The 230,686-nt window shown below is 35.8% G+C and carries 198 protein-coding genes, 4 tRNA genes and 1 CRISPR repeat array (1 of these 203 cut by a window edge); of the genes, 121 read left to right on the forward strand and 81 right to left on the reverse strand.

The genetic code is table 11. The features are described 5' to 3' along the window. Positions 1 to 38 precede the first annotated feature (38 nt). Complete coding sequence (gcvP, locus tag WFH39_RS02565; RefSeq protein WP_336688683.1) at positions 39 to 2,897, reverse strand: aminomethyl-transferring glycine dehydrogenase; 2,859 nt, start codon at positions 2,895 to 2,897, stop codon at positions 39 to 41. Positions 2,898 to 3,270: 373 nt separating this feature from the next. Further along, positions 3,271 to 3,642, reverse strand: a complete 372-nt coding sequence (locus WFH39_RS02570; RefSeq protein ID WP_336688684.1) for a response regulator — start codon at positions 3,640 to 3,642, stop codon at positions 3,271 to 3,273. A gap of 177 nt (positions 3,643 to 3,819) precedes the next feature. Between WFH39_RS02570 and WFH39_RS02575 the strand changes: the two genes are divergently transcribed. The 9 genes from WFH39_RS02575 to WFH39_RS02615 all read left to right on the forward strand — a co-directional run bounded on the left by WFH39_RS02575 (position 3,820) and on the right by WFH39_RS02615 (position 10,107). Continuing rightward, positions 3,820 to 5,130: a PQQ-dependent sugar dehydrogenase gene (locus tag WFH39_RS02575; protein ID WP_336688685.1), complete on the forward strand. Its 1,311-nt coding sequence runs from the start codon at positions 3,820 to 3,822 to the stop codon at positions 5,128 to 5,130. A gap of 196 nt (positions 5,131 to 5,326) precedes the next feature. Then, a complete protein-coding gene (locus WFH39_RS02580; protein WP_336688686.1) occupies positions 5,327 to 5,920 on the forward strand; it encodes a Crp/Fnr family transcriptional regulator in 594 nt (197 codons plus the stop codon). A 170-nt stretch (positions 5,921 to 6,090) separates the two neighbouring features. After that, the gene (locus tag WFH39_RS02585; protein ID WP_336688687.1) at positions 6,091 to 6,471 is read left to right on the forward strand and encodes a response regulator; all 381 of its coding nucleotides are present in this window, start codon (positions 6,091 to 6,093) and stop codon (positions 6,469 to 6,471) included. Between the two features lie 80 nt (positions 6,472 to 6,551). Further along, positions 6,552 to 6,818, forward strand: a complete 267-nt coding sequence (locus WFH39_RS02590; RefSeq protein WP_336688688.1) for a hypothetical protein — start codon at positions 6,552 to 6,554, stop codon at positions 6,816 to 6,818. A gap of 71 nt (positions 6,819 to 6,889) precedes the next feature. After that, positions 6,890 to 7,489 (forward strand): Crp/Fnr family transcriptional regulator, encoded by a 600-nt coding sequence (locus tag WFH39_RS02595; protein ID WP_214590080.1) that lies wholly within the window; start codon positions 6,890 to 6,892, stop codon positions 7,487 to 7,489. 450 nt (positions 7,490 to 7,939) lie between these two features. Then, positions 7,940 to 9,106, forward strand: a complete 1,167-nt coding sequence (locus WFH39_RS02600; RefSeq protein ID WP_336688689.1) for a zinc-dependent alcohol dehydrogenase — start codon at positions 7,940 to 7,942, stop codon at positions 9,104 to 9,106. A 30-nt stretch (positions 9,107 to 9,136) separates the two neighbouring features. Beyond that, positions 9,137 to 9,349 (forward strand): SDR family NAD(P)-dependent oxidoreductase, encoded by a 213-nt coding sequence (locus WFH39_RS02605; protein WP_336688690.1) that lies wholly within the window; start codon positions 9,137 to 9,139, stop codon positions 9,347 to 9,349. Then, a complete protein-coding gene (locus WFH39_RS02610) occupies positions 9,334 to 9,927 on the forward strand; it encodes an SDR family NAD(P)-dependent oxidoreductase (RefSeq protein ID WP_336688691.1) in 594 nt (197 codons plus the stop codon). Before WFH39_RS02605 ends, WFH39_RS02610 begins: the two co-directional genes overlap by 16 nt. A 12-nt stretch (positions 9,928 to 9,939) precedes the next feature. Continuing rightward, positions 9,940 to 10,107 carry a hypothetical protein gene (locus WFH39_RS02615; protein ID WP_336688692.1) on the forward strand — a complete coding sequence of 56 codons (168 nt, stop codon included), beginning with the start codon at positions 9,940 to 9,942 and terminating at the stop codon, positions 10,105 to 10,107. Positions 10,108 to 10,189: 82 nt separating this feature from the next. Here the strand turns inward: WFH39_RS02615 and WFH39_RS02620 are convergent, their stop codons facing one another. Beyond that, on the reverse strand, positions 10,190 to 10,780 hold the full coding sequence (locus tag WFH39_RS02620) for a Crp/Fnr family transcriptional regulator (RefSeq protein ID WP_336688693.1): 591 nt from the start codon (positions 10,778 to 10,780) through the stop codon (positions 10,190 to 10,192). Between the two features lie 454 nt (positions 10,781 to 11,234). Between WFH39_RS02620 and WFH39_RS02625 the strand changes: the two genes are divergently transcribed. After that, on the forward strand, positions 11,235 to 11,435 hold the full coding sequence (locus tag WFH39_RS02625) for a hypothetical protein (RefSeq protein WP_336688694.1): 201 nt from the start codon (positions 11,235 to 11,237) through the stop codon (positions 11,433 to 11,435). Further along, on the forward strand, positions 11,428 to 11,652 hold the full coding sequence (locus tag WFH39_RS02630) for a hypothetical protein (protein WP_336688695.1): 225 nt from the start codon (positions 11,428 to 11,430) through the stop codon (positions 11,650 to 11,652). The genes WFH39_RS02625 and WFH39_RS02630 overlap by 8 nt, the downstream gene beginning before the upstream one ends. A 165-nt stretch (positions 11,653 to 11,817) precedes the next feature. Here WFH39_RS02630 and WFH39_RS02635 read toward each other — a convergent pair whose 3' ends face one another. Both WFH39_RS02635 and WFH39_RS02640 read right to left on the reverse strand, forming a co-directional pair. Then, positions 11,818 to 12,426, reverse strand: coding sequence for a YciE/YciF ferroxidase family protein (locus WFH39_RS02635; protein ID WP_336688696.1), 609 nt, complete (start codon positions 12,424 to 12,426; stop codon positions 11,818 to 11,820). Positions 12,427 to 12,513: 87 nt separating this feature from the next. Further along, positions 12,514 to 13,110, reverse strand: a complete 597-nt coding sequence (locus tag WFH39_RS02640) for a Crp/Fnr family transcriptional regulator (RefSeq protein ID WP_336688697.1) — start codon at positions 13,108 to 13,110, stop codon at positions 12,514 to 12,516. A 217-nt stretch (positions 13,111 to 13,327) separates the two neighbouring features. Here WFH39_RS02640 and WFH39_RS02645 point away from each other — a divergent pair, with 217 nt between their 5' ends. Then, positions 13,328 to 14,095: a succinate dehydrogenase/fumarate reductase iron-sulfur subunit gene (locus tag WFH39_RS02645; RefSeq protein WP_336688698.1), complete on the forward strand. Its 768-nt coding sequence runs from the start codon at positions 13,328 to 13,330 to the stop codon at positions 14,093 to 14,095. Positions 14,096 to 14,339: 244 nt separating this feature from the next. On the opposite strand, the gene WFH39_RS02650 is transcribed toward WFH39_RS02645, so the two are convergent. From WFH39_RS02650 to WFH39_RS02685, 8 genes are all read right to left on the reverse strand, one after another. Continuing rightward, a complete protein-coding gene (locus WFH39_RS02650) occupies positions 14,340 to 15,005 on the reverse strand; it encodes a MarR family winged helix-turn-helix transcriptional regulator (RefSeq protein ID WP_336688699.1) in 666 nt (221 codons plus the stop codon). Positions 15,006 to 15,115: 110 nt separating this feature from the next. Further along, entirely contained in the window at positions 15,116 to 15,814 is a 699-nt protein-coding gene (locus WFH39_RS02655) for an SDR family NAD(P)-dependent oxidoreductase (protein ID WP_336688700.1), read from the reverse strand. A 202-nt stretch (positions 15,815 to 16,016) separates the two neighbouring features. Next, complete coding sequence (locus WFH39_RS02660; RefSeq protein ID WP_336688701.1) at positions 16,017 to 16,298, reverse strand: TIGR03643 family protein; 282 nt, start codon at positions 16,296 to 16,298, stop codon at positions 16,017 to 16,019. 168 nt (positions 16,299 to 16,466) lie between these two features. Beyond that, positions 16,467 to 17,945 (reverse strand): cryptochrome/photolyase family protein, encoded by a 1,479-nt coding sequence (locus WFH39_RS02665; RefSeq protein ID WP_336688702.1) that lies wholly within the window; start codon positions 17,943 to 17,945, stop codon positions 16,467 to 16,469. Next, positions 17,930 to 19,228 (reverse strand): DASH family cryptochrome, encoded by a 1,299-nt coding sequence (locus WFH39_RS02670; protein WP_336688703.1) that lies wholly within the window; start codon positions 19,226 to 19,228, stop codon positions 17,930 to 17,932. Before WFH39_RS02670 ends, WFH39_RS02665 begins: the two co-directional genes overlap by 16 nt. Next, a complete protein-coding gene (locus WFH39_RS02675; RefSeq protein WP_336688704.1) occupies positions 19,180 to 19,335 on the reverse strand; it encodes a DUF2256 domain-containing protein in 156 nt (51 codons plus the stop codon). The genes WFH39_RS02670 and WFH39_RS02675 overlap by 49 nt, the downstream gene beginning before the upstream one ends. A gap of 310 nt (positions 19,336 to 19,645) precedes the next feature. Continuing rightward, complete coding sequence (locus WFH39_RS02680; protein ID WP_336688705.1) at positions 19,646 to 20,962, reverse strand: ABC1 kinase family protein; 1,317 nt, start codon at positions 20,960 to 20,962, stop codon at positions 19,646 to 19,648. Positions 20,963 to 21,458: 496 nt separating this feature from the next. Continuing rightward, positions 21,459 to 22,118, reverse strand: a complete 660-nt coding sequence (locus WFH39_RS02685) for a TetR family transcriptional regulator C-terminal domain-containing protein (RefSeq protein ID WP_336688706.1) — start codon at positions 22,116 to 22,118, stop codon at positions 21,459 to 21,461. A gap of 97 nt (positions 22,119 to 22,215) precedes the next feature. On the opposite strand from WFH39_RS02685, the gene ribA reads away from it, so the two are divergent. The 5 genes from ribA (at position 22,216) to pgl (ending at position 28,158) form a co-directional block, all read left to right on the forward strand. Further along, positions 22,216 to 22,806 (forward strand): GTP cyclohydrolase II, encoded by a 591-nt coding sequence (gene ribA / locus WFH39_RS02690; RefSeq protein ID WP_087710699.1) that lies wholly within the window; start codon positions 22,216 to 22,218, stop codon positions 22,804 to 22,806. Between the two features lie 48 nt (positions 22,807 to 22,854). Then, the gene (locus tag WFH39_RS02695) at positions 22,855 to 24,291 is read left to right on the forward strand and encodes an SDR family oxidoreductase (protein ID WP_336688707.1); all 1,437 of its coding nucleotides are present in this window, start codon (positions 22,855 to 22,857) and stop codon (positions 24,289 to 24,291) included. Positions 24,292 to 24,515: 224 nt separating this feature from the next. Then, positions 24,516 to 25,934 (forward strand): NADP-dependent phosphogluconate dehydrogenase, encoded by a 1,419-nt coding sequence (gene gndA / locus WFH39_RS02700; RefSeq protein ID WP_336688708.1) that lies wholly within the window; start codon positions 24,516 to 24,518, stop codon positions 25,932 to 25,934. A 9-nt stretch (positions 25,935 to 25,943) separates the two neighbouring features. Next, a complete protein-coding gene (zwf, locus tag WFH39_RS02705) occupies positions 25,944 to 27,425 on the forward strand; it encodes a glucose-6-phosphate dehydrogenase (protein WP_336688709.1) in 1,482 nt (493 codons plus the stop codon). 22 nt (positions 27,426 to 27,447) lie between these two features. Then, complete coding sequence (pgl, locus tag WFH39_RS02710) at positions 27,448 to 28,158, forward strand: 6-phosphogluconolactonase (protein WP_336688710.1); 711 nt, start codon at positions 27,448 to 27,450, stop codon at positions 28,156 to 28,158. Positions 28,159 to 28,628: 470 nt separating this feature from the next. Here the strand turns inward: pgl and WFH39_RS02715 are convergent, their stop codons facing one another. Further along, positions 28,629 to 30,164, reverse strand: a complete 1,536-nt coding sequence (locus WFH39_RS02715) for a peroxidase, FMP-type (RefSeq protein ID WP_336688711.1) — start codon at positions 30,162 to 30,164, stop codon at positions 28,629 to 28,631. Positions 30,165 to 30,408: 244 nt separating this feature from the next. On the opposite strand from WFH39_RS02715, the gene WFH39_RS02720 reads away from it, so the two are divergent. The 6 genes from WFH39_RS02720 (at position 30,409) to WFH39_RS02745 (ending at position 35,682) form a co-directional block, all read left to right on the forward strand. Beyond that, on the forward strand, positions 30,409 to 31,287 hold the full coding sequence (locus WFH39_RS02720; RefSeq protein WP_235130379.1) for a helix-turn-helix domain-containing protein: 879 nt from the start codon (positions 30,409 to 30,411) through the stop codon (positions 31,285 to 31,287). Positions 31,288 to 31,377: 90 nt separating this feature from the next. Continuing rightward, complete coding sequence (locus tag WFH39_RS02725) at positions 31,378 to 32,433, forward strand: alpha/beta hydrolase (RefSeq protein WP_336688712.1); 1,056 nt, start codon at positions 31,378 to 31,380, stop codon at positions 32,431 to 32,433. A 57-nt stretch (positions 32,434 to 32,490) separates the two neighbouring features. Continuing rightward, positions 32,491 to 33,063, forward strand: coding sequence for a sugar O-acetyltransferase (locus tag WFH39_RS02730; protein WP_442891694.1), 573 nt, complete (start codon positions 32,491 to 32,493; stop codon positions 33,061 to 33,063). 64 nt (positions 33,064 to 33,127) lie between these two features. Further along, on the forward strand, positions 33,128 to 33,529 hold the full coding sequence (locus WFH39_RS02735) for a (R)-mandelonitrile lyase (protein WP_336688714.1): 402 nt from the start codon (positions 33,128 to 33,130) through the stop codon (positions 33,527 to 33,529). Between the two features lie 176 nt (positions 33,530 to 33,705). Then, positions 33,706 to 33,882, forward strand: a complete 177-nt coding sequence (locus WFH39_RS02740; protein WP_076394683.1) for a histone H1 — start codon at positions 33,706 to 33,708, stop codon at positions 33,880 to 33,882. A gap of 234 nt (positions 33,883 to 34,116) precedes the next feature. Beyond that, on the forward strand, positions 34,117 to 35,682 hold the full coding sequence (locus WFH39_RS02745; RefSeq protein ID WP_336688715.1) for a M20/M25/M40 family metallo-hydrolase: 1,566 nt from the start codon (positions 34,117 to 34,119) through the stop codon (positions 35,680 to 35,682). Between the two features lie 150 nt (positions 35,683 to 35,832). On the opposite strand, the gene WFH39_RS02750 is transcribed toward WFH39_RS02745, so the two are convergent. Further along, positions 35,833 to 36,408 carry an RDD family protein gene (locus WFH39_RS02750; RefSeq protein WP_336688716.1) on the reverse strand — a complete coding sequence of 192 codons (576 nt, stop codon included), beginning with the start codon at positions 36,406 to 36,408 and terminating at the stop codon, positions 35,833 to 35,835. A gap of 10 nt (positions 36,409 to 36,418) precedes the next feature. Beyond that, positions 36,419 to 38,542 carry a Tex family protein gene (locus WFH39_RS02755; RefSeq protein ID WP_336688717.1) on the reverse strand — a complete coding sequence of 708 codons (2,124 nt, stop codon included), beginning with the start codon at positions 38,540 to 38,542 and terminating at the stop codon, positions 36,419 to 36,421. Positions 38,543 to 39,143: 601 nt separating this feature from the next. Here WFH39_RS02755 and WFH39_RS02760 point away from each other — a divergent pair. The 4 genes from WFH39_RS02760 (at position 39,144) to cas2 (ending at position 45,883) form a co-directional block, all read left to right on the forward strand. After that, positions 39,144 to 39,821 (forward strand): YceI family protein, encoded by a 678-nt coding sequence (locus tag WFH39_RS02760; protein WP_336688718.1) that lies wholly within the window; start codon positions 39,144 to 39,146, stop codon positions 39,819 to 39,821. Positions 39,822 to 40,306: 485 nt separating this feature from the next. Beyond that, positions 40,307 to 44,524 carry a type II CRISPR RNA-guided endonuclease Cas9 gene (cas9, locus tag WFH39_RS02765; protein ID WP_336688719.1) on the forward strand — a complete coding sequence of 1,406 codons (4,218 nt, stop codon included), beginning with the start codon at positions 40,307 to 40,309 and terminating at the stop codon, positions 44,522 to 44,524. A gap of 1 nt (position 44,525) precedes the next feature. Then, positions 44,526 to 45,419 carry a type II CRISPR-associated endonuclease Cas1 gene (gene cas1 / locus WFH39_RS02770; RefSeq protein WP_336688720.1) on the forward strand — a complete coding sequence of 298 codons (894 nt, stop codon included), beginning with the start codon at positions 44,526 to 44,528 and terminating at the stop codon, positions 45,417 to 45,419. Between the two features lie 125 nt (positions 45,420 to 45,544). Beyond that, complete coding sequence (cas2, locus tag WFH39_RS02775; protein ID WP_007842732.1) at positions 45,545 to 45,883, forward strand: CRISPR-associated endonuclease Cas2; 339 nt, start codon at positions 45,545 to 45,547, stop codon at positions 45,881 to 45,883. A gap of 277 nt (positions 45,884 to 46,160) precedes the next feature. After that, positions 46,161 to 50,826: direct repeats of the CRISPR family, unit length 47 nt; unit sequence GTTGTCCTTCATCACGAAGATAATAATTTTTGAAAGCAATTCACAAC. A 1,138-nt stretch (positions 50,827 to 51,964) separates the two neighbouring features. On the opposite strand, the gene WFH39_RS02780 is transcribed toward cas2, so the two are convergent. Both WFH39_RS02780 and WFH39_RS02785 read right to left on the reverse strand, forming a co-directional pair. Further along, positions 51,965 to 54,184: an NADP-dependent isocitrate dehydrogenase gene (locus tag WFH39_RS02780; protein ID WP_336688721.1), complete on the reverse strand. Its 2,220-nt coding sequence runs from the start codon at positions 54,182 to 54,184 to the stop codon at positions 51,965 to 51,967. Between the two features lie 546 nt (positions 54,185 to 54,730). After that, positions 54,731 to 55,249: a hypothetical protein gene (locus tag WFH39_RS02785; RefSeq protein WP_336688722.1), complete on the reverse strand. Its 519-nt coding sequence runs from the start codon at positions 55,247 to 55,249 to the stop codon at positions 54,731 to 54,733. A gap of 758 nt (positions 55,250 to 56,007) precedes the next feature. Between WFH39_RS02785 and WFH39_RS02790 the strand changes: the two genes are divergently transcribed. Continuing rightward, positions 56,008 to 56,274 (forward strand): helix-turn-helix domain-containing protein, encoded by a 267-nt coding sequence (locus WFH39_RS02790; protein ID WP_235130405.1) that lies wholly within the window; start codon positions 56,008 to 56,010, stop codon positions 56,272 to 56,274. A 1,242-nt stretch (positions 56,275 to 57,516) separates the two neighbouring features. On the opposite strand, the gene WFH39_RS02795 is transcribed toward WFH39_RS02790, so the two are convergent. Further along, the gene (locus WFH39_RS02795; RefSeq protein WP_336688723.1) at positions 57,517 to 57,750 is read right to left on the reverse strand and encodes a hypothetical protein; all 234 of its coding nucleotides are present in this window, start codon (positions 57,748 to 57,750) and stop codon (positions 57,517 to 57,519) included. Positions 57,751 to 57,874: 124 nt separating this feature from the next. Between WFH39_RS02795 and WFH39_RS02800 the strand changes: the two genes are divergently transcribed. Beyond that, positions 57,875 to 58,516 carry a DUF6266 family protein gene (locus WFH39_RS02800; RefSeq protein WP_336688724.1) on the forward strand — a complete coding sequence of 214 codons (642 nt, stop codon included), beginning with the start codon at positions 57,875 to 57,877 and terminating at the stop codon, positions 58,514 to 58,516. Between the two features lie 713 nt (positions 58,517 to 59,229). Here the strand turns inward: WFH39_RS02800 and WFH39_RS02805 are convergent. After that, positions 59,230 to 59,547, reverse strand: a complete 318-nt coding sequence (locus WFH39_RS02805) for a GIY-YIG nuclease family protein (RefSeq protein ID WP_336688725.1) — start codon at positions 59,545 to 59,547, stop codon at positions 59,230 to 59,232. Between the two features lie 240 nt (positions 59,548 to 59,787). Between WFH39_RS02805 and WFH39_RS02810 the strand changes: the two genes are divergently transcribed. Next, a complete protein-coding gene (locus tag WFH39_RS02810) occupies positions 59,788 to 61,356 on the forward strand; it encodes a type I restriction-modification system subunit M (RefSeq protein ID WP_336688726.1) in 1,569 nt (522 codons plus the stop codon). Between the two features lie 42 nt (positions 61,357 to 61,398). Beyond that, positions 61,399 to 62,583 (forward strand): restriction endonuclease subunit S, encoded by a 1,185-nt coding sequence (locus WFH39_RS02815; RefSeq protein ID WP_336688727.1) that lies wholly within the window; start codon positions 61,399 to 61,401, stop codon positions 62,581 to 62,583. Positions 62,584 to 62,642: 59 nt separating this feature from the next. Here WFH39_RS02815 and WFH39_RS02820 read toward each other — a convergent pair whose 3' ends face one another. Continuing rightward, positions 62,643 to 63,779 carry a restriction endonuclease subunit S gene (locus WFH39_RS02820; RefSeq protein ID WP_336689055.1) on the reverse strand — a complete coding sequence of 379 codons (1,137 nt, stop codon included), beginning with the start codon at positions 63,777 to 63,779 and terminating at the stop codon, positions 62,643 to 62,645. Between the two features lie 130 nt (positions 63,780 to 63,909). Between WFH39_RS02820 and WFH39_RS02825 the strand changes: the two genes are divergently transcribed. The 11 genes from WFH39_RS02825 (at position 63,910) to WFH39_RS02875 (ending at position 79,189) form a co-directional block, all read left to right on the forward strand. Next, positions 63,910 to 64,836: a tyrosine-type recombinase/integrase gene (locus tag WFH39_RS02825; RefSeq protein ID WP_336688728.1), complete on the forward strand. Its 927-nt coding sequence runs from the start codon at positions 63,910 to 63,912 to the stop codon at positions 64,834 to 64,836. A gap of 100 nt (positions 64,837 to 64,936) precedes the next feature. Continuing rightward, positions 64,937 to 67,795: a type I restriction endonuclease subunit R gene (locus WFH39_RS02830; protein ID WP_336688729.1), complete on the forward strand. Its 2,859-nt coding sequence runs from the start codon at positions 64,937 to 64,939 to the stop codon at positions 67,793 to 67,795. Between the two features lie 48 nt (positions 67,796 to 67,843). Further along, positions 67,844 to 70,231, forward strand: coding sequence for a hypothetical protein (locus tag WFH39_RS02835; protein ID WP_336688730.1), 2,388 nt, complete (start codon positions 67,844 to 67,846; stop codon positions 70,229 to 70,231). Beyond that, positions 70,224 to 72,851, forward strand: a complete 2,628-nt coding sequence (locus WFH39_RS02840) for a hypothetical protein (protein ID WP_336688731.1) — start codon at positions 70,224 to 70,226, stop codon at positions 72,849 to 72,851. Before WFH39_RS02835 ends, WFH39_RS02840 begins: the two co-directional genes overlap by 8 nt. Positions 72,852 to 72,858: 7 nt before the next feature. Continuing rightward, positions 72,859 to 73,155: a hypothetical protein gene (locus WFH39_RS02845; RefSeq protein WP_336688732.1), complete on the forward strand. Its 297-nt coding sequence runs from the start codon at positions 72,859 to 72,861 to the stop codon at positions 73,153 to 73,155. A gap of 10 nt (positions 73,156 to 73,165) precedes the next feature. Further along, positions 73,166 to 75,070 (forward strand): McrB family protein, encoded by a 1,905-nt coding sequence (locus tag WFH39_RS02850; RefSeq protein ID WP_336688733.1) that lies wholly within the window; start codon positions 73,166 to 73,168, stop codon positions 75,068 to 75,070. A gap of 1 nt (position 75,071) precedes the next feature. Then, positions 75,072 to 76,307 carry an McrC family protein gene (locus WFH39_RS02855; protein ID WP_336688734.1) on the forward strand — a complete coding sequence of 412 codons (1,236 nt, stop codon included), beginning with the start codon at positions 75,072 to 75,074 and terminating at the stop codon, positions 76,305 to 76,307. 5 nt (positions 76,308 to 76,312) lie between these two features. Beyond that, a complete protein-coding gene (locus tag WFH39_RS02860) occupies positions 76,313 to 77,074 on the forward strand; it encodes a LytR/AlgR family response regulator transcription factor (protein WP_336688735.1) in 762 nt (253 codons plus the stop codon). A gap of 129 nt (positions 77,075 to 77,203) precedes the next feature. Next, positions 77,204 to 78,250, forward strand: a complete 1,047-nt coding sequence (locus tag WFH39_RS02865) for an AAA family ATPase (protein WP_336688736.1) — start codon at positions 77,204 to 77,206, stop codon at positions 78,248 to 78,250. 2 nt (positions 78,251 to 78,252) lie between these two features. Then, the gene (locus tag WFH39_RS02870; protein ID WP_336688737.1) at positions 78,253 to 79,041 is read left to right on the forward strand and encodes a DUF7192 family protein; all 789 of its coding nucleotides are present in this window, start codon (positions 78,253 to 78,255) and stop codon (positions 79,039 to 79,041) included. A gap of 16 nt (positions 79,042 to 79,057) precedes the next feature. Next, positions 79,058 to 79,189, forward strand: a complete 132-nt coding sequence (locus WFH39_RS02875; RefSeq protein ID WP_336688738.1) for a hypothetical protein — start codon at positions 79,058 to 79,060, stop codon at positions 79,187 to 79,189. 53 nt (positions 79,190 to 79,242) lie between these two features. Here WFH39_RS02875 and WFH39_RS02880 read toward each other — a convergent pair whose 3' ends face one another. Then, on the reverse strand, positions 79,243 to 79,599 hold the full coding sequence (locus WFH39_RS02880; RefSeq protein WP_336688739.1) for a hypothetical protein: 357 nt from the start codon (positions 79,597 to 79,599) through the stop codon (positions 79,243 to 79,245). A gap of 68 nt (positions 79,600 to 79,667) precedes the next feature. Between WFH39_RS02880 and WFH39_RS02885 the strand changes: the two genes are divergently transcribed. The 3 genes from WFH39_RS02885 (at position 79,668) to WFH39_RS02895 (ending at position 84,328) form a co-directional block, all read left to right on the forward strand. Beyond that, positions 79,668 to 79,925 (forward strand): DUF1294 domain-containing protein, encoded by a 258-nt coding sequence (locus WFH39_RS02885; protein WP_336688740.1) that lies wholly within the window; start codon positions 79,668 to 79,670, stop codon positions 79,923 to 79,925. A gap of 188 nt (positions 79,926 to 80,113) precedes the next feature. Beyond that, a complete protein-coding gene (typA, locus tag WFH39_RS02890) occupies positions 80,114 to 81,919 on the forward strand; it encodes a translational GTPase TypA (protein WP_214590006.1) in 1,806 nt (601 codons plus the stop codon). A gap of 810 nt (positions 81,920 to 82,729) precedes the next feature. Beyond that, the gene (locus WFH39_RS02895; protein ID WP_336688741.1) at positions 82,730 to 84,328 is read left to right on the forward strand and encodes a glycoside hydrolase family 10 protein; all 1,599 of its coding nucleotides are present in this window, start codon (positions 82,730 to 82,732) and stop codon (positions 84,326 to 84,328) included. Between the two features lie 838 nt (positions 84,329 to 85,166). Here WFH39_RS02895 and WFH39_RS02900 read toward each other — a convergent pair. Next, positions 85,167 to 86,243 carry a hypothetical protein gene (locus WFH39_RS02900; RefSeq protein WP_336688742.1) on the reverse strand — a complete coding sequence of 359 codons (1,077 nt, stop codon included), beginning with the start codon at positions 86,241 to 86,243 and terminating at the stop codon, positions 85,167 to 85,169. 324 nt (positions 86,244 to 86,567) lie between these two features. On the opposite strand from WFH39_RS02900, the gene WFH39_RS02905 reads away from it, so the two are divergent. After that, entirely contained in the window at positions 86,568 to 86,789 is a 222-nt protein-coding gene (locus WFH39_RS02905) for a hypothetical protein (protein WP_336688743.1), read from the forward strand. Here the strand turns inward: WFH39_RS02905 and WFH39_RS02910 are convergent. The 4 genes from WFH39_RS02910 to WFH39_RS02925 form a co-directional block, all read right to left on the reverse strand. After that, a complete protein-coding gene (locus WFH39_RS02910; RefSeq protein ID WP_336688744.1) occupies positions 86,761 to 87,030 on the reverse strand; it encodes a hypothetical protein in 270 nt (89 codons plus the stop codon). The two genes, WFH39_RS02905 and WFH39_RS02910, sit on opposite strands and share 29 nt — an antisense overlap. Before the next feature lie 278 nt (positions 87,031 to 87,308). Then, a complete protein-coding gene (locus WFH39_RS02915; RefSeq protein WP_336688745.1) occupies positions 87,309 to 88,331 on the reverse strand; it encodes a hypothetical protein in 1,023 nt (340 codons plus the stop codon). 20 nt (positions 88,332 to 88,351) lie between these two features. After that, entirely contained in the window at positions 88,352 to 88,747 is a 396-nt protein-coding gene (locus tag WFH39_RS02920; protein ID WP_336688746.1) for a hypothetical protein, read from the reverse strand. A gap of 47 nt (positions 88,748 to 88,794) precedes the next feature. Continuing rightward, entirely contained in the window at positions 88,795 to 90,642 is a 1,848-nt protein-coding gene (locus WFH39_RS02925) for a beta strand repeat-containing protein (protein WP_336688747.1), read from the reverse strand. Positions 90,643 to 91,117: 475 nt separating this feature from the next. Between WFH39_RS02925 and WFH39_RS02930 the strand changes: the two genes are divergently transcribed. The 10 genes from WFH39_RS02930 to ychF all read left to right on the forward strand — a co-directional run bounded on the left by WFH39_RS02930 (position 91,118) and on the right by ychF (position 105,886). Further along, on the forward strand, positions 91,118 to 92,335 hold the full coding sequence (locus WFH39_RS02930) for a helix-turn-helix transcriptional regulator (RefSeq protein ID WP_336688748.1): 1,218 nt from the start codon (positions 91,118 to 91,120) through the stop codon (positions 92,333 to 92,335). Positions 92,336 to 92,871: 536 nt separating this feature from the next. Next, positions 92,872 to 93,441: a helix-turn-helix domain-containing protein gene (locus tag WFH39_RS02935; protein ID WP_336688749.1), complete on the forward strand. Its 570-nt coding sequence runs from the start codon at positions 92,872 to 92,874 to the stop codon at positions 93,439 to 93,441. 363 nt (positions 93,442 to 93,804) lie between these two features. Then, positions 93,805 to 96,630 (forward strand): TonB-dependent receptor, encoded by a 2,826-nt coding sequence (locus tag WFH39_RS02940; RefSeq protein WP_336688750.1) that lies wholly within the window; start codon positions 93,805 to 93,807, stop codon positions 96,628 to 96,630. A gap of 10 nt (positions 96,631 to 96,640) precedes the next feature. Beyond that, positions 96,641 to 97,942 (forward strand): DUF5690 family protein, encoded by a 1,302-nt coding sequence (locus tag WFH39_RS02945; protein WP_336688751.1) that lies wholly within the window; start codon positions 96,641 to 96,643, stop codon positions 97,940 to 97,942. A 12-nt stretch (positions 97,943 to 97,954) separates the two neighbouring features. Next, a complete protein-coding gene (locus WFH39_RS02950) occupies positions 97,955 to 99,109 on the forward strand; it encodes a TIGR03364 family FAD-dependent oxidoreductase (protein WP_336688752.1) in 1,155 nt (384 codons plus the stop codon). A gap of 6 nt (positions 99,110 to 99,115) precedes the next feature. After that, positions 99,116 to 99,787, forward strand: a complete 672-nt coding sequence (locus WFH39_RS02955) for an HAD-IA family hydrolase (protein WP_336688753.1) — start codon at positions 99,116 to 99,118, stop codon at positions 99,785 to 99,787. A gap of 180 nt (positions 99,788 to 99,967) precedes the next feature. Continuing rightward, positions 99,968 to 101,818 (forward strand): alkaline phosphatase family protein, encoded by a 1,851-nt coding sequence (locus WFH39_RS02960; RefSeq protein WP_336688754.1) that lies wholly within the window; start codon positions 99,968 to 99,970, stop codon positions 101,816 to 101,818. A gap of 222 nt (positions 101,819 to 102,040) precedes the next feature. Further along, a complete protein-coding gene (locus WFH39_RS02965) occupies positions 102,041 to 102,592 on the forward strand; it encodes a ferritin (protein ID WP_116098571.1) in 552 nt (183 codons plus the stop codon). A 95-nt stretch (positions 102,593 to 102,687) separates the two neighbouring features. Continuing rightward, positions 102,688 to 104,643 (forward strand): AAA family ATPase, encoded by a 1,956-nt coding sequence (locus tag WFH39_RS02970; RefSeq protein ID WP_336688755.1) that lies wholly within the window; start codon positions 102,688 to 102,690, stop codon positions 104,641 to 104,643. Between the two features lie 151 nt (positions 104,644 to 104,794). Beyond that, positions 104,795 to 105,886: a redox-regulated ATPase YchF gene (ychF, locus tag WFH39_RS02975; RefSeq protein WP_076389871.1), complete on the forward strand. Its 1,092-nt coding sequence runs from the start codon at positions 104,795 to 104,797 to the stop codon at positions 105,884 to 105,886. 82 nt (positions 105,887 to 105,968) lie between these two features. Here the strand turns inward: ychF and WFH39_RS02980 are convergent, their stop codons facing one another. Together WFH39_RS02980 and WFH39_RS02985 are read right to left on the reverse strand one after the other, a co-directional pair. Next, positions 105,969 to 106,127 carry a bacteriocin gene (locus WFH39_RS02980; protein ID WP_336688756.1) on the reverse strand — a complete coding sequence of 53 codons (159 nt, stop codon included), beginning with the start codon at positions 106,125 to 106,127 and terminating at the stop codon, positions 105,969 to 105,971. Between the two features lie 18 nt (positions 106,128 to 106,145). Further along, positions 106,146 to 106,301: a hypothetical protein gene (locus WFH39_RS02985; protein ID WP_123956691.1), complete on the reverse strand. Its 156-nt coding sequence runs from the start codon at positions 106,299 to 106,301 to the stop codon at positions 106,146 to 106,148. A 151-nt stretch (positions 106,302 to 106,452) separates the two neighbouring features. On the opposite strand from WFH39_RS02985, the gene WFH39_RS02990 reads away from it, so the two are divergent. Continuing rightward, entirely contained in the window at positions 106,453 to 107,391 is a 939-nt protein-coding gene (locus tag WFH39_RS02990; RefSeq protein WP_442891697.1) for a helix-turn-helix domain-containing protein, read from the forward strand. A 90-nt stretch (positions 107,392 to 107,481) separates the two neighbouring features. Then, positions 107,482 to 108,246: an SDR family NAD(P)-dependent oxidoreductase gene (locus WFH39_RS02995; protein ID WP_336688758.1), complete on the forward strand. Its 765-nt coding sequence runs from the start codon at positions 107,482 to 107,484 to the stop codon at positions 108,244 to 108,246. Positions 108,247 to 108,706: 460 nt separating this feature from the next. Here WFH39_RS02995 and WFH39_RS03000 read toward each other — a convergent pair whose 3' ends face one another. The 5 genes from WFH39_RS03000 to WFH39_RS03020 all read right to left on the reverse strand — a co-directional run bounded on the left by WFH39_RS03000 (position 108,707) and on the right by WFH39_RS03020 (position 114,841). Beyond that, positions 108,707 to 109,855 carry a methionine aminotransferase gene (locus WFH39_RS03000; protein ID WP_235130509.1) on the reverse strand — a complete coding sequence of 383 codons (1,149 nt, stop codon included), beginning with the start codon at positions 109,853 to 109,855 and terminating at the stop codon, positions 108,707 to 108,709. Positions 109,856 to 110,046: 191 nt separating this feature from the next. Continuing rightward, positions 110,047 to 111,315, reverse strand: a complete 1,269-nt coding sequence (locus WFH39_RS03005; protein WP_336688759.1) for a T9SS type A sorting domain-containing protein — start codon at positions 111,313 to 111,315, stop codon at positions 110,047 to 110,049. Between the two features lie 34 nt (positions 111,316 to 111,349). Beyond that, positions 111,350 to 112,567, reverse strand: coding sequence for a T9SS type A sorting domain-containing protein (locus WFH39_RS03010; RefSeq protein WP_336688760.1), 1,218 nt, complete (start codon positions 112,565 to 112,567; stop codon positions 111,350 to 111,352). 270 nt (positions 112,568 to 112,837) lie between these two features. Beyond that, positions 112,838 to 113,998, reverse strand: coding sequence for a T9SS type A sorting domain-containing protein (locus WFH39_RS03015; protein WP_336688761.1), 1,161 nt, complete (start codon positions 113,996 to 113,998; stop codon positions 112,838 to 112,840). 126 nt (positions 113,999 to 114,124) lie between these two features. After that, positions 114,125 to 114,841 (reverse strand): LytR/AlgR family response regulator transcription factor, encoded by a 717-nt coding sequence (locus WFH39_RS03020; RefSeq protein ID WP_336688762.1) that lies wholly within the window; start codon positions 114,839 to 114,841, stop codon positions 114,125 to 114,127. Between the two features lie 288 nt (positions 114,842 to 115,129). On the opposite strand from WFH39_RS03020, the gene WFH39_RS03025 reads away from it, so the two are divergent. From WFH39_RS03025 to WFH39_RS03040, 4 genes are read left to right on the forward strand one after another with little or no spacing between them, the layout of a single operon-like run. Beyond that, positions 115,130 to 117,019 carry a DNA topoisomerase IV subunit B gene (locus tag WFH39_RS03025; RefSeq protein ID WP_336688763.1) on the forward strand — a complete coding sequence of 630 codons (1,890 nt, stop codon included), beginning with the start codon at positions 115,130 to 115,132 and terminating at the stop codon, positions 117,017 to 117,019. 52 nt (positions 117,020 to 117,071) lie between these two features. Beyond that, a complete protein-coding gene (locus WFH39_RS03030; RefSeq protein ID WP_214589987.1) occupies positions 117,072 to 117,548 on the forward strand; it encodes a hypothetical protein in 477 nt (158 codons plus the stop codon). Positions 117,549 to 117,556: 8 nt separating this feature from the next. Beyond that, positions 117,557 to 120,142, forward strand: a complete 2,586-nt coding sequence (locus WFH39_RS03035; RefSeq protein WP_336688764.1) for a DNA gyrase/topoisomerase IV subunit A — start codon at positions 117,557 to 117,559, stop codon at positions 120,140 to 120,142. A gap of 11 nt (positions 120,143 to 120,153) precedes the next feature. Then, positions 120,154 to 120,807, forward strand: a complete 654-nt coding sequence (locus tag WFH39_RS03040) for a rhomboid family intramembrane serine protease (protein ID WP_336688765.1) — start codon at positions 120,154 to 120,156, stop codon at positions 120,805 to 120,807. Positions 120,808 to 121,260: 453 nt separating this feature from the next. Here WFH39_RS03040 and WFH39_RS03045 read toward each other — a convergent pair whose 3' ends face one another. The 6 genes from WFH39_RS03045 to WFH39_RS03070 form a co-directional block, all read right to left on the reverse strand. Next, positions 121,261 to 123,759, reverse strand: a complete 2,499-nt coding sequence (locus WFH39_RS03045; RefSeq protein ID WP_336688766.1) for a pectate lyase family protein — start codon at positions 123,757 to 123,759, stop codon at positions 121,261 to 121,263. Between the two features lie 755 nt (positions 123,760 to 124,514). Further along, positions 124,515 to 125,366, reverse strand: a complete 852-nt coding sequence (gene prmC, locus WFH39_RS03050; protein WP_336688767.1) for a peptide chain release factor N(5)-glutamine methyltransferase — start codon at positions 125,364 to 125,366, stop codon at positions 124,515 to 124,517. Between the two features lie 11 nt (positions 125,367 to 125,377). Beyond that, positions 125,378 to 126,520: a retropepsin-like aspartic protease gene (locus tag WFH39_RS03055; protein WP_336688768.1), complete on the reverse strand. Its 1,143-nt coding sequence runs from the start codon at positions 126,518 to 126,520 to the stop codon at positions 125,378 to 125,380. Positions 126,521 to 126,531: 11 nt separating this feature from the next. Further along, positions 126,532 to 127,290 (reverse strand): peroxide stress protein YaaA, encoded by a 759-nt coding sequence (gene yaaA / locus WFH39_RS03060; RefSeq protein ID WP_336688769.1) that lies wholly within the window; start codon positions 127,288 to 127,290, stop codon positions 126,532 to 126,534. 4 nt (positions 127,291 to 127,294) lie between these two features. Beyond that, positions 127,295 to 127,996, reverse strand: coding sequence for a CPBP family intramembrane glutamic endopeptidase (locus WFH39_RS03065; RefSeq protein ID WP_336688770.1), 702 nt, complete (start codon positions 127,994 to 127,996; stop codon positions 127,295 to 127,297). Positions 127,997 to 128,037: 41 nt separating this feature from the next. Further along, positions 128,038 to 128,649 (reverse strand): L-threonylcarbamoyladenylate synthase, encoded by a 612-nt coding sequence (locus WFH39_RS03070; RefSeq protein ID WP_214589979.1) that lies wholly within the window; start codon positions 128,647 to 128,649, stop codon positions 128,038 to 128,040. A 101-nt stretch (positions 128,650 to 128,750) separates the two neighbouring features. Between WFH39_RS03070 and WFH39_RS03075 the strand changes: the two genes are divergently transcribed. The 5 genes from WFH39_RS03075 (at position 128,751) to WFH39_RS03095 (ending at position 129,679) form a co-directional block, all read left to right on the forward strand. Next, positions 128,751 to 128,823 (forward strand) — tRNA-Met (locus tag WFH39_RS03075). A gap of 38 nt (positions 128,824 to 128,861) precedes the next feature. Then, a tRNA-Met gene (locus WFH39_RS03080) sits at positions 128,862 to 128,934 on the forward strand. A 36-nt stretch (positions 128,935 to 128,970) separates the two neighbouring features. Beyond that, positions 128,971 to 129,043, forward strand: a tRNA-Met gene (locus tag WFH39_RS03085). Positions 129,044 to 129,079: 36 nt separating this feature from the next. Further along, positions 129,080 to 129,152: transfer RNA gene (locus WFH39_RS03090), tRNA-Met, on the forward strand. Positions 129,153 to 129,268: 116 nt separating this feature from the next. Continuing rightward, complete coding sequence (locus tag WFH39_RS03095; protein ID WP_336688771.1) at positions 129,269 to 129,679, forward strand: hypothetical protein; 411 nt, start codon at positions 129,269 to 129,271, stop codon at positions 129,677 to 129,679. 69 nt (positions 129,680 to 129,748) lie between these two features. Here the strand turns inward: WFH39_RS03095 and WFH39_RS03100 are convergent, their stop codons facing one another. Together WFH39_RS03100 and WFH39_RS03105 are read right to left on the reverse strand one after the other, a co-directional pair. Continuing rightward, positions 129,749 to 129,955 (reverse strand): DUF2945 domain-containing protein, encoded by a 207-nt coding sequence (locus WFH39_RS03100; RefSeq protein WP_108409756.1) that lies wholly within the window; start codon positions 129,953 to 129,955, stop codon positions 129,749 to 129,751. Positions 129,956 to 130,388: 433 nt separating this feature from the next. Continuing rightward, entirely contained in the window at positions 130,389 to 130,970 is a 582-nt protein-coding gene (locus WFH39_RS03105) for a hypothetical protein (RefSeq protein ID WP_336688772.1), read from the reverse strand. Positions 130,971 to 131,202: 232 nt separating this feature from the next. On the opposite strand from WFH39_RS03105, the gene WFH39_RS03110 reads away from it, so the two are divergent. The 9 genes from WFH39_RS03110 to WFH39_RS03150 all read left to right on the forward strand — a co-directional run bounded on the left by WFH39_RS03110 (position 131,203) and on the right by WFH39_RS03150 (position 140,943). After that, complete coding sequence (locus WFH39_RS03110; protein ID WP_336688773.1) at positions 131,203 to 132,627, forward strand: TolC family protein; 1,425 nt, start codon at positions 131,203 to 131,205, stop codon at positions 132,625 to 132,627. A gap of 5 nt (positions 132,628 to 132,632) precedes the next feature. Beyond that, positions 132,633 to 133,631 (forward strand): HlyD family secretion protein, encoded by a 999-nt coding sequence (locus tag WFH39_RS03115; RefSeq protein ID WP_087710540.1) that lies wholly within the window; start codon positions 132,633 to 132,635, stop codon positions 133,629 to 133,631. Positions 133,632 to 133,651: 20 nt separating this feature from the next. Continuing rightward, complete coding sequence (locus WFH39_RS03120; RefSeq protein WP_336688774.1) at positions 133,652 to 134,818, forward strand: ABC transporter permease; 1,167 nt, start codon at positions 133,652 to 133,654, stop codon at positions 134,816 to 134,818. After that, positions 134,815 to 135,987 carry an ABC transporter permease gene (locus WFH39_RS03125; protein WP_336688775.1) on the forward strand — a complete coding sequence of 391 codons (1,173 nt, stop codon included), beginning with the start codon at positions 134,815 to 134,817 and terminating at the stop codon, positions 135,985 to 135,987. The genes WFH39_RS03120 and WFH39_RS03125 overlap by 4 nt, the downstream gene beginning before the upstream one ends. Positions 135,988 to 136,228: 241 nt before the next feature. After that, positions 136,229 to 136,594 (forward strand): BlaI/MecI/CopY family transcriptional regulator, encoded by a 366-nt coding sequence (locus WFH39_RS03130; protein WP_076389915.1) that lies wholly within the window; start codon positions 136,229 to 136,231, stop codon positions 136,592 to 136,594. Between the two features lie 2 nt (positions 136,595 to 136,596). After that, positions 136,597 to 138,462 carry a M56 family metallopeptidase gene (locus WFH39_RS03135; RefSeq protein WP_336688776.1) on the forward strand — a complete coding sequence of 622 codons (1,866 nt, stop codon included), beginning with the start codon at positions 136,597 to 136,599 and terminating at the stop codon, positions 138,460 to 138,462. A gap of 64 nt (positions 138,463 to 138,526) precedes the next feature. Beyond that, positions 138,527 to 139,429 (forward strand): GLPGLI family protein, encoded by a 903-nt coding sequence (locus tag WFH39_RS03140; RefSeq protein ID WP_336688777.1) that lies wholly within the window; start codon positions 138,527 to 138,529, stop codon positions 139,427 to 139,429. Between the two features lie 84 nt (positions 139,430 to 139,513). Then, on the forward strand, positions 139,514 to 140,074 hold the full coding sequence (locus WFH39_RS03145) for a sugar O-acetyltransferase (RefSeq protein WP_336688778.1): 561 nt from the start codon (positions 139,514 to 139,516) through the stop codon (positions 140,072 to 140,074). Between the two features lie 26 nt (positions 140,075 to 140,100). After that, on the forward strand, positions 140,101 to 140,943 hold the full coding sequence (locus WFH39_RS03150; protein WP_336688779.1) for a GLPGLI family protein: 843 nt from the start codon (positions 140,101 to 140,103) through the stop codon (positions 140,941 to 140,943). A 60-nt stretch (positions 140,944 to 141,003) separates the two neighbouring features. Here WFH39_RS03150 and fsa read toward each other — a convergent pair whose 3' ends face one another. After that, positions 141,004 to 141,657 (reverse strand): fructose-6-phosphate aldolase, encoded by a 654-nt coding sequence (gene fsa, locus WFH39_RS03155; protein ID WP_076389923.1) that lies wholly within the window; start codon positions 141,655 to 141,657, stop codon positions 141,004 to 141,006. Positions 141,658 to 141,889: 232 nt separating this feature from the next. On the opposite strand from fsa, the gene WFH39_RS03160 reads away from it, so the two are divergent. Then, positions 141,890 to 142,372 (forward strand): YdeI/OmpD-associated family protein, encoded by a 483-nt coding sequence (locus WFH39_RS03160; RefSeq protein WP_336688780.1) that lies wholly within the window; start codon positions 141,890 to 141,892, stop codon positions 142,370 to 142,372. A gap of 41 nt (positions 142,373 to 142,413) precedes the next feature. Here the strand turns inward: WFH39_RS03160 and WFH39_RS03165 are convergent, their stop codons facing one another. Further along, a complete protein-coding gene (locus tag WFH39_RS03165; protein ID WP_336688781.1) occupies positions 142,414 to 142,977 on the reverse strand; it encodes a hypothetical protein in 564 nt (187 codons plus the stop codon). A gap of 184 nt (positions 142,978 to 143,161) precedes the next feature. On the opposite strand from WFH39_RS03165, the gene pepE reads away from it, so the two are divergent. From pepE to WFH39_RS03180, 3 genes are all read left to right on the forward strand, one after another. Further along, positions 143,162 to 143,854: a dipeptidase PepE gene (gene pepE, locus WFH39_RS03170; protein WP_336688782.1), complete on the forward strand. Its 693-nt coding sequence runs from the start codon at positions 143,162 to 143,164 to the stop codon at positions 143,852 to 143,854. Between the two features lie 371 nt (positions 143,855 to 144,225). Continuing rightward, complete coding sequence (dacB, locus tag WFH39_RS03175; RefSeq protein WP_214589965.1) at positions 144,226 to 145,596, forward strand: D-alanyl-D-alanine carboxypeptidase/D-alanyl-D-alanine endopeptidase; 1,371 nt, start codon at positions 144,226 to 144,228, stop codon at positions 145,594 to 145,596. Between the two features lie 7 nt (positions 145,597 to 145,603). After that, the gene (locus tag WFH39_RS03180) at positions 145,604 to 146,758 is read left to right on the forward strand and encodes a sensor histidine kinase (protein ID WP_250902156.1); all 1,155 of its coding nucleotides are present in this window, start codon (positions 145,604 to 145,606) and stop codon (positions 146,756 to 146,758) included. A gap of 439 nt (positions 146,759 to 147,197) precedes the next feature. On the opposite strand, the gene WFH39_RS03185 is transcribed toward WFH39_RS03180, so the two are convergent. The 4 genes from WFH39_RS03185 to WFH39_RS03200 form a co-directional block, all read right to left on the reverse strand. After that, complete coding sequence (locus WFH39_RS03185) at positions 147,198 to 149,054, reverse strand: M61 family metallopeptidase (RefSeq protein ID WP_214589964.1); 1,857 nt, start codon at positions 149,052 to 149,054, stop codon at positions 147,198 to 147,200. A gap of 166 nt (positions 149,055 to 149,220) precedes the next feature. Continuing rightward, positions 149,221 to 150,849: a M1 family metallopeptidase gene (locus tag WFH39_RS03190; protein ID WP_214589963.1), complete on the reverse strand. Its 1,629-nt coding sequence runs from the start codon at positions 150,847 to 150,849 to the stop codon at positions 149,221 to 149,223. 453 nt (positions 150,850 to 151,302) lie between these two features. Then, positions 151,303 to 152,130: a twin-arginine translocase subunit TatC gene (tatC, locus tag WFH39_RS03195; RefSeq protein WP_336688783.1), complete on the reverse strand. Its 828-nt coding sequence runs from the start codon at positions 152,128 to 152,130 to the stop codon at positions 151,303 to 151,305. Between the two features lie 127 nt (positions 152,131 to 152,257). Next, entirely contained in the window at positions 152,258 to 153,217 is a 960-nt protein-coding gene (locus WFH39_RS03200) for a KpsF/GutQ family sugar-phosphate isomerase (RefSeq protein ID WP_336688784.1), read from the reverse strand. Between the two features lie 159 nt (positions 153,218 to 153,376). Between WFH39_RS03200 and recQ the strand changes: the two genes are divergently transcribed. The 8 genes from recQ to WFH39_RS03240 all read left to right on the forward strand — a co-directional run bounded on the left by recQ (position 153,377) and on the right by WFH39_RS03240 (position 161,678). Further along, positions 153,377 to 155,581: a DNA helicase RecQ gene (gene recQ, locus WFH39_RS03205; RefSeq protein WP_336688785.1), complete on the forward strand. Its 2,205-nt coding sequence runs from the start codon at positions 153,377 to 153,379 to the stop codon at positions 155,579 to 155,581. 28 nt (positions 155,582 to 155,609) lie between these two features. After that, positions 155,610 to 156,122, forward strand: coding sequence for a hypothetical protein (locus tag WFH39_RS03210; RefSeq protein WP_336688786.1), 513 nt, complete (start codon positions 155,610 to 155,612; stop codon positions 156,120 to 156,122). 10 nt (positions 156,123 to 156,132) lie between these two features. Further along, a complete protein-coding gene (locus WFH39_RS03215; protein WP_336688787.1) occupies positions 156,133 to 157,212 on the forward strand; it encodes a glycosyltransferase in 1,080 nt (359 codons plus the stop codon). Between the two features lie 64 nt (positions 157,213 to 157,276). Continuing rightward, the gene (locus tag WFH39_RS03220) at positions 157,277 to 157,627 is read left to right on the forward strand and encodes a hypothetical protein (protein ID WP_336688788.1); all 351 of its coding nucleotides are present in this window, start codon (positions 157,277 to 157,279) and stop codon (positions 157,625 to 157,627) included. Between the two features lie 28 nt (positions 157,628 to 157,655). Then, complete coding sequence (locus WFH39_RS03225) at positions 157,656 to 158,012, forward strand: hypothetical protein (protein ID WP_336688789.1); 357 nt, start codon at positions 157,656 to 157,658, stop codon at positions 158,010 to 158,012. A 120-nt stretch (positions 158,013 to 158,132) separates the two neighbouring features. Then, a complete protein-coding gene (gene lpdA, locus WFH39_RS03230) occupies positions 158,133 to 159,536 on the forward strand; it encodes a dihydrolipoyl dehydrogenase (protein ID WP_087710504.1) in 1,404 nt (467 codons plus the stop codon). 94 nt (positions 159,537 to 159,630) lie between these two features. Continuing rightward, positions 159,631 to 160,497: a DUF4476 domain-containing protein gene (locus tag WFH39_RS03235; protein ID WP_336688790.1), complete on the forward strand. Its 867-nt coding sequence runs from the start codon at positions 159,631 to 159,633 to the stop codon at positions 160,495 to 160,497. A gap of 356 nt (positions 160,498 to 160,853) precedes the next feature. Beyond that, positions 160,854 to 161,678, forward strand: coding sequence for a CvfB family protein (locus WFH39_RS03240; protein ID WP_336688791.1), 825 nt, complete (start codon positions 160,854 to 160,856; stop codon positions 161,676 to 161,678). 90 nt (positions 161,679 to 161,768) lie between these two features. Here the strand turns inward: WFH39_RS03240 and WFH39_RS03245 are convergent, their stop codons facing one another. Beyond that, complete coding sequence (locus tag WFH39_RS03245) at positions 161,769 to 162,143, reverse strand: helix-turn-helix domain-containing protein (RefSeq protein WP_336688792.1); 375 nt, start codon at positions 162,141 to 162,143, stop codon at positions 161,769 to 161,771. 181 nt (positions 162,144 to 162,324) lie between these two features. Here WFH39_RS03245 and WFH39_RS03250 point away from each other — a divergent pair, with 181 nt between their 5' ends. The 3 genes from WFH39_RS03250 (at position 162,325) to WFH39_RS03260 (ending at position 166,030) form a co-directional block, all read left to right on the forward strand. Continuing rightward, positions 162,325 to 162,639 carry a hypothetical protein gene (locus WFH39_RS03250; protein WP_116548105.1) on the forward strand — a complete coding sequence of 105 codons (315 nt, stop codon included), beginning with the start codon at positions 162,325 to 162,327 and terminating at the stop codon, positions 162,637 to 162,639. Between the two features lie 63 nt (positions 162,640 to 162,702). Continuing rightward, on the forward strand, positions 162,703 to 163,455 hold the full coding sequence (locus tag WFH39_RS03255; RefSeq protein ID WP_116548106.1) for a GLPGLI family protein: 753 nt from the start codon (positions 162,703 to 162,705) through the stop codon (positions 163,453 to 163,455). 4 nt (positions 163,456 to 163,459) lie between these two features. Beyond that, positions 163,460 to 166,030 (forward strand): hypothetical protein, encoded by a 2,571-nt coding sequence (locus tag WFH39_RS03260; protein ID WP_336688793.1) that lies wholly within the window; start codon positions 163,460 to 163,462, stop codon positions 166,028 to 166,030. A 240-nt stretch (positions 166,031 to 166,270) separates the two neighbouring features. Here WFH39_RS03260 and WFH39_RS03265 read toward each other — a convergent pair whose 3' ends face one another. After that, positions 166,271 to 166,756, reverse strand: coding sequence for a hypothetical protein (locus WFH39_RS03265; protein ID WP_336688794.1), 486 nt, complete (start codon positions 166,754 to 166,756; stop codon positions 166,271 to 166,273). A 189-nt stretch (positions 166,757 to 166,945) separates the two neighbouring features. Here WFH39_RS03265 and WFH39_RS03270 point away from each other — a divergent pair, with 189 nt between their 5' ends. From WFH39_RS03270 to WFH39_RS03285, 4 genes are all read left to right on the forward strand, one after another. Beyond that, positions 166,946 to 167,539 carry a TetR/AcrR family transcriptional regulator gene (locus tag WFH39_RS03270; RefSeq protein WP_336688795.1) on the forward strand — a complete coding sequence of 198 codons (594 nt, stop codon included), beginning with the start codon at positions 166,946 to 166,948 and terminating at the stop codon, positions 167,537 to 167,539. Positions 167,540 to 167,632: 93 nt separating this feature from the next. Next, complete coding sequence (locus WFH39_RS03275; RefSeq protein WP_235131918.1) at positions 167,633 to 168,985, forward strand: TolC family protein; 1,353 nt, start codon at positions 167,633 to 167,635, stop codon at positions 168,983 to 168,985. Between the two features lie 6 nt (positions 168,986 to 168,991). After that, positions 168,992 to 170,053, forward strand: coding sequence for an efflux RND transporter periplasmic adaptor subunit (locus tag WFH39_RS03280; protein WP_336688796.1), 1,062 nt, complete (start codon positions 168,992 to 168,994; stop codon positions 170,051 to 170,053). Positions 170,054 to 170,060: 7 nt separating this feature from the next. Then, a complete protein-coding gene (locus WFH39_RS03285; RefSeq protein ID WP_336688797.1) occupies positions 170,061 to 173,246 on the forward strand; it encodes an efflux RND transporter permease subunit in 3,186 nt (1,061 codons plus the stop codon). A gap of 424 nt (positions 173,247 to 173,670) precedes the next feature. On the opposite strand, the gene WFH39_RS03290 is transcribed toward WFH39_RS03285, so the two are convergent. From WFH39_RS03290 to WFH39_RS03325, 8 genes are all read right to left on the reverse strand, one after another. After that, the gene (locus tag WFH39_RS03290; protein WP_087710487.1) at positions 173,671 to 174,117 is read right to left on the reverse strand and encodes a KTSC domain-containing protein; all 447 of its coding nucleotides are present in this window, start codon (positions 174,115 to 174,117) and stop codon (positions 173,671 to 173,673) included. 76 nt (positions 174,118 to 174,193) lie between these two features. Then, on the reverse strand, positions 174,194 to 174,973 hold the full coding sequence (locus WFH39_RS03295; RefSeq protein WP_336688798.1) for a hypothetical protein: 780 nt from the start codon (positions 174,971 to 174,973) through the stop codon (positions 174,194 to 174,196). A gap of 25 nt (positions 174,974 to 174,998) precedes the next feature. Next, the gene (locus WFH39_RS03300) at positions 174,999 to 175,328 is read right to left on the reverse strand and encodes a hypothetical protein (protein WP_336688799.1); all 330 of its coding nucleotides are present in this window, start codon (positions 175,326 to 175,328) and stop codon (positions 174,999 to 175,001) included. 49 nt (positions 175,329 to 175,377) lie between these two features. Next, complete coding sequence (locus WFH39_RS03305; protein WP_336688800.1) at positions 175,378 to 175,956, reverse strand: hypothetical protein; 579 nt, start codon at positions 175,954 to 175,956, stop codon at positions 175,378 to 175,380. A 34-nt stretch (positions 175,957 to 175,990) separates the two neighbouring features. Continuing rightward, positions 175,991 to 176,572 (reverse strand): GDP-mannose pyrophosphatase NudK, encoded by a 582-nt coding sequence (gene nudK / locus WFH39_RS03310; RefSeq protein WP_336688801.1) that lies wholly within the window; start codon positions 176,570 to 176,572, stop codon positions 175,991 to 175,993. 26 nt (positions 176,573 to 176,598) lie between these two features. Further along, positions 176,599 to 177,501: a TIGR01777 family oxidoreductase gene (locus tag WFH39_RS03315; RefSeq protein WP_336688802.1), complete on the reverse strand. Its 903-nt coding sequence runs from the start codon at positions 177,499 to 177,501 to the stop codon at positions 176,599 to 176,601. A 21-nt stretch (positions 177,502 to 177,522) separates the two neighbouring features. Next, entirely contained in the window at positions 177,523 to 177,867 is a 345-nt protein-coding gene (locus WFH39_RS03320; protein ID WP_336688803.1) for a hypothetical protein, read from the reverse strand. Then, positions 177,864 to 178,469: an HPP family protein gene (locus tag WFH39_RS03325; protein WP_336688804.1), complete on the reverse strand. Its 606-nt coding sequence runs from the start codon at positions 178,467 to 178,469 to the stop codon at positions 177,864 to 177,866. Before WFH39_RS03325 ends, WFH39_RS03320 begins: the two co-directional genes overlap by 4 nt. 160 nt (positions 178,470 to 178,629) lie before the next feature. Between WFH39_RS03325 and WFH39_RS03330 the strand changes: the two genes are divergently transcribed. From WFH39_RS03330 to WFH39_RS03355, 6 genes are all read left to right on the forward strand, one after another. Then, positions 178,630 to 178,962, forward strand: coding sequence for a single-stranded DNA-binding protein (locus WFH39_RS03330; protein ID WP_116098901.1), 333 nt, complete (start codon positions 178,630 to 178,632; stop codon positions 178,960 to 178,962). 17 nt (positions 178,963 to 178,979) lie between these two features. Continuing rightward, a complete protein-coding gene (locus WFH39_RS03335; RefSeq protein ID WP_336688805.1) occupies positions 178,980 to 179,435 on the forward strand; it encodes an HRDC domain-containing protein in 456 nt (151 codons plus the stop codon). A gap of 165 nt (positions 179,436 to 179,600) precedes the next feature. After that, positions 179,601 to 180,950 carry a histidine--tRNA ligase gene (gene hisS / locus WFH39_RS03340; protein WP_336688806.1) on the forward strand — a complete coding sequence of 450 codons (1,350 nt, stop codon included), beginning with the start codon at positions 179,601 to 179,603 and terminating at the stop codon, positions 180,948 to 180,950. A 139-nt stretch (positions 180,951 to 181,089) separates the two neighbouring features. Beyond that, positions 181,090 to 182,040, forward strand: a complete 951-nt coding sequence (locus tag WFH39_RS03345; RefSeq protein WP_336688807.1) for a PH domain-containing protein — start codon at positions 181,090 to 181,092, stop codon at positions 182,038 to 182,040. A gap of 65 nt (positions 182,041 to 182,105) precedes the next feature. Further along, positions 182,106 to 182,939, forward strand: a complete 834-nt coding sequence (locus WFH39_RS03350; RefSeq protein WP_336688808.1) for a PH domain-containing protein — start codon at positions 182,106 to 182,108, stop codon at positions 182,937 to 182,939. A gap of 56 nt (positions 182,940 to 182,995) precedes the next feature. Next, positions 182,996 to 183,793, forward strand: coding sequence for a class I SAM-dependent methyltransferase (locus tag WFH39_RS03355; protein WP_336688809.1), 798 nt, complete (start codon positions 182,996 to 182,998; stop codon positions 183,791 to 183,793). Positions 183,794 to 183,849: 56 nt separating this feature from the next. Here WFH39_RS03355 and WFH39_RS03360 read toward each other — a convergent pair whose 3' ends face one another. The 3 genes from WFH39_RS03360 to WFH39_RS03370 all read right to left on the reverse strand — a co-directional run bounded on the left by WFH39_RS03360 (position 183,850) and on the right by WFH39_RS03370 (position 186,337). Next, on the reverse strand, positions 183,850 to 184,119 hold the full coding sequence (locus WFH39_RS03360; RefSeq protein WP_214589936.1) for a YtxH domain-containing protein: 270 nt from the start codon (positions 184,117 to 184,119) through the stop codon (positions 183,850 to 183,852). A 97-nt stretch (positions 184,120 to 184,216) separates the two neighbouring features. Next, on the reverse strand, positions 184,217 to 185,059 hold the full coding sequence (locus tag WFH39_RS03365) for an isoaspartyl peptidase/L-asparaginase (RefSeq protein ID WP_336688810.1): 843 nt from the start codon (positions 185,057 to 185,059) through the stop codon (positions 184,217 to 184,219). A 390-nt stretch (positions 185,060 to 185,449) separates the two neighbouring features. After that, a complete protein-coding gene (locus tag WFH39_RS03370; RefSeq protein WP_336689056.1) occupies positions 185,450 to 186,337 on the reverse strand; it encodes a cyanophycinase in 888 nt (295 codons plus the stop codon). A 390-nt stretch (positions 186,338 to 186,727) separates the two neighbouring features. Between WFH39_RS03370 and WFH39_RS03375 the strand changes: the two genes are divergently transcribed. From WFH39_RS03375 to cphA, 9 genes are all read left to right on the forward strand, one after another. Next, positions 186,728 to 187,567 carry a GLPGLI family protein gene (locus WFH39_RS03375; RefSeq protein ID WP_336688811.1) on the forward strand — a complete coding sequence of 280 codons (840 nt, stop codon included), beginning with the start codon at positions 186,728 to 186,730 and terminating at the stop codon, positions 187,565 to 187,567. Between the two features lie 454 nt (positions 187,568 to 188,021). After that, positions 188,022 to 188,696 (forward strand): hypothetical protein, encoded by a 675-nt coding sequence (locus WFH39_RS03380; RefSeq protein WP_336688812.1) that lies wholly within the window; start codon positions 188,022 to 188,024, stop codon positions 188,694 to 188,696. A 153-nt stretch (positions 188,697 to 188,849) separates the two neighbouring features. Then, positions 188,850 to 189,614 carry a hypothetical protein gene (locus WFH39_RS03385; protein WP_336688813.1) on the forward strand — a complete coding sequence of 255 codons (765 nt, stop codon included), beginning with the start codon at positions 188,850 to 188,852 and terminating at the stop codon, positions 189,612 to 189,614. Between the two features lie 176 nt (positions 189,615 to 189,790). Next, the gene (locus WFH39_RS03390) at positions 189,791 to 190,375 is read left to right on the forward strand and encodes an HAD hydrolase-like protein (protein ID WP_336688814.1); all 585 of its coding nucleotides are present in this window, start codon (positions 189,791 to 189,793) and stop codon (positions 190,373 to 190,375) included. A 3-nt stretch (positions 190,376 to 190,378) separates the two neighbouring features. Then, positions 190,379 to 191,026, forward strand: a complete 648-nt coding sequence (locus WFH39_RS03395) for a hypothetical protein (RefSeq protein ID WP_336688815.1) — start codon at positions 190,379 to 190,381, stop codon at positions 191,024 to 191,026. A 28-nt stretch (positions 191,027 to 191,054) separates the two neighbouring features. Continuing rightward, positions 191,055 to 192,053 (forward strand): DNA-processing protein DprA, encoded by a 999-nt coding sequence (locus WFH39_RS03400; RefSeq protein WP_336688816.1) that lies wholly within the window; start codon positions 191,055 to 191,057, stop codon positions 192,051 to 192,053. 336 nt (positions 192,054 to 192,389) lie between these two features. Next, complete coding sequence (locus tag WFH39_RS03405; protein ID WP_336688817.1) at positions 192,390 to 193,580, forward strand: winged helix-turn-helix domain-containing protein; 1,191 nt, start codon at positions 192,390 to 192,392, stop codon at positions 193,578 to 193,580. Positions 193,581 to 193,605: 25 nt separating this feature from the next. Then, positions 193,606 to 193,917, forward strand: coding sequence for a DUF1905 domain-containing protein (locus tag WFH39_RS03410; RefSeq protein WP_336688818.1), 312 nt, complete (start codon positions 193,606 to 193,608; stop codon positions 193,915 to 193,917). A 519-nt stretch (positions 193,918 to 194,436) separates the two neighbouring features. Beyond that, entirely contained in the window at positions 194,437 to 197,064 is a 2,628-nt protein-coding gene (gene cphA, locus WFH39_RS03415; protein WP_336688819.1) for a cyanophycin synthetase, read from the forward strand. 84 nt (positions 197,065 to 197,148) lie between these two features. On the opposite strand, the gene WFH39_RS03420 is transcribed toward cphA, so the two are convergent. The 9 genes from WFH39_RS03420 to WFH39_RS03460 all read right to left on the reverse strand — a co-directional run bounded on the left by WFH39_RS03420 (position 197,149) and on the right by WFH39_RS03460 (position 206,674). Continuing rightward, complete coding sequence (locus WFH39_RS03420; RefSeq protein WP_336688820.1) at positions 197,149 to 197,607, reverse strand: hypothetical protein; 459 nt, start codon at positions 197,605 to 197,607, stop codon at positions 197,149 to 197,151. A gap of 16 nt (positions 197,608 to 197,623) precedes the next feature. Then, positions 197,624 to 198,808 (reverse strand): hypothetical protein, encoded by a 1,185-nt coding sequence (locus WFH39_RS03425; RefSeq protein ID WP_336688821.1) that lies wholly within the window; start codon positions 198,806 to 198,808, stop codon positions 197,624 to 197,626. 82 nt (positions 198,809 to 198,890) lie between these two features. Beyond that, positions 198,891 to 199,727, reverse strand: a complete 837-nt coding sequence (locus WFH39_RS03430; protein ID WP_336688822.1) for a type 1 glutamine amidotransferase — start codon at positions 199,725 to 199,727, stop codon at positions 198,891 to 198,893. A gap of 34 nt (positions 199,728 to 199,761) precedes the next feature. Further along, positions 199,762 to 200,880: a carboxylate-amine ligase gene (locus WFH39_RS03435; protein WP_076390024.1), complete on the reverse strand. Its 1,119-nt coding sequence runs from the start codon at positions 200,878 to 200,880 to the stop codon at positions 199,762 to 199,764. A gap of 27 nt (positions 200,881 to 200,907) precedes the next feature. Next, positions 200,908 to 201,861: an ATP-grasp domain-containing protein gene (locus WFH39_RS03440; protein WP_214589923.1), complete on the reverse strand. Its 954-nt coding sequence runs from the start codon at positions 201,859 to 201,861 to the stop codon at positions 200,908 to 200,910. A gap of 45 nt (positions 201,862 to 201,906) precedes the next feature. Next, positions 201,907 to 202,620 carry an alpha/beta hydrolase-fold protein gene (locus WFH39_RS03445; RefSeq protein WP_214589922.1) on the reverse strand — a complete coding sequence of 238 codons (714 nt, stop codon included), beginning with the start codon at positions 202,618 to 202,620 and terminating at the stop codon, positions 201,907 to 201,909. 161 nt (positions 202,621 to 202,781) lie between these two features. Then, on the reverse strand, positions 202,782 to 203,993 hold the full coding sequence (locus WFH39_RS03450; RefSeq protein WP_235130580.1) for an ATP-grasp domain-containing protein: 1,212 nt from the start codon (positions 203,991 to 203,993) through the stop codon (positions 202,782 to 202,784). 140 nt (positions 203,994 to 204,133) lie between these two features. Next, positions 204,134 to 205,549 (reverse strand): M17 family metallopeptidase, encoded by a 1,416-nt coding sequence (locus WFH39_RS03455; RefSeq protein ID WP_336688823.1) that lies wholly within the window; start codon positions 205,547 to 205,549, stop codon positions 204,134 to 204,136. Positions 205,550 to 205,552: 3 nt separating this feature from the next. Then, positions 205,553 to 206,674 (reverse strand): alpha/beta hydrolase-fold protein, encoded by a 1,122-nt coding sequence (locus WFH39_RS03460; RefSeq protein ID WP_336688824.1) that lies wholly within the window; start codon positions 206,672 to 206,674, stop codon positions 205,553 to 205,555. A gap of 215 nt (positions 206,675 to 206,889) precedes the next feature. Between WFH39_RS03460 and glgB the strand changes: the two genes are divergently transcribed. The 9 genes from glgB (at position 206,890) to apaG (ending at position 218,577) form a co-directional block, all read left to right on the forward strand. Next, positions 206,890 to 208,842, forward strand: coding sequence for a 1,4-alpha-glucan branching protein GlgB (gene glgB, locus WFH39_RS03465; RefSeq protein WP_336688825.1), 1,953 nt, complete (start codon positions 206,890 to 206,892; stop codon positions 208,840 to 208,842). Then, positions 208,839 to 209,393: a hypothetical protein gene (locus tag WFH39_RS03470; protein WP_336688826.1), complete on the forward strand. Its 555-nt coding sequence runs from the start codon at positions 208,839 to 208,841 to the stop codon at positions 209,391 to 209,393. The genes glgB and WFH39_RS03470 overlap by 4 nt, the downstream gene beginning before the upstream one ends. A 29-nt stretch (positions 209,394 to 209,422) precedes the next feature. Further along, positions 209,423 to 210,829 carry a glycogen synthase gene (locus WFH39_RS03475; protein WP_336688827.1) on the forward strand — a complete coding sequence of 469 codons (1,407 nt, stop codon included), beginning with the start codon at positions 209,423 to 209,425 and terminating at the stop codon, positions 210,827 to 210,829. Between the two features lie 4 nt (positions 210,830 to 210,833). Next, positions 210,834 to 211,367, forward strand: coding sequence for an FEKKY domain-containing protein (locus WFH39_RS03480; protein ID WP_336688828.1), 534 nt, complete (start codon positions 210,834 to 210,836; stop codon positions 211,365 to 211,367). Positions 211,368 to 211,382: 15 nt separating this feature from the next. Beyond that, positions 211,383 to 212,651 (forward strand): glucose-1-phosphate adenylyltransferase, encoded by a 1,269-nt coding sequence (locus WFH39_RS03485; protein WP_214589914.1) that lies wholly within the window; start codon positions 211,383 to 211,385, stop codon positions 212,649 to 212,651. Positions 212,652 to 212,819: 168 nt separating this feature from the next. Next, complete coding sequence (locus tag WFH39_RS03490) at positions 212,820 to 213,860, forward strand: SRPBCC domain-containing protein (RefSeq protein WP_336688829.1); 1,041 nt, start codon at positions 212,820 to 212,822, stop codon at positions 213,858 to 213,860. 124 nt (positions 213,861 to 213,984) lie between these two features. After that, entirely contained in the window at positions 213,985 to 216,798 is a 2,814-nt protein-coding gene (locus WFH39_RS03495) for a 2-oxoglutarate dehydrogenase E1 component (RefSeq protein WP_336688830.1), read from the forward strand. 38 nt (positions 216,799 to 216,836) lie between these two features. Then, positions 216,837 to 218,105: a 2-oxoglutarate dehydrogenase complex dihydrolipoyllysine-residue succinyltransferase gene (gene odhB / locus WFH39_RS03500; RefSeq protein WP_336688831.1), complete on the forward strand. Its 1,269-nt coding sequence runs from the start codon at positions 216,837 to 216,839 to the stop codon at positions 218,103 to 218,105. An 82-nt stretch (positions 218,106 to 218,187) separates the two neighbouring features. After that, positions 218,188 to 218,577, forward strand: coding sequence for a Co2+/Mg2+ efflux protein ApaG (gene apaG / locus WFH39_RS03505; RefSeq protein WP_235130600.1), 390 nt, complete (start codon positions 218,188 to 218,190; stop codon positions 218,575 to 218,577). 71 nt (positions 218,578 to 218,648) lie between these two features. On the opposite strand, the gene WFH39_RS03510 is transcribed toward apaG, so the two are convergent. From WFH39_RS03510 to WFH39_RS03520, 3 genes are read right to left on the reverse strand one after another with little or no spacing between them, the layout of a single operon-like run. Then, on the reverse strand, positions 218,649 to 219,203 hold the full coding sequence (locus WFH39_RS03510; RefSeq protein ID WP_336688832.1) for a 3'-5' exonuclease: 555 nt from the start codon (positions 219,201 to 219,203) through the stop codon (positions 218,649 to 218,651). Positions 219,204 to 219,233: 30 nt separating this feature from the next. After that, the gene (locus WFH39_RS03515) at positions 219,234 to 220,220 is read right to left on the reverse strand and encodes a glycosyltransferase family 2 protein (RefSeq protein ID WP_336688833.1); all 987 of its coding nucleotides are present in this window, start codon (positions 220,218 to 220,220) and stop codon (positions 219,234 to 219,236) included. A gap of 6 nt (positions 220,221 to 220,226) precedes the next feature. Next, complete coding sequence (locus WFH39_RS03520) at positions 220,227 to 221,111, reverse strand: lysophospholipid acyltransferase family protein (RefSeq protein ID WP_336688834.1); 885 nt, start codon at positions 221,109 to 221,111, stop codon at positions 220,227 to 220,229. A 79-nt stretch (positions 221,112 to 221,190) separates the two neighbouring features. Here WFH39_RS03520 and WFH39_RS03525 point away from each other — a divergent pair, with 79 nt between their 5' ends. After that, positions 221,191 to 221,769 (forward strand): thioredoxin family protein, encoded by a 579-nt coding sequence (locus WFH39_RS03525; RefSeq protein ID WP_336688835.1) that lies wholly within the window; start codon positions 221,191 to 221,193, stop codon positions 221,767 to 221,769. 33 nt (positions 221,770 to 221,802) lie between these two features. On the opposite strand, the gene WFH39_RS03530 is transcribed toward WFH39_RS03525, so the two are convergent. The 4 genes from WFH39_RS03530 to WFH39_RS03545 all read right to left on the reverse strand — a co-directional run bounded on the left by WFH39_RS03530 (position 221,803) and on the right by WFH39_RS03545 (position 227,464). Next, complete coding sequence (locus tag WFH39_RS03530; RefSeq protein WP_336688836.1) at positions 221,803 to 223,164, reverse strand: aldehyde dehydrogenase; 1,362 nt, start codon at positions 223,162 to 223,164, stop codon at positions 221,803 to 221,805. A 227-nt stretch (positions 223,165 to 223,391) separates the two neighbouring features. Further along, positions 223,392 to 224,954 (reverse strand): hypothetical protein, encoded by a 1,563-nt coding sequence (locus WFH39_RS03535; RefSeq protein WP_336688837.1) that lies wholly within the window; start codon positions 224,952 to 224,954, stop codon positions 223,392 to 223,394. A gap of 178 nt (positions 224,955 to 225,132) precedes the next feature. Beyond that, positions 225,133 to 226,179: an HlyD family secretion protein gene (locus tag WFH39_RS03540; protein ID WP_336688838.1), complete on the reverse strand. Its 1,047-nt coding sequence runs from the start codon at positions 226,177 to 226,179 to the stop codon at positions 225,133 to 225,135. Between the two features lie 4 nt (positions 226,180 to 226,183). Further along, a complete protein-coding gene (locus tag WFH39_RS03545) occupies positions 226,184 to 227,464 on the reverse strand; it encodes a TolC family protein (RefSeq protein ID WP_336688839.1) in 1,281 nt (426 codons plus the stop codon). A 194-nt stretch (positions 227,465 to 227,658) separates the two neighbouring features. Between WFH39_RS03545 and WFH39_RS03550 the strand changes: the two genes are divergently transcribed. Next, positions 227,659 to 228,462 (forward strand): AraC family transcriptional regulator, encoded by an 804-nt coding sequence (locus WFH39_RS03550; protein ID WP_336688840.1) that lies wholly within the window; start codon positions 227,659 to 227,661, stop codon positions 228,460 to 228,462. A gap of 447 nt (positions 228,463 to 228,909) precedes the next feature. Here WFH39_RS03550 and rplI read toward each other — a convergent pair whose 3' ends face one another. The 4 genes from rplI to WFH39_RS03570 all read right to left on the reverse strand — a co-directional run. Further along, a complete protein-coding gene (gene rplI, locus WFH39_RS03555; RefSeq protein ID WP_214589900.1) occupies positions 228,910 to 229,419 on the reverse strand; it encodes a 50S ribosomal protein L9 in 510 nt (169 codons plus the stop codon). Positions 229,420 to 229,551: 132 nt separating this feature from the next. Then, positions 229,552 to 229,854, reverse strand: a complete 303-nt coding sequence (rpsR, locus tag WFH39_RS03560; RefSeq protein WP_002979091.1) for a 30S ribosomal protein S18 — start codon at positions 229,852 to 229,854, stop codon at positions 229,552 to 229,554. A gap of 31 nt (positions 229,855 to 229,885) precedes the next feature. Continuing rightward, on the reverse strand, positions 229,886 to 230,227 hold the full coding sequence (gene rpsF, locus WFH39_RS03565) for a 30S ribosomal protein S6 (protein WP_066434819.1): 342 nt from the start codon (positions 230,225 to 230,227) through the stop codon (positions 229,886 to 229,888). Positions 230,228 to 230,398: 171 nt separating this feature from the next. Beyond that, positions 230,399 to 230,686: the 3' end of a chloride channel protein gene (locus WFH39_RS03570; protein ID WP_336688841.1), read on the reverse strand. 1,071 nt of this gene lie beyond the right edge of the window; the window shows 288 of its 1,359 coding nt (coding positions 1,072-1,359); its start codon lies off the right edge, out of view; it ends in the stop codon at positions 230,399 to 230,401.

A 230,686-nucleotide genomic window follows, 5' to 3' on the forward strand; every position in this document is an offset into this window, starting at 1 on the left:
CACTGAAAGGGATTTTTCTATATCTAAAAAACTTCTAATTACATATAAGCTTCAATCGGCTCACAGGTACAAACTAAGTTTCTGTCTCCGTAAGCTTCGTCTACTCTGGAAACTGTAGCGAAGAATTTGTGGTCTCTTACCCAATCTAAAGGATAAGCTGCCTTTTCTCTGCTGTATGGTTTATCCCAGGAATCGGAGATTACCAATTGTTCCGTGTGAGGGGCGTTTTTCAATACGTTGTTGGCTGCATCTGCTTCACCATTTGCAATCTCATCAATTTCCTGTTTGATGGCAATTAAAGCTTCTGCAAAACGGTCGATTTCAGCTTTGCTTTCAGATTCAGTCGGCTCAATCATTAAAGTTCCTGCAACCGGGAAAGAAACCGTAGGAGCGTGGAAACCATAGTCCATCAGTCTTTTCGCCACATCAGCAACTTCAATTCCTAAAGATTTGAACTGTCTGAAATCTACGATACATTCGTGAGCAACTCTTCCGTTTTCGTTTGAATATAAAATCGGGAAATGTTCTGCTAAAATTTCTTTTAAATAATTAGCATTTAAAATAGCGTGTTCCGTTGATTTTTTCAATCCTGAATTTCCTAGCATTTTAATGTAAGCATAAGAAATATTCAGAATTAAACCTGAACCATAAGGCGCTGCTGAAATACCTTCAATCGCGTCTTTAGATCCGATTCTGATATTGGCATTGGAAGGTAAGAAAGGAACCAAATGTTTAGCCACACAAATCGGTCCAACTCCGGGACCTCCTCCTCCGTGAGGAATTGCGAAAGTCTTATGTAAGTTTAAGTGACAAACGTCTGCTCCAATGTTTCCGGGACTTGTATATCCAACCTGAGCGTTCATGTTCGCTCCGTCCATATAAACCTGTCCTCCGTGTTCGTGGATCAAAGCGGTAATTTCTTTAATGTTGGCATCGAAGAATCCATATGTAGATGGATACGTGATCATTACACAGGAAAGATTTTCAGAATGCTGTTCTGTTTTTGCTTTTAAATCTTCGAAATCGATTTCTCCGTTCTCAAGATTTTTAACCACAACAATCTTCATTCCTGCCATTGCTGCAGAAGCAGGGTTGGTTCCGTGTGCAGACTGAGGGATTAAAACCACGTTTCTGTGACCTTCACCTCTTGAAATGTGATATTCTCTGATGACCATCAATCCTGCATATTCTCCCTGAGCTCCGGAATTCGGCTGAAGAGAAGTTCCTGCGAAACCTGTGATTTTAGCTAAATCTTTCTCCAGTTCACGGATCATTTCCTGATAACCTCCTGCTTGATCAACCGGTACAAATGGATGAACTGAACCCCAATTGTCCCATGAAAGCGGTAACATTTGCGTTGCGGCGTTCAGCTTCATCGTACATGAGCCTAAAGAAATCATCGAGTGAGTTAACGATAAATCTTTTCTTTCCAGACGTTTGATGTAACGCATCAATTCCGTTTCCGTATGGTATTTGTTGAATACTTCTTCCGTAAGAATTTCGTCTTTTCTTAAATTCTCTTCCGGAATGCTGTATCCTTCTTTAATTTCTAATTTGAAAGTCTGCTTGTCTTTGAACTGGGCAAAAGAAGCCATCAGATAATTTAATTTATCCAATGTTGTACTTTCGTTGATCGCAATACTTACAACCCCTTCTGTGAAGTAGTTTAAGTTTAATTTGTGATCAAGCATCATTCTCATCAGTCTTCCTTTCTCATCTTCATTCATCGTGATTTTTACCGTATCAAAGATCGGTTCTTCCACGATTTCATATCCTAAAGCTTTCAGGCCTCCCTTCAAAGCATTGGCTTTAAAATGAATCTGATCTGCGATATAATTTAATCCTTTCGGACCGTGGTAAACAGCGTACATTCCTGCCATAACAGCCAAAAGAACCTGAGCGGTACAGATGTTTGAAGTCGCTCTTTCTCTCTTAATGTGCTGTTCTCTCGTCTGTAAAGCCATTCTTAAAGCACGTCTTCCGTACATATCCTGAGAAACCCCGATAATTCTTCCCGGAATATCTCTCTTATAATCTTCCTTACAAGAGAAAAATGCTGCGTGAGGACCACCATAACCCAATGGAATACCAAATCTCTGCGTTGTTCCCACTGCACAGTCTGCGCCCATTGAAGCCGGAGATTTTAACTTCACCAAAGCCATCGGATCACAGGCAACAACTACCTGAAGATCTAATTTTTTATATTCTACGATGTTTTCTGTATAATCTAAAACAATTCCGTTTTTCCCGGGATATTGTAATAAAACTCCGAAGTAAGAACCGTCAAATTCATGCGTTTTGTGATCTCCTTCTACAATTTCGATCTCAAGACCTTCTGCTTTTGTTTTTAATACAGAAACCGTTTGAGGAAGAACAAGATCGGAAACGAAGAATTTGTTTGCTCCCGCTTTTTTCTGATCCTTCGTTCTGTTATTGAAGAACATATGCATTGCTTCTGCAGCCGCAGTAGATTCATCCAGCAATGAAGCGTTTGCCAGAGCAAAACCCGTAAGATCACACACAACAGTCTGGAAATTAAGAAGAGCTTCCAGTCTTCCCTGTGCAATTTCCGCCTGATATGGAGTGTAAGCGGTGTACCAGCTCGGATTTTCAAAGATATTTCTCTGAATAGCCGATGGCAGCAAAGTGTTGTGATATCCGAACCCGATGTAGCTTGTATAATCAGTATTTTTCGATGCTAATTCCTTAGAATGGATCAGCATTTCGTATTCTGAAAGCGGTTCTGAGATTTCAAGATCTTTTTCTAAACGGATAGAAGAAGGGATGGTTTGAGAGATAAGCTCCTCGATACTTGAAACGCCAACTTTTTCCAGCATCGCCTGTTTATCGGCTTCATTCAGGGAAATGTGACGGCTCACAAACTGTTCTGTATTCATTTTTATTTATTAGATTTTTTAAGTAAAAAAGATTCGTAAAATTACGCATTTTTAGAAAATTGTACAACTAAATTAAAATCATAAATAAATAATCTAAAGTGTTTTAACTTATTTAAAATTAATGGCTTTTTATTGAGTTATTGAACATAAAATCTGTTAAAAATAATCGATGGAAATAAATTTTTACCGACAGTAAATTATCCGAAATTAAAAAATAGTGGATATTACAAGTCCTTTATTTTCAAACTTGTCAGGTTTTAACATTATTTAAATGTTAAATTTTTTCAACCGCCTGCTGAAAATTTTAATATCAGAAATTAAAAAAAATCCTCCAAATCGAATGGGAGGATCTTATATAGATTGTGGATGATAATTACTGAAGATTAGGTTCTTTTACCAGATTTTCAATTTTTACGATCACATCATCAATGTCAAAAGGTTTAGGGATGAAAACATCTGCTTTGCAGGAGTTTACCACATTAGCTGCTTTTGCATGAGCGCTGATAATCATGACAGGAATTTGAGCTGTTGCAGGATCTTCTTTAATCTGGTTGCACAGATCCGTACCCAGACCGTCCGGTAATTTCACATCCATGATAAAAATATCAGGAATTACAGATTGATCTCTATTATTAAACGCTTCCGCAGTGGCAAAAGAGCGTACATCATAATTCTCGAATGACAGGAGTAGCTGTAATGCATCTCTGATGCCTGTCTCATCTTCAACGATAAAAATTGTCTTCATATCCGTTTCGTGGCAAAAACAAAGCCAATCTTAAATAAATATTAAAATCATTGTAATTTATATCTTATTTTTACTTCATTTAAATAATACCTCTTAATAATATTCACGAATAATAGCCTTTTTCTTAAAGGAATACTTTTTGTAATCTCTCAGAAACAAAATCACAACTTACAATATATGAAAAACTACATTCTACCAGTGTTAGCTTTACTGACGTTGAGCTGCAAAGAAAATAAAACAGAAAAAACAGAGGGCAATACCGCTGTTACCAAAACAGATACACTGAAACTGTCTGCGCCGGATGAAAAAAACAGTAAAACAAAGTTTAGTAACGTTCTTGGCTGGCCGAAAGGAAAATCGCCTGTTGCTCCGGAAGGATTTACCGTAACCAGATTTGCAGAAAACATTAAAAGCCCCAGAAACATGATTCAGGCTGAAAACGGAGATGTTTTTGTGGTTTTATCCAATTCTGAACGTACTGTTTCGGAGAAAATTAAAAATGACATCAGCGGTAAAAGTGATGCTGAGGTAGGAGGAAAATCGGCTAACAGAATTATCCTTTACCGCGATGCCGATAAAGACGGAGTTCCTGAATCTTCCAGCGTATTTTTAGCCAATCTTAATCAGCCTTACGGAATGTTGATTATTAAAGATCACTTTTACGTGGCAAATACCGATGGTTTATGGGTTTATCCCTACAAACTGGGAGATACGAAGATTACAAAACCGGGGAAAAAGATTGTAAATCTTCCTGCGGGTGGATATAACAATCACTGGACGAGAAATTTAATAGCAAACAAAGATCAATCTAAAATCTATATTTCCGTAGGCTCGGGAAGTAATGTAGGAGAAAACGGAATGGATAAAGAGGTGAGAAGAGCGAATATCTTGGAAGTAAATCCTGACGGAAGCGGGGAGAAGATCTATGCAGCCGGTCTCAGAAATCCCGTGGGAATGAGCTGGAATCCCGTAACGGGAGAACTTTGGACAGTTGTGAATGAGAGGGATGAATTGGGAGACGACTTAGTTCCGGATTATCTTACCAGTGTAAAACAGAATGCTTTTTATGGCTGGCCATATTCCTATTTCGGTAAAAATGAAGATCCGAGGAGAAAAGGAGAAAGACCGGATCTTGTACAGAAAACCATTGTTCCGGATGTTCCTTTGGGAAGTCATACAGCCTCTTTAGGTTTAACATTTTATACAGGTTCGCAGTTTCCCGAAAAATATAAAAACGGAGCATTTATCGGACAGCACGGATCTTGGAACAGATCTTCTTTAGTAGGATATCAGGTTGCATTTGTTCCTTTTGCCAATGGTAAACCGGCAGCTTCTTATCAGCCTTTTCTTACAGGATTTATAGCAGACGAAGCAAAGGGTGATGTGTACGGAAGACCTGTCGGAGTCCTTCAGATCGCAGATGGTTCTCTTTTGGTGGCAGATGATGTAGGAGGGATTGTCTGGAGAGTTTCCCGCGTCAGTAAATAATATCATCTTAAAAATTATATGTAACAGTCCGGAAGGGCTGTTTTTTTTGGTTAAATAAATTTTGTATAATATTTAATTTCACAGGATTATGTATTTAATTATGCATTTCTCTCTAATTAAACGATAATATTTTGAATAATTATTAAAATAAAACGCTAAATATTGTTATATTCAAAGAAGAAATTTTTTAAATGCCATGGGTACTTTAGACAATATTGCGGAAACATTGGGAAAGATAATTCCGGGTATGCAGGATACTGATATTCTGAATTATAAAGGCAGAGTAAAAATAGAGCATCATAAAAACGGCAGTTTATTAATTTATCCCGGAGATAGGGTGAAGTCTTTATATTTCATTAAAAAAGGAGTGGTGAGAGCATATTACTTTAGTGATGAAAAGAATATGGAAAAAACGGTATACATAAGAATGGAAAACTATTTTTTTGGCGATTACTACTCATTAATATTAAATTCTTCGGCAAGACTTTATTATGGATGCGAAGAAGACTGTATCCTTTATAAGTTTAATTTTGATGATGTAAAGGAATACCTTCGGCAGAATTCAGGGTTGATGAAGTTCAGTTTACATTACACCCTGTTTTTACTGGGAGAGCATCTTTCCCGTAACGAAGATTTTATTTTTTTAAACCCCGAAGAAAGATACCTTAAATACGCAAAAGAAAATCCTGAAATTATGAAGCGCATACCGGAAAAGCATATTGCCTCTCTTTTGGGAGTGGCTCCCGCATCGTTGAGCAGAATAAAAAGAAGGCTGTATCCTAAAAACTGATTTCATCCAAAGAATTTATCTGATTGGAATTAACATAAGTTAATTTTCTTCCCGAAATAATATTTTTTCTTTGCTGTGAGAAATATAACGTTTAAAAAACTATTTTTTTTCAGTTTCACTTTATTATTTGCTATAAAATATAAATTTGAATTGTTTTATTTCCGAACACGATGAATAAGAATAAAATTATGATTTTCGATGATAATTATGCAACTTTTAAGGTGTTGCAGGATATACTTGAGCAGGAAAACTACGTGGTTCAGTCTCAGGATAAAAATAAAGATGCTGTAAAACAGATAGAGCAATTCGCTCCGGATATTGTTATTGTAGATATGCTGAACTCATTGTCGGGATTCGGGATCATAAGAAAAATCCGTGAACAGCAGACGCTTAAAAAACTACCCGTTATAGCGGTTTCGATAGACAGCCTCAAAAGGAAAGAAGCATTCGATGCGGGTGCAGATTGCTTTATTGGTAAGCCTTTCGGGCTTGATGATTTGTATTCTACCCTGTTTTCTCTTGCGAGCAGGAGAGCTTCAGACAACTGTTAACACACTTTTAGAATCTCAGAAATTCCTATTTGCTTTATGGATTCTCTTAAAGACATACACAGAGGCAAATTATTTTTACTGTGTTCAGTGAAACAAATAACGGAAGATTACAGAATTTCTACAACCACTCTTCATCAATGAATAAAAAAATACAAAAGATAAAAACTCCTGATTACCATAGATTTTATGCAGATCTTTTAGAAAAGAAATGCTTTGAAAAGAAAGAGGTTAGAGGACTTATCATGAAAAAAAAGGATCTGTTTTACAAAGATCCGGAACTTCTGAATCAGCTTAATTTCGGAATTCCCGATAAAAATCGGGCACTGCAAAAAGAAATCATCGTTTAATGATTCCATGAATTTATTACCCATTTTTTATTCGTCCCTCAAAACAAAGTGTTACCGTAAAATTATGATCAATGCACGATAAAAAGGAAATAGCAGAAGCTATGGCGGACAAAATAAAAAGTATTTCTTACGATGATGTCTATCATTATCCGGGAAAAATAGCCGTTGAAACCTATACCGCCGGTGCTATCTTCATAGAGCCGGGGGATGTTTGCCAATACTTTTACTTTATTAAAAAAGGTATTGTACGGACGTATTATGTTTCAGGCAAAAATGAGCTTGAAAAAACCATTTTTATAAGACTCGAAGGAGACCATTTCGGAGATTATTACGCTTTGATCCGTAATCTGGAAAGCAGATTGTACTTCGAATGTCTGGAAGACTGCATTTTCTACAGGTTCGAGCTCTCCGAACTTCAGTCTTACGTTTATTCCAATGAAAGGATGCTGTCTGTAGCTTTCGATTTTATGATGAATTTAATCGCAGAATATATCATACGGCAGGAAGATTTCATCTTTTTCACTGCTGAAGAACGGTATATTAAATTTTCTAAAGAATATCCGGAAATTATCAGTCGGGTTCCGGCAAAATACATCTCCTCACTTTTAGGAATTACTCCCGTATCATTAAGCAGGATTAAAAAAAGAATTCAGAGAAGATCCGAAAAATAAAGCAGACCGGAATCTCTTCAGAGGTAAGACAAATAAAAGACAGATAAAATTCAATATCTGTCTTTCTCGAAATAAGATCTCTATTTCATTTGGGTTTTAATAGGTTAATCAAATTTTCCTTATCGTGTATCTTTATATAACAAAGGAAAGTAAAATCTAAATTACCCGAATTATCATTTGTTAATTTCACACAAGTTTGATAAATTATATTACAAGTAAAGAAAAGATCACTGTTTAGCAGCCATATCATGATTCGATAAACTACGATTATACCATTTGTTTTAGGTTAAATTACTGATACTGAGTAAGTATTATTTTATTAGTGCTTTTCAGGAAATAATGTTATGATACAGGTCATAAACTGCAGCACCGGATACAAGGTATATTTGGGAATGAAAGGATTTAAAATTCCTTCAGATTAATTACACACCAAACCTAAAATAGTAAAATATGAAAGCAGCAGTTATTCATTCGCCGGGAAATATCACCTGCGATACAGTGGATGATCCTATTATCAAAGACCAGAACGACATTATTTTAAGAGTAACTTCCACAGCGATCTGCGGAAGCGATCTTCATATGTATTCGGGAGGAATTCCTCAGGCAAGACCCATGGTTATGGGGCACGAGTTTATGGGGATTGTAGAAGAAGTCGGAAAAAACATTACCAGTTTAAGAGTAGGAGACAGAGTGGTCGTTCCGTTTCCTATCTCCTGTGGAAGCTGTTTTTTTTGTCAGCACGATCTTCCCACCGCCTGCGAACACAGCAATCCCGAACATTACGGTCCGGAAGGAGGAATTGTTACGGAAAAAGGAGGAGCGCTTTTCGGATACTCAGATCTTTACGGAGGGTACGACGGCGGACAAGCGCAGTACGTGAGAGTTCCTTACGCTCATGTGGGACCGAGAAAAGTTCCTGAAAACCTAAGCGATGAACAGGTTTTATTCCTTACGGATATTTTTCCTACAGGTTACACCGGAGTACTTTGGGGAGAACTGAAAGGAGGAGAAACGGTGGCGATTTTCGGCGCAGGTCCTGTAGGCTCCATGTCTGCAAAAAGTGCCATCCTGCACAATGCCAGAAAAGTGATCGTTATAGATACCCAGCAATACCGTTTAGATCAGATTAAAAACATTACAGGCTGCGATACAATTCTCTGGGAAGACGGAAAAGATGTCATCCGGCAGATCAGAGATATGACAGAAGGACGGGGTGCGGATGTCTGCATTGATGCAGTAGGATTTGAGCCCGACAGAAATTTACTGGACAGAGCCAAAGCGGTTTTAAATCTTGAAAAAGGTTCTGTTAAAGTGCTTGAAGCTTGTATGAGCGCCGTAAGAAGAGGAGGAATTGTTTCTGTTTTAGGAGTTTATCCCGTGAACTACGATAATTTCAAATTAGGACAGATTTTCGATAAAGGAATTACAATAAAGGCAGGACAGTGTAACGTTCATGCGATTATTGATGATCTTATGGATCATGTTCTGAGCGGTCGGGTTGTTCTCGATGATATCATTACGCACCGTCTGTCTCTTACCGAAGTTGCCAAAGGCTACGAAATTTTCGATAAAAAAGAAGACGGCTGTGTAAAAGTGGTTCTTGATCCATGGAAATAATTAAAATCATCAATCTTTAAATCACTTAAAATGAATATGAAAAACCAATATGCCTTAATAACCGGCGCAACCAGCGGAATCGGTTACGAACTGGCAAAAATTTTCGCCAAAAACGGCTACGATCTCGTAATTGTTGCCCGAAATTATGACGAGCTGAAAAAGAAAGCCGCAGAGCTGAAAAGCTTTGGAGTAAATGTAATCATTTTAATCAGGAAGATGCGTATTCTTTGTATTCTGAACTGAAGCTGAACGGAATAAGCCCTGAAATTCTTGTAAATGACGCAGGACAGGGAGTGTACGGAAAATTTCATGAAACCGATATTCACCGTGAAGTAGATATCATCAATCTGAATATTGTCTCCGTAATTATTTTGACCAAATTATTCTTAAAAGATCGTTTACAGAAAGGTTCAGGAAGAATTTTGAATCTTGCTTCCATCGCGAGTAAAGCTCCCGGACCTTGGCATTCTGTATATCACGGTACAAAAGCCTTTGTTTTATCTTGGTCTGAAGCCATAAGAGAAGAGCTGAAAGATTCGGGGATTACCGTAACAGCACTTTTGCCGGGACCTACTGATACAGATTTTTTCAACAAAGCAGATATGAACGAAAGTAAAATTCTGGATGATCCCGATAATCTTGCCTCACCCGAAGATGTAGCAATGGATGGGTTTAATGCTTTAATGAAAGGAGAAGACAAAGTTATTTCAGGATTGAAAAATAAACTTTCTGTTGCCATGACGAATATAACAACAGATCAAATGGCGGCTCACAGAATGTCGGAAATGCAAAAACCTTCCAGCGAAAATAAAAACAATTAAACTGAAACTTTTATGAAATCAATTGCCACCATACTATTGGGAATTTTTTGCGGTTTTGTTTCCTTGTCCTGCAGATGCGATCCGGATCAGGACGATCCCAAAGAAAACACAGAAACCAATGCCGAAAATAAAAATTTAAATAAGCACTGCACTATACAGAATCCGATTCTGCTGTTGTAAACCAAAAATAGAGCCTGAATTTCAGGCTCTATTTTCATTATTTAATCAATAGTAATTGTGAATACTCTGAAAGATGTAAAAATTAATAAAATATTTTTCGGTTTTCAATTCTTAACTGATGGTTGTCATGCATTTTTTTAATCGTTCTGATCACCGTTTCCACACGAAGTCCCGTTAAATTGGCAAGCTGTTGTCTCGTAAGAGGAACCTGAAAAGAATATTTATCTCCCGATTCACCTTTCAGGCTTTCCATAACGGTTTTTATTTTGTATGATGGATCCGCTGAAGAAATATTAAAAAGCATAATGTACTTATTATACAGCCTGTCTGCAAGACATTTGAACATTTTTGCGGAAACTTCAGGATTTTGGTTCAGGAGGCTGAAAAAATCATTCTTAGGAAGTTTAAAAATCCTGCATGGTGTTTTCGCAGTCGCATTGGTGGGATAAACTTTATCATCAAATAAAAAAGATTCTCCCAGACTCTGTCCATCCGATAATATATTCTGGGTAAACTCTTTTCCGTCTTCATGGTAATTATTCAGCTCCACGATGCCGCTGTCTATCTGAAAATAATATTTGGGCAAATTTCCTTCATGAAAAACGGTTTCGTTTACATTATACATCTCATAGATTGCACCGTACGCTAACAATAAATCTTCACTAATTATCATATGTTGAATTTTAATGTTAAAAAAATGAATATTTAAGCTTAATTATTTCTTAAATAATTACAAATAGCAAACCATAACGTAAAATATTTACAATAAAAAATACCACATTTATGGGAAATATTGTGAGTTTTCTTCAATTTAAATCATCAATTATGAGAGAGATCATAAAATATCACAGGAAGTCCTTATTATCTTTGAATAAGCATACTTTATCATTTTTGCACTTATTCTAAACAGGCTTCCCGATTCGGGAAGCTTTTTTAATTAAGGTAAGTTCGGCGTAAAAACAATTAAATCTCTGTAAATCTTATTTTCAGAATAAGCAAAAGTTATCAATAGCAAACAAAACCTTCTGCTTATGCTTAAATTAAAAGTTTAATGAGACTTATTGTGACCTGCATCATAATTTTTTCGTTCTCTGATCCTTAAGTTTGATAATCAAATCCAGATTAATATGAAAAATTTAGCATCACTTATCTTTATGTTATGCATTTTGTCGTCGTGCACAAAATCCGAAACGCAGTATACAGATCAGAACAATAAGAAAGAAACGGTAAACGATAAAGCTTCGGATACTATTCAGACACTGAATGAAGTTTCAGATACGGCAAATACCGAGAAAGACAGAACCCATGTGAAAACGGATAATGAATAAGGGAACATTCGTCCATCCGAAAGGCAGACTCATCATTGCCGGCGGGAAAGTTCAGAAAGAAGTTCATAATACAGAAGAGTTTTTCCCGATCAGAGAAGTATTAAAGTTATTGTATGGTCAAAAAGATGATGAAATTGCAGTGATTATACTTTCACAGGATTCGGATCGGCGTGGATCATTAATGCAAGAGAAATCGGAAAAACCAATACGTCGGTGATTCAAAAAGGATTTCCTGTGTATGCTGAAAATCTCAAAGTTCATATTTTAACAGACAACTGCACTCTTGATTTCAGTACCAATACTTTTAAAGGGACATCTACCGGAAATTAATAAAAAAAGGAAACCGCTTTGGTTTCCTTTTCTTATCATGAAAATGTTTTTTCTATAATGCCTTACTGTTGAGATTGATATCTGCAACTTTCGTAAGCAGTTCATCACATTTCTTTTCTTCTTCCAGAGTACTTAGAAGATGCTTCATACAGTCTTTTTCTTCCAGTACTTTTGCAAATGCTGCCAGAGTTCCGTAGGTTGCGATTTCGTAATGTTCAACTTTCTGTGCTGCGGCAATAATTCCGGCATCTCTTACAGGTCCCGGTTCCGTTTCTTCAATAATACTTTTTCCCTCATCCAGTAAACCCTGCATAGCGTCACATTTTTTAGCCTGAGCTTTTTTACCCAAAGCTTTGAAGCATTCCTCAAGTCTTTCAACATGACCTTCAGTTTCAATAATGTGGTTTTCTATTGCTTTTTTCAGCTTTTCATGAGTTGCATTTTTCATCATCGAAGGCAATGCTTTCAGCAGGGCTTTTTCTGCCCAGTAAATGTCTTTCAGAGAATCTTCAAAAAGATCCTTGAGTTCTTTTGCTGCATTTTTCTTTGCAGGTGTTTTGGCAGTTGCCTTTGTTGAGGTTTTCACATTGGATTTGGCTGCCGTTTTAGCAGGTGTTGTTTTTTTTGCAGGCGCTTTTTTAGTTGCGGTCTTCGTTTCCATAATATAATATTTTAGTGTTTGGCTGCTGAGGTTTCTGCAACTATAAGACCATTTTTAACTAAAGTACCGAACTGTGGTATCTAAAATTCAGACATGAATTTTTCTGTTGATGATTTTCAGATATTTTTCTTTTTCCAGCCTTTTCACTGCTCTTACGACGGTTTCCACTCTTAAAGCGGTTATAGCAGCAATTTGCTGTCGGGTAAACGGGACTTCATAAGAATATTTCGACTGATCTTCATAAAAGCTTTTATGATATTCCAGTACGCCTACAATCCGGGTATCCGGTCGGAGAGAAGAATTATTTTCCAGCATGATGTATTTATAGTAAAGCCTTTCCGATAAAAATTTATTGATGTCCCTCGAAATTTCAGGATTGTCGTCCAGCATTTTTATAAATCTTTTTTTAGGAAGCTTCAGAATGGTACATTTTTCAAAAGTTACAGCATTTACAGGATAGGTCTGATCTATAAACAAAAGAAGTTCACAAACGCTCAGTCCTCTGTCCAGAATAGCAAGAATAAGTTCCCTTCCTTCATCGTTGTAATGGTTCAGCTTTATTCTTCCTTCCACCACCTGATAATAATATTGAGGTTTATCTCCTTCATTAAAAATGGTGTGATGGCGCCCGAAAGTTTCTTCTTCTGCACCGTAATCGAGTAAAAGTTCTTCTGATATAAGCATATATAAGGTTTTAGATGTAATGAATTTGTTGAAGTAAGCTGAATTAAATGTAGAAGTAAAAAAATTATACCATTATGACTGAGATCATAATTTTACTTTTCTTGTCTAAGAATTTTAATCCCGAAAAATTTTCTATCTGTATCTAAAGAATTATGATGGACATCGTAAAAATAAAGATCGCTTTTCATTTAATTTTAATTCCACTAAATCAAAAATAATGACGCTGAAAAAAAATCTGAATCTTACTTTAAAAATCTGGAGACAGAAAAACAGAAAGGTTAAAGGAAAATTTGAAATCTATAAAGTTCCGGATATTTCCACAGACTCTTCTTTTTTAGAAATGCTGGATATTCTTAATGAAAAACTGATTAGCGAAAATAAAGAACCGGTAGCTTTTGACCACGACTGTCGGGAAGGAATCTGTGGAATGTGTTCGCTGTACATTAACGGAAGAGCACATGGTCCCGATACAGGAATTACGACCTGTCAGCTTCACATGCGAATGTTTAAAGACGGAGAAACCATCGTTATCGAACCCTGGAGAAGTATTGCCTTTCCTGTGATTAAAGATCTCATTACAGACCGGAGCGCATTCGACCGGATTATGGCTGCAGGAGGATTTATTTCCGTCAATACTTCAGGAAATACACTCGATGCCAATGCAGTTGCAGTTCCTAAAGAAGATGCCGACAAAGCAATGGATGCCGCTTCGTGTATAAGTTGTGGTGCCTGTGTTGCGTGCTGTCCGAACGGAGCTGCAATGCTTTTTGTGGGAGCCAAGGTTTCTCATTTTGCATTGCTCCCGCAGGGAAGAACAGAAGCCAAAAGAAGGGTTCTGAATATGGTTCAGGCAATGGATGAGGAAGGCTTTGGAAACTGTTCCGTAATCGGAGCCTGTGAAGTAGAATGTCCTAAAAATATTTCGCTGGATAATATCGCAAGGATGAACCGCGAATACATTTCCGCATGGCTTGATAAAAAATAGCCTGCCCATCAGTTTTTATCCGTTCGTTTAAAACTTTCAGACTTTTTGCTGTTTGAAAGTTTTAAACGAAACCTTTGATATAGATCTGAAGATTATAGACTTGTTTTAACTTAATAACTGTAATCATCAATCCTTGTTAAAAATCTTTGATTTCTGGCACCTTGAAGATTTTAAGCAATAAAAAAATCCTGCGTCTTTGCTTTTTCCAACAGGAATATTTTTATTTAAAAAAGTTTAAACAACTCTATTTCTGATTTCTGTTGTAAGCTATCAGATCCATTACTTTCACAATATCTTCATTTCGGTATTCAGAGTACACATGAGAATGGAAATCATTCAGTTTTCGCAGCAGCTCAAGAAGCTCTGTTTTTTCCTTATTTTCCAGTTTACCGGCAAGAATTCTGGAGGTCATGTTCACTTTTTCAACAGAACGGTGGAAGTAATCTTCCCCTTTCGCGGTAATGTTGAGGCGTTTACTTCTTTTGTCTTCACTGTCGTTTTTCTCTTCAATTAAGCCATATTCAAGAAGACGTTTGATGATCTGCGTTCCGGTCTGTTTTTCGTGCCCGTTTCTTTCAATAAGCTGAATTTTGGTAAGATTCGGCTCATCTTTCAATCGGTAGAGATAGGTGAATTCTTCATTGGCAAGTTCAGGAAAATCATTTAAACCCTTTCTTATCAGTTGTTTAGAATATCGTCCCAGAAGCAGAACCTGTTTGCAGATTTCATTCTCTGTGAAAGAAACCTGATGCTGTTCATTTTTAAAAAGCTTGGTCGGGCTCTCTTTTCTGTATTTTTTATCATTCAGCCACAACCGGAAATCTTCGACTGTAGAGTTAGGTCTGTAAGCATCGGAGTTTTCAAATTCTTTAACCTGATGAAGCAGATCAATGAAAAAGTCGGTATTCATAATGCAAATTTAATCTAAGTATTTTTAATAATGTAACAATTTAATAGTCTGGAGATGTATCAATGTATAAAGTCATAACTCCAAAACTCAAAAACCCTCAAACTCTCCAACTAAAGTTTCACACTTCCCATTCCTCCATCGATTCCGAAAACCTGTCCTGTGATCCACGACGATTTATCCGAAACTAAAAATGCCGTCATTTCCGCGATTTCTTCCGCAGTTCCCACTCTTTGTAACGGATGTCTTTTCGCAGAGGCTTCTCTTTTCTCAGGCGTAGCCAAAAGCTGTGATGCTAAATTTGTGTCCGTTAAAGAAGGCGCAATTGCATTCACCCTGATTTTCTGAGCCGAAAATTCTGCCGCCAGACTTTTCGTAAGACCTTCCACCGCATTTTTACTCGCTGCAATCGAAGCGTGAAAAGGCATTCCCAGTTTTGCCGCCACGGAACTGAAAAGCACAACAGAGGCACTTTCCGACTTTTTGAGATTCGGTAACAGTTTCTGAATAATTTTTACCGCTCCCAAAACATTAATTTCAAAATCATTCTTAAAATCATCTACAGAAAGTCGGTTAAAAGGTTTCAGATTAATACTTCCCGGCGCATAAACCAATCCGTCCACAATTTCCGGAAAGCTGATTTCATCTAAATTTCCCGAAAGAATATCTACTGCGTGAAATTCAATATTCGGATGATTCAGTTCGTGATTTTCCGTTCTGGAAATTCCAATGATTTTGTGTTGTTCTGCAAGAATTTTTGCCGTTGCCAGTCCAATTCCTTTTCCGCAACCGATGATGACGATATTTTTCATAATTTTTATTTTAATGTTTTGAACATGAAGGTTTTATTTCGAGACACTTCGACAGGCTCAGTGTGACATCTCTAATACTGCTCATTTAATTATCTGCATTGTGAGACTAATCTTGTTAAGGTTTTTATTTACAATGCTTTTTTGCTCTTTTGCAAAACTTTATTTCCAAACAATTCTTTTGTGCCTTTTGCGGTTAAATCAACTACCTTTTCGAGATTTTATTATTGCTGATAACTCTCTGTCTGCTGCATTTAAAGCGATCGATCTCTTCGCTTCTTTTCTTCAGATGTTTTTGGCTTACTCCCGAATTCACTCTTTTTCTCCAAAGCTTAAAACTCGATTCTTTCAGCTCCGAACGCATCAGTTCAATTACTTCCGATTCACTGATTCCAAACTGAAATTGTATCGCTTCAAACGGTGTTCTGTCTTCCCACGCCATTTCGATGACTCTGTCGATTTGTTGTATGTTGAGGTTTTTATTCATTTTTTTTGATTTTTAACGCAAAGTCCGCAAAGATTTTTCTTTAAAATTTTGAAAATATTTTTTGTTCGCAAAGGCGTTTCACTCAGCAAAGTCTTTTTATAGAATCTTTTTTGCTCTTTTGAAAACTTTTTACCAATCAATTCTTTTGTGTCTTTTGTGGTTAAAAAATCATTTCAAATTTCCCATAAATTCCTTCGCTGTTTTAAAATGCTGTTTTCGTTTCTCTTCCGGCATTTTCTCCAGTGTTCTCAGCATCATTCCCAATCTTGGATTTTTAGCAAAAAAATATTTGTTGTCATTGATGAAATTCCAAAAAAGCGCATCCCATTTTTCATTCCATTCTTCATCGGGATAATCGCTCATCTTTTTAATATAATTGCTTCCGCTGATGTACGGCTTCGTACTCATTTTTCCGCCGTCCGAAAAACTGCTCATTCCGTACACATTCGGAACCATAACCCAATCGTAAGAATCAATGAACATTTCCATAAACCATTGGTACACTTCATCCGGATTGAACTGAGCAAGATTCATAAAGTTGGCAAAGATCATCAGTCTTTCGATGTGATGGGCATAACCTGTTTTCAGGATTTTCTGGAGCGAACTGTCAATTGGGCGGATTCCTGTTTTGGCGGTGTAAAAAGATTCCGGAAGTTTTTTGTTGTGTTTCCAATAATTTTTATTCCGCTGATATGTCCCCTGATACACATAAACTCCGCGAACAAATTCTCTCCAACCCAAAATCTGGCGTACAAAACCTTCCAAAGAATTCACCGGAATATCGTGATCTTTTGCAAATAAAATCGCTTTTTCCAGCACATTTTCAGGTGTTAAAAGTCCGACATTCATTAACGGAGAAAGCACGCTGTGATGCAGAAAATATTCTTTTTCAACAATACTGTCCTCGTAAACGCCAAATTCGAGAAAACGGTTTTCAAGAAACTGTTCCAGCCACTGTTCCGCTTCCTCAAAAGTAGTCGGGTAGAGCTGTTCATCCGTAAGCGTTCCGTAATTTTTAGCGAAATGCTTTTCGGTGTATTGCTTTGCTTCCTCGTAAAATTTATTGTTTTTCGGGAAATGAATAGCAGGCGCTTTTTTATTTTTCGGGTATTTTTTTCGGTTTTCCGTGTCGTACGTCCATTTTCCGCCCAACGGTTTTCCGGCTTTCATCAGTATATTTCGCGTGATTCTCTGCTGTTTGTAAAAGTCAGTCTGATGATAAGATTTTTTACCCTCAAAATAATCTTTCAGATCATCTTTGGTATTAATGAAAAGCGGACTATCCAAAATTTCGAGTTCTAATTTGGTTTCCTTTAATCTTTTTTCCAGCCAGTTGTCGCAAACATCCGTTGTTTTTATCGTTGTAAAACTTTCTTTTTCAAGCTTCGAAATTAAATTTCGGATGTCTGAATATTTCGATGAACTTTCAATATATTCAACCTCAAAACCTGACTTTTTTAGTTCACTTTCATAAAACTTCATTGTCGCACGGTGAAACGCAATTTTCTGTTGATGAAAAGAATACTGCTTAAAAAACAGAAATTCCTCAACCAAAAACACAGGCTGGCTTTTATCCAAATAATCCGTATCCTCAAAAAGCTGATGCGGAAAGATCAATTGGGCGGTATGTTTTACTGCTTTAGCCATAAACGTCTGAATTTTTGATTGGAATCATACATTTCTGCCTGTTTTTCAGGGTTAAAAGTCCGGTCACGGTTGTCATTTCCGACTCCGGCGAGATACATCCAGTTTCCGTAATTGCTGTGAACATCATAATCAATCAGCATTTCTTCAAAATACGCCGCTCCGATTCTCCAGTCCTGTTTCAGAATTTTGCAGAAATAGGAAGCGACATTCTGGCGACCGCGATTGCTCATCCAGCCTGTATTTTTCAGCTCAAGCATATTGGCATTCACGAAATCGGAATCCGTTTCTCCATCCTTCCATTTTTGAATCAATTCTTCATTGCTTTCCGCAAAATATTTTTGATGATTGATTCCGCTTTTCCAGAAAATCAAATCTTTGTACTGTAAAGAAACATATCTGAAAAAATCCCGCCAGAGCAATTCAAAAATCAACCAATACGTGGATTCATTGGCTCCGAATTCTTCCTCATATTTTTTTATCTCGTGATAAATGGTTACCGCAGAAAAGCTTCCATCCGACAGCCAAGCCGAAAATTTCGAACTGTAATCTTTTCCCACCAAACCGTTTCGGGTTTGCTTGTACAGACTCAGATTCTGTGTTTCCGAGAAATAATGATACAATCTTTTCAATGCTTCATTTTCTCCGCCCGAAAAAGGAAAAGCAGTTCTTTCGTCCGTTTCAAAATCTTCAAAACCTAGCGATTTTAACGAAATGGTATCACTTTTAAAATGAATTTCCGGTTTATCGTACATCAAATCTTCCGATTCAAATTCAGGGCGGATCAGCAGGTTTTTTTCAATTTTCTGCCGGAACGCGGTAAAAAGCATCGGAATTTTATCCAAAGTTTTAAAAACAAAAAGCGGATGAACCAGAAACTGAGAATACGATTTTTCCCAAACGGCAGCCGGAACCACACTTCGGATTTTTGTCTTAAGATCGGTTTCTTCCTTCGCCCATTCTTCCTGACAGAAAATCTTCACGATTTCAAATTCCTCGGAAATTTCTTTAAAAACGTCTTCCGTTTTGCTGTACTTAACTAAAAAAGGAATCTTCTGTTTCGCTAAATTCTGCTTTAAATTTTCTACACTTTCCAGCAAAAAATTTGCACGGTATTTTCCGATTTTTCTGGAACCGAGCTGTTTTTGAGCAAAAAATTCAGCGTCAAAAACATACACTGCAAGAAAAGGTAAATCTTCCTGCATCGCTTTGTAAAGTGATTCTGAATCTCTCGTTCTTAAATCTTTGGTGAACCAGAGTATGTTGATTTTTTGTTTTTCCGGCATCTTTCGCTGCAATATTTTACTTCGTCCCAGTTTTTCTTCCACTTTTTCCGCCAGTTGAATGGCAGTCCGCAGACTTCACAGATTTTGGACGGTAATTGTGAAGGCATATTTTTTATATTAAACTTTAATTCAAATACAATTGTAATATTAACAGGTCGCTCCTACGGAGCTTCCTTTTACGGCTTTCTATTTTCTATTAACAGCTAATTCCTACGGAATTTTATAATGCTCCGATAGGAGCTGACTGTTAATAGCTAACATTTTTATAAGATGAGAGCTCCGTAGGAGCGACCTGTTAATGATTCATTTATTCCAATAAAATCGTTTTCAAACCTTTCGGCTCTTTTAATAACCTGTAATTCATCAAAATCTTTTGTGACTTTTGGCTCCGTCGAATCTTCGATTTGCGGTTAAATGTCACTTACAATAATTTTTAAAATTATTAATCGCTACATCTTTCGCTTTCAGATCGTGCATCATATTGTACAATCCGAAGAACGTTCGGTTCAGATAAATAAAATGTCGGGAACCGCGGTTGGTATTCATTCCCTTCATATCACTTGCTTTTGCATATTTTTGTCCCAAATCGGCAATTTCCTGAAAGAATGATTCGTCTGAAAAATCGAATTTTTCCTGATTAAAGGGTCTTGTAAACAGTTCCAGTAATTCATAGAATAATTTGGCAAAAAACTCCTTTTCCTGTGGAGAATCGTCTTCACGAAGAATTTCCAGTGTAAATAATTTCTCACGGAAAATCTCAGGATTTTTCAGATTTTCCTCTTTAGCAAGCTCAAAATATGGAATGTAAAAATCCTCCGGAATTTCCTTGATACAGCCAAAATCAATAACCAATAATTCATTATTTTCCGAAATCAGGAAATTTCCCGGATGCGGATCGGCGTGAACTTTTTTCAGAATATGCATCTGATACATATAAAAATCCCAAAGTGTCTGTCCGATTTTATTCAAATCCTCCTGCGAATTCTGTTTTTTGGTAAATTCCGAAAAATGAATTCCGGACATCCAGTCCATTGTGATGATTTTCTCACACGAAAATTCCGGATAATAATGCGGAAAATTTACATTCGAAAGATGACTGCATTCTTCTGCAAAGTGTTGACTTCTTTTCAGTTCCAGATTATAATCGGTTTCCTCAAATAGTTTGTCTTCCACTTCCTGAAAATAAGACTCCGAACCTTCTTTTTTGATGTTGAACATCTTCATTGCAATCGGTTTTACCATTTTCAGGTCGCTCGAAATGCTTTCTCTCACACCGGGATACTGAATTTTCACTGCCAGTTTTTTGCCGTCTTTTTTTGCCGTATGAACCTGTCCGATACTCGCGGCATTAACCGATTCAGCAGAAAATTCATCAAAAATATCTTCCGGATTTTTCCCGAAATATTTTCTGAATGTTTTCTTCACCAAAGCACCCGACAACGGCGGAACGGAAAACTGCGAAAGCGAGAACTTCTCCACATATTCCACCGGAAGAATGTTTTTTTCCATACTCAGCATCTGGGCAACTTTCAGCGCGGAACCTTTCAATTCTTTTAATGAATCGTAAATATCTGTTGCATTGTCCTCATTCAGAATTTTGCGGGCTTCATCTTCGTCTTTCGTGATTTTATTTCCGTAATATTTCAGGTAATTGACACCGACTTTTGCTCCCGCTTTAAGCAGACTGCTTGTCCGTTCCAATTTTCCTGTAGGAATTTTATCTAATGTTTTCATTTTTAAATTTTGTTTGTCAAATGTTTTTAACGCAATGTTGCAATGATTTTTTTAATTGCTAACTGTTCTTAAGTTCGCAAAAGGTGTTGTGTTAAACTCCTTTGGGAGCTTTATCTGTGTAGCTTAAAGCATTTGTTCTTGGTGGCACTCCGTAGGAGTGCTATTTTTAATTCATCTCTGAATTTTAAGATTGAACTCCTACGGAGTTCTCTTCAACACAATTATTCGTAATTTCAACACAGATTCCGCACCTACGGAGCGGAACATTCTCCTGTTTTTTCTTTAATTTTCGCAACTGAAGTACCTAATTCTTTTAAATTTAAATTTTGAATCGGCAAATCTAGCAGCCCGACCTGAACGGAGCTCTTTTTGTAAATCAATGGCTGAGGAATCGAAGTCATTGATTTGCAAAAAAGCGGGAGTGGAGGGCGGAAATAGCTGCCCAAATAAATATTAGCTTATTCGAAACCAAAAGCCAGTTGCCAATCGCCATTTATCAACTCATTTTAAACTTCTCCTTCCAAAGAAACTTTCCAAGGTCGAAAACTTTTCTTAAAGGTTCATTATCCATTAATTCAAAACCGGTGTCAATGGTTTTTTCTATGAAAATATCAGTTTTTTCAAAATCGGGAGAAGTGTCTTTTTTCCAGAAATCAATGGCGGAAACCAAATGGAGCCAAAGTGCTTCCTGTCTTGATTTTTCATTGAATTTTCGGATGTCTTCCTTCGCTTTTTCAATCATTTCCCATTCGTTGAAATCGAGAGTATTGACAAATTGTTTATGGGTTTCCCTAAGATTTTGAAGCGTTTTGATGTTCTGGATTTTATTGCTTCCCAAAATTGATAATACCAGAGAACGGTTCATTGTCATATTTTCAAAGAAAATATAATAGACATTCAGGAGTTTTTCTTTGGTTGTCACTTCGCTGGAGGAATTAACTTCCGAAGCGAGTTCCAGAGATTTTGTGAAAAGATGATTCAATATTTCTTTTTCAATCTGCTCGAATCCTGAGAAATAATGATAAAACTCTTTTTCCTCAAAATTATTTTCTTTCGCAAAAAGGTAAACGTTTTTCGGTTTTTCTCCGTGATTCAAAAGATAATCTCCGTATAATTCAAATATTTTTTCCTGCGTGATATTGGCTTGTTCTTGCATAATAGAATTTATTTATTGACAAATTTAGTAAATAATTTTACATTTAATTAAAATAAAGTATAAATTTGTACTATATAAACCATTTAATTTTTGAATTATGTTGACAATACAGGCACAATCGAATATACCTACAGATTTTGGAATGTTTACTGTTTATGCATTCTCAGAACACGAAGAAGACTGGAATCCGCACTTGGTTTGGGTAGCAGAAAACACAGATTTCAGCAAAACGGTAAACGTGCGTTTTCACTCGGAATGTATTACAGGCGAGATTTTTCATTCTAAAAAATGTGAATGCGGACAGCAATTAGACGCGGCAATGAAATATATGTCGGAAAACGGCGGAATGATTATTTACCTTAGACAGGAAGGAAGAAATATAGGAATCATCAATAAGTTAAGAGCGTATGCACTTCAGGAAAAAGGTTTTGATACAGTGGAAGCCAATTTGAAACTTGGTTTGCCTGCAGACGGAAGAAATTTTGATGTGGCAGTGGAAATGCTTAAGATTCTGAATGTGAAAGAAATTAATCTGCTGACGAACAATCCGGATAAGCTTAAATCTCTGGAAAACAGCGGAATTATTCTGAATCATAGAGTTCCTTTGGAAATAGAATCTAACGAGGTGAATGAAAGTTATCTTTCAAAAAAGAAAGATTATTTTGGACATCTCTTAGAAAAGGTATAATTTTCTCATTACGCTGAGAAACAAATTCCAGTCACCAAAACCAATCTTATGAAAAAAATTCTGCTTACCGGCGCTACCGGATATATCGGGAAACGAATGATTAACGTAATCGCTGCACAAGGTTATCAGGTAATTTGCTGCTGCAGAGACAAAAACCGTTTTTCTAAAAGTGTGGATATTGATGATGCTCAGATTGAAGTGGTGGAAGTGGATTTTCTGAAACCTGAAACACTGGAAAATATTCCAAAAGATATTTCCGGAGCGTATTATCTAATGCATTCGATGAGCAACAGCAACGATTATGCAGAAATTGAAAGACAATGCGCCGTTAATTTTTCAAATTATATTGAAAAAACTGATTGTAAACACATCATTTATCTTTCGGGTTTAGCGAATGAAAAAGAGCTTTCTCAACATCTGAGTTCAAGATTTGAAGTTGAAAAAATCCTGATGAAATGTAAAGTTCCGGCAACCGTTTTACGGGCAGGAATTATTATTGGTTCAGGAAGTGCATCTTTCGAAATCATCAGAGATCTGGTGGAAAAATTACCGGTGATGGTGGCTCCGAAATGGCTCCACACAAAATGTCAGCCGATAGGAATTGCCAATGTTCTGGATTTTCTGATTTTTACCTTATTTAAAGAACAGGCGTATCACAGAAATTTTGACATTGGCTGTGATAATGTTTTGACCTACAAAGAAATGCTTTTGGAGTTTGCCAAAATCAGAGGACTGAAAAGAAAGATTTTTACCGTTCCTGTAATGACTCCGAAATTGTCTTCTTACTGGCTGTATTTTATTACTTCAACATCCTATAATTTAGCTTCTGCATTGGTCGGAAGTATGAAAATTGAAGTTATCTGCAGACCGGAAAGCCTTGCGGAAATCAAACAGATTACCGGAGTTCAGCCATTTTCTTATGATACGGCGTTAAGAAGAACTTTGGCTAAAATTCAGGACAACGAAATTGCTTCAAGCTGGAAAGACAGCTTTATCAGCAGCAGAAGCGATTCCAGCCTGAAAGATTATCTCGATGTTCCAAAATATGGCTGTTTTGTAGATTTAAGAACCGAAGAATATGATGACCGTGAAAAATGTCTCCACAGAGTTTTTTCTTTAGGCGGTGCAAACGGATGGTACGGTCAAAGTCTCTGGAAAGTTCGCGGTTTTTTGGATTTATTGGTTGGCGGACCAGGATTAAGACGTGGAAGAACGCATCCCGATAGACTGCACGAAGGCGATGCACTGGATTTCTGGCGTGTTCTGTATGCCAACAAAGAAGAAGGCAAACTGATTCTTTTCGCAGAAATGAAACTTCCCGGAGAAGCGTGGTTGATGTTTAAAGTCTACAAAGGTAAACTTTGGCAAAAAGCGGTTTTTCGACCTCATGGATTAACCGGAAGATTATATTGGTATTCTGTTTTGCCGTTTCACGGGATTATTTTTAAAGGAATGGTGAGAAGACTGGCAGGAAAAATTTCTTGATTTCAAATATATCCGATTATTTTTTGAGAACTGGCAACGCAGATATGTGTTGCCGGTTTTTTATCGAACAGGATAAACAGTTGAGGATGATATTTTTAAGCAAGTTTTAAAATTCACCTTAAACATCATATAGAAAATTTTTATGAATCATATTTCGGTATCACTTTCATAATGCTTAATTTTAAAGCTTTAAACGTTTAAACATTCACTAATACATCATCATAATGGAAAAATACAGTTATGGTATGATCGGACTCGGAGTCATGGGGAGAAATCTCCTGTACAACATCGCCGATCACGGATTTTCTATTGCAGGATTTGATCTTGATCATGAAAAAATAAAAGATTTGGAAGAACAGAAAACTTCCGGTATGAATATCAAAGGAATACCTTCTCTGGAAGATTTTGTATCCCAGCTGGAAACACCGCGAAAAATCATTCTGATGGTTCCTGCCGGAAAACCGGTAGATGCGGTATTAGAAAATCTTAAACCTATTTTGAGTGAAGGCGATATCGTAATAGACGCTGGAAATTCTTATTTCAAAGATACCGACCGACGTGTGGCAGATCTGGCTTCCCAAAAGCTTCATTTTATGGGAATGGGGGTTTCCGGAGGCGAAAAAGGAGCGAGAACAGGACCAAGCATTATGCCGGGCGGAGATCAGGAAGCGTTCGGACTTTTACAGCCGATGCTGGAAGCCATTGCAGCCAAAGTAGATGGCGATGCGTGTACAGCCTATATGGGAAAAGGTTCTGCCGGAAATTATGTGAAAATGGTTCACAACGGGATTGAATATGCCATTATGCAGCTCATCAGCGAAGCGTATGATTTACTGAGAAAAGGAGCAAAGCTTAGAAATGATGAACTTTATGAAGTGTTTAAAGAATGGAATAACGGAGAAATGAATTCTTTCCTGATCGAAATCACAAGAGACATTTTCCAGCAGAAAGATTCTTTAACCGATGGTTATCTGGTTGATCAGATTTTAGATAAAGCAGGCGCAAAAGGAACCGGAAAATGGACTTCCGAACAGGCTATGGAAATCGGTGTTTCAATTCCGACGATTGATATTGCAGTAACGTCCAGAATTTTATCAGCTTATAAAGACGAAAGAATAAGAGCGTCCCAACTGTATTCTCACAGTGAGGTCGTAACTCCTGAGAACAAAGAAATTTTCATTAAAGAAGTGGGAGAGGCGCTGTATTTGTCGACATTAATCAGCTATGCACAAGGTCTGGCTTTACTGGTAAAAGCTTCCGAAGAATATCAGTTTGAAATTCCTCTGAAAGATGTGGTAAAAATCTGGAGAGGAGGATGCATTATCCGTTCCGTTTTATTGGAGAAATTCTACGCTGCTTATACAAAAAATCCTCAGCTTTCCAATATTTTGCTTGATGAAAACATCGCATCTATTGTTAAAGAAAAGGTTTCTTCATTGAGAAAAACAGCAGCTTTTGCAGTTTCAAACGGTATTTCAAGCTTAGGACTTCAGACGGCTTTAGGATATTTTGATGCGTATACTACGGAATCTCTTCCGGTGAACCTGATTCAGGCACAGAGGGATTATTTCGGAGCGCACACTTACCAAAGAACCGACAGAGAGGGAGTTTTTCATACCAACTGGGAAAGTTTTAATCATTAAAATTCAGAAATGAGCGAAAATAAAGTTTTGCAGCCAACAACAATTATCATTTTTGGCGCAACAGGAGATTTAGCAAAAAGAAAACTTTTTCCTGCTTTTTACAATCTTTATATTGATGGAAGAATGCCGAAAGGCTTCAATATCATTGCTTTGGGAAGAGCAGATAATTCTGACGAATATTTCAAAAATTACATCAGAGAAAACCTGAACAGCTTTTCAAGAAAAAAAGTAACTTCGGAAGACTGGGCGGGATTTCAGGCACATATTACCTATTTTCAGCATCAGCTTGATGAAGAAAATTCCTATAAAAATCTTAATCAGAAGCTGGAAAGTTTTGATAAAGTCTACGGAACAAGAGGAAACAGACTTTTCTATCTTTCAATAGGTCCCAATTTTGTGGCAACCATTTCCAATCATATTAAAAATGCATTGCTGGCTTCAGATCCCAAAAAAGACCGCATTATCATCGAAAAACCTTTCGGACACGATAAACAGTCAGCGATTGAGCTGAACAGTCTTTTGGCAGATGCTTTTGAAGAAGAGCAGATCTACAGAATCGATCATTATCTTGGAAAAGAAACTGTACAGAATATTCTTGCCTTCAGATTCGGAAATGCGATTTTTGAACCTTTATGGGATCGTAAACATATTGAATCTGTACAGATTACGGTAGCGGAGGAAGTAGGAGTGGAAACCAGAGGAAGCTTCTACGAGCAGACCGGTGCGCTCAGAGATATGGTTCAGAATCATCTTTTGCAGATTCTCTGTATGGTGGCAATGGAACCGCCTGCTTCACTGGAATCCGGAGAGATCAGAGATCGTAAAGTAGATGTCCTGAAATCTATCCGAAGAATTCCTGCGGAAAAAGTGGATCATTACGCCGTGAGAGGGCAGTACGGAAAAGGGACGGTAAATGGCGAAAAAGCAAAAGGTTACAGACAGGAAGAAGGAATTGCACCGGATTCTAACACGGAAACATTTGCCGCTGTAAAGTTCTATCTGGATAACGAAAGATGGCAAGATGTTCCTTTCTACGTAAGGACAGGGAAAAAGATGAAAGAAAAGCATTCTTACATTACCATTCAGTTTAAGCCGCTTCCGCATTCTACGTTTTCAGAAAGTTCACAGCATTTATCTGCCAATAGACTGATTATTAACATTCAGCCTTTAATGGATATCAGACTGCAGTTTATGGCAAAAAAGCCGGGACTTTCTCTGGTTTTAAAACCTGTGGAAATGATTTTTGATAATTTTGCCTGTCAGGAAGATACACCGGAAGCGTACGAAACGTTATTGTTGGATGCACTTTTAGGAGACTTAACCCTGTTTATGCGTTCCGATCAGGTAGAAGAAGCATGGGATGTGGTGAAAACCATTCAGGAAGCGTGGGCAAATGAAAAAGACAGCTCTTTCCCGAATTACGAAGCCGGAAGCTGGGGACCGGAAGAAAGTACGGCTCTGGTAGAAAGACAGGGGCATCACTGGGTTTAAAATTTAATAAAGAAAAGTAAAAATGAAGATTACCGTATTTAACGATTTAGATACATTATATAAAAAATCTGCAGACCGATTTGTAGATTTGGCTGAAAAGTCGATTCAGCATCACGGTCGTTTTGTGGTGGCGCTAAGCGGAGGTTCTTCTCCGAAAGCTATTTTTAAGCTGTTGGCTTCCGAGGAATATGCAGATAAAATAGAGTGGGGCAAAGTCTTTTTTTTCTGGGTAGACGAAAGATGGGTTCCGCTGAATGACGAGAAAAGCAATGCTAAAATGACATTCGATACACTTCTCGATCATGTTTCCGTAACTAAAGATCACATTTTCCCAATGTATAAAGACGAAGTTTCTGCGGAAGAATTTGCTGCGGAATATGAAAATCAGATCAGAAATGTTCTGGGAAATGACGGACGTTTTGATTTTATTCTTTTGGGAATGGGAGACGACGGACATACAGCATCACTGTTTCCGGGAGAAAAAGTTCTTTGGGAAAAAGAAAAGTGGGTGGATGCGTATTACCTGAAACCTCAGGAAATGTTCAGAATCACCCTTACAGCTCCCATCATCAACAACGCTGAAAATATTCTGATTGTTACCTTCGGAGAAAACAAAAAACACGCTCTGAATGAAGTTTTAAACGGAGTTTACAATCCCGAACAATATCCGATGCAGCTTATTGACAAAAGAGAAAGCGTAGAATTGTTCACAGACGAAAAAGCAAAAGGGTAATCATTAAATTTAAACTTTTTTAAACTCTTTATCTTAATATTTTGGTCTTTGTGATGGTTATAGCTATTCAATTTTGATTTGAAAACTTTACATCGAATTTACTTAAGATAAAATCTTTTCTGGTTAAATTAACCTCAGTTCAGGATAAGAAATAAATTTAAATAACTGATTTATAGTATTATATTAATTTATCGCAAAGAAAAACAAAAGATTTTTTTACTTATTGAAAGTTGGTAAGATAAACAAAGGCACTTCGTTTATTTAGAAAAGACAAAAATGGTATCACTTTGATCAGTTTTACGCCTTTGTATATCTTAAAAGCTGAATTCCTGATAATTGAATCTCTTTGTTTAATCTTGCGTTTGAGAAGACTTATCCTGAACTCAGGTTAAATAAGTATTGCAGATATTAAGCAGCGACGGCACTTGTGCCGTCGCTGCTTTCTTTAAAACCATAGTATAAATATTTACTTACCCTTTATGATACGGACAGCCTGATGTCGCAGCCGGAGCATTTAAGGATATATTTTGCGAAGCTTTTGTTCCTTCAAGAAACTGCTCTTCTATAATTTTTCTCTGATCTTCAGGAATATCCTCCAGTTTTCGCAGCGTGTTCACCTGAATATGCGGCCAGCTTGTCGTTCCGCCATCATCTCCGAAATGGAATTCGAAAAGAATAATCTGCTCATACTGAAGCTGAAGAATCTCTCTTCCGTTTTCTACCACGGTTTCGATCCACATTCTGAAATTTACCTCCACCGTCGGAACAAAACGGTTTACGAAAGGAACATTTAAGATCCCGCCTTGCGCGCCGGTCTTGTTTTTGGAAGACATCTGAAGAAAAACATAATTCTTAACTTCCTGTCCGCTGAGTGTATCTCTCAGTCTCAGATCCGGTCTTACGGAATAAGGATAAAGATCGTGTGCAAGAATTCTCTGCGTATAAATTTTATTTTCTCCCGGATCATTTTGGTCATTCAACGTTTCGTGAACCCACGCCGGAGCGGGCTGATCCAGATTGATAGGATGCGTTTCACTCGCTCCTGCTCCTCCCATCGTTGGCGAAACAGAAAGGAAATCGTAATTCCAAGCTTTGTCACCTTCCGGAAACTGTGGCGCTCCCTGTATAAGATAATTGGATTGAGAAGGCACGATGTCGCCCAGTAAAGTAATCGTACTTCCGTGAGGAATCACCCCACTTCGCGAAATAGAATAATCCGGAATAAAATAAGGTCCGCGATTACCGGCTCCCGGTTTCAGTTCTTTTGCCGGAATGATCTCATAATATTCCTGATCTTCCTTCAGTTCGCTCATCAGAATATACTGAGGATTTCCGTTTTCATCCTTCACCTGCACCAAAGGCTCGTTTCTGTATTCGCCTTTGTACCCGTAGTTTTTGTAATCCTCCTCATCAAAAGCATGAATTCCGCGGTCTCTTTCAATGGATTCCTTTGTGGCTGCATGATTGTAAACATCACTTAGCCAGAGATACATCCCGTTTTCTTCATGAATAGGCGTGTACAGCAAATCCGGATTATCTTTTTGGGTATTCACACTTTTAATGCTCTGCTCATACTTTACAGCACCGCAGAACAGCTCATTTGCACCGCCACGGTTACGCACACCCCCCGGAACAAGAGAAAAAACCAGTTTTTCAATGTATTCTTCACATTCGAAGCTGAATTTTCCCGGAATTGTTCCCGAATTGGTTCCCGGCGAAGGCATAATCGTGGTATGAACGCCGCTTCCGTTCATTGTTCTGTCGATATTTTTATTGTAATCGGCGTTGTAGCTCACCCAGGTTCCTTCCAGTGCTTTTAAAATTCCGTAGTCCACATTATCTGCGATCTGGTTCAGGTCTTTTTCTCTGAAAGGAATCAGCGGATCATCAATCGTAAGTTTAGAATAGCCTTTCATAAGATTCTCCAGAAATCCCTGAGAACTGTCTGCTGCAGTTCTTAGAAACAGGCTTTCCTGCTCAATACTTTCTTTTTGTCTTTTCAGCATGGTAATTTCGTTTTTATAATGGTTAGTATTTCTGATTCTGAAAATTATTCAAACTTCAAAACAGAGGTCTGAATCTTTTCGGAATCGTCAGTTTTATGCATCCAAAATTAATGAGTTTAAGAAACAAAAAACTCAGTAGTTTTACTTAATTGTGCAGGGTGAACAGAATATTCCGTAATTTAAAAATCAATAATGAAGGATAAATACATATTTTTAATTTGTTTGAATTTCTTAACTTTGTTCTATGAAAGACAAAGTAAAAAGAACGGTTTCGGATTTTAACAGCGAATTGAAATTAAAAGGATTCCGTGCTTTTCAGATAGAGCAGGATACCAATGAAACCCGCACTTACAGCCGCAAAGAATTCTACAAGATTTGTCTTACTACCGGTAAAAGCAAAATTCATTATTCAGATAAAACCTTTGAGCAGGAAGGAACCATTCTGTTTTTCGGAAACCCGCATATTCCTTACTCCTGGGAAACTATTTCTTCAACTTATGCAGGTTATACCATTCTTTTTTCTGAAGAGTTTTTTAAAAATTCCGAACGTTCAGAAAGTCTTCAGCAGTCTTCATTTTTTAAGATCGGAGGAACTCCTGTTCTGAAAATCACCGAAGAACAGAGAGATTTTCTCAACACCCTGTTTCAAAAAATGATTGCCGAGCAGGAAAGCGATTACCTTTATAAAGATGAGCTGATCCGAAATTACATCAGTCTGATCATCCATGAATCTTTAAAGCTTGAACCCGCTGAAAATATAGATCATAATCAAAATGCGGCATTCAGATTAACTTCTGTATTTCTAGAATTGCTGGAAAGACAATTCCCGATTGAAACAACAGATCATCCGCTGCAGTTGAAATCTGCTCAGGAATTTGCGAAAAGCCTTAATGTTCACGTTAACTATCTTAACCGTTCTGTAAAGGAAATCACCGGGAAATCCACCACATCGCATATCACAGAAAGAATTCTTACCGAAGCAAAAGCTCTTTTGCAGCACACCGACTGGAATATTTCTGAAATTGCCTTTGCATTGGGGTTTGATTATCCTACTTATTTCAACAATTTTTTTAAAAAACAGACAGGAACCAATCCGAAAGCTTTCAGATCTGCTGAAGTTTGATTTTCTTAATTTTTGGTTTGATTATCATTACCTGCTGCACTAATGCGGTTTCTACTTTTGTACCATCAATTTTTAATTTAAAATGCGGATATGAAAATAGTAACAACTGCGGTGGTTTTGTCCTGTATGCTGATCGGGCAGACCTTTGCACAAAAGAATCAAACTAATCAGAAAAAAATGAATGCAACGGAACAAAAAGAACATTACACGTTCACACTAAGCGATAAAGTGGTAAGAAAGAAAGTCAGCTTTAAAAACCGTTACGGAATTGTACTTTCAGGAGATTATTATCTTCCTAAAAATAAAGAAAACGAAAAACTTCCTGCTTTGGCGATCAGCGGACCTTTCGGAGCAGTGAAAGAACAGTCTTCGGGCTTATACGCGAATCAGATGGCAGAAAAAGGCTTTGCGGTAATTGCTTTTGATCCTTCTTATACCGGCGAAAGCGGAGGAGAACCGAGAAACATTGCTTCTTCGGACATCAATACGGAAGATTTCAGCGCGGCAGTAGATTTTCTGGGTTTGCAGAAGAATGTTGACCGGGATAAAATCGGGATCATCGGAATCTGCGGTTTCGGAGGATTTGCGCTGAATGCAACTGCCATAGACAAAAGGGTAAAAGCGGTTGCCACGACAAGTATGTATGATATGCCCCGCGTTTCTTCAAAAGGATACTACGATAAAATGACTCAGGAAGAGCGGGATAAAATTTTAAAAGAAATGAGCCTGCAGCGATGGAAAGATGCTGAAAAAGGGAGTCCTGAATATAGAAACACTCCTAACCCAAATGTTCTGAAAGGTGATGAACCACAGTTTGTAAAAGATTATTTTGATTATTATAAAACGCCGAGAGGATTTCACGAACGCTCTGTAAATTCAAATCAGGCATGGACGAAAACAAACGGTTTTTCTCTGATGAATATCCCGATTTTAGCCTATGTGAAGGAAATTTCTCCAAGACCGCTTCTTTTGATTGCCGGAGAAAATGCCCACTCCAGATATTTTTCTGAAGATGTTTATAAAATGGCTGCAGAACCTAAGGAATTAATGATTATTCCTAATGCAGTTCATGTTGATCTGTACGATAAAACGGACATTATTCCTTTTGATAAACTCGAAAGTTTTTTCAGAACATATTTGAAATAATTGAATGATCCGCCGATGAAAAGGCGGATCTTATGTTTACCCCTAAAAATATCAGATTTGAATAGCAAAGAAAATATCTTCAGCAGATTACAGAATGGCGAAACGGTTTTGCCGGATGATCCTGAAATCCATCATTTGAGAGAAGCATTTTATAAAATCAAAAATAAGCTCAATCAATTGAATAATTCTTCTGATCCGGATGAGATATCAGAACTGTTAAGTGAGATTACAGAACAGAAACTTGAAAATGTAACGGTTTTTACGCCGGTTTACATCAATTACGGAAAAGGGATTACCATCGGCAAAAATGTGTTCATCAATTTCGACTGTACTTTTCTTTCTTTGGGAGGAATCACAATAGAAGATGATGTTTTGATCGGCCCGAAAGTCAGTCTGATCACGGAAAATCATCCTTTAGAACCTCAACACAGAAAAGGTCTTACTGGGAAATCTATCATTATTAAAAAGAATGCGTGGATCGGAGCCAATGTAACGATTCTGCCCGGCGTTACTGTTGGAGAAAATTCCGTAGTTGCAGCAGGAGCAGTGGTTTCCAAAGATGTTCCGGATTACACCGTGGTAGGAGGAATTCCTGCAAAAAATATTAAAAAGATTGATTCCGTACATTAAAAAAACAGCAGTAATCATTCCGGCTCTTATTTTGTCAGGATGTCAATTTCATAAAAAAGAAACAATGACTACAGCAGATCTATTTAAAAAAGGAGAACCGCTTCCGGCAGAATGGTTTACCGGAAAAGCATTTCTTACTCCCTTAGTTTCAAGAGATAAAAACAATAATTTTTCGGCAGGAAGTGTTGCTTTCGAGCCTGAAGCCAGAACAAACTGGCATACGCATCCCAAAGGACAGGTTTTACTGGTTATTGACGGAGAAGGTCTTTATCAGGAAAAAGGAAAACCCGCTCAGGTTATTAAGAAAGGAGACGTAATTAATATTCCTGAAAATACAGAACACTGGCACGGAGCATCTTCTAAAACTTCCATGACGCATATTGCGATCACCAATTATGAAGGTAATGAGCAGGTTACATGGCTGAAAGCGGTGAGTGATGAAGAATATTCAGCTGCTCATCCATAGAAATTTTTTGCGTCAGAAAGAATTGCTTTCAGATTCTTCGGGAGGATAACGTTTAAGGCAGTCAGAAGTATTTCGCAGGTAAGTTTAAATTATTTGTGAATTCTTGGAAATTTTTTCTTCACTATTAGGCTGGAATCACCATAAAAGCTATATTTGCAGCCTAAATTTTAAAAATAATGAAAGAACTAATTGAAAAAATCAACGCAGAATTTGAAGCTTTCACAACTGAAGCAAACCAACAAGCAGAAAAAGGAAACAAGGCAGCTGGAACAAGAGCTCGTAAAGCAGCTTTGGAACTAAGCAAGCTTTTCAAGGAATTCAGAAAAGTTTCTGTTGAAGAATCAAAAAAATAGTTGTTCCCAAAACCGGCTTTTCAGTCGGTTTTTTTATTTGAATTCTAACGAAGGAATTCAGTTTTTTAAATCATCACTTTTATGTGGTCTTGATTTGTGAATTGTAAATCAAAAGCGAATCTCATTCACCATTGACTTTTTCACCATTCACAGCTGCCATTCACCATCACCAAATCCTTTCCGCGTTTTCTCATTTCCCCGAATCTCTTTATCTTTAAAGAATCAATGATTAATATGAAGATAAACAGATTTTTTGCGTTGCCTGTTATGATGGCAATGACACAACTTTCTCTAGCTCAGAATTCCGTTCCTCAGGAAAAACTTAATCCCATAGTTCAGAATTTCGTGAACGAGGTAAACAATAATTCCCAGCTTGAAACGATGGCGTATGAACTTTTAGACGGAATCGGTCCTCGACTGATCGGAACTCCGGAAATGCTTGCCGCCAATGAATGGACGGTAAATAAACTGAAATCATGGGATATCGAAGCCAGTCTGCAGCAATTCGGAACATGGAAAGGATGGCAAAGAGGAATTACTCATGTGGACATGACATTTCCGCGCATGAAAAGTTTATCGGCAACCCAGTTAGCATGGAGTCCGGCAACGAAAAAAGCAGTGGAAGCAGAAGTTGTTATTCTTCCGAAAGTTTCTTCCAAAGCTGAATTTGACCGATGGATTTCTTCTGTGAAGGGAAAGGTTGTTTTGATGGCGCAATACCAGAAAATCGGTCGCTCAGACGATCAGATTAAAGAATTTGCTACACCTGAACTGTATGAAAAACTAAAAAAAGAAAAAGAACAGGCTTCAAAAGAGTATCAGAATTATATAAAAAGCATTGGCTATAATAACGAAACGCTTCCCGAAGCTCTTGAAAAAGCAGGAGCGGCAGGAATTGCGATTTCCAACTGGACAGGAATTATGGGAGCCAACAGAATTTTTGAGGCAAAAACGAAGAATATTCCCATGTTTGATATTGAACTGGAAGATTACGGAATGTTGTACAGAATGACGGAAAACGGCACAAAACCAAAGATCAGGATGGAGATGAAGTCAAAAATCCTTCCTGAAGCTAAATCATTCAACACCATCGGAATGATTAAAGGAAAAGAAAAACCTGATGAATACGTTATTCTTTCTGCGCATCTGGATTCGTGGGACGGCGCACAAGGCGCTACAGACAACGGAACGGGAGTTTTAACCATGTTGGAAGCGATGAGAATTCTTAAGAAATATTATCCCGATAACAAAAGAACCATTATTGTCGGACTTTGGGGAAGTGAAGAGCAGGGACTGAACGGATCGAGAAGTTTTGTAGCAGATCATCCGGAGATTGTAAAGGGAGTTCAGGCGGTTTTCAATCAGGATAACGGGACGGGTAGAGTAGTGAATATCAGCGGACAGGGTTTTGTACATGCTTACGATTATCTTGGAAAATGGCTGAACGCGGCTCCTAAAAATATTAAAAGCCAGATTAAAACGGATTTTCCGGGAACTCCGGGTGGAGGAGGTTCCGATCATGCTTCTTTCGTGGCAGCGGGAGTTCCGTCGTTCGGACTGGGTTCTTTAAACTGGGGTTATTTTGGCTACACGTGGCATACAACAAAAGATACCTACGACAAAATTATTTTTGATGAGGTGAAAAGCAATGTAATTCTAACGGCAACTTTAGCGTATATGGCTTCAGAAGACCCCGAATTTTCGAACCGGGAAAAAAGAGCAATGCCTCTGGACGATAAAGGGCAGATTACCCAATGGCCGGAAGTGAGAAAACCGATAAGGGATTTTAAGGATTATTAAAATTCAGTGTTTTTATAAGCCACAAAATATGAAGAGTCAGTTTTAAAGTTTGTTCTAAGAGAGAGAAAGAACATACAAAGTATTTAAAAATCTCTGATTTTATTTTTTGAGAATTTTAAAAATTTTGAAGATAGATTTTAAAATGAGCGACTAGTCAATGAGTCGCTCATTATTTTTATTATTTTCAGTTTGAAGCATATCTTTTACTTCGGATAGTTTACTTTCTTTAATGACATAAGTTTTACAGATTTTATTGTTGAGATACATTCTGAAATTCATTTGGGTAGATGTTTTTTTACCGTACGGATTTCTGTAAGTCTGTTCTGTAAAGACAGGTAAGAGATTTGCCAAACATAAAATATTTCTTTTCAAAGACTTTCCGAATTTAGGATGATTGCCTTCATCATCGATTACTTTCATACGGAATATCTTTTTGCCTAAAGTTGTTCCGAAATAATATTCACTGATAGCCCCCAAAACAATCACCAAAGGAATTGATAAGAGTATATTGAATATGATGGATTTATTCAGCAAGAAATAAATGAAGCAAGAAAATACAGCAATGTCTATCCATTTGGCAAAAAGCCTTTGAGTTTCATTTCCTTTAAAGCTTGGATTATATGGAAGATGATATTCGTAAGCATGATAAATTCTTTTCCCATACCCGTCAAAATCGAGAGTAGGTCTATGAATAATTTTTCTTTCTTTTATATCCGAAATTTTCATACAAGTTTAACTACAAAACCATACTCAGCTGAATTCTTTTTCTCGCCTCATCAATCTCCGTTACTCTTACCTGAACGTGCTGATGCAGTTTTACCACTTCATTCACATCAGAAACAAAGCCGTCTTTTAACTGGGAAATATGAACCAATCCGCTTTCCTTGATTCCCAGATCTACAAAACAGCCAAAAGCTGTGATATTATTGACAACTCCGGGCAGGATCATTCCTGTTTTTAAATCTTTGATGCTTTTTACATTCGGATCAAATTCAAAAACTTTAGCCGCTTTTCTCGGATCCAGTCCCGGTTTTTCAAGCTCTTTTAAAATGTCTTTGATTCCTAAAATTCCGATGTCTCCGGTGATGTAGTTTTCGGGTTTTATCAGTGCAATTTTTTCTTTATTGGCAATCAGTTCATTGGTTTTTATGCCTAAATCTTTTGCCATTTTTTCAACAATTCCGTAGGCTTCGGGATGTACGGCAGAATTATCCAGCGGATTTTTGGCGTTGTGGATTCTCACAAATGCGGCTGCCTGCTGAAAAGCTTTTTCTCCCAGTCTCGGAACTTTTTTAAGCTGCTTTCTGTCCTCAAAAGCTCCGTTTTCAGTACGGTAGTTTACAATGTTTTCTGCCATTTTCTCGCCGATTCCCGAAACATAGCTTAATAAAGATTTACTTGCTGTATTCAGATTGATTCCTACAGAATTTACACATTTCATCACCGTAGAATCCAGTTCGTTTTTTAGCTGAGTCTGATCCACATCATGCTGATATTGTCCGACTCCAATGGATTTCGGATCTATTTTCACCAGTTCCGCCAACGGATCCGCCAGTCTTCTTCCGATGGAAACCGATCCGCGAACCGTCACATCATAGCTTGGAAATTCTTCACGCGCAATTTTACTTGCAGAGTACACCGAAGCTCCGGCTTCCGAAACAACGAAAACCTGTAAAGGTTTGTCGAATGCAATTTTTTTGATGAAAAACTCAGTTTCGCGGCTTGCGGTACCGTTTCCGATGGAAATGGCTTCAATATTATAGGCATTTACCATGGAACGGATTTTTTTCATTGCCATTCCGCTTTCATTTTGCGGAGCGTGCGGATAAATGGTCTCGTTGTGGAGCAGGTCGCCTTTTTCGTCCAGACAGACTACTTTACAGCCGCTTCTGTAGCCCGGATCAATCGCCAGAATTCGTTTTTCTCCCAAAGGCGGTGCGAGAAGAAGCTGTGTGAGGTTTTCAGAGAAAATCTCGATGGCTTTTTTATCAGCTTTTTCTTTGGCTTCCTGTAAGGTTTCATTAGAAATTGCGGGTTCCAGTAATCTTTTGTAGCTGTCTTTGATCGCCAGTGAAATCTGTTCCGATGCTTCGTTGCTGGATTTAATGATGGCTTTTTCAATAAATTCAATGGCTTCCTCTTTATCGATCCCGACATTGGTTTTCACAAAACCTTCGGATTCAGCTCTTAACATGGCTAAAAGGCGGTGAGAAGGTGTTCTGTTCAGGTTTTCTTCCCATTCGAAATATTGCGAGAATTTCTGGGCTTCTTCTTCGTCTTTTTTGGCTTTCACCACTTTTGAAGTAACCACCGCTTTTCGCTGAAATAATTGGCGCAGATTTTTTCTCACATACATATTTTCGTTGATCCATTCTGCCATGATGTCTCTTGCGCCCTGCAAAGCTTCTTCTTCGGACGCAACCTGATCGTTCAGATATTTTGAAGCCAAAAACTGCAGATCCTGAACTTTCTGGCTCATGATGATTTTTGCCAAAGGTTCCAGTCCTTTTTCTTTCGCGGCATCGGCTTTGGTTTTCTTTCTTTTTTTGAACGGCAGATAAAGATCTTCAATTTCCTGAATATCAAAGCTTTCTTCAATTCTCTGTTTCAGTTCCTGCGTTAAAGCGTTTTGTTCTTCAATCGATTTTAAGATGGATTCTTTTCTTTTTACAATTTCTTCAAACTGTTTACTGAGTTTCGAAATCTGTTCAATCTGTGTTTCGTCAAGGTTTCCGGTTTTATCCTTTCGGTAGCGGGAAATGAAAGGAATGGTGCAGTCTTCCGCCAGTAGTTCTAAAGTGGCATTGATGCTTTTTTCGGATATGTTGAGGGATTGCTGTATGTATTGTGTTGTGTTCATTTTAAATTTTAAACGGCTAAAATAATCAAAATGTCTTTTGTAAACCTATTTTAAATTTAACTACATTAACTACAAATGCTTTACTGTTTTATTTAAATTTAACAAAGACCAAGAAAGATATTGTCTGTTTAAGATTTGAAGTTTGTGATGATAAAATTCAAATAAAGAAAAAATTGATTGTAATAATACAGAATAAGATGAATATGCTTTGCTTGAAGATAAACTTTAAACTTTTTTATCACAAAAGATGCAAAAGATTTAAACACTTTAGTTGTTTAAGTTTAATACCTAAATTAAAAAAGGGCACGTAAGTTAAAAAATCAAAGATTTTTTCTCTTTGCAGACTTTTGAAATACTTTAGATAAATCTAATAAAGTCTTTTGTCTCTTTTGCTGTTAAATTTAAAATGAGTTTAAACTTGATATAAAGATTTTAAATGTACCATGTGTATTTAATAATTCTTATTTTAGCTGAGTGGTGATTAACGAGAAAACCTGAAATTTTATTTCTTGATGTATGATAAGATAAAAGTGTGGGATGTTTTCTATTTTTGGCTCCGGAATTTAGAGATTACGAATCAACTTTAAACAATTTAAATAATATGAAAAAACTAAGTGTTATTGCATTGGTTGCAGTAGGATTGCTTGCAGCGTCTTGTAACAAAGAAAAATCGGCTGAAAATGCAGCAACTTCTACCGAGCAGAAAGTAGCAGAAAGCAAAGGGGAAGTTTTGCCTGTAGATACGCTAGGTTCTGTAGTCAACTGGAAAGCATTCCACAAAGGGGGAATGGCTCCGCGTTGGGGAACTTTAATGGTAAAATCGGGAGATTTAAGCATCGAGAACGGCGGTGTAACAGCAGGAAACTTTGTGATCGACATGAACTCTATTAAAGTAGATCCGGCTTCTGTAACGGAAAAAGATAAAAAACCTGCAGATCTTGAAGCGCACCTTAAAAACCCTGATTTCTTCGACACGGCAAAAAATCCGACGGCTGATTTCAAAATTACAAGCGTAGCAGATCTTAAAGAAGCTCCGAAAGATGCAGTAGCAGGAGCCAACAAAACGGTAAGCGGAAACCTTACTTTATCCGGAAAAACAATGAATGTAACATTCCCAGCAAAAGTGGATGTAACGGAAAATTCAGCGGCAATCCAGGCTAAATTCACGGTGAACAGAGCAGACTGGGGAATTAAATTCGGAACTTCCGAAGCGGATCCTGCAGAATGGATGATCAGCAAAGACATCGAAATCGCTGTAGATGTAAAAGCTAAAAAATAATATTGTTAGATATTTCAGACTTGTAAAGCTGCCTTTTTTGAGGCGGCTTTTTTTATGTTTGAGATTATTTTAGTAATTAAGAAAAAATCCCACGGAGTACGCAGGATTAAAGATTTTCTTCGGCTTTTAGCCTTATTGTGAATTGCTTGATACAAATGTAAAAACATTTTTTTTATTATAAATAAGGAAAACCGTATTTTTCTAAAGAAAAAACAATGTACATTTAAAAATCCCTTATAATAAAGGGTTTAAAACAATTCACAACTTACATATTAATTAATATAACTAATAAATAATGAAAAAGAAAGCTAAACATTTAAAGTCAGAATATGCTTTTGGAGGGCGTATTCAATTTATCTCCGGAAATAAACTTTCGCTTTCTGAAGCAAAGATATATAATTAATTTATATTTTAATATGTAATTAACCTAATTTATTTATATATATTTGTATTATGTAATTGATAATCAGTGTAATATTTTTTTTATGAGAAAAGTTTTAGGAATTGATCTTGGCAGTAATAGCACAGGTTGGGCAATTAGAAATTTAGACTTAGAAGGCAATCAGATAGAAGATTTTGGAGTGATTACTTTTGAGAAGGGTGTTGCTTCAGAAAAAGGTAATGAATTCCCTAAAGTTCAGAAAAGAACAGAGAGTAGAGGTAAGAGAAGAAATTACCAAGCTGAAAAATACAGAAAGTTTGGAATTTTGCAATTTCTTATAGAAAGAAATATGTGTCCTTTGTCTATCGAAGATTTTAATAATTGGAAAACTTACAGGAAAGGAAAGAAAAGAGAGTATCCCCAATCCGAAGAATTTCTGAATTGGATAAGATTTGATTTTGATGGTGACGGTTTACCAGACTTTCATTTGTTTGGAAAAGATAAAAACGAGAGTTATTACATTTTCAGAGCCTTCGCAGGTAATCTGCAATATAAAGATGTATTTACAAATGATCCTCAAATTTTAGGAAGAGTTTTTTATCAGCTTGTTCAAAGAAGAGGTTTTAAAGGAAGAGATGAGGAAGAAGCTAAGACGATGTTAACCGGAAGTGATAAAAACGGAACAAAAGGAAGAAATGATATTGAGGAATATTTAGATAAGCATAAAACTTTAGGCGCTGCACTATATCATTATCAAAAAGACTTCGGAGGAAGAATAAGACAAAGATATAACTTAAGAAAAGACAGTGAAGCAGAATTAAAATGGATTTGTGATTTACACGATATTTCTAAGGATGACTATTCTAAACTATGGAAAGCCATCATCTGGCAACGTCCTTTAAGAACACAAAAAGGCTTGATTGGAAACTGTATTTACGAAAAAGGAAAAAAGAGAGTGGCTGTAAGTCATCCTCTGTATGAAGAATATAGAACTTGGGTTTTTATTAATAACTTAAATATCATTCCACCTTTAGATGAAAATAAACAGGAATATATCCAAGCTAAGATTTATCCGATATTTTATAAATCAAAACCTGATTTTGAACTCAGCGAAATTGATAAACAACTAAAGAAAGACGGTGCCAAAAGAACATCAAAACATCACGAAAAAACAAAAGTACTTTCCGTAAAATTACTTAAACAATTTCAGGATGTTTTTGGAGTAAATTGGAAAGATATACTAAAATGGGATATTAATGGAGAAAGAATCTCACAGCCTGTCAAAAAATCTCACACCGAATATACTTTTGAAGACGTTTGGCACGTTCTAATGACTTTTGACGGACAGGAAAATCTTAAGAAATTTGCTTTAGAAAAGCTAAATTTAGATGAGGAAAAAGCGACTAAATTTTCTAAAATCAAATTGCAACAAGGTTTTGCGACTTTAAGTCTTTCTGCGATTAAGAAAATTCTTCCCTATTTACAAAAAGGTTTCTTGTACAGTCACGCTGTGTATATGGCTAATCTGTATAAAATGCTTGGTGAAAATGAAATTTCTGAGACACTGATTAATCATTTTTCCGAAGAGATTTCTAAGATTTTAAATTTGGATTCAGCTAATAGAAAAAATGCAGCGATTGTCAATAGTTTGATATCGGAAATGCTTAATGATGAAAACCGCTATTACATTACTGATGAAAGAGATTTGGATAATACTGAAAAAAAACTGGTCTTAAAAAGCATTGTTGATAATTACGGACAGGAAAGCTGGGATAAACTTGAAGAAGAAAGCAAAACAAATATTGTTACATACGTTTCACAAAAATACCTTGAGTTTTTAAAGAAATCTTTTTTTGATAATAAAAATCTATTTGTACAGCCTGAAAGAATTGATGAAAAGATATTTAATTTTTTAAAAGATACTTATCACGTTTCAAAAGATATGAAGAAATATCTTTGGCATCCTTCTGAGCAGGAAAATTATGCGGAAGCGGAAAACTATTTAGAATATTCGATAGGAAAGAAAAAATATTACGTTAAAGAAAATAACAGAAGTGGCTTCTTAACAAGAAATCCCGATGCAGAGTTTGAAGGTCGGGAAATTAAATTACTAGGCAATCCTGAGCCATTAAGTAAAGGATTTAAAAATCCTATGGCATTGAAGTCTTTACACAAACTGAAAAAATTGGTGAATTATCTCTTGCAGACAGGGAAGATAGATGAAGAAACAAAAGTGGTAATTGAAATTGCAAGAGAGCTAAATGATAAGAATAAAAGAAAAGCAATCGAGATTTGGCAAAAGGAAAGAGAAAAAGAAAATGATGTTTACAGGAAAGAACTGGCAATTTATCGGGAACAGTTTCCTAATGTGAAGCTTATCGATGAATATACATTAGTCCGTAAAATCAGATTGTGGCACGAACAAAACAAAATTTGCCTTTATACAGGCAAGCCAATTTCCTTTTCAGACTTAATCATTGGTAACAAGTATGATTTTGAGCATACAATTCCTGCAAGTATCAGTTTTGATAACGAATTGAAAAATCTCACCATTGCCGACTCGGGATATAACCGTTTACAAAAAGGAAAGAAATTTCCGACACAATTAGTCAATTATGATATTGAACAGGTTATTAATGGTGAATTCTATAATCCAATAATCAGAAACATAGAATTTCTTTTTGGAGAAAGAAAAGTAGAATATAAAGAGTTAAAAGGCAAAACAGAGAAAATAGTTACTTGGAAGAAGATTGAGGAGTTTGAAAAACTATTTGATGAATGGAAAAAGAAGGCTTCTTATGCAAGTACAAAAGAGTACAAAGATTTTTGTATTGTGAAGTATCACACCATTAAAATGGATTTGGATTATTTAAAAGCCAAATTAGCCACTTTTACCATTACAGAATATAAAGCAGGCTGGAGAAATAATCAGTTGAGAGATACTCAGATTATCACCAAGTACGCTTTACCATATTTTAAGACTTTATTCAAAAGAGTTTCTGTGGAAAAAGGAGGAGTTACAGATATCTTTAAGAAAGTTTATAAAGTACAGTCAAAAGATTCTAAAAAAGACAGAAGCGTACATAGTCATCACGCTCAGGATGCTGCAATTCTTACCTTAATTCCAAATGCTTTTCATAGAGAAAGAATTATCAAAGCTTATCAAAACGAAATTGATAACAGAACGGGCAAAACTTATCACGAACTTCCTATGGATTGGGATAACTTTTCTGAAAATTATATTTTGGAATTAAAAGATAAAGTTTTGATTAATAACCTTACAGATAGCCGAACGATTACTCAAACATCTAAAATAATAAGAAAAAGAGGTAAAATCGTTTACGACATAGATCAGGCGGGCAATAGAAAAAAACGAGTTGCCAAAGGTGATACGATTCGGGGACAGTTGCACGGAGAGACTTTTTACGGAGCCATCAAACAGCCTTTAAGAGATGAAGACAACAAGATTTTATTTGATGAAAATAAAAAAATGATTCTTAAAGATGAAATTTATCTGGCTGTCAGAAAACCCTTGGTTTATAAAAAGGATGTAAATTCTCCAGGATTTAAAAGCCTTGAAGAAGTTGAAAAAGCAATTGTTGATAAAGATTTGTTTAAAATAATTAAAAAACAAGTTGAAGAAACAGATTTTAAGACAGCTTTGACTGAAGGTGTTTATATGCTTGATAAAAAAGGTAATAAAGTTAATAAAATAAGAACAATACGTTGTTTCGAAAATGGATTAAAATATACTACAGCAATTAAAGTTCATAATCACAGTTTTGTCTCAGATAAAGATTACAAAAAATCTACATTAGCAACTAACGGTGAGAACACGTATTGTCTGTTTTACAAAAGTGATGCAGGAAAAGCGATGAGAATTCTTTCAATTGTCGATTTGGCGGAACTTAAACTAAAAAAAGTTCAAAAGCTTTTCACAGAACCAGAGTTTTCTTTTATAGAAACGGGCAGAGGTAAGAATAAATTACAGCTGCCATTATATTCAATTTTAAAAAAAGGAGACAAGGTTTTATTTTACAAAGATTCAATTAATGAGTTAACTTACTTAAATACTGAAGAACTCTCAGAACGGATGTATAAGGTTTATCAATTTGAAGGAGATTCAAATAGAATGAAATTTCGTCATCATCTAGTAGCTGGAATTGATACTGAATTAAAAAAAGATAACCAGGAGTATTCATCGTTTAGTTTTGAAGAAAAACAAGTTTTCTTAAGATTAAGTCAAGGACAATGGAATTTTGCAATAGAAGGAAAAGATTTTGAGATGTATATTGATGGTACAATAAAATGGAATTTCTAATATGATCACCCGCTCCATCTACATCGGCAATCCTGCTTATCTTAAACTCAAAGACGAGCAGTTGAAAATCCTCTGTCCGGAAACCAAAACGGAAAAGGGGAGTGTTCCTGTGGAAGATTTGGGGTTATTGATGCTGGATCATTATCAGATTACCATTTCGCACCATCTGATTCAGAAAATGATGGGAAATAATGTTGTGGTGGTGAGTTGTGATGCTCATCATTTACCGCACGGAATTATGCTTCCGCTGTATGGACATACCGAACATTCCGATCGGGTAAAAGATCAGTTGGAAGCCAGTGAACCGCTGAAAAAACAGCTTTGGAAACAGACTGTGGAATGTAAGATCGAAAACCAGAAAAATGTCCTGATGAAACAGGGGAATTACTACGAACCGATGATTGAATATCAGAGAAATGTAAAGTCCGGCGATATAACGAATATGGAAGGAATTGCAGCACAGCATTACTGGAAATATCTTATCAGTCTGGATTTTTTAAGGCAGCGTTTCGGAGATTCACCCAATCAGTTTTTTAATTTTGGATATGCCGTGCTCAGAAGCATTGTCGCAAGAGCCATTGTAGAAACCGGACTGTTGCCTGTTCTCGGTATTTTTCATAAAAATAAATACAATCCGTATTGCCTTGCCGATGATTTAATGGAACCTTACCGTCCGTTTGTTGATCTGCTTGTGATGCAGTGGCTGAAGATTCATCCGGATAGCGAAGAACTGACGAAAGAATTTAAAGCGCATATTCTCCAGATTGCGACCAAAGATGTGCGTATTGATGACAAAACAAGACCGTTGCTGGTTGCTGTAAAAATTACCACGTCATCGCTTTACAAATGCTATACAGGAGAAAAGCGACTGATTTCCTATCCGGAATTGATATAATTTTTATGGCAGCTTTATCCGCCTGTAGCTTATCCTGAGAGGAGTCGAAGGACAAAAATCAGCAAAAAGAGCTCCACTCAGGTCGGGCTGCGAACGTTACGACAAACATACAATAGTCACCAAAAATGAATGCCGAAAGGTTTAATGCATACCGAATTATGTGGGTTTTAGTATTATATGACCTCCCGACCGAAACGAAAGCGAATATGAAAGATGCAAACCGTTTTCGGAAGGCTTTGATTGATGACGGGTTTACCTTATTTCAGTTTTCGATGTATGTGCGACACTGTCCGAGCCGCGAAAATGCAGAAGTACACATCAAGAGAGTCAAATTTATGCTTCCCAAAGCCGGAAAAGTAGCCATTATGTGCATTACCGATAAACAGTTTGGAGACATCGAAATCTTTTTTGCCAGAAATAAAGAAGAACCGCCACCGACCTTCCAACAGCTCGAATTGTTCTGAATTTTGAATCCTGAAAATAAAAATAATCTACTGAAAACCAGTAGATTATTTTTTGAGGTTGTCCTTCATTACGAAGATAATGATTTTGAAATCCGCAGCCGGATAAGCGTAGGCGGATTCGACGAAAAGCGTTGGATTCGATTTCGCTGAGTCAAAGCAATTCCCAAATAGAAAATCAAAAAAGATAATTAGAGATAGATTATAATTACCTTTTAGAGATTTTGTTATTTTTAAAATATAAAATAATCCATTGAAAACCAATGGATTATTTTTTGAGGTTGTCCTTCATCACGAAGATAATAATTTTTGAAAGCAATTCACAACATGTGATCTAACGTTGACTAATACCTTCGAGTTGTCCTTCATCACGAAGATAATAATTTTTGAAAGCAATTCACAACTTGGAAGCAGCGAGTAACTATACCTATCAGGTTGTCCTTCATCACGAAGATAATAATTTTTGAAAGCAATTCACAACCACAGTTTCGTGATCATCTAGAAAACCTACGTTGTCCTTCATCACGAAGATAATAATTTTTGAAAGCAATTCACAACACACTATTGCCACTCAGTTTCCAAATCCTGGTTGTCCTTCATCACGAAGATAATAATTTTTGAAAGCAATTCACAACCCAACCCTCCTTGATTAAGGTTGGGCGCATGTTGTCCTTCATCACGAAGATAATAATTTTTGAAAGCAATTCACAACCCAAATCCATCAATTAAATATCACGGTGCAGTTGTCCTTCATCACGAAGATAATAATTTTTGAAAGCAATTCACAACACAAATTTAAACATAGACTAAATATTAAATGTTGTCCTTCATCACGAAGATAATAATTTTTGAAAGCAATTCACAACACAGAAGCAATATACTGAAGAGCAAACTAAGTTGTCCTTCATCACGAAGATAATAATTTTTGAAAGCAATTCACAACAATTACGTCGTCCGTTAATATTATCAAAGGGTTGTCCTTCATCACGAAGATAATAATTTTTGAAAGCAATTCACAACCTGGAAAAACGAAACATATCCAATAATAGGGTTGTCCTTCATCACGAAGATAATAATTTTTGAAAGCAATTCACAACACAACGCAAGTAGATAAATTGGTTTTGTTTGTTGTCCTTCATCACGAAGATAATAATTTTTGAAAGCAATTCACAACTCTCCAGTATAATTGTTTTTTTTGCCATAAGTTGTCCTTCATCACGAAGATAATAATTTTTGAAAGCAATTCACAACCGATCTTTCAAAATATATTAAAATTGAGTTGTTGTCCTTCATCACGAAGATAATAATTTTTGAAAGCAATTCACAACCAAGCCAATTTAAAACCTGTTGATTTTTCGGTTGTCCTTCATCACGAAGATAATAATTTTTGAAAGCAATTCACAACCGTGCCTAGGTATTCAGATTATAAAACTGCGTTGTCCTTCATCACGAAGATAATAATTTTTGAAAGCAATTCACAACCGGCGACGTGGTCTGTTACGCGTTACTGTGGTTGTCCTTCATCACGAAGATAATAATTTTTGAAAGCAATTCACAACCAACCCAATTTAAAACCTGTTGATTTTTCGGTTGTCCTTCATCACGAAGATAATAATTTTTGAAAGCAATTCACAACCACGCTTCCTTTCAATGGGAATTTGATAAAGTTGTCCTTCATCACGAAGATAATAATTTTTGAAAGCAATTCACAACATAAAATAACTTCATATAGCCTTCGGGTATGTTGTCCTTCATCACGAAGATAATAATTTTTGAAAGCAATTCACAACCCATATTTATCAGTGATTACTTCATCTGTCGTTGTCCTTCATCACGAAGATAATAATTTTTGAAAGCAATTCACAACGGGGAATGTCTACACCATTAATATCAACGAGTTGTCCTTCATCACGAAGATAATAATTTTTGAAAGCAATTCACAACTAACTCAGTGATTTCAGAATTTACCTCTGCGTTGTCCTTCATCACGAAGATAATAATTTTTGAAAGCAATTCACAACCAATATGTAATATGATGAAAGATAAAGTTTGTTGTCCTTCATCACGAAGATAATAATTTTTGAAAGCAATTCACAACTTTACCAACGATTGACGATACCACACCTGGGTTGTCCTTCATCACGAAGATAATAATTTTTGAAAGCAATTCACAACTCAGAATTTACAGGTTCAAAGTAAATGGATGTTGTCCTTCATCACGAAGATAATAATTTTTGAAAGCAATTCACAACTCAGATCTTGATACGGTTTTTCTTTGATATGTTGTCCTTCATCACGAAGATAATAATTTTTGAAAGCAATTCACAACTTCTCCGTTTTCGATCGCTTTTTTTGAATCGTTGTCCTTCATCACGAAGATAATAATTTTTGAAAGCAATTCACAACCAATACCGCGTTAGGTTTTCGGGGGAAAAAGTTGTCCTTCATCACGAAGATAATAATTTTTGAAAGCAATTCACAACCCAAATCGAGTAGAAGCGTCGGCGCCATCGGTTGTCCTTCATCACGAAGATAATAATTTTTGAAAGCAATTCACAACCTACCACTCGCTTTGATTCTCAAGGCAATTGTTGTCCTTCATCACGAAGATAATAATTTTTGAAAGCAATTCACAACCTACCACTCGCTTTGATTCTCAAGGCAATGTTGTCCTTCATCACGAAGATAATAATTTTTGAAAGCAATTCACAACGTCCTTCGGTAATGATTTTTGCTCGCGTAAGTTGTCCTTCATCACGAAGATAATAATTTTTGAAAGCAATTCACAACCAATGTCCGTACTGATATATTTCAGGTTCCGTTGTCCTTCATCACGAAGATAATAATTTTTGAAAGCAATTCACAACCTCAGCTCCATTTGAGTCTCTTGGTAGATCGTTGTCCTTCATCACGAAGATAATAATTTTTGAAAGCAATTCACAACATTACACAATGAGGCAAAGTACGTGTATTAGTTGTCCTTCATCACGAAGATAATAATTTTTGAAAGCAATTCACAACGGTCTTGGAGACCTTGCAGGTAAACCCGTCGGTTGTCCTTCATCACGAAGATAATAATTTTTGAAAGCAATTCACAACTCCTGTTAATACTGGCAATACTAGGACTACGTTGTCCTTCATCACGAAGATAATAATTTTTGAAAGCAATTCACAACCACCATTATAAGGGCACTTGATTTCAATTAGTTGTCCTTCATCACGAAGATAATAATTTTTGAAAGCAATTCACAACTTTTATCAGGCATAGGCAAAAGAATCGCATGTTGTCCTTCATCACGAAGATAATAATTTTTGAAAGCAATTCACAACCAGCCGAACAAACTTCCTGTTATTGCAAAGTTGTCCTTCATCACGAAGATAATAATTTTTGAAAGCAATTCACAACCCAATTAATAAGTGGTCAATCTGCGAACCAGTTGTCCTTCATCACGAAGATAATAATTTTTGAAAGCAATTCACAACGTACACTCATTTATATAGTCAGGTTGTTTTGTTGTCCTTCATCACGAAGATAATAATTTTTGAAAGCAATTCACAACCATAAACATGAGCAATAGAATAGGTAATGCGTTGTCCTTCATCACGAAGATAATAATTTTTGAAAGCAATTCACAACTTGGACTAAAAAAGGGCAATTAATTACACCGTTGTCCTTCATCACGAAGATAATAATTTTTGAAAGCAATTCACAACTACCATTTACTCCATGTTTTTTATTGTTGTGTTGTCCTTCATCACGAAGATAATAATTTTTGAAAGCAATTCACAACGCATGGAAGGAAATAGATGAAGATGCTGTAGTTGTCCTTCATCACGAAGATAATAATTTTTGAAAGCAATTCACAACGTAGAAGCCGCAAGTAACTATACTTATCAGGTTGTCCTTCATCACGAAGATAATAATTTTTGAAAGCAATTCACAACTTATAACCCATGATGGAAATGAAATCAGTCGTTGTCCTTCATCACGAAGATAATAATTTTTGAAAGCAATTCACAACTGTTCTTTTACGTATCTGTAAAAATCATAGGTTGTCCTTCATCACGAAGATAATAATTTTTGAAAGCAATTCACAACTCACAATTAAACCACGCTAAAAATTCATTTGTTGTCCTTCATCACGAAGATAATAATTTTTGAAAGCAATTCACAACTCTACGAAAAGCAAACTGGAATCATGATTAGTTGTCCTTCATCACGAAGATAATAATTTTTGAAAGCAATTCACAACCAAGACCCTGTATTCCCCTAACTAATCTAAGTTGTCCTTCATCACGAAGATAATAATTTTTGAAAGCAATTCACAACTGCTCACGTAGTGCCAAAAAGAAGTTATGCGTTGTCCTTCATCACGAAGATAATAATTTTTGAAAGCAATTCACAACCAACAGGTAGCATTTCCAACAATTAAGAATGTTGTCCTTCATCACGAAGATAATAATTTTTGAAAGCAATTCACAACGTACCTGTAAGTGTAGCTGATGTTTGAAGTGTTGTCCTTCATCACGAAGATAATAATTTTTGAAAGCAATTCACAACCAAATGAGCTCAAGGCAAGTACGACTCGTAGTTGTCCTTCATCACGAAGATAATAATTTTTGAAAGCAATTCACAACTGTGATTTAACTTTAACGGATGCATTCGAGGTTGTCCTTCATCACGAAGATAATAATTTTTGAAAGCAATTCACAACCGACTAAGATAGATGATCGTTGGAATGGCTGTTGTCCTTCATCACGAAGATAATAATTTTTGAAAGCAATTCACAACTCGTAAGTCGCATGACTTTCATATGTAAGAGTTGTCCTTCATCACGAAGATAATAATTTTTGAAAGCAATTCACAACTGAAAAGAAAATCATTAAAGAAATGGGGCTGTTGTCCTTCATCACGAAGATAATAATTTTTGAAAGCAATTCACAACGAGATTCTGAAATTCTAAATATTCCATTGTGTTGTCCTTCATCACGAAGATAATAATTTTTGAAATCTGCTGCAGGAAGAGCGTGGGCGGATTCGACGAAAAGCATTTGATTAAGCTATGGCTGAGTCAAAGCAATTCACATTCAACTTTTGTTGTCTCAAAGATAATAATTTTTGAAATCCGTTGCGGGAAAAGCGTAGGGGGATTCGACGAAAAGCATTTGATTAAGCTATGGCTGAGTCAAAGCAATTTACTTTCAACTTTTGCCGTCTCAAAAGATAATAATTTTTGAAATCCGCTGCAGGAAAAGCGTAGGGGGATTCGACGAAAAGCATTTGATTAAGCTAGGGCTGAGTCAAAGCAATTTATATAAACGCACGTTGTCCCAAAGATAATAATTTTTGAATCCGCCGCAGGAAAAGCTTAGGGGATTCGACGAAAAGCATTTGATTAAGCTAGGCTGAGTCAAAGCAATTCACATTCAACTTTTGCTGTCTCAAAGATAATAATTTTTGAAATCCACTGCAGGAAAAGCGTGGGCAGATTCGACGAAAAGCGTTTGATTAAGCTAGGCTGAATCAAAGCAATTCATATAAACCCACGTTGTCCCAAAGATAATAAATTTTGAAATCCGCTGCGGGAAAAGCGTAGGGGGATTCGACGAAAAGCGTTTGATTAAGCTATGGCTGAGTCAAAGCAATTCACAACTGATCGTCCTCAGCAGTAAAAAAGAATTTAGTTGTCCTTCATCACGAAGATAATAATTTTTGAAATCTGCTGCAGGAAAGGCGTAGGCGGATTCGACGAAAGCGTTTGATTAAGCTAGGGCTGAGTCAAAGCAATTCACATTCAACTTTTGCTGTCTCAAAAGATAATAGTTTTTGAAATCTGCTGCAGAAAAAGCTTAGGCGTATTAGACGAAAAGCGTTTGATTAAGCTATGGCTGAGTCAAAGCAATTCACATTCAAATTTGCTGTCCCAAAGATAATAGTTTTTGAAATCTGTTGCAGGAAAAGCGTATGGGGATTCGACGAAAAGCATTTGATTAAGCAAATCAGGCTTATTTACAGACTATAAAAAATAGCCATAACCGAAGTACAATCGGCTATGGCTAAAAAATATTTTAGTAAAAACGAAATTAAATTCCGTCGATGATTTCATTTAAAACCGTACTCGGTCTCATAGCAGCATACGTTTTATACGTGTCTGTTTTATAGTAACCGTCAATGTTCTGAGGTTTTCCCTGAGCACCAATTAATTCTGCGTTAATTACTTCTTCGTTTTCCTTCATTGCCTCTGCGATCGGAGCAAATTGTGCTGCTAATTCTGCATCAGCAGTCTGGTTTGCCAGAGCTTCAGCCCAGTACATTGCCAGATAAAAGTGAGAACCTCTGTTGTCGATTTGTCCCACTTTTCTTGCAGGCGATTTATCGGTAGCTAAGAATTTAGCATTAGCCTCATCCAGTGCATCTGCTAAAACCTGAGATTTTGTATTCCCCTGAGTTTGTGCCAAATGTTCTAAAGATGCCTGTAAAGCAAGGAATTCACCTAAAGAATCCCATCTTAAATAGCCTTCTTCGATGAACTGTTCAACGTGTTTTGGGGCAGAACCTCCTGCTCCGGTTTCGAACAATCCTCCGCCGTTCATTAACGGAACGATAGAAAGCATTTTCGCAGAAGTTCCAAGTTCAAGAATTGGGAAAAGATCGGTTAAGTAGTCTCTCAATACGTTTCCGGATACAGAAATGGTATCTTTCCCTTCTCTTGCTCTCTTCAGCGTTTCCGTCATGGCATCTTTTACATCAAGAATCTTAATGTCGAGACCGGTGGTGTCGTGATCTGCTAAGTATTTTTCAACTTTTTTGATGATTTCTCTGTCGTGTGCTCTTCCTTTGTCTAACCAGAAGATAGCCGGAGTATCAGATAATCTGGATCTGTTAACTGCTAATTTTACCCAATCCTGAATCGGAGCATCTTTCGTCTGGCACATTCTGAAAATATCTCCCTTTTCAACTTTCTGAGAAAGAAGTACGTTTCCGTTTTCGTCCTGAACTTGGATGGTTCCTTCTGCAGAAGCCTGGAATGTCTTATCGTGAGATCCGTACTCTTCAGCTTTCTGAGCCATTAAACCAACGTTCGGAACAGAACCCATTGTAGTAGGATCTAATTTTCCGTGTGCTTTCATATCATCAATAACAGACTGATAGAAACCTGCGTAAGAACGATCCGGAATGATACAAACCGTATCTTCTTCTTTTCCGTCTTTGTTCCACATTTTTCCGCCTCCTCTTACCAATGCAGCCATAGAAGCATCAACGATGATGTCTGAAGGAACGTGGAAATTCGTAATTCCTTTATCAGAATTTACCATCGCTACTCTTGGCCCGTTTGCCAAAACCGCTTCAATATCTGCTTTAATATCTGCTTCCTGAGCATTTCCTTTGATTTTTTCGAAAAGATCAGCCAGACCGTTGTTTGGATTAACATCTAAAGACTTGAATGTCTGTGCATATTTTGTGAAAACTTCTTTGAAGAACGTTTCTACAATGGCTCCGAAAATAATCGGATCGGAGATCTTCATCATGGTTGCTTTAAGGTGTGCAGAAAGAAGAACGTTTCTGTTTTTTGCCTCTTCAATCGCTTCCTGTACGAAAGTCTTCAAAGCATTCAGATTCATTACGGAAGAATCAATTACTTCTCCTGCCTGAAGATTAGCGAAGTCTTTCAGTTGCGTTTCGGAACCGTCATTTCCTTTGAAAACGATTTTATATTTTGTAGCATTCTCTACCGTTACTGAGGTCTCAGTACCGTAGAAATCACCTGAGTTCATATGGGCAACATCTGTTTTGCTGTCAGAAGCCCAGTCGCCCATTCTGTGAGGGTTTGCTTTTGCATAATTTTTAACGGCTTTTGGAGCACGTCTGTCAGAATTTCCTTCTCTTAATACAGGATTTACGGCACTTCCTAAAACTTTGGCATATTTAGCCTTAATTGCTTTTTCGTCGTCATTTTTAGGTTCAGCCGGATAATTCGGTACCGCGAAACCTTTGGACTGCAGTTCAGCAATTGCTTCATCCAGCTGTGGCACAGAAGCGGAGATGTTGGGTAATTTAATGATATTTGCGTCAGGTTGAGTTGCCAGCTGACCCAATTCAGCCAAAGCGTCGCCGATCTTCTGATCGTCTTTCAAAAATTCCGGGAAGTTTGCTAAAATTCTTCCAGCCAAAGAAATATCCGGAACGGCGATCTCGATGTTTGCAGATTTTGTGAAAGCTTTTACAATCGGTAAAAACGAGTGTGTAGCCAACATGGGAGCCTCATCCGTAAGGGTGTAATAGATTTTTGATTTGTCTGACATTATACTGTAATTTATTATTTGATTTTTTTAAGACTCACAAATTTAGTGATTATGATTGTTTTATAAAGATATTTTGCCCAGAAATTGTTTAAAGTGCCCTTAAGTAAATTGTTTAGAAATCTAAGACAATGATTTTAAATCTTTTTGCAGATGGGTCCTGTGCTGTTTTTGAGACTCCATCATGGTTGTGGAGATGTTAAGATCCCTGCTTAATTAAATTCAATTATTTTCCCAGTTTTATGGATAGGAAGCCTGCTTTTGTCAGGTAATTGGTTTGAAATGCTTATCCGAAAGAGTAGGGGCGCTGCCAAATTATTGAATAATGAAGCTTAGGGATTATCCTCATGATAAGGGTTTAATCTTCTCGATGTTCCACTAAAGGATTGATTGCATCTCAACGAGGTATTTAATTGGGAAAGGTGAGATTTCTTCTTACAATAAAGAAGTGATGGAGAACAACTTACCTTCTCAGATCCTTCTATGAAGTTTTTTCCTTCACAGATGTTTTTTTATTGAAACTTCTGTGAAGGAAAGGGAGCCGGGGCCTTATAAAGCATATCCTAAAGATACTCCTAAGACGAATCCTGCTTTTCTGTTATTTACACTTGGAAATTCTATCATAGGGTTCACTCTCACCACAAAACCACCCGTAGCAATCAACCGATAACCTACCCCCACATAGTACATATTTTCGTACTTTCTATAAGTTACAGCAGGATCTTTTAATGTGTTTGTGAAGTTCTTCCCAAAAGTAGGTGTAACCCCTAAAATAAATTCCACATTATTATGATTTCCATATAATACTATTACCTGAACAGGTATACTATATCTTGGGGTCATATCATTTTTTGCCTGATCAGCAAAACCAAGCCCAATTCCAGCTCTTCTCGCTATCCTAAACCTATTATCTCTTGACAAACTATAATTACGTTCATAATTGGCACTAATTAGCTGATCACTATTAGCTAATACTTCACCATAAATAATATTTTTTGAATCAACTCCATGTTCTTGCGAAAAAGCAAATGAACACAATGTTAGAAAAATAATTGTTAGTAGTTTCATTGTTCTTTGTATATCTTATTAATTTTTTCATCGGAAAGATTTACTATCCCCAAAACTTTTTTACGCCTTGGAAGTCTTTACAGGCTGATTTTTTGTTTCCTATTTTGTTATAGGAAGAAGCTCGGAAGAGCAACAGATCATTAATTTAAGGCTCAATATTTAAAGCTTTATTGCGTATTGATGGACATTTCATGATCTTTTCATCTGATAATAAGAAACAGTAAGATCTGAATAAGCATTCCGAAAGGATAGTAACCATTCTGATCGGTAATTTCAGCAAATCCTCCCGTATTTTTTTAGCTTACCCTTACGTTTCGTAAATGATCTTTTTACCGGTAAATATATTGATTCTTTCCGCAAAATTTATTAACATAAAAAATAATGCTTACTGTTAAAAGTTTAAAGACTTTTTTAATAAAATACAGCTGCATTATAAAACGCAAAGAAGCTATCTCAATTGTGAGACGGCTTCCTTTATTGTTGCTCACGGATTATAAATCCGGGAGATCACGGAATCATAAAAAACATCAAAATTTTTTCCGGTGAACGGCATTCATTTTTACAGGAAATTTTATCCTTCTGATTCCGGGTAACTAAAATTTTAACAAATAATTTTCAGAGTTTTTATTAAAGGAATGAATTTCTGCATTGTAGAGTTTTCCCCGCTTCTGCCTTTATGAGGCGGAATGCCGCAATATTTTATATTTCCTCCACGTTTGAAATAAAAATTAATACCATCATTTCTTAAAGAGCACAATATGAAAAAGAAATTTAGCAATCCTCCGTTGTATGATGAGGAGACCATGCATACCATTCTGGATATCTTTTCCGGAATTCTGGAAACGCTTGAAAAAAAGCAGATCGGCGACTTGCAGTATTATGACAGTGCCGATGTCAAAAGGCTGCTGAAGATCAGCGACAGTACCTTATTCAGAATCCGGAAATCACAGAATATTCCGCATGTAAAGATCGGAAAGAAGATATATTATCCCAAATGGTTTTTTAATACTGCCCTCAAAAAATGAGGGTATTTTTTATGCTTTTCGTGGACGGGATGAAGTCCCGAATTCTGCTGAATGAGGCGGGTATTGGGCTGGTCATTCCTCTGTCATCCTGAGCGCGAAGCAGCCGAAGGATCTCTTTTCTTATCACAATAATCTGTTGTTTTGATTTTTGTGCGCAACTGCTTCACGCAGATTGTGGAGATTACGCAGATATACAATGTAACTGCTTAAATTACTTTCTAAGTGTGTTAAGCAGCCGAAGGATCTCTTCTTATCACAATAATCTGTTGTTTTGATTGTCGTGCGCAATTGCTTCACGCAGATTGTGGAGATTACGCAGATACAATGTAACTTCTTAAGCTGCTTTCCAAGTATACTAAGCAGCCGAAGGATCTTTTTTTATAACAATAAATAATTGTTAAATGCTTTCGATTCAATATCATACTTTAAAATCAATGACTTTCTGCGCTGTCATCCTGAGCGCGAAGCAGCCGAAGGATCTCCTTTTCTTATCACAATAATCTGTTGTTTCCATTTTCATCCGCAATTGCTTCACGCAGATTATGAAGATTACGCAGATATACAATGTAACTGCTTAAATTACTTTCTAAATATAGTAAGCAGCTAAATGATCTCTTTTTTATTACAATAAATAATTGTCTAACGCTTTCAATTCAATAGCATACTCTAAAATCAATGATTTTCTGCGCTGTCATCCTGAGCGCGGAGCAGTCGAAGGATCTTTTATATCACAATAATCTGTTGTTTTGATTGTCGTGCGCAACTGCTTCACGCAGAGTGTGGAGATTACGCAGATATACAATGTAACTGCTTAAATTACTTTCTAAGTTTGTTAAGCAGCCGAAAGATGTCTTTATACTACAATGATTTGTTTAAAATGATGTAGCAGTGATGTGGACTTCGGCTCCGCTCAGCCCACGATGGTGGGTATGGTTGACAATGATTTGTTTAAAATGGATTGGCAATGAAGTACGCTGAGCGGAGCCGAAGCTAAAAATATCTGTATTACATTTTATCGGAGATAAAATCTTTGCGCCTTAATACATAGAGCATGTTAGAAATCTTGCGTCCTTGCGATTATAAACAATTTTGGGGAGGGTTGTTCAGGATGATGTGCGCTTGGGCTCCGCTCAGCGTACGGTGGCGGGTGTGGTTTGCAATGATTTGTTTAATGGAATTGCAGCACCGTAGGCTTCGGCTCCGCTCAGCCTACAGTGGCAGGTTTGCGTTACAATGGTTTGTTTAAAATAGAGTGGTAATGATGTGCGCTTCGGCTCCGCTCAGCGCACGGTGGCGGGTGTGGTTTGCAATGATTTGTTTAGATGGAATGACATGAAGTACGCTGAGCGGAGCCGAAGCGTACAATGAAGCAGAAATACTTTCATAAAATTCTTCGGGAATCCTTCGACTGTTGTTCGGTGTTTCTTCGGAAAAAATCCCATTTTTCCGAAGCCGATCCGAAGAAGACCCGAACATGATCCGAAGAAATGGGTTTTCAAACCGGTCAAAAGCAGTCAAAACCGGTCATCTTTTTCACAGGTGCCTGAAATTGGAAAATTCTGTAATACCTTCGTTCTGTTAACCAATAAAAATGCACAAAATGGCACGAATAACAAAAGGAATCCTTGGAGGATTTTCAGGAAAAGTAGGGACGATTGTTGGCGCAAACTGGCGCGGACAGGACATTATCAGAAGCATTCCCAAACCAAGCTCGAAGCAGCCCACCGATAAACAGCTTCTGCAGCAGACCAAATTCAGCATGGTGATCAGTTTTCTGCAGCCGCTCAAAAATATTCAGACGAAGTATTTCGGATCGGGGAGCGGTTCAAAATCAAGGGTGAATATGGCGGTTTCCTACACGATCAGCGAAGCATTACAGATGAATGGCGATGTTCCCGAACTGGTATACAACAAGGTTCTGATCACGAAAGGGGATCTGGCAGGTTTCCAGAACGTCACGGCTTCTCCCCAAACCGGAAATATCATTACGCTGAGCTGGGAAGATAATTCCGCACAGGGAAACGCAGATACCGCCGACAAAGCCAATGTGGTATGTTATAGCAAAGAACTGGGAACGTTTGAAATTTTCGAATCCGTTGCGGAAAGGGAAGGGTTGACTGCTGATGTCACGATGCCTGCTTCTTACACAGGAAAGGAAATTCAGGTCTGGGTGTTTTTCAGGAATGCGAAAGAAACGCTTGCGTGTAACAGCGCGTATCTTGGGGCGTATACCTTAATTTAATTTTGAATCTCCATCCGGAAGGGTGGGGATTTTTTATGGTGGCTTCGGCTCCGCTCAGCCACCATGTTTTTTGATTTGATTTTTGGGTGTTGTTGGGCGGTGGGGTGTTTTCTGTAGTGGTGGCTTCGGCTCCGCTCAGCCACCGTGTTTTTTTGATGTGATTTTTGGGTGTTGTTGGGCGGTGGGGTGTTTTCTGTAGTGGTGGCTTCGGCTCCGCTCAGCCACCATGTTTTTGATTTGATTTTTTGGTGTTGTTGGACGGTGGGGTGTTTTCTGTAGTGGTGGCTTCGGCTCCGCTCAGCCACCTTGTTTTTCGATGTGATTTTTGGGTGTGGTTGGGATGTGGGTTGTTTTTCTGTAGTGGTGGCTTCGGCGCCGCTCAGCCACCGTGTTTTTTTGATGTGATTTTTGGGTATTGTTGTGCTGTGGGGTGTTTTCTGTAGTGGTGGCTTCGGCTTCGCTCAGCCACCGTGTTTTTTGATGTGATTTTTTGGGGTTATTGGGCGGTGGGTTGTTTTTCTGTAGTGGTGGCTTCGACTCCGCTCAGCCACCATGTTTTTTGATTTGATTTTCGGGTGTTGTTGTGCGGTGGAGTGTTTTCTGTAGTGGTGGCTTCGGCTCCGCTCAGCCACCTTGTTTTTCGATGTGATTTTTTGGTGTTGTTGGACGGTGGGGTGTTTTCTGTAGTGGTGGCTGAGCGGAGCCGAAGCCACCTACTCATCTTTTATAAAAAACTTACTGTGGGTTTCGTTCATGCATTCGGCCGCTTTTTTAAGCTCTTCGTTCCAGCCATTGATTAAAGCTTCTTTTTTTCTCCGGCTCCATCCCTGAATTTGTTTTTCCCGGTAGAAAGCAAGATCAATACGTTCAAATTCTTCAAAATAAATAAGCTTTACAGGAAGCCGTTTTTTAGTATGATTGGCACCCTCTCCTTTTTGATGCTGCGAAAGCCGGCGTTCGAGATCGTTGGTGCTGCCGGTGTAATAACTGCCGTCTGAGCAGAGAAGAATATACATCCATCCTTTTATCATTTGTATTTTTTTCTAAAGATAGTATTTTATTTGAATGCGGTGGCTTCGGCTCCGCTCAGCCACCGTTTTTTTTGATTTGATTTTTTTGGGTTGTTGGGCAGTGGTTGTTTTTCTGTAGTGGTGGCTGAGCGGAGCCGAAGCCACCATGCTTTTTTGGTTCCTGATACAAATTTATTTTGTAAAAAGTTTTTATTAAAATTTAGAAAATAATATCTTTAACGTTTTTAATTAAGGATAACCATGTCAGAAGAACAGAAACGCCAGTTGCAGCAGCAGCTTTGGAATATAGCGAATACTTTACGCGGGAAAATGGATGCGGATGAATTCCGTGATTATATTTTAGGATTTATTTTCTACAAATATCTTTCAGAGAAAATTCACTTTACAGCGAATAAAATTTTGCTGGATTCGGGAGAGGATATTGATTACAACGATGTGGATGAAAATACGGAAGAAGGGAAGGAAATTGTAGAAGCCATTTATGAAGAAGTGGTTGAAGATTTGGGATATTTCCTTAAACCTTCGGAACTTTTCAGTAATATTGCCAAAAAAGGACATCAGAAACAGGAAGGGAAATCTAATTTTATTCTGGCTGAACTTACAAAAATCCTTAACAATATTGAGCAATCCACATTAGGGACAAACAGCGAGGATGATTTTGAAGGACTTTTCGATGATCTGGATCTGACTTCGGCAAAATTAGGAAGGACAGAAGACGAGAAAAATACTTTAATCTCCAAAGTGCTGTATCATTTGGATGATATTGATTTCAATTTATCGGATACCAATGCCGATGTTTTAGGAGATGCTTATGAGTATCTTATTGCCCAGTTTGCCAGTGGAGCAGGGAAGAAGGCGGGGGAATTCTACACTCCGCAACAGGTTTCTACCATTTTGGCAAGAATCGTGACGAGCAGAAAAGCACAGTTAAAATCTGTATACGACCCGACCTGCGGAAGTGGTTCTTTGCTTTTGCGTGTTGCGCGTGAAGCGAAAGTAAGTGATTTCTACGGTCAGGAAATGAACCGTACGACGTACAACTTAGCGAGAATGAATATGATTCTTCACGGGGTCAATTACAGCAACTTTGACATCCGTCAGGAAGATACGCTTGAAAAACCTCAACATTTAGATAAAACTTTTGATGCGATTGTCGCTAATCCGCCTTTCTCTGCAAAATGGAGTGCTAATGAACTGCATCTTTTGGATGAAAGATTTTCACAATACGGAAAATTAGCACCGTCTTCAAAAGCAGACTTTGCGTTTATCCAGCATATGATCCATCATCTGGATGAAAACGGAATTATGGCTGTCGTAATGCCTCACGGCGTTCTGTTCCGTGGTGCAGCCGAATTGGTGATTAGAAAATATCTGATTAAAGAAAAGAATTATCTGGATGCTGTGATCGGTTTACCTGCCAATATTTTCTACGGAACAAGTATTCCTACGTGTATTTTAGTCTTTAAGAAATGCCGTGAAGCCGATGAAGATATCCTGTTTGTAGATGCAAGCAAAGAATTTGAAAAACAGAAAAATCAAAATGTTCTGCTTAATGCTCATATTAATAAAATTGTTGACACTTACCAAAACCGTACAGTAACGGAAAAGTTCAGTCATAAAGCGACATTGCAGGAAGTGGCTGATAATGATTACAATCTTAATATTCCTCGCTACGTGGATACTTTTGAGGATGAAGAGGAGATTGATATTCAGGCGGTAATGGCTGAAATTAAGGAGCTTGAGGCAAAGCGCTCTCAATTGGATTCTGAAATTGAAGTTTATTTGAAAGAATTGGGTCTTGTTTTTTAAGCATCCTTAATTCTTTTACTAACGAATAATAATATAACTGAGATGACAGAAGAAAATAAAAGTATCGGAAAATTTCCTAATTTACGATTTCCAGGGTTTGAAGGGGATTGGGAAGAGAAGAAATTGGGAGAAGTCGCTGACATTGGAAGAGGCAAATCAAAACATAGACCAAGAGATGCCGAATTTTTATTTGGAGGTAAATATCCTTTTATACAGACTGGCGATGTACGAAAAGCAGATTTATATCTCACTGATTTTACACAAACTTATTCAGAAGCAGGATTACTGCAAAGCAAATTATGGGATGAAGACACTTTGTGCATTACTATTGCTGCAAATATTGCTGAAACTTCTATTCTTAAAATAAAAGCTTGCTTTCCTGATAGTATTATTGGATTGCTTCCTAAGGAAAATAAAACTATTGTCCTCTTTGTAAAGTATCTTTTTGATAAATTTAAAATTGAGATACAAAATCTTTCGCAGGGTGCAGCACAAGATAATCTCAATCAAGACAAGTTATCAAAAATAGAATTTGCTTTCCCAAATATAGAAGAACAGAAGAAAATTTCATCTTTTATATTTTCTATTGACTCTCGTATTCAAACCCAAAAGAAAATAATTGAACAATTAGAAACCTTAATGAAAGCTACTCGTGAAAAGGTATTTTCTCAGAAGTTAAGATTTAAAGATGAATATGGAAATTATTTTTCTGATTGGAAAACAATCAAATTAGATGAGATTTGTGACATAAAAAAAGGAGAACAACTGAATAAAGAGGATTTGACTGATACAGGTAATTATCCTTGCTTAAATGGAGGTATGAGCTTTTCGGGATATACTGATAAGTTTAATTCTGATAAAAACACAATCACAATAAGTGAAGGAGGAAACTCTTGTGGTTTTGTGAGTTTTATGAAATCTAAATTTTGGTTAGGAGGTCATTGCTATAAAATTATTACAAAAAGGGATATTTCTACAAAATTTTTATTTCATTTACTTAAGTTTTATGAGAAAGAAATAATGAATTTAAGAGTAGGTTCAGGACTTCCAAATATTCAACAGAAGGATTTAAAAAATTTACAATTAATATTTTCAAATGATATTGAAGAACAAACAAAAATAGCCAATTTTCTTTCTTCTATTCAAGAAAAAATAGAAACAGAAAAACAAATTTTAGAAAAGTTAGAGCTTCAAAAAAAGTTTCTTTTGGCTAATTTATTTGTTTAAAAAAAGAGCCTTGTCACAGTTTTAAATCTTGACAAGGCTATGCCTAAACCCAAAATTCTTTAAACAAATAGATTTTGTAATAAATATTTTTTCTGATTTTCATATTGAGTTAATAACTCATTTTCTAAATTGATTTTTTCATCAAGTTTTGATAAAAAGTTAGAAATATTCTTTTGAATTTTTTCAGAAGGAACATTCAAAAACATTGGCTGGATTTCAGAAATATAGTGTCTTTTGTGTTCGTTAGATGACATATTTAGAAAAGAAAAATATTCAAAAACAAATTTTAAATCTATATTTTTTTTGGAGGTCAATAACTTGATAGCCGAAGATTTTATCTTAAATGGAAAATCTACATATTTTAAATCCATCGTAAAATCATCCAAAACAATACATTTTCCTTTATCGTAAATTCCCCAATCTTCATTTGTATAACCTAAAAGAAAGGCTTTATTTGCAGTTAAAACAGGAATAAGTGAGTTATCAGACGAATAGTCAGTACTTGAAACTATGTATTTTGTAGGCTGTTCATAATTTAAAATTTCTTCAACCGTAAATCTTTCATAACCACCTTTAATTATCTGCGTAAACAATTTATTTCGTGATTGGATTTTAAGAGTTTTTAAACCCTCAATTATTTTCTTTTGAGTTTGAATTCTTTCATCAACAAACAATAAAAATGAAGCAATTTTATCTTGTTCGGGAAGATTAGGAAAATATAAATTTACTGAACTTAGTATCTCTTGTCCGACATTAAATCTTGTACTTCCTCCAGATTTAGAAGTTATATTTTCTCTCGCTGAATTGGTTTTAAGAAGTTTATTAAAAAACACTGGATTATATTCTCCAATTTTTTTTCCTCTAATTACAAAACCTCCAAATGTGGCATTTTTGTTTTTATCTAAATAAACATTAGCAGTCCCAACTTCTTCTCTAGTTTCCGAACTTCTCTGAAAAAGAATATCTCCATAACTTACTGAAAATTTCTCAACAATCAACTCATCGACATTAACTTTGCCAACAATATTGTCATATGTAATAAAGTCATTAGATAGAATATCTAAGACGTTAATGAATTTTACACCAGAACCGTATTGTTCTTTAGAAGCGTTAATACCATTTTTGAATTCCAATAATTCTCCTAATCGTTTATTCTCCCAAACTCCTGTAAATTCAGGAAATCTAAGTCTAGGAATCTCAAAATATCCTCCGGTAGGAAAATAAAAGTTCTCTAATGTAAAAGCTTTAGTATTTCAAATCTCAAATTGCAAAGTAATTTTATCCTTAATGTTAACTTTCAGTTTTAATTTAAAAACCAAAAAAATTATGACAAGAAAGAAGACATTGGCAGAAATCGCTGAACTGTGGAAGAATGACAAAAAGCTGTATGTGAAAAAATCAACCTTTTCGGCTTATGTGCTGTTGCTGGAAAATCATTTATTGCCTGTATTCAAAGACTATTTTGAGATTGAGGATGATGAGGTACAGAAATTTGTGTTTCAAAAACTCGAACAGGGTTTAAGCCAGAAAAGTATTAAAGACATCCTGATTGTTCTGAAAATGGTATTGAAGTTCGGGGCAAAAAATAAATGGATTGATTTCATTAATTTCGATGTGCAATATCCCACAGTTCGCGAAACTCATACCATTGAAGTGTTAAGCAGAACGCATCAGAAAAAAGTGATGAACTATATTCAGGAGCATTTTACCTTTAGAAATCTGGGGGTTTACATCTGCCTTTGTTCGGGAATGCGGATTGGGGAAATCTGTGCCCTGACCTGGGAAGATATTGATACGGATAACGGAATTATCAATATCCGCAAAACCATTCAGCGAATTTATGTGATTGATGGCGGAGAAAGAAGAACGGAACTTTTGATTGATTCTCCTAAAACAAAAAATTCGATCCGTGAAATCCCGATCAGCAGAGATTTGCTGAGAATGCTGAAACCGTTTAAGAAAATTGTAAATCCTGCTTTTTATGTACTCACCAACGATTCTAAACCTACAGAACCCAGAACGTACCGAAGCTATTACAAAAATCTGATGCGCTATCTGGAAATTCCGGATATTAAATTCCACGGTTTGAGACACAGTTTTGCCACAAGATGCATTGAAAGCAAGTGTGATTATAAAACGGTGAGTGTTTTGCTGGGACATTCTAATATCAGTACCACTTTAAATTTGTATGTGCATCCTAATCTGGAACAGAAGAAAAAAGCCATCGACCAGATGTTTAAAGCGCTAAAATAGTTGCAGTTGTCTCCGATTATTTCTTACATTTGGGAAAACTAAAACAACTTTGTCAAAGTTTAAGGACTTTGACAAAGTTTTTAACCAAAACTCAGTACGAATGTCAAGCCAGCCGGAATATATTTTAGAGCAGAAATTAGTAGAACAGTTACAGCAGTTAGGGCATAAAAAAGTGACGATTCGCAGCGAAGCGGATCTCATTAGAAACCTAAAAACCCAGCTCGAAGTTCACAATAAAAAAACATTTTCAGAAAAGGAGTTTGAAAAAATCCTCAATCATCTTGCTAAAGGAAATGTTTTTGAAAAGGCTAAAACGTTACGGGATAAATTTCATTTTATAAAAGACAACGGAACTTCAGAATGGATTGAATTCATCAGTCAGGATCACTGGTGCCAGAATCAGTTTCAGGTCACGAATCAGGTGGCACAGGAAGGAAATTTTAAAAACCGGTATGATGTAACCATTCTCATCAACGGATTACCTGTAGTACAGATTGAGCTGAAACGCCGCGGTCTGGAAATGAAAGAGGCGTTTAATCAAATCAACCGTTATCATCATCAGTCTTTCAATTCCGGAAGTGGATTGTTTAATTATGTTCAGTTGTTTATCATCAGTAACGGAGTCAATACAAAATATTATTCCAACAACGCAAAACAGACATTTAAGCAGACTTTCTTCTGGTCGGATGAACACAACAATAACATCACGCAGCTCGACCAATTTGCCCCTGCATTTTTAGAGCCTTGTCATATTGCCAAAATGATCACCAAGTATATTGTTCTGAATGAAACGAATAAGATACTGATGGTTTTAAGACCTTATCAATATTACGCGGTTGAGAAAATTGTTGACAGGGTAAGAAATACGGATAAGAACGGTTTTGTCTGGCATACAACAGGTTCAGGAAAAACGCTGACTTCCTTTAAAGCAAGCCAGATCCTGAAAGAAATTCCTAAAGTGGAAAAAGTAGTTTTTGTGGTGGATAGAAAAGATTTGGATTATCAGACTCAAAAAGAATTTGATGCTTTTGAAAAAGGAAGTGTGGATGCTACAGAAAATACAGCCCATCTGGTTAAACAGCTTTCCGATAATACTAAACTTATTGTAACAACTTTACAGAAGTTGAATACGGCAATTACCAAAGAAAAGCACGGCAATAAAATTGACAAGCTGAAAGATAAAAAGGTGGTTTTCATTTTTGATGAGTGTCACAGAAGTCAGTTTGGAGATACGCATCAGAACATCAAAAAATACTTTAAAAATGCCCAAATGATAGGCTTTACAGGAACTCCGATTTCTGAAGTGAATTCAATTGGGAAAATAGACGGCGCTCCGGCAACAACGAACAGACTTTTTGAAGACTGTCTGCATAAGTATGTGATTACAGATGCCATTCGTGATGATAATGTTCTGAAGTTTTCTGTGGAATATGTGGGAAGATACAAGGAAAAAGAAGGAAGCAATACGTATATCGACACGGATGTTGAAGCCATAGATACACAGGAACTTCTTGAAAGCCCGAAACGTCTTGAAAAGATTGTAGATTATTTGATAGCAGAATACGGAAGAAAAACGCATAACGGTACTTTTAATGCAATGTTCTGTGTAAGCAGTATTGATGTTTTGCAGAAATATTATGATCTTTTTCAGAAGAAAAAAGAGGAAAACAGGCACAATTTGAAAATTGCCACTATTTTCAGCTATGGAACCAATGAAGAGTCTAAAGATGCCACCGGAATTTATGAGGAACCGGAGTTAGGAATGGTTGCAGAACCACAGGCACAATATGGAGATTCTCACAGCAGAAATGTGTTGGAAAGATATATTGGTCATTACAATGAAATGTTTGGAACCAATTTTACGACCAAAGACAGCCAGAGTTTTTACAATTATTACAATGACATTGCTAAAAAAGTCCGCAGTAAAGAAATTGATTTAATTATCGTAGTGAATATGTTTCTGACGGGATTTGACAGTCCCCAACTGAACACTTTGTTTGTTGATAAAAATCTGAAATATCACGGATTGATTCAGGCATTTTCACGTACCAACAGATTATTGGGCGAAAAGAAATCACAAGGAAACATTGTTTGTTTCCGTAATCTGAAGTCTGCAACCGATGATGCGGTGACTTTGTTTTCCAATAAAGAAGCGATTCAGGAAATTATCATTCTGCCGATTGAAGATTATATTGAGCTTTTCAATTCAGCTTTGAACAGTTTAAAGATGGTTGCTCCTGAAATAGACAGTGTCAACAGTTATCAAACCGAACAGGAAAAGTTTGAATTCATTACTGCTTTCCGTGAAGTTATGCGCGTTTTGAATGTATTGAAATCATTTGCAGATTTTGATTTCAATAAACTGGAAATGACAGAATATGAATTTGATGGCTACAAAAGCAAATATCTGGATATTTGGAAAGAAACAAAACCGCAAGGAGGAGAAGGAAAAGCAAGCATTTTAGATGATGTTGATTTTGAACTTGAGCTGATTCATCGTGATGAAATCAATGTAAGTTATATTCTCTCACTTTTAGCCAATCTTACCGATTCAAATCTAAAAGGTGATACGTTAGAAAAAAAGAAAAAAGAAATCCGTGACATCCTTTCCGGCGATGCAAAACTCCGAAGTAAAAAAGAACTGATCGAAAAATTCATCGAAGAAAACCTTCCTCATATTTCTGACGGAGACAATGTGAACGAAGAGTTTGAAAAATACTGGAACAAAGAAAAAAACTCGGCTTTCGAGAAAATAGCAACCGAAGAATCTTTAAACAAAGACAGATTCCGAGATGCTATCGACGATTTTCTTTTTACTTCCAAAACTCCTAAAATAAGTGACACCCTAAAACTCCTTGAAATAAAGCCAAAGCTTACTGAACGCAATAATATCGGAAGAAGAATTATTCAGAAAGTGCAGGATTTTGTGGAGGTGTTTATTGATGGGGTGGCGAGTTAAAGATTTAAAAATATATATATAAAACTAATCAATTGAAAATTTATAAATATGAGTGAGACAACTTTGGAAATTAACTTAAATGAAGATTATAAGATAAAGATTGAAAAAGGAAATACATTTAATGATTCAATTTTTAAAAATGTCTATAAAAGTGCGCTTAGCAATATTTTAGATATTATAAAGCAATCCGAAAATAGTAAAGATGCTAAGTACGATGATTTTAATAATATTATAGCATTTACGGGTGAGAGAGGAAAAGGAAAATCATCTTCTATGATTTCATTTAGGGATGCTTTAATCAATAAATCATGTAGTGATCATGAAAGTTTTTTTAACATTAATGAAATCGAAACTTTTGATTATAATACCATTAAAAGTAAAACATTTGCTGATATTGATATAATAGATCCCTCATTATTTAGAGGTGAGAGTATTTTTGAAATAATTTTAGCTAAAATGTTTCAAAAATTCCAAGATACATTACATGATTCAAATCTCAATATGAATCAGGATGATAAAAGAGAACTATTAAAACATTTTCAAAATGTTTTTCAGAATTTACAGATAATTAATAGTGATCCAAAAGAGCTATATAAAAAAGAATCCATTGAAGCTTTAAGTAAATTAGCAATAAGTAGTAATCTCAGATTAGATTTTAAAAATTTAGTTAAATGTTACTTAGAAAAATTTGAAAATAATAAAAGTTTCTTAATCATAGCAATTGATGATTTTGATTTAAATTTTTCTAATACTTATTTAATGTTAGAAGATGTAAGGCAGTTTTTAATTCAGCCAAATTTAATTGTTCTTATATCACTCAATAAAATTCAACTTGCAGATAGTTTATATAATAGCTTTTTAAGTGAACTACATACTAAATATCCTGTAGATAAAAATGTGCTTCGAAATAGAGCTAGTAAATATATTGAAAAACTCATTCCTATAAGTCGAATGATTGAATTACCAAATTTCACTTTAAAGGATGAAGCGAAAATAATTGATATTGTAAAAATTAGGAGATTAAATGATTATACTCAATATTCTTTAAAAGAACGTAAAATTAATAGCCTATATGAGTTTTTAATTTTTTATTTGAGCTCTAAACTAAATGTTTTGATTCCTAATTATAGCTTTAGACAAAATTTAATTATTCCTAAAACTTTACGAGAAATCAAGGAACTAGTTCAAAACGCATACAATTCGGATTATAACGTTATAAAAAAATATATTCTTATTAAAAGTTATAATGATTTAGGTCCTGAGTTTTCAAGATTATTCAATAGCATAGAAACTAATGAAAATTCTGTGCTATTAATAGTACAACAATTTTTTCTTGATGAATTAAGTGAGTTTCTTGATGATAAGGTGGTAGAGTTAATAGATGGTTATAATCCAGATAATGTATCCATCGGGGATATTATATCTTTATTCGAAAATATTGAAAAAAATGTCAGAATTAACAATGTTGAAACTCTTAGGTTTTTAGATTATACAAAAATTTTGGTTTCATTATTAATATCCCATAATAACTTACTTAAAAATACAAATAGATTTTTTAATAATGGAATTGATTTAAGGTTGCCACGTGAATATAGCATTAGGAGAGATTGGGTTAAATTCAACATTGATACAAAATTATCAGATTTTGAAAAAAGTAGTTCTAATTTTTTAATTTTCTCTTTGATCCATATCTACGGTGATCCTGACTACAACTACAGGAAATCAACACACAATTATTTTTTTAGATTTTTTGAAAATTTTACTCAAGGGGTACTAGATCCATTTGCGATTTTTACAAATTACCTAGAAATAAAACAAAATTTGTTATTTGAAGATTCAGATAAAGTAGCAGAACTATATAGTATGGTTGAGGATTATGATGAAATATTCTTAGAGAAATTAGATGATCCAGCATTTACTCAGGAGTTCATTCACGGAGTTAGTAATTTTGCATTTGCATACAGAGGAAAACAACCAGATTATTTTCATCTTATGTATATATATCTATACAGGGGAGGAGTAAATTCTTTAGGTAATATTAGAAAGAAAAATCGTGCGTTAGTAAATGATAGAATAATTAAAGCTTATTTAAACTTTCCATTATTTAAAATTTGGAAAAAAGAGATTGATGATCCAAATAGTATCGTGAGAAAAGTTATTAATAAAATGTACGATTCATCTAAGGAAGACAATGCTAAAAGAAAAAAAAATCAGAGTATTAGTAAAGTTGTTGATGATTATTTGAAAAAAGATCTTTGGAATAAAAGAACTTTAACATATTTCAAGAATAAGATAATTGATATAGATCCTAACTCATCAATAATAAAATTAGTAGAAGATTTTTATGATAAAATTGATACTGTTTTAGATGAAGATAGACGCTTAATTACTATGATGAATTTTCAAACTACATTAACAAAAGCTAAAAATGGATAATCTACGCAAATCAATACATCTATTATTTGCAGATTATTGCTCCGACTTTATTTTATTAGTAAAAGAATCAAACAAATACATTAATAAGAATAGTTTTTTAGAAAAAGGTTTTAGAACATTTTCGAATTACTCTATAGATGAAATCCAAAACATTTATCAAAAACTTGATTCTGATTGGTTTCATGATGTTCATCAAGAAAAAAGTAAAAACTATTTTCATATTCTTAACCATTTTACTTCAAAAGTTTTAGTAGAACAAGATTTGGAACCATTTGTTGTATATGAACATTTACTAAAATGGCGGGATTTATCCTACTATATAGGAGAGGATATACTTACTACTTCTTTTTACGCTTGTTTGGATAACAGATCTCAGCGTAAAAGAGATTTTTTTGCATGGAGGCCAACAGCATTCTCGGATAATAAAAGACTTCATCAGTTACTTAAAAAGGGGTTAGCCGAAAACCATTTTCATTTAAAAGGTTCGGGACCTGTTTTCGATCTAAGTTGGATCAATATAATGAATCATCCAATTTCTTTTGAAAAAGCATTCGAGGATCTGAAAAAAGAAATAAGTCTCCTAACAAAAACCTCTAATGCTTCACAAAGTCCAAAAAAAGAACTCAAAGTACTTGTTTATAAAGCAGCTTATATAAGATATGAATTATTTAGATTTGCAAATAAAATCGATCAAGAGAAGCAATTTATCATAGATATTTCACAAGAAAGTAACTTTTCTGATTCTTTTGATTTATTGATGAATTTATATCAACTTTCGAACAATATTGAAGTGTTAAGGTTTGATCTCGGGCATCAGTTCGAATATAGAGGAAATGTTGAAATTATTGATTATGCAATTCCTAAAAATATTCATATACAGAATCTTGAGAAGTCTTATGTATTCTATGGAGAGAGAAAACTGCTTTATGACAGTTTTAAGCTAATATATTCAGATAATAAAGAGTTTAAATCATATATTCATTTATTTCATGCGTATTTATTAATTAAAGCGCAGTTTAGAGCTGAACTCATTCAGGTCAATGATAAAGTAGGATTTGGTAATTTTTCTATGTATCAGGATAGAAAAGAGTTTTTCTTACCTGATGATTCTATATATCATACTGCTTTTATGAATTTAGCAGTGCATGATACAAAATCGCATAGTGAAATTAGTTCTTTTGAGCTAAGAGTGGCTCCAAAGGATGATGTAATGAAATTAAAATCGAGTTTAGAAGGATATAACAAAGCGTTAGATAATCAAGTTATCTTATCAAAACAACTGATTCGTTCATTATCTGGTGATGGTAATAGATTTGATTTAAAGAAACATAAAATATTTTACACCATACATTACATTAAAACAGGAGAGACAAAAGAATATTCTGACTTATCACAAGAAATACTATGCAGGCATCATCATTTAAGATTAGAGGTTAAGAAACAATCGATAGCAATAAGTCAATTGCGGGAAAGCTATTCGGAAGTGTCAGATTTAATTCGTGGAATAGATGCTGCTTCTAGTGAATTCAAAGCTAGTCCTGAAGTTTTTGCGCAAGGATTTAGATATTTAAAGAATCATAAACTAAAAGGACAATTTAATCATTTGAAAAATAAATTGGAGGAACCTAAGATTTACGCAACTTATCATGCGGGAGAGGATTTTTATGATTTAGTTGATGGTTTAAGAGCAATTGATGAATGTATTCGATTTTTGAATCTTTCTCAAGGAGACAGAATCGGACATGCTTTAGCTTTGGGAATTGATGTAAAGGAATATTATAAGTTTAAACAATTGAAATTGATGTTACCAAAACAAATTGTTTTGGATAATATTGTTTGGTTGTTAGCTAAGATTAGAAAATTTGGTATTGGCATTCACCGAAACGAAGTCAATAGACTTGAAAAATTATATGAGAATCTCTTTTATGAGTTATATACTGCAAATTTTGGTAAAGGAAGCTTATTAGAACAAAAATACATTCATCATACAACTTATTTTGATGCTTGGAAACTAAGAGGTGATGATCCTTATTTATATTTAAGCGATTTAAAAAATGATATTTACAAAAAACTGAATATAACTTATTGGGAAAGATGCCGTATTAATGAAGAATATCCGAAAAATAAAAACATTCGAGATAATATTGATATAAAAGCATTGTATCAGGAATATCATTTCAATCCCAAAATAAAAAAGGCAGGATCGCAGATAAAACAGTTTGAAATTTCTCATGCTTACATGGAATTGGTAGAAGCTGTACAATTTAACATGATGCATGAGCTTAAAAACAAAAATATCGCTATTGAAACAAACCCAACATCAAATTATTTGATTGGAACTTTCAGGAGATATGCGAAACACCCAATTACAAAATTCTTCAATTTGGGATTAGAGTTAGATCATGAGAAAATTAAAAATTGTCCTCAGCTTTCAGTTTCTATCAATACTGATGATCAAGGTATTTTTTCAACCTCATTAGAAAATGAATTTGCATTAATGGCTATAGCCTTAGAAAAAGAAAAAGATGAAAATGGTAATCTCAAATATAATTCCTCAATGATTTATGAATGGTTGGAGAGGGTTAGATTGATGGGAATTGGACAGAGTTTTAATAACTAATGATATTATGGTTACAAAAATAGCTCCTGAAATAAGTTGCATAGACTTTCTTTTACTAATAAATAATATTTCTACATTCAAAAGTAAAACAGGAAATCTCTATACAATTGTTTCTTTAGATGGTTATAACTTAAGCTTTATCAGAGAGTCAACAAATGTTGAATGGGAGATGGATTTGAGAAAAGTTCATCTGGCTTACGTTGAACTGAGTAATTTTAAAACGATCAGTTTTAAACCCTATGTTCCAAGAAGGCAATCGCCAGCTTTGGGACTTCTTTTGAGCTTAAAATTATTAAAGAGTTAAAAAAAACATTATGTACCAAGAATTACAAACCCAAGTCTTCAATTGGCTCAAAGAAAAACACAATAGAGATAATAACTTTACTTTTTCTGTTCGCCAAAAAGCCAATAAGGGTGCTGAACTTAATTATTTTATTGGCACTGAAAAATCAAAATACTTTTCAACAACTTTTTGGTACGTACCTGTTGCATATCCAGGTTCATCAAGTGATTTAATGAATCTTGTTTTTACGGTTACAAAACATAAAAAAATTGAATTTCATTTTCAGTTTAACCAAACAAAAAGTCCGTACGACAATCAAAACAAATATGCTTTAGAGTTAATAGAAAGTATAAAACCTCTTTTTAAAGGCATATTTCCGAATGAATATTTTGCTCCAGATACAAATAAAATGGAATTGTTTGCAGGATATTCAAATCCTATTTATAACAATTTTGATGAGCTAAAAAATGATTTAGAGACTTTCTTGGATAAAGTTATTCCGATAGTAGACCAGCAGATAGCATTGTTCAAATCAAAATATCAAGATTTTACTGCCGGTAGATATACAGTCAAAGAGCAAAAAAATATGTTTACCAAGATGGAAGAAAGGTTTAAGAAGTATAAAATCATTGAAGATCTTACAGAAGAATTGGAAGAAGAAGAGGAATTGATAATGGTTGACTCTGAAATTGATTATAATTTCCCTCTCAATCAAATTCTTTATGGACCCCCTGGAACAGGCAAAACTTACAATACGGTTAATAAAGCTATAAGTATTGCCAATCCTGAATTTAATCTAAATCAGAAAAGAGAATTTATAAAGGCAGAATATGATCGATTGGTTGAAGCGGGACAAATTATGTTTACTACCTTTCATCCAAGTATGAGCTACGAAGATTTTATAGAAGGGATAAAGCCACAAATTGAAGAAGATACTGATGAAAATAAAACTGTAATCTATGAAATTAAGCATGGTGTTTTTAAATACATTGCTGAAGTTGCTTCTAACACTTATTTTTATGTAGGACAAAATATTGAAGGATATAAAATAGTTAATATAGGCACAGAATTGATTCAACTAAAAAAGCCGAATGCTGGTTCTATTGTACCCATCCCAAAATATCTTATTGATGAATTATATAATTTAGTTTTAAATAATATAATTACTATAAATGATATTAAAAATAAAAATGTAATAGGTAAAATGTCAAATATGGCAGAAAAATATATTATTAACGGTTATCCCAATATATTTTCACGGTTAGTACAAGTACAAGTTGATAATAATAAACATCATCAAAATTATGTCCTCATCATCGACGAAATCAACCGCGGCAATGTCTCTCAGATTTTTGGTGAACTTATTACACTCATAGAAGAAAGCAAACGCATCGGGAACGAGGAAGAATTAAAAGTCACTTTACCATACAGTAAAAAAGAATTCGGAGTACCATCCAATCTCTACATCATCGGCACAATGAACACCGCAGACCGGAGTGTAGAAGCCTTAGATACAGCTTTGAGAAGACGTTTCAGTTTTGTTGAAATGATGCCAGATTTGAAAGTTGTTGAAGAAAAGCAGTTTTCAGATTTTCCTAGAGTTGAAGTAATGCAGAAGATCAATCAGAGAATAGAACTGCTTTTAGATAAGAATTATACCTTGGGACATTCTTATTTTCTGAAAGATAATTTCAGGTCATCCTTCAAAAATGAGATTATCCCTTTGCTACAGGAATATTTCTACAACGATTGCGGCAAGATAGGTTTGATTTTAGGAAAAGGTTTTGTAAGAGAAAAAGAAATTTCTAAAGCTAATCAGCACAATGTATTTGCAGATTTTGATACAAGAAACGAAATTGAAATCATAAAGTCTTATGAACTGATTCCGTTTGAGGACATTGAATTTAATTCAGCAATAGAATCTTTATTGGTATAAAATGTTTAGGAAAGAATCAATTCAGGTTTTTGAACACAGCTTCTTACCCATTGGAGAAAATGGTTTTGAAAAACGTCATTTTGTAGCGTTATCAAAACTTAACGCCCTACACAATTATCAATATTTTGATTTGAAACATAATGGAGTAGTGTTCAAACAGTTTGTCGGAGTTATTCAGGCAGATAATCTCACAATAGAGATTCTCCCAAAGATAGACCGTTACGAATCTGAAGATCAGGAAAACAAAACAAAGTGGCAAAAGGTATTAATAGAAATGTTGCGTGTTACCAAAAAACTGAAAATTCAGCAGGCAGGTCAGGCAAATGTTTCCAGGCAATCTATTCATCTCTTGGATATTTACTTTGAATGGTTTCTAAATGAAGTGCAATTGCTCATTCATCAGGGTTTAATCAAACAATATTATAAAGAAACAGGAAACGTAAAAGCATTAAAAGGGAAGTTGGAGTTTGCAGGGCATATTCAGAAAAATCTTGAGCATAAAGAAAGGTTTTATACCACGCATCAGGTGTATGATAAAGACCATTTGATTCACCAGATTTTAGGACAGGCTTTGGGAATTATTGCAACGTTATCTAAAGGAAATAGTCTGTACGGCAAATGCAAAACCATACAGCTTGATTTTCCGGAGGTGAAAAGCATTCAGGCAAACGAAAACACATTTAGTAAAATTCCTAAATCGAGAAAGACCGCACCTTATGAAACGGCATTATCCATAGCACGGTTAATTATTCTGAATTATGCACCCAACGTTTGCGGCGGTTCTGAAAATATGCTGGCTTTGCTTTTTAATATGAACAGTCTTTGGGAAGAATATGTTTTGGTCAAATTAAAACAGGCGGCGCAAGGAACAGGCATTGAAGTTTACGGGCAGGATTCAAAAGCGTTTTGGAACGGAATTACTATTCGCCCCGATGTTGTCCTGAAAAAGAATGATGAGGTTGTTTTAATTATTGACACCAAATGGAAGAATATTGATCAGTCGCAACCTTCAACGCATGATTTGAGACAGATGTATGTGTACAATGAATATTGGACGAGTAAAAAGGCGCTTTTGCTTTATCCATCAAATAATAATGAGTTAGATCAGTTTTCAAGGTTTGAAAAAATCAGTGAAGATGAACACCATCAATGTGGTTTGGGTAAAATTTCTGTTTTAAACTCTTTCTCACAGTTAGATGATCGTATAGGAAATATAATTTTAAATACAATTAATTAAATAAAATGCACCACACCTACCACATCGCCATTCTCGAAGATAGCCCCAAACAGCTGGAAAAAATGGAGCTGTATCTTCAGCATATTCCCAATGTTCAGATTGTTTTAAAAAGCAGCAGTTCAGATCATTTTTTTGAGGAACTGAAAACGGTAAAGCCTGATATTTTGCTGGCGGATCTGGATCTTGGCAGCGACAGCATGACGGGAATGGAAGTGGCGCAGGAAATCGGGATTCCGGTGTTCTTTGCAAGTGCCAATACCAGAAAATACATCGGAGATATTGAGAATCTGAAGCGCGATTCCGGGATTTGTGTAGATCATATTACCAAACCCTTTACCGAAGAAAAATTTGTTAAAAGTTTTAAAAGGTTCTTACAGGAAGTATATTTGTTTTCTAGTCTTCAGTACGTTTATCTGGATTTTAATAAAACAAAAAGAAACAGGGTTCTGATTGATGATATCGTCTATTTAAGTGCAGATAAGTCTTCCGGCTCCGAATCCAACAACAAGCAGATTCATTTCATTAACCGGAAAACGGAGAATCTTATTGATTTTTCCTTTTCGAAAATGGAAGATAAAGGACTGATGAAAAGCCAGTTTATAACGATTCATAAATCTTTCAGAGTCAATAAAAAATACATTCAGTGTTATCATAAAAAAGATGAGCATGTAGAAATCATTGTATTTGATGAAAAAAACAAGACAAAATGTCATTATCTGCCTGTGTCAGAAAATTATCAGAATGACATAAAAAAACTTTTGGGCTAACCGCTCTTATTCCTCAAAAAAAAGCTTTTGTTCCTGCGTTTCCGATGATGTTTTCCGGAAACGCATTTTTTTATTTTCCGGATGTTTTTTTGATAGATCTATCATATAACAACTAATTTAAAAACAATTATGGAAATTAAAAGAAGTCACAGAACTTCAAAATTTGCTTCTCAGAAAAATGGCAACAGTATTCTTGAAAATTATTTGCATCAGGATCTTGATCTTATTAAAAGGAAGGTGGAAGATGATATTAGGCTTAATCTTAAAAAAGAGATAAGACAAATGCTGAGTTCTCAGTCAGGTAGAGCAAATGCTGAAATTAAAAAGCTACAGTTGTCGATCTCTCAATTACAGGAAGAAAATAATCTATTAAAGCAAAAGGCGAATCAGCTGGACACAAGAATAGATAAGATGAAAAATTACAGAAATGTAAGCATCAGAGTTATTGATCATGATAGAGTTAAAGATTTGGGTGCGCAGCACTTCCAGTTTGAAAAACTATTGAAATATCTGCAGACTAAGCATAACATTTTTTTGGTTGGATCTGCAGGTTCCGGCAAAACTACTGCGGCAGCTAATGTTGCCAAAGCTTTGAATCTGGAATTTTACTTTACGGGGGCTATTACCAGTGAACATAAGTTAGCAGGTTTTACAGATGCTCGCGGAAGAGTGGTAAATACTGATTTCAGAAGAGCTTATAAAGATGGCGGGCTTTTCCTTTTTGATGAAATTGATGCAAGTTTTCCTCAGGCTCTGCTAGCTTTTAATGCTGCTCTGGCAAATGACTTTATGGACTTTCCGGATGGCAGGATCTATAAAAATAAAAATTTTTACTGTGTAGCGGCTGCCAATACTTTTGGGACAGGAGCGGATCGCCAGTACATAGGAAGAAATCAGTTAGATGCAGCGAGTCTGGATCGTTTCATTACGATAAACTGGGAAATTGATGAAGATCTGGAATATGAAATGGCTAAAAATCATAGCTGGGTAAGCCATGTGCAGAAAGTAAGAAGAGCTGTACAGAAAGTAGGTGATAGGGTCGTGATAAGTCCAAGAGCTTCTATACAAGGAGCAGACCTTCTGAGAATGAATATAGCATGGGAAGAAGTAGAGCAGGCTGTTTTATGGAAAGGGATAGATAAATCCAGAATACAAATGATTAAAAACAATATCTGATCATGAATAAGTATTTAAGGTTTGATAACCTGCATGACTTTTGGAGCTGTGCTTTCAGAGAAAGCACAGCATATATAAAAAGCTCAAGAGAAGCGTCTTCAGACTGGTATGGGGGAGCCGGTTGGCAGGAAGCTAAAAACTTGGCGATATGCGGATGGACAGACGTTCTGGAGGAAATAAGTAAAATTCGCGTGAACCTTTTGGAGGCTATTACCGGAAAAATGGAAATACGCCTGCCGGAATATGGTATTGCCGGAGGTGTGATTGATGTCGGGGAATATCTTTGCGGATCTCCGGAATACTTTATAAAATCTGTTCCGGCAGAATATGAAAATCAGGGAAAGATTATAAGGGTAGTTTGCTCTATTGCCTGCTCAGCTAGCATTTCTCCTGAAGTGATCATAAAGAAAGGAGCTGTTATTTGTGCATTAATAGATGCATTGGAAATGTTAGGATACCGATGTGAAGTGATTGCTAATTCTACCTGTTCTTTTTACTCCTCAAGATTTGAAGTAGATGTATGCATAAAAAAAGCTAATCAGACCCTTAATATGGCTGAAACAGTTTTTTGTCTGGCACATCCGGCGATGTTCAGACGCATGATGTTTTCTGTTAAAGAACAGGAAGGATGGTCTGACTATGCTTATGCCTATGGATATCCTGCGGAAGCTAAGGACAAAGGTGATCTGTATATCAACAAAATATTCAGCCGGGAAGTTGTTAATTCAAAGGCTATTGAATGTGTAATATCACAATTAAAAAAACTTGGTGTAACAATTAATTATAACTAATTAAAATTTTTAAGCAATGAAAAAGAAAATCACTCCTGCACAAAACAGTGCTAACATGAAAAATCCTAACAATGGAACAAATGGTACGAACCGCCAATATGATCAGAATCAGGGAAACAGAGGAAAACAAATGAATCCTAATCAGTAAAAGTCGTAATAATCAGGTCCGGTAATCGCCGGACTTTTTAAATTATTAAGGAATTAATTCAGCACCTCCGATCCAAAAATCCTCACACAGTATTCACTCCCCAGAAACCTCGGATCGCCATGTTTCTCAGACCAGAAACCATCCAGAACATCTTTGCTGATGCAGCGGTAAACCGCCACACCCTTGTAGATGTTAAGATCTTCGCCTTCATAACGGAAGTTGATGACCAGAATCCCGTCTTTATAAAAACCGGTGCCTTGCTGCAGATGATCCCCAATCATCCACTCAGCCATGATGCGTTGGTTTTCGTCGAGGGACAGCGTGAGAATCCCGTAATAAGAAACTTCCGCAGACTCTTCCTGATTGCTTCCCTGAATAGAATAGCTTCCTGCTAAATCCTGTACTGTCATTGATATTTATGTCTTGATTTTACAAAGGTAAAAATTCCTGTTTTAAACTTTTTATTTTAGATTTGCCTATGTTTTATTTTTTATTGGCAATCAATTTTTTCAGTTTCGTCATTTACAGAGCAGATAAGAGAAAGGCAGAAAAACACGAACGGAGAATTTCTGAAAAAAAACTTCTGGCGGTTTCTCTTTTCGGCGGAACTCTGGGGGCTTTTCTGGCAATGGTGATCTTCAGACATAAAATTTCGAAGACTTCATTTGTATTAAAATTCGGATGCATTGTTTTAATTCAGGTGGTTTTCATTTACCTTTTTGAAAATTATTCATAAGATTTCCCGTTAAAACTGAATCTGTTATTCAAAATTTTATGTCCGGAAATATTCAATAAATGCTTTAATGATAATAGTTTAAGCAACGCGTTCCGTTTAATGTACTCATTATGAATTTGTTAATTATCAAAAGTTATTGGTGAATATTTCATTAAAAATCACTATTTTTGCACCCGTAAAAATCTTATATGCAAAACATTAGAAATATTGCGATTATCGCACACGTTGACCACGGTAAGACTACCTTGGTTGATAAGATCATCCACGCAACCAATATTTTCAGAGAAAATCAGGAGAGTGGGGAGTTAATTATGGATAACAATGATCTTGAAAGAGAAAGAGGGATCACGATCTTATCCAAGAATATTTCTGTTACTTATAAAGACACGAAAATTAACGTAATTGATACACCGGGTCACGCCGATTTCGGAGGAGAGGTAGAAAGAGTACTGAAAATGGCAGACGGAGTTATTTTGTTGGTGGATGCGTTCGAAGGACCAATGCCACAGACAAGATTCGTACTTCAGAAAGCTTTGGAGTTAGGATTAAGACCATTGGTGGTGATCAATAAAGTAGATAAGCCAAACTGCCGTCCGGATGAGGTTCACGATCAGGTATTCGATCTTTTCTTCAACCTGGATGCTACTGAAGAGCAATTGGATTTCCCAACGTTCTACGGTTCTTCTAAACAGGGATGGTTCAACACTTCATTAGAGCAGACGGAAGATATTTTACCGTTACTGGATGGTATTTTACAGTACGTTCCTGCACCGAAAGTTACAGAAGGTACCCTTCAGATGCAGATTACTTCTCTTGATTATTCTTCTTTCTTAGGAAGAATCGCGATTGGAAAAGTAACGAGAGGGGAAATTAAAGAATCCCAGTGGATCGGTCTTGCGCAGGCAGACGGAAAAATAGCAAAAGGAAAAGTAAAAGAATTATACGTTTTCGAAGGTTTAGGAAAGAAAAAAGTAACTGAAGTTCAGGCTGGAGATATCTGTGCTGTGGTAGGTTTCGACGCTTTCCAGATCGGAGATTCTTTCGTAGATCTTGAAAATCCTGAACCATTGGAAAGAACGGCAATTGACGAGCCTACGCTGAACATGACGTTCTCCATCAATAATTCACCTTTCTTCGGGAAAGACGGTAAATATGTAACGTCTAACCACTTAAAAGAAAGATTAACCAAAGAATTAGAGAAAAACTTAGCATTAAGAGTTCAGCAGACCGACGATGCCAATACCTTCCTTGTTTTCGGTAGAGGTATTCTTCACTTATCAGTTCTTATTGAAACCATGAGAAGAGAAGGATATGAAATGACGATCGGTCAGCCACAGGTAATCCTTAGAGAAATCGACGGAGTAAGCTGCGAACCTTACGAATCTTTGGTAGTAGACGTTCCTGAAGAATATGCTTCAAGAGTAATCGACTTGGCTACCCAGAGAAAAGGAGACCTTCACATCATGGAAACCAAAGGGGAGATGCAGCACATGGAATTCGAAATTCCTTCAAGAGGTCTGATCGGACTGCGTTCCCAGATGTTAACCGCGACTGCGGGAGAAGCGATTATGGCACACCGTTTTACGGAATACAAGCCTTTCAAAGGAGCTATTCCGGGAAGAAACAACGGGGTGTTGATCAGCAAAACGCAAGGTCCGGCTACAGAATATTCCATCAACAAACTACAGGACAGAGGCAAGTTCTTCGTAGATCCGGGAGAGGAAATCTACGCAGGAATGATTATCGGTGAACAGAACAAACCGGGTGACCTTGTGGTAAACATCGTGGAAGCGAAGCAGCTGAACAACATGAGAGCAGCAGGTAAAGATAAAGATACAGGCGTTGCTCCGAAGATCTTATTCTCTCTTGAAGAATGTATGGAATATATCCAGAGTGATGAAGCGATTGAGGTAACTCCGAACTTCATCCGTATGAGAAAGAAATTACTTTCTGAAGAAGACAGAAAAAAAGTGGAAAGAGCGGCTAAAGCTTAATTCAGTTTTTTATAATAATAAAGCTCCGGTTTTTCGGGGCTTTTTTTGTTTTAAATTAAAATTCAATCTGTCATTCTGAATGGAATTTTGCGAAGCATTATGAAATGAAGAATCTTTTTAGAAATTAATCAAAATAGGAATGGATTTTACTCGCTTTAAATATTCGGTAAAAGTTTTGGCTCTGGTCTAAATTTAATATAAGACTTGTCTAAACTTTTTTACCGCAAAAGATGCAAAAGATTGTAACACTTTAGTTGTTTAAGTTTAATAATTAAATGGAAAAAGAGCACATAAGTTTAAAAAAATCTAAAGATTTTTTCTCTTTGCAGACTTTTGAAATACCTTAAATAAATCCAATAAAGTCTTTTGCGGTAAAATTTAGAAGTTGTTTAAAGTAAAAGAGTTGGCTCCTTTAGGAGCAGAATCTGTGTAGAAATAAGAATAAATCCGTCAATCAATCCATAGGATTGATATCTGTACTGCGATAAATTTTCTAAAGATATCGTTCCTACGGAACGCAGAACGCCTTGTGAATATATTTTCTACGCAGATAAAAACTCTATAGAGTTTTCTCCCATTTTACATTAAACAACTTTTTAAAATGAGTTCAAAACATCTATAAGTAAAGAAATCTTTTAGAGTTTACCTGAGTGAAATACCTCAGCAAACCTAAAACAGATAGCAGTCAAAAAACTTTGTTTACTTTCCTGTTAAAACATTAATAATTTAAATCAAAGTTCAAATAATTCATTTTATTATCGTAATTTAAAATCAACAAAATAAATTAATGTAGTTTTGCAGACTATGAGAATGAATACCCTAAAAATGATCGTTTTGTCGGGATTTTTTACATCATTTGTTGCGTGTTCCACACAGAATAACGCAGTAAAAGCATCCACTCCCGTAAAAAATTCCGTAAAATCCAATATACCGAAACCGCCGCTTCCCATTACCAGTACAGATTCTTCGGCAGTACCTCCGAATGACGACACTTTCCGAACCAATCTCCCGGAAATCAAAAGAGAATTTCGCGGAGCATGGATTGCAAGTGTTGCCAATATCAACTGGCCTTCAAGAAACAATTTATCCGTCGATCAGCAGAAGGCAGAAGCCATTTCCATGCTGGATATGCTGAAAGACAACAACTTTAACGCCGTAATTTTTCAGGTAAGACCTTCTGCAGATGCTTTGTATACCAGTAATTTGGAACCTTGGTCGTATTTCCTGACCGGACAGACCGGAGCCGCTCCTTATCCGAATTATGATCCTTTGCAGTTCTGGATTGAAGAATCCCACAAGAGAGGACTGGAACTCCATGTGTGGCTGAATCCGTACCGCGCCCATCATTCGAACGGAGGCTCGCCCAACAGTTTATCTATGGTGAATAAGCTTTCCGACATCGTTATCCGCCTGAAAAACGGAATGTACTGGTTTGATCCTGCTGATCCGAAAACGCAGGGACACGTTTCGAACGTGGTAAAAGATATCGTAACGAGATATGATATTGATGCCGTGCATTTTGATGACTATTTTTATCCTTACGCAACCTATAATAAAGGAGCCGATTTTCCGGACAATAAAACCTGGAATGCGTACGTAAGCAGCGGAGGAACCTTAACGAGAGCCGACTGGAGAAGAGATAATGTGAATAAATTTGTTGAAAGAATCTACAAAGAAATCCACGCAGAAAAGAACTATGTGCGATTCGGGATCAGTCCGTTCGGGATCTGGAAACCCGGTTATCCGGAAGGCGTGGTAGGTTCTTCTCAGTATGATGAACTTTATGCAGATGCCAAATTATGGTTAAATAAAGGCTGGGTAGATTATTTCTCGCCACAGTTGTACTGGCCGATAGAATCCAAAGGACAGCCTTTTGAGGGCTTATTGAACTGGTGGAAATCTGAAAACACCATGAACCGACATCTTTGGCCGGGCTTGAATACGGTGGAAATTAAAACTTCAGACCGTCCGACAGAAATTAAAAATCAGATCGAAATATCGCGGCAGGTGTTAGGGAAAGATGCAGGGGAAATCCACTGGAGTATTGCCGGATTAACCAAAAATGCCAATATGCTTCCGACCCTGAAAAACGGTCCGTACAAAGAAAAAGCTTTGGTTCCTAAAACATCATGGATAAAAGCAATGCCTTTACAAACTCCATCTTTATTCATCAATAATAATGGAAATTCCGTACAGGTAAGCTGGAGCGTAAAGAATATAAAAGATGTTTTTCAATGGGTGCTTTTCACCCAGTACAACGGAGTCTGGGAAACCGAAATCCTTACACTGGATCAGCTTTCCAGAGAAATTTCTAAAAATAAGGACGGAAAAGTACTGAATGCAGTGGCGATCAAAGCAATTGACCGATTAGGTAACGAAAGCGATTATATCGCGAAGAAAATAAAGTAATTTTAATAAATACAGATAAATAAACTCAGCAGTCTTAAACAGGCTGCTGGGTTTTTTACTTTACCACAAAGTCACAAAAGATTTTAATGTATTTTTAAAAGTTAACAAGTATAAGAATAAAAGAACACAACAGTTTTTAAAAATCTTTCATTTTTATGCTTTTGAGTACTTTAATTATTTTGAAACTGAACTTTATCATTATCTTTTGCGCCTTTTGTGGTTAAATTTCCCTGTCATTCTGAATGGAATTTTGCGCAGCAATATGCAATGAAGAATCTCTAGTCTGAAGTAATTTGAGATTTTTGGACTCCACTTCGTTTCGCTCAAAATGACAGTTGAAGATTGAATGTAAGTTTTTTTTAAACACATAAGTCACATAAGATTTTAAATAATCAGCATATTGTCTGCAAGAATACATTAGTCTGTGAAAATCTTTGATTTTCTGCTTATGTGATCTTTTAAACATCTAATTAAACTAAACTTATGTGACTTATGTGTTATATCTAAAAAAACTGTCATTCTGAATGGAATTTTGCGAAGCATTATGGAATGAAGAATCTTTTAAAATGCAGTTGTTTTTAGATTTTTCGACTCCACTTCGTTTCGCTCAAAATGACTGTTGAAGATTGAATGTAAGATTTTTTTAAACACATAAGTCACATAAGATTTTAAATAATCGGCGTATTGTATGCAAGAACGCATTAGTCTGCGAAAATCTTTAATTTTCTTACGCCTTAAAGCTTTGAGATTAATAAAAATCTTGCGCCCTTGTGTTTTCCCAAAAGAATATTGTATTTTAAAAAGTTTAAACAAACTCGATATTTAAATCAATCTCAAATTATTTGGGTATAACGATTAAGTAGGGCACAAGTCGGTTTCCATCTTTACCTAATCCGAAGCCAACTACTTTTTCATCTTCTTTTGCTTCAGCCCAATTTAGATCCACGAATGGAGTGGAACTACGTTCCATTTTTTGATAAAAATTTGTGTCATTATTTTTAAATGAAGACCCGCTCTTTGAGGTTTCTATCCCGTAATGATTTGTATCTCCGATTGTACTAAATCCGACTTTGTCAAATTTTTCATTAAAATAAATGGGGTTCTTCTGAAAATGAACATTATTTATATCAAATGTTTGATAAGAATAAGTTCCATCCTTATCCTCATATTCAATATTGTTCCTGTCTTTAAACATTAGCGCATAACGATTGCCTTTTTTATAGATTTTTACGCCTTTTATTTCAGCAGCATTTTCAACATTTATCCATCCTGTATGTACATAACGATCGCCCGTTGTAGCAATTAAATCACAAAAATCATTACTACCATGTAATGTCACAGGTCTAACAATTTTAGCAATTTTTGAAACACCAAATAGCTCATCTTTCTTTTTAATTTCCCAAAAATCACCATTTGAAGTAGCCGAAATAATTAACCCAGAGAGTTTAGAAGTTAAAAATGAACCATATTTTTCATTTTTTATAGCTGCTTTACCATCTGTTTTTAATTCCCATTGTAAACTTTTATCATCACTAATCCCAGGATTCATTTGCATTGTAAGCACTCCATTTTCGTTGCATTTCAATCCAAATTCCATGTTTTTAGCATTTTTTGCTTTACAATTAAGCTGGTTTTTACTATTCAAATACCACAATTGGTGATCTGTATGAATATATGGCATAACCGTTACATTAATGACAGCATGGCTCATGTCTGGAGCAAAATCTTGATGATGAATTGATAGAACTCTTTGGTTATCCAATTGAATCGTACTGTAATTTATTGAATTTGAATGCCAAATGAGTTTATCGGTATTTAATTCTAAAGTTTCTAAATTCCAATTGTTCAATAGATTTACTTCTTTTACATAAGCGTCAACAAGTTCAGAAATTGGTTGGTTCTCTTTATCTAACAATTGAAGTCTTTTATTAACCAGAGCTAATTTATCAACATTCGCATCTATTCCTTTTTCGTAAACATTTTTTCCATTTGTCAGATGTTTTTATAATCAATTTGTTTTCGTCAAAACATAATTTATATTCACCATCTTGAGATTTTAAAAAGTCTTTTCTTGAGATATAATTTTTATCTAACATCCGATAACCTTCATTAGCAGATATTAAAGTCCCCTTTTTTGTATTTGGTATTTTTGGTATGTATAGATCTTCAACAGGCATGATTTTCCAATAGGATTTCATGGCCTCTGGGGTTATCTAAGTATTTTGGCGTAGTTCCCAGAATGTATCATTCCGGCAACAAAAAAATAACAATTGGAAAATGCAGGACGAGTAAAGGGTTTGTGAGAAGCATTTTATACGTTTGTTCGTCGAATGCCATAAGTTTCAACGCTCAATGCAAAGCTCTCTTTGAGCGTATTTTGGAAAAAGGGAAATGCAAAAAAAACAGCCTTAATCGCTGTTTGCAACAAACTTTTAAGGCAAGCTTTTGGAATTATAAATAACAAACAAAAATATCAACCAAATTATATTTAAAAAAAGAAAGAAATTAACTTTTAAAATTTGGAAAGTAAAATATGATGTTAAAGCTTGTGTTGCTGTGTGGTTTCCTAAGTTATCACCATTGCCACTCAAACTCGTCCAAGCATTACCGTTATAAAAATAAAATCCTGCAGTGGCATCGGTTTGATAGATCATCAATCCTGTAGACGGTGAAGCAATGAAATTGCGTTGTGCTTGTGTCATGCGTTGGATTAACACCCCTTGATTTTCGCTTTTCACCTATAATAATGCAGAAGGATGAGCTGTGGAACCATCTGTGTTAATAGAAACTGGTTGTGCGGTTGCGTTTAAGGCGATAAGGCCAAATGCTAAAAAAGAATAGTTTTTTCATGTATTTTATTTTTTTAAAATGGCACCAAGAATGGTGATTCTTGATGCCGTTTTGGTTTTAAATATTATAGTTAGCTTTCATCAAGTTGATAAATGCAAAGTTGAGGGAGGATATAAAATTAAAAAAGTAATCAATCTTCTTTCCTCTCAACTTTTAATTTTTTCCAAACACGAATCATCTCTTCAATATAGGCTTCTACATTTGTAATTGAAGATGGAATTGTTTTTGTATAACTACCAAAACCAATTTTAAAATTATTTAAATAGAAATTTTTACCATTTTCAGATATTGATATAAAAGAATTAGCTTTGGCATTTTCTCTAATATCAGAATATTGATAGTCTTTATTTTCCGTTTCTCCTTTATCATTAATTTTTACTTGTACAGAGATCTTCTTATCGGTATTTCCTAAAATCGTGTCAGCTAAAGTTTTTGCAATATCACTTTGATATCCCATCACTTGAAATTGCTTCATAATATCCTCATTTGTTGTAGGACAATCTGTTAGAGATAGATCTGCATATTTATTTGTAATACTTTTTTGATTGTATTCATCCACCGATGTAGATAATATTTCTGTAGTTAAATATATCAATTCATCAATTGATAACTTTGTATGATCAATTACTGATTTGCATAAAATATAAGCAACGGCTGAATCATGTTGATTTAATATTTTTTGTTGCGAAAAATTATATTTCCAACATGCAATATCAACCCTAACAAATGCGTTATTTTCTGGAATTACGATGTATGTTTTTTGCTCACTTTCACCAGCCGAAGTACTTCCAATAAATGCATCTAAAGCTCCAGATATTAAACTTTTTAAACCACTCTTTACATTTTCTTTATTGTCATTTCCTCCAATAGAAAAAAAAGCATCTACAGCATGGTTAAGATGTTCTTTCACTTGATCTGAAAAAGAGTTTTGAGTAGCTACATGGTACTGTTCTATATATTTCATTGCGCGAATGCCTGGTATTTGCTTTTTATCAACCTGACCGGGATTAGTAAAGTTTTCATTTATTTCATCCCTAAAAGCTTGTAATTTAGCCTTAGCGGCCATTAGTAAAATTTCTAATCGTTCTTTAGCTCTTTGCTCTTCGTCGTTTGCTCCGCTTATAGATCGGAGCGCATTATTAATTGATCCCATACTATTGTTTTTAATATTAATTAATTCTGAATCGTAAAAAACAATTTTGCAACATACTCTAATTTTGATATCTCGTTATTACCCATAGCATAACACGGTAAATCGTTAATAGATTGGCCTTGCTTATATTCTTCATGGTATTCCTTAAAAAGTCGGATATTTCCATTTTCATTATAACAATAATAATATCGTTTATATGTTGTTCCAGCATATGATCTGTGAAATCTTTTACATCTCTTTTCTTTGAATATATAGTCTTTTGCTTCCTTATCCACAGTATAATGATAAGTACCTTCCATTGCGGCATTTTCTTCTAAATAATAACAGATTGTATTAAATCCATTATCAACTAATATATATTTAAGTCCATCTATTGTTGTTGGATTATCAAAATTTTTTCTTAATGTAATTGACATATTATTTTTCTTTAAATTTTATAAAATTACTCGTTTGTTGTTATCTTTTACAGCTTCACCACTGTAATATTAGACCCGGCAACAGTTGCTATGGGTTGAGCAGCCGTTGAACTGTTTGCGCTAACGGCAACAATACGAAATGTGTCTCCGGCAGCCAACTGAACTACCTTATTCAAAGATCCTTGCCCTTTCATATTTGTAGGTAAAGAAGTTTGAAGAGCCGGGTAATCCCCGTAAAGAACATCTGCACCATTAGTGCCGTAGGTTGCATTATTTTTTATTAATGTTACGAAAATAGGAACCGTGCTGGTTGGATTAGTAGGATTATCATTAGTAATTAGTTTTACTTGAATTAGATAAGTGCCTGCTCCTGAAGCTCCAACTGTGAAAACTCCAGTTGTATTGCTGTAAGTACCTAAACTTGGTGTATTAACAATGTTATTGAATACAATGGTTGTAGGTGTAGTGGAAGTTGCTAAAGGAGGAGTTTCTCCTGTTCCTCCTACTTTATTAGCAAATAGTTGAACTGAAGCTCCACTTCCACCGGCACTTGGCGTCACCCATTGTGTATTCCCAGCACCATCGGTTTGTAACACTTGGTTAGCTGTACCACGTGTTGCCGGTAATGTGAAATCGTTGGTTCCAATGGCTTGACCGTTTACGCGCAATTGTCCTGCAATCTCAGTACTGGTTACATTATTGTCTCCTAGACGGATTTTGTTAGAAGCATTAACGATAGCACCGGCACCAATTGCAGTAGCATTATTTAAATTATTTGCACTAACAGAAGTATTGAAACCTAAAGCGGTATTGTTATTTCCAATTGTATTTGTTTGAAAAGCATTTTGTCCAATTGCCGTATTTGTAGAACCTGAGGTATTATTTTGAAGCGAAGAAAATCCAACAGCAACATTTGCGTTTCCATCAACATTGAACAATAAAGATGAGGCTCCAATCGCCGTATTTCGTATACCAATTGTATTTTGTTGCAATGCCGATTCACCAAAGGCTGAATTTGAATTACCAGTAGTGTTTAATGTCATTGACGAAGCCCCAACCTGTGTATTACTAAATCCTGTTGTAGTTTCGTTTCCGCCACCAATAAACAGACTATTTCCACCTAAAGTTGTAGACAATATTCCTAGACGCCCATTTGGAGATATTTGCCAGCGACTAACATTGTTAGTTCGAAAAACAAGCGCCTGATTATCTGTCGTACCAATGAAGTTTGTTCCTGAATTTGTTCCTGCATTACCTGTAAGACCCCAGCCACTGCTTCCATTTGGCGTTACCCATTGCGTATTGTAATCTGTTCCATTTACTTTCGCAAGTACTTGACCTGTAGTTCCACCTGTTGGTATCCCTTGTCCGTTAGTTCCTGCTGGACCCGCCGGACCTTGTAGTCCCATTGGACCTGTCGCTCCCGTTGCGCCAGTAGCACCGTTACTTCCATTACAAACATATTTGGTGTCCGAAATTTCATTAGTGCCCAGTGTATTATCTCCGTTGAGATCTACGCCGCTTTCTACTTTTATGCCTCCATTGGCACAATTGGCTCCTGCTGGCTCGGCGGTGGTTTTTACCAAGGCATTTTTGCCGTTTACTCCTGTGCCTCCGCTTCCCCCAAAATTGGCTACAGCACTTCCAGATATGCTCCCATCATCATTTACCGTAAGCAGATTAGTACCATCGCTGTTTTCCAGTTTTAGTGCTTGTGTAGCACTGGTGTTTCCATTTCCTTTTACATGAAGGGTAGCAGTAGGTGTAGTGGTATTTATTCCTACGTTGCCTGTTTGTGCAGCTGCCTTACTTCCCAGGCATAATGTACAGGCTATTACGGATAATTTCAGTACAGCTACGCTTGTCTTCATCATGGGTACTTTTTTCTTTTTCATTCTTATTAAATACTTAATTAACTATTGATATTATTTTTTGTGTTGTAAAATTTCAATAACTTCTTTTAAGTTTTCATCTGTGAGAGGAATGTTATTTTATATACAAGTTGTTATGGCATTTTTTTTCCAGATCCTAATATTTTCCATACCGAAATTATTTTCCTAAGAAATAGTAGTTTCATTGCTTCATTTTTTTTGTCAAATGTATTTTTTAATGATTAATAAATCTAGAAAACAGCGGGTAGTTGGCGGGTAGTTGTGCGATATCCATCAGATAATCTGTTGTTAAAATATTGATTATCAGTTTCGCTTATTTGTAAATATGTATGCAGAAAGTTTTGAAAAAAGCGGTTATTACTAATTAAGATATACGAACAAAGTGTATCTTACTATAAAATATTTGTATTTTTGTGGGCTTTTAAGGGCAAAAGGTCTGCTTCTACAAAACACACAAAATGAAAAAACTATAACAAAAATGATACTACCAAAAATTTATTATTGTTTATTCCTATTTTTAAGCATCTCTTTTCGTGTTTTTGCTCAGCCAGAATCTATAAAACGGCTAGAAAAAGAAGTGGTTGCTAATAATGATAATTCTAAGTATGTAGAATCAATAGTACTTATTTCAAAATTTATAGACAATCCTTCTACTACGCCTTATGAAAGGTATCATGCTTATTTGCTGAAATCTTATACTTACAAAAGACTTTATGACTATACTCACGTAGAACAAAATCTAAATTTTGCCCTAAAAGAAGGGCTGAATAGTGAGCATAAAAACGAGATAATGAGTAACATAAGAGCAGAAAAATCTTTTGCGTATTTTGATACTCATCAATATGAAAAGGCACTTCTTGTAATGAACGAACTTAAAAAAGATAACTATGCCTATTTGCCACCTACTACAAAGGCATGGGTGATTATGCAGGAAGGCTACATCTATATGCTTCACAAAAAATATTCAGAAGCCGAAAAAATGTATGATGTTGCGATCGCCATATTAGAAAAAAAAGAACCTTCTAACTTACCTAATGTATATGGAAAAAAAATAGAGATGTACCATATCATGAAATTGTATGATAAAAGAGACGAGCTCTTTGAAAAAGCATTGGCAAATACCAAAAAATATCATAAAATAAAATATGAAATCTACCTTTATGAAGTTTTAGCCAAAGCTTGTAAAAAAAGTGGGGACTATGATAGAGCAATGCAGGCACAAAAGAAATTTGATTCTCTTGGAGAGTACTATGATTCTAATAATAATTTAGGGAAAATTGGAATTGTTGAAAATAAATTGGAAATAGAGAAGAGAATTCTAAACGAAAAAGAGCATAAAAAATATGGACGCATTCTATACGTTGTAATTTTCTCACTTGCAGCATTACTTCTATTGCTATATATGTTGTATAAAGCTAATAAAGCAAAGAGAAAAGCAGCGGAAAATGAAAACAAAAAAATTTACTCCGAAATTGAAAAATACACTAAGCGGCTCGATGAAAAAGGGAATTCTACTTTAGATATTTCTCAGTATAATTTAACTGAAAGACAAATTGAAATTATTGAACTTGTAAAAAAAGGAAAATCTAACAAAGAAATTGCTGCCCAACTCTATATCTCGGAAAATACAGTAAAATATCATTTAAAAATTATTTACACCCAATTAAATATAAACCATCGCTCTTTTATAAAATAAGATATAAAAATGTGTTTACTTCAGAACAAGTTTTGCAGATATACTATGAATATCAGAACACATTAGTTTATGAAAATCTTGGATTTTCTTCTTATGTGATCTTTTAAATATCTAATTAAACTAAACTTATGTGACTTATGTGTATATCTAAAAAAAAACTGTCATTCAGAATGAAATTTTGCGAAGCATTATGCAATGAAGAATCTCTAGTCTGAAGTTATTTTAGATTTTTCGACCCCACTTGATTGCTAAAATGACAGTTGAATATTGAATGTAAGATTTTTTTTCAAACACATAAGTCACATAAGATTTTAAATAATCAGCGTATCATATGCAAGAACACATTAGTTTTTAAAAATCTTTGATTTTTATGCTTTTTGAGTTCTTTAATTATTTTGAAACTGAGCTTTATCATTATCTTTGCGCCTTTTGTGGTTAAATTTCCCCCAAATTCCGGATAGTTGAGAAGAATTGTCATTTAATATAGTAAATTTGCTTCTGCATATAATAACCGGATCTGGCTAACTGTAAATGATATGAATGATTTTTTAATAGGCATTGGAAAGAGACTGAAAGACATCAGAAAAAAAAATAATTTAACCATTAACGAATTAGCTTTCAGAGCCAATGTAAGCAACGGACTCGTTTCCAGAATAGAAAACGGAAGAACGATTCCTTCGCTTCCCGTTTTGTTGGATTTAATCCAGTCTCTGGAAATTGATGCAAGTTACTTTTTTGAAGGGGTTGAGAAAAAATCAAACGCCAAATTCATTTATCTGCCCAAAGAAAACCAGCAACTTATTGAAAAAGAAGTGGAAGCGGAAGGATTTAAATACATGCATATCTTCAGCAAAAGCCTTCATTCTTTAGGTTTTGAAGCCGTTTTACTTACGCTTGAACCCAATGCCAAAAGAGAAAAAGTAATTACCGATGCATGGGAATTCAAATATATTCTGAAAGGAGAAGTGAAATATCTGATCGATAATGAAGAAGTGACATTAAAAGAAGGAGACTCCCTTTATTTCAACGGAAAATTCCCGCACGTTCCGGTGAGCATCAGTAATGAAAGCTGCATTATGTTGGTTTTGTATTTTTACTCAGGATAAATTTTACATCTCTTTTTTAATTGTTTATTTACAAATATTCAATTATTATTTTTCATAAAAGTTTACAAATACGCAACTTTCTGTTTTTTATCAAACCTTCTGATTTAACTTTAAATTAATCTTGGGGCGGTTGTTTTTTTGAAAATTTTATTAAACAGATATGCATTGCATATTGTGTTCTATCTTCTGAAACACTGATTAACACTCATGTTTTTCCATTATGAAAGAAGAATACGGTACTTTCTGCAGGTAAAACTGAGGTAACAATTCTGCTTCATTTATTAAACATTACTTAATATAAAATAATTACATATATTAAAATTATTGACTTGTTTTGCGATGTAAATTTAATATATGTAAACAATGGGGCCGATAATAAAAAAATCTCTATTCCCTCTTTTTGCCTGTTGCAGTATCTTTATCTCTGCCCAGCAACAGATCGTTACAGGAATTGTTTCAGACCATAATCAGCCGCTTCCGGGAGCTGCCGTAAAGGTTGCCGGAACCTCCAGAATCATCATGACCGATTTGGAAGGAAAGTTTTCCGTCAATGATCTGAAACCGGGACATTATGACCTGCAGATCTCTTATATTGGTTTTGAAAATCAAAATATTACAATAGATTTGCAATCTCAGCAGACCATGGATCTGGGAATGATCTCCATGCTTCAGAAACAAAAAAACATTGACGAAGTCATCGTTACGGGATCTCTGAAAAACAGTGAAGCAAGAGCTTTAAATCTTCAGAAAAACGCAATCAATATTTCCAACGTTATTGCCTCCGACGGAATCGGGAAATTACCGGATCGAAATGCTGCGGAAACCGTTCAGCGTGTACAGGGAGTTTCCATAGAAAGAGATCAGGGAGAAGGAAGATTTGTTTCTCTGAGGGGATTACCGCCATTCTGGGCATCAACAACCATCAACGGAAACAGGCTTCCCACAGCGGAAGAGGAAACTACTTCCAGAGCAACCGCTTTCGATTTTTTTCCGACAGAACTTATCTCTTATGTTCATGTAAATAAATCTTTCACTCCCGATATGGAAGCCGACGGAATCGGAGGCGGCGTGAATTTCATTACGAAAACACCACCCATGAAAACCGAGTTCAAAGCAACGCTGGGAAGCGGTTATAATGCTAAATCTGATAAAGGAGTCTACAACATCGGACTGCTTTACGGCGGAAGAACAAAGGATAAAAAATTCGGGTATTTATTCAATTTTGCACACTTCATCCGAAACTGGTCTACCGATAATTTTGAAGCGAGAAGAAGCGGAGACGAAGGTGTTTTCAGGTTAGAGCTTCGTGATTACAACGGAGTGAGAAAAACGACAGGAATTAACACTGCTTTTGAATATGTGCTGTCTCCAAAAACCACATTTTATCTCAAAGGAATGTACGGAACGCTGTCTGATGATGAAACGCACTACAAACACAGAATCCGTTTTGATAAATTCAGTTCCGCCAACAACACTGCAAGAGTGGAATTGCAGAACATCCATAACCGGCTGATTACAGAATTAACTTCGGTTTCTTTAGGCGCAGTTCATCAGTTAAAAAAAGGGAAGATCGACTGGGATCTATCGTATTATGACAATAAATTCAAATATGGAAACATTCCCGATAAACAGAACAACTCCTATTATGTCATTAAGTACACTCAATCCGGAGTGGGAATTGATCCGGCTTATATTGCCAATCACGGAATCGGTCCGAGAGCTTACTGGAAAGTCGATGGCGGAAAATTAGACTACAAAGATCCGGACGCGTTATTTGGCTTTTACAGCGATCCCAATTTTAAAATGGATGCCTCCAGAATGAGATTTACCGATCTGGAATTTTACAAAGTCTTTGTTGAAGAAAAGGATAAGATTGTCGCTGCTTTTAACCATGAGATCAATGCTTCAGACCGTTTAACCTTAAAATACGGTTTCAAATACAGGGATAAAGAACGGAACGCCAGATTCTCTGATATTTTCTACAACTGGAACAACGGAACGGCACCGCTTTTATCAGATTTTGGACAATATATTACGAGTCAGGCGAATGGAACTCAATATTTAAGCGAAATGAACACCCACATCGGGAATACGTTCGGTCCTGTTCTGTCGACATCGGGAATGGATCAGTTCTGGTTGCAGAATCAGGGAAATTTAAAGATCAATACAGCCGATTCGGAATCTCTGGAATACAATAAAGCACTCGGAAGAAATTTCGATGTCTTTGAAAAACACGCCGATGCTTACGGAATGGGAACGTATAAAGTGAATGATAAGATCACCATTTTAGGAGGGATCAGATTATCAAATACCAATACGCAAGTAAAAGGATATAATGTAATCAATAATACCTTGGTTCCAGTTGAAAACACAAAAAAATATCTTGCCGTTTTGCCGATGCTGCATGTTAAATACACTGTAAATGATAAAATAAATCTGCGTTTTGCCGCTACGAGAACATTTTCCAGACCCAATTTCGGAGATTTAACGCCGGGAGGAACATACAGCGAAGCCGACAACGAATTCAAAGGCGGAAATCCGAATCTGAACCCGACCTATTCTTTAAATTTTGATCTGATGGGAGAGTACTACTTTTCAAACGTAGGAATTCTGAGCGGGGGAGTATTCTATAAATCCATTACAGATCCTATTTTTCAGGATTCTTTCATCGGAAACTACAACGGAATAAACGGCGTACAGTTCACCGCGCCGAATAACGGAAAAGCAGCTTCACTAAGCGGAATCGAATTGGGCATCAACAGAAGATTCGATTTTTTACCCGGTTTCCTGCAATACTTCGGAACACAGCTTAACGCCACTTTCATGGATTCTGAAATGGTAAAACCAGGCGGAAGGAAAGTAAAACTTCCTTATCAGGCAAAAGAATTATACAATGTTCAGTTGTTTTTCGAGAAAAAAGGATTTAATGCAAGACTGGCGTACAATTACAAAGGAAAATATGCTGTGGAATATGCGGAAGACGATATCAATGATTCCTACTACGGCAAATACAGCAGTCTGGATTTCGGAGGTTCCTATCAGTTCACCAAACACCTCCTGTTATATGCAGACGTGAACAACATTCTGAATAAACCGCTGATCTACCATTTCGGAAAAGACGAAACCCGTCCCGAACAGGTTGAATATTACGGGGTAAGATGCAATTTGGGAATAAAGCTTAATTTCTAACCGGATCACCATGGTAAAAGCGGTCAATAAAAAAACAGCAGTAACCCTGAAAGCGGCTTTCGCGGCATTTGGAGTGTACTTTTGCATGTATGGTTTCCGGAAACCCTTTACAGTCGCCTCCTTCGAAGAACTTTCTTATTTCGGGATCGATTATAAAGTTTTGATAATCATTGCGCAGGTTATGGGATATTTTATCTCAAAATTTCTTGGAATTAAGTTTATTTCAGAATTAAAGCCGGAAAAAAGGATCTTCTATTTATTCATCTTTATAGCAGTTGCTGAGCTTGCTTTGCTGGGTTTTGCCGTCATTCCTGCTCCATACAATATTCTTTGTATGTTCATTAACGGGATTCCGCTCGGGATGATCTGGGGAATCGTGTTTTCTTATATTGAAGGAAGAAAGACAACGGAAATCATCGGTTTGTTTTTGTGTTCGAGCTTTGTGGTTTCTTCAGGATTTACAAAATCTGCGGGGAAATTTTTAATGGATACTTTCCATATTTCAGAATTCTGGATGCCTTTTTCGGCAGGATTGTTATTCATCATTCCGTTGCTCATATTCGGACTGATGCTGGAAAAACTTCCGCAACCTACGGAAGAAGACATTCTTTTAAAAAACAAAAGAGAGCCGCTTAATAAATCAGAAAGAAAAAAAATCATTCAGCAGTTTCTGGTTCCGATGGTCTGCATTACATTGTTGTACGTAAGTCTTACGGTTTTAAGGGACTTCAGAGATAATTTCAACCGCGAGATCTGGGATAATCTGCACATCAGATTCAGCAGCTCTGTCTTTACCTTAACGGAAATTCCGATTGCTGTTATGGTGCTTCTGATCTTAGGTTTTATGGTAAAGATCAAAAACAACAGAAAAGCTTTTGCCTGGTATCATTATATTCTTTTTGGAGGGATTTTAACCGTAGGTTTTTCAACTTTTTTATTTGAAATCAAAGTTATATCGCCTTTTTTATGGATGGTTCTTTCAGGTTTCGGAATGTACCTCTGTTATATCCCGTTCAACGGAATGTATTTCGACAGGATGATTGCCGCTTTCAATATCAAAGGAAATGTAGGATTTCTGATCTATCTCGTAGATTCTTTCGGGTATCTGGGAAGTGTTCTGATTCTGCTTTACAAAAATTTCGGCTCACCGCAGACTTCATGGCTGAATTTTTATATCCGGTTAAACTACATCATCGTAGCCATTGTGCTGGTTTCTTCCTTCATCGCATTGGTCGCATTCAGAAGAAAATCAGGAAAAAATGAAATCAATAACCAACCGTACATCAATTTCGATCCTTCGAAAAGTATATAAATTATAGTAAAAATGACAACAAAATTTGATTTAATCGTTGTAGGAGGAGGCATTTTAGGAACTTTTCATGCGTATCATGCGCTGAAAAAAGGACTTAGAGTCGCTTTAATAGAGAAAAATTCGGTTCCTCAAGGAGCAACGGTAAGAAATTTCGGACAGGTCGTACCTTCCGGAATGGATCTCAAATGGCAGAACTTCGGAAGAGAAAGTTTAGCCATGTATAATGAACTTCAGTTTCAGGCTGATTTAACGGTACGAAAAAACGGTTCGGTCTATATCGCATCCAATGACGAAGAGCTTCAGCTAATTAATGAGCTGCATGAAATCAATAAAAATAATGATTATGAATCTGTTCTTCTTTCAAAAAGCGAATGCATCAGCAAATTTGATGGTCTTCGTTCAGATTACTGCAAAGGCGGATTGTTTTTTCCTCAGGAACTATCGGTGGATTCTGCTGAAATGATTGTAAAATTTCACCGATTCCTACAGGAAAAACTGAAGCTGGAAATTTTCTACAACACGACCATTGTTGAAACCCATGAAAATGACGGAGAATGTATTGCCATCACTGCAGCCGGAACAGCACTGAACGCCTCAAAAATAATCATTTGCGGCGGACATGAATTTAAAACATTATATCCCGAAGTTTTTAACGAAAGTGATCTTGAAGTAAGCAAACTGCAGATGCTTCAGACAAAACCACAGGGAATTTATGCGCTTCAGGGAAATATTCTCACCGGACTTTCCATCAGAAGGTATGAATCCTTTGAAGAATGTCCGTCTTTCAAAAAAATCAAATCAATGGAAGACCCGAATTCCTTTGAGAAAAAATACGGAGTCCATATTTTATTCAAACAGGCTTTGGACGGTTCGGTTATTTTAGGAGATTCCCATGAATATGCAGATGCGAAAAATGCAGATGATTTAGGATTTGATCTGAATATGGAAATAGATGAATTTATGATTAATGAAGCAAAGAAAATCATAGATCTTCCGACCTATGAAATCCAGAGAAGATGGTTTGGCGTGTATTCCCAGTGCAAAACAAAAGATATTTTCGAGTACAGTCCGTCTCCCAACATTCATATTGTAACAGGAATCGGAGGAAAGGGAATGACGGGAAGCGGAGGCTTTTCAAAATTTAATATAGATAAAATTTACGCATAAAATTAAATGAAGAACATAGAATTACTGGTTCTGGATATGGCTGGAACCACCATTGATGAAGATAACGTGGTATATAAAACGTTAATGAAAGCCGTGAATGATTACGGATACAACGTTTCTCTGGAAAAAGTGTTATTAAGCTGCGCCGGAATGGAAAAACTGGAAGCAATCAGCAGTCTGTTAAAAGAAATAGGCGGAAATGAAGAAGACGCAGCTGCCATTTTTGAAAACTTTTCGGATCAGTTAAAAACAGCCTATCAGAATTTAGAGGTAAAACCCATTAACGGCGTTGAAAATTTCCTGATAAAGATGAGAACTCAGGATAAAAAGATTGTTTTAAATACTGGCTATACTTCCGAAATTGCCCTACAGCTTTTAGAAAAACTGGGTTGGAAAGAAAATGCCCACTTTGATGCTTTAATTACAGCCGACGATGTTTCGGAAAGCCGGCCGAGCCCGGAAATGATTCTTCTGGCTATGAAAAAATTCAATATTCATGAAGCTGAAAAAGTGTTAAAAGCAGGTGACTCCGTCATTGATATCGAAGAAGGCAAAAATGCAGGCTGCGGAGTTACGGTAGCTGTTCTTTCCGGAGCACAGAGCAAGGCTGAACTGGAAAAATCCAATCCCGATTATATTTTTAACACAATTTCTGAGGCTGAACGATTTTTTTACTAATTCTTTCAAATTACGCTTATCCCAATTCAGCCTCTTTTTTATTTTCTGAACATCAGGAAATCAACTTTGTCAAAGTTTTAAACTTTGACAAAGTTCCCAAAGTTCCAAACGTCCCTTTGTTTAATTACTTAATAAACCTAAAGTTTGTAAAATCTTAAAATTCAAAACCCACTTATTATTATGAAAGCAAAACTATTTTCAGTGGCAGTCGTAATGAGCTGTTTTCTCGGAGCTCAGACGAAGAAAGTTCTTTTCATCGGGATCGACGGTTGTCGGGCGGATGTTATGATGTCTTCCGGTACGCCGAACATTCATGCACTGGCAGATCAGTCAATTTATTCTTTAGACGGTCTCTGTGCTGCAATTACTTTGAGCGGAAATGGCTGGAGCACTATGCTTACAGGAGTTTGGCATACGAAACACAATGTGCAGGATAATAATTTTACCAGTCCGAATTATGCAAATTATCCCGACTTTTTAACGAGAGCCGAAGCGTATAATCCCAATTTAAGAACCATTTCTCTGGCTCATTGGGCTCCGGTTAACAATACCATTATTCAGAACGCGGATGTAAAGACTAATTTCACAACGGATCTTGCAGTGAAAAATGCGGCTGTAAATGCTTTGCAAAACGATAATCCGGACATTTTGTTTATTGATTTTGACGATGTGGATCACGCCGGACATTCCTATGGTTTTTCGTCTTCTGTACCGCAGTATGTTTCTGCTATACAAACCATCGACACTTACATCGGAGAAATTGTAAACGCCATGAAAAGCCGTTCAACGTACAGTAATGAAGACTGGCTGGTTGTTTTAACTACAGATCATGGTGCGGTAGATAACGGTCATGGAGGCGGAAATCTTTCGGAAAGGAATATTTTTACCATCTATTCTAATCCCAATTTTACTCCTCAGCAAATCAGCAGAACCATTTCAGAATCTTCTAAAACGTTCAATCAGCTCAATCTTCCGGCAGGAACGTATGCAAAACCTGCGAATCAAACTCCATTTAATTTTGGGGCAACTCAGGATTTTACAATTGAATTCTGGGTGAAACCGAACGTTGCCTACACCAGTGATCCTGTAATGATCAGTAATAAAAACTGGGCAAACGGAAAAAACAAAGGTTTTGTAATTTCAGGATATTCCGGACAGACTTTTAAAATGAATATTGGCGACGGAACCAACAGGATTGATCTTGTGGGCGGGAAAATGGAACTTAATACATGGAAACACATTGCCGTAAGTTTCGACAGAGACGGACTTGTAACGATGTATGAAGATGGCGTTCCCGTAACTTTTGCAAAAATGAATACCATTGGAAATATTGATTCGGGACTTCCGTTTACGATCAATCAGGACGGGACGAGCACCTACAGTCCAACGCTTGCAGCTTCCTACAGAGACATCAGAGTCTGGAAATCTGCGCTTCCGAATGAGGTTATCGTGAATTGGGCAAATCAGGATATTACGGCTTCACATCCTTATTATTCTCAATTGGTTGCCAACTGGAAATGTGATGAGGTTTCGGGAAATACACTGGCAGATTCTGGTCCGAATGCAAACACCGTTACGATTACCGGATCTCCCGCCAGAAATCTGAACACGGTTACTAATTTTAAAATTTATAATTATTTATCGACAACCCGGGAAACAGATCATTTGCCGACTGTATTGAACTGGCTTTGTATTCCTGTTCAGCCATCTTGGGGAATTGATGGAATCAACAGAATTCCGCTATGTGTCAACGGAAGCTTATCTGCCGAAGAAAAAGAGATTACAACGAATGATTTTATGATTTATCCCAATCCATCGAATCAGGAGGTAAATATAAAATTGAAATCAAAGGAAAAGGAAATGAAGATTGAAATTATTGATGCGAAAGGATCACTGATTTTATCAAAAAAAGTCAATTCTTCCGACGATGTTTACCATGAAAAATTAAATGTCGGTCATTTTCCGGCTGGGATTTATTTCATAAAAATAACAGGAAAAGGAAAGTCGCTTACCAAAACATTGATAAAGTAATAGAACAGAGATAATTTTTTTGAGAAGGCTTCCGTTTTTATACCGGAAGTTTTCTTTTATCTGAAAACTTCAGCTTCATATTTTAGAATAACTATAAATTATTAGATTAAAATATTGTAATTCAGTGGTTTGTGGATGTCTGTGAATGTTTTTGGTTAAAAATAAAAACTTCTCGGAATCATTTTTGTATCCATAGATTCATAATCACAAAAAATATCTATTATGAATACCAAAAGACTTTCCGATTCCATTGAAAAAGCATTAAGCGATCAGATGAACAAAGAAATTCACGCTTCACACACCTTTTTATCATACGGAATCTGGGCAGACGATAAAGGATATCAGGGAATTGCCAATTTCCTGTACAGACACGCTCAGGAAGAAAGAAATCACTCCATCAAATTCATGGAATATGTATTAAACAGAGGCGGAAAGCCAAAAGTAGATGCAATTCCTGCTCCTCCGGCAGATCCGGAATCGCTTACCGATTGTTTTGAAGGGGTGTTCAAACATGAAGTAGATAACACCACTGCCATTTATAAAATCGTAGATATGGCACTTGAAGAAAAGGACTGGGCAACGTGGAACTTTATGCAGTGGTTTGTTCAGGAGCAGATTGAAGAGGAAACACTGGCTCAGAATTTAATTGATAAATTAAAAATTGCAGGAGGAGACAGAGCATCTGATGAATCTTTATTTACCTTAGATAAAACTTTACAGGAAACTCCGGGAGACGTTCCATTGGCGCAGGAAGCGACAGGAGATAATCCTTAATAATCTTTTTTGAAATTAAAGTACTGAAATCCGTCATATTGCTGACGGATTTTTTTATAAATTAACTTTATTTATTTTTGTAAAAACTAATTAGCATGAACAATAAATTTGATTTAATCTTTCCAAAAGCAGAAGAATTTTCTTCTTACTATAATGAAAATGAAAAGAGTCTTGAAAGATTAGTCGATTCATCCAAAATAAACGTTTTTATAGGTGCAAATAATAGTGGAAAAAGTAGACTGATACGTAAGTTGTTGACTGCTAAAACTGTTTTTTACCAAAACAAAGCTTTAATCAAGAGTAATATCAATAAATTTAACAGCATCATTGCTGAAAATAAATTTGGAGGGCACAATGTACATAATAATGTTTATTTTCTTTCTGAACAAAATGATAAAAGAGAAGTTTTATTTAGCAATATAGAATATTCTTCAGATCAAAACTCTATTTTAAAAAGCATTGATGAAAATATTAAAATATTTAGTTTTCTGACTGATCATTATAATAACTTATCTAATAATTATTATGGAGATTATCATTATACAAGATTAGCTGGAGAAAGTAAAAATGAAATTTACTCTTTATTACATAGCTTAAAAAGTTCATTTTTTAATAATTTTTTTAGTGAAAGTAAAAAAGTTTTTATTCCGACTTTAAGAACTGCTCATTCAATATTTCAGAAAAAAGAGCGAACTCAATATTCAAAAATTTCAAATGATATTTATAAGGATACAATTGTAAAAAGTTATGGTTTAAAAGATGAAAATATAGAAATATTTACAGGTCTTGATTTGTATTATCAGATTGTGAATATTAGAAATGATGTAAAAGATAAAAGAGAATCTTTTGAAAGATTCGAAGAGTTTTTATCAAAGAACTTTTTTAATAAAAAAAAGATTGAAATTGTTGCTAAGTTTAATATTTACGATAAGCATGAAGGAAAAGATGATTCAGAATTAATTAACGTTTATATTGATGGAACAAGTAATGATCTGCATGATTTAGGAGATGGAATTCAGGCATTATTTATTTTGATGTATAAGATTTATACATGCGAAAATAAATCAATTGTATTTATCGATGAACCTGAAATAAATCTCCATCCGGGAATGCAGCGATTATTTTTAGAGCAAATTACGAACAATGACTATCTTAAGGAAAAAGATCTTACCTACTTCATTTCCACACATTCCAATCATTTTTTAGACTTAACTATTGAGAAAGACAATATATCGATATTTCTTTTTAATAAAGCAGAAAAAGACAAATTCATAATTAAAAATGTTAATCATGGAGATAACTCCGCATTACAATATTTAGGCGTTACAAATTCCTCTGTATTTCTTGCGAACTGCTCGATTTGGGTTGAAGGAATTTCAGATAGGAATTATTTAAAAGCATTTTTGAAAGCATATTGTAAATCCTTTGATTTGCCTTATCCTAAAGAAGATATTGAATTTGCATTCATTGAATATGCCGGAAGTAACATTGATCATTATAATTTTGATGATGTCGAGTTAAAAGAAAAAATAAATGCATTTTCAATTAATAATAGAATATTTTTAATTTCTGATTATGATGGAAGTTATAAAAATGAAAAGCATAAAGTCTATGAAGAATTGTCAAAAAGCAATAATAATTTCGAATATCAAACAACTAAAGATTATAAAGAAATAGAAAATATTTTACCGTTTAAAGTTTGGGACAAAATTTTAATAAATTTCTGTGATAAAAGAAAATTAAGAGAAGATGAAGATTTTCAAAGAATTAAGGAGCAAATTTCAGACTCGTTAAATAAGAAGGAAGAGACAACTTATAAAGATTCTTACATTGGAAAATTATTAAACAGTATTAAAGATGATATTCCAGAGTTAAATAAAATATGGGATAAAACAGATGGAACGCTCATTAATAAATCCGAGGTCAGCTATAAAGTTCTTGAGCTGACTGAAAAGGGTGAAATTTCTTGGGATGATTTTAAAACAAATCCCAAAATTGTTTCGATCATTAAAGATTTATATGATTTCATCCAAAGATCTAATTATAGATAATCATTTTTTAATCCAATTAACTTCACTATCTTTGCACGCTGAAAGTTCAGATCGGAATAACCTCCAATTTGAATATTAATCTTAACCATAGAATTTTACAATATGAAACCGAAAGGTTACATAGCATTATAAATAAAATAAAAATTTCGTTATGAAATGTGGAATCGTAGGCTTACCGAATGTAGGTAAATCAACTCTTTTTAACTGTCTGAGCAACGCAAAAGCACAGTCGGCAAACTATCCTTTCTGTACCATCGAACCGAATTTGGGGACTGTTTCAGTACCGGATCACAGATTGTTTGAGCTGGAAAAATTGGTAAAACCTGAAAGAGTTTTGCCTGCGGTTGTAGAGATCGTAGATATTGCAGGACTTGTAAAAGGAGCAAGTAAAGGAGAAGGTTTAGGAAACCAGTTTCTTGCCAATATTCGTGAGTGTGAAGCAATTATCCACGTTTTAAGATGTTTTGATAACGGAAATATTGTTCACGTAGAAGGTTCAGTAGATCCGTTAAGAGATAAAGAAATCATTGATATCGAACTTCAGCTGAAAGATCTTGAAACGGTAGGAAAAGCAGTTGAGAAAGCTAAAAAGTTCATCAAATCCGGTAAAAAAGAAGATGTTCTGGCTTATGAAACACTTCAGAGTCTTCAAAAATTTTTAGAAGACGGTAAAAATGCAAGAGAATTTGCAACAGACGATCTTACGAAATCAATTATAGGAGATGTTCAACTGTTAACCAATAAGCCGGTTCTTTACGTTTGTAACGTGGATGAAAATTCCATCAAGCATGGTAACGAATGGATTGGTAAAATTGAAGAAATGGCTAAAAATGAAGGCGCAGAGGTCGTTGTTTTAGCCGCTCAGATTGAAGCAGACATCAATGAACTTGAAACTTACGAAGAAAGAGAAATTTTCCTTGAAGAGCTTGGTCTTACTGAACCGGGAGTAAACCGACTGATCAGAAAAGCTTATGATTTATTGAAATTACAGACTTATTTCACAGCAGGAGTAAAAGAAGTTAGAGCTTGGACAATCGGAAAAGGATGGACTGCTCCTCAAGCGGCGGGTGTAATCCATACCGACTTTGAAAAAGGGTTCATCCGTGCAGAAGTAATTAAGTATGATGATTACGTAAACTACGGTTCTGAAGTAAAAGTAAAAGAAGCCGGAAAACTTTCTGTAGAAGGGAAGGAATACATCGTAAAAGACGGTGATATCATGCACTTCAGATTCAACGTATAAGAATAAAGTATTAAAGTTAGTTATATTGAAAAACGCTCCGGAGCATTGCTTCGAAGCGTTTTTATTTTTTTAATTAACCAGTTTATAAATCAATGAGTTGGCATTTTAATTCTACACAGCCAATACCATATTTAAGACATTCTTTGGTAAAAGGATTTGTGCATATTTCTTTTCCGCCAGTAATAGATTTTAACTGTTTTTTATTCAGTTTCTTTCCGTTTTGTAACTTTTGATTTTTCATAATGATGATTTTAAAGAATTAAGGAAGTTCGAAACATTCAGGTTCTGCACAACGTCTGCCATAAGCTTTACAAAGTCCTGTTTCCGGATCAACACATTGTTGTAGTCCACCCTTGATGGATCTTAGCTGCTTATTATTAAGCTTTTTTCCATTTGATAGATTTTGATTTTTCATATTGAATAAAATTTTAATTTGGTAATTGCTAAATTATGAAATATTTCAATATAAATCACCTTATTTTGATAAATTTATAAAATTATTGTTGTGGATTTCAGAAAGAATATTCCGTACATTTGAATTTTACAAATTCTTAGGTATGGAAAAAATGCAGCATACTTCTTACACTTCGCTGGATGATTTTTACAGAGAAATGACCGCGAAACTCGGAACGGATCTCGAAACCATTTTTCCGAAAGGGCTTCATAAAGAAATTGGTCATTTCAATGTTTTTGATATCGCCAAAACGATTGAAAAAATCAAAACAACCTCCGAAATGCCTTATAACAGAAGGAAATATTACAAGATAAGCTTAATAAGAGGCAGAAACAGAGCGGAATATGCAGATAAAATTATTCAGATAAAAGGGAATACGCTTTTATTTGCGACTCCTAAAGTTCCCTATCACTGGATTCCCGAAGATCCTTTCCAGTCGGGGAGTTTCTGCGTTTTTACAGAAGATTTTTTTATTAAGGATAAATCACACAATACGCTTGAAGATTTGCCGATCTTTCAGCCGGGAAATGTTCCTCTTTTTGAAATTGATGATGATTTGGCAGACGAAATTGAACTCCTGTTTAATAAGATGAAAAAAGAAATTAATTCCGATTATATTTTTAAGTATGATCTTATCCGAAATTATGTTCTGGAGCTTATTCATTATGGACAAAAGTTGCAGCCGGCTTCAAAATTATCAACGTCAAATGATGCTTCACTGCGTGTTGTTTCTCTGTTTATAGAACTGTTGGAAAGGCAGTTTCCCATAGAATCGTCGGATCAGAGACTGCAGCTGAAAACGGCAAAAGATTATGCAGACCGATTGGCGGTTCACGTAAATTATTTAAATAAAAAACTGAAAGAAAGTACAGGAAAAACCACTACGGAAATTATTGCAGAAAGGGTTATTCAGGAAGCAAAAATTCTTCTGAAACAGACTAAGTGGAATGTTTCTGAGATTTCCTACGCTCTCGGATTTGAAGAGATTGCACACTTCTCTAACTTTTTCAAAAAGAAAACATCTCTCGCTCCACTGGAATTCCGGTCATGATTTGAATTTTGCAAATTTAAGTTTGAATAAAGCAAACGCCTGAACCGTAAATTATCTGAACTTTGTCTCATTAAAATAAATCATTAAATAATGGAAACAAGAAGAAAAATTGCACTAATTACAGGTGGAAGCAGAGGATTAGGAAGAAATTCTGCTATTAAAATTGCCCAGAAAGGTCTTGATGTGATTTTAACTTACAGAACCAATAAGGAAGAAGCGGATAGAGTAGTAGAAGAAATTCAGTCTTTAGGACAAAAAGCAATTGCTTATCAGTTGGATACAAAAGAGGTGAAAAGTTTTGATGCTTTTGTGAAAACGGTCGGAGATCATCTTGAAGAAAATACGGGAAGCCGAAACATCGATTATCTCATCAACAATGCAGGAACAGCTTTATACTGCCCGATTCCGGAGGTTAGTGAGGAGCAGTTGGACGATATGGTGGATATTCATTTCAAGGGTGTATTTTTCCTGACTCAGAAGTTTTTGCCTTTTATGAATGAAAACGGAGGAATCATCAACGTTTCATCAGGATTGGCAAGGTTTGCGTTACCCGGATCTTCCGTATATGGTTCTATGAAAGCAGCGATTGATATGCTTACGAAATATCAGGCAAAAGAGCTGGGTGCAAGAAAAATTAAATCCAATGTTGTGGCTCCCGGTGCTATTGAAACAGATTTTGGCGGCGGAAGAACAAGGGATGATAAAAACATCAATGCTATGGTTGCCAATAATACCGCTTTAGGAAGAGCAGGAGTTCCCGACGACATCGGCGGAATAGTGGCTTTCCTGTGTACCGAAGAGGCAAGATGGATCAACGGACAGAGAATTGAAGCTTCCGGTGGAATGTTTTTATAATCTTTAAATAAAAAAACTGGTGACAGAAATTATCAATGTCACCAGTTTTTTATTTCAACTTTTTTACTGCGAAAGATGCAAACACTTTAGTTTTTAAAGTTTACTACTTAAATGGAAAAAAGAGCACATAAGTTTTAAAAAAAATCAAAGATTTTTCTCTTTGCAGACTTTTGAAATACTTTAAATAAATCCAATAAAGTCTTTTGCATCTTTTGTGGTTAAATTTAAATTTTTGAATATCCGTTAAACAACCTATTACTATGCACTGATATGAAAATCAATTATTTATAACAGGCACTTCGACAAGCTCAGTGTGACACCTCTAATACTAAACGCTTGATTTTTAGCGATGTCAAGCTGAGCCTGTCGAAGCTTTAGGTTAATAAACGGACAATCAAATTAAAATTAGTTAAATTAGCTTTTTTAAGTCTTCTTATTTGCTAAATCTTTGGCAAATAAATTACAGTTTAGACAAATTTTCCAAAGCTCTTTCTAATGTTTCCTGCTTTTTGGCAAAACACAAACGGATTACATTTTCATTCAGTTTGTTTTTATAAAAAGAAGAGAAAGGAACACTTGCCACCTTATGATTAATCGTGAGTTCGTGCGCGAAATCAAGATCATTTTTGTCAGAAATCTTATCATATTTTAAAGCCTGAAAATACGTTCCTTCGCAATCCAGTAATTCAAAAGAAGTATTGGCTAAACCCTGTCTTAAAAAATCTCTTTTTTCCTGAAAGAATTGATTCAGCTGATTGTAATGATCCGGATTTTTCATATACTCCGCCAAAGCAAGCTGCATCGGTGTATTCACGGAGAAAACATTAAACTGATGGATTTTCCTGAATTCATCAGTCAGATATTTCGGAGCCGCACAATAGCCTATTTTCCAGCCGGTAACATGAAACAGTTTTCCGAATGAAGCAACCAGAAGACTTCTGTTTTTCAGTTCGGGATATTTGCAGATGCTTAAATGCTGTTTTCCGTCAAAGACAATGTTTTCATAGACTTCGTCACTCAAAATCAGGATAGAAGTTCCTTCCACAATTTTAATTAATTCCTGAATGTCATTTTCCTTTAAAATCTTTCCGGAAGGATTGTTCGGATTGTTCAGGATAATCATCTTTGTTTTTTCCGAGATTAAATTTTTCACAACATTCCAGTCGATTTCATAATCGGGAGCTTTCATCTCGAAACGTTTTACGATTCCTCCGAAAAGTTCTACGGTTGGCTCATAGCAGTCATAAGCCGGTTCAAAAATAATGACCTCATCCTCTTTTTTTACAAAAGTCGCAATTGCAGTGAAAATAGCCTGAGTTCCGCCTGCAGTAACGGTAATTTCAGAATCCGGATGATACACTGCCTGATGAGAATTTTCAATTTTTCCGGCAATTTCCTCTTTCAAACCAATCATTCCGCCCATCGGCGCATACTGATTAAAGCCTTTTTTAATGAAATGATCCACATGATCCAGCAATTCGGAATCCGGCATGAAATCGGGAAACCCCTGCGACAGATTGATGGCTTCATTTTCATTGGCAAGCTGTGTCATCTGACTGAAAATCGTAGTTCCCACATTGGAAAGTTTAGATAAAGGAAGTTGTATCATTAAAGGTTATTTTTTGTTGTTTCGAATTTAATTTATTTTTTACAATCAGGCGATATTTAGAGTTTTAAATTAATCACAAAAAACAAAAAGATTTTAATTTCAGATTATGGGAACAAGAATAGGCTATTTTACTAACTTACAAAGAAAAACCATCCGATTCCGGATGGCTTTTTTTGAAGATATGAATTGCATTACCTCGTTATGAGTAACTTTTGCGAAGTAGTTTTGGAGGACGATTTTATCTCAACAATATAAGTTCCCGGAAGAAGCTGTTCTGTGCTGAGCCTTATGGATTGTTTTCCGCTGTTCAGCATTTGAGATTTTTCAGAAGATATTTTACCTAAAGAACTGATGATTCTTACAGTAATCAATTCGCTTTTTTCCAGATTGATATTTACGTCTACATAATCTTTTGCAGGATTAGGAGTAAGTTTTGGACTTTCGAATGATAAAGTATTGTCCGTAGCCGTATTTGCATTTTTTTGCACCACTGCGGTACTGATATCAAATCCGCCATCCATTACTGTTACCAGCGTAAGCTTTTCGTCATCATTTAAATTAACATTAATAGGAACCGATGAAGAAAAATTGCTGAAAGAAACGCCTTTTTCCTGTGCGGTAGCATATTCTTTAATCTGGTTGCTTATAAATCCGTTTTTAAAAATTCCGTCGTACATAAGTCCGTTTTTAGAAATATGTACGGTTGCGGTATACACTACATCGGGATAAGTTCCGTTTTGGACAGCCTGTTCATTGGCAAGCGCTTCATCATCCGAAATATTAACGTTTTCTTTAATAACAACTATTTTTACGTCAGAATAAAAATCTGCTGACGGAGTAACACTGATTCTTCCATTCATTTTGGTAACCACAAGCTGATTATTATCGTTCACCGTAACATCGCCGGTAATTTCTCCGAAAGAAGTACCATTATCTACAAGTCTGGAGAACTTCTTTTCATCTAAAGCATAACTTCCTGTAAGTCCTGCAGAACCTCTGCCTGAGGAAGTCTGCGTAAGATAAATTCCGCTTGTAAGGTGTTCGGCTTTTGCATAGCTGTTATATGCATAGGGACCTGTGAAAGAAAGTGTACAAAGATTGTAAACCTGATCGTAAACCGTTCCGCTTTTGCTGCAGGTGGCTGTCTGAGGACGGGAACATCCTTTGCTTTCATTGGAGCAGGTTGAAGACCAGTAACCTATATTTCCGTATCCTACAAATTGCCCGATACAATTATAGCCTGTTACATATTTTGTGTAAGAAAGTGCGGAAGTCTGAGCCTGAGCAACAAATTTTCTGTGAAAAAATCCGCCGCACCATTTTCTTGTAATCGTAGAAGCATGCGCAGAAACTTCTGAATAAGAAATCAGACTGATGAAAATGGCTAAAAGTAATCTTTGCGATTTTATGATTTGGAAGCTTCTCAGAAGCAGTCCTCCGGTTTTTAGATTTGTTTTCATGCTATATTATTTTGTGTGTTGGTTTTGACTGAATTTACTTCGAAATTAAAAGCTTTTGTGCAGATTTATTGTTATCAGACTGCACTTCTACGATGTAGGTTCCCTGAATCAGTTTCTCTGTATTAATCTTGATGCTTTGTTTTCCGCTATCCACTGTTTCAGAATTACTGATCAGAATTTTTCCGGAAGCATCCATTATTCTGATGGTTACATTTCCTCTTTTTGCTAGATTAGTCTGTACATCCACATAATTTTTTGCAGGATTGGGAACCAGATCATAATCCAATTGGCTGGCTGTTCCGGATTCTGCTCTTGCTGCATCTGCCACATCTTTCAGAGGAGATTTCAGATTAGCCGAATTTCTGGCATTTCCGCCTTCTGCGGGTTTCGGAATACAGATTGAAATGCAGGTTTTACATTTAGGTACGTCTCCCTGAAGCTGAGTCACACAGACTGTGTAGCTTCCCGGTGTGTTGTAGGTATGCGAAGTAAGTACGTTGCCTGTCGTTCCGTCGCCCCAGTCTACCTTATACATGCTTGGAGAGTTGGTGCTTTCTAAAAATACCTGAGCTGTGGTATAATTTCCGGATGTACTGGTTGTGGTCTGGATTTTAAAGTTAGAGTTACATTCGTTACAGCCTTCACAAGGTTTTACACAAATATTATCAAAATACATAACTTCCTGTTGTGTAGAAGTAATATCCGGAGTAATTGCAATAACCTGAGTATTCATGATGATATTATCAAAAACCGCTGCATTAACGGGACTCATCGTCCATGCTCCGTCGGAATTGCTCGGAAGAACACCGCCGCTGGAAAGCTGAATAGGCGCTTTTATACGAACCCATCCGCTTCCCGGAGTTACTGTTACGCTCGCAACAAACGTCGCACTGTTGGTTCCGTCGGAAATAGTAATGTACGGATGATAAGGCAATCCATAACCACTGTCGTTTTCCAGATAAAAATCAAAGTAAATACACTGACCCAGAAAATATTTTCCCAGATTCTGATAATCTTTCCAGTTCTGATACCAGGAACCTCCGGATTTATCCTTAATAACAAGAAACTGTGATCCGTCAAGCGGATTGGGAGAATCTACGCCTACACTAACGTTTCCGTTGGGCGGTGCAGCAGGAGCCCAGTTTCCGTAAGGATTTACAGGATCATTAAAATCTGAGCAGGGTGGATTTTGCCCGAAAAGCATGACGCTTCCTAATAGAAAACAGAGAGTTAAAAAATACATTCTTACCATGATGCGAAATTGATTTTATACATCAAAAACCAACAAAAACTTTAAGAATTAATACTCAATGAATAATACATTTTGGTTTTCACCTTTTAGTTTGTTTTATTTTCTACATGTAGTTAATAGTTTAAAAGTATCATTTAAAATAATATCACACTAAGGTGATTAAGTAAGTGTGGGAAGATTTTGAGTAAGTGTGAAGTATTTTTTAATAAATGTTAAAAGCTGTCCGAAGACAGCTTTTAACATTTATTAAAAAATATCTAAGACCATTAACTATTCCTGAATCAGCATTTTTTTTGAGTCTGCAATTTTCCCGTCTGCAATAAGGCTGTAAACATAAGAACCGCCTCTCATTCCTGAAAGATTGATGCTTCCGTTTCCTTTTTCTTTTAAGGAAATGGTCTTTATCATCTGCCCTGAAGCATTATAAATTTCAATGGAGGCATTTCTGGTATCTTTTGGAAGATAATATTTGATGATTGTTTCGCCTTTTCCGGGATTAGGAGCGTTTTGATATAATTTTGCTTCATGGGCTTCTGAGCTCATATCAACGCTCATTTTATTTTGTTTCAGCAGTTCTTTAAGCTCTTTAATTTCATTTTTCAATTCATCAATCTGGATCTGATAATCGTTTTCATTATTTGCTTGTCGTGTAATCGTACTTGTTGCCACCATCACATTTCCGTCATTATCCACAACCAATGCTCTTCCGGATCCATTAGGAAGCCCCTGAAGCCGCACTGTTCCTACAGTATGAAAATTAGCCGTAGGAGCCGTTGTTCTTACACCGACATATTGGTCTACGATCAGCATTGTGGAAGTTGGTGACATACCAAACATAATAGAACGCGGAATACTGTTCGTTAGTTTTGTTCCGCCCGTTCCGGATCCGATGACAAAAGAACGGTCACCGGTTGCTGCAAGATCAATCCCGAATCCTCCCGAATAAAAGTTTCCGAGATCAATTCCTACCCCAATCGCAAACTGATTGGCATTCCTGATGACGTTTTTCCACCCTAAAGCAACAGATTTACTTGCATTATTCAATACAACGTTGTCCTGTCCGCTCACCAGATTGGCTCCTGCTGCAGCCGCCAAATTATTTCCCCAGCCGCTTACCAATGAACTTCCGGATCCTGCTCCGATAGTGTTACCTGCACCGGCGACAATATTTCCTTTGGATTTTACAATGTTGGTATTGTTGTCTCCATCTACAATAAAGCTTCCGAATTCATTAAGAATCGCCTGTCCGGGAACCGCTGCAGTTCCGTTCGTTCTAAGATAAAATGCGGTTGCTCCTGTTGTTCCGGCATAGTTTCCTGCAGTAGTTCCTGCGTTTCCTGTCGTTAGCCATTGTTGTGCATTTACTAAACCTCCTGAAAAGATCATTGCTGCTGCAAAAAGATTTTTTGCATGTAATAGACTTTTTTTCATAATGATAATATTTAATGATTGGATTGTCCTCAAAAATAGTAAAGCATTACAAAACAGCCTATTTGAAGTGATTAACTGTAACCAACAAATGAGCAAGTGTATAGATTATTCAAACATGTGTGAATTTTAAGCCATTTTATGAAGAAACTCATTTTTCTTTCGGATAGAAACATCAAGTACAGAATTGTCTGCCATTACAACCTGTCCGCCTTTTCCTTTGATGTATTCTTTCAGATGTTCCAGATTGATGAGATGCTTATGATGAATTCTGAAGAAATTATATTCTGAAAGATTTTTTTCAAAATCGCATAAGGTTTTCGAAACCATTACTTTGCTTTTATCGGAAAGGTAAATAGAAGTGTAGTTGGAATCTGCTTCGCAACGGATAATTTCATCAATATTTACCCGCTTAAAGCCTTGCAGGGTGGGAAGATTAATTTTGTTTTGAGAACCTGCAGAATGAGAAGCTTTATTTTTTCTGAATTTTTCAAGTGCTTTATTAACGGTGAGAACAAAATCCAGATTTTTTAAAGGTTTAAAAACATATCGGATAAACCCTTTTTTTATAGCCTGAATGGCCGATTTTTCAGATTCCGTAACCAATATAACGGGGAAATCATTTTCTTTCAGCTTCATCAGTATTTCCGCACTCTTATCGTCGAAATACTGAATATCAACGAATAAAATATCCGGAGAATTCTTGCTGAAATAATCTGGCTCGAAAAGGATACCGCTCTTCTGAAGATGCACTTCAAATTCAGGAAATTCCTTTTTCAGTAATCGGGAAATGCATTTGCCATCATCCTTGTCATCAATGATGAAGGCATTCAATTTATTTTTCATGTGAGTTTGGTTTTGGTTTCAGTTTTCTATATTAATAGCTAAATGATCTAAGTCATAAGATAATATTTTATTTTTATGATTAAAATTATTAAATTGAAACATAATCTGCATTAATTTTAACGAAAAAAATAAAACAAAATACTTTTTTCACTTTATATTGAATAATTTAAATTGAGATTTTCTCTATCAATAATGCCATTATTGGGAGAATATTAACAAAAAAACGGCTTAAAATATTCGGATAATTTTCTTCAATTTCGTATTTTTGTATGTTTGCTGAAATTACATATGTCACAAGAAATAAATCCGATCTATTCCGAAGATAATATCAGAACCCTCGATTGGCAGGAACACATCCGCCTGCGTCCCGGAATGTACATCGGGAAGCTGGGAGACGGGTCTTCCGCCGATGATGGTATCTACATTTTACTGAAAGAAATTCTGGACAACTCCATTGATGAGTTCAGGATGAAAGCAGGTAAAAGAATTGAAATAAAATTAGACGACGGAAAAGTCACGATCCGTGATTTCGGACGCGGTATTCCACTGGGGAAAGTAGTGGATGCGGTTTCCAAAATGAATACCGGAGGAAAGTACGACAGTAAAGCCTTCAAAAAATCCGTAGGTCTTAATGGAGTCGGTACAAAAGCAGTTAATGCCCTTTCCGATTATTTCCGCGTTCGTTCTTTCCGTGACGGGAGGATGAAAGCCGCAGAGTTTTCCAGAGGTATTATTACAGAAAATTTTGAAGAAAAAGACTCCTCAGACAGAAACGGAACCGAGATTTCCTTTATTCCGGATGCGGATATTTTCCTTCACTTCAAATTCAGAAAAGAGTATATTGAAAGAATGCTCCGCAATTATGCGTATCTGAATCCCGGCTTAAAAATCCTTTTCAACGGAAAAACCTTCTTTTCAGAGAACGGACTGAAAGATTTGCTGGATGAAGAGCTGGAAAACGAAACTCTTTATCCCATTGTTCATCTGAAAGACAATGATATCGAAGTTGCCATTACACACACCGATAAATCTCAGACCGAAACGTATTTTTCATTCGTTAACGGACAGAATACAACACAGGGAGGAACGCATTTAAATGCCTTCAGAGAAGCTTACGTAAAAACAATCCGTGAGTTTTTTAACAAAAATTTTGATGCTTCCGACGTTAGAAAATCAATTGTGGCGGCAGTTTCCATTAACGTGGAGGAACCGGTTTTCGAATCTCAGACCAAAACAAAGTTAGGATCTAATGATATCGGACCGAACGGACCCACCGTAAGAACTTTTGTTATTGATTTCCTGAAAAGTAAATTAGATAACTTCTTACACAAAAATCCTGAAGTGGCAGAATCGATCCAGAGAAAGATTTTAATCTCGGAAAGAGAAAGAAAAGAACTTTCAGGAATTCAGAAGCTGGCGAGAGAAAGAGCCAAAAAAGTTTCCCTCCACAACAAAAAGCTTCGCGACTGCAGACAGCATTACAACGATCAGAAAAACGAAAGAAAAGGAGAAACCCAGATCTTCATTACCGAGGGAGATTCTGCATCAGGATCCATCACAAAATCCAGAGATGTAGAAACACAGGCGGTATTTTCCCTAAAAGGTAAACCATTGAACTGTTATGGTTTAACTAAAAAAGTAGTGTATGAAAATGAAGAATTCAATCTTCTTCAGGCTGCTTTGAATATTGAGGAAAGTCTCGAAGATCTTCGGTACAATCAGGTAATTATAGCAACCGATGCCGATGTCGACGGAATGCATATTCGCCTGCTGATGATTACATTTTTCCTGCAGTTCTTTCCGGATCTCATCAAGAATGGTCACCTTTATATTCTTCAGACTCCGTTATTCAGGGTGAGAAACAAAAAAGAAACACGATACTGCTATACAGAACAGGAAAGGATAAAAGCACTGAACGAACTGGGAAGAAATCCTGAGATCACCCGATTTAAAGGATTGGGAGAAATTTCTCCTGATGAATTCAAGCATTTTATCGGAAAAGACATCCGTCTGGAACCTGTTGTCGTAGGAAAAGATCAGACGATTGATCAGCTTCTTGAATTTTACATGGGAAAGAACACTCCGGACAGGCAAACTTTTATTCTTGAAAATCTGGTAGTTGAAGATCCGGACATAAATAAAAAAGACATATTGAGTGAAGTCATAGATGAAAATTAATTAAAAGAACTACCTTAAAAACACAAATAAACCCACTAATACAAATATTAATATGAGACTCAGCAACCGCAATAAGACTTCGGTTTACAGCTTCATAAGTACCTTATTGGCAATGCTTTTAGTCGGAGGTATCGGAGCGTATATTTTAGAAGAATACAGGTTTAAAGTACTGGGACAGGAAAATCTCCTGCTTATTATTGTTCCCGTCATTTTAATTCTGTTCTTCTATTTCAACGGAAGACAGATTTTTGAATATGACAGCGACGGAGAAGCACTGCATTTCAGAAACAGGAATATTATTCCCTTTCTGCAAAAACCTTTAAGCGACGAATTTCCGAAATATAAACTGCAGAAATTTGAGGTCATCGATCTCTTTTTGATGAAAAGACTTTATATTACGATTTCAAGCAAAAACAGCGGTTCTACTATTTTAAGATATGAAATTTCGTATCTTACCAAAAGAGAAATTAGTGATTTAAAAATCTCCTTAAACAAGGTTGTTAAAGCCAATAAAGAGAAAAAGAGTTAATAAATTAAATGATAACAGAAGAATACTCGCATGAGGGCGAAAGCTTAAAAAAGGTTTCAGGGCTGTATAAAGACTGGTTCCTGGATTATGCTTCTTATGTAATTTTAGACAGGGCAATTCCTTCCGTTTATGACGGTTTTAAGCCTGTTCAGCGAAGAATCATGCATTCCATGCGGGAGCTGGAAGACGGACGTTACAATAAAGTTGCCAATATCGTGGGAAATACCATGAAATATCACCCTCATGGTGATGCTTCCATTACGGATGCCATGGTAGGAATCGGCCAGAAAGAACTGTTGATCGATACGCAGGGAAACTGGGGAAACATCTACACCGGAGATTCTGCGGCTGCGGCGAGATATATCGAAGCCCGATTAACACCTTTTGCACTGGAAGTGGTTTTCAATCCGAAAACAACGGAATGGGCAAAATCTTATGACGGCAGAAATAACGAGCCGATTGATCTTCCCGTAAAATTTCCTCTCCTTTTGGCACAGGGTGTGGAAGGAATCGGAGTCGGGCTTTCTACAAAGATTCTTCCGCATAATTTTAATGAACTCATCAATGCTTCCGTAGCGTATCTGAAAGGCAAAAAGTTTGAGCTTTTCCCGGATTTTATGACGGCAGGCTATCTGGATGTTTCCGAATACAACGACGGACACAGAGGCGGAAAGGTAAGAGCCAGAGCTAAAATTTCACCTTACGATAAACACACTCTCATTATTACGGAGCTTCCGTACTCAAAAACGACAAGTGATCTTATTGATTCTATCATTAAAGCCAATGAAAAAGGAAAGATCAAGATCAAAAAAATTGAAGACAATACTTCCGATAAAGTTGAAATCCTGATCCATCTTCATAATGATGTTTCGCCGGATAAAACGATTGATGCTTTATATGCTTTTACCGATTGTCAGGTTACCATTTCTCCGAATGCCTGTGTAATTGTTGGTGATAAGCCGATGTTCCTGAATGTTTCTGACATCCTGAAAATGAACACGGATCATACTGTTTCTTTGCTTAAAAAAGAACTGGAGATCGAACTTCATGAGCTTCAGGAAAGCTGGCATTTCTCTTCACTGGAAAGAATTTTCATCGAAAACAGAATTTATCACGATATTGAAGAGGTCAAAAGCTGGGAAGAGGTTCTTAAAACCATCGATGAAGGATTGAAACCTCATACAAAACATCTTTTAAGGGCTGTAACTGAAGAAGATATTTTAAAATTAACAGAGATCAGAATCAAGAGAATTTCAAGATTCGATTTAGATAAATTTAAAGAGAATATTGCTGCGCTGGAAGGTAAGATCGAGCAGGTGAAAGATCATCTTGCGAATCTTATTCAGTATGCGATAGATTATTATCTGAACATTCAGAAAAAATACGGTAAAGACAGACAGAGAAAAACTGAACTTCGAATTTTTGATACCATTGATGCAACAAAAGTTGCGGTTGCCAACGAAAAGTTCTACGCCAATTTCGAGGAAGGATTTATCGGGACGTCTCTGAAAAAAGACCAGTATCTGTTCGACTGTTCGGATATTGATGACATCATTACCTTCCGAAAAGACGGAAGCATGAAAGTGGTAAAAGTAGAGGCGAAAACGTTTATCGGAAAAGATATTCTTCATGTTGCGATCTGGAAAAAAAACGATAAAAGAACAGTCTACAACATGATCTACCGCGAAGGAAGAGAAGGACCTTATTATATGAAGCGTTTTTCTGTAACAGGAGTTACCCGAAATACAGATTATCCTTTGGCTTCGGATAAAAAAGGATCGGAAGTGCTTTATTTTTCGGCAAATCCAAACGGAGAAGCAGAAACTGTGACGGTTCTTCTGAAACCCAATCCGAGGATCAGAAAAAATAAAATGGACATCGATTTCTCAGAACTCGCGATTAAAGGGCGTGATTCCAAAGGAAATCTGGTAACCAAATACTCCGTGAAAAAAGTCGATCTGAAAGAAGAAGGCGTTTCTACATTAGCACCGCGAAGAATCTGGTTTGATGATACCGTGAGAAGACTGAATGCAGACGGAAGAGGAACTTTACTGGGAAGCTTTAAAGGAGATGATAAAATTTTAACCATCAATACCAACGGAGAAGCAAAATTAGTTTCCTTTGATCTCGGAAACCGCTTCGATGACGAATATCTGGTGTTGGAAAAATGGCGTCCGAATCAGCCGGTAACCTGCATCTATTACGATGGTGAAAAAGATATTTATTTCATCAAACGGTTTTTATTTGAAAACACGCCGAATGTGCAGACTTTTATGCCTTCGGAACATTCAAAATCGTTTATTGAAAATGTAATTGTTGCCAACGGAGCTACTGCCGAAATTATTTTCGCAAAGGACAAGGGCAAAGAACGAGAGCCGGAAGAAGTGAATATCGATGAATTTATTGCCGTGAAGGGAATTAAAGCCATCGGAAATCAGTTCACCAAATTCAAAGTAAAATCCATTAATATCAACATTCCTGAACCTGTGGAAGAAGAACCGGAAGTATATGAAGATCCCGAACCAACAGCGGGATTTGATGAAGACGGAACCATTGGAAATCTGTTTCAGAATGATGATAATACAGAACATTAAATGTTGAGAAAATGAATATTTTAATAGCAATCATCATCATAACCGCAGTAATAAGTTTTGCTGCTCCCATGGGAAGTGCCAACTTTGAGAAATACAAATTCAGTGTAGGCGCCATATTAAACAGGAAAGAATATATCCGTTTGCTTTCTTCAGGATTTCTGCATGCCGATATTATGCATCTGGTCTTTAATATGCTCACCTTGTATTTTTTTGGTCCGGTTGTTATTCAGGGATTTGGAAATCTGGGTTTTCTGATCATTTATTTCGGATCAATCCTGCTGGGAAATATGTTTTCTCTATTTGTTTACCAGAGACAGCCTTGGTATTCCGCCATTGGCGCAAGTGGAGGAGTTTCGGGAATTTTGTTCGCATCCATTGCCCTGATTCCGCATTTAGAAATCTATATGTTTTTCATTCCGATCGGAATTCCGGGATATATATTTGGGCTTGTGTATTTCAGCTATTCTGTTTATATGATGCTGAATCCCAATTATAACGACAATATAGGTCATGCCGCGCATTTAGGAGGAGCATTTTTCGGGCTTGTTTATGCAGTTGCCAATCAGCCACAAGCGGCGATTGAAAACTCAATGTATCTTGGAATCATGTCGCTTCCTTTAATTTACCTGGGCTATGAGATTTTTGTGAAGAAAAGAATAGGATAAAGATTCCTTACAGATAAATTTAAAAGCAATGAATTATATGGTTCATTGCTTTTTTATTGAAGCTCAAGACAGATAAAATCTTTTAATTGATTATAGTTTATAAGTTTATAGTTTATAGTTTATAGTTTATAGTTTATAGTTTATAGTTTATAGTTTATAGTTTATAGTTTATTTTGCCATTAAAAACTAAGTCTCTTTAGCTTAAACTTAATAAAAACCAATCTCAATAAAAGTATGAAAGACTCAATTTTGACATCAACAGACTGGATATTCAGTCTTTTTTCTTGGATGGCGAGTGTTTTAGACTTGAATTTCTTTAAACTACTTCAATAATAAATCGTTCGTTTCAGTGCAGATTAAGCCTTGTATCATTTCAGAAGTGATTTACATTCAAAATAAAAAGCCGTCCCAGAAATGAGACGGCTCAACAGAATGTTAATGACCTGATTTTATTTATTTTTTAATAATTTTCTGATGTATGGTTTCCTTATTGGTTTTGATCTGAACGAAGTAAATTCCGTTGATCAGTTCACTTACATCAACATTTTTAATATTTCCTTTTATAGATTTAATAATTTTACCTCCGTCATTAATAATGGTAATCCCTTCCACCGTATCTGAAGTTAAAACGGTGAAATAATTTTCAACAGGATTGGGATAAATGGCTAACTTATCCGATCCTTTGCTTTCTTTTGCGGCTAAAATGGCTGCCGAAACATATTCTGTTTTAATGTAGAATAAATTTGCCACACTCCCTTTGGTGATGGAATGTGAACCTGCCGGAATATTTGAAAGGGTAACCAGTCCTGAAGAAGCGGTATAAGAAACATTATCCACCTTAATTGTTCCGCTGAAAGAAGGATCAAACACAAGTGTAAGCGAAGACGGGGCAGAAGTTGTATATGTAATTGCCGTTGCAGATTCTATTTTTAATCTCTTCGTTAAAGTTAATCCGTTATACGTTGCAGAACCATCTGTAGAATTCATATTTGCAGATGTAAAGGTATAGAACGAACTCGTTAAATTGGATGTTGTGAAATTGTGAATTTCATTTCCCTGCGGATTGGTTCCTGTTGGCGTAATCGAAATGCTGCCTGTTCCTGAAACCGGAGTTCCTGCAGAACCGACTGTGGTTACCGTAAAATCCAGATCCGCAGTCGGTGTTCCGGAAACAGTAATTGTTTTTGCCGTAGTATTTTTAACAAAGCTGATTCCCGAAGCCGGAAGTCCCGTTACGGTAGCATCCGTTGCTGTTCCTCCCCATGTAAATACCATCGGAGCTATTGCGCTTCCCGAAGCTACGGTCTGATCATTATTGGAGGCAATCGTTAAAGTCTGTGAGCTTACCGGAGCGGCAGTTTCTCCCTGCACCGATACAAGCGAAGACGTATAATTTTGCAGCAAAGCCATCAATCCTGTGTTTACTGTATCGGAAGTATCATCAACCGCGTTATTGAAAGTCCAGTTAATATCTCCTCCGGAAACTCTTCCTGAATATTGCGTTACTTTATCCTTTGCCACGGCTGGAGCCTCCGGAACAAGAGTTTTAACGTACAGTGAGTTGTCGGTATCGAAATTATTATACGTTCCGTTTCCCTGTAACGCTTTAATAGCCGTTCCTAAAACTTCATTTCTCGAGGAAGCCACATAAGCATCAAAATGGCTTGCTGCTGTGGAAGAATTGTAAGGAATGAAAGCAGTCTGTCCCGTCATAAAATTATTAAAAGCTTTTACAACGCCTCCGTTTTCTCCTGAAAATGTTCCCACCGCTCCGTTGGCAACATCGGTTCCCTGCTTGGAGATCAGAATCGGATATTTGGCATTTCTGAAATAATTTCCTTCTGCAAAAACTGAAGAACCCAATGTAGAACCTATTCCGTATTTAGAATTTCCGTCATAATAATTGTTGTAAACATGCGCAGAATAATACCTCACTCTGGGATGTCTGGAATCTGAATGATCAAACCAGTTGTGGTGATAAGTAATATACAATCCCGAAGTTGTTCCTTCGCTTAAACCCAGAAGACAGCTCTTTCCGTTATCCCAGAAATGATTGTAGGAAAAAGTAATGTAGGTTGACTTTTTTGCATCCAGAGCACCGTCGCCTTTCACCTGATCTGCATCACTTCCCGGTTTCCCGTAGAAAAGATCGCAGTTATGCGCCCAGATATAACTATTGTCCTGCTGTAAACTCAGATTGTCTCCTTCCGCAGCATCAGTCAGCATAAAACCAAGATTCCGGACTTCAATATTGGTGGCATTTTTAATCCTGATTCCCCATCCGTTGATGAGAGCATCTGAACCGACTCCTTCCAGTGTGATGGAGCTTGCTGCAATATTTTTGTTTTCTACAACTGCATCTCCGTTTAGCAGATAACTGGGATCGGTGATGTTTCCTATAAATCTGATGGCGAGAGGACGTGTGTCATATCCCTTTTTAAAACCATCCAGAATCGTCTGCAAACCAACACATGGATTCGCTGTTGCTCCCGTTACATTAAGCGAAACTGTATTTTTATTATTTTGAGTTATATAAAGAACAACGGCATTGGCTTTTAAAGTTCCGTCCAGATTGTAAGCACCGGGAATTCTTCCGTTACTGTGTGCAAAGCCGTTTCTGTCATGAGGAAGAACGGTAACCGAACCCGAAACAGTGGCAGCTCCTTCAACATTATTCGTTACAGGAGCAACTTTTATGGTGTAGTTTCCGGGACTTAATCCTAAAATATCTGCACGGAAATAAGAACCGTAATTTCTGATTAACTGATTATCAATTATTTTGTTGGTAAAGCCGCCGCCTGTGTAATAGACTCTGTAACTGTTGGCTCCGTTTACGGGATTCCATTTTACATAAGCAGTTTCCAGCCATCCTCTTGCCTGCGTAATCGTAACCTGTGCATTCAGCAGAACAGAGCCCAGCACAAGAATAAAAAATGAAAAAAGTTTTTTCATGATTAATAAATTTTTAATGATTTTGGAATTAATTTAATAATGTGTAATCGATTACACGCAAATATATAGAAATATTTAAATTAAATCTTTTTGTTGTGAAATTTGTTTGAAAAAAGTTTTGAAACGCTTTATTATTAAGGGATTGCCGCAATATGTTGAAAATAACTTAATCGTATAACCCAAGAAAATTTCCTGATTTCGGATTGCCAATAAATTAATATAAACGCTGAAAAGTTATTTTGTTACAAAAAACTGAAAGGAGATTATTTAAATCTAGTCGAAGTTTTATGAAAAATTTCTGTATGAGGATAATCTTAAAAGATCAATCTGTTTAAAGTTTTTATTTAAGCGCAAAAGCGACCAATGATCAGATGAATTTTTATAAATTAATTAATGTGAGTTCAGTATGATAAGATTGAAAATGAAATGATCATTAAACTATTGTATCCGTGAGTTGCGTTAGTCTTTGATTCTATGTAAAGTTTTCAAATCAGAATCAACATCAGTTTTAGCTAAAGCCAATTGTCTTATTAATTTTAAATAGGCTAAAGTTCATTCCTATTAATGTTTTTGTAATGTTTTACATCGTACTCACGTTAAGTTTTGATTGCTTAAGGTAAAGAATTTTGCTTTTTTAAATCTGCAAATGTTCTAAAGATAGCGTTCCTACGGAACGCCAATCATCGCCCGAATATGATCTCCACACAGATAAAACTCCATAGAGTTTTCTTTAAATAGTCATCGACCATTCATATTTACTTCCTCCCAAAAACAAACCGGTCATTTTCCGATAAATCTTTGATTAAACAAGCCTCTTCAAAATCAACAATATATAAATCCAGTGTTTCTGGTCCTAATTTCTGGTTGATTTCTAAAAATAACAGTCCGTTTTTATTCAGGTATTTTTTAGCATCTTCAGCAATTTTTCTGTAAAAAATCAATGCATCGGAAGTAGGAGAGAAGAGTGCCATGGTCGGTTCAAAACCTTTTACGGAATGCTCTATTTCCTGTTCTTCATCGATTGCGATATAAGGCGGATTTGAAATGATAACATCAAAGCTTTCTTTTAAATCGAAATTCAGATAATTCGCATGGATGAATCTGACATCAAGCTGATGAAATGCTGCATTTTTTCTGGCAACTTCCAGTGCTTTTTCAGAAAAATCGATGGAAGTAACTTCTGCCTGCGGAAAATGTTTTTTTAAAACCAGCGGAATGATCCCACTTCCTGTTCCGATGTCCAGAATTTTTAAATTTTGAGCATCAAAAGCTGAACTTTTAATCTTTTTTATTGCCAATTCCAGCAGCTCTTCCGTTTCAGGACGGGGAATTAATACGTTTTCATTCACGAAAAATGTCATTCCGTAGAAATCTGTTTCACCTAGAATGTGCTGATAAGGTTTTGAAGTTTTTAGTTCGGAAATAACTTCAAGAAGCCTTTTTTCATCAGCTTTTAATAATTTCTGATCCGCAGATTTTCGCTGCTGAAATGTATCAAACCCAACAATTTTTTCGATGAATACTGAACTCAGAAATGCAGATTCCGAGTCTGTATATAAAGCGGAAAGTTCTGTTTTGAAGTAATTTTTTAGTTCTGAAATGGTCATTTTTTAGACAATTATTTTAAATGGCTGCTGCTTTTAATCTCAATTTTTTCGCCGTTTTCTTTTTCCAGAATATAATCTTCTTTGCTGAAATATGCCCATTGCAACAGCTCGCATTCCGTAAATTCTGATGCATTTTTACCATTGATCGATTTGATGTGATCTCCGATCTGTACGTTTTTTGCCGTAGAATTTTCGTTCATGTTTTTTGAAATTACAGTGAGCTTACCGTCGATGAAAAAAGCTTTGGCATCCATTTGTTTTTTAGGAAGCAATGGTTTTCCGGACTGTTTTAAGTAGAAAGCATTTTCGTTAAAATTCATGATTAAAACATCTGAATACTGGCTGAAAAAGGTAATTCCGATTTTGGATTCTTTTGCTTTATTGATGGTAACAGGCAATTGACGGATTACAGTCTGATCCAGTTTTATTTCATCAACAAAAAAGGTGCTGTAAGATTCGGGATTTCCCAGACCGCTTAGTCCCATATTTGTAGAAATGAATTCATCGGCTTGATTTTTAGATTTTTTTTCATCAAAAATAGTATTCATGATGTCTGTATCTTTAGAATTAATTTCCATTACACCTGAAAATCCGGTATCTAAAAGACAGTTCCTGAAGGTTTTGTTTCGGATGGTAAAATCGATCAAAGGTCTGTTGCTGTGATAGTAAACCGCCCATTTTTGGTAAGACTGATCCGTCGGAAATGGTTTTTCTGAAATATAAATCAGCTTTTTTGTAAAATCTATTTTCCAGTTGAATTTTTTGATGAAATCCTGTCCCAGAAGCAGCAGATTGGTGCAGTACAAGAAAGGCATATCAAACGTAACTCCTTTTAGGTTTTTTACTTCAAAATTTCCTATGGAAAGCGATTCTATTTTTGTGCTTTTAATCTTTATCTTTTTGTTGCTGGAATCGTTGATGGTTTTATTGGCATCCAGAATTTCTACTCCGGCAGTTTTATTATTGATAGAATTGGTTACGGAAACAGCCGCTCCCGTATCGAGCGCAAATTCTATTGTTTTTCCATTCACTTTTCCCGAAAATGTAAGCAGCTGCTTTTCCAGAGAAAAAGGAATTGAATTAATTTCTGACTGTTGAGAATAACAACAGATGATTGTTAAAAAGAGCGATGAGAGGAGAAAAATTTTTTTCATCATTTCAGTGTTTATCTTACAAAAACCAGTTTGTTTTCAGTCGATTTTTCTTCATTAATGAGATAGCCTTCATAATTGAAAGCTTTTACATCATCCAAAGTCTGTGCGTTCGTCTGTGCGCAAAATCTTGCAACCAGACCTCGTGCGTGTTTGGTGTAAACCACAATGGTTTTCAGTTTTCCTTCTTTTAATTCGTAAAAATCGAAATCGATAATTTGATGGTTGAGTTTTTTACGGTCGACTGCTTTAAAATATTCATTGCTTGCAAGATTCAGGAGGATTTCATTCTTTTTCATTTCAGAATTCAACTGTTCCGTTATCTTTTCTCTCCAGAATTCGTAAAGATTTTTATATTCATCAAATTCAAAAGGTCTTCCCATTTCCAGTCTGTAAAGCATCACTTTATCCGAAGGTTTCAGCAATCCGTATAGTCCGGAAAGGATTCTCTGGTTTTTCTGAAGATAATCTACTGCATCTTTGTCTAATGTTTTGGCATCCAAACCTCTGTAAACCTCTCCTGTAAAGGCAAATAGAGCAGGAGCAGATTCTTTTGCGGAAGGTTTTGCTTTCCATTTTTGGTTTCTTTCCCAGTTTTCGTCTGCTAATTTGGCAGAAATTTCCATCAGTTCAGAAAGATATTTCGGCGATTTTTGTTTTAGATAAGAGTGTATAAATTCTGACTGTTCAATGAATTTAGGCGTAGTGGCTTTCAACAGGTCAGTTGAATTTTCCACATTCATTAATTTGGCAGGGGATGTTACTATTTTCATAATGTTAAAAGACAGATAAATGTTTAAAATTGATAAAATTCATGATCATCAGCGATACAAAATCGTACATAAAATGACACATGATTAAAATCTTAATGTTGGAATATTTTTTATAAAACATTGCAAAAACAACTCCGATGAAGAAAGGAATGATTACCTGACTTATCGTGCCATAGGTCATATGAAGAATTCCGAAAAGAAAAGCGGAAACTGCAATGCCTGCGTATTGATTTTTATAAATCTTTTCAATTCTCGGCTGCATATAACCGCGCATAAGAAATTCTTCCACAACTCCCGCCGTTAAGCAGGTAAAGACGATCAATGGATAATTGTTTTTAAAAACAAAAGAAAGCTGCGCAATTTTATCACCTGAGTTTTCGTGGGTGATGATTTTGATGAAAAGATTTAAAAAAGCGCCACCAACGGCACAAATTAAATAAAGACGGAGTATTTTTTTCAGATAAAATAGGAAAGAATAGTTTTTGTCTTTCCACAGCAGAAAAGATTGTTTTTCGATCAGGAAACTGTACAGAAAAGTAATTGCCAAAACCATCCAGAGTACCATTCTGGAATACAAAAATGAAGTCGCAGTAAAGTTTTTTTCTCCTGTTATCATTGAAATAAGATGAAAAATATACAGCATTACCGCGGCGAGCAAAACAAATGTAAGAAGAATTCCTAAGGAATATTTTCCGTTCAGACTCATACTAAAAACCTTCAGTCATCATTTAACGTCTACTTTTTATGTTAAATATCTCCTTTTCCCTGACGGATAATTTCAGGTTCTCCCGAAGTAAGGTCTACAATTGTGGAAGCCATATTATCTCCATAACCGGAATCTATCACTATATCAACTAAATGATCGTATTTTTCGGCAATTAGTTCCGGATCGGTAGAATATTCGATGATTTCATCGTCATCTTTTATGGAAGTGGAAGCTATGGGATGTCCCAGTTTTTCAACAATTAATTGTGGAATCGGATGATCAGGAACACGGATTCCGATGGTTTTATGTCCTTTGTAAGCGAGCGGCAGACTTTTATTAGCTTCAAGAATAAAGGTAAAAGGTCCCGGAAGATGGCTTTTCAGAAATCTGAAAGTTGACGTATCTATCGGTCTTGTAAAATCTGAAAGATGGCTTAAATCATTACAAATAATGGAGAATTTTGACTTTTCGAGCTTTATTTTTTTGATCTGGGCAAGCTTTTCCATGGCTTTTATGTCGAAAATATTACAGCCTAACGCATAGACCGTATCGGATGGATAAATAATTAATCCACCATTGTTTAAAGTTTTAATAACCTCATTAATAAGGTTTTCCTGAGGGTTATCCGGATAAATTTTCAGTATTTTTGCCATACCTCAAAGATACGAATATTAAAATAGTTTTCATGAAAGTCCTTTATTTAAAAGAAAAATTAGGAGTTTTAAAAATAATTCGTATATTTGCAGTCCAATATCGCGGGATGGAGCAGTAGGTAGCTCGTCGGGCTCATAACCCGAAGGTCATCGGTTCGAGTCCGGTTCCCGCTACTAAGTAAACGTTTGTCGGTAACGTTTTTAAAATATACCGCGGGATGGAGCAGTAGGTAGCTCGTCGGGCTCATAACCCGAAGGTCATCGGTTCGAGTCCGGTTCCCGCTACTAAGAAAGTGTTTCGGTAACACTCTAAAAATACACCGCGGGGTGGAGCAGTAGGTAGCTCGTCGGGCTCATAACCCGAAGGTCGCACGTTCGAGTCGTGTCCCCGCTACTAAGATAACGCTTCGGTAGCGTTCAGAAAATATACCGCGGGATGGAGCAGTAGGTAGCTCGTCGGGCTCATAACCCGAAGGTCATCGGTTCGAGTCCGGTTCCCGCTACTATTTCAAAAGAGTATTGCAGATTTTTGCGATACTCTTTTTCATTTATGTGAGCCGGCAAATGCTTTTGTGGCTTAATTTGTGCAGGTATTGTGATACACTTAAATCATTATATTATGTATAAAAAAATTCTCGCAGGTTTGGGCGGAGCAATCGCATTGAACCTTCTGCACGAAACCATCAGGAAAAATTTTGATAATGTCCCAGAAATTAATAAAGTGGGAGAAGAAGCTTTAAATAAAACTTTGGTGAAAGCTGATGCAGAAATTACAGATCATGATAAGCTGTATGCTGCAACCTTAGCCGGAGATATTATCGGCAACGGAATGTATTATGCAACCACTGCTACTACAGGGTTTAATATCGCTTCAGGATTGGCAATGGGAATCGTAGCCATTACGCTTCCGCAAAAGATGGGTCTGGATGAAAATCCTGTAGCTGAAAATACTCAAAAGAAAGTAATGACGGTGGCTTATTATCTTTTCGGAGCTATTGTTACTAAATTTATTTACGATAAAATAAAATAATCTACTATAAAAATTTTAAGGCGGTTTCAAAGTTAAGGCAATACTATACTTTTGAAACCGCTTATTTTTTTACATTTTTTTCAGGGAAGAAGCTTTGTGTACGGCTGATTTTCCTGTTTTTTCGCTCATGACTTCATATTGTGGCTCATCCTCTGTCGCTCTTCTCTGCTTATCCATGAATACAAAGTCTTTTTTATGAATTTTTGTAATCTTTCCGTGAGTTTCTCCGTTGCTGGAATTCCATCTCACCATGTCTCCTTTTTTTAATGTGCTCATTTTTGTTTGGATTTGGTTGTGATGTACAATTCACTTATTATGCCATATTTTAAAGTTTATACGAAAGATTTGGCTGCGATTATTTAAAACATATAAGTCACATAAGTTTTGTGAGTTATTTTAAAATAAAGATCACATAAGAGAAAATCAAAGATTTTCAAAACTAATGTGTTCTTCTATGCTGATGCCGATCAAATAAAACTAATGTGACTTATGTGTTAAATTAAAATATCTCAAATTTTAAAATGAATAAAAGTCAGAGCTTTCAAAACTAATATGTTCTTGTATGCTGAATGCCAATCAAATAAAAACCCATGTGATTTATTTAAATTAAAATTTACCTCCGAACCTAAAACTTTGGATTGTAGATTTATAAATAAAAAATCCCGCTTAAAAAAGCAGGATCTCGTATCATTTAATTAAAAAAAATAAATTATTGCGCTAGCTGATTGAAAGGCTTAAGAGCATTATCATCAGCCATTGTCTGCCCGATAAAATCTTTCTTCTGATTTCCTTGCATTCTGTTAGCTGCATCATTCCCGTTAAAGAAAGACTCGCTTAGTTTTGTGGTGATTTCAGAAGGGTTAAATTCAAATTTTGTATCACCGTCCACTCCAAGATATCCGTTCTTTCTTGTAAGATTAGTGATGTAGTTGTTGTAGTTAATTAAAGTGCCTCTGAACATATTATTGTGGTATTCCATGCATTTCTTCGCTTTTTTGGAAGAATTGTTCAGAATGCAGTTGTTCATATTTCCTCTGTACAGTTTCCATTCAAGCTCTACCTTTCCGTATTCTTTTGCCAGAGCGGTTTTGCCGTTAGAAAGAATGTTCGGATTGTTTTCTTTTTCACTGACCTCTTTTAAATGTTTAATAACTAAAGGAACTGTATTTTCGATTTTGTTTTTAGCTTCGCCTACTGCGCTGAAATCTGCTGCCGGAGAACCTTTCTTTTGAGCGGTAGTAATGTTAAAAATAAGTAATAATAGTACAATTAATAAATTATATCTTTTCATGAGAAATTTTTAAAGCACTAAAATAAATATAATTTCTCAGTTTAAACAAATACATTTTAAATTTATTTAATAAAAATTAACAATTTTATAACGTAAGTGGTTCATTATTGTTAAAATGATGTTTTTAAACTTTTTATGAAAGTCATTTTTTACAATGATTCCCCCAAATTCTTATATATTTTTAATATCTTTAAGGGAACAACACACGATACTAAAATCACATTTTAAGGCTATGAATCATAAGATTATTGCTTTTACTTTATTATGTACCACAAAATTATTCTGCCAGCAGCTTACTTTGCAGCAATGCATAGAAAAAGGAAAACAGAATAATGTCGCTGTAAAACTGGCAGAACAGTCTTTGGAAACAAGGCAGAAAATAGCACAGTCGAGCAAAAACAATATTCTTCCCAAAGTCGATTTTCTTGGCGGATATAACTACATCGGAGAACCCATCAGAGTAAATCTTCAGCAGGTAAAAGACGGAATTGTAGAAGGTTCAGCCAGTCAGAGTGCCTATTCTGCCAATGCGGCTTATCAGCAGATCACAGGAAATCCGCTTCCGCAGCAGGTTCAGAATGTTATTTATCAGACTTCAAAAGATATCATCAGTGCGGTTTATCCCAATTACAATCCGGCTATTGCCAAACAGAGTTATTTTCTTGCCGGAATACTTGTAAGACAGCCGATTTATCTCGGAGGAAAACTGAATGCTTCGAGAGAACTTTCGAAACAGCAGGTGGAAAGCGGAAAAGCCAATCTGGAATCTATTCAGAATCTTAATTCTTACAATATTTCGCTGAACTATATTCAGATCATGTATCTTAATTCCATGATCAAAAAGCAGGAGAAAATGGCAGAAGCTCTTGAAAGCAATGAAAAGTATGCGCAGAATCTTCTTAAAGCAGAGATCATCCCGCCTTATCTTAAAAACTGGTCAGATATTGCCAAAATTCAGGGCGAAACTACTCTTAAAAATTTACGGCTTGAAAAGGAAAATACGTTACTGACTTTAAAAGATCTTATGGGAATTCCTCTTGATGAATCTTTGGAAATTAACGAAGAATTAAATGAAAATATAGAAGTGACCAGTTTTGGTTCCTCAGATAAAAATACCGATCTGAAATTATTGCAGAGTAAGAAAAAAGAAGCACAAACCACGAACGATATTACGAAATCTCTGTCTAAACCCAATATTTTTGCCATCGGAAATTACCAGTTTTTCAGAAATGATCTTCCTTTAATCACGCCGCCGTGGTTGGTGGGCGTAGAAGTTCAGTGGACTCTTTTTGATCCTGAAAGAAGATCCAGAAATCAGGCTTCTGAATCTTTGGTAAAAGAGGCAGATCTGTTAATAGATCAGAAACAGAAATCGGTGGATCTCGCCGTCAGAATTTCTGAAAACAAGCTCATCAGCTTCAAAGAGCAGAAAGAAACATTGGATCTTGCGAGAAAACAGGCATATACCACTACAGAAATGGTGAAAAAAAGAATGGAAAACAGCCTTTCTTCCGTGAAAGATGTAAACGATGCACTGCAGCTTCAGTATGAGGCAGAGAAATTGTATTACACGTCTTTGGTTGCTTATCAGACGGTGGTAGCAACCTATTTTTATATTACAGGAAACGTCGAAAATATTACCAATTACATTCCTTAAACAAGATGAAAAATTTTATAAAAAATTACTGGGCAGTATGTATTCCAATTGTTGTATTGGTCATCGCGCTGATTTATCTTCTTCAGAACAAATCTTCCGAAAGCAGCAGCAAAGATGCGGTTATAGGAATGGTAGACGCTGAATTTGTGGACGTTTCGGCTTCACTTCCGGGTAGAGTTTTGGAGCTTTTGGTAAAGGAAGGCGATGATGTAAAGGAAGGACAGATTATTGCCCAGATGAAAACCTCCGAGATCGAAAGCATACAGTCTCAGGTTTCAGAAGCGGTGAAAATTGCACAGAATCAACTGGATAAAGTGAATCGTGGAGTAGAACCGGAAGTATTGAAATCAGCCGAGAATTTACAGCAGATTGCACAACAGCAGATGGATCTGATGTCTAAAACGTACAGCCGTTTTCAGAATTTATATGCTGAAGGAGTAGTTTCCGGACAGGAACGCGACGTTATTTATTTCAAATACAAAGCAGCCCAGAAAGAACTGGAAACCGCCAATCTGAATGTTCAGCTTTTGAAAAGAGGAAACAATGAAGAGCTTAAAAACTCGGCACAGTCGGTTTTAAATCAGGCAAAAAGCGCGGATGAACTTACGCAGGAGATCAAAGACAATGCTTCTATAAAAGCACCCGCTTCCGGAATAATTTCTACGGTAATTGCCAAAAAAGGAGAAATGGTAAATGCGGGGTATCCGATGATGACGATTCAGAAAGATCAGTCTTTTTTCGTGAAATTTAATCTTCGCCAGAATCAGATGACGAAAATAAATAAAGGAAGTCTGGTAACCATGAAAATTCCCGGCTGTACGCCTGAAAAAGTTCAGGGAAGAGTGGCAGAACTGGCTCCGGCTTTAGGCTACGCAGACTGGGTTCCGGAAAAGCAGAACGGAGAATTTGAACTCAGAACGTTTCAGATCAAAGTAAGACCGGAAAACGCAGGTTCCATTAAAGGACTTCGTTCAGGAATGACGGCACAGCTTATTTTTCAATAATTTAATTCACAAGAAGAACCTTGAAAACAATCAGCCAGATTATCATTCGGGAATGGAAACGGATTTTTTCGATTCCGAATTTTTATGTGGTTTTACTGGTCATTCCGCCCATAATATTTCTTTTTTACGGATTAATTTACCAGAAGCAGTTTGCAAAAGAACTTCCGATGGCAGTTTGGGATGAAGACCAGTCTTCTGTTTCCAGACAGCTTTCGGATATGATGGATCACAGCGATCTAATTCATATTACAGAAAAGGTTTCCAGCAATGCGGAAATAGAAAAATTAATGAAAGAGGGAAAGATTTTCGGAGCTGTACATTTTCCTAAAAATCTGGAGTCGGATGTTAAAAAAAATCATCAGTCAAACATTACTTTGTATACCAACGGAGCGTATCTGGTTCCTGCAAAAATGATTTATAAAGGAGCCGCAGAAGTCATTATAAAAGGCGGTCTTGCCGTAGTTCTCCAGAAAGCAGAAAAGCAGGGAATGCCTGCTGAACAGGCAACAGCTTTGGTTCAGCCGATAAAACTGAATACCACAACACTTTATAATCCGGATTTTAATTATCAGATGTATTTAACACCCGGACTGATTACGGTTGGGCTTCAAATGGCTTTGGTCGTGGCTTCTGTTTTAATTTTAAATCTTGAATTTAAACGAAATACGATTGATGAGCTGTTAAAAATTTCCGCTTCTTCCTCACAGATCGTAGTCGGAAAAACACTTGCTCATCTTTGCATTTCATGGATTCTTTTTGTATTGGTTGCTTACATTGTATTTCCAGTTTTTGAACTAGGAAAACCGCAGACCGATTTCAATTTTTTCCTGATCTATACTTTAATGTCTTTAGCCTGCATCGGCATCGGAATGATGCTTTCTGCAATATCCAATAATCTGCTTTTCGTAACCGATGTGGCTTTGTTCTTTACTTCTCCGGCTTTTGTTTTCAGCGGTTTTACATTTCCGCGATGGGCGATGCCTTGGTACGATCAGTTTTATGCAGACATTATGCCTTACACACACTTTCTGGATGGTTTTATTAAGCTTTATTTCATGGAACTTCCTTTATCGTATGCCATGCCTGAGATTTTTAAACTGCTGATTTTTACCGGAGTAACATTTCCTTTAAGCATTGTGTTTTTTCAGAGAAAAATTAATAACTATCTTAAAGAAAAGAGCATATGAAGGAGATTATTGAGATATTTAAAAGAGAGCTTCGGAATGTTTCGAAAGATTCGAGTCTGTTTCTGATTTTGCTTCTCGCTCCGATTCTGTACGCATTCATGTATGGAAGTATTTATTTAAACAAAGGTGAAGAAAAGGTAAAACTGGCGTTAATTGATGATGACGGAACTGCCATTTCCAGAACATTGACGCAGCAGTTCAATTCCACTTCTATGATTGAAATTGTTCCGGCTTCAAATATTGCGGAAGGACAGGAAAAAATGTATCGGGGTGAAGTTCAGGGATATTTTTATATTCAGTCTGGATTCGAGAGAAATATTTTATCGCAGAAACAGGCAAATGTGAATATGGTTCTCAATGCTTCCCGTTTTTTACCTTCCAGCGATTTACTCAGCACTGCGACCAAAGTATGTTTAACGGTTGGAGCAGGAGTGAGGAAAACGTACTTTAACAAACAGGGAATGGGAGAAGACGAATCCATGAAAATGACCAATCCCATCAATATGGATTACCGTCCGCTTTACAATGCGAGTATGACGTATGGAGGATTCCTGTTGCCCGGTTTATTGGCGATTATTCTTCAGCAGACACTTCTGATTGGCGTTGCGGCGGCTTTTACTTCAGAAAGGGAAGAAAATAAACTGCTGAATCTTTATGAAATTTCAAAACAGAGCATTTCTAAAATCATTTTTGGCAAAAGCATCCTTTACTTTTTTGCTTTTATGATTTTCGGATTGTTTTTCGCTGTAGTGAATTTCTCTGTTTTCGGAGTTGAAATTCGCGGAAACGCCATTGATCTTGCGGTAATTTTTGCGTTATTTATTTCTACAATTATCGTTTTCGGAATGCTGATCGGAAGCTTTTTTAAGACCAAACTATTTGCATTTCAGGTTCTTGTATTTTCCTCTTATCCGATATTTCTGATTACGGGATATTCAATGCCGTATCAGGCGCTGCCGAAATTTGTTCAGTTTTTGTCTGATGCTTTGCCCACGTCGCCGTTTTTAAAGACCTTTATTTCTATTGTACAATCCGGAGGTTCTCTGTCAGATAATCTTCCGTCGGTCATTCATCTTATTATTTTATGGATCATTTTTGAAGGTCTTCTGATTCTGAGAATAAAATATTTAGTCAGATCATCAGTACCAGAAAATAAAAGACAGGAGTGATCTTTATGATGGTCTGAGGATTTTTAAAACCAGGCAAATAATCCTTCCAAAATTTCTTTAACAAATTTTAGTAAAATTTATTTATTTGATTATCAAATAGTTGTGTGTTTTAATCTTTTATCACTAAAAAAATAGTTGTTTGGATGGATTTTATTTCTACATTTGTATAACTAATTTCTTAGTGATATAAAATTTTCGTGAATATTTTTATGTCACATTTAATGATAAAAATGAAAAGGATATGAAAATTCAGACTTTAACAAAAGCAGAAGAACAGGTGATGCAGTATTTATGGAAACTGGAAAAAGGATTTCTGAAAGACGTTCTTGATCTTTTCCCTGAACCGAAGCCTCACACCAATACCGTTTCTACCATTTTAAAAGTACTGAAAGAAAAAGAATTTGTAGACTATAATGTATACGGAAGACAGCATGAGTATTTTCCGTTGGTTTCCAAGGAGCAGTATTCCGGAAAAACCATTAAAAGTCTGGTGAAAAATTATTTCAAAGGATCTTACAAAAGTGCCGTTTCTTTTCTGGTCGAAAAAAATGAAATGACGGTGGAAGATCTTGAGATGTTATTAAACGAACTTAAAAAGAAAAACTAACCATGGAAACTGTACTTCTCTATTTCGGAAAAGTTATTTTATGTTCCGGTGTAACGTTTCTGTATTATCAGTTGTCTTTAAAAGACAAGACGTTTCATCACTACAACAGATTTTATCTTTTGTCTGCGATGCTCATTTCTTTATTGCTTCCTTTAATAAAGGTCGAAGACTTTACCATTGAAGTAAGCAATGACTTGTATAAGTTGATAGATCAGGTACAGAATTTTAATACAATTAAAAACTCAAACAATGATTACATTTATTTTAGAATTATTTTTTCGGCTTTGGGACTTGTTTCTTTCTATTTTTTAGGAAGATTCGTCTACGGGATTTTCAGAATCCAAAAGCTTAAAAGTCAGTTTCAGAAAGAAAGTTTCGACGGGATCAATTTTTACCATACAAACTTATCCGAAGCTCCTTTTTCTTACTTTAAAAATCTTTTCTGGAAGAATTCCATCACGCTGAATTCTGATCTCGGAAAACAGATTTTGAAGCACGAAATGGTGCATATTGAACAGAAACACTCCTTCGATAAAATTTTTATTGAGATTATTACCTCTGTTTTCTGGTTCAATCCTTTTTTTCATCTCATCAAAAAAGAAATTAGTTTAATTCACGAATATCTGGCTGATAAAAAAGCCGTAAAACAATCGGACACGAAAGCATTTGCGCAGATGCTTTTAGCAAGCCACTTTTCCGGAAACCAGTTGCCTGCAACCAGTCCGTTTCTTAGTTCAAATCTAAAAAAACGATTAAAAATGTTACAAAAACCTAAAACCAAATTCGGGTATGCGCGTAGAATTTTTGCATTGCCGGTAGTATTTTCTGTTGCGTTTGCTTATTTGGTAAATGCTAAAAACCAGGAAATTAAAGCAACGAATATAGAAATTGAGAAAGCGGTTTCTCAGATTAAAAAAGGAGATAAAATTGTTATTAAAAAAGATACGATTACTCCAGATTCAAAAGATCGAATTGTCGTAACACCAAAAGTGTATAAAAAATCGGAAGACGACAAAAAAATAGCAGATTTAAGCAAAAAGATTCAGGAAAAAAGCCAGAATCTGAAAAGTTTAAAACCTGAAAGTGACGAGTACAATAAAAACCTCGAAGAAATCGGAAAACTATCCGGAGAAATCGGAAAAATTGCAAGCTCAAAAGATTTTCTGAAATCGGCAATGGTGATCCGAATGGACGGAAAAGATGTTAATATCAACGATTATTTTAAATCCAAAGAATGGAAAGATCAAATGAAAGATCTGGAAGAACTTAATATTGAAATTCCTGATATTCCAGAAATGAGTTTTGAATTTTCCGATGCTCCTCCAAGTCCGCCCAATGCACCGAAAGCGCCAAACGCGCCAAAAGTAAAAGTATACTCTTTCCGTGATTCCAGAGATATGAAATGGTCGCCGGAATTTGAAAACAGCTTCAATTTTTCCGAACCAAAAGTAAAAGAATCTGCGGCAATGGCTAAAAAAAGAGCGAAACTTGAGAAAGAAAGAGCAAAGCTGGAAGAAAAAAGAGCCAAATTAGAGGGCGAAAGAGCTAAACTGGAAGCAGAACGAAGAGCATTGGACGGAAACAGAAAAGTATACATTTATGGCAATACTTTCAGAGGTTTCCCGGATGAAAAAGTGTTCAGAATCCATGCAGACAATATTAAAATCGATAATAAAAATCAATCTGTTGTTGCTTCGGGCATCAAAAATCTAAACGGAGCGGGAGATATGAAGATCTATATTAACGGAAAAGAATCTACCAATGAAGAAATGCAGGCTCTGGATTCTAAAACCATTAAAAGAATGGATGTAAACAAAAGAAACATAGACGGAAAAATGCAGGGCGAAATTCGAATTCAGACTAAATAATCAAGTTCTTAAACTCTGCTGATTATTTCAAAATAACAGCAGAGTTTTTTTTAAAATACAGTTTATGAAATATAAATTACTCCTCTTTTTATTGGCGGGAATTCTTGCCAATGCACAGATCAACCGTTTTTTCTATGATTATAAATTCATTCCCGATTTCAATAATAAGGAAGACGTGAAAAGCGAAATGATGTACCTTGATATTGATAAAAACGGCTCGAATTATTACAGCAGAACAAAATTTGTTGCCGATTCCACTTCCAGAGCAGAACTGGAGAAGCAGATCAAATCATTTTCCGGAAATATCAGTGTTAACAGAAGAGAAAATCCGGGACAGGTTTCATTCAAAGTAACCAAAAGCTATCCCGATTTCAAAACATATCTTTTCAGAAGTGTTTCTTCGGATCAGTATAAAATCAGAGAAGATCAGAAACCGGAATGGAAAATTTTATCCGACAAGCAGAAAATCGGAGAATACAATACGCAGAAAGCTACCACAAGCTTTGGCGGGAGAGAATGGATTGCATGGTTTTCTACAGATATTCCTTTTCAGGACGGACCTTATAAATTCTACGGTTTACCGGGGCTGATTGTTAAAATTGAAGATACTACAGGTTCCCACATCATGACTTTGGTGGGAAATAAAAAAGTTGCCCAAGCTGCTGCTTCAGAAAAAGAACCGGAACTTCCGCAAAACATCAGGGTTTTCGGAATGGGCGGAAAAGAGCTTGAAGTAACGGAAGATCAGTTCAGAAAAGCGTGGAAAGATTATGTAAATGATCCTACTAAAAACATGAGGGAAATGATGATGAGAAATACTGATAATTCTAAGATGACTTTTAAAGTAAAAACTTCAGACGGAAAAGAAATCTCAGATCCTAATCAGGTTTTCAGGGAAATGGAAAAGAGAACAAAAGAATCTCTGGCAAAAAATAACAATCCTATTGAGCCGGATCTGGTAAAATAATAGGTTAAATATTTCTTAAACAGGGCGAAAGTAATTTTTGCCCTGTTTTGTTTTTGTTATCTTTAGAATTGCAAATCATAAAATATGACGGAAAAGGAAAAATGTGCGAAAGGACTTTTGTATAATGCCAATTACGATCAGGAACTAATTGAAGAAAGAATTAAAGTAAAAGATCTTTGTCAGGAGTACAACCTCCTGAAAAATTCTGATGCTGAAGGAAGAGCGGCACTGCTGAGAAAGATCTTAGGAAAAGTAAAACAGAACATCTGCATTGAGCCCAGTTTCTGGTGCGATTACGGATACAATATTGAAGTGGGAGAGAATTTCTATGCCAATCATAATCTGGTAATTCTGGATTGTGCAAAAGTAACTTTCGGAGATCATGTTTTTATCGGTCCCAACTGTAGTTTTTACACCGCAAATCATCCCATAGATTTTAAACAAAGAAACGAAGGGCTGGAATCTGCTCATCCCATTACAGTAGGAGATAACGTATGGTTCGGAGGAAATGTAGTGGTTCTTCCCGGAATTTCTATCGGAAATAACTCGGTGATCGGAGCGGGAAGTGTCGTAACCAAAGATATTCCGGACAATGTGGTTACAGTGGGAAATCCTTGTAAAGTAGTGAAGAATATTATGAATTAAAAATTTAAACTAAATAAAAAATATTAATGAAGAAGATCATTATTGCGTTTGCGTTGCTATTGGGAATGTTCTTTAATGCTCAAAATAAACGTTTTGTTTATGAGTACAGATTTGTTTCAGATTCTACAAAAAAAGATGTATCGATCACAGAATCCATATACCTTGATGTTTCTAAAAAAGGTTCGAAATTTTACAGCAGAGACAAATATATTTCAGATTCGTTGATCGAGGCTCAGTCGAAACATCAGAACGGAGATTTTTCCAAAATTAAGTTCGGAATGGTTCCTTATGTTGTTCAAAAATCTTATCCCGACTATAAAATTTTGTTCTTCAATCGTTTGGATATGGATGAGTACAAAGTTTCCGATGACAGGAAAATGGAATGGAAAATTTTACCGGAAAAAGAAAAAGTGGGTGAATTTAATGCACAAAAAGCAACCACGGATTTTGCAGGAAGAAAATGGACGGCTTGGTTTGTTGCCGATATTCCGATTCAGGACGGGCCGTATAAATTTCATGGATTACCGGGATTAATTGTTAAGCTGGAAGATCAGACGAACTCTCATTCTTATGTTTTAAAGGAAATTATAGATTTAAAAGATCGGGAATGGAAAAGTCAGGAAGAAAATCACAGATTCGGAGCATTGGTTCCTTTAAATCAGGAGAAATATAAAAAACAGTTTCTGGATTACCGGATTAATCCGACAAAAGGAATACGGCAGATGCTTGCCAGCGGAACCAAAATCATGATGACCGACGAAAAAGGAAATAAGCTGGATGTGGAAGACATGATTCGAGAGCGTGAGAGAAAAGTGAAAGAAGACAATGCAAAAGACAATAATCTTCTGGAACTGGATTTACTGAAATAATAATTACGGCGCGGAAACGAAGTTTCCGCGCCGTAATTTATTCTGAAATATAAAGATATATTAAGATAATTTCTGAGAATCTGCAACAAACTGCGCCAATCCGCTGTCTGTTAAAGGATGTTTCAGTAAACTCAAGATCGGAGGAAGCGGTGAGGTAATTACATCTGCTCCGATTTTAGCACAGTCGATAATGTGCATCGAATGACGGATAGAAGCTGCTAAAATTTCAGTTTCATACATATAATTATCAAAAATCAATCTGATTTCCTGAATTAAATTCAATCCGTCAGTAGAAATATCATCCAGTCTTCCAAGGAAAGGAGAAACATAAGTTGCACCCGCTTTTGCAGCCAAAAGAGCCTGTCCCGGAGAGAAAATCAGCGTACAGTTCGTTTTGATTCCTTTATCTGAAAAATATTTTAATGCTTTGATTCCGTCTTTGATCATCGGAATTTTCACCACGATATTCGGGTGGATTGCTGCCAATTCGTCCCCTTCTTTAATCATTTCTTCATACGTTGTAGAAAGAACTTCCGCAGAAATATCTCCATCTACAATTTCGCAGATAGCTTTGTAATGATTTTTAATTGCTTCAGCTCCCTGAATTCCTTCTTTAGCCATTAAAGACGGGTTAGTTGTTACCCCATCAAGAATTCCAAGATCTTTAGCTTCTTTTATTTGCTCTAAATTAGCAGTGTCAATAAAAAATTTCATTTGTTTTACAGATTTATTTTTTACAAAGATAATCATTCCTTTTTGAGTGGAAAATTAATTAAAGATGAGATTCTGCATTCAGGTAGAGTTTCTGTTAAAACAAAAGTGAATAGTAGAGAATTACGATTCCCATCTTTCGGAGGGGTGGCAAAAATTCAAAGAATTTTTGACGGGGTGGTTAAAGATTTACAGTTTTAAAATAATCACTAATTTAGTTAACAATAAAGTAGTAATGAAAAACCATTTCACCGCGAAACTCGAAATTATCGGAATTAATCCGTTTGTTTTTCTTCCTGAAGAAATTCTTGCCGCCGTATTTGAAAATTCAGACAAAAATAAAAGTCCGATTCCCGTAAAAGGAACAGTGAACGGCAAAGAATTTAAGCAGAATTTAATGAAATATAAGGGAGAATGGCGGTTGTATATTAATGTAACCATGCTAAAAGATTCACCAAAAAGAATTGGCGAAACACTTGATATTTTTATTGAATATGATGACTCCGAGAGAAAAATTTCTATGCATCCTGACTTGGAGAAAGCCATCAAAGAAAATCCTGTTGCTTTAAGAAACTTTGAAAATTTAACTTCTTCAAGAAGGTCAGAGCTGATAAAATACATCAATCATCTGAAAACTGAAAACAGCATTCAGAGAAATATTCAGAAAATCATTCAGTATCTGAAAGGAGAAACAGACTTTTTCGGCAGGAAAATTTAATAAAAAAAGATCCGAAGAAATTTTCTTCGGATCTTTCACAACTATGAATTTAAAGCTTTGCTTAACTTTACAGCATCCTGATTGGTAGGATCGTACTGTAAAGATTTGGCAATATGCTCCTTTGCTTTATCAGGATTGCTCTGCTGTTCGGAGAACGCTACGTAAAAATAGGCATATGCCAGATTTTTCTTATTCTGTTCCACCTCTTCAGGCTTTACCGTTGCAATATACTTTTCATAAGCCAGTTTTGCATTGGCATCGTCTTTCGCAGACTGATAGGCATAAGCCTGACTATAATAAGATGGCGCCCAATCCGGTACTAAAACCGAAATCTTTTTCCATGTATCAATTGCATTTGTCCAGTCTGAAGCTTCCTGATACGCTCCGGCTAATTTTGCCAAAGCTTCGGTATCTTTCGGGTTGGCTTCGATCTGTTTTTTTAGACCGTCAATCGTTGGATTTCCTGTCGACTGAGCGGTTGTTGTGGTTGTTTTTGCAGCAGTTGTACTGTCTGTCTGTGTCGTCTGTGCATTTACAAAACTTGCGGTTCCTATAAACATCAAACCTAAAAACAGGTTTTGGATATTACTTTTAATCATTTTCATAATCTTACATTTTTCAAGTTGATAACTAAAGTTCAATTATAATTCCATAAACGTCTAAATTTTAGAACCTTTAAACTTTTTTGGAAAATATTAACGGGATTCTATGTTTTTTTATCATTATTTTTGATTCGCTGTAGATTCGGTTATCTTTGTAACACAACGATCATAAGACAAATCATTCGTTATGAATATCATTTTGGCATCAACTTCCACACTCTTTGGTGGAGCATATCTGGAATATCTGAGAGAAGAATTAATCAAATTATATGAAGGAATCGAAGAAATCATTTTCGTGCCTTTCGCAAGACCGGGCGGAATTTCTCATGACGATTATACAGCAAAAGCACGTTCTTTTTTTGAAACCATAAATATTAAAGTGAAAGGTCTTCACGAATTTGAGGATAAAACACAAGCCATAAACAGCGCGAAAGCATTTTTTACAGGAGGCGGAAATACTTTTTTACTAGTAAAAACTTTACATGAAGAAGGCTTGATGAATGTTTTGAAAGAAAATGTTGAAGGCGGAAAACCTTATCTGGGATGCAGCGCAGGAAGCAATATCGGCGGACAGAATATGAAAACAACGAACGATATGCCGATTGTATATCCTCCAAGTTTTGATTGTATGGGGCTGGTTCCGTTCAATATCAATCCGCATTATCTCGATCCGAATCCTGAACTTAAACATAATGGCGAAACGAGAGAAACCAGAATTAAAGAATTTTTAACGCAGAATGACCTAAAAGTTGTCGGACTTCGTGAAGGAAACTGGATCAGAAGAATGGGCGATAAAATTACCGTTGAGGGAACCGAACTCACGAGAATCTTCGAAAAAGGGAAGGAACCTTATGAAATCGAATCCGGAACTGAACTGTAAATTTTATTTTAATTATATTTGAATTGAAGAATTTGATTTTGAATTCATATGTAAATGAAATCAGATGTTTCGCAGGTTTAGCATGATATTTATAATACTAACGGTTTTATATCAACAGTTTATTTGTAGCAGTGTCATGCTGAGCTTGTCGAAGCATATCAATTAAGCGATCAAAAGAATAAAAATCAAAGATTTTAAAAAACTATGTTGAGCTTTTTCATTTATAATGATCAGCTTTAAATAAAAGTTTAGTTCATCTTTTGTGGCTTTTGCGGTTAAATAAAAGTTTAGACAGACTTAAAAATATGCTGAAAAAATAAAGCAGATTCTTTATTTCTAAAAAGACAATAAAAAGTTTATAAAAAAACGCAATGAAAAAGACATTGGCTGTTCTTACATTATCCACGCAGATTATTTTTGCCCAAAATATTACTCAGAAACTGGATGAAGCAACCAAAAACCTGATGAATTCTTCAGGGGCAATTTCGTCTAACTTATCATTTTATGTTTCCGATGAAAACGGAAATTTTATTTATGAATATCAGGGAAATAAAGGACTTTCCACAGCTTCTACGCAGAAAATATTTACTGCCGGAGCAGCTTTGGAGATTTTAGGAAAGAACTACACGTATAAGACTACTTCATCATATTCCGGAAATATTTCTGGTGGAAACCTGAACGGAAATCTTTTCATCAGCTCAACTGGAGATCCCACATTGGGAAGTTGGAGGTATGAAGCGTATAAACCCGAAATTTTTAAGCAGAAATTAATTGATGCCATAAAAAAGTCCGGGATTAAAAAAATTTCGGGAGATCTTGTGATCGACGATTCTTACTTTGATCATCAGACGATTCCGGGAGGATGGCCATGGAATGATCTTGGAAATTACTATGGAGCCGGAGTTTGGGGGATCAACTGGCGCGAAAACCAGTTCGATATCAACATCAACGGAAATGAATTCAAAAGCTTCTCTTATCCGCTTGAAGGAGTTAACTGGCTGAATGATCTTAAAGTGGGCGGAAGTTCAGATCAGAGTCTGATTTTTACGGCGCCGCATTCTGACGTTGCGCTGATTAACGGAACTTTACCCGCCAAAACGGTTATGGTTTCCGGTTCGGTTCCCAATCCGCCTTTGCAGCTTGGAGCAGAAGTGAAGCAATGGCTAAAAGATTCGGGAATTGATTTTTCGGGGAAAGTGGTTACCAATTCCCAACTGGAAATTGAAGGGAAAAAGGCATTGCAGGCTCCAAAAAATAATATTATTCTTACCTACGAATCGCCGACTTTGGATAAAATTATTTACTGGTTTCTGAGAAAAAGCATTAATTTTTATGGAGAAACTTTAATAAAAACGTTAGGAAAAGAGAAAAAAGGCGATCCAAGTTTTAAAAGCGGAGTGGCTTATTTAAAAGAATTCTGGAAATCAAAGGGAATCAACCCGAATATGATTAATTTTGCAGACGGAAGCGGACTTTCTCCGCAAAATTATGTTGCCGCAAAAGCAGAAGTTCAGGCTTTGCTGTACGCCAGAAAACAGCCTTGGTTTGAATCTTATTATGATGGTTTTCCAACGCACGATAACGGTATGAAAATGAAAAGCGGAACGATGAGCGATACCAAATCTTACGCAGGATACCACACCTCAAAAGACGGAAAAAAATATGTTTTCTCCATTATCATCAACAATTATGAAGGAAACGGAAGCACAGAACTGCAGAAAATCCTGAATGTTTTAAAATAAATTTGCCTTGAAGAAATCCATATTTGCGAGACTTAACAACTGGATTATTTTTACGCTGATGACGATTGTTGTCTTAACAATTGTTATTGCTTCTACGATCCTTTTTAATTTCCTCCGAAAAGAAGAAGTAAAAAGGGTAGATATTTTAGTCACTGCACTGAAATTTCAGCAGGAAGTGAAGGTTCCGAGTCTGGAAATTCAGGCTTTGCTGCTGCAGATTTACAGTTCCAATACCACGATTCCGGTAATTATTCTCGATAAGAACGGACAGATTATTGAGCATAAAAATATTCCGCAGGATATTGAAAATAATTCTGCTGAAATTGTTGCTTTGGCTAATAAAATGGCTAAAAATTATCCGCCAATAGAAATAAAAGTTCCCAATGCCAACAATCAGTTTGTATACTATGATAATTCCGAATTGCTTAATAATCTTCGGTATTCTCCTTATATTTTAGGCTTTTTCATTCTGTGTTATTTTCTTTTTTCATTCTGGTTTTTAAGGACGATTAAAAAAACGGATGAAGGCTATCTTTGGGCAGGTCTGGCTAAAGAAACTGCACACCAGATCGGAACTCCATTATCTTCCATGATCGGCTGGATGGAAATTATGAAGCTGGATACTCCGGATTCCGAAGGCGTTCATGAAATTGAAAAAGATATTGAAAGATTAAGAACGATTTCCGAGAGGTTTTCGAAGATTGGTTCTGTTCCGGAACTGAATGATAGGGATTTCAACGCGACCATTCAGGAGAATTATGATTATCTGAAAACAAGAATTTCAAGAAAGATCAATTTTGGACTTCATCTTCCCAATTATACAATTTTGGTTCCCCATAATAAAATCCTGATGAGCTGGGTGATTGAAAATCTGGTTAAAAATGCAGTGGATGCGATGAAAGGAGAGGGTTCTATTTCTATGTCTGTTTTGGAAAGAAATAAAAATATTGTTGTGGAAGTTCAGGATACGGGAAGCGGAATGACGAAACAACAGGCAAGAAATGCGTTTAAGCCGGGTTATTCCACCAAAAAACGAGGTTGGGGATTGGGATTGTCTCTTGCAAAAAGAGTGATTCAGGAATATCACAACGGAGATATTAAAATTTCCCAGACGGAAATAGGAAAGGGAACGACTTTTAGGATTACGATTAAGAAAGGGTAAATTGTTTTAGGAATGTGCTGTGTAAAGTTTGTCATTCCGGAGGAATCTAAGCTGTGAAATTTATATTTTGATTTTTGTTAACTGACAATTTTTTATTGAATATTTATAAGGAGCGACCTGAATTTTAGCCCTGATTGAAGCTTTGTCTGAGCTCATTTTGTGTATTTTGGTTTGGGGCGGCTTCGCCGCCGCAAACCAAAATACACAAAATAGCGAGTGCGGAAAGCAGGAAAAAGCTCCTAAAAATTATCCATTATTTACAGCATTTACAAAGACTTCGACAAACTCATTCTGACAGGATTTCAAAATAACAATTGGGATTAGCAATGTCAAAAAGCATCTGTTTACTCAAAGAACTTATGGGTTCACATTGACAATAAAAAAAGCGGAGAAAATTCCCCGCTTGATTACTAAGTCCTAATTTTAATCTTAGCTGCATTTATTTTTTTCCGGTTAACCACTGATCCTGTAATTTTTGTTCAGTGGCTGTTGGATTAGATTTGAACTGAAGCGTTTCGATCGTCATTTTATCCAGAATTGCTTTCCCTTTAAGATCGATTTTTTCTGTTTTGTCACCATTTTTTCTTAAAACGGTTACCGTTACATTTTGTCCTTCCTTTACAGATTTCGCATACTCCACAAACGACTGGATATTCTGAACATTGATGGTTTTTCCGTCGAGAGCAACGATTTTATCAGTGATTTTAAATCCGATGCTTTTTGAGAAAGGAGACAGGGCAGAACTTTCGTCGAATACAAAAGCATTATCTTTATCATCAAAACCGGTCTGTTGAGGATCTTTAATGAACCAGAAAATTGGCGGAGTTTCCTGTTTTTTTGCTTCTACACCTACAAGACTCAGATATTGTGCATAAGGAGTCGGCTGATCTCCCGCAATGTATTTGTTGTAGAAGTCTTTTACCTGAGGATACCCTGTAACTGTTACCAGTTCGTCAATCAGTTTATCGTCTTTAAACGGTTTGTTTTCGCCAAATCGCTGCGACAGTTTTCTGATCATGTCACGATAGCCCATTTCTCCGTTGGACAGCTTTCTCAATTCGATATCAAGACACATCGCAAGAAGCGCTCCTTTTTCGTAAACGTTTCTGTATTGGTCTTTATACTCGTCCTTCAGAACATTTTTACTCATTACCGTAAAAGGCATGGTATCATTATAGTTTTTGGAGTTGGCAATTTTTTCGCTCATTCTCTGAAGGAATTCATCTTTTGTGATCAGACCTTCCTGAATCTGGAATAAATTCGCAAAATATTCCGTTCCGCCTTCATACATCCATAAATGCTGAGACATTTTCGGATCTGCATAATCGAAATAATGAATTTCTTCCGAATGCGTTTTCAAAGGATTTACCGTGTGGAAAAACTCATGAGAAACAACATCTGTAATGGTTTTGTCAATCGCATCTTTCGGCATCATTTCAGGCAGGACAACACTTGTTGATTCGTGGTGTTCCAAAGCTCCGAAACCTTTGATATGCGGTTCTTCCATCCCCGAAAGATAAAGCATGATCGCATATTTTTTGTTGGTGTTCATATCACCTAAGAATTTCTTTTGTGCAATCACCGTTTTTTCAAGATTTTCTTTGAAATCAGCAGCTTTGTATTTTCCTGTCGGAGAATAAACGCCTAAAACAAGATCCATTCCTCCTGCATTAAACGTCACATAATCCGGTTTTGTGTACATTAACGGAGAATCGGTCACTTTTGCGTAATTGGCTAAAGTATAGGTATCTGTAGATTCAGATTTATCCTGATCTACCAAAGCGGTTGTTCCGTAGAAATCTGTCGGTTTCTGGATAACCAACTGATAAGGAACATCCTGCATATTATCGATGTAACCTATAAAACCGTGGGTATTGATTAAATAAACTTTTCCGGTTTCAATATCTGTTCCCGAAGGTGAAAATACCGCTTTGTGTTTGGAATCGTCCATTTCTTCATCAAAACTGTCATTCACCAGATAGGTTACTTTGCTTAAATTCTGAGCGTTTTTCAGAGCGTAAGTGTTGTCATTTACTTTTGTGAAAGCAATTTCTTTTCCTTTGTTATCTAAAAATTTAATTCCTTCTACAAATCTTCCGTAATCGTCTACAGAATAAGTTCCCGGAACGGTTTTAGGAAAATGAAACTTCACGTCACCGGATTTCATTTTTGGGAATTCCATCGTTACGGCAACCTTATCGTCTTTTACATTTACCAGATCTATCGTAGTTTTTATAGACTGTGCATTTACAAAAAACGCAGCCAGTAATCCTAAACTTAGTGCTATTTTTTTCATTGAGTTCAAATTATATTCAAGTAGTTGATGAAAAACTGATTTTGTTACTTTAAAAGTTTTAAATTTTTGTTAAAATTTAAAGAGCTTCATTAATTTAATACTGAATTGCGGTTAAATCAAACAAAAAAGCAAAACCGAAAAACGATTTTGCTTCTATGATTAAGTTTTACTGTACCTTTTTATAATCGATATAATAATTTTCATTAAACTGTACCGGAGTTCCTTTTTTAAGTTTTACAGTCTGCCATTGCTCGGTTGGATTAATGGTAATTGCGTCAACAATAATAGGCAGTTTTAAATTCTTCACAACGTTGGTGTAGCGGAATTTCAGTTCTTCGCCTTTCTGAGAATATTCCAGTGTCGGAATTTTTGTGGTTCTCAGATACTGATTGAAAACACTTGAAAAATCGATTCCGGATTTCTTTGAAATGTAATTTTCAATCTGTTGTGTTGTTACCGTCTGATGATAAAAATCTTTATTGATTCCTCTTAAAATTTCTCTGAATTTTGCATCGTTATTGATGACCTGACGAATCGTGTGAAGCATACTTGCACCTTTCGGGTACATATCGCCGCTTCCTTCATTTCTTACGCCGTATTTCCCGATAATCGGGACATCATTTCTAATACCGTTTCGGATTCCCACCGCATAAAGTTCTGCAGATTTTTTATCCATATATCTTTCTGTAAAAAGTACTTCGGAATAGTTTGTGAAACTTTCGTGAATCCACATATCTGCCTGATCTTTTGCCGTAATATTATTCGCAAACCACTCATGTCCGCTTTCGTGAATAATGATGAAGTCCCAGTTCAGACCAACTCCGGTACCAGAAAGGTCTCTTCCAAGATAACCGTTCTGGTAACCGTTTCCGTAAGCAACATTGCTTTGATGTTCCATTCCCAAATAAGGCGAATCTACAAGCTTGTAAGAATCTTCATAGAAAGGATAGGGTCCAAACCAGTATTCAAACGCAGAAAGCATCGGTTTTACCTGCTGAAACTGTTTTTTTGCTTTGTCTAAATTATAATCAATTACCCAGTAATCCAGATCCAGTTTCCCTTTTTCTCCGGTAAAAGTGTCTTTGAAATTCACATATTTTCCAATATTCGGAATGATAGAGTAGGCGTTAATCGGGTTTTTTACTTCCCATGTGTAAGACATTTTATCGCCTTCTGCTTTTTTACTGATTAATCTTCCGTTTCCAACTCCCACTAAATCTTTTGGAGTAATAATTTTCATCACAACGCCATTGTCAGGTTCATCGTCCCAGATATCTTTGGTAGGAAGCCAGATAGAAGCTCCGATTCCTTCGTCGGCAACGCTCATCCACGGATTTCCGTTTTCATCTTTGGTGAAAACCCAGCCTCCGTCCCAAGGCGCACGTTTTGCGATGGTGGGATTTCCGGAATAGGTTACATCAATGATATATTTTTCTCCTTTTTTGAAGCTTTTATTGGTTTTGATCCAGATAAAATCGCCATCCTGTTTATATTCTGCCACTGGAAAACTGGCTTCCACTTTGTCCGCTTTCATTGGCTGCTGCAGATCAATCTGAAACGTAGGATTTGTAACGTCTTTAATGATCTCAAAACTGATCTTGTTGTTTCCTTTAATGCTTTTCTGGGCAAAATCCGGCTCTACGGAAAGGTCATATTTTTTGACGTCCCAAAAATTTCGGAATTGTGTATTGGAACCTTTTAAGGTATCCTGTTTTGTGAAAACCTTATCTTTCTCGAAAAACTGTCCGAAAGAAAAACTTGCCGCAAACAAAAGCGTATATGAAAGTTTTTTCATCTGAATTAAATTATAATGGCTAAAATATAAATTAATAAACGTAAAATAAAGTGGATATTAATGATTATGATCCTCATAATTAGACGAAGCAAATAAAACTTTGTTACATTCTTTGAATTTATTATTTGGTAATCAGTTGTTTATGTAATGAAATTCCCCTCCTTTGGAGGGGTGGCAAAAATTCTTTAGAATTTTTGACGGGGTGGTTAAAAAAAACACAATCCGCAAAAGACTTATTATCAATATTTTCAGAAACAATTCTTTTCCACACAAAAATCCTAGCCGCGATTGCAGCAATTGTCTGAGCTCATTTTCAAGGTTCAGTTTTTGCGGCGGCGAAGCCGCCGCAAAAACTGAACCTTGAAAATAGCGAGTGCGGAAAGCGCGATAAAGCTCCTGAAAAAGAAAAATCCCGCAGAAAATCTACGGGACTATATTTTGAATGGATAAAAATTATTTCTGAACTGCAGGTAAATTTCCAGCCGCTTTCTGAACTTTCTTATAGGTATACGAACACATGATGATACTGAATTCGTACAGTAAAAGCAGTGGAAATGCTGCCATCAACATACTTAAAACGTCTGCCGGAGTGATAATTGCTGCAACCACCATGATTAAAACAATCGCATGACGACGGTATGTTTTCATAAATGCTGGAGTAAGAATTCCGATGGTGGTAAGGAAATAAATAAGAACGGGAAAAAGAAAAATTACCCCCATTCCTAAAACTACCTGTAAAAACAGAGTCGTATAATCGCTTAAATCGTAAAGCGGAATAATGATATTGGAAATTTTAAAAATAACCCCGAAATTAACCGCAAAAGGAAGGATTAAATAATATCCGCATAAAACGCCCGTCATGAATAAAATCCAAACCGAATTGATGATAAAGATTGAATTTTTTCTTTCATTTGGATGAAGAGCCGGACTGATGAATCTCCAAAGTTCCCATACAATATAAGGAAAAGCCAAAACTATTCCTCCAAAAATGGAAACTGCCATCATCACATTAAACTGCTGGTAAAGTTTGCTTGCACGAACCGGAAAATCTTTCGGAAGGTGAATGCTGTCTTCGCCCAAAATCATTTTAGAAAAATGATTCACAATCTCAAAGGTCGCAAAATCGTTTCGGGTAGGACCAAAGAAAACGTGATCCATAATCCAGTTGATATTGAAACCGATAATAACTGCAGCAACTATAATAGCAAGAATTGAACGAATGAGATGACCTCTTAGTTCACCAATATGTCCCCAAAAAGACATGTCTTTTGCATCACTCACAGGATAATTTTTTTTAAGATTTCAAATTTAGGGAAAAAGTTTCAGTAAAAAGAGATGTTTCATTTTTTTAAATGCAGATGCGTGTTTATTATGAAAAAAATTAAATCTTTTCACGTATACATTCTGATTAATTAATTCCTTCATCCAGCAATTTATGCAGATCGATAATCCCGAAATATTTTCCGTTTTCCGTTACCACAAGCTGTCCGATATTATTGTCCTTTAATATTTTCATGGCTTCTTTAGCCAAAGCGTTTCTCTCGATGGTTTTGGGATGCGCAGACATGATGTCTTTTGCCAGAACTTTCGCAATATCATCGCCTTTTAAAAGCATTCTCCTCAAATCTCCATCGGTAATGACTCCGATAATTTCATCATTATTCGTTACAACTGTGATTCCGTGTCGGGAACCGCTGATGGAGATGATAACATCTTTTACTGTATCATTTTCAGTAACCTGAGGTTTTTGAGATGAAAGAAAATCATCTACTTTCGAAATTAAATTTTTACCCAGACTTCCTCCCGGATGAAATTTAGCAAAATCATTTGCTTTAAAATCATTCATTTCCATTAAAGCAATCGCCAAAGCATCTCCCAAAGCCATTTGCAGAGTGGTTGAACTGGTAGGCGCGAGTTTATTCGGGCACGCTTCCTTTTCTACATGAGTATTTAAAATAATTTCTGAAAATTCGGCAAGTTTGCTGGATTTATTTCCGGTCATTCCTATTAAGGCAGAAGAATAATCTTTCAGATAAGGAACCAGATTCACGATTTCCGGTGAATTTCCGGAATTTGAAATACATAAAACGACATCCTGTTTCTGAATAACGCCCAAATCTCCGTGGATGGCTTCCGAAGCATGTAAAAACTGAGAAGGGGTTCCTGTAGAGTTCAGGGTAGCGACAATTTTATTTCCAACGTGTGCCGATTTGCCGATTCCCACCACGATAAGTTTTCCCTTGGCAGAATGAATAATTTCTACGGCTTTTGCAAAATCGTCATTAATTCTGGATTTAAGTTTTTCAAGTTCTGAAATTTCTATTTCTAAAGTGCTTTTTGCGATTGAAATAATATCGGCTCTTTCCATTTTTCTTTTTACGGCGTATACAAAAAATCTCTTAAAAAGCGTTATATTTTTAAAAGAATATTTAATATAAATTTTATTTTTTATAAATTCGTTCGCTTTTATTTTAAGCGAAAAATTCATATCTTTGGGTTAGATGCAAATTTAGCAATAGAAAATTAGATGAGCGCAAAAAAAGCCAATTTATCAGGCGAATTGAAAAAATATTTCGGGTTTTCTACTTTTAAGGGACAGCAAGAGCAGATCATAGAAAACCTTTTGAAAGGGAAGGATATATTTGTTCTGATGCCTACAGGAGGAGGAAAATCCTTATGTTATCAGCTTCCGGCTCTTATTTCGGAAGGTACGGCAATCGTGGTTTCTCCGCTTATAGCGTTGATGAAAAATCAGGTAGATGCTGTGAACGGGCTTTCATCTGACGATGGAGTAGCACACGTTTTAAATTCATCATTAAACAAAACGCAGACCAAACAGGTTTTCGACGATATTAAAAATGGCAAGACCAAACTTTTATACGTTGCTCCGGAATCATTAATTAAGGAAGAATATTTAGATTTTCTGAAAGATGTAAAAATATCTTTCTTTGCGATTGATGAAGCACACTGTATTTCAGAGTGGGGACACGATTTCAGACCGGAATATCGAAACCTGAAATCCATTATCGATAAAATTGCTGATGTTCCGGTGATAGCACTTACCGCAACAGCTACACCAAAAGTTCAGGACGACATTCAGAAAACTCTTGGGATGACGAATGCTTTGGTCTTTAAAGAAAGTTTCAACAGACCGAATCTTTACTATGAAGTACAGCCAAAAGTAAACGTAGACAAGGAAATTGTAAAATTTATCAGTCAGAATAAAGGGAAATCCGGAATTGTTTACTGTCTGAGCCGAAGAAAAGTTGAAGAATTTGCACAGCTTCTTCAGGTAAATGGCGTAAATGCATTGCCTTATCATGCAGGACTGGATCAGAAAATAAGGGTAGCCAACCAGGACAAATTTCTGATGGAGGAAGTGGATGTGATTGTGGCAACTATTGCTTTCGGGATGGGAATCGATAAGCCGGATGTACGTTTTGTAATTCATTACGATTTCCCGAAATCTCTGGAAAGTTATTATCAGGAAACTGGTCGTGCAGGTCGTGACGGAGGAGAAGGTCATTGTCTCGCGTTCTACGATCCTAAAGATATTGAAAAACTGGAGAAATTTCTTGCGCAGAAGCCTGTTTCCGAAAGAGAAATCGGATTACAGCTTCTCAATGAAGTGGTTGGATACGCTGAAACTTCAATGAGCAGAAGACAGTATATTCTGTATTATTTTGGAGAAAATTTTGATCCGATCAATGGTGACGGCGCAAAAATGTGCGATAATTCATCGAATCCTCCAAAATTAAAAGATGCAACAGACGATCTTAAAAAAGTTCTGGAGCTTATTAATGATACCGGAGAAAAATTCAAAGCTAAAGATCTGATTTCGGTCATCGCAGGAAAAGAAACTGCGGTTACTAAGTCTTACAAACTGGAACAGACTTCTTATTTCGGTTTTGGAAAAGAAGAAAAAGACAACCACTGGAAAACAATTTTAAGACAGGCAACAGTTCAGAATTTTTTACAGAAAGATATTGAAACCTACGGCGTTTTAAAAATTGCTGAAAAGGGAAGACTGGTTCTTGACGGAAAACTGGAACATTCTTTCTTAATTGCAGAAGACAGAGAGTTTGATTTAACGCAGACAAAAGCAGAAAGCGATCAGGTTCAGATGCAGTCCGGAGGCGGTCTGGATCAGAATTTATTCAATCAGCTTAAAGAGTTAAGAAAAAAAGTTGCCAAAAAACACGGAATTCCACCTTACACGGTGTTTATGGATCCGAGTTTGGAAGATATGACGGTTCAGTATCCTATTACGGTGGAAGAAATCACCAAAATCTACGGAGTTGGGGAAGGGAAAGCCAAGAAATACGGTAAAGAATTCGCAGATTTCATCAGTAAATATGTAGAAGACAACAATATCGAGCGAACTCAGGATATGGTTCTGAAACAGGTGGCAAACAAATCCAGTCACAAAGTTTTCATCATTCAGAGTACCGATAAAAAGATTGACCTTGAAGACATTGCAAGAGCCAAAAATCTTTCGATGGACGAATTGCTGAAGGAAATGGAGCGTATTGTTTATCAGGGAACCAAACTGAATATCGATTATTATATTGAAGATAATTTTGATGAAGATATTGTTGACGGTTTCATGGAATTCATGAATGAATCTGAAAGCGACAGCATGAAAGTTCTGCTTGATGAATTCGGAGACGAACTTTCGGATGAAGAGGTGAGGATGTTGAGAATAAAATTCATCAGCGATGTTGCCAACTAAATTTACTTTAAACAATAACGAAATTATAATGAAAGAAATTCTTCCACGGAAGAGTTTCTTTTTTAATACAACTGAAAAACTCAGAATTCTTTTTTCATTTTTTTATTTGGCTGTCTCAGTACTTTTTATTTTCAGCAAATCTCTGATTCTCATCTTTGGAATTGTCATGTTTTTTATAGGTCTTTATCTCGCATTTTTCAGATGGGTTTTAAGATATTTTGATATTAAAAATAATTACTATCTTATTACAAATCAGAGAATAATTATTGTTGAAAAATCGACTGGCGAAATTGAAAAGCAGAGAAATTTTTTTGAAATAACTGAGATCAATGCAGAAATGAACGGCAGTTTTTTTGGTAATATCATTTTTGGAGAACCTGAAAATATCTTTGGAAAAAGTGACGAGCCATTTTCATTTTTCAACAGAGGCGGAATGAATTTCACCGAAGATAAATATGTATTTCTAAGTGTTGAAAATATTAACGAGGTTATTCCTGTTTTTGAAGAGCTTGGTTTGAAGGTTAAGAAAACTTTTTACTAATTTTACAGTGATGAAAAAGATTTCTGTCATATTTATTCTGCCGGATCTGGAAACCGGAGGCGCCGAAAGAATTGTTACAACCATAGCAAATCATCTCTCACGGGATCGTTTTGAGCCCAAGATATTGCTTCTGCGCAAACAGGGAGGTTATCTCAATATTTTGAAAGATGACGTTGAAATCATTGATGTGAATACAGAAAGAATAAGACATTCCTTAAAACCTATTCTCAGGGAAATTTACCGCAGAAAGCCGGATATTGTATTTTCCGGATTTGGAGAAGTAAATGCTTATCTGTCTTTATTCATCAAAGTTTTTCCCAAAACAAAATTTATTGCAAGAGAAACCAATGTTGTTTCTCAGCACGTTACCAGAAAGGAGATTAAATTTTTCTACAATTTCTATAATAATTACGATACAATCATTGCGCAGAGTGATGATATGAAGCATGATCTGATGCTTAACTTTAAGATTAAACCTTCAAAAATCGTTAAAATAAACAATCCTGTAGATTTTGATTTTATTGATGAAAAAATTAAAATCTCCCATAAACCGGAAAGTTTTAAATACGGCTATAAAAATGTTGTCGCGATCGGAAATTTATCGGCAAGAAAAGGTTTTGATAATTTACTGAAAGTTTTCTCAAGGCTTAAAAACGAAAATGTCCTGCTTCATATTTTAGGAGACGGAAAGGATCGTGAAATCTTGCATCAAATGAAAGATTTTTTAGGCTTAAAAAACGTGATCTTTCACGGAAGACAGGAAAATCCTTATCAGTTTTTAAAATATGCAGATCTTTTTATTCTTTCATCAAGATATGAAGGTTTTCCAAATGTTTTGCTCGAAGCCGGAGCTTGCGGAACGTATTCTTTAGCCAATAATTGTCCCGGAGGAATTACCGAAATCATTCAGAATGATACTAATGGTGAAATTGCGAATATTGAAAATTATGAAGATTTTTCGCAGAAAATTATGAAGATTCTTCATGAAAATCATGAAAATGAAGCCATTAAAAATTCGATAAAATCCAGATTTTCCAAGAATATTATTTTAAATCAGTATGAAAAGGTATTGCTGGATCTGATGAAATAGCCATCTTGAGTATTCAGCTAATATTTTTTAATTTTGGACTTTTAATTTCAGAAAACAATTAGTAATGATTAAAATCCAGAAACTGGGATGCGCCTGCGAAAAACCGACTTCCACCTATACAGAATTCAGAACGTCAGAATTGGGAATCGATAAAACGAACGGAAGATTTGCCGAAGTAAGCATTCAGCAGTGCAAACTTTGCCAGAGAATCTGGATCCGTTATTTTGTGGAATATGAAAGCTTTTCCAAATCCGGAAGATGGTACAAAGGAATTGTTTCTAAAAAAGACCGTCCTGACATAACCCCTGAAAATGCTGTAGAATATCTCGAAAGTCTTGATTGGTACGTTTACGGAGGCTCATATTTTGAAAGCACAGGAGAATTCGGACAGGGGAAACTGAAGTTGGATTTGTAAGGGTTTAGCATTATTTGATGAAATAAATATGAATAAGTTTGAAAAGCTAAAGTATTACAGGTTTATTAAAAAATTACGTTCAAATGCGATTGCTATTATAACAGATCAAATTGAGATGCACTCTGGATATTTTAAAATGCATTATCTTATTGGAAGAATAAATGATATCCAACCTTTAGATAACATTGATTTAAATATTTTAGAGAAATACTATAGCGAAATTCAATTTTACCCAGTCGGTGAAGAAAGAAAACTTTACAATACAGAGTATCTTATCAAACTTGATTCAAAATTAAAAATAGTAGACACGAAATATAAAAATTTACTTGATGAAAAATGTAAAGAAATCATTGAGAAATTTAAAGACATTCAAGATTATTGTTGAGAAATTTTTATAACTCAGACTTCTCCTTAAAATTTGACAAATCTCACTTTCTCACGTGGTAATAAATCGTTAAATTTGTAAGCATAAGAAAGTTAATAATAAACAAATTCATAAAATAACATGAGTCAATTCGATGTTACCGTAATCGGTTCCGGTCCTGGTGGTTATGTTGCTGCAATCCGTGCTGCACAATTAGGTTTCACAACAGCAATTATTGAAAAATATCCAACTTTGGGAGGAACTTGTCTTAACGTGGGATGTATTCCGTCAAAAGCGCTTCTAGACAGCTCTGAGCATTTTGAGAACGCAAAACACAATTTTGCAGGTCACGGAATCATTATCAACGAACCTCAAGCCGACATTGCAAGAATGATCGAGCGTAAAAATGAGGTAATTAAACAAAATACAGACGGAATCAGCTATCTGATGAACAAAAACAAAATCACTGTTTTTGAAGGAGTTGGAAGCTTCGAATCCGCTACTCAGATCAAAGTAACAAAAAACGACGGTTCTACAGAAACCATCGAATCCAAATATACCATCATTGCAACAGGTTCTAAACCGTCTTCTTTACCTTTCATCACGTTAGATAAAGAAAGAGTGATTACTTCTACAGAAGCTTTAAATCTTAAAGAAATTCCGAAACATTTAGTGGTAATCGGAGGTGGAGTAATCGGTCTTGAATTAGGTTCTGTTTACCTAAGATTGGGAGCTCAGGTTACTGTGGTAGAGTTCATGGATAAAATTATCCCGACAATGGACGGAGCATTAAGTAAAGAATTAACGAAAGTTCTTAAAAAGCAGGGAATGAAATTCATGCTTTCTACAGCCGTATCCGCAGTGGAAAGAAACGGAGATACCGTAAAAATTACAGCGAAAGACAAAAAAGGAGAGGAAGTAACGGTAGAAGGAGATTACTGTCTGGTTTCTGTAGGAAGAAAACCTTACACAGACGGACTTGGACTTGAAAAAGCTGGTGTTGAGCTTGACGAAAGAGGAAGAGTGAAAGTAAATGACCATTTACAAACCAATGTTGCGAACATTTACGCTATCGGAGACGTTGTAAAAGGAGCAATGCTGGCTCACAAAGCAGAAGAGGAAGGTGTTTTTGTTGCTGAAACGTTAGCAGGACAGAAGCCTCACATCAATTATAATTTAATTCCGGGAGTGGTTTACACATGGCCGGAAGTTGCAGGAGTTGGAAAAACTGAAGAGCAGTTGAAAGAAGAAGGAGTCGCTTATAAAGTAGGTTCTTTCCCGATGAGGGCTTTGGGAAGAAGCCGTGCAAGTGGTGATGTAGATGGTTTGGTAAAAATTATTGCTGACGAAAAAACAGACGAAGTTCTTGGAATGCACATCGTAGGAGCAAGAGCAGCAGATTTAATTGCTGAAGGAGTTATTGCTATGGAATTCCGCGCAAGTGCAGAAGATATCGCAAGAAGTTCTCACGCGCACCCAACGTATGCGGAAGCGATTAAAGAAGCAGCTTTAGATGCTACGGCAAAAAGACCAATTCATATGTAATTGATTAACAATCATATAAATAAAAAAGAGAAATCAGATACTGGTTTCTCTTTTTTTTGGCATGAAAGTGGAGCTGGAGATTAAAAAAAGTGTTATGAAAAATATATTTATGAGTGTTTTGTTTCTTGTAGGAAGTTTTTCTTTCGCGCAGGAAGCAGGAAAAGCAGGCGAGCTTTTAAAAAACGAGGCTTCAAAAACAGAAATGGAATCTCCAAAAGCAAAAAGAGCGGAGAGCAGAAACAGCAATAATTCAGGGTTCAGAAATCAGAATGGAAATAATAACGGATTCAGGGTTAAAAATCCTAATTATCAATGGAATCAGCAGTATGGATATTCCGAAGTTTTTCTGAGAATTCCAGAGCAGGGAATGTTTAGTGTGGAACTGGGAGATCAGTTTATTTCCAACAATTCCGGAAGATTCAGATTTTTTGATCTACCGTCAGGAAGAATTCCAGTTTCGATTTACGAAAGCGGGTATTTATTATACAGAACCACTTTGAATGTAAGAAACAACAGCAGACTGGTTCTTGATTTCTTTACCAATGAAGGATTGTTTTTATTAGATTCATATCCTGTTCAGAACCAGTCTTACGGATTTAATGACTGGAATGATGTCTGGAATAATCCTTACGGAAATTCGGGAGGATGGAATGATGGCGGAAGTTATGCCAATGTGATGGATAACAGTTCTTTCAGTGAATTCATGGATATGTTGAGAAAAAATGCAAGATTTGACGACAGTAAACTCTCTATGATCCGACAGCAGATGCGTACAACCATGTTTACTTCCCAGCAGATCAGCGCTTTGGTAAAAGAAGTTAGTTTTGATAAAAATAAACTTTCACTGGCAAAATCTATGTTTTCAAAATGTGTAGATAAGCATAAATATTTTCTGGTTTACGATGCCTTCGATTTCGAAAGCAGCAAACGGGAACTGATGGAATTTGTACAAAATTCATAAAAAATAGTTTGAAATTAATATTAGTAACTTGATAAACTTGTCTAAACTTTTTTACCGCAAAAGATTGTAACACTTTAGTTGTTTAAGTTTAATTCCTAAATTGAAAAAAGAGCACATAAGTTAAAGAAATCAAAGATTTTTTCTCTTTGCAGACTTTTGAAATACTTTAAAAGAATCGGATAAAGTCTTTTTTCTCTTTTACGGTTAAATTTAAAATTAGTTTAAACAACGTATTAATAATTTGATATTAAAAAGTTAGAAAGAGAAGCAGATTGTTTCTGTTTTTTTGTTTAAAATTTTACATTTTGCAGATTCGGGTTATATTTCCTTACCTTTGCAGACTAATTTTATCATACATGCAATTCGGAAAAACTCAGACTTTAAAAATTTCAGATAAAAATAATTCGGGATGGATCTTAACAGACGAATCCGGAGAAAAGGCTTTTCTTCCTAAAATTTTCATTCAGGATGATAAGGAAATTGATGACGAAATTGAAGTTTTTGTATATCAGGATGATGGAAAATTAAAGGCAACCACAGAAATTCCTTTGGCAGAAGTGGGAGAGTTTGCAGTAATGAGCTGTGTTCAGAGCCTTCCAAGCGGAGCTTTTATGGATTGGGGAATCATCAAAGATCTGTTTATTCCTTACAAGCAGCAGAAATCTAAGATCATTGAAGGAAAAAGATATTTAGTATACATTTATGTGGATGAAGATCTGGAACTGATTACCGGAACCACGAAATTCAAAAGAAATTCTCAATATCAGGATCTGCCTTTCCAGAAAGGAGATAAAGTGGATCTTATTATGATGAATGAAAGTGAGTTGGGCTGGAATGTAGTCATCAACAAAAAATATATCGGACTCATCTACAATTCGGATGTATTCAAAAAGCTTTATCCGTTGTCTCAAGAATCCGGTTATATCAAAGAGATCCGCGAAGACGGAAAAATTGATGTTTCCCTACAGCCACAAGGTTTTGAAAATATTGATGAATTTAAAAAGAAAATTTTAGACAGACTAGAAGAAAACTACGGCTTGCTTCATCTTTCAGACAAATCGACTCCCGAAGAAATTAAGGACGAAGTTCAGATGAGCAAAAAGAACTTTAAAAAAGCCATCGGAGGATTGTATAAAGATAAAATTATCGATATTCTGGACGATAAAATTCGATTATTGTAATTGTTTTTGACTCATCAAAAAAGTGGTGAAAGACAATCAATAAACCTTTGAAAATAAAAAAACGAGCGGAAATTTTTCCGCTCGTTTGTTTTATTTTTTGTCTTTTAAAAAGTTGATCTGTTCTTTCAGCATCTTAATTTGTTCATCTTTACTTTGGATAACCTTATCATATGTTTCTTTAATTATATCCTTATAGTCATTATTAATTACTTCTACATAGCCGTTGCCATTACCTTCATTAGAAAGATTATGGATAGTATTTTTATTATTAATATCCAGAAGATTGGATAAATCTTCATCAAGAATTTCAGAAATTTTCATTAGTCTTTCTACACTTAGTTTAGTCTCTCCTGTTTCTATTTTGCGATATGCAGCCGGAGTTATATTTAATTCATAAGCCATATTTTCAAAAGTATAGCCTTTTTTACTTCTTTGTTGGGCTATTTTCTCAATAATTTTCTCCATTTCCATTGTTTATATTTATTTTTATCAAAAGTATATATTTTTTCACTAAAAGTAAGGTTTTTTTTATCAAAAGTATTTCCCTAGCTTACGATTTATATTTAGTTTAGCATATGAAAAACACAAGTGCACAAATGTTTTTTTAGTGTTTTAAAATTATTATTAATAAACAAAAAATCATTTTATGAGAAAGACGTTATTGGCAACTTTATTGATTGCCGGAACAACTTTAGGTTTTGCAAAAAATAACGTAGAACCTGAAACTAATGTAAAACTTCAAGATAATAAAATTGAAGTTAAAGAAACAAAAGAGGTAAAAGAAGAAAATGATGATTCAGCTCGTAAAATCTGCACAACTATTTGGACTTGGACAACAAGTTATCAGGTCACAGGTTTAGACGGAACTACTCAAACGGTAACGGATCTTCATACAGCTCAAACAACCAATTGGTGTGGAGATAATAGCCCAAGAACAACATTTGTTTCTGGACAGCCATAATATTATTAATCTAAGTAGTGTGTATTAAGCTAATACACACTATTTTAAATAGAATTCTTAAATATGAAATTTATAATTAAATTAATTTTACTATCTGTTCTTTTTTCTAACGGATTAGTTTATTCTCAACGTTTACAAGTTGAGTATGAAAAATATGACCTTACAGATGGTAGTAACATTAATATGTCTAACGAATTCAATGAGAAGGTAAGACAAATACGTAAAACTCCCCAAAAATATTTTTTGTATTATAAAGATGGAAATTCTTTTTTTAAATCTATTCCTCGCAATTCATTTACTCATAACGCAGGTGATATAAAAAAAGATGAGAGTACAACGTTACATAATAGAGAAGTTTTCAAAGATGTCGAATTAAAAATTTATCATAATAAAAATGAAAATGGAAATTATAGTTATCATAATTTTCAAAATATTAATGAAGAATTTTATGGATATAAAGACACGAAATTTACGAAAATCGAGTATAAGGATGATATAATGAATATTGATAATTATGTCTGTAAATTAGTTGAAGTAAGCTTTGATTCTATAACAAATTTTAAAGTTTGGTATACCGAGGCTATTCCTATTTCTGCAGGACCTTTTTCTTTTAATAATTTTCCAGGTTTAGTTTTAAGAGTGGAAACAGATAGTTATAAGATAACGGCAATTAAGATTAGTAATGATGCAAAGGAATCGGAAGTAGAAACAATGAACAATAAGCTCAAAGTATTTAAGAATGAAGATTATGATAAAAAATTGAGAGAGGTCAGAGAAGAAAGTAGTAAACCTACTTTTGAAGAAATAAAGCTTTAATATAATGCAAAGGTTTTTATACTTATATATTATATTTCTAATAAATTTTTCAGTCATACAGGCTCAAACTATTCACGTAAAAATAAAAGATAATACAAATAAACCACCTGAAAATATTAATGTACAATTATTTGAGAATAATAAAATAATAGATTTTAAAAAAACAGATTATACAGGACAATGCACCTTTCAAGTTTCTGAAAAAGGTTTTTTTTCTTTAAAATTTACTTCTGTTTTTTATAAAACAAAAACTGTTGAAATCAATACTTCAGAACAATCTAGTTTTGAAATAGAATTGGAAGCACAAATTACTGAAATAAAAGAAGTAGAAATAAAATCTCGTCCAAAAGTAGTTACAGCAAAAGAAGATACTATTGTTTTTAACCTAAAAGCGGTAAGAGATGGAACTGAGCGTACGACAGAAGATCTTATAAAGAAATTACCAGGTTTAGACATTACTGAAAATGGAAAAGTAACATATAAAGGAACTACAATAGGACAGGTTTTAGTAGAAGGTAATGAGTTTTTTGGTAAAAACCATAAAATTGCGACTCAAAATATTTCGGCTAATATGTTGGATGGGATTGATTTGTGGCAAAATTATACTACAATTAATGGAAACCGTTCAACAGCTCTTAATTTAAAATTAAAGCAAGAATATAAGGGAAAAATAACGGGTAATATCGAAACTAATTTTGGTATAAAAAACTCATATTTGGCACATGGTAATTTATTCAGGTTTGGAAAGCTCGGAAATTTAGCCCTTATCGCTGATTTCAATAATATAGCTAAAGACCCGATTAGTTATATGGATTTTTATGAAATGAATTCTCAGGAAAGTTTAGATGACACACCAAATAATTCTGTTGAAATAGAAATTCCTACATTTCTCAATAATGATGGTAAAGTAAAATCAAAAAATAATCAATTTGGGGCATTACAGTATTCCAAATCAAAAAAAGATTTTAATATTACTGCTTTTTCTATTTTTAATAATGCTCAATTAGAAAAATTTTCTACTTCTAAAAGAAGTTCTTTTGAAGGGGAATCACAAGCTTTTAACTTTTCAGAACAACGAATAGAAAATAATAAAGGTTTTTTAGGAACTACTCAGATTAAAATGAAAAAAAGTTTATTGGATGGGAGTTTCTTTTATTATACTTTTGGTTATAATCCTACACAGGATCATTTTAATCAAAGCATAGATAGATATTCTACTGATTGGAATTTTTATAGAATTGATAACTCTGTAAATAATGATAATTTTAGTAATTCTTTTTCTTGGAACAAACAATTAGATAAATCAAAAATCATATTATCATTTAATCAGTTTAATGAAAAATATTTAGGAGATTTGCATTTACTTTCTAACAATAATTTGTTCTTATCTAATACTAATAATCTATTTCAAAGATATGATGTTACTTCAAATAAATACTCATTAGATTTTCATTTAAAAAATAAAAATAAGTTTATTAACTTTAATATTCATTCAGGTTTTTCATTTAGAAAAGATAATTCTGAACTACTAAACTTTGTTTTTAGAACAGTAGAAAACAAAATGAAAGTATATCATTATCTGAATGATCTGAATTTATATAAAGAACTTGGGAAATTTGATATATCAGGTTCGTTAAGTTCCCATTTTGTAAATATAAATGAAACTGATAAACATTATTTTGAAAAAAATATAAGAATAAAATTTAATCCCAAATCTGTTATCAATACGGAATTTGGTCTAGAATACAATTCAAAATATACACTCCCAAATTTAAGGCTGCTTCAATCTGAACCAATTTATACAAAAGAGCTAACGTATTATCAAAATAGAGATATTACAACAGAATTGTTATGCAAGACAGATACTTATAAATTTACATGGAATAGATTTAATATGGAAAAGGGTAATTTATTGTTCCTTTTACTATCGTATGAAAAAGCAAAACCAATATTTACGTCTAATGTATCGAATTTTGAAGCATTCTCAAAAATAGAAAATGTTATTGGTAAAAATAGAGAAAGACTTTTTTATATACTTTCAAGCGAATATAAATTGAATAGACAGCTTTCTCTTAAATCAAAATTTACAGGATCACTTAATAAGACAGATAATTATATTAACAGTAACATAAACACATCTACGATTTACAATTTCGAGTTAACTCAAAAATTATCTACAAATTTTAGAAATAAACCAATGCAATTTGATTTAGGATACACTTTTACTGAAGGTGTTTTCAAACAAAGTTTTTACAGTACTACTTCCAGTCAAAATAATATAAGACTATTTTTAGGAATTAGGACTAATGTAAAAAAAGAGTGGGTTGGAAATATATTAAGTGAATATCTCATACAGAAAACTGAACAAAATACTCTTCACAATTTTTTAATTGGCGGTCAAGTTTCGTATAGAAAAGAGAATTCAAACTTTGAATACAATTTGCAATTTAATAATATATTAAATCTTAATTCCTTTCAATATATAAATGGATATACGAGCCAGTTAGGAATAGAGGAAGCATCAATTACAGCTCTACACGGTTATATTACAGGCGGTTTGAAATATAATTTCTAACTTACTATTTTATAATTTTATAATGTTTTTAACTATTCTAATGCATGTAGTATATAGACTGATGTTTTAAGCAATTGTTTACATTCCTTTAGAAACTCATTAGATTCAAAAAGCATCAATAAAAACATTTAAAAGGTGTTCGTTGTCACATTTTGTGAGAACGAACACCTTTTAAATATAAAAAAAGACTCTTTTAATATTAAAACAGATACTAAAAGAGTCAAATTGTCATATTTTTTATTAATGGCTATTCCTTTTTAGGATTAATTTATTTCCTTTTTTGCTAAACCTTTGGCTTAAATCCTCATATATAGGTTTAGCGGTGTTCACTCCTTTAGATGCAGCTTCTTTTACTGTACCATAATACATCATGGAAGCTACAAGAGCTTCACTTCCGGCAAGCATAATGGTATCATCTAGGTCAGAGGCTAATTGTTCGGCAAGATTTGCTAAAGGTTTAAGTCCTGTAACCACCATTTCGTCTTTCAGAAATTCAACTTTATCCATATAGGAAGGTGCAAATTCCGGATTGCTATTGATGTAGGTTTTTACTTTTTGTACCGTTGCAATAGTTTTATCGCCCATTTTAAAAAGTGCTTTTCTTTCATCATTAGTTAAACCTTGCAGAAAAGGAGCTAATAAAGTTTTACATTCTTGAAGCTTTTGATTTACATCGTCTAATACATTTTGAGGAATTTCTACGCTGATTTGATTATTTGTGCTCATTTTAAAAATTTTATTCTAAAATAATCATAAAACTAATTGTACAGTAAAATTTGATATTCTTTTATTTTATGTTAAATTATTTGTTTTAAAAATATGATGCATGTCACACTAATTTGTTTAATAATTTTGTTTAACAATTTTGTCAAAAATAAAATTTGATTTAAATTTGCACAAATTTGTTTAACAAAAATGTCAAATCAAGCAAAAAAAGACCAAACACAGGAATTAATTAAAGACACAGCAAAGAATTTATTCTTTGTGAAAGGTAAGTTTGACGCTACTACTCAGGAGATTGCTGATGAAGCCGGTGTCAACAGAACGCTTATCAATTATTATTTCCGCTCACGGGACAATCTCATTCAGATTATTTTTGATGAAGCCCAGAAAGTGGAAAAAGAAAAATCTGAAATCATCATGAATTCTGATCTTCCTCTGAAAGAAAAGATCAGCCAGTTTATCGAAGGAAGTTTATCTACAAGTCTTCAGTATCCTTATCTGGAAACCTACATCGTTTCGCAGATCAATAAAGGGAACTGCCACAAAAAAGACATCGAAGAAGATGAATTGAAAAGGCTTTTTAAGGATATTGAAACAGAAATGGAACGGGGAAATATAGAGAGGATGAAACCTATCCAATTTCTTCTGAATATGATTTCTCTGCTGGTTTTCCCAAGTGCGGTAAGACCTTTATTAATGGAAAATCTTATGATCAGTGAGGAAGAATTTGATAAGATCATATCCGAAAGAAAAGAGATCATCTTGAATATGTTATTTAAAAACTAAAAAAATGTTAAAGTATTTTAAGAAATGATTCGTCATTTAGATATAAAAGCATTTAACATAATAATTACATTAAAAAAATAAACGAAGTATAATATTATGAAAAAACGTATAACTGCAAACAAGCTAAAAGTAGGAATAGCGGCTGCATTTATGATGTTCGGTTTTTCATCGGTGTCTGCACAACAGCAGGTTTCCTTACAGGAAGCTATCAAACAGGCACTTCAGAATAAAGCGGAAGCCAAAAAGGCAGCTTTACAGATCAAAAAAGCCGAATACAAGATTGATGAGGCAAAAGCAGGAGCTTTACCTCAGATTTCAGCAACAGCAGGTGTCACTTACAATCCGATTATTCAGGAATCCCTTCTTGCATTTGGAGGCGAAAAAATCAGAGCCCAGTTCGGTCAGCCGTGGAACTCTACCGCTTCCGTACAGCTTCAACAGGCAATTTTCGATCAGAGAGTGTTCACCGGACTTAAAGCGGCAAAATCTACAAGAGAATTTTATGTTCTTAATGCGCAGCTTACCAATGAGCAGATTATCGAAAACGTAGCATCCGCTTACTATCAGGTTTTTGTTCAGGAAGAAAATCTTAAAACCGTAGAAGCAAGCTATGCGAATACCGAAAAAGTAAGAAATGTGATTAAAAGTCTGGTGGATAACGGACTGGCAAAATCCATTGATCTCGACAGAACCAATGTTCAGCTTACCAACATCGGATCAAACAAACAGACATTAATTAATTCTGTTCAGTTGGCTAAAAACGCACTGAAGTTCTATATGGGAGTTCCGATTGAATCTGATATCGAGCTAGAAGAAAAAACCATTGAACCAAAACCGGAACTGGTTGCAGGAAATTTAAATCTTGATAACCGTACCGAAATCAAAGTTTTAAATAAAAACAGAGAGCTTCTGGTATTCAATAAAAAAGCGACGGAAGCGTATCTTTACCCTACAGTAAGCCTTGTAGCGAATTACGGTTGGGGTGCAAACGGAGCAAAATTTCCATTAACCAACGGGCTTAAAAATGGCGTTCTCTGGAGCGATTACTCTGCAATCGGATTAAATGTTAATATTCCGATTTTTACCGGAGGAGCTACAAAAGCAAAGATCAATCAGGCAGAAGTTGATATTCAGGATCTTGATCTGGATATTCAGAATACACAGTTAAGCCTTAATTTAGATTATAAAAATGCCATTACCAACATAGAAAATGCTTTAATTAATATTGAAAGTATGAAAGACAACGTAGGATTGGCAGAAAGAGTTCAGAAAAATACACAATCCAACTACCAGTACGGTTTAGCAACACTTACAGAAGTTCTGGATGCTGAAAATGCTTTAACGCAGGCAAAACAGAATTATGCCAATGCTTTGCTGGATTACAAACAGGCTGAAATAAAGTTAATTAAAGCAAAAGGAGAATTAAACACACTACAAAACCCGTAATAAACTATGAAAAAAACTTTAATATATATCATCGTAGCAGCTGTCCTGGTTGGTTTGGCGGCTTACAAGATTGCCGGAAATAAAGAAAAGCAGACACAGGAAGTAAAAGAAGTTGCAAAGCAGGTAGACAAAGTTAACGTAAACGTTGTAACGGTTTCGAGAGAAAACATTGATACAGATTACAGCGCAAACGGAACATTTATCCCGAAACAGGAAATGAACCAGTCTTCTGAAATTTCAGGACGTGTAGTAAGCGTTTTGGTAAAAGAAGGTTCAAGAGTGGGAGCAGGACAGGTATTGGCAACCATTAAAAGAGATGCTATTGAAGTAGATGTTACACAGGCTCAGAACAATTTGCAGAATGCTATTGCGGACAACCAGCGTTATGAAAATGCCTTCAAAACAGGAGGTGTTACCAAACAGCAGCTTGATAATTCCAGATTACAGCTTAAAAATGCTCAGGCTGCTCTAAGAGCCCAGGGGGTAAAAGTAAATGATACAAGCATTCGTGCAGGAATCAGCGGAACCATCAATAAAAAAATGGTAGAGCCGGGAATGGTGGTTGCTCCGGGAACAGGACTTTTCGAAATCGTAAACATCAACAGCTTAAAACTTTCAGTTTTGGTTGATGAAAGCCAGATCGGGAAAATTCAGTTAGGACAGGAAGTTCCGATTAAAGTAAACGTTTTACCGGAAGATTCATTTGTAGGAAGAATTACATTTATCGCTCCTAAAAGTGATGCTTCTTTAAATTTCCCTGTTGAAATTGAAGTTCAGAACAGAGGAAACCTTAAAGCCGGTATGTACGCAACAGCAACATTTAAAACAAACAACGGTGCAGAAACGCAGAATATGTTAACGGTTCCTGCAGAAGCATTTGTAAACGGGGTAAGCTCCGGACAATTATTTGTTGTACAGAACGGAGTGGCTAAACTCATCAAAGTAACCGTTGGAAAAGTATATGGCGATAAAGTTCAGGTTTTAAGCGGACTGAATGGCGGAGATCAGGTGGTGACAAGCGGACAGATCAATCTGGATAACGGATCTAAAGTAAATATCGTAAAGTAGAAGGTTTATGAAGTTAGCAGAAATATCGATTAAAAGACCTTCGTTGGTAATCGTACTGTTTACGATTCTTACGTTGGGAGGTATCCTGAGTTACACACTCATGGGATACGAATTGATTCCGAAGTTTGAAACCAATATGGTAACCATTTCTACGGTGTATCCGGGAGCTTCGCCTGCAGAGGTGGAAACATCCGTTACCCGAAAAATTGAAGATGCCGTTGGTTCTTTGGAAAATGTGAAGAAAGTAGAATCTTCTTCCTATGAAAGTTTATCCGTAATTATGGTTCAGCTGAATGACGGAGCTGATGTAGATTATGCATTGAATGATGCACAGAGAAAGGTAAACGCAATTCTGGCAGACCTTCCGGATGATGTAAAAGCGCCGTCTCTTAATAAATTCTCTCTGGATGATTTACCGATCATCACGATGAGTATTTCATCAGACAAATTAAACAGCAAAGATCTTTATGACCTTTTAGATAAAAAAATTGAGCCTATTTTCTCTCGTGTAAACGGTGTTGCTCAGGTTGACCTTGTGGGTGGACAGGAAAGAGAAATTCAGGTAAATCTTGACGAGAAAAAACTGCAGGGTTACGGACTTTCTATCGGAGATGTTCAGCAGGCAATTCTTTCTTCAAACTTGGATTTCCCAACAGGGAGTTTGAAAACCAGAACCTCAAAATCTACCATCAGATTATCCGGAAAGTATAAATCTGTAGCAGAAATGAACAATCTTGTGGTTTCCAATAAAAACGGAGCGCAGGTTCGTTTGTCTGATATTTCTACGGTTTTCGATTCTCAGAAAGATGTGGAGAAAGTAGCGAGATTCAACCAGTTTCCTACGATCTTAATGCAGGTTAAAAAACAATCTGATGCCAATGCGGTTGCAGTATCTGAAAGCGTTCAGAAAACCATTGAAACCGTTCAGGAAGCTTATAAAGCACAGGGTGTAAAAGTAAAAGTGGTAAACGATACAACCGACTTTACCCTTGAATCTGCCAACCACGTAATTTTCGACTTATTCTTAGCGATTATTCTTGTGGCAATTGTAATGTTATTATTCCTTCACAGCATCAGAAATGCCTTCATCGTAATGGTTTCCATTCCTGCTTCGTTAGTGGCAACGTTCATCGGAATGAATTTAATGGGATATACGCTGAACTTAATGAGTTTACTGGGACTTTCCTTAGTGGTAGGTATTCTTGTGGATGACGCGATCGTTGTACTGGAAAATATTTACCGTCATATGGAGATGGGGAAAAGTAAAATCAGGGCAGCCTACGACGGAGCTTCGGAGATCGGGTTTACCGTTGCAGCGATTACTTTGGTAATTGTGGTGGTATTCTTACCGATTGCCATGAGTTCAGGTTTGGTAGCCAACATTCTGGCTCAGTTCTGCGTCACGGTAGTTATTGCAACAATGTTATCATTGCTGGCTTCATTTACCATCATTCCGTGGCTGTCTTCAAGATTTGGTAAGCTTGAGCATTTAACAGGAAAAAACTGGTTCGAAAAATTCATCCTTTGGTTTGAAGGCTTAATCGAGAAATTCACGCACTGGATTACAGGAATTCTTGAATGGTGTTTAAAAACCACATTAAGAAGAATTTCTACGGTAGTGATTACATTTATCGTTCTAATTTCTTCTTTCATGCTGGTAGCTTTCGGATTCATTGGGGGAGAATTCTTCCCGCCGATCGACAGAGGACAGTTCCTTGTTCAGATGGAATTACCAAAAGATGCAACCATTGAAAAGACCAATCAACTGACTTTAGATGTTGAGAAGTTTTTAAGAAATGATAAGGATGTTGTCGATTTAATTACAACAGTAGGACAGCAGTCAACAGGTTTTGGCGGAGCTCAGGCGACAACTTATCAGTCGGAAGTTCAGGTAAATTTAACGGATAAATCTGAACGTTCTGAAAGCACCAACATTAAAGCTGCAAAAATAAAAAGAGCTTTAGAAGAGAAATTTACAGGAGTAGAATTCAAAACGGCGCCAATCGGAATCATGGGTGCTGAAAATGCACCGATCGAAATGGTGGTAACCGCTCCGGATAACGCAACAGCCGTAAAAGAAGCAACAAGAATCTTAGAATTGCTGAAAAAAGTTCCGGGAGCAGTAGATGCAGAATTATCTACCGATTCAGGAAATCCTGAAGTTCAGGTAAATATCGACAGAGATAAAATGGCTTCTTTAGGTCTGAATCTTTCAAGTGTAGGACAGACGATGCAGACGGCATTCAACGGAAATACAGACGGGAAATTCAGAGCAGGAGAGTACGAATATGACATCAATATCCGTTTCGGAGATGCCAACAGACAGTCTATTGATGATGTTAAAAACTTAATGTTTACGAATCCTCAGGGACAGCAGGTTCGTCTTAGCCAGTTTGCTGAGGTCAAAATGGGATCCGGACCGAGTTTGCTTGAGCGTAGAGATAAATCACCTTCTGTAAAAGTAAGAGCTAAAGCAGTAGGGAGACCTGTAGGAGACGTTGCCAACGAATGGGCAAAACAGTTTATGGACAGCAAAAACAAACCTGTAGGCGTAGATTACATCTGGAGTGGAGATATGGAAAACCAGCAGGAAGGTTTCGGTACGTTGGGAATCGCTTTATTGGCAGCTATTGTATTGGTTTACCTTGTAATGGTTTCATTATACGACAGTTTTGTATATCCTTTCGTGGTATTGTTCTCAATTCCTCTGGCGATGATTGGGGTAATGGTAATTCTTGCCTTAACAGCAAATTCACTGAATATCTTTACGATGTTAGGGATGATTATGTTGATTGGTCTTGTTGCGAAGAACGCGATTTTGATTGTCGACTTTACCAATGCCAGAAAAGCAGCGGGATCCAATACACACGACGCTTTGGTACAGGCAAATCACGCCCGTCTTCGTCCAATCCTTATGACAACGATTGCGATGATCTTCGGGATGCTGCCGATCGCATTGGCGACTGGAGCAGGAGCGGAGATGAACAAAGGTTTGGCTTGGGTAGTTATCGGTGGTTTAACATCGTCTCTATTCCTTACCCTGATTATTGTACCGGTAGTTTACTCTTTATTTGATTCAATTCTGAGAAGAATGGGTAAACATAAAAAAGTAGATTATGAAGCTGAAATGAAAGCCGATTATGAACACAGAGAACTAAGTGAAGATGGTTTTACGCCAAAACATTTAGACTAATATAACACCTTAATTAACCGAAAACCGTATCAGCAATGATGCGGTTTTTTTATGTTATCGCGAACAGGCGGAAGATCTGCAAACGTAGTTCTGATGCAACGAAGCAATCTTAAAAAAGAAAAGAAACATGATTGCTCATTTGCTGAGTAAATGCCTTTACAATCGAAAAGTATGTTCATTTAAATGTAACCGCAAAGAAGACAAAAGACTTTGTTGAGTTTATTTAAAGTATTTCAAAAGTCTGCAAAGAGAAAAATCTTTGATTTTTTAACTTATGTGCTCTTTTTACATTTAAGTATTAAACTTAATAAAACTAAAGTGTTACAATCTTTTGCATCTTTTGCGGTAAAAAAGTTTAGACAATTTTCAAATAATAAAAGCTTCCAAATTAATTGAAAGCTCTTATTTATTTGTAAATAGGGGATTATTCCGCCATTGCCTCACCGGCTTTTCTGTAGACGAAACTTCCGTAAATATGTCTTCTTGCAAAACGGCTCGGAGAATCGGAATTCACCATTTTGATGTAGGTGTTTTTCGGAACTCCAAGATATTCGTACATATTTCCGTTCAGGTGCTGTACTTTAAGAACCGATTTTTCAAGATAAAAATCCTGAATATTGGATTTCGTAATGGTTTCAGTATATTCTTCTTTGTATTTTTCCTGCGTTTCCGGATTGATGCTTACCAGAAAATGATAGGCTTCAATCACAGATTTGCTTTTTTCCTCCGCTTCCTGCTTTCCTGCTTCATCATTGATGAATTTATCTGGATGCGTATCTTTCATCGTATTCCTGTAGATGGTTTTTAATTCCTTCAGTGTTACATTTTTATCAACTTCCAGAAGCTTTCTGTATTCGCCTAATTTTTTCATAATGGATGATCCTTATTTCGGGGTGCGAAATTAAGGTTTTTAATTGAGAAAGTGTAAGTTTTTGATTATTAATTTGTTATTTTTTTTCATAAATAACGGCAATGAATTTTTCAGGAATCCATTCTCCTTTTTTGCTGTTCTTGTCTTTTAAATCCTTGAATAGAGTATAAGGACCATTAATTGTCATTGTATATTGGTCCCTATTTTTTAAATTAAATTCATTTGCTATGTAGGAAATGCTAAATTTTTTGCCATTCACAATTTTTTCAATTTGCGGTCTTAAATAATCATCAATTGCTTTTGGGTGCAGGAATTTTTCATTTTTAGGAAATTGTAATTCAAAAGATCCCTCATAAATAAACGTTGGTTTACTTACATACAAAGTTTTTTCTTGCTTTAAAATTTCTGAATTAAATTGATTGAATTGTTGCTCATCTTTAAATTCCTTTTCATACCATTTATAAGTTAAAGGATATTTTTTTGCTAGTTTTTCTAAAATAGAAACATCAAACTTATAGCTTTCACCATTTGTATGTGCATGATGAAGAGCAGGACTAATGGAAACTCTCCTAACCTCCTTATTTCCTTTAGTTAAAATAATACTAAAAGTATTTTGCTCCCATTCATTTTTAGTATTGCCACCATATTCAACTGATTCGATTAGGGAATCAAGTACTTTTTTATCTGTAATTAAAAAATTATACTTTTCATAAGTTTTATTTTTATCCCACTTAGGATACATTCCAATTATTTTAACAGAATCTGTAGTTGTTAATTTATCAGATTTTAAAAGTTTATTTTGGCTATAAATATTTTGATTTATTGCTAAAATAACTAACAGAATAATTTTTTTCATTTTCATTAATTAAAACTTTTCAAAATTATTTATTTTCATGAAAATATTCATAGGCTAATCCTTCTAAATCTCCATTTTCAGAAATTAAATTATCATCTTCATCAAATATTTTAAAACTTTGCTGCGAATTTCCTATACTTGCGGAACCATCTAAACCTAGTAAGATGGTGTAAAAAGTATCAGTTAAAAGATCAGAAATTACTTCTTTGAATTTTTCATTTTGTTCAAAGTCTAGATTAAGCTGTTCAATTTTAACAGAAACAAGAGTTCTGTATGCTGATTCACGATCAAAACATGAATTAAGAATATTCTCTTTTTCTTGATAAAAGTTTTTAACAAATTCTTCGGTGGTCATCTTCTGAATAAAGCTTTTACATTGATGTTATGGTTATTAGTCATCCTTCTTACTCCGTTCTCTGGAAAATATGCGTCAGTTTGGAATTCTTAATAAAATCCTGAACAGAAGTATCTTTCGTGGCATTTTTATCCGTTAATTCAAAATAATAAATCATCAGATTCGGAAACTTTGGATCTTTACAAACCACTTTAAAACGCCTTACCCTTTCATCGGTACTTAAAAAACTCAGTTCAGAACCACCACTCAGTTTAATATTATTGACTTCAAAAGAATCTTTCCAGTTTTTTTGAATTTTGGCAAATCGTTTCTGCGTTCTGTCGCTGTCTTCGTTTTCGAATTTATCAACCTGAAATTCCGTTAAAAGCTGAGGATAGATTAATCCTTCTTTAAGCATCGTTTCAGTAATTTTATCCGATTTATCATAGAATATAATTTTGTTATCAAACAATATCTGATTGTCATTAAGTGTCATTTTTCCATCGAACTTCTTATAATTTTTCTTTTTATAATCATTCTTAAAATGTTCAATGACAGCTTTATCTTTAGGACCTGCTTTTTCAGTTTTCTGTCCGAAAACAGAAGCAGATAAAAATAAAGAAAGACTTATTGTATATATTAGTTTCATAATGGCTTGAATAAAATTAATTTAAATTTGAATTTTATAGAATATTTTTAATTCTTACATATTGCAGCAGCATGATTGTTTTTGCATCTTTAATTTCTCCCGAATCGATCATTTCCAATGCTTTATCAATTGAAAGTTCAAGGACTTCAATGTTTTCGCCTTCTTCATCCAATCCGCCGCCTTCTGTAATTTTCATTTCCGTAGAATATTCTGCAATAAAAAAATGAAGAATTTCTGTTACCGAACCGGGAGACATATAGGCTTCAAATATTTTTTCAGCTTTTGAGATCTTATAGCCTGTTTCTTCCTCGGTTTCTCTTCTGATGCAGTCTTCGGGATCGTCATCGTCCAATAATCCGGCGCATGCTTCGATCAGCATTCCTGTTGGATTTCCATTAATAAAAGTTGGCAGTCTGAACTGTCTTGTCAAAATAATTGTTTCAGACTTTTTATTATAAAGTAAAATAACGGCACCGTTTCCTCTGTCATAGGCTTCACGGCTTTGCTGTTCGATGGTTCCGTCTTTTTTTTGAATATTGAAAGTTACTTTTTTCAAAGTGTACCAGTTATCAGATAAAATTTCCGTCTTTTCAATATTTACGTTCATATTTTGCATAGATTTTACAATCTTCGTTACATTTTTTATTTTAATAAATCTTCCAGAGCCCGCTTTAATTCAGGAAAATCAAACTGAAAACCTGCTTTCTGAATTTTTTCCGATGAAGCTCTCGAACCTTCCAGTAAAGCTTCCGACAGTTCTCCGAACATCAGTTTCAGAACAAAAGCGGGAACATTAGGCATAAATAAAGGTTTATGAAGCACTTCCGCCATATTTTTTGTCAGATTTTCATTCGTCGTATGCTGTGGAGAATTCGCATTGAATGCACCGTCCAGTTCAGAATTTTTCAAGGCAAATTCGTAAATCGAACAAATATCATTGATATGAATCCAAGGCATATATTGTTTTCCTGTTCCGATTGGCGAGCCTATGCCCATCTTCACAGGCGGAAGCATCTTTTTTAAAGCCCCGTCTTTTTCTGAAAGAACTACCGCAGTACGTACTTTTACCACTCTTTCTGCAACATTTTGTTCCTTGAAATCATCCGCAGCTTTCTCCCAGAGAATCACCACTTCACTTAAAAAATCATTTCCCGGACCATCATTTTCAGTAAAAATTTTCTCCGTTGTTTTTGTTCCGTAATAATTAATTCCGGAAGCGGAAATAAAAGATTTTAATCTGATATTATTTTTTTGCAGAGTTTTTAAAAGCAAACCTGCAGAATCGACACGGCTTGAAATCAGTTCTTTTTTTCTTTCATCGGTCCATCTTTTCTCCGAAATATTCGCTCCCGCAAGATGAATAATATGCGAAACATTCTCAAAAGCTTTTTCGTCGATTATTCCTTTTTTAATATCCCATTCAAAATCGTTGCTGTTCTGTTTTTTTCGCGTGAGAAAGCGTACCGTATAATCTTTCTCAAGTTTTTTAGACAATTCTTTGGCAACCAATCCGTTTGCGCCCGTGATAAGAACAATTTCTTTCATGTTTAAAAATCTTAGTTGTTTCTAAGCCTGATTTTTTACGATCAGAACAAAATCATCTTCTAAAAGCTTATAACCGTAATCGTAAATAAATTTATATTCGGAGCCGTTTTTATAAACTTTCAGATTTGTGAAATAATCGAAATCAAAACCTAAGCCATCGAGCTTGGATTTGGCAATTTTTGTTTTTCCTTCCGTATTCACTTCCGTCAGAATTCTGTAATTTTTGCGAAGCCTGTTATTGATGTTCCGCATCAGATTGCTAGAATCCTTGTTCTGTTTATTGTTGTAGGCATTTCGGCAGGCATCATTACAGAATTTTTTGTCGGATCTGCCGATAATTTTTTCGCTGCATTCGAGACAATTCATAGCTTTTTCATTTTGTGTGGATGTTTGTGTTTTTTCTTCAGTAAATATGTAAACCGGTTATGATTCGGGTAACTTCTGTTTGAGGTTATATTATTGAAAATTAAAGCAATAATCAATAAAATCATACATCCTGAAAGAACAGGAGAAAGAACATACCAATATCCCAGTTCCGGAATTTTCCCTGTAGAGCTTACTGCAATAAGCGCAGTGGCTCCGCCTGGAGGGTGAAGCGTTTTTGTGTACTGCATCAAAACGATGGAAAAAGCAACAGCTAAAGGAGCGGAAAGCCAGAGGATATCCGGAACAATTTTATAGATCGTGACTCCTACCAAAGCCGACAGAACGTGTCCTCCGATTAAATTTCTGGGCTGTGCGAGAGGACTTTGAATGGCTCCGTAAATTAAAACACTTGAAGCTCCGAAAGAACCGATTAAAAAGATGTTTTCTGTAGCCGACAAAGTGTGCGACTGGATGAAAGCAATTATTCCGATTCCGAAAAACGCTCCCAGAAACGACCAGAAATGCTCTTTATAGTCTACCAGAGTTTCTCTGTAAATCACATATTTAGAAACACGAAACGTTCTTTTTATTGTCTTTTTCATAGGATTTCAAAGATACAAAATTATCCGTTTGCAAACGACTACAAACGAATTTAAATAGTTTTCTACCGACTCCGGTTCTGAAATTAAGCAACCTTTGCCACAGAGATTTGAGAAAAACATGAACGTCTCTTATCTGAATGTTAAATTTAAAAATAAAGTTATGTCACTAAGAAACAAAGTTACCCTAATCGGATTTACAGGAAAAGAAGTAGAAATCATCAGCTTCGATAACGGAAATGTAAAAGCTGCCGTTTCTCTTGCAACATCAGATCATTACACCAATGCAAAAGGTGAAAAAGTAGAAGAAACACAATGGCACAATCTGGTCGCTTTCGGAAAAACCGCTGAAATATTTCAAAAATACGTTCCGAAAGGAAAAGAAATCGCTGTGGAAGGAAAACTTACTTACAGATCGTATGACGATAAAGACGGTGTAAAAAGATACATTACGGAAATTCGTGTAGATGAAATTCTTTTGTTGGGAGGAAAATAATCTAAAAATTACAAGCCATGAAAATTAAAGTTTTTAAAATCGGACTGGACGACAGACAACTTGAAAAAGATCAAAAAACACTTGAAGCGTTTCTGGAATCGCACGATATTATAAAAGTTGAAACCGCTTTCGTTCAGGACGAAAAATACTGGTCGGTTGTGCTGTATTTTGAAGAATTGAAAATCGTTCAGCAAAGCGTTGTAAAAGATTCTAAAACAGTAAAATACTCCGCAGAAGATGAAGCCTTAAATAATGATGAATTAAAAATACTGGAAGCTTTGAAATACTGGCGCTCCGAGAAAGCAAAAGAACAAAATCTGCCAAGCTATTTTATTGCTTCAAACAAAGAACTGATGTCTGTAGCGAAATATAAACCGGCTAAAAAAGAAGAGTTACGAGATATCAAAGGTTTTGGAAAGCATAAAATAGAAAATTACGGCGAAGAGATTTTGGAAATATTAGAAAGCATATGAGCTTCATGTATTTTTAAGTCTTTTCCAAACCTCACAGGTTTTTAAAACCTGTGAGGTTTAGTAATATCTGCAGATAAAGCTTAAACAGGTTTATGTGTAGTAAAAGTCCTTTCAATTCCTTATTTTTGCAGCTTATACATATTAATATCATTTATCTATTATAAAATGAAACCAAGTTTAGCAAAAGGGACGAGAGATTTTACGGCACTGGAAGTTGCAAGAAGGAGATATATCATCAATACTTTACAGAAAAATTTTGAGTTATTCGGATTTCAGCCACTGGAAACGCCTAGTTTTGAAAATCTTTCGACATTAACGGGAAAATACGGAGAAGAAGGAGACCGTCTGATTTTTAAAATTTTAAATTCGGGAGATTATACTTCTAAAGTAAATCAGGAAGATTGGGAAAATAAAAGTCATCAGAAACTTACTTCTCAAATTTCAGACAAAGCTCTCCGTTACGACCTTACGGTACCTTTTGCAAGATTTGTGGCAATGAATCATAATCAGCTTACTTTTCCTTTTAAAAGATATCAGATTCAACCCGTTTGGAGAGCGGATCGCCCTCAAAAAGGAAGATTCAGAGAATTTTACCAGTGCGATGCGGATGTGGTAGGAAGCGAAAGTCTTTTGCAGGAAGTAGATTTGGTTCAGTTGTATCTGAAATCTTTCGCGGAGCTTGGAGTTTCTGTAACCATCCACATCAATAACCGGAAAATTCTTTCCGGATTGGCTGAGTTTGCAGGAATTACCGACAAGTTAATAGATTTCACGGTAGCTTTGGATAAATTAGACAAAATCGGGAAAGACGGTGTTGTAAAAGAATTACTGGAAAGAGGAATTGCACAGGAATCAATTGATAAACTGGATTTCCTCTTCAACCAGTCGGATGATGCGCTGGAAAACCTTCTTCAGTTAAAAGAAAAGTTCGCAGGAAATGAAACAGGACTGAAAGGAGTAGAAGAGCTTGAGTTTGTCATTACACAATCTTTAAATCTCGGTGTGGACATTCAGAATCTTGTGTTTGACATTACGTTAGCAAGAGGTCTGGATTATTACACCGGAGCGATTTTCGAAGTAAAAGCAGATGAAGTTCAGATGGGTTCCATCGGCGGCGGCGGAAGATATGATAATCTTACGGAAGTTTTTGGCGTAAAAAATATTCCGGGAATCGGGATTTCTTTCGGATTAGACAGAATTTATCTTGTGATGGAAGAACTTGGTCTTTTCCCTGAAGGAGCGACCTCTAAAACAGAGTATCTTTTTGCTAATTTCGGTGGAAATGAAACGGTAGAAGCTTTAAAATTAATCCGACAACTGAGAGAAAAAGGAGTTTCAGCAGAAATGTATCCTGAAGCGGCAAAGATTGGCAAACAGTTTACATATGCTGAGAAAAAAGGGATTAAAAATCTGGTATTCTTAGGCGAAGAAGAAATTAAAAACGGAACGGTAACCTATAAAGATCTCGAAGCAGGGGAGCAGAAAACGGTTTCTATGGAAGAGTTTTTGGGATAAAAATAAAATCAGAAAACTAAAAAGCATCATTAATCATGATGCTTTTTATTTTCAGTTGGTACGATTTAATTACAAATTTGTATTTTAGAAAATCATAAAATTGTTTTGTGATTTTTAAAACTATTAAACATAAAACCCAATGAACAATATTTGTGGATTGTGCGGAACTCCTTTAACGACTATGGATACGCTTTTGGGCGAAAACAAACTGGCAGACAATCATATTCTCTGTAACAAATGCCTGAATGAGGCTTCCAATATCAATAAGGATGTTGTTAATAATCTGCAGCAGTTTTTCCTGCCCGAGATCAGGGGGATTATTTTGCAGGGGAAAATCGGCGAAGTTGAAAATCCGGCTTCTTCACAGACTTCAAATGTACAGCGTTCCCAAACTCCTTCTTTTGGATTTGGCGGAACAGTGACCAGACTTGATGATATTCAGGATCAGATTGTTGCCCTGAATGCGAGGCTGAGTATTTTTGTAAACAGCGAAGTAAAAGAGCTCGCTAATATTTTAGAAAATAATGAAAGGTTAACCGCTATTGCAGAAGGTCTTACCATGCCTTCGAAGGTGGAAGGACTTTTGTTTTCTACGCAGAAAAGAGTTGTTTTCATAGATAAAAAGCTTTTTGGAAATGTGCAGAAAGATGAATATCTCTTCGAAAATATCCGTTCTGTTGAGCATGTGGAAAGTCTTTTATATTCAACGTTAAAAATTTTCTCTAAAAACGGTTCCACAGCAGAGTTTAAGCTTCATAACAAAAGTGACGGGAACAACTTCTGCAACGCAGTTAATCAATATCTGCATGGGAATGTGAATCAGCCTGTTCAACAACAACAACAACAACAACAACAACAACAACAACAAATTCAGTCTTCGTCTTTTAATCTCTACAATATGCCGGTTGCTGAGAATCCGTTTCAAAAGCCTGAAGATTCAAATCCGGTACAGCAGAATTCTGGTGTACAGAAAGAAGCTCCGGAAGTTATTTTTGAACAATTGGAAAAGCTCGGTAAACTTAGGGAAATGGGCGTTCTGACGGATCAGGAATTTGCGGAACAGAAGAAAAAATTATTAGACCGACTTTAATCCCTGTTTTTCTTTTTTAGCTAAAATCAAAAATTAAAACAGGTTAAATATAATAAGATATTACAATGAATAATCATTGCGGATTGTGTGGAAAAGAACTCACTTCAATCGATATGATGCTGGGTGAAAATAAGCTTTCTGAAGGAAATATTATCTGTAATTCATGTCTTGAAAAAGCGAGTGTGCTGAATGAAGAATTGCTTTCGGATCTGCACCGTTTCAGCTTAAAAGATATTGAAAGCCTGCTCCAAAACGGAGAAATCGTTCAGCGGGAAACAATTCAGGAAAATATTTCTGAAAATATACCTGCTGTTGCAGATTCAGAGCGAAGGGTGCTGTCAAAAGATCTTTATAAAAAACGACTGAAAGAAATAAAAAATCAGCTGGAAGGTTTAAGAGCCAGCCTTTCTATGTTTACAAAGGGAGAAATCAAGGAACTTCCTTATATTCTTGATCCTGACGAAGTGATTCTAGCGATTACCGATGCACAGTTTGCAAAAACTACGGATGCCGGAATTCTGCTTACGACTCCAAAAAGAATGATTTCAGTTTCCAAAGCGATGTTTTCACCTGCAAAAGTGAATGAATTTCTTAATGAGGATATTCTTGAAGTAAGCTTCGTCAAAAACTTTGTATCGCCGAACATCAGAATTCATACAAAAGATAAAATGTTTGAGTTTGAGTCGTTTTTTAATAAAGATTATGCTGAAGATTTTTACCAGTTCATCAGTAAAATATACAACAGGGAAGACGTTTCGGAAACATCCTCTGCAGAACAGGATGTAATTTCTGAAAGCGTTCTTGAGCAGCTCGAAAAATTAGGAAAATTAAGAGAAAACGGGATTTTAACGGAGGAAGAATTTACTTTACAGAAGAAAAAACTATTAGAAAAACTATGATCGAAGCAATCTTTTTAAGAAGACTTGTTTAAACTTTTATCTAAAAATTAAAACCAATGGAAAATTATCTTGAAATCAACAAAAATTCATGGAATGCCAAAGTAGAACCTCATCTCAAATCAGATTTTTATTTTGTAGACGAGTTTCTGAAAGGAAGAACTTCCCTGAATTCCATCGAACTGCAACTTTTAGGAAATATTGAAGGAAAAACCATTCTTCATCTTCAGTGTCATTTCGGACAGGATTCTGTGTCGCTGTCGAGAATGGGCGCGAAAGTTACGGGAATTGATCTGTCGGATAAAGCCATTGCAGCAGCAAAAGATCTGGCACAGAAAGCAGGAACCGATACAGAATTTATCTGTACAGATCTGTACAGTCTTCCCGATGTTCTCGATCAGAAATTCGATATTGTTTTTACAAGCTACGGAACAATCGGCTGGCTTCCCGATTTGGGAGAATGGGCAAAAGTGATTAACCACTTTCTGAAACCGGAAGGAAAATTCATCATGGCAGAATTTCACCCTGTAGTCTGGATGTATGATGATGATTTTAAAGGCATACAATACAATTATTTCAACGAAAAGCCGATTGTGGAAACCTATGAAGGAACGTATGCAGATCAGTCTGCGGACATCGTTCAGGATTATGTGATGTGGAATCATTCTCTGGCGGAAGTTCTTCAGAATTTAATTGACCAGGATCTTCAGATTAAAAGATTTCAGGAATTCGACTGGTCGCCGTATCCATGTTTCAGGCATGTTGAAGAATTTGAAAAAGGAAAATGGAGAATCCCTCAGTTCGGAAATAAAATTCCTTTGGTTTTCGCGATTGAAGCACAAAAAAAGTCATCGTAATAAAAACTACGATGACTTTCCTGTATATATGAATGTTAAAATAAACTATTTATGGTCTAGCTTACCGCTTCCTGAGCTTTATTTTTAAGATCTTCCGCTTTATCCTGAGCCTGAGAAGCTACGTCGTTTGCTTTGTCTTTTACCTGCGAAGCAACATTATTGGCTTTATCTTTAAGATCATTTCCCCATTTGTTTAGGTTGTCTTTTGCAGTGTTGATCTTATCTTTCACCATCTGCTTATCTTCTTCAGAAGAATTTTTGTATTTCCAGTATGCAATTGCTCCTAATCCTAATAACGCTAATAAGCCTTTTGTCTTATTTCCCATGATTTCTATTTTTTTAAGTTAATATTAAAGTTTGATGTTAGTAATCATGTAAAATGTGTGCCAAAAAAATAAACAGACTTATAAAATAATGTTAAATTTAATTGAAAACTTCAAAATTTTCTCCGTCAAAACTTGCGAAAACCATAGTGGGATAAGAATCCTGATGGTATATATTTCCGTTTTTATCAATCGCAATCGCACCCGCAAAGCCATCAATGGTTTTTAACTCGTCGAAAGTTTTTGTAAACGCTTCTTCTATCGTCATACCATCGGTAACTCGGGTTACAATTTTCGTTGCGGTGGCATTGCTCACAATGTCTTCACCCACTCCGGTACAGCTTACCGCGCAGAAAGAATTGGCATAATTTCCGGCAACTGTTGCCGAGTCTGATATTCTTCCCGGGATTTCAAAACCTTTTCCTCCGGTAGAAGTGGCAACTGCTAATTTTCCGTCCTTATCAATTGCGACGCAGCCTACCGTTCCTTTTCCGCCATTTTCCAGTTTTGCTTCATATTCTTTTCTTCTTTGCGGAATTTCAGTTGAAAAATTCTCGAAACCATGTTCTGTTGCGTAATTTTTAGCGCCGCTTCCTCCCAAAACCCTGTCGTCTTCCTTCATCAGCTCTTTCGCCACAAAAACAGGATTCTTCACATCCTGAATATTAATCACTCCGCTTAATTTCTGGGTTTCTCCATCCATAATCGCTGCACTCATCCTGATCACGCCATCGCTTTGGATCTGCGAACCGATTCCTGCATTGTACAGCTCATCATCTTCCAGCAAAGAAACAGCATACGCAGCAGTATCAAATGCAGAGTTGGATTTTAAATAATCGAATGCTTTCTGAGCAATGCTTTTTAATGAATTCTGTTTGGCTGTTTTCACTTCGTGGCTCTGGTCGCTTTCCGAGAAAAATCCGCCGTGGATGATTATTTTCATTGTATTCTGATGTCGTTTATATTTTATTTGGAGCTTACTCCCGCTATCCACTGTATCTTTTGGGTTACGGACTCCGCTTCGCTCCGTCCGCAACCCAAAAGGATGCCGTTTCTATCGGGGCTAAGATTTTCCTTCATATTTCAATCGTTCACTGTGCTTTTCACTGGTCACGAATCTCATTTATATTGCAATCCTGAGATTCTTTCTATCCACGATAAAATTAAGCATCAATCCTTATTGAAAATCTTGGATTTTCCTGCGCCTTAAAGATTTGAGACGAATAAAAATCTTGCGTCTTTGCGTTTTCCAACAGGAATATTTTATTTAAAAAAGTTCGTTGTAAATATCTAAAATTGTCACAGGAACAATTCACCATTTACCATTCACATTCTATTTTTCCTGTGGAATTGGATTAAACTGAGAATTCTCAATCGTAAGCGCTTTAGTCGTAAGATCATAATGATCGTTCATCGACATTACGTGAACCGTTAAATTATCAATAGAAATAGGCTCTCCAAGATTAATATTCGTAAGATTCGTGTCTTTAATAAACCTTCCGTCCACCAGAATCACCAGTCCCGAACCTACCGCAGTCATCACATCATTGTGGATGAACAATCCGGTATCTTCTCCCAGACCGATTCCCAGAGTTCTCGGATTGTTTACCACCGCCTGAAAAAGTCTTCCGATTCTTCCTCTCTGTACAAAATGCGTATCAATAATCACATTATCAATCAGTCCCAAACCCTGAGTGGTTTTAATTTCTCCTTTCAGCAAAGCTTCGGAACTGCTTCCCTGATAAATCATATTCTCCGATGCCGCAGCGGCACCGGCAGAAGTTCCTGAGTAGATGAAATCCTGTTCCTGATATTTCAGTAAAATGGTATCGTGAAACCTTGTTCCGCCAAGAATTGAAGTCAGTCTCAACTGATCTCCACCTGTAAACATCACTATATCTGCTGCATTGGCTCTGGCAACAATCGCATCAGAATTCGCTTCCTCACGGTTATGAATATCAAGGATGTTTACGTTTTTAGCACCTAAAAATTCGAAGGCTTTTTTATATTCGGAACCTACAATTTGCGGAATCTGAGAGGCCGTTGTGATAATCTCAATCACGGAATTCTCTTTTAACTTCGATTCATTGATAATTTTTCGAAGAATTCCTCTCTCAAAGAAATTCAGGTTTTTTTCTACGTTTTGATCAAAATCGGTTTCTGCAAAACTTCCTTTGTTTACAGCACCTCCGATAACAATTAATTTTCCAACAGGTTTCATCATAGGCTGCAAATTTAAAAAATAATTAACATTTGAGAAAGGATTAAGAGGGATTGATAATCAATAAGTGAAAATAAAATTTAAAAAGCAGGTATGAGAAGTGATTGTGAGAATATTTAAGTTTTACAAAAATTAAAATTGAAGCCTTTTTTAAACTATCGCCATCTTTTTCTATTATAATCAGTATTTTGAACAAAAGTTTAACTCATCTTTTTGTTATTTTTGTGGTTGTGTAAAAGAATAGAGTTATTTTTTTAACAAAAGTTCAGCCAATTCCTGTCTTTAATCCCATCAAATAAAAACAATGATGAATTGTTAATTGCAGCCATTGAGCCGAATCTTAAATTCAATATATATTTTAACACAGTAAATTTCTAAATCAGATCACCAATGTTTCACCCTCATCATTTATTAAAGTCCCTGTTTTTATTCTTAAGTTTTTTCTCCCATGCCCAGATTTCCGTAAGCGGAAATTTTTCTATGAAACCTGATTCTTATGAAGCCATGTTTATTGACAGCAGTTATCAGAATATTTACTATAAAACAGAATTTGTTAAAGATCCCAAAAAGAAAAAGCTGGAAACAACCTGTGTTCTGCAGATAGGAAAGAAATTTTCTAAATTTTCAGATTTTAATGTATTGCGCAAAGATTCTTTAATGGAAAAATACAGTCATTTGGAGAAAATAGGAGCTAAAGAATTAAGTGAGTCTCTTAATTTAGCAGAAAAATGGAAAAGTGTTTTAATAAAAAATTTTCCGGAAAATAGAATTACAGTACAGGATAAAGCAAATATCATGTATCAATATGAAGAAGAACAGCCGTCTCCTGACTGGAAACTTGAAAATGAGACAAGGGAGATTCTAGGCTATGTATGTAACAAAGCCACGGCAAAGTATCGGGGAAGAAAGTATACAGCATGGTATTGTAAAGAAATTCCTATTAATAACGGACCCTATATTTTTCAGAATCTTCCCGGCTTGATTTTAGAAATAGAAGACACTAAAGAGAATTTTCATTTTACTGCAGTTGGAATGGATAAAAAAGCAGATAAAATCTATTTAAGAACCGAAAAAAGAATTCTTCATGTAACCAGAGAGCAGTTTAGAAAAGCCCTTCAAACGTACTGTGATAATCCCGGTTTTTTCCATGGGAAGGCTTACAATGAGGATGGAAGCCAGATCGCTGTAAAATCTGCACCTCTTCCATATAACCCCATTGAACTGGAATAATAAGTGGATAAAGTTTCACCTTAGGGTTAAAAGGTATTTTCTCTACAGAAAACAGGAATTTCTCTGGTTATAAAAAGCAATTGACTCTTATGAAAATTGATTTCAGCCAATAGATAAAAGCAGTTCGTCCTACAGAAAACAGCATTTTGCCGGGCGAAAAAAGCTGTTAATATTGGTGTGCAGTCATTTTGTACGGTATGCAATATTCATTACCCTGCGGATCAAAGTTTTTTTAATCCCAAGAAGAACAAAATTTCACCAATAAATATTTTTTATTTGCTTATGATGAGTAAGCGTTTTTCTCTTATGTATAGGCTATTAATGATTAGTTTTCAATTATTTATAAAGGTATTAAAAAATTTTTAAAAATATAATTTTAAAAAAATATGTGTAACTATATATTGAATTTATAATAAAAATTATTATATTAGTATTAAATTAAAAACAAGTAACCATGTATATTAAACAGGAAGAATATCTTCCACTGGCCAAAGATCTTATGGCTAGTTTCAGCAGGGATCTTTTGCTTTTTGCAGAGGAAGATCACAATTATACGCAGGCATATAAAGATGCTTTTCAGTCGAAAATTACAGAAGTAGAGCAGAAAGAAGCCAGTAATACAGCCCTGGTACAGCAGAAACAGGCAACACAGGCACTTTATCTTTTAGGAGAAGACCTGAAGAAACCTCTTAAAAGTCTGCGGATACGCATTGAAAGAGCTGGAATTCCCACTAACCTCACCACACAGATTCTGACGGATATTAAGAAGCGTAATTTCGAAGGAGTCGGCAGTAAGCTTACAGACCTTATCTCATTAGTCAATGCCCATCTTACGGTTTTACAGGATAAGGGAATGAAAAGTACGATACCTCAGGATCTGCAGGATTTTCAACTGGCTATTGCCGCAAAAGCCGATGAGCAGACGCAGTTAATGAAAAAGGTAGCAGGAATCATCGGCACTCAAAAAGAACTGTACGACGGATTATACAAATATATTTCTGAGATCTGCGAAGATGGCAAATTAATCTTCGAAGGACAGCAAAAAGCCGATGAATATATTATCAAAAGAATGCTCGCCAAGCTACATGTGGATAAAGTGAAGAGCGGGGAGGGGAAGATGACTTCTTAGATGTTTTTAGTTTGTATTGACGCAGTGTGTTGATGCAAATGTTCTTGCGACAGTGACCGAAGAGAGATATCGCAAGAACGAACGGCGCGGCTTTGCGAAGTTTAGAAGGACAATTACAAAAATTATAATTTGATAAGATTAAAGTTTATAACAATGGTAGAAAATACTAAAGAAAAAATATATTACCCAAGCAATCCATTAGGAATAATTGCACTTTTTGTTTTCTTCATTGAAACTATCAATGCTACTACAATTTACTTCTTAAAGGGACAACCAGAACTACTTAAATATGTTGTTATTTTTATTATCACTTTTCCAAGCATCATAGCTATTTTATTCTTCATTTTCTTGTGGAAAAAGCCACAAGCATTTTATACGCCTAGTGACTATAAAGAAGACAAGTCATTTTTAGAAGCAATTTTTAAGGAATTAAAATTTGAGCAACAAGTTTTTCAGGCGACAATAAGCCCACCAAGTAATCCTAACACAGTTTTTGTTCTGGTAGATGACTTAATTGAGAAAAAAGAATTTTTAAATGTTGTTCGAATTGGTAGAGGATATTTGAAATTGAAAGAATATGTCAAATGCTTGCAATTTTTCGAGTATGTAAAAGAAAAGATAAATAAAAGCGAAGACTTCTATGTTACCATGCTTGCAAATTGTGCGTATAGTTTGATTGGACTTAAAGATTATTCGAAAGCCTTAGACTATCTTTTAGAAGTAAAATCAATACTAAAAGACAAAATGGAAGTTTGGCATTTAGTTCCATTAGCATATTGTTATTTTGGTGTTGGGAAGCAAAAAGAATTTAATTTGACTATTCAAGAAGCGAATCTGCATCCTAAAATGGACGAAGAAATTGAAGAATTTAAAATAAGATACCCAGAAATAGCGGATAGACTTACACTACCGAATTAAAACCTGCCGCCAACAGTAGCTTGGCAAAATTGCGGGTTCAGTTTTAAATTGAACATTTTTTTCAAATAAACATTAGCGCTAAAATGAAAGTAAGTGCTTAAAAATCTGCCACTTCGCCAAGCTGTAAAATGCTAGCTATAAGTGCACGACAATCGAACTGACAACAAAATAAGTAAATGGAAAACTCAACCGACATTAACCTAAATATAAATTCTGACACTGTTTTATTCTTTGATATGGACGGAACTTTGATTGACACAGACTTTGCAAACTTCTTATCTTACCAAGAAGCAATAAAATCTGTTATACAAAGCGAAACTGAGATTCAATATGTTCCTAATGAAAGATTTAATCGCACCACTTTAAATCGAGTAGTTCAAAATTTAACAGAAGAAAGATTGGTAGAAATCATCAAACAAAAGGAAATAAACTACAAAAAGCATTTATCTCAAACAAAACTGAACAAAGCGGTTTCAGACATTCTTATTAAATATTCAAAAACTAATAAAACTGTGTTGGTAACAAATTGCCGAGAAGACAGAGCCGTTTTAACTTTAGAATATCACAATCTTCTTGATAAGTTCAGCCATTTATTTTTTAAGGAAATTGACGAAAAAGCAAATCGTGTAAACAAGTATAAAAATGCACTAAACAATTTGAGTCTATCGGCTCAAATTGTTGTTGCTTTTGAAAATGAGAAAGTTGAAATTGAAGATGCAAAACTTGCAGGAATTCCTATTGATAACATTATAAGTTTATAAATTATGACACCTTTCACAATTGAACAAAACAATTACTTGACAAAGAACATTCAAGCATTTTATCATACAGATTATATTGGTTATGGTAAACAAGGTAACCCAGATTATTTGAATACATTTAAAAATACATTTAATAGCTACTCAAATGAAACTATTCAACTGGCAAAAAATCAACTTTTAATTCACTTAGAAAAAGACATATTTGATATTGCATACAAACATCAAGAATTAAATATTGGTTGGCCACTTACAATTTCTATAATTCCTCGTGCAAAATCACAAAACTCATATCACGTAAATCAGTTACAATTTTATAATACTATAAAAAATTGTGTTACTGATGCAATTAAAGATTTAGAACAAACCCAAAATCATACGATTTTAGCTGATGGATGTGATTATATTATTAGACATACTGATACAAGGACAACACATTTAGATAAAAGTGGTTATGGAGGAACGGGCTTACTTCCTTATCCTGGTATTTCTAAAGATACTTGTCACTTTTCTAAAGAAATTTCAGGAAAGGATATTTTATTAATTGATGACATTTATACCAAAACTGTAAATATTGATGAGGATATGATTCAAGCTTTATTAGATAATGGAGCAAAAAATGTTATATTTTATTCCATTGGCAAAACAGTATAAAAATAATAATATACCTTTACATTTTAAAATGAAATATACAGATAACGCAATCAATATTATAACTGCTAAAACCTATAAAGGTATTGGCAGAGCTTGGATAAATAAAATGTTAAAAGGCAATGAAGATGTTGAAACAATTGTTTCATTATTAAATAGTAACTCTAAACAAGAAATATTAATCACAATTGATGATTTTGAGTTTGACAAAAAGCAAATTATTAATCAAATAGAAAAATTCCAGGAAAGTTGCGATGGAGTTGTTGCAATTGGTGACAAAGATTTTCCTAAATACCGAGGATATGTAAAGGAAAGCGAACGTCCAATTTTTCTTTTTTACAAAGGCGACATTAGTCTACTTGATATTGAACATTCTTGCATTACAGTCATTGGACTTCTTAATCCAGATGAAAAAATAGAAATAAGAGAACAAAAAATTGTTTCAGAAATTATAAAAAAAGATGTCATAATTGTAAGCGGTTTAGCATTTGGTTGTGATAGCATTGCACATAAACAAGCACTAATTGGAGGAAAAACAATTGCAGTTTTACCAAGTCCACTAAATAATATTTTGCCAGCAAAAAATAAAAGTTTAGCATTTGAAATTGTTGAAGAAGGCGGACTTTTAATAACTGAATATTATGATGAACATAAATCTGCTATGGATTTAAGTAGTAGATATAAAGACCGTGATAGATTACAAGCGTTATTTTGCGATGCAATTATTTTAGCGGCAAGCTATGCACAAGACACCGCTGAAAGATGGAAAATGTTTGGACAAAAGTTAGATAGTGGTGCAAGATTAGCAATGGGATTTGCAAAAGATTATAATATTCCAAGAGCAGTAATGTATGACCAAAAACTCGATGTTGATAATCCAATGTTTGACCTGAATAGACAATTAATTGCTGAACAAAAAGATATTACAATTCTGACACAAAAAAGTTTGGACAAATTAATTAGTAAAGTGAAATCTAAAAATGAAATTAATAATAAAATAGATGCTTTTCAGTCAGGTTTATTTGGTTGAAAACCAGCATACGAAAATAACACCTACACTTAAAAACAGTTTGGCAAAATCACCGATTTTATGCTTCTTTGAAACATTTTTTGAAAGGTTCAATAGCAGTAATTCTATTGAATTTTGTGCTAAAAATTCCGCCATCATCAAGATCAAAATCAATAGCGAAAACTTATAGTCAGGATAAGAACTCACAAAAAAATTATAGACAATTTTAAAACTACAGAAATTTCAACAAAAACTATAAACCAATCAATGACTGTGCAGATGTAACGGATTACTAAAAAAATATTTTGACGAAGACAACGCACAAGTTGAAACATATACCTCCATTATGTAACAATTATGACGGAAGAATTGACTTTATCGCAGCTTCGTTTTTTGACATTAGAAAGTCAGGGATTAACAAAGCCATATCCTTTTGGAAAAGGTAAAAATGCAGTTCTTCGGGCATTAGAACATCTTGGATATCTACAAATTGACACTTTATCAGTTGTTGAAAGAGCCCATCATCATACACTTTGGACAAGAATACCAGATTATAAAGCAGAATATTTAGATGAATTGGTTGAAGAACATAAAATATTTGAATATTGGTTTCATGCTGCGTCTTATCTTCCCATAAAGGATTTTCGTTTTGCGTTACCTCAAATGGTAGAGGTGAAACAAAGCAAAACGCATTATTACAATGCAGACCCAAAAGTGTTGAAGTATGTTTTAGATACCATTCGTGGAGAAGGTCCTAAAAGAGCAAGGGATTTTGAAAATGAAACCAAAAAAGTGGGAAGCTGGTGGAGCTGGAAACCTACAAAAATAGCTCTTGAAAGACTTTTTTTGCAAGGTGATTTAATGATTACCGGCAGAAATGGAATGCAAAAAACGTATGACCTTACTGAAAATGTTTTACCAAACACAATTGATACAGCCTTACCAACTGAACTCGAATTTGCTGAATATTTAGTAAAAACCTATTTGAAAGCCTACGGATTTACCACAGTAAAGCAAATTACCCATCTTAAAACAGGAGAATTAATACGGAAAAATGTTGACATTGTCTTAAAATCAATGCTTCAGGAAGGAACTATAAAACAAGTAAATATTGAAAATATGCCTTCTGTTTTTGTGAATGAAAGTTCACTTGAAAATTCGTTAAACAAAACCAGTTCAGACATTCATATTTTATCGCCATTTGACAATTCAATTATTCATCGGGACCGAATAAAACAGTTTTTTAATTTTGATTATAAGATTGAGTGTTACACACCAAAAGAGAAAAGGCAATACGGTTATTTCTGTTTACCTGTATTATTTGGCGACACCTTTATAGGACGGGTGGATTGTAAAGCGCACAGAAAAGAAAAAGAATTTGAAATCATCCATTTGCACATTGAAAATACAAGTATTGAGATTGAATTATGGAAAGAATCGTTTGTAGAGAGGATGAAATCTTTTGCCACTTTTAACGGTTGTAATATCATTAAACTGACAAAAGTTAGTCCATCAAAATTCACAAATAAAATAAGATCATTATTCTGATTAAATCATCGACTATAAAACAACTATGAATCTGAAAAAAAGAGGAAGACTAAAGTATGAGTTTACCACAAAAATGTGGCAGTCCTCTGGAAAGGGCGGCTGGTATTTTGTTTCGCTTCCGCACGAACTGGCAGAAGAAATCAGAAAAAATTTAAAATCGGAAGAAGAAGGATGGGGAAGGCTAAAGGCAAAAGCACAAATTGGAGAGATCGAATGGGAGACATCTATCTGGTTTGACTCCAAACATGAAACGTACTTACTGCCATTAAAGGCAGAGATACGAAAAAAAGAAAAGCTTGAAACCGGTAAAGACATACAAACAATTCTATGGATTTAAAAAGAGAATCGTTTGTTTCTATAATTATTTTTATGGCAAATTAGTTCAGCTATTAAAGGTTTTAGAATATCTTTATTTAATTTTTTAAAGAAAGTTTAAACTCATTTTAAATTTAACCGCGAAAGAGGTACAAAAGACTTTATTGGATGTATGTAAAGTATTTCACAAGTCTGCAAAGAGAAAAAATCTTTGATTTTTTTTAAACTTATCTGCTCTTTCTTTTCATTTAAGGATTAAACTTAAACAACTAAAGTGTTACAATCTTTTGCGGTAAAAAAGTTTAGATGTAAACAGCTAACATAAAACGGTTGTTAATAATCCTTATTAAACAATCTTTAATAACGGCAGACATTCAACTAAGTTTCAATATATTGATCTCTATTCCTTAGATTTTAAAAATTTCAATATTTTTTATTCATTTTTTAATAAATGTTTAACTGTGGTATAGTTTCGTTTCGGGTTTTACATTATCTTTGATTTTAAATGGAGTTATTGTTAACAAAAAAATGCAAATAGACTATGAAAATTGAGAAGATACAGGCGTTACGGGGACCAAACATTTGGAGCATCAGAAGAAAGAAGCTGATACAGATGAGATTGGATCTCGAAGAAATGGAAAATTTCCCAACCAATAAAATTGACGGCTTCAGAGAAAGAATAGAAAAACTGATTCCCTCTTTGTTCTCTCACAGATGTTCCGAAGGAGTAGAAGGCGGTTTTTTTCACCGTATCGAAACGGGAACATGGATGGGACACGTTATTGAGCATATCGCGTTGGAAATCCAGACTTTAGCGGGAATGGACGTCGGTTTCGGAAGAACTCGTGAAACAAAAACTCCGGGAGTGTATAATGTCGTATTCAACTATATTGAAGAAAATGCAGGAATTTATGCTGCAGAAGAATCTGTAAAAATTGCTGAAGCTTTAATAACTGGTGAAGAATATGATCTGAATGCCTGTATAAAAAAGCTAAAAGAAATCAGGGAAAGAGTGCGTCTTGGTCCTTCTACGGGAAGTATCGTGGAAGAAGCGGTTTCCCGAAGAATTCCTTGGATCCGTCTGGGAACCAACTCTTTGGTTCAGCTTGGCTATGGCGTAAATCAGCAGAGATTTCAGGCAACGATTACAGGAAATACAAGCTCAATTGCGGTAGATATTGCCTGTAATAAAGAGTTAACAAAAAAAATGCTCCACGATGCGGCAATTCCTGTTCCTATCGGAGATCTTATCGTAGATGAGGAAGGATTAGGAAGTGTGATAAGAAAAATTGGTTATCCTGTTGTGATTAAACCATTGGACGGAAACCACGGAAAAGGTTCTTCGATTAATGTGAACGACTGGGAATCTGCAAAAACAGGTCTTGAACACGCTCAGAAATACTCAAGAAAAGTTATTGTTGAAAAATACATCACCGGATACGATTTCAGAGTTTTGGTCATCAACAATAAAATGGTAGCCGCTGCAAGAAGAGTTCCGGCTCACGTTGTAGGAGACGGAGAACTGAATCTTCAGCAGTTAATTGATAAAGAAAATAAAGATCCGAGAAGAGGCTACGGACACGAAAATGTTTTAACCGAAATCTTAATTGATAAAGATACCACAGAGCTTCTTGATAAACTTCAGTATACTCTGGAAACCGTTCCGCAGAAAGGGGAAGTGGTTTATCTGAAATCAACAGCCAATCTTTCTACAGGAGGAACTTCTATTGATGTTACCGATATGGTACATCCGGAAAACATTACCATGGCGGAAAGAATTTCAAAAATCATCGGTCTTGATGTCTGCGGAATTGATATTATGGCAGAAAATTTAACCCAGCCTTTAAAAGAAAGCGGCGGTGCTATTATTGAAGTAAATGCAGCTCCCGGATTCAGAATGCACTTGGCTCCAAGTGAAGGATTGCCTAGAAACGTTGCTGCTCCCGTTGTAGATATGCTTTATCCGCAGGGAAAACCTTTTACCATCCCGATCATTGCTGTAACAGGAACGAATGGAAAAACAACCACCACAAGACTGATTTCCCATATCGTTAAAAGCAACGGCTACAGAGTAGGTTTCACCACATCGGACGGAATTTATATTCAAAATACGATGTTGACGAAAGGAGATACAACAGGGCCTCTTTCTGCTGAATTTATCCTGAAAGATCCAACGGTAGAATTTGCCGTTCTGGAAACAGCAAGAGGCGGAATCTTACGTTCCGGTTTAGGGTTTTCCCAGTGTGACATTGGTGTTTTAACCAACATCAAAGAAGATCATTTGGGAATGAACGATATCCACAACCTGAAAGATCTTACCAGAGTAAAAAGGGTAGTTCTGGACAGTGTGAAGAAAAACGGATGGAGCGTGATGAATGCCGATGACGAATATTCCATGAGAATAGTTAATGATCTCCATTCTAATGTTGCCATTTTCAGTATGGATGAAAACAATCCGCACATCAAAAAATTCGCTAAAGAAGGTAAAATTACCTGTGTATATGAAGAAGGTTTTGTAACCATTAAAAAAGGAGACTGGAAGATCAGGATCGGAAAGGCAAAAGATTTCCCGATCACGATGGAAGGAAAGGCTAAATTCATGATCGAAAACGTTCTCGCAGCAAGTTTGGCATCTTATCTTTACGGTTTTGGAATCGAAGATATTTCGAATTCTTTAAGAACATTTATACCAAGTGCGCAGCTTACTCCGGGAAGATTAAATGTATTTAAATTCAAAAGCTTTAAAGTGCTGATCGATTTTGCGCATAATCCTGCAGGATATGAAGCTATTGAAGATTATCTTAAAAATGTAGAAGCAACGAAGAAGATCGGAATTATTTCCGGGGTAGGAGACAGACGTGATAATGACATCAGGGAATGTGGGAAAATTGCAGGAAGAATGTTCGATCATATTATCATCCGAAATGAAAAGCATCTTCGCGGAAGAACGGAAGATGAAATCAACGGATTGATTATCGAAGGAATGCAGTCTTCCGGAAGAGATGTAAGCTATGAGATTATACCAAAAGAAATTGAAGCCCTGAAACACGCCATGGGAATGGCTGAAGAAGGAACCTTCATTACCGCTTTAAGCGATGTGATTTCAAATGCGATTGATCTGGTTCAGGAATATCAGGCGAGAGAATTGCTTGAAGATGATAAAATATAAGCATACTATGATTTAAAAGTTTCGGGGGCATCGAAGATTCCCCCGAAACTAAATAAAAAAGCTTCGAAATTCGAAGCTTTTTTATTACATATTTTCCCAGATAGATTTTATTTTCTGCATTTTAACCAGATAAAAATATAAAGGGATTAATTCTAATCTTATGGTAAAACTTATATTTGGAACCGTAAAAGGAATAATAAACATCATGATGATACAAATTGCAATACCCAAAAAAGCATCAATAATAGCAGTTTGTGGCGCCCATTTCTGTTCAAACCAAAGTCCGTAGGCAACAATTCCTTTGAATATAAACAGTAATGCTACAATTATTCCGGGTAAAGTGTAAGGATGATTGGCATTGATGCCATAAAGCGACAGACTTATATTACTTAAAAAAGGTGCAATCATTAAAAAGATGACCGCAAAAAAACCTCCAATCAAAAAGAACCATAAAAATATTTTGATCCAGAGCGGCAATAAACTCCTTCTTCGTACATTATTACCCTGTGTTTCAAACTCTTCAAAAGCTGACTTTTCTTCCATTGTTTATTCGTATAATCTATTCCTCCGCAAAAAAAGCATTTGAACTTCCGATCCAGATTGCATCTTTTTTGTTAAAATCCACATTTACCATGGCTGCTTTCGTCATTCTGCCCAGATTTTCCAGTAGAATAGGACGTTCGTCATTTTCGCGCCAGATATACAGTAACCTGATCTCTGCTTTTGAAAACTCTCCGTTGATATCCTCAAAAATCGGCTCATAGTTTACCTTTCTCTGCAAAATATAGTTTTCTTTATCCTCAATGGCATCTGTGATTTCCTTTGTGGGATTTAAATTCACTCCGCTTCCTGCAAAAGAAAATAAAGGTTTTAAAACGAAATTTTCAAGGCTTTCGCTTTCTGGAAATTCATGAAGGAAATAGCTTTTCGGAACAAACTGATGCTGCAACAAAGGCAGTAAAAATTTAGAAATTTTAAAAAACCAGTTCGGATGCGTAACCCAGGTTACATCAACATCTTCACGGAAATCAAATTCAGTTTTCAGATCCGGAATCCGGTCTAATTCGTCGAAAATAACACGATTGTAAATCCTTCTGATTTCTGTTAATTTTCCATCGTTTTCATAGAATAATTTTCTTCCGTCTTTTTTTATTTTGGTTAAACAGACCGTTTTTATTCCCAGTAATTTTTCAGTTAAAACAAAATCGATAGCGGTTTTCTGTTTTTCAGGGTAAATTTCAAGGAGAATTACATGTTCAGGATTTTCGTTACCCAGAATTAAATCCTTCATATAATTTTTAAAATCTTCATGAGGTGTTTTATTTTGCAGCTCCGAAAGAAAAGGATAAACATCACAGAATGTCTGTTCAAAAACTTTCTGAAATGCATACAGTGAAGGAAAAGCCTGCAGCTCGATCAGCTGAGGTTCAATCTCGCCGTTTTCGCTCTTGCAGATCCCGAAATCTATCGTGAAAAAGTGAGGCTGCTTTGTGTCGTTGGGAACCCTGCAGTTATCAGGAATCGCCTTTTGTAAAGTCTCCTCAGGAAGATTTTTAATCTGTGTAATGATACTTTCGCTGGCATCAATGAGTTTAGATTCAAATTCTTTTGTTAAAAATAAAGGACTTTCGGAAATTCTGAATCCGGCTTCCAGACCACTTTTCTGTTTTAAAATCTCTTTAAACTGATTGTATTTTTCCTGAGAAAATTCCTGATTAAATTGCTTTCTGTATTTTGGAATCATAATTCTTTTTCTTTTTGTGATTTAAAAAATCGGACAGTTTTTTGCCCGATTTTTTGTATTGATAATTTCGTGTATTACAAATTTAAGCCATTGCTTCTGCCTGCTTCAAAACGTTTTTTTTTGCGAACTGCAAAAATCTCGGCAGAATCTGTGCCTGAGTAAGGATAATCTTATCTTCATCATCCATTCTGTCTACCGTTTCAAGGTATTTTTCCATTCCGAAATTTTCAATCATCGCCTGCTTGTTCTTTTCATCTTTCAGATTTTCAATCATGCCTGCAGGATTTGCTTCCGGATGAAACTGTGTTCCGAATATTTCCTCCGAAAAACGAATCGCCATTACCGCTCTTTCAAGGTTAATGTGCGGGCGGAATTTTTCAATGGCAACGATTTTCATACCCAGTTCCTCAAAACGGTCATGATCCGGTTCGATAAACTGATACGCTCTGGAATCTACTGCATAGAAAGGATCCGGAAGATTTTTGAATAAAAATTCCTGTTCTCCTTCTTCGGTTTTATGAACCGGCATTACTCCGAAAGAATACGATTTCCTTTTGCAGATATTTCCAAGTTTCCAGTGAATACTTGCCAGCTGAAAAGAATGACAGATCAGAAACAGATACTTTTTGTCGTCGCTGTACTGGTTATGTTCAAAAACATTATCCAGAAACGCAGCAAATTTATCCTCCCATTCTAGACCTTCTCTGTGCGGGTCTCCCGGACCGCCTGAAGAAATAAAAATATCGAAATCCTCAACATTGGGCATTTCATTCTTAAATCTTACATCAAATGTTTCAATGCTTACATTTTCCTGAATACAGCTCTTTTTAAATGCTTCGGAAATTTCTTTAATATTTTTAAAACCCTGATTAACATGATTGTTGTTCATGTCCAGCAAAGCAATTCGAATATCATTCATACGACTTCATATTTTTTACAAAGTTACCAAAAAATTATGAAGCAGTCTCACCGTGTGTTATGCCATACTCTGTTTCCGAGATCATATAATCAACAACTTTCGTAAGGTCACCTGTTTCATTAAATACTTTAAGCTGTCGGTCTGCTCCGGTTCCGTTTTCAAGAATGGTCCATGCATATTCAACCTCTTTTCTGCATCCCAATTCGTCCACCACATCATCAATAAACTCAAGAAGTTCCTTTAATAAATCAGGATATGGAACAGATTCTTCTTTTCCGAAATCAATTAAGTGAGCTTCAATTCCGCTCTTCGAAGCACGCCATTTGTTTTCGTTTAACAGTAATCTTCTGTAGCTTCTGAAGCTTAAATTCTGCTGATGAAGTTTGTAGATTTTTGCAACCAAAGCCTGCATAATGGCAGCGAGACAAACGGTTTCATCAATTCTCATCGGCATATCGCAGATTCTGAATTCGATCGTAGGGTAGAACGGATGAACTCTGAGATCCCACCATATTTTTTTAGCGTTATCAATGGTTCCTGTCTTTACCAAAAGATCTACATAGCTGTCAAATTCAGCCAAAGAATTAAAAAAGCTTGGAATTCCGGTTCTTGGGAATTTTACAAAAATTTCCTGTCGGTAAGACTTAAAGCCTGTATTTCTTCCGATCCAGAAAGGAGAATTTGTTGATAGTGCATAAACGTGCGGAAGGAAATACCTCATCACGTTTTGGATTCTTACGCCTTCTTCACGGTTCGGAATTCCGATATGCACATGAAGTCCGAAAATTAAATTTCCTCTTGCCACATCACCCATATCATCCACAATCTTAATATAACGCTCTCCGTTTGTAATGGTGTTGTGTTCCCAATTGGAGAAAGGATGCGTTCCGCCGCCGGAAACTCTCAGTCCCTGTTCGTGGGCGGTTTTTATAAGATGCCTTCTTAAATTCGTTAATTCGGCTTTTGCCTCCTGAATATTCTGGCAGATGCCTGTCTCCATTTCAATCATGGATTCATGCATTTCATGCTTTAAATTTTCACTTAAAACAGCTTTTCCGCCTTCAATAATTTTCGAAACATGAGAAACCAGATCCCGGCTCTCAACATCAATAATCTGATATTCTTCTTCGATTCCAATAGTAAATTGATGCATTTTTTTTCGTGCTTTTTGTTGATATTCTTATTTTACAGAATCTTTTACGAAATTTCCCCAAGAGATGTTTGGTTTTCCCGGAACATATTCTTTTGCCTTTTCGATCGCTAATTTTGCTGCGTGCTCTACGATCCATGCAAAATTTTCTTCTCCTACAGAATTTTTGTCTGCATCCGGAGCCGGATTACAGAAGTCGATTGCATAAGGAATTCCGTCTCTTACTGCGAATTCTACCGTGTTGAAATCATAGCCAAGCGCCTCATTCATTTTGATGGTGTAGTCGTGAATTGTTTTTAATAATTTTTCCAGTTCTTCACCCTGCGTCTGATGTGTAGTTGCATATCTCAGATGATGAGGATTTCTCGGCTCATAAGGCATGATATGAACATATTTTTTACCTAAACAGTAGACTCTGTAATAATCGTCAAAGATAATTTCTTCCTGAACCATCATAACCAACTGCTCAGTTTCGCTTAATTTAGACCAAAGATCTTCAGGATTTTCCACGCGGTATACGTTTCTCCATCCGCCTCCGTCATGCGGTTTCATGTACGCAGGAAAACCTACATAATCAAAAATATAATCCCAGTCGTGAGGGAATTTCAAATTTCTGAAAGAGGTTTCTGAGGTATTTGTCGGTCTTTCGTGAGAAGGAAGCAAAACTGTTTTCGGAAGCGGAATTCCCAGTTTCGTCATCAAAGCGTTATTAAAAAACTTTTCGTCTGCGCTCCACCAGAAAGGATTGTTGATGACATACGTTCCGTTCAATGCTGCATTTTTCAGGTACGCTCTGTAAAAAGGCACATCCTGCGAAATTCTGTCGATAATTACAGCATATCCGTAATCTGCGCCCTGTTCAAGTTTATCGATATGTACAGGTTCTGCGATGATTTCTCCGCCTCCCAATTCGTTAACTTTATCAATAAACGCCCAAGGAAACGTATCTTCCATACCGAATAGAATTCCTACTTTTTTTGCCATAAATGTATTTTTTAATGTTGTATTTTAATATTAATTTTTAAATTTTTAAGAAAAGAATGCTCCGATAAAAGTTGGGAAAACCATTCTCCAGAGCGGCCAGTCGTGATTAATCCACTTTCTTTCATCATACCAGAAATCAATGCCTTTGGAAGCTAAAATTTCTGCCATTTCCACGTTTTTATCTTTGCAGATATCCTGATCGGAAGTACTCAAAACAATATGCATATGTTTGTATTTCCATGCTTCATCATTTCTTACAAATTCGCGCGGACAGTTGAAATATACCAGCTCATCGGAATAGCCGTCCATAAAATTTCTGATGCTGAATGCTCCGGACAGACAGAACAGATGCGAAACCACATCCGGAAAACGGAAAGCAAAATTAGCCGCATGATATCCACCAAAACTGGCTCCAGCTACCGCAACGCGGTGCGTCTTATGAATTTTCTGAACGTAAGGAACAAATTCCTGAATCAGAAACTGAACATATCTTTCATAATTTTTAATCCTTTGCTGAGGAGAAATATTATTGTCATAAAAACTCCATCCGTCTATGGTCTGAACGTTGTACAGTTTTACTTTTCCCTGTTCTATAAACCAGTTGATGCTTCCGTTAAGATGAAAATCATGGTTTTGGGTATATTGTCCCTGTGAAGTCGGAAACATGATGATCGGATAACCGTAATGTCCTGTAACTTCCACTTTAAGGCTTGTTCCTAATATATGTGAATAATAATCTGTATGCTCTATCTGTGGCATTTTTTTTTCGTATTTGGGTTTAATCAGTAAATTGATAATAAGGTCTGCCTTTCCATTCTCCTGATTTAATGATTTCTAAATTAGGGATTAAAAAAGGATTTTAGGGTAAACTTAATTTTATAAAATCAATAATTTCTTTGATGTTAATTTCTCTGTTCAAATTATGACATGGGTTTATCTTTCGGCGGAAGAATATTCAGTAATTCAGCATGAATTTTTTCTGCTGCCGTATCTAATCTTTCCTGTACGACTACTGAGTCTTTCGATTTGTAAACGATTCCGACATGATAATCGATAGGCAGGAATTTTACAGCCTCTTCACATTCAAACTGATTGTAATCCGGCTCTTTGTCTTTAATTAAAGCGACAATAAGTCCCGAATAATATCCTGTAGGTTTAGAAACCTCATAGTTTTTTCCTCTTAATAAAGCATCTTCAATTTTCGCCCATTCTCTCCAGATATTGATGCTGCTCGATGCTTCCACAAGATCCGGAATATGTGCTCCTCCCACTCTTGATGAAGTTTCAAGGAAATAATATTTGCCGTCGTCTTTGCTGCGGATAAATTCTGTGTGTGTTGCACCGTTGATTAGTCCGAAATTGGATAAAACTTTCGAATTGACCTCTTCAAGAGCCTTAAATTCATCAGAATATCTTCCAAGCGTTTTTGTTCTGAAAACACCTCCTTCATGCGAAACCTGCATCGGTGGCGCCAAATATTTTGAGGCAGAAGTGAAAACAATTTCTTTATTAAAAGTAAGGCTGTCTACATGATAAACATCTCCGGGTTTAAAGCTTTCCAGAAGGAATAAGTGACGCTCTTCCCCAAGATTATTCAAAGCTTCCCAAAGCTCTTCTTTGGAAGACAGCTTTTTGATTCCCGAAGCTGAAGCTTCAGAACGTGGTTTTAAAACCCACGGTGCAGGAACATCATCAATAAAACGATTAACCTCATCATTATTAAAAACTGCCGTAAACTCAGGAACATTAATTCCGGAATCCTTTGCTTTCTGTCGCATGGCAAGTTTATCCCTGAAATAACGATGCGTAGTCTGTCCCATCCCCGGAATTCTGAATGTTTCGCGGATAAGCGCAGCCTTTTCCACATCGTAATCGTCTAGAGCAATAACGGCGTGTACTTTTCTGGTCTGCATGAGATGGGAAAATCCCTGAACGAGATGATCCAGATTCCAGACAGAAGGCTTTACTTCAGGCATGTAAAATACCTCATCAATGGCATGCCACGGCCAGTTTTTTTCTTTAAGATTTTCGGATGTTACTAAAATAATTTTATTACCGAGTTTTTTCATTTCATCCATGAAATCATAACCCTTGTAATAGCACGAAATACATACTATTGTTTTCTCCTCCATACAATGTTTTTTAATTTTTGATGAACTTTCAAAAATAAAAACGTTTTTTTATTAATTATTTAATGTTAAAAATTAAAATATTGTGCGCTTTTGAAAATTCTATTTCAATTATACAGAGAATTTTTGTAATAAACTAATTTTTAGTGATAATTTTCGATTAAATCGGCTAATAATTGTACTCCAAATCCGGTTGCAGCCTTTTCTTTGGCATATCCCACATTTCCGAAAGCCACTCCGGCAATATCAAGATGTGCCCATTTAGGATGGTTTTCAATAAACTGTTCTAAAAATTTAGCCGCAATAATGCAATCTCCGATAGGTTTCATCGAAATATTCTTAATATCTGCCACATCCGACTTGATATCGTCTTTCCAGACATCCCAAAGCGGTAAATTCCAAAGTCTCTGATTGGTTTTATCGCCGGTTTTTATCAAAAGATTTTTCAATTCTTCATTGTTGGAAAACAGAGCCCCGCAAGTATCGCCAAACATCCTTACAGAACTTCCGGTAAGCGTGGCAAGGTCGATCAGAAAGTCAGTTTTGAAGTTTTTCGCCATGTAAGAAAGTCCGTCGGCGAGAATCATTCTGCCTTCCGCATCGGTATTAAGAACCTCAATTGTTTTTCCGTTGTAAGCGGTAATAACGTCACTTGGAAGAAATGCGTTTTCAGAAATAGCATTGTCGGTAATAGGTAAAATAGCAACTATATTTATGGGAAGCTGCATTTCCGCGGCATAAATCAGCGTTCCCAAAACGGCAGTTGCTCCGCCCATGTCCGATTTCATATAATGCATGTTGTCCGGATTTTTCAGAGAAATTCCTCCTGTGTCAAACAATACACATTTTCCCACCAAGCCGAAAGTGACTGCATTTTTAACATTCGTTTTGTATTCAATAATGGTAAACGCTGCATCATAAGCACTTCCCTGATTAACGGAAAGGTAAGCTCCCAAACCAAGTTCCTCACACTTTTTTCTGTTGAAAGAAGTATATTTTAAATCGTATTTTTTAGCTAAATTTTTTAAATATAAACTGAAAGTATCCGGTTTCTTGAGATTGGCGGGTTTGTTCAGCCATTCCTGACAGGCGGTTTGTCCGTTGCTCAGTGCCTCGGCTTTTTTACTGATGGAATCTAATTTTTTCTGGCTTAAATTTTCAAAATGAAGTTCAAATTTGGCATTCCAGAATGCATGCGTTTTTTCGAAAGGATAATTGTAGGTCCCCAGTAATAAACCTTTTGCAAATTCTTCAAATTGCTTCTCATTGATGCAGTCTGCCACAACTAATGTGGGAAGAGGCTGTACTTTCCCTTTCTGCGTCTGGGAAAATTTAACAGCAACCTGCTGAATTTCAAAATTCTGCAAAGTAGATTTTCCTAAGCCTATAAAATAAGTAATACCTTCTTCATGGGCATTCACGAAAACTTCATGTTTTTTACCCGTAAAGAAAGTTGAAATGTTTTTATTGAAATTTTTGCTGGTTTTCGTCCATTCTTCTTCTGTGAAAAGATGAAAAACCTGCGTATAATTTTTATTTTTTTTGTTGATTAATTTCATAATTTAATTTTTAATGCTTTCCTGATGTGGTTTTACTTCCACCGGATTTTCTGTGTTGTTATAATAAAGCCATTCAATCGCTCTCGGGAATTCCTGCGACCAGTAAAATTCGCTGTGCGTACCTTCCGGATTGATGCTTGTTCTGAATTCAAAATCGAATAGGTTTTTCTTTTCCCAGCGTTTTAAATATTCTTCGAAAATATGGATTCTTTTTACCATTTTTGAACCTTCCTGACCGCCTCCGTAAAGATAGATTTTCGTTTTAAAAGGAACCCTGAAATTCATCATCGGGAAATTGTTGTTCGGTTCTACCCAAAGTGAAGGGGAAAATATCAACAGTTTGGAGTAGACTTCAGGATAAAGAAAACCGCTGTAAATGCTGATCAGCGCGCCGAGAGAGCTTCCTCCGATTCCTGTATTGTCGCGGTCTTTTTTTGTACGGTAAGTCTGGTCGACATAAGGTTTCAAAGTATCTGTAATGAAGCGGATGTATTTTTTACCTTCCGATCCGTTCGCGACATTGTCGTTATCAAAAATATATTCTTTAATTCTTTCTTCGCTTCCGTGTTCTACTGCAATGATGATGACATCTCCGCGACCGTATTCTGAGAGAATGGAAAGTTTCTTATCGATTTCCCAGTTTCCGTAACCGCTTCCTTCATTAAATAAATTCTGTGCATCCTGAAGATACAGAACAGGATATTTTTTGTCGGAAACATAATAATCGTAGGGTAGAAGTGCCCAGATTTTTCTGTAGCGGTCTAACTGCGGAATGTAGAATTCCTCCGAAATAATTTCTGCAATCGGAAAATATTCATCCTTGAAAGGTCCCCAGTTGAATCTCCATTTTTCAACGGTATCTGATGTTTTTCCTGAGGATTTTAAAGCTTTTTTGTTTGGGGTGATACTTCCGTATTTGTCAAGTTCTACATTTTCCCAGCCGCCCTTAGTAAATTTGTATTCAATAACATCCGGCAAAAGCTGATCGTCGATTTCGATAAAATAATTTTGAGAGTCTTTTTGAATCAGTTGAAAGTTGTAGTCTTTCGGATTCCAATTGTTAAAATTTCCTGTGATGTAAACCGTTCGTTCATCACTTTCTGCTGTGTAAAGTTCAAACTTCATCCGTGTTTTTAGTAAAATTAAAGCATAAATTTATAAAAAATCTTTTTAAGACAAATCATTTTAAAACGATAAAGACTGAATAAAAAAGCGGTATATTTGATAGAAACAAGTACTGCAAAGAGTTTAACATAATAATTTATTCAAAATTTATTAATGATTATTGCAGATATTTTTTGTAGTTTCAAGAAAAATATAAAAATTAAATCAAAACCGTGATGAATTCGGTTAAAACATACACTCTTTTTACGGATCATGATGTTTATCTTTTCAAAGAAGGTAAGCATTATAAGCTTTATGATAAATTCGGCGCACATTCCGCTGAAAAAGATGGAGTAAAAGGAGTTTATTTTTCAGTCTGGGCTCCCAACGCTAAGAAAGTTTCGGTAATCGGAAATTTCAACAACTGGAACCATAAAGACCACATTCTGTTTCCGAGATGGGACGAATCCGGAATCTGGGAAGGCTTCATTGCAGGTTTAACGTGGGGAACTTTGTATAAATATGCCATAGAAACGCCGCGCGGAGAAATTTTAGAAAAAAGTGATCCTTATGCTCTAAGCTGGGAACAGAATATTCAGGCTGCCTCATTGGTTTCCACCACTTGGTACGAATGGAAAGACAAAGACTGGCTGGAAAACCGCTGGAAAAAAAATACGTTAAATGCTCCGTTGTCGGTGTATGAACTGCATCTGGGATCCTGGGTAAGAGAAGGAAATGATCCGAAAAAGTTTCTGAATTACCGCGATATCGGGAAAAAACTCCTTCCTTATATTAAAGAAATGGGCTTTACCCACGTAGAATTTATGCCGGTGATGGAATATCCTTACGATCCGAGTTGGGGATATCAGATTACAGGATTTTATGCAGCGACTTCACGTTTCGGTTCTCCGCAGGATTTGATGTCTTTAATTGATGAGCTTCACCAGAACGGAATCGGCGTGATTTTAGACTGGGTTCCTTCGCATTTTCCGGGTGATGCAAATGGTTTGCACAGATTTGACGGTTCTTATCTTTACGAGCATGAAGATCCCAGAAAAGGCTTTCATCCCGACTGGAAATCATACATTTTCAACTACGGAAGAAATGAAGTGAAATCTTTTCTGATTTCTAACGCGATGTTCTGGCTGGAACGGTATCATGCAGACGGACTGCGTGTAGATGCAGTAACTTCCATGCTTCACCTCGATTATTCCCGAAATGAAGGAGAATGGGAAACGAATATTTACGGAGGAAATGTAAATCTCGAAGCGAAAGCATTTTTGCAGGATTTTAATACCGCTGTTTATAAAGAGTTTGGAGACAATATTATCACCATTGCGGAAGAAAGCTCGGATTTCCCTATGCTTACAAAGCCTGTTCATGACGGCGGAGTAGGATTTGGAATGAAATGGATGATGGGATGGATGCACGATACGCTGGATTATTTTAAAGAAGAACACGAAAACAGAAAGTTTCATCATCATAAACTTACCTTCGCTTCCATGTACATGTATAATGAAAATTATATGATGCCTTTGTCACATGACGAGGTGGTACACGGAAAAGCAAGTCTCATTTATAAAATGAAAGGCGATGAATGGCAGAAATTTGCCAATCTTCGCGCACTGTATGTGTATATGTTTACGCATCCCGGAGCAAAACTGCTTTTTATGGGCGATGAATTCGGGCAGACCAGCGAATGGAATTTTAAGCAGAGTCTGGATTGGCATTTGCTGGAATATCCTGTTCATAAAGGTTTGCAGACATTGGTAAAAGATCTTAACCATCTTTACAGATATGAAACGGCTTTCTTTGAAAATCAGTTCAGTAGGGAAGGTTTTGAGTGGGTGGAAGCAGATGATCTGGAGAATTCCGTGTATGTCTATTTGAGAAAAGGAAAGAAAAAAGATGATGTTTTTATGGTGATTCTCAACCTGAAACCGGAAGTTCTGGATTATAAAATAGGCGTGAATGCGGGAAGTCACTGGGAAATTATTTTTAATTCTGATGATGAACGGTATTCGGGAAGTGGTTATAAACCTGAAATTTTCAGTGAACAGTATGAAGAATATATGAATCACCAGAAATCGATCAATGTAAGTCTACCTCCGCTTTCAGGAATTATTTTAAAAAGAAAAGATAAAAAGTATAATAAGCATAACAGAATCAAACAACATAAAAAGCAATGATTCAGTTATTGGAAATTTTAGGAAAAGACTATGAAAGTCTCAAGGATATAATTACAAGGACAGATTTCGACAGTGAAACTCTGGAGTCGTTTTCGAAAGCCGGAATTAATGCTCCTGTTAGTAAGGTGAAGCTTAATCAGGATTTATATTTTTTTAATTTTAAAATTGAAAAATATAAAATAGTTTTTTTGAGAAATAAGATTTGTCAGATCGATTTTGTCGGAGATAAAAATAAAACTATGGAAATCATAGATGTTCTCAGAACGATGAAGGATTTTGAGTTTAAGTTTATCAGCAGACAGCAGGTTGAAGAGACAGAATGGGAAATAATGGATGACAATACAGAAGAGGAGAGTTTCACGGAATTCAAAAGAAAGCGTTTTGATTTTGATCCTTCTTCTCAATTTGACAGAAATAATATTGATAAATATGGCGTTATGGGTTTTCGATCAGACGAAGTGAATATTATCATTAAAGAAGAATTCATAGAAAGCAGATCTTTTTTTGTATTTGAGATTTATAAAATCCCGAATATTGAAGATTTTAATTAAAATATAAATAATAAACGAGAGAGAAAAAAATGATCATTTATCATCTAAGTACGGAGTGTTATCCGGTAGCAAAAGTAGGAGGCTTGGCAGATGTAGTGGGAGCTTTACCAAAATACCAGAACAAAATTAAAGATATTGATGCGAAGGTGGTTATGCCTTGGTACAACAAATCTTTCGTGCATGATCATGAGTTTGACATAGTTTTTGATGGCTTCATTCATCAGGGATCAAATATGCTTCAGGTGCAGGTTTTAAAAGAAAAAACCAACGCTTTGGGCTTTGAACTTTTTATGGTAAGAATTCCGGGACTTTTGGATCGCGATAATCCTTACGGATATTCAGATGAGAGTTTTCAGTTTTTGGCTTTTCAGCACGGCACGCTTCATTGGCTGAGTGCGATGGGAATTCGACCGGATATTTTGCATTGTCATGATTATCACACAGGTCTTGTTCCTTTTATGATTCAGCATTGTCCTGAATTTTCCTTTTTAAAAGGGGTAAAAACCATAGGAACCATTCATAATGGTGAATATCAGGGAATGATGAGCTGGGAAATGGCGAATTATATGCCGGCTTTCGATCAGTATAAATGGGGACTTTTGGACTGGAACGGAGTCATCAATCCTTTGGCAAGTATGATTAAATGTTCTAATGCTTTTACAACGGTTTCGCAGGGTTATCTGGAAGAACTTTTTGTAAGCTTCAGAGGTCTGGAAAGCCTTGTTCGTGATGAATTCGGGAAAGCCTACGGAATCATTAACGGAATTGATACGGAAGTCTGGAATCCGGAAACTGATCCGATGCTGGATTTTAATTTTAATGTTAAAAATGCCATTGCCCAGAAGAAAAAGAACAAAGAAAGACTATGTAAAGAATATGGTCTGAAACCGGAGCTTCCTCTTTTCGCATTTATTGGAAGATTTGCTACCGAAAAAGGAGCAGATTTTCTTCCCGACGTAGTCTGGAAAAGCATTAAGCAGAGTTATGGCGCTTTAAATATCATGATTTTAGGTTCAGGAAACGCTTACATTGAAAATAAACTGAAAGAATACGATTATATTTATTCCAATTTTGCTTTGGATCTTGGATATAAGGAACATCTTTCCCATAAAATATATGCTTCGGCGGACTTTTTGCTCATGCCGTCGAGAGTGGAACCATGTGGTCTTAACCAGATGTATTCCATGAGATACGGAACCGTTCCGATTGTGCGCTATACAGGAGGATTAAGAGATACGGTGGAAGATATTTCTACCGGAGGAGCAGGAATTAATTTTACGTTTCCGGGAGTGGACGATATTATCCATGCAATGAACAGAGCCTTATTGGTTTATAATAAAAAAAGCGAAATGGAAAATTTAATCCGTGCCAATATGAATTTTGACTTTGCATGGGAAAAATCAGCCGAAAAATACATAGCTTTATATAAGAATTAAAATTTTGAAGAAACTGTATTCTATATTGCTTTTAATCTTAATTATTTCCTGTAAAAAGAAACAAGAAGGTACTTATGTCGGAGGTTATTATTGGATTTATGGTTCTGGATTAATAGATATGAGGAGAGAAGAAGCAACAGAAGGGATTTCTGAAAAGTGGAAGATAAAATATGCAGATGTTGGTGGTTGTAGGGTTTCTTCGGATATTGAGAAAAAGGCGGATTCTTTAAATAAGAAGACTTATGCCGAAATAACGAGAAGATACGGTGAAAATTGGGAAAAAAGATATGAAAAGGATATCGAAGACTTCATGATGAAAAAAGTTGATGTCATGGATATTTTAATCACCAATAAATTATTCAGAGCTGAACTCAGAAAATATCCTATAGAGATTGATGATCTTGATAAAGATGTGAAAGAATTAAAAGACGACTTATATAAAGTTGTAATTTATAATCAAAAATTAAAATCTGAAAATAAAGAATGTTTCACGGTAAATGTTGATACAAAAAACAGAACAGTAAACCTAATAAAATAAAACGCAAGATAAACTATGAATCGCAATGTAATTTCCATTGTTTTAGGAGGAGGTAGAGGAACCAGATTGTTCCCACTTACGTATTCAAGATCCAAACCGGCTGTACCCATCGCGGGAAAGTACAGATTGGTGGATATTCCTATTTCCAACTGTTTAAATTCAGGATTAAATAAAATTCTGGTTTTAACGCAGTTCAATTCAGCTTCATTAAATTCCCATATCAAAAATTCGTATCATTTTGATATTTTCAGCAAAGGTTTCGTAGATATTTTGGCTGCGGAACAGAATGTTGAAAACGACAGTTGGTATCAGGGAACCGCAGATGCGGTGCGCCAGTCGATGAAGCACCTTGAAAAGTACGATTATGATTATATCCTGATTCTTTCAGGAGATCAGTTGTACCAGATGGATTTCAGGGAGATGCTGAATTTTCACATTGAAAAAGGCGGCGATGTAACCATTGCGACCATTCCGGTGAATGCAAAAGACGCAACAGGTTTCGGAATTCTGAGTTCTGATGATGAAGGAAATATTACTTCTTTTGTCGAAAAACCTACTCATGATCTTTTAGACGGCTTAAAATCTGAGGTTTCTGAAGAAAACAAACATGCCGGAAAAGAATATCTGGCTTCCATGGGAATTTATATCTTCACGAAAAGCATTCTGAAAAAGATGTTTGATGAAGGAGCCGGAGATGATTTCGGAAAAGATATTATCCCGAATTCAATCGGAAAATATACCACTTTAAGTTATCAGTACGAAGGTTATTGGACGGACATCGGAACCATCGAATCTTTCTATGAAGCCAATCTGGATCTTTGTCAGGACTTCCCGCAGTTCAACTTATTTTCTTCTTCGCCGATTTTCACACGCGCAAGAATGCTTCCGCCGTCAAAAGTAAACGGTTCTTACGTAAGCAAAGCTGTTTTCGGCGACGGATGCATTATAATGGCAGACAAAATTGAAAACTCCGTTATCGGAAACAGAACGAGAATAGACAAAGGAAGTACTATTGTTAATGCTTACGTAATGGGAGCCGATTTTTATCAGGATACCACAGAAATCGTAATGAACGACAGAAACGGACAGCCTAATATGGGAATCGGGAAATATTGTTACATCGAAAAAGCAATTCTGGATAAAAACTGCTACATCGGGGATAACGTAAGAATCATCGGCGGAAAACACCTTAAAGACGGAGATTACGGAACGCATTCTGTACAGGACGGAATTATTGTGGTGAAAAAAGGAGCCGTTATTAAACCGGGAACTCACATAGGGTAGAAAGTAGAGAAGTGTTGGGGTAGGTCTGATTCAATTAAATTTTAAAAAATAAAACAGTCAGATAGTAAACTTCCATCCTCCATACTTCGTATCTTCCAGCTAAAAAATAATTAAAAACAGAGTGATCAGCATATTGGTCACTCTTGTTATTTTCTATACTTTTGTACAATGCGTTTTTTTAAGATCATAGCGGTAGTAATTGTCTTGCTGATTGGAGCTTATGCAGCTTCCATGTATTATTTTGTGGACGAAAGCAAAGATTTCAAAATAGAAAAGGAGATCGATTATCCTTTGGAAAAAGTCTTTTCACAGTTCAATAATCTTCAGCATTTTACGCGATGGAATAACTTTTTTACAAGTTCTCAGTCTATTGATATCGATTATTATACGCCGTATGAAGGGCAGGGAAGTTCTATTAGTTATGTAGATCCTAAAAACGATACGGATGGCGAAATGTTTATCCGTTACGAAAATCCGAATAAATCTCTAAGGTATCAGCTTTTTGAAGAAAAAAATGAAAGCCCGACTGTCGTCGACGTTAAATTTAAAGCATTATCCGCTGAAAAAACCAAAATTACATGGATAGTTCATACGCCTAAACTTTCTGTTTTAAGAAGGGTTGAAAATTTCTGGACCGAAGACCGTTTCGCAGAAAACATTAACAAAAGTATGGTGAATCTTAAAAATGTTTTAGGCAATAAAGTGGAAAAAGACAATCAGATGGCTTCGATAAAATACGACAGTCTGATGGTAGAAAATGAAGAGGAAAAATTATTGCTCGGAATCAACGTAAGTACTTCCAATAAAAAAGATGCCCTTTACAAAAATATTGTGATGAATTATAACAAGATTTATAATTACACCACAATGGATCTGGGCAAAAAAGAAGATGAATTCGGTTTCCCGATGCTGATTACAGATGCGGACAATTATAAAGACAAAGAAGTGTCCTATTTTCTGGGAATTCCTCTGTCTAAAAAGTTTGGGGTTACGGATAATAACTTCAGTTTCAGAACGATTAGTCCAACCCAGAATTATGTGATCTACTACAAAGGGAATTATGCCGGAAGAGTAAAGGCTATACAACAATTAATCCAGAAAGCCAAGAAAGACGAGATGCGTTTTAATGATATTCGTCAGACTTTTATAGAACGCCCGACGGAAGATCAGGATGTCAATATGAAGCTCTCATTATCAGTATTTAAGTAAATTCTGTAGATTTATTTCTTTTATAGTTTTTTTAATAGTTTAAAGGCTGTTCAGAATCGGTTTTTTTTATTAAATTTGAAGCTTAATTCTACAAACAAATTTTAATAACAGATAAACTGTAATAATGGACAGATTTTCATTCCTAAACGCAGCTCATTCTCAGTTAATTGAGGATTTATACCAACAGTACTTAAAATATCCCGATTCTTTAGAACCATCATGGAAAGCCTTCTTTCAGGGTTTCGATTTTGCTTTGGAGAACTACGGAGACGATGATAACGTTCAATATGTTCAGGCTCCCGCAGTTTCAGCACCTGTTGTTCAGCAGGCAGCTCAGGCAGCATCAAACGGAGAAGTTCCGGAACACATCAAAAAAGAATTCAAGGTAGTAAACCTTATTGAGGCGTACAGGACGAGAGGACATTTGTTTACCAAAACAAACCCTGTAAGAGAAAGAAGACATTATACGCCGACTTTAGATATCGAAAACTTCGGTCTGGATAAGTCAGATTTAAATACAAAATTCAACTGTGCGGTTGAAACAGGAATGAAAGGTCCTGCAACTTTACAGGATCTCATCACACATTTAGAGAATATCTACTGTGATTCTATCGGTGTGGAATATATGCACATCAACAATGTTGAAGAAAAAGATTTCATCAAACAGTGGCTTCAGGTAAATGAAAACCACCCGAATCTTTCAGCTAACGAAAAAACGGAGATTTTATTAAAATTAAATCAGGCGGTAGCGTTTGAAAATTATCTTCACACCAAATTTGTAGGGCAGAAAAGATTCTCATTGGAAGGTGGTGAAACTTTAATTCCTGCTTTGGATCAGTTGATCTCAAGATCTTCTCAGTTGGGCGTAGATGAAGTGGTTTTAGGAATGGCGCACAGAGGAAGATTAAATGTTTTAACCAATATTTTTGGTAAATCTTATAAGCAAATCTTCTCAGAATTTGAAGGAAAAGAATTTGAAGAAGACGTATTCTCAGGAGACGTAAAATACCACTTAGGTTCATCTAAAAAAATCAAAACAGCTTCAGGAGAAGAAGTTTCCATTAATTTAACGCCAAACCCATCTCACCTTGAAACGGTTGCAGCCCTTGTAGAAGGAATCTGCCGTGCAAAAGTGGACGATAAATACAAAGATTATTCTAAAGTTTTACCGATCATTATTCATGGTGACGGAGCGATTGCGGGGCAAGGTATTGCTTATGAAGTTGCACAGATGATGACTTTAGATGGTTACAAAACAGGAGGTACGGTTCATATCGTGGTGAACAACCAGGTTTCGTTTACAACAAATTATATGGATGCGAGATCTTCTACCTATTGTACAGACGTTGCTAAAGTTACAGAATCTCCTGTAATGCACGTGAATGCAGATGATGCAGAAGCGGTGGTTCATGCGATCCATTTTGCGGCTGATTTCAGAGCGAAGTTTGGAAAAGATGTATATATCGATTTGTTAGGATACAGAAAATATGGTCATAACGAAGGGGATGAGCCAAGATTTACACAGCCTAATTTATATAAAACAATTTCCAAGCACCCGAATCCGAGAGAAATTTATAAAGATAAATTACTGAAAGACAACGTAACATCCAACGATGTGATCGCTAAAATGGAAACAGAATTCAAAGCACTTTTAGATAAAGACTTTGATGCTTCCAAAGAAATTGAAAAGAACGTGATGGACGTTTTTATGGCAGATGACTGGACGAATTATCCTATTGGGAAAAGAGGAGCAGTTCAGGAACCTGTTGACACAAAATATGATCTTGAAAAGCTGAAAGAACTGGCTGTTAAAATGTCTACACTTCCGGCAGACAAAAAGTTCTTAAATAAAATTACAAGACTTTTCGAAAACAGATTAAAAGCGATTGAAGGAAACTCTTTAGACTGGGCTCTTGGAGAATGGCTAGCTTATGCTACGCTTTTAGTAGAAGGTCACAATGTAAGAATTTCCGGAGAAGATGTAGAAAGAGGAACATTCTCTCACAGACACGCAGTGGTAAAAACAGAAGATACTGAAGAAGAATATATCCCTTTAAGACAGGTTTCTGAAAGCAGATTTGATGTATTCAACTCTCACCTTTCCGAGTACGGAGTTCTTGGTTTTGATTACGGATATGCGATGGCTTCTCCTAATACATTGACGATTTGGGAAGCTCAGTTCGGGGATTTCGTGAACGGTGCGCAGATTATCGTAGACCAGTATTTAGCTGCCGCAGAAGAAAAATGGAAAATTCAGGATGGTTTGGTGATGCTGTTGCCTCACGGTTCCGAAGGACAGGGAGCAGAACACTCTTCAGCAAGACTGGAAAGATTTTTAACCCTTTGTGCAAACGAAAACATGGTGGTTGCAAACATCACTTCTCCTGCTAACTATTTCCACCTGTTAAGAAGACAGTTGAAATGGTCATTCAGAAAGCCATTGGTGGTAATGAGTCCTAAATCATTGTTAAGACATCCAAGAGTGGTTTCTCCACTTGAAGATTTCTCAAACAAAGGATTCCAGCCAATTTTGGACGATCCTACTGCAGATCCTGCAAAAGTTGAAAAATTAGTGCTTTGTTCGGGTAAATTATACTTCGAACTATTGGCTAAAAAAGAAGAATTAAACGCTGAAAATATTGCACTGGTAAGATTCGAGCAGTTATATCCGCTTCAGACAGATGCTATCGAAGCAATCTTCGAAAAATATTCAAACAGAAAAGAATTGGTTTGGGCTCAGGAAGAACCAGAAAATATGGGAGCCTGGTCTTATATCCTGAGAAACTTCAGAGAAACAGGAATCAACGTTATTGCTCCGGTTCCTAGTGGCGCTCCGGCTCCTGGAAGTCACAAAATGTTTGAGAAAAACCAGAATGCAGTAATCAACAGAGTATTCGACAGAAACGATGCTCCGGTAAAAAGACCTGTAACCGCTTAATTAAAAATAATAATCAATAAAAAAATAAAAAATACGATATGTCAGTTTTAGAAATGAAAGTTCCTTCACCGGGCGAATCAATTACAGAAGTTGAAATTGCAACCTGGCTTGTAAAAGATGGAGATTATGTAGAAAAAGATCAACCCATCGCTGAAGTAGATTCAGATAAAGCAACTCTTGAATTGCCTGCTGAACAAAGTGGTGTAATCACTCTGAAAGCTGAAGAAGGTGACGTTGTACAAGTAGGACAGGTGGTTTGTTTAATCGATATGGATGCTGCAAAACCTTCAGGAAGCGCTGCTCCTGCTGCTGAAGCTCCAAAACAGGAAGAAGCTTCGAAAGCTGCTGAACCTGCTAAACAGGAAGCTCCGGCTCCACAACCTGCTGCTCAGCCTGTAGCGGCTGCAACGCAGACGTATGCAACGGGTGCTCCTTCTCCTGCTGCTAAGAAAATTCTTGACGAAAAAGGAATGGATGCTTCACAGGTTTCAGGAAGCGGAAGAGACGGAAGAATCACCAAATCAGACGCTGAACTGGCTGCAGTTCCTGCATTGGGAGGAAATCCTGTTACCGCTACAGGTTCCAGATCTACAACAACGACTAAACTTTCAGTTCTTAGAAGAAAAATTGCTCAGAGATTAGTTTCTGTGAAGAATGAAACGGCAATGTTAACAACTTTCAATGAAGTTGACATGTCTGAAATCTTCAGATTAAGAAAATTATATAAAGAAGAATTTGCTCAGAGACACGGAGTAGGACTTGGTTTCATGTCTTTCTTTACAAAAGCGGTAACAAGAGCTTTACAGATGTATCCGGATGTAAACGCATCCATCGACGGAGATTTTAAAGTAAACTACGATTTCTGCGATATTTCAATTGCAGTTTCAGGTCCGAAAGGATTAATGGTTCCTGTATTGAGAAATGCTGAAAATATGTCTTTTGCAAGCGTTGAAGCGAACATTAAAGATTTAGCGACTAAAGTAAGAGACGGAAAAATCACGGTTGACGAAATGACAGGCGGAACGTTCACTATTACCAACGGTGGAACTTTCGGATCCATGATGTCTACACCAATCATCAATCCTCCTCAATCTGCAATCTTAGGAATGCACAACATTATCCAGAGACCGGTTGCGGTTGATGGACAGGTGGTAATTCGTCCGATGATGTACGTTGCGATGTCTTATGACCACAGAATTATCGACGGAAAAGAATCTGTAGGATTCTTAGTTGCGGTAAAAGAAGCAATTGACAATCCGGTTGGTATCTTAATGAACGGAGACGAAAGAAAAGGTCTTGGATTATAATTATTGATAAAAATTATAGTATAAAATAAATCTCGCCTCAAAAAGGGCGAGATTTTTGTATCTCTTACCGTAAATACTTAAGATGATGTTTTCTAAAATGACCTCCAATATCAAAGTTTCAGTAATACCTGAATATGATAGCAAAAACAGTTATCCGTCTGAAAACAGACACGTTTTCAAATACAATATCGTTATCGAAAACGAAGGCAGTTTTCCTGTAAAAATCCTTAAAAGAAAATGGCTGATTTTCGACGTAGGCTTCGGATATACAGAGATAATAGGGGATGGCGTAATCGGTCTGACTCCTGAAATTCCTACAGGCGAAAATTTCGCTTATTTCTCCAATGTAATGCTTCGTTCCGGAGTAGGAAATATGAGTGGAAAATACCTTGTAAAAAACATGGAAACGCAGGAGACTTTTGAAATTGATATCCCTAAATTCAATCTCTTATCAGAAGTTTTAAGCAATTAAAATTCCGGAATCTGGAAATTAATTCTGTATTTTGGAATGTATTTGTTCACCAGTTTGATGGAGAGAAAAAATTAAAGTTTTTTTATTTTTAATTTCATCAGATCATTCACTTCTTCATTGCTTGTGAGAAACAGTTTTTCAAAAGCCAGTAAAGATATTTTAGCACAAACCTCTGCATCATCACCGGCTCTGTGATGGTTGAAACTAATCTGATGGTATTCAGCAAGATGTTTTAATCCATATCTCGGAAGATAATTCCATGATTTTTTGGCTAACTGGATACTGCAGAGATAATTGAGTTTCGGCGTGAACATTCCGTAATGATTCAGGCATCCGCGAAGCACACCTGCGTCAAATCCTGCGTTATGGGCAATCATTAACGTTCCGTACATCATTTCTTCCACTTCATACCAGATTTCATCGAAAGTTGGTGCATTTTTCACATCATCCGGAAGAATGCCATGAACATCCACATTAAACGGGCTGAAATAAGGAAAACTTGGTGGTTTGATGAGCCATGTTTTGGTCTCAATGATTTTTGAATCCTGTACAACACAGATTCCCAGTTCACAGGCGGAGTTTCGCTCGTGAGTTGCTGTTTCAAAATCTATTGCACAAAAATCCATAAGTAAAGTTTATTGTTTTGAGTTAAGGGATTAGATTTTCTTTTTATCCCCTAAAAAATGTTTAAAAACGAGCCATTTGGTTTGATAATAATCTGTTTTCTGGTGTTTCTGGCGGCGTTTTAAAGTGCCGGGAATCTGCGCATAAAATCCGAAATGCCCTTTCAAAACTGCCCAGAAATGAGAAATCCCGTTCTTATAAGCAAAATAAAATGAGGCAGCTCCGTCAAGACACAATCTGAAAAAAATCAGCCAGATCAGTCTGGGAAAAGGCAGATTCTTCAGCAACATCGAAAAGTTATTCCGGATATTTAAAAAAGTTTTCTGTGCACTCTGCTTGTTCAAAGTTCCTCCGCCAACGTGATATACCTTAGATTTTCCGGTATAAAAAATTTTCTTTTCGGAATTAATCAGTCTCCAGCAAAGATCAATTTCTTCCTGATGCGCAAAAAAACGTTCATCAAAACCCTTTTGATCCCAAAAATCCTTGCTTCGGATAAATAAACAGCATCCGGAAGCCCAGAAAATTTCCGTTTCATCATCATATTGCCCTTTATCTTCTTCCTGATCATCAAAAATTCTTCCTCTGCAGTATGGATAGCCAAGATTATCAATCAAACCGCCTCCTGCACCTGCAAATTCGAAGTAGTTTTTATTGTTGTAGGAAAGAATTTTGGGCTGAACTGCTGCAATGGAAGAATCTTTTTCAAAAAGTTCCGTAACAGGATCGATCCAGTTTTCGGTAACCTGCACATCGGAATTCAGAAGGCAGTACAATTCATTTTTAATTTCTTTTAAACCCTCATTATAACCTCCTGCAAAACCGTAATTTTTATTGTTTTTAATAATCTTTACCGAAGGAAAATTCTGTTGAAGAAAATCGACAGAATCATCGGTAGAAAGATTGTCAATTACATAAATATCAGCATTTTGAGAAAACTGAATAACATTCGGAAGAAATTTTTCCAGCCAACTTTTTCCGTTCCAGTTTAAAATGGCGACTGCTAATTTTTTCGACATGAGAAATTAAATTTTTTCTGAATCAAAATTTTTGATGGAATCCTGATATTTCCATTTTCTGTGGGACCATAAATAATTATCGGGTCTTTTATTCAAAGTGTTTTCCAATAATTTATGGAATTTTTTCACCACTTCATTTTCCACAAATTTTTCTCCGTCCGGATAAATTCTGTGATAATTAACCTGATAATAACCGCGTTTTACCTTCTTCATTTCACAGTAAATGAACGCCAGATCCATTCTTGTTGCCAGTTTATCATACCCGATAAAAACCGGAGTTCTCTGGTTTAAAAATTCCAGACCGTAATTTACATGGGAAAAGTGGGGAGTCTGATCTGCCACAAACATATACGCTGAATCGCCGTCATTTTTTGAACGGAAGATATTCAGAATCACTTCATTGGCTTCCAAAGCTTCATTTCCGAATTTGTTGCGGACTTTTTTCATCTGGTTTTCCCAGAAATCGCTGTTCACTTTTCTGTAAACCGGATGACAGTGCTTTTGAGGAATTACTCTTGCTAAAGCATTGATCCATTCCCAGTTGAAGACGTGCCCTGCAAGCATAATAACATTTTTACCTTCCGCTTTTGCTTCATGAAAAACTTCCTGATTGATGTGCTGCATTCTTACCCGCGATTCTGTTTCGGAAATACTGAAAGATTTTACTGTTTCTACAAGATAATCTGAAAAATTCAGATAAAACTTCTTCCGGATTTCTGCAATGTCTTCATCTGTTTTATGAGGAAAAGACTTCCTCAGGTTTTGAGTAATTACATTTTTTCTGTATCCTACAATATAATGATTCAGAAAGAACATGATGTCTGAAAATACATATAAAACTTTCAGGGGAAGTTTGGAAATCAGATATAATATTTTGATAAGGAAATTCATAAAACATGCAAATTTACGTATAATAAAATTATGGTTCTATTTTTGCTTACAAATAGTATTATTTTTTTATTTTTAACGTATGAAAAAATTATCATTAATCGCATTTCTGGGTTTAAGTTCCATTGCTTTCTCCCAGAATACCAATACCGTAAGACAGGAAGTTAAAAGTGGTTCGGAAGAAAAATCGTTATTGGTAAAAACAGATCAGGCCGAACTGGATGCCAAGAAAAAGGCAGCAGAAGAAAAGGCGAAGCTTCCAAAACCTTATGATCCGAAAGCAGATGCAGAAAAAGATATACAGAATCTGATTGCAAAAGCTAAAAAGGAAAAGAAAAACATCATGATTCAGGCAGGAGGAAACTGGTGCATCTGGTGTTTAAGATTCAATCAGTATGTACAGACTACGCCGGAACTGAAGAAATTAGTGGACGACAATTATATATATTATCACCTGAATTATTCTCCGGAAAACAAAAATGAAAAAATCTTTGCGAAGTACGGTGATCCCGGAACCAAATTCGGATATCCGGTTTTCATCGTTCTGGATCAGAATGGTAAAATGATCCACGTTCAGCAAAGCGATGTTTTAGAGGAAGGAAAAGGATACAGCCTTGAAAAAGTGAAAGAATTTTTCAATGTCTGGTCTCCAAGATCATAGCCAAAAACCGGGAATTTTTTCCCGGTTTTTATTTTACATGAATTTTTTAATCCAGCTTAATTTTTTATCAGAATACGGCGGATATTTCATATTAGGTTCTCCCCACGTTGCTTTTTCCAGAATAGATTTCTGATGCGAGAACGTATCAAACCCGAATTTCCCGTGATAATTTCCGATCCCTGAATTTCCTACGCCGCCAAACGGAAGATTATCATTTCCCAGATGCATAATAACATCATTGATGCATCCTCCTCCGAAAGACAGTTTATTTTTAAAATTGTCCTTTTCTTCAGAATTATTTGTGAAAAGATAGGCTGCCAAAGGTTTTTCATGCTCTAAAATTTCATTCAGAACAATATTATAATTGGTAAAAGAAATAACAGGCAGAATCGGTCCGAAAATCTCTTCCTGCATTACTGCATCATTCCAATTAACATCGGTAAGAACGGTGGGTTCAATATATAATTTTTCTCTGTCCCAACTTCCGCCGAAATAAATTTTATCTTTATTAATCATTTTAATTAGCCTGTCAAAATTCCTTTCGTTGATAATTCTGGTATAGTGATCGGAATCAGGCAGATAATTGAATTCTTTGATGTACTTTCTCAGCAGTTCCAGAAACTGTTCCTGAACAGATTCTTCAACTAAAAGATAATCAGGAGCAACGCAGGTCTGTCCGGCATTAAGGAATTTTCCCCAGACAATTCTTTTAGCTGCAACTTCAAAATCGGCATCTTTGGTAATAATGGCAGGCGATTTTCCTCCCAGTTCAAGCGTTACAGGCGTTAAATTTTCTGCAGCAGCCTGATAAACAATTTTCCCGACTTTCGTACTTCCGGTAAAAAATATTTTATCAAATTTTTGTTTTAAAAGTACCGTTGTTTCATCAACGCCGCCTTCATAAACATACAAATATTCCGGAGGAAAATTTTTATTGATGATTTCTGCCATGATTTTCATGGTGTTTTCAGCAATTTCGCTGGGTTTCAGAATACAGCAGTTTCCGGCTGCCAAAGCGGCGACAACAGGAGAAATGGATAGCTGATAAGGATAATTCCACGCTCCGATTACCAGTATATTTCCTAAGGGTTCGGATAAAATTCTGCTTGTCCCGATCTGGTTAACAAGATTGGTACTCACTTTTTTAGGTTTGGAAAGCGATTTTAGATTCTTCAGATAAAAATTAATATCATTCAGAATAAAGGAAATCTCTGTAGTAAATGTATCAAATGCAGATTTTCCAAAATCTTTGTGAATAGCTTCGTACAGGAGATTTTCGTTTTTAATAATCAGATCTTTGAGTTTTTCAAGATACATCTTTCGAAACTTGATGTTTTTCGTCTGCTGTGTTTTGAAAAAGTCTTTCTGCTTCGCTACAATTTCCTGAATTTCCATAAAACAAAATTTTCTGAATTATAGCAAATTTTTTGCCTAAATACGGTTTAAATTTTATTAACCGCAAAAATCACAAAATATCAGCAGAAATTTTCTTTAAGGTTGGTTGGTTTAATGGAAAAGCTTATGGTAGCTTTAGAAAAAAATGAGATTTTTATTGTTTTGATAATTTTCAATATTCTGATCATTGCTGCATGATTTTTTTTCGACTTTTGTTTGGCAATCCATTACATAATATTTCTCACGGCAATTTTCACCGGATGATACAGTAAAATAATCACTGCGGTAATTAAAGCCAGCCAGAACAATCCTGTAAAAATCTCCATATTGGAAAGCAGAATCGCCTGAGAATTGATTTTTGACTTAAAGATTCCTGCAGTGACAGACAAAGAGTCATTAACCGGAAGTTTCGAAATGCTATTTCCAAAAATCTGGTTCCATTGTGACGCGAAAATCGGGTTTGTACTTACAAATCCTGAACTTAAAGAATCGGAATGTTTTAACGTTAAAAATAGCATCAGATTCTGCATTAAAGCATAACCGATTGCCGTTGTCCAGAATCTTGTGGCAGTTCCTACTGCGGTCGCATTGGAAACATACTGTTCCGGCATTCCTGCAATTAAGAAGAATACAAGCGGAGTAAAAAGTAAGCCTTGTCCGACTCCCTGAAGAAAAAGAGGAGGACAAATCGTCTGAAGCGTTGTATCCGGATAAAAAGTGTAGGTAAACCATGCGCTGTCTATGGCTAAAATTAAAAATCCGGTAAAAAATACAAGCCTTGAAGATGCCCCTTTCGTGATGCACAATGCGGACAGAAAAACGCCCAACAGACTTCCTGCAACGTTCCAGTATTGTACTTCCACAATATAATCCCACTGCCATTTCCAGACAACAGCCATCACACTGTATACATTGTTGATAGAAGCTCTGAGAATATAAAAGATAAAGAAAAGAATCACCCCTACAATTACATTTTTTGAGCTGAAAACTTCAAAATGAAAAAACGGGCGCGGCTGATTTCTCTGTTTCAGCATGAATAATCCTCCAAAAATCAGGAACAGTAAAAAACAGAATACAATAGTATCAGATTCAAACCACATCAGTCTTTTTCCGTAGATCAGCGCGTAACCTCCTGCCTGAAGACATCCCCAAAGCAAAAACCAGCTTATAATATCAAGCTGATACAAAGGTTTTTTCGGGAAAAATCTGTTTTTATTGAAAATAGCAAAAGCCATCACCAATACAAAAACGTGAAAATAAACCATCATGAGAATCATGTGCCGGAAATCATAGTTTTCTATGCTTGATTTCAGCAGGGAAGTGGTTAATGTTCCGCCTGTAAGAATAATGGTGTACATAAAGAGATAGGCAATTTCTTTGGCGTGTTTTGTCTTTAATTCAGCCACAATAAGCGGAAGAAATATGGCTCCTTCCAGAACTCCGAAAATTCCTTCCAGAAAACGGATGATAAGAATAATATGATAATCATGCGTAACGGAAAGTCCGTAAAGAATGAGAACCGAAGCGGAAGACATCAGCAAAGTATAATATTTTACGCTGAAATATGCCATAAAACGCTGTATCACCAAAAGCGTGACCACAAATGTTCCGTACATCAGGATCATTAAATACTGAATGTCATCCGAATCTGCATCCATAAAAGACGCGGTAAATGCACTGTTGGAATGCAGAAGCGACAGCAGCATCAGATGCGGAAAAAGCGCTAGAATAAGAAGCGGAAGTTTCAGCCACTGCGGAACCCATCGATGATAAACTGAATTGTGATGCATGATTAATTGAATAAAAAAAATAAAAAATTGCGAAAAGACAGAAAATTGTAAAAAAAGATAAGATGGCAAAATTGTATTCTGCCTTTTCGCTAAAAATAATTGATTGGTTAATTAAAAATCCGAGAAAAATGAAAACACTAAAAAAACTCAAACCCTCTCACTCTCAAACATTCAAACTCTAAATCTTCCTCGCACTCACCAGAACATTCATTCCGGAAAGCAATTTTTCATTGTTTTGATTTTTATTGAGAATGATTTTTACAGGAAATCGCTGTTCAATCTTTACAAAATTTCCTGTTGCATTGTCCGGTTTTACCAAAGAAAACTGAGAACCAGAAGCGGGAGAAACCGACACGATTTTTCCTTTAAATTCAACATCAGGATAGGCATCTGCGGTGATAATGACTTCTTTTTTCTGATCGATTTGTCCCAACTGCGTTTCTTTATAATTGGCAATGATCCATTTTTCTTTGCTTACGATCTGAACCAAAGCCTGACCTTCTTTGATGAGCTGTCCTTCCTGAATGGTTTTCTTTCCTACCCAACCGTCGTAAGGTGCAGTAACAAAAGTATAGGAAAGAAAAAGTTTGGCATTGTTAAGATTGGCAGAACTTTGCTGTACCTGGCTTTTTACCGGAGCGATTTTCGTTTTTTGCTCACTAACGCCTGCTTTCACGGCATTTTTTTGCTGTTCTAAAGCCAAAAGACTCGCTTTTGCCTGTTCGTACAACGCTTTTGCATTTTCAAACTGCTGATCGGTTGCTGCATCTTCATCCACTAAATTTTTATACCGCTTAAAATCCTGTTCGGTTTTCCAGATGTCGATTTTGGCGGAAGCAATTTTTGCATCAATAATTTTAGTGTCACTTTCTTTCGTATTCACTCCGCTTTCGATGGTGTTGATATTATCTGAATTGGCATGGAGACCGGCTTCCGCTATTTTTACCTGATTGATAAATTCGCGGTTGTCGATGATAACTAAAGTGTCGCCTTTATGCACAAACTGGTTTTCATTGAATTTTATTGTCTTTATAAAACCTGAAACTTTGCTGGAAACCGGCGTAATGTACTGTTCGATCTGCGCATCGTTGGTTGTTACATTTTTTCTCGAAAAAAGGTAGAAACTCAGCATTCCTCCAATTCCGCTGATGATAAGAATCCACGCCAAAACGCTGATCATCTTATTGATTCTTTTTTCCTTTTGTGTTAATTGTTTCTTCGCCATAGTTTTATAAATTTCCAATCGTGTACTGGAGTTGATAATATTTAAGTTGTCGGTTAATTTTTACGGAAATAAGGTTGGACTGTGCTTCCAGATATGCATTGTCGGCATCAATTAATTCGGTGATTAAACTTAGCTTATTCGCATATTTGGTCTTTACGATCCTGTAATTTTCTTTTGCCTGGTTGATCGCTTCTTCTGCTATGATTACCTTCTGTTCCGTTTCTTCGAATTTTTTGAAAGCTTCATATACTTCATGCCGGATATTTTCTTCGTTTTCTTCGATCTGCAATCGGGCAAGAGTTATATTTTCTTTTGCTTCCTGTATTTTGTACTTATTTTTATAAAGATTTTCGATGGGATAGGTAAGATTGATACCGATCATTCCCAAACGGTACGCATAAGGTTCGGGCGGAAAAAACATCATGTTGGGATATTTTAAAAAGTACTCTCCGCCTGCGGTAATTTTCGGTAAATAATTCGCTTTGGCAATTTTCTGATCCAGTTCTTTCAGAGTGAGATTTTTATTGGCAATTTCTACCGATTCGTTTTTATGTAAAGCGGTTTCCGTTAATTCATTGATGTAAGGGATTTCTGCATTCTCAGAAATTAAGTCTTCTGTTTCCACATGCATTTCCTGATTTTCCGGAAGGGAAAGCATCGTTTTCAGCTTGTGTTCTGCAATCTGAATATCATTATCCAGTTCTGTCCGGCTCATTTTATGGTTAGAGAGCTGTAAAGAGGTTCTGAGAACTTCGTTTACCGTAACCACACCGTTTGCTTTCAGAGCTTTTACCTGTTTGATGTTTACGGAATCTTCTTTCATTTTATCATTAATTAAATGCTGCTGTTCTTTTAAATGATGAATCTGGAGAAAGGCGGTGATAATTTCCATCTTTAACTGTCTCTCATTCAGATGGGTTTTAAGAGATGAAATTTCGGTATTAATGGAAGCTTTTTTTTCGGTATTTTTAATTTTTCCACCCATATAAACCGGAATGGAAGCCGAAAGCGTAAAATCGTACATTCCATTGATGATGTTGTACTTTGTTGCTTTTGCAAACATGCCGTCTTCATGCTGAAAAAGATTGGTGACCTGATTGTAGCTTGTGTGAAATTCTACATCGGGAAGCTTTTCCATTTTCAGATCTTTTTCTCTGGTTTTGGACATTTCATCTTTTAAATGGCTAATTTTTATTTTTTTGTTTTGAATTAATCCGATTTCTATTGCTTTTTGCAGACTAAGATGTTGATAATCGGTTATCTGTGCCTGTAATAAATTACTCATAAGTAATAGGCACAACGCAAACCACTGATATCTGTTTGCGTATGATATCATTTTCATAAATATAGTTAAGATTTTTTGCTGAATTGTTTTTGACTCTGCAAATTTACGCGGTGCAGCTTCGGACATGATTTGTGAAAACAGAAAAAGATTTGCTCATTTACGCCATATTGAAATTTTCTCTTTACCTTTATTGAATGAACGAAAGTCATTTTAAAGCAGTAGAAGAAGCTGATTCGGAATTTTACGTTTATCATGTGCTTACCGGAAAGGTGAAAACCGAGATTCATTATCACAGTTCGGCTCAGTTGGTTTATGCAGAAGGCGGAATCGTGCATATTTTCACCGATCTGAAACACTGGTATTTACCGGCAAGATGTTTTATGTGGATTCCTGCCGGAACACCGCATTACATTTTTTCTACCAGTCAGAAAGTAGATCTGTATAATTTTTATTTTAAAAAAGAAGAGAATGAAAATGGCTTTTTTGATGAAATTAATATTTATTCGGTGAGCCATCTTCTTCGGGAAATGATTTTGTATACCAAAGACTGGGATGGGAAAATCACAAAGAATGACGGAGTAAAATATGATTTTCTTAAAGCATTAAAAGGAATTTTACCCGAAAAGAGGGATAAAAAACTGGCATTTCCGGTTCAACATCCTTTTCCGAATGACGAAATGCTTCTGAAGGTGGCACAGTACATTCATGCGAATCTGGAAAAGCCTTTAAGCATAGAATCTACGGCAAAAGAATTCGGGATGAGTACAAGAACGCTTTCCAGAAAGTTTAAGGAAATTCTGGGCATGAATTACGTCCGTTTTTTACGTGCGCTGAGAATTACCCGTTCTCTGGAACTGATGCTGGAAGGGAAGTACAATATGTATGAGATCGCGATGATGGTGGGATACAACAGTTTGTCTTCTTTCAGTAATATTTTTAAAAAGGTGATCGGGGTTGCTCCGACGGATTATTTACAGAAGCTGAAGGGTGAGGAGTGATTTTGGGTTGAAGGTTTTGAGAGTTGTAGGGTTTGAGAGTGGGAGAGTTGGAGAGTTTTAGAGTGGGAGGGTTTTTGTGTTCCTTATAAACACTAATGACACAAATTTTTTTCATGAAAAGCACTAATTGAATTTCTGCTTTATTCTTTATTTTCGGAGAGGTAAGTGTGTGAAAACGTATTAGTATTGATTAATGACGGGAATTTTAGCCCCGATTGTAATGAAAATCCTTTTTTGCAAAAAAAGATTGTAATGGAAAGCGGGAAATAGCTCTTGAAAAATATAGAGATGTTCTGCTTGGAGGGTAGATTTCTCCTTCGTCGAAATGACTTTAATGAGAATGTTTTGTAGCTTCAGAACAATGTTCGCAGAGCTTCAGTCTGTCGCAAGGATGCAAAAAACCACTTCGGTTGAAGTGGTTTATATGTTGAGAAAATCTCGTCTTGATTAAGCTTCTTCAGAAGATGCTTCTTCTTTTTTAGCAGGAGCTGCTTTCGGAGCTTCAACCGGAGCATCAGATACAACATCGAATTCGTAGTTGTACTCAACGTTTCTGTGAAGTCTAACAAGAGCTGAGAATTTACCCGTTCTCTTGATCGTGTTTCCAGGAATTTTGATGTATTTTTTATCTACAGATACTCCTGCTTTTCCTAAAGCTTCAGCAAGATCCGCATTGTTGATAGAACCGAATAATTTATCACCAGTACCTACTTTTGCAGGGATTGTGATAGAAGTTTTCTTCAATTGCTCAACTACAGCAGTTGCAGCAGCAACCAATTTCGCTTCTTCTTCTTTTCTAGCCTCCAAAGTAGCTTCTAAAGCTGCAATGTTTTTAGGAGTAGCTAATAAAGCGTACCCTTGAGGAATAAGGAAGTTTCTTGCGTAACCAGGCTTTACGCTTACTGTGTCGAATTCAAGACCTAAGTTTTCTACGTCTTTTTTTAGGATAATGTTCATTGTTGTTGTCCGTTTTAGAGTTTGGAGCTCCGGATTTTATGTTCCGGTTTACTCTTCACATCGTTAGAATTTATAAATTAATTCAGCAACAAAAAGCCAAAAGCGAGAAGCTAATGGCTAATTGCAATTTTTTTATTTTAATAAGTCAGCTACGTATGGTAGTAACGCCAAGTGTCTTGCTCTTTTGATTGCAGCAGAAACTTTTCTTTGGTATTTTAAAGAAGTTCCTGTGTATCTTCTTGGTAAGATTTTACCTTGCTCGTTTACGAACTGTAATAAGAAATCAGCATCTTTGTAATCAACGTGCTTAATTCCGTATTTTTTGAATCTACAATATTTCTTTTCAGATTTTGTATTGATATCAAGCGGAGTAAGGAATTTTACTTCAGATTCTCCTCCAGCTGAGGCTTGTTTAGCCATTTCGTCTATTGCCATGTCTTGTCTTTTTAAAAAATAGGGTTAATAATTAAGCTTTAGCTGCTTTTACTTTTGCTCTTCTAGTTACAGCGTAGTCAACAGCGTGTTTGTCTAGTTTTGTAGTAAGGTAACGGATTACTCTCTCGTCACGCTTGAATGCCAATTCTAAATCAGCAACTACAGAACCTTCACCTTTAAACTCGATTAAAGTGTAGAATCCGTTCTTTTTCAATTGGATCGGGTAAGCTAATTTTTTTAATCCCCAGTTTTCTTTAGCAACGATTTCGCAGTTCTTTTCTTTGATAAGATCTACATACTTGTTCACTGCTTCCTCCACCTGAGCTTCAGATAGAACGGGAGTTAAAATGAAAACAGTTTCGTAATTGTTCATAATGTTAAAAAATTTGTTAATTATTTCGAGGTGCAAAAGTAGACAATATATTTGTAATATGCAATACGAAAGCGAATGTTTCTGAAAAATTGTTGTTGGTGAATTGTTATCAGTTCATGATTTTTGATTGTTGTTTTTTATAAATGAACTTTAAACCTCAAACCCTGAACTCTAAATACTATCGTCTTTTCTGATCTCTGTTAAAAAATTCACTTTGATGACATCATATAAAGAATGCCGGCTTACCAAAATGGAGGCAATGGAAGAGACCATTCCCGCTAACATGAGATGAAATATCAGAGAATGTCGGTCAGTCATTTCCAGAACAATGATTGCCGATGTAAAGGGAGCTCTGGTAATTCCGGTTAAAAAAGCGACCATTCCTGCCAAAATAACAACGTTTGTCTCATTGGGACTTAGATGAATAAATCCTGAAATTACAGAACCAATACTTGCTCC

The sequence above is a fragment of the Chryseobacterium sp. MMO-72 genome (genome assembly GCF_037146035.1).
Lineage (GTDB): Bacteria > Bacteroidota > Bacteroidia > Flavobacteriales > Weeksellaceae > Chryseobacterium > Chryseobacterium indicum.

Bases quoted from the DNA above. Each gene is read 5' to 3' on its own strand.
- WFH39_RS03335 (WP_336688805.1), top strand. From the start codon at position 178,980: ATGAAAATTAAAGTTTTTAAAATCGGACTGGACGACAGACAACTTGAA.
- WFH39_RS03535 (WP_336688837.1), bottom strand. From the start codon at position 224,954: ATGCATCACAATTCAGTTTATCATCGATGGGTTCCGCAGTGGCTGAAA.
- WFH39_RS03475 (WP_336688827.1), top strand. From the start codon at position 209,423: ATGATCATTTATCATCTAAGTACGGAGTGTTATCCGGTAGCAAAAGTA.
- gndA (WP_336688708.1), top strand. From the start codon at position 24,516: ATGGAAAAATACAGTTATGGTATGATCGGACTCGGAGTCATGGGGAGA.
- WFH39_RS03410 (WP_336688818.1), top strand. From the start codon at position 193,606: ATGAATCTGAAAAAAAGAGGAAGACTAAAGTATGAGTTTACCACAAAA.
- WFH39_RS02785 (WP_336688722.1), bottom strand. From the start codon at position 55,249: ATGAAACTACTAACAATTATTTTTCTAACATTGTGTTCATTTGCTTTT.
- WFH39_RS02720 (WP_235130379.1), top strand. From the start codon at position 30,409: ATGAAAGACAAAGTAAAAAGAACGGTTTCGGATTTTAACAGCGAATTG.
- WFH39_RS03460 (WP_336688824.1), bottom strand. From the start codon at position 206,674: ATGAAGTTTGAACTTTACACAGCAGAAAGTGATGAACGAACGGTTTAC.
- typA (WP_214590006.1), top strand. From the start codon at position 80,114: ATGCAAAACATTAGAAATATTGCGATTATCGCACACGTTGACCACGGT.
- WFH39_RS03405 (WP_336688817.1), top strand. From the start codon at position 192,390: ATGACGGAAGAATTGACTTTATCGCAGCTTCGTTTTTTGACATTAGAA.
- WFH39_RS02635 (WP_336688696.1), bottom strand. From the start codon at position 12,426: ATGGAAACGAAGACCGCAACTAAAAAAGCGCCTGCAAAAAAAACAACA.
- WFH39_RS03305 (WP_336688800.1), bottom strand. From the start codon at position 175,956: ATGAAACTAATATATACAATAAGTCTTTCTTTATTTTTATCTGCTTCT.
- WFH39_RS03355 (WP_336688809.1), top strand. From the start codon at position 182,996: ATGGAAAATTATCTTGAAATCAACAAAAATTCATGGAATGCCAAAGTA.
- WFH39_RS02930 (WP_336688748.1), top strand. From the start codon at position 91,118: ATGATACTACCAAAAATTTATTATTGTTTATTCCTATTTTTAAGCATC.
- WFH39_RS02715 (WP_336688711.1), bottom strand. From the start codon at position 30,164: ATGCTGAAAAGACAAAAAGAAAGTATTGAGCAGGAAAGCCTGTTTCTA.
- odhB (WP_336688831.1), top strand. From the start codon at position 216,837: ATGTCAGTTTTAGAAATGAAAGTTCCTTCACCGGGCGAATCAATTACA.
- WFH39_RS02755 (WP_336688717.1), bottom strand. From the start codon at position 38,542: ATGAACACAACACAATACATACAGCAATCCCTCAACATATCCGAAAAA.
- WFH39_RS03020 (WP_336688762.1), bottom strand. From the start codon at position 114,841: ATGAAAAATAAATTGAATGCCTTCATCATTGATGACAAGGATGATGGC.
- dacB (WP_214589965.1), top strand. From the start codon at position 144,226: ATGAAAAAGACATTGGCTGTTCTTACATTATCCACGCAGATTATTTTT.
- zwf (WP_336688709.1), top strand. From the start codon at position 25,944: ATGAGCGAAAATAAAGTTTTGCAGCCAACAACAATTATCATTTTTGGC.
- yaaA (WP_336688769.1), bottom strand. From the start codon at position 127,290: ATGAAAATAGTAACATCCCCTGCCAAATTAATGAATGTGGAAAATTCA.
- WFH39_RS02685 (WP_336688706.1), bottom strand. From the start codon at position 22,118: ATGCAAGAACAAGCCAATATCACGCAGGAAAAAATATTTGAATTATAC.
- WFH39_RS03150 (WP_336688779.1), top strand. From the start codon at position 140,101: ATGAAGAAGATCATTATTGCGTTTGCGTTGCTATTGGGAATGTTCTTT.
- cas2 (WP_007842732.1), top strand. From the start codon at position 45,545: ATGAATGCCGAAAGGTTTAATGCATACCGAATTATGTGGGTTTTAGTA.
- WFH39_RS03435 (WP_076390024.1), bottom strand. From the start codon at position 200,880: ATGCATCAATTTACTATTGGAATCGAAGAAGAATATCAGATTATTGAT.
- WFH39_RS03550 (WP_336688840.1), top strand. From the start codon at position 227,659: ATGAACGAAAGTCATTTTAAAGCAGTAGAAGAAGCTGATTCGGAATTT.
- WFH39_RS03015 (WP_336688761.1), bottom strand. From the start codon at position 113,998: ATGAAAAAAAGTCTATTACATGCAAAAAATCTTTTTGCAGCAGCAATG.
- WFH39_RS03095 (WP_336688771.1), top strand. From the start codon at position 129,269: ATGTATAAAAAAATTCTCGCAGGTTTGGGCGGAGCAATCGCATTGAAC.
- cas9 (WP_336688719.1), top strand. From the start codon at position 40,307: ATGAGAAAAGTTTTAGGAATTGATCTTGGCAGTAATAGCACAGGTTGG.
- WFH39_RS02570 (WP_336688684.1), bottom strand. From the start codon at position 3,642: ATGAAGACAATTTTTATCGTTGAAGATGAGACAGGCATCAGAGATGCA.
- rpsF (WP_066434819.1), bottom strand. From the start codon at position 230,227: ATGAACAATTACGAAACTGTTTTCATTTTAACTCCCGTTCTATCTGAA.
- WFH39_RS02905 (WP_336688743.1), top strand. From the start codon at position 86,568: ATGTATCATTCCGGCAACAAAAAAATAACAATTGGAAAATGCAGGACG.
- WFH39_RS03185 (WP_214589964.1), bottom strand. From the start codon at position 149,054: ATGAAAAAAATAGCACTAAGTTTAGGATTACTGGCTGCGTTTTTTGTA.
- fsa (WP_076389923.1), bottom strand. From the start codon at position 141,657: ATGAAATTTTTTATTGACACTGCTAATTTAGAGCAAATAAAAGAAGCT.
- WFH39_RS03250 (WP_116548105.1), top strand. From the start codon at position 162,325: ATGAGAAAGACGTTATTGGCAACTTTATTGATTGCCGGAACAACTTTA.
- cas1 (WP_336688720.1), top strand. From the start codon at position 44,526: ATGATCACCCGCTCCATCTACATCGGCAATCCTGCTTATCTTAAACTC.
- WFH39_RS02750 (WP_336688716.1), bottom strand. From the start codon at position 36,408: ATGAAAATTTCGGATATAAAAGAAAGAAAAATTATTCATAGACCTACT.
- WFH39_RS02985 (WP_123956691.1), bottom strand. From the start codon at position 106,301: ATGAAAAATCAAAATCTATCAAATGGAAAAAAGCTTAATAATAAGCAG.
- WFH39_RS02815 (WP_336688727.1), top strand. From the start codon at position 61,399: ATGACAGAAGAAAATAAAAGTATCGGAAAATTTCCTAATTTACGATTT.
- pgl (WP_336688710.1), top strand. From the start codon at position 27,448: ATGAAGATTACCGTATTTAACGATTTAGATACATTATATAAAAAATCT.
- lpdA (WP_087710504.1), top strand. From the start codon at position 158,133: ATGAGTCAATTCGATGTTACCGTAATCGGTTCCGGTCCTGGTGGTTAT.
- WFH39_RS02990 (WP_442891697.1), top strand. From the start codon at position 106,453: ATGCAGCATACTTCTTACACTTCGCTGGATGATTTTTACAGAGAAATG.
- apaG (WP_235130600.1), top strand. From the start codon at position 218,188: ATGATGTTTTCTAAAATGACCTCCAATATCAAAGTTTCAGTAATACCT.
- WFH39_RS02825 (WP_336688728.1), top strand. From the start codon at position 63,910: ATGACAAGAAAGAAGACATTGGCAGAAATCGCTGAACTGTGGAAGAAT.
- WFH39_RS03515 (WP_336688833.1), bottom strand. From the start codon at position 220,220: ATGTCGAAAAAATTAGCAGTCGCCATTTTAAACTGGAACGGAAAAAGT.
- WFH39_RS02650 (WP_336688699.1), bottom strand. From the start codon at position 15,005: ATGAATACCGACTTTTTCATTGATCTGCTTCATCAGGTTAAAGAATTT.
- WFH39_RS03320 (WP_336688803.1), bottom strand. From the start codon at position 177,867: ATGAATTGTCTCGAATGCAGCGAAAAAATTATCGGCAGATCCGACAAA.
- WFH39_RS02925 (WP_336688747.1), bottom strand. From the start codon at position 90,642: ATGAAAAAGAAAAAAGTACCCATGATGAAGACAAGCGTAGCTGTACTG.
- WFH39_RS02940 (WP_336688750.1), top strand. From the start codon at position 93,805: ATGGGGCCGATAATAAAAAAATCTCTATTCCCTCTTTTTGCCTGTTGC.
- WFH39_RS03430 (WP_336688822.1), bottom strand. From the start codon at position 199,727: ATGAATGATATTCGAATTGCTTTGCTGGACATGAACAACAATCATGTT.
- WFH39_RS02615 (WP_336688692.1), top strand. From the start codon at position 9,940: ATGAAATCAATTGCCACCATACTATTGGGAATTTTTTGCGGTTTTGTT.
- WFH39_RS02795 (WP_336688723.1), bottom strand. From the start codon at position 57,750: ATGTTCGGGTCTTCTTCGGATCGGCTTCGGAAAAATGGGATTTTTTCC.
- WFH39_RS02965 (WP_116098571.1), top strand. From the start codon at position 102,041: ATGAATACCAAAAGACTTTCCGATTCCATTGAAAAAGCATTAAGCGAT.
- WFH39_RS03145 (WP_336688778.1), top strand. From the start codon at position 139,514: ATGACGGAAAAGGAAAAATGTGCGAAAGGACTTTTGTATAATGCCAAT.
- WFH39_RS03225 (WP_336688789.1), top strand. From the start codon at position 157,656: ATGAATAAGTTTGAAAAGCTAAAGTATTACAGGTTTATTAAAAAATTA.
- WFH39_RS03520 (WP_336688834.1), bottom strand. From the start codon at position 221,111: ATGAATTTCCTTATCAAAATATTATATCTGATTTCCAAACTTCCCCTG.
- WFH39_RS03040 (WP_336688765.1), top strand. From the start codon at position 120,154: ATGAATATTTTAATAGCAATCATCATCATAACCGCAGTAATAAGTTTT.
- WFH39_RS03385 (WP_336688813.1), top strand. From the start codon at position 188,850: ATGGTAGAAAATACTAAAGAAAAAATATATTACCCAAGCAATCCATTA.
- WFH39_RS03300 (WP_336688799.1), bottom strand. From the start codon at position 175,328: ATGACCACCGAAGAATTTGTTAAAAACTTTTATCAAGAAAAAGAGAAT.
- pepE (WP_336688782.1), top strand. From the start codon at position 143,162: ATGAATATCATTTTGGCATCAACTTCCACACTCTTTGGTGGAGCATAT.
- WFH39_RS03130 (WP_076389915.1), top strand. From the start codon at position 136,229: ATGAAAATTCAGACTTTAACAAAAGCAGAAGAACAGGTGATGCAGTAT.
- WFH39_RS03110 (WP_336688773.1), top strand. From the start codon at position 131,203: ATGAATCATAAGATTATTGCTTTTACTTTATTATGTACCACAAAATTA.
- WFH39_RS03135 (WP_336688776.1), top strand. From the start codon at position 136,597: ATGGAAACTGTACTTCTCTATTTCGGAAAAGTTATTTTATGTTCCGGT.
- WFH39_RS02995 (WP_336688758.1), top strand. From the start codon at position 107,482: ATGGAAACAAGAAGAAAAATTGCACTAATTACAGGTGGAAGCAGAGGA.
- WFH39_RS03160 (WP_336688780.1), top strand. From the start codon at position 141,890: ATGAAAAACCATTTCACCGCGAAACTCGAAATTATCGGAATTAATCCG.
- WFH39_RS03055 (WP_336688768.1), bottom strand. From the start codon at position 126,520: ATGAAAAAAATTTTTCTCCTCTCATCGCTCTTTTTAACAATCATCTGT.
- WFH39_RS02790 (WP_235130405.1), top strand. From the start codon at position 56,008: ATGAAAAAGAAATTTAGCAATCCTCCGTTGTATGATGAGGAGACCATG.
- WFH39_RS03445 (WP_214589922.1), bottom strand. From the start codon at position 202,620: ATGCCACAGATAGAGCATACAGATTATTATTCACATATATTAGGAACA.
- nudK (WP_336688801.1), bottom strand. From the start codon at position 176,572: ATGCAAAATATGAACGTAAATATTGAAAAGACGGAAATTTTATCTGAT.
- WFH39_RS02780 (WP_336688721.1), bottom strand. From the start codon at position 54,184: ATGTCAGACAAATCAAAAATCTATTACACCCTTACGGATGAGGCTCCC.
- WFH39_RS02935 (WP_336688749.1), top strand. From the start codon at position 92,872: ATGAATGATTTTTTAATAGGCATTGGAAAGAGACTGAAAGACATCAGA.
- WFH39_RS03270 (WP_336688795.1), top strand. From the start codon at position 166,946: ATGTCAAATCAAGCAAAAAAAGACCAAACACAGGAATTAATTAAAGAC.
- WFH39_RS02585 (WP_336688687.1), top strand. From the start codon at position 6,091: ATGAATAAGAATAAAATTATGATTTTCGATGATAATTATGCAACTTTT.
- WFH39_RS03540 (WP_336688838.1), bottom strand. From the start codon at position 226,179: ATGGCGAAGAAACAATTAACACAAAAGGAAAAAAGAATCAATAAGATG.
- WFH39_RS02945 (WP_336688751.1), top strand. From the start codon at position 96,641: ATGGTAAAAGCGGTCAATAAAAAAACAGCAGTAACCCTGAAAGCGGCT.
- WFH39_RS03290 (WP_087710487.1), bottom strand. From the start codon at position 174,117: ATGAAAAAATTAGGCGAATACAGAAAGCTTCTGGAAGTTGATAAAAAT.
- WFH39_RS02665 (WP_336688702.1), bottom strand. From the start codon at position 17,945: ATGGCTAAAGCAGTAAAACATACCGCCCAATTGATCTTTCCGCATCAG.
- WFH39_RS03330 (WP_116098901.1), top strand. From the start codon at position 178,630: ATGTCACTAAGAAACAAAGTTACCCTAATCGGATTTACAGGAAAAGAA.
- WFH39_RS03265 (WP_336688794.1), bottom strand. From the start codon at position 166,756: ATGAGCACAAATAATCAAATCAGCGTAGAAATTCCTCAAAATGTATTA.
- hisS (WP_336688806.1), top strand. From the start codon at position 179,601: ATGAAACCAAGTTTAGCAAAAGGGACGAGAGATTTTACGGCACTGGAA.
- WFH39_RS02955 (WP_336688753.1), top strand. From the start codon at position 99,116: ATGAAGAACATAGAATTACTGGTTCTGGATATGGCTGGAACCACCATT.
- WFH39_RS02895 (WP_336688741.1), top strand. From the start codon at position 82,730: ATGAATACCCTAAAAATGATCGTTTTGTCGGGATTTTTTACATCATTT.
- WFH39_RS03350 (WP_336688808.1), top strand. From the start codon at position 182,106: ATGAATAATCATTGCGGATTGTGTGGAAAAGAACTCACTTCAATCGAT.
- WFH39_RS03325 (WP_336688804.1), bottom strand. From the start codon at position 178,469: ATGAAAAAGACAATAAAAAGAACGTTTCGTGTTTCTAAATATGTGATT.
- WFH39_RS03245 (WP_336688792.1), bottom strand. From the start codon at position 162,143: ATGGAGAAAATTATTGAGAAAATAGCCCAACAAAGAAGTAAAAAAGGC.
- WFH39_RS02745 (WP_336688715.1), top strand. From the start codon at position 34,117: ATGAAGATAAACAGATTTTTTGCGTTGCCTGTTATGATGGCAATGACA.
- WFH39_RS02835 (WP_336688730.1), top strand. From the start codon at position 67,844: ATGAGTGAGACAACTTTGGAAATTAACTTAAATGAAGATTATAAGATA.
- gcvP (WP_336688683.1), bottom strand. From the start codon at position 2,897: ATGAATACAGAACAGTTTGTGAGCCGTCACATTTCCCTGAATGAAGCC.
- WFH39_RS02620 (WP_336688693.1), bottom strand. From the start codon at position 10,780: ATGATAATTAGTGAAGATTTATTGTTAGCGTACGGTGCAATCTATGAG.
- WFH39_RS03220 (WP_336688788.1), top strand. From the start codon at position 157,277: ATGATTAAAATCCAGAAACTGGGATGCGCCTGCGAAAAACCGACTTCC.
- WFH39_RS03255 (WP_116548106.1), top strand. From the start codon at position 162,703: ATGAAATTTATAATTAAATTAATTTTACTATCTGTTCTTTTTTCTAAC.
- WFH39_RS03045 (WP_336688766.1), bottom strand. From the start codon at position 123,759: ATGAAAAAACTTTTTTCATTTTTTATTCTTGTGCTGGGCTCTGTTCTG.
- WFH39_RS03105 (WP_336688772.1), bottom strand. From the start codon at position 130,970: ATGAAAAGATATAATTTATTAATTGTACTATTATTACTTATTTTTAAC.
- WFH39_RS02640 (WP_336688697.1), bottom strand. From the start codon at position 13,110: ATGCTTATATCAGAAGAACTTTTACTCGATTACGGTGCAGAAGAAGAA.
- WFH39_RS03100 (WP_108409756.1), bottom strand. From the start codon at position 129,955: ATGAGCACATTAAAAAAAGGAGACATGGTGAGATGGAATTCCAGCAAC.
- WFH39_RS03065 (WP_336688770.1), bottom strand. From the start codon at position 127,996: ATGAGTCTGAACGGAAAATATTCCTTAGGAATTCTTCTTACATTTGTT.
- WFH39_RS03470 (WP_336688826.1), top strand. From the start codon at position 208,839: ATGATTCAGTTATTGGAAATTTTAGGAAAAGACTATGAAAGTCTCAAG.
- WFH39_RS03165 (WP_336688781.1), bottom strand. From the start codon at position 142,977: ATGAAAATGATTAAAAGTAATATCCAAAACCTGTTTTTAGGTTTGATG.
- WFH39_RS03425 (WP_336688821.1), bottom strand. From the start codon at position 198,808: ATGATTCCAAAATACAGAAAGCAATTTAATCAGGAATTTTCTCAGGAA.
- WFH39_RS03235 (WP_336688790.1), top strand. From the start codon at position 159,631: ATGAAAAATATATTTATGAGTGTTTTGTTTCTTGTAGGAAGTTTTTCT.
- WFH39_RS02970 (WP_336688755.1), top strand. From the start codon at position 102,688: ATGAACAATAAATTTGATTTAATCTTTCCAAAAGCAGAAGAATTTTCT.
- ribA (WP_087710699.1), top strand. From the start codon at position 22,216: ATGTTGACAATACAGGCACAATCGAATATACCTACAGATTTTGGAATG.
- WFH39_RS02850 (WP_336688733.1), top strand. From the start codon at position 73,166: ATGTACCAAGAATTACAAACCCAAGTCTTCAATTGGCTCAAAGAAAAA.
- WFH39_RS03450 (WP_235130580.1), bottom strand. From the start codon at position 203,993: ATGGAGGAGAAAACAATAGTATGTATTTCGTGCTATTACAAGGGTTAT.
- WFH39_RS03365 (WP_336688810.1), bottom strand. From the start codon at position 185,059: ATGAAAATAATCATCCACGGCGGATTTTTCTCGGAAAGCGACCAGAGC.
- WFH39_RS02670 (WP_336688703.1), bottom strand. From the start codon at position 19,228: ATGCCGGAAAAACAAAAAATCAACATACTCTGGTTCACCAAAGATTTA.
- WFH39_RS02695 (WP_336688707.1), top strand. From the start codon at position 22,855: ATGAAAAAAATTCTGCTTACCGGCGCTACCGGATATATCGGGAAACGA.
- WFH39_RS02680 (WP_336688705.1), bottom strand. From the start codon at position 20,962: ATGAAAACATTAGATAAAATTCCTACAGGAAAATTGGAACGGACAAGC.
- WFH39_RS02630 (WP_336688695.1), top strand. From the start codon at position 11,428: ATGAATAAGGGAACATTCGTCCATCCGAAAGGCAGACTCATCATTGCC.
- WFH39_RS03190 (WP_214589963.1), bottom strand. From the start codon at position 150,849: ATGAAAAAACTTTCATATACGCTTTTGTTTGCGGCAAGTTTTTCTTTC.
- WFH39_RS02740 (WP_076394683.1), top strand. From the start codon at position 33,706: ATGAAAGAACTAATTGAAAAAATCAACGCAGAATTTGAAGCTTTCACA.
- WFH39_RS03115 (WP_087710540.1), top strand. From the start codon at position 132,633: ATGAAAAATTTTATAAAAAATTACTGGGCAGTATGTATTCCAATTGTT.
- WFH39_RS02760 (WP_336688718.1), top strand. From the start codon at position 39,144: ATGAAAAAACTAAGTGTTATTGCATTGGTTGCAGTAGGATTGCTTGCA.
- WFH39_RS03360 (WP_214589936.1), bottom strand. From the start codon at position 184,119: ATGGGAAATAAGACAAAAGGCTTATTAGCGTTATTAGGATTAGGAGCA.
- WFH39_RS03530 (WP_336688836.1), bottom strand. From the start codon at position 223,164: ATGGAAATTCAGGAAATTGTAGCGAAGCAGAAAGACTTTTTCAAAACA.
- ychF (WP_076389871.1), top strand. From the start codon at position 104,795: ATGAAATGTGGAATCGTAGGCTTACCGAATGTAGGTAAATCAACTCTT.
- WFH39_RS02800 (WP_336688724.1), top strand. From the start codon at position 57,875: ATGGCACGAATAACAAAAGGAATCCTTGGAGGATTTTCAGGAAAAGTA.
- WFH39_RS03380 (WP_336688812.1), top strand. From the start codon at position 188,022: ATGTATATTAAACAGGAAGAATATCTTCCACTGGCCAAAGATCTTATG.
- WFH39_RS03260 (WP_336688793.1), top strand. From the start codon at position 163,460: ATGCAAAGGTTTTTATACTTATATATTATATTTCTAATAAATTTTTCA.
- WFH39_RS03345 (WP_336688807.1), top strand. From the start codon at position 181,090: ATGAACAATATTTGTGGATTGTGCGGAACTCCTTTAACGACTATGGAT.
- WFH39_RS02725 (WP_336688712.1), top strand. From the start codon at position 31,378: ATGAAAATAGTAACAACTGCGGTGGTTTTGTCCTGTATGCTGATCGGG.
- glgB (WP_336688825.1), top strand. From the start codon at position 206,890: ATGAATTCGGTTAAAACATACACTCTTTTTACGGATCATGATGTTTAT.
- WFH39_RS03455 (WP_336688823.1), bottom strand. From the start codon at position 205,549: ATGAAATTAATCAACAAAAAAAATAAAAATTATACGCAGGTTTTTCAT.
- rpsR (WP_002979091.1), bottom strand. From the start codon at position 229,854: ATGGCAATAGACGAAATGGCTAAACAAGCCTCAGCTGGAGGAGAATCT.
- WFH39_RS02605 (WP_336688690.1), top strand. From the start codon at position 9,137: ATGAATATGAAAAACCAATATGCCTTAATAACCGGCGCAACCAGCGGA.
- cphA (WP_336688819.1), top strand. From the start codon at position 194,437: ATGAAAATTGAGAAGATACAGGCGTTACGGGGACCAAACATTTGGAGC.
- WFH39_RS03390 (WP_336688814.1), top strand. From the start codon at position 189,791: ATGGAAAACTCAACCGACATTAACCTAAATATAAATTCTGACACTGTT.
- recQ (WP_336688785.1), top strand. From the start codon at position 153,377: ATGAGCGCAAAAAAAGCCAATTTATCAGGCGAATTGAAAAAATATTTC.
- WFH39_RS03030 (WP_214589987.1), top strand. From the start codon at position 117,072: ATGAGACTCAGCAACCGCAATAAGACTTCGGTTTACAGCTTCATAAGT.
- WFH39_RS03485 (WP_214589914.1), top strand. From the start codon at position 211,383: ATGAATCGCAATGTAATTTCCATTGTTTTAGGAGGAGGTAGAGGAACC.
- WFH39_RS02875 (WP_336688738.1), top strand. From the start codon at position 79,058: ATGAAAAAGAAAATCACTCCTGCACAAAACAGTGCTAACATGAAAAAT.
- WFH39_RS02735 (WP_336688714.1), top strand. From the start codon at position 33,128: ATGACTACAGCAGATCTATTTAAAAAAGGAGAACCGCTTCCGGCAGAA.
- WFH39_RS03280 (WP_336688796.1), top strand. From the start codon at position 168,992: ATGAAAAAAACTTTAATATATATCATCGTAGCAGCTGTCCTGGTTGGT.
- WFH39_RS03215 (WP_336688787.1), top strand. From the start codon at position 156,133: ATGAAAAAGATTTCTGTCATATTTATTCTGCCGGATCTGGAAACCGGA.
- WFH39_RS03010 (WP_336688760.1), bottom strand. From the start codon at position 112,567: ATGGTAAGAATGTATTTTTTAACTCTCTGTTTTCTATTAGGAAGCGTC.
- WFH39_RS02645 (WP_336688698.1), top strand. From the start codon at position 13,328: ATGACGCTGAAAAAAAATCTGAATCTTACTTTAAAAATCTGGAGACAG.
- WFH39_RS02805 (WP_336688725.1), bottom strand. From the start codon at position 59,547: ATGATAAAAGGATGGATGTATATTCTTCTCTGCTCAGACGGCAGTTAT.
- WFH39_RS02840 (WP_336688731.1), top strand. From the start codon at position 70,224: ATGGATAATCTACGCAAATCAATACATCTATTATTTGCAGATTATTGC.
- WFH39_RS02660 (WP_336688701.1), bottom strand. From the start codon at position 16,298: ATGAATAAAAACCTCAACATACAACAAATCGACAGAGTCATCGAAATG.
- WFH39_RS02855 (WP_336688734.1), top strand. From the start codon at position 75,072: ATGTTTAGGAAAGAATCAATTCAGGTTTTTGAACACAGCTTCTTACCC.
- WFH39_RS03510 (WP_336688832.1), bottom strand. From the start codon at position 219,203: ATGGATTTTTGTGCAATAGATTTTGAAACAGCAACTCACGAGCGAAAC.
- prmC (WP_336688767.1), bottom strand. From the start codon at position 125,366: ATGACCATTTCAGAACTAAAAAATTACTTCAAAACAGAACTTTCCGCT.
- WFH39_RS03005 (WP_336688759.1), bottom strand. From the start codon at position 111,315: ATGAAAACAAATCTAAAAACCGGAGGACTGCTTCTGAGAAGCTTCCAA.
- WFH39_RS03315 (WP_336688802.1), bottom strand. From the start codon at position 177,501: ATGAAAGAAATTGTTCTTATCACGGGCGCAAACGGATTGGTTGCCAAA.
- WFH39_RS02865 (WP_336688736.1), top strand. From the start codon at position 77,204: ATGGAAATTAAAAGAAGTCACAGAACTTCAAAATTTGCTTCTCAGAAA.
- WFH39_RS03395 (WP_336688815.1), top strand. From the start codon at position 190,379: ATGACACCTTTCACAATTGAACAAAACAATTACTTGACAAAGAACATT.
- WFH39_RS03440 (WP_214589923.1), bottom strand. From the start codon at position 201,861: ATGGCAAAAAAAGTAGGAATTCTATTCGGTATGGAAGATACGTTTCCT.
- WFH39_RS02910 (WP_336688744.1), bottom strand. From the start codon at position 87,030: ATGACACAAGCACAACGCAATTTCATTGCTTCACCGTCTACAGGATTG.
- WFH39_RS03420 (WP_336688820.1), bottom strand. From the start codon at position 197,607: ATGGAAGAAAAGTCAGCTTTTGAAGAGTTTGAAACACAGGGTAATAAT.
- WFH39_RS02600 (WP_336688689.1), top strand. From the start codon at position 7,940: ATGAAAGCAGCAGTTATTCATTCGCCGGGAAATATCACCTGCGATACA.
- WFH39_RS03240 (WP_336688791.1), top strand. From the start codon at position 160,854: ATGCAATTCGGAAAAACTCAGACTTTAAAAATTTCAGATAAAAATAAT.
- WFH39_RS03210 (WP_336688786.1), top strand. From the start codon at position 155,610: ATGAAAGAAATTCTTCCACGGAAGAGTTTCTTTTTTAATACAACTGAA.
- WFH39_RS02830 (WP_336688729.1), top strand. From the start codon at position 64,937: ATGTCAAGCCAGCCGGAATATATTTTAGAGCAGAAATTAGTAGAACAG.
- WFH39_RS02980 (WP_336688756.1), bottom strand. From the start codon at position 106,127: ATGAAAAATCAAAAGTTACAAAACGGAAAGAAACTGAATAAAAAACAG.
- WFH39_RS02880 (WP_336688739.1), bottom strand. From the start codon at position 79,599: ATGACAGTACAGGATTTAGCAGGAAGCTATTCTATTCAGGGAAGCAAT.
- WFH39_RS03070 (WP_214589979.1), bottom strand. From the start codon at position 128,649: ATGGCAAAAATACTGAAAATTTATCCGGATAACCCTCAGGAAAACCTT.
- WFH39_RS03495 (WP_336688830.1), top strand. From the start codon at position 213,985: ATGGACAGATTTTCATTCCTAAACGCAGCTCATTCTCAGTTAATTGAG.
- WFH39_RS02655 (WP_336688700.1), bottom strand. From the start codon at position 15,814: ATGAAAAATATCGTCATCATCGGTTGCGGAAAAGGAATTGGACTGGCA.
- WFH39_RS02920 (WP_336688746.1), bottom strand. From the start codon at position 88,747: ATGTCAATTACATTAAGAAAAAATTTTGATAATCCAACAACAATAGAT.
- WFH39_RS02960 (WP_336688754.1), top strand. From the start codon at position 99,968: ATGAAAGCAAAACTATTTTCAGTGGCAGTCGTAATGAGCTGTTTTCTC.
- WFH39_RS03125 (WP_336688775.1), top strand. From the start codon at position 134,815: ATGAAGGAGATTATTGAGATATTTAAAAGAGAGCTTCGGAATGTTTCG.
- WFH39_RS03285 (WP_336688797.1), top strand. From the start codon at position 170,061: ATGAAGTTAGCAGAAATATCGATTAAAAGACCTTCGTTGGTAATCGTA.
- WFH39_RS03035 (WP_336688764.1), top strand. From the start codon at position 117,557: ATGATAACAGAAGAATACTCGCATGAGGGCGAAAGCTTAAAAAAGGTT.
- WFH39_RS02625 (WP_336688694.1), top strand. From the start codon at position 11,235: ATGAAAAATTTAGCATCACTTATCTTTATGTTATGCATTTTGTCGTCG.
- WFH39_RS02870 (WP_336688737.1), top strand. From the start codon at position 78,253: ATGAATAAGTATTTAAGGTTTGATAACCTGCATGACTTTTGGAGCTGT.
- WFH39_RS02845 (WP_336688732.1), top strand. From the start codon at position 72,859: ATGGTTACAAAAATAGCTCCTGAAATAAGTTGCATAGACTTTCTTTTA.
- WFH39_RS03295 (WP_336688798.1), bottom strand. From the start codon at position 174,973: ATGAAAAAAATTATTCTGTTAGTTATTTTAGCAATAAATCAAAATATT.
- WFH39_RS02915 (WP_336688745.1), bottom strand. From the start codon at position 88,331: ATGGGATCAATTAATAATGCGCTCCGATCTATAAGCGGAGCAAACGAC.
- WFH39_RS03375 (WP_336688811.1), top strand. From the start codon at position 186,728: ATGTTTCACCCTCATCATTTATTAAAGTCCCTGTTTTTATTCTTAAGT.
- WFH39_RS03025 (WP_336688763.1), top strand. From the start codon at position 115,130: ATGTCACAAGAAATAAATCCGATCTATTCCGAAGATAATATCAGAACC.
- WFH39_RS02885 (WP_336688740.1), top strand. From the start codon at position 79,668: ATGTTTTATTTTTTATTGGCAATCAATTTTTTCAGTTTCGTCATTTAC.
- WFH39_RS03525 (WP_336688835.1), top strand. From the start codon at position 221,191: ATGAAAAAATTATCATTAATCGCATTTCTGGGTTTAAGTTCCATTGCT.
- WFH39_RS03490 (WP_336688829.1), top strand. From the start codon at position 212,820: ATGCGTTTTTTTAAGATCATAGCGGTAGTAATTGTCTTGCTGATTGGA.
- WFH39_RS03545 (WP_336688839.1), bottom strand. From the start codon at position 227,464: ATGAGTAATTTATTACAGGCACAGATAACCGATTATCAACATCTTAGT.
- WFH39_RS02950 (WP_336688752.1), top strand. From the start codon at position 97,955: ATGACAACAAAATTTGATTTAATCGTTGTAGGAGGAGGCATTTTAGGA.
- WFH39_RS03400 (WP_336688816.1), top strand. From the start codon at position 191,055: ATGAAATATACAGATAACGCAATCAATATTATAACTGCTAAAACCTAT.
- WFH39_RS02860 (WP_336688735.1), top strand. From the start codon at position 76,313: ATGCACCACACCTACCACATCGCCATTCTCGAAGATAGCCCCAAACAG.
- rplI (WP_214589900.1), bottom strand. From the start codon at position 229,419: ATGAACATTATCCTAAAAAAAGACGTAGAAAACTTAGGTCTTGAATTC.
- WFH39_RS02595 (WP_214590080.1), top strand. From the start codon at position 6,890: ATGCACGATAAAAAGGAAATAGCAGAAGCTATGGCGGACAAAATAAAA.
- WFH39_RS03000 (WP_235130509.1), bottom strand. From the start codon at position 109,855: ATGATACAACTTCCTTTATCTAAACTTTCCAATGTGGGAACTACGATT.
- WFH39_RS02580 (WP_336688686.1), top strand. From the start codon at position 5,327: ATGGGTACTTTAGACAATATTGCGGAAACATTGGGAAAGATAATTCCG.
- WFH39_RS03370 (WP_336689056.1), bottom strand. From the start codon at position 186,337: ATGAAACCTGTTGGAAAATTAATTGTTATCGGAGGTGCTGTAAACAAA.
- WFH39_RS02575 (WP_336688685.1), top strand. From the start codon at position 3,820: ATGAAAAACTACATTCTACCAGTGTTAGCTTTACTGACGTTGAGCTGC.
- WFH39_RS02675 (WP_336688704.1), bottom strand. From the start codon at position 19,335: ATGCCTTCACAATTACCGTCCAAAATCTGTGAAGTCTGCGGACTGCCA.
- WFH39_RS03200 (WP_336688784.1), bottom strand. From the start codon at position 153,217: ATGGAAAGAGCCGATATTATTTCAATCGCAAAAAGCACTTTAGAAATA.
- WFH39_RS02810 (WP_336688726.1), top strand. From the start codon at position 59,788: ATGTCAGAAGAACAGAAACGCCAGTTGCAGCAGCAGCTTTGGAATATA.
- WFH39_RS03140 (WP_336688777.1), top strand. From the start codon at position 138,527: ATGAAATATAAATTACTCCTCTTTTTATTGGCGGGAATTCTTGCCAAT.